Here is a 226,071-nt window from a genome sequence, read left to right as displayed (position 1 = left end):
CGTGTCCACCGTGCGCGGGCCGTCGGAGACCAGACCGACCAGGGCGACCACCACGATGGTGGACGGGAAGAGCGCCAGCACCCCGTAGTAGGTGAGCGCGGCGGCCCAGTCGGCGCAGTTGTCCTTGACGAAGCCCTGACCACTGCGCGCCAGCACTCCCCGCCAGGTGCGCCAGTTGAGCTGGCGCATCCGCCGGGGGAAGCCGGGCCGCGTCCGGCCGCCGACCGCGGGTGGTGTCGTCGCCGTCATGACCGCCTCCTTCACGCGCCGGGTGCGCCACCGGGGCGTGGCCGGGCGGTACCCCGCGGCGGAAATCGACAAACCGCGCGCCGGTTTGCCCCCGGAGCGGGCGGGAAGGACAGGAGACACCCGATCGAGACGGAGGTGGACGAGATGCCCGGGCGCGAGGTGTTGCCCAGCACGTTGAAGCGCTCGCCGGCCAAGGCGCAGCGCACCTGGGAGAAGACGCACGACTCGGCGGTCGAGACGTACGGCGAGGGGGAACGCGCGCACCGCGTCGCCTTCGCCGCGGTCAAGCACGAGTACGAGAAGGTCGGCGACCACTGGGAGGCGAAGGGTCGCAAGGGCCCCAGCGACAAGCAGGCCGCCGGCGGCGGTCCGGCCCGGCGTGCGAAGACCGCCGGCGGGGTGGACGCCAACGCGACCAAGGACCACCTCCTGGAGGTGGCGAAGAAGCTGGACGTGCGGGGCCGGTCCCGGATGACCAAGCCGGAGCTGGTGAAGGCGATCGAGAAGGCGAACGACAACGCCACCCGCAAGGCCCGCGGCGGTCGCTGACCCGCCACCGGTACGACGACGAGCCCGGGACCTCCGTGGTCCCGGGCTCGACCGTGCGGCTCACCAGTGGCCGCCGCCCGGCGCCTCCAGGTGCACCGCCTTGACGGTGCTGAACTCGTCGAGCAGTTCCGGGCCGTACCCGAAGCCCTGGCCGCTGCCGCGGCGCGGCTGCGCGGCACCGCCCGGCGCGCCGCCGAACACAGAGTTGACCTTGACGGTCCCGACCGGCAGTTCCCGCCAGGCCCGCTGGGCGTGACTCATCGAGCCGGTCAGCACGGTGGCGGCCAGGCCGTAGGGGGAGTCGGCGGCGCACCGCAGGCCCTCGTCGAACGAGTCGACCACCACCACCGCCGCCACCGGGCCGAACGTCTCCTCGCGGACCAGCGCCATCTCGTGGCGGCAGCCCTCCACCACGGTGGCCGGGTAGAACGCGCCGGGCCCGTCCGGCAGCGTGCCGCCGGTGCGTACCCGGGCGCCCTGCGCCACCGCGGCGGTGACCTGCCCGTGCACGTGGTCCCGGTGCCGCCGGTCGACCAGCGGGCCGAGTTGCGTGCCCGGGTCGACGCCGGCGCCGACGGTGAGCGCATCGGCGCGGGCCACCAGCGCGTCCACGAAGTCCCCGGCGACGTCGCGGTGCACGTAGACGCGTTCCACCGCCACGCAGATCTGCCCGGCGTTGGCGAAGCAGCCCGTCGCCGCCTGTTCGGCCGCCCAGACCGGGTCGACGTCGGCGTCCACCACCAGCGGGTCGCTGCCGCCGTTCTCCAGCAGCACCTTCGCGCCGGTGCGGGCGCCGGCGGCGGCGATGGCCCGGCCGGTGGCGGTGGAACCGACGTGGGCCACCACGTCCAGCCCGTCCTGGCCGGCGAGCGCCGCGCCCACCTCGCCGCCGCCGGTCAGCAGCGACAGCACGCCGGCCGGCAACGCCGAATCCAGCGCCCGAGCCAGCAGCCAGCCGGTGGCCGGGGCGCGCTCGCTCGGCTTGTGCAGCACCACGTTGCCGGTCACCAGGGCCGCGCCGAGCAGGCCGCAGGAGACCGCCACCGGGTCGTTCCACGGGGTGATCGCGGCGACGACGCCGCGTGGTCCGGGTGCCATGAAGTCCAGTGCCGCATGGCCGCCGTGCAGCGTGCGGCCACCGCGCACCGGGGCCAGCTCGGCGTACTGCCGCAGCGTGCCGACGCCCGCCGCCACGCCGCCCCGGGCGTCGTCGAGCGGCTTGCCCATCTCCGCGGTGGTGGCCCCGGCCAACTCCTCGGCGGCGGCCTCGACCGCGTCCGCCGCCCGGTGCAGCGCCGCGGCCCGCTCGGCCGGGGCGGTCGCCGCCCACTGCGCCGCCGCCTCCCGGGCCGCTCCGACCGCCTTGGCCACCTCGTCCGCGGTGGCGACCGGCGCCCGGGTCACCGGCGTCCCGTCGGCCGGGTCGTGCACGACCAGTTCGCCGCCCTCACCCCCGGCGCCCCACACCCCACCTATGAGCTGCGCAACCGTGTACATGCCCGTGCTTGCCCCGGTTCGGGGGAGGCAAACGCGTTTCGCCCGGTGAGCGGCCGGGTAGGCGGATCGGATGATTTCCACCGCCGACGCCGTCGTCATCGGGGCCGGGCACAACGGGTTGGTGGCGGCGAACCTGCTGGCCGACGCGGGCTGGGACGTCCTCGTGCTGGAGGCCACCGGGGCGCCGGGCGGCGCGGTGCGCTCCGCGCACGTGACCGCGCCCGGCTACCTCAGTGACCTGTACAGCTCCTTCTATCCGCTCGGCTTCGCCTCTCCGGTGCTGGGCGGGCTGCATCTGGAACGCCACGGCCTGGCCTGGACGAACGCCCCCGACGTGCTGGCCCACCTGCTGCCGGACGGCCGCGCCGCGGTGGTCAACCGCGACCTCGACGCCACCGCCGCGTCGCTGGAGGCGTTCGCCCCGGGCGATGGGGAGCGCTGGCGGCACGCGTACGCGGACTGGGTCCAGGTGACCGAGCCGATGCTGGACGCCATCACCAGCCCGTTCCCGCCGGTGCGCGGCGGGCTGGGCCTGCTGCGCCGGCTGCGGGTGGCGGGCGCGCTGCGGCTGGCCCGCCGGTTGGTGCTGCCGGTGCGCAAGCTCGGCGCCGAACTCTTCGACGGCGAGGGCGGCCCGGCGTTGCTTGCCGGCTGCGCGCTGCACACCGACCTGTCCCCGGAGGAGGCCGGCTCCGGGGTGTACGGCTGGCTGCTCGCCATGCTCGGCCAGCAGGTCGGCTGGCCGGTGCCGGTGGGCGGCGCGCAGCGGATCACCGACGCCCTGGTGGCCCGGCTGGTCGAGCGCGGCGGCCGGATCGAGTACGACGCCCGGGTCGAACGGGTGCTCACCGCCCGGGGACGCGCCATGGGCGTGCGGACCGCCGACGGCGCGGACTGGCGGGCCCGCCGCGCGGTGCTCGCCGACGTGCCCGCCCCGGCGCTCTACCTGGACCTGGTCGGCGCTGCCGCGCTGCCGCCCCGGCTGGTCGAGGATCTGGCGCACTTCAAGTGGGACGGTTCCACGCTCAAGGTCGACTGGGCGTTGTCGGCGCCGGTGCCGTGGCGCAACCGGGCAGTGGCCGGCGCCGGCACCGTGCACCTCGGCGCGGACATGGACGGGCTCACCACGTACGCCGCCGCGCTGGCCCGAGGCGAGGTTCCGCGCGACCCGTTCCTCCTGGTCGGGCAGATGACGGTGGCCGATCCGAGCCACTCGCCGCCGGGCACCGAGTCGCTCTGGTCCTACACCCACCTGCCGTTCCGCCGAAACTGGCGGGCCGAGGAGGTGGCCGGGCACGTGGAGCGGATGGAGGAGGTCCTGGAGGCCGCCGCGCCGGGCTTCCGCGCCTCCGTCGTCGGGCGGCACGTGGCCGGGCCGGCCGACCTCGAGGCCGCCGAGCCGAGCCTGGTGGGCGGCGCGCTGGGTGGCGGCACGGCCGCGGCCTACCAGCAGCTGTTCCTGCGGCCGATCCCCGGGCTGGGGCGCGCGGACACGCCGGTGGACCGGCTCTACCTGGCCAGCGCCTCGGCCCACCCGGGCGGCGGGGTGCACGGCGCGCCGGGCGCGAACGCCGCGCGCGCCGCGCTGGCCCGCGACCGGGCGCTCTCCGGCGAGATGTACGCCCGGGCGATCGCCGCCGCCCACCGCACCGTCTACCGCTGACCCCTGGTCCGGCCAACCACCGGTGCACGGGGCCGGCTCGGTGCCACGGACGGCTGCCGGTGCCGGCGCGCGTACCCGGAGGGTCTGCGGCGCGGCTGTCACCCACCGCGTCGGTGGCGTGCGTGGGGCTCACTCGTCGCGTGCCGATCACCTGGGGTAACCGTCGCGGCCGGCGGCGACAGGTGCTGTCGCCGCCTTTGCTCTGCAGCCAGATACGCATCAGCAACTCACCGTGTCGGGATCGAGATGAGGTGGCCGGCGATCGATTTTCGGCGTCGCAGCTCAGAGTGGTGCTGCGCGGATGGCTGCAGAGCAAAGGCCGGGGCGGGTGACGGGCGGAGCGGAGAAAGAAATCACGCTGCGTCATGTTGACGCAGCGTGATATTCCGGGCGGATTAGTGCCGGTGGGGTCAGGAGTCGATGTTGCGGTGCCGGGTGCGCAGCTTGAACGGCATCAGCGCACTCTCGATCTTGGTGGCGGTGGTCATCTTCGAGTCGCCGTCGCGGCGCTCCTCGAAGCGGATCGGCACCTCCAGGATGGTGTGACCCAGCTTGGTGGCCAGGTAGTGCATCTCCACCTGGAAGCTGTAGCCGTTGGACTGCACCCGGTCCAGCCCGATGTCCCGCAGCGCGTCGGCCCGCCAGATCTTGAAGCCGGCGGTCAGGTCGCGGATGCGTACCCGCAGCAGCGTGTGCACGTAGAGGTTGGCCCAGCCGCTGAGCGCGCGGCGGTAGAGCGGCCAGTTCTCGTCCAGCTCTCCGCCGGGCACGTAGCGGGAGCCGATGACCACCGACGCCTGCGTCGACAGCAGGGCGCCGAGCATGCCGGGCAGCGCCTCCGGGGGGTGCGACAGGTCGGCGTCCATCTGGGCGACGAACTCCGCCCCGTCGTCGATCGCGCGACCGATGCCGTCGACGTAGGCCCGGCCGAGGCCCTCCTTGCCGGCGCGGTGCACCACCAGCACCCGGTCCGGGTGCTCGATCGCCAGCTTGTCGGCGACCTCGCCGGTGCCGTCCGGGGAGTTGTCGTCCGCGACGAGCACCTTCAACCCCGGCAGCGGCAGCGCGAGGACGCGCTCGACCAGCACCGGGAGGTTGCCCGCCTCGTTGTAGGTCGGAACGACGACGGTCAGGCGCGCGTCCGCCCACGGGGAGGGCAACTGCACGGGTTGGATCATCACGGACTTCCTCGGTCGGCCGACAGGTTCACCTGAGAGGGTAGCCAGTCCGCTTCCCGAGGTTCGCAGTGACGCCCCGGGAGCGGTTCCTCACCGCTCCGCCTTCTGCCGCGTCGCGATGTCCGACAGCCGGGCCAGCGTCTCCTTGTTGCGCAGATGCAGCACCAGGTCGTTCAGCTTGGTCCGGACCCAGCGCAGCGGCCCGGCCGCGAAGTCCTCACCGATGGTCACCCGGGTCCGGCCGTCGGGCAGCGGCTCCAGGACGAACGCCACGATCGCCTCGCCGGCGGGCCAGAGCCCGGCGCGCAGCACGAGTCGCTCCGGGGGCCGGCACTCCAGCACCGTGGACGCGTCCTGCAACGAGAGCGGCCAGGGGCCGGCCCGGTGGTGCAGCCGGCTGCCCACCCGTGGCCAGGCGTCGTCGACGTCGCGCACGTGCGCGGTGCCCACCACCCAGTCGCTGTAGGTCCATCCGTCGGCCAGCACCTCGAAGACCCGCTCCGGGGACGCGTCGATCACTTTCTCCACAACCGCCACGGAAAGTTCGGTACCCCGCCGCGGCCCCCGCTAACAACGGCCGGGTTAGCTTCTCTTCGACGGCGGGTATCCGAAGTTGACGTTTACTCCTCGGGGGGTCGGGAACCCGCCGCCCGTGCGACGGGACCACGAGCGGGATCAGTGCAGGTCAGCCGGGGTTGACCCGGTTGGCTCGCCCCCGTCCGGCCTCTACCGGGCGGTGCTGCTCGACCGGGACGGCACGCTGGTGGAGGACGTGCCCTACAACGGTGACCCGGAGAAGGTCCGGCCGGTGCCCGGCGCCCGGGAGGCGTTGGACCGGTTGCGCGCCGCCGGGCTGCGGCTGGCCGTGGTGACCAACCAGTCCGGGCTGGCCCGGGGCTATTTCACCGCTCACGACCTGCGCCGGGTCAACGCCCGGGTGGAGGAACTGCTGGGGCCGTTCGACGACTGGCAGATCTGCCCGCACGCGGAGTCGGACCGGTGCGCCTGCCGCAAGCCGGCGCCGGGGATGGTGCACGCCGCCGCCCGTGCGCTCGGCACGACGGCGAGCCGGTGCGTGCTGATCGGGGACATCGGCGCCGACATGGCCGCCGCCGCGGCCGCCGGCGCCGCCGCCGTCATGGTGCCCACGCCGGCGACCCGCGACGCCGAGGTGGCCGCCGCGCCGACCGTCGCCGCCGACCTGCCGGACGCGGTGGAGACGGTGCTGGCCCGGATGCGGCTGGTGGCCGCGCCGGACACCGCCCGCCGGCCGAGCCGGGGCACCGTGCTGGTGGTCCGCAGCGACGCGGCCGGTGACGTGCTGGTCACCGGCCCCGGGATCCGGGCGGTCGCGGCCGGCGCCGAGCGGGTCGTCCTGCTCTGCGGCCCCCGCGGCCGAGCCGCCGCCGACCTGCTGCCCGGCGTCGACGACGTCATCGAATGCCCGCTGCCCTGGATCGACGCCCCCGCCCCACCGGTCGACCCGGACGCGATGCGCGCGCTCACCGACCGGCTCACCGCCGTACGCGCCGACGAAGCGGTCGTCTTCACCTCCTTCCACCAGTCACCCCTGCCCCTGGCCCTGCTGCTGCGCCTCGCCGGCGTACCCCGCATCAGCGCCATCAGCGACGACTACCCCGGCGCCCTGCTCGACGTGCGCCACCGCGTCCCCGTCGGCGTACCCGAACCCGAACGCGCCCTCTCCCTCGCCGTCGCCGCCGGCTACCCCCTGCCCGCCGACGACGAACCCGGACTACGACTGCGCACCGACCGCCTGCCGCCGGCCCCGTCCGCCGCCGGGCCGCCCGGCTATGTGGTGCTGCACCCGGGGTCCTCGGTGGAGACCCGGGCCTGCCCGGTCGAACTGGCCACCCGGATGGTCCGGGTGCTCGGCGCCGCCGGCCTCCGGGTGGTGGTCACCGGCGGCCCGGACGAGCGGGAGCTGACCGCGCGGGTCGCCGCGGCGGGCGGCGTCGACCTCGGTGGACGGACCGGGCTGGACGAGTTGGCGGCGGTGATCGCCCGGGCCGGGGCGCTGGTGGTCGGCAACACCGGGCCGGCGCACCTGGCCGCCGCGTTGGGTGTGCCGGTGGTCAGCCTGTTCGCCCCGACCGTCCCGTTCGGCCAGTGGGGGCCCTACCGGGTGCCCACGGTCCGACTCGGCGACGCCGCGGCACCCTGCCGGGACACCCGCGCCACCACCTGCCCGGTCCCCGGGCACCCCTGCCTCTCGGCGGTCGAGCCGGGCCGGGTGCTGGAGGCGTTGCGACTGCTCGGGGTGGGCGGATGAACATCCTGCTGTGGCACGTGCACGGCTCCTGGACGACGTCCTTCGTGCACGGCAAACACCGCTACCTCATCCCGGTCAACCCCGAGCGCGACGCCTACGGACTCGGCCGCGCCCGCACCTACCCCTGGCCGGACAACGCCGTCGAGATCACCGCATCCGACCTGCGCGCCGCCGACGTCGACCTGGTCGTGCTGCAACGACCCGAGGAACTCGACCTCGCCACGGAATGGCTCGGCCGTCGACCCGGACGTGACCTGCCCGCCGTCTACGTCGAACACAACACCCCCAAGGGCGACGTCCCGAACACCCGCCACCCGATGGCCGACCGCGACGACCTGCTCCTCACCCACGTCACCCACTTCAACGAGCTGTTCTGGGACAACGGCGCCACCCGCACCACCGTCGTCGAACACGGCGTCGTCGCCCCGGCGGTCGAGTGGACCGGCGAACTCGACCGCCTCGCCGTGGTCGTCAACGAGCCGGTACGCCGCTGGCGGGTCACCGGCACCGACCTGCTCGCCCGGTTCGCCGCGCTGGCGCCCCTGGACGTCTACGGCATGAAGGTGGCCGGGCTCGCCGCCCACCTGGGGCTGCCCGCGGACCGGCTGACCAGCCACGACGACGTACCCCAGCACGCCATGCACGCCGAGCTGGGCAAACGACGCGCCTACCTGCACCTGTGCCGGTGGACCTCGCTCGGGCTCAGCCTCATCGAGGCGATGACCATCGGCATGCCGGTCGTCGCGCTCGCCACCACCGAGGCGGTGGAGGCGGTGCCACCCGCCGCCGGCGCGCTCTCCACGCGGGTCGACGTGCTGGTCGACGCCGCCCGGGGCCTGCTGGACGACCCGGCGGCCGCCCGCCGGGCGGGCGTCGCGGCCCGGGCCGCCGCCCGCGACCGCTACGGCCTGGAGCGTTTCCTCGCCGACTGGGACCGGCTGCTGGAGGAGGAAGTATGCGCATCGCGATGATCTCGGAACACGCCAGCCCGCTCGCCGTCCTCGGCGGGGAGGACGCCGGCGGCCAGAACACGCATGTCGCCGAACTCTCCGCCGCCCTCGCGTCCGCCGGCCACGACGTCCGGGTCTACACCCGCCTCGACGCGGTGGACCTGCCGGTGACCGTCCACACCCCGGACGGCTACCAGGTGGTGCACGTGCCCGCCGGCCCGGCCGAGCCGGTGGCCAAGGACGACCTGCTGCCGTACATGCCGGCGTTCGGCGACTGGCTGGCCGAGCGGTGGGGCGCCGGTGACTGGCAGCCCGAGGTGGTGCACGCGCACTTCTGGATGAGCGGCCTGGCCGGGCTCGCCGCGGCCCGGCGCACCGGCGTGCCGGTGGTGCAGACCTACCACGCGCTCGGCACGGTCAAGCGCCGCCACCAGGGTGCCCAGGACACCAGCCCGCCGGGTCGCATCGACCACGAGCGAAAACTGGGCCGCTCGGTGGACCGGGTGGTCGCCCAGTGCCAGGACGAGGTGGCCGAGCTGGTGCGGCTGGGCGTGCCGCGGTCCCGGATGACGGTGGTGCCGTCGGGGGTGAACCTGTCCACGTTCGGTCCGCTGGGCCCGGTCGCCGACTCCGACGGCGGTCGGGCCCGCATCCTCACCGTCGGCCGGCTGGTCGAGCGCAAGGGCTTCCAGGACGTCATCCGGGCCGTTGCCGGGGTGCCGGACGCCGAGTGCGTGGTGGTCGGCGGGCCACCGGCCGGGTTGCTGGAGACCGACCCGTACGCGCTGCGGTTGCGCGCGCTCGCGCAGTCGCTCGGCGTCGCCGACCGGGTCCGCCTCGTCGGCGCGGTGCCGCGCGAGGAGATGGCCCGCTGGTACCGCTCGGCGGACGTGCTGGTCGCCGCGCCCTGGTACGAGCCCTTCGGCCTCACCCCGCTGGAGGCGATGGCGTGCGGCGTGCCGGTGATCGGGACCGCGGTCGGCGGGCTGACCGACACGGTGGTGCCCGGCCGCACCGGCGACCTGGTGCCGGCCCGCGAGCCGGCGGCGCTCGGCGCGGCGATCCGCGGCCTGCTCGGTGACCGGATCCGCCGCTTCGCCTACGCCACCGCGGCCCTGGAACGGGCCCGTACCCACTACTCCTGGGCCGCCGCGGCCGAGCGGCTCGGCGAGCTCTACGGCGAGGTGGCCACCGTGCGCCGGCCCACCCGGGTGGTCGCCTGATGGCGGCCACCCCGGCCACCGGTCCGACGGTCCTGGAGGACCACCTGGCCCGGCTGGCCGCCGCGCTGCTGCCGCTGCGCGCGGCGGAGCGCCTGCTGGCCCGCTGGGGCGGGGAACTGGCGGACCGGCTCGCCGCGGGCGGGCGGCTGCTGGTGGCCGGCAACGGCGGCAGCGCCGCCGAAGCCCAACACCTCACCGCCGAACTCGTCGGCAAACTCCGCCACGACCGCCAACCCCTCTCCGCCATCGCCCTGCACGCCGAAACCAGCGCCCTCACCGCCATCGGCAACGACTACGGATACGACGAGATCTTCGCCCGCCAGGTCCGCGCCCACGGCCGACCCGACGACCTCCTCCTGCTCATGTCCACCAGCGGCACCAGCACCAACCTCCTCACCGCCGCCGACGCCGCCCACCACACCGGCCTGCGCACCTGGGCCTTCACCGGCCCCACCCCCAACCCCCTCGCCGACCTCTGCCACGACACCCTCGCCGTCGACTCACCCGACAGCCAGGTCGTGCAGGAACTGCACCTGGTCGCGGTGCACGTGCTCTGCGAGTACGTCGAGCAGGCGCTGCCGGCGGCGCTCGCCGCCCGCGTCCCGGCCGGCGACGTGCGCGCCGGCGTCGAGGTGGTGCTCGGCGACCCGGATCCGGAGGTGCAGGCCCGATGAGGAGGTCGAGCATGACGGGACCCGTGGTGGTGCTCGGTGACACGCTGCTGGACCGGGACGTCGAAGGGCTGGTGAACCGGCTCTGCCCGGACTCCCCGGTGCCGGTGCTCGACGAGACCACGTCCGTCGACCGTCCCGGCGGTGCCGGCCTGGCCGCCGTCTTCGCGGCCGCGCAGGGCGCCGAGGTCGCGCTGGTCACCGCCGTCGCCGACGACGCCGGCGGAGCCCGCCTGGGCGCCCTGCTCGCCGCTGCCGGGGTGCAGCTGTACGCGCTGCCGCTGGTCGGTGCCACGCCCGAGAAGATCCGGCTGCGGGTGCGCGGGAGGGTGCTGCTGCGCCACGACCGGGGCGGCCCGACAGGTGTGCCCGGTGAGCCGAGCGAGGCCGTGCTGCGGCTGCTCGCCACCGCGTCCGCAGTGCTGGTCAGCGATTACGGGCGCGGCGTCGCCGGCCAGAGCGCCCTGCGCGCCGCGCTGGCCGCCACCCGGGCGCCCGTGGTCTGGGACCCGCACCCGCGCGGCCCGGCGGCGGTCCCCGGGGTGCACCTGGCCACCCCGAACGAGCCGGAGGCCCGTGAGCTGGCGAAGACGCCGCCGGGCGGGTCCCGCCTGGCGAACGCCTCCCGCAGCGCGCAGGCCCTGCGCCGGCGCTGGCAGGCCGGCGCGGTCGCGGTGACCCTGGGCGGGGACGGCGCGCTGCTCTGCCACGCCGGCTCCACCCCGCTGGTGGTGCCGGCGCCGGCCGCCGAGGGGGACACCTGCGGCGCCGGGGACCGGTTCGCCGCCGCGGCCACGCTGGCGCTGGCCCGGGGCGCGCTGGTGTCGGAGGCGGTGCAGGAGGCGGTCACCGAGGCGTCCGCGTACGTGGCCGGCGGGGGAGTGGCCACCGCGCTGCCGTCGCCGCCGGTGGCCGTCGCCCCGGCGCTGGTCACCGCCGGTGGGGACCGGATCGGCGCCGCGGCGGCCGGTGAGGTGGTCTCCCGGGTACGCGCGGCCGGCGGCACCGTGGTGGCCACCGGCGGCTGCTTCGACCTGCTGCACGCCGGGCACCTGGCGACGCTCCAGGCGGCTCGCCGGCTCGGCGACTGCCTGGTCGTCTGCCTCAACTCCGACGCGTCGGTGGCCGGGCTCAAGGGGCCGGAGCGTCCGGTCGTGTCGCAGGGCGACCGGAGTCGGCTGCTCGCCGCGCTCGGCTGCGTCGACGCGGTGCTGATCTTCGACGAGCCGACGCCGCACGCGGCACTGTCCTGGCTGCGCCCGGACGTCTGGGTCAAGGGCGGCGACTACGCCAGCGGCGGCGGCGACCAGACGCTGCCCGAGTCGGAGATCCTGGCCCGCTGGGGCGGGCACACGGTGGTCGTGCCGTACCTGGACGGGCGGTCCACCACCGACATGATCGCGGCGGCCCGGGCCGGCTGGGCGGCGACCCCGGCCGGCACCGCCCGGGAGACGGTCGTCCGATCCACGGCGAAGGGAGCACGATGACCATGAGCGACCACCCGCCCGGCGCCGGGCCCACCGTGCTGGTCACCGGCGGATCCAGCGGTCTCGGCGCGGCGGTCGTCGCCGCGGTCGCGGCCGCCGGCGGCCGGCCCCTGGTGGTGGACCGGCAGCGACCCGCCGACGGGGTGCCCTGGGTCGAGTGCGACCTGGCGGACACCCGCGCCGCCGAGGCCGCCACCCGGGACCTGGCGGAACGCTCCGGCGGGCTGGACGGCCTGGTCACCGCCGCCGGCATGGACGTGCCCGGCAAGCTGGCCGACCTGCCGGCGGAGACCTGGGAGCGGATCGTCACGGTGGACCTGCTCGCCACCGCGGCGGTGGTCCGGGCCGCGCTGCCGTTCCTGGAGGCGTCCCGGGGCACCATCGTCACCGTCGCCTCCACACTCGGCGTCAAGGCGGTCAGCGACGCGACCGCGTACTGCGCGGCCAAGTTCGGGGTGGTCGGCTTCACCCGGGCGCTCGCCGCCGAACTCGCCGGCGCGGTCGGGGTGACCCTGCTCGTCCCCGGCGGCATGCGCACCGCCTTCTTCGACGAGCGGGACGCGCAGTACCGCCCGGGCCCGGACGCGGTGCTCAACGAACCGGCCGACACCGCCGCCGCCGTGATGTTCGCGCTCTCCCAGCCGGCCGGGTGCGCGGTCCGCGAGATGGTGGTCTGCGCCGAGCGGGAGTCGTCGTACCCGTGATCCTGGTGCTGCGCGCGCTCGGCGTGGGTGACCTGGCCACCGCGGTCCCGGCGCTGCGCGGCCTGCGCGCCGGGCTGCCCGGGCGGGAACTGGTGCTCGCCGCCCCGGCGTGGCTGGCGCCGCTGGTGGAGCTGACCGGTGCGGTCGACCGGCTGCTGCCCACCACCGGGCCGCACCGGATCGGCTGGCGCGGGCCGCCGCCGGAGGTGGCGGTGAACCTGCACGGCCGGGGACCCGAGTCGCACCGGGCACTGGCCGCCACCGGGCCGGGGCGGCTGCTCGCCTACCGGAACCCGTCGGCCGGCCACCTCGACGGGCCGGCCTGGGACGGCGACGAGCACGAGGTCCGCCGCTGGTGCCGGCTGCTGCACGCGTACGGGCTGCCGGCCGACCCGGGGGACCTGGCGTTGCGCCGTCCGGCTCCGGCCGGCGTACCCGCCGGGGTGACGGTGCTGCACGCGGGCGGCAAGGTCCCGGCGAAGCGCTGGCCGGCGGACCGGTTCGCCGGGCTGGCCCGGACGCTGGCCGCGCGCGGGCACCGGGTGGTGCTCACCGGCTCGGCGGACGAGCGGGCGCTGGCCGCCCGGGTGGCGGCCGACGCCGGGCTGCCGCCGTCGGCGGTGCTGGCCGGCCGGACCGGGCTGGCCGAGCTGGCCGCGCTGGTCGCCGACGCGCGGCTTGTGGTCAGCGGCGACACCGGCGTGGCCCACCTCGCCACCGGTTACGGCACCGCCTCGGTGGTGCTCTTCGGGCCGGTGCCGGCGGCGCACTGGGGTCCGCCGGTGGACCGGCCGCGGCACCGGGCGCTCGGTGGCGCCGAGCGTGCCGGATCCGGCCGTGGTTCGGCGGGTTCCGGCGGGGTAGGAACGCACCCGAGTCTGGATGCCATCGGGATCGACGAGGTGGTGGCTGCGGTGGCCGCTGTGGAACGGGTGCCCGGTGCGGTTGCGGCGTAGCGACCCGGGCCGGCCCGGGTACGGGCGCCGGCGACGCGGCAAGGGCTGGCTCTTCCTCGACGCGCGGGGCGAGCCGGTACGCGACGCCGACGAGCTGACGCGCCTGCGCGAACTGGTGATCCCGCCGGCGTGGCGGGACGTGTGGATCTCGCCGTACCCGAACGGGCACATCCAGGCCACCGGCGTCGACGCGGCCGGGCGCAAGCAGTACCTCTACCACCCGCAGTGGCGCCGCAAGCGCGACGAGGCCAAGTTCGACCACGTGCTGGAGGTGGCGCACCGGCTGCCGGCGCTGCGCGACCGGGTCGCCCACGACCTGGCGCTGCGCGGCCTGCGGCGGGAGCGGGTGCTGGCCACCGTGGCCCGGCTGCTCGACATGGGCGCGTTCCGGGTCGGCAGCGACCAGTACGCCACCGGCGACGATCCCACGTTCGGCGTGTCCACGCTGCGCCCCGAGCACGCCCGCTCGCGCGGCGGGTGCGTGGTCTTCGAGTTCAAGGCCAAGGGCGGCATCGACCAGGTCCGCCGGATCGAGGACGCGGAGCTGTGCCAGGTGCTGGTGAACCTGCGCCGTCGGCGGCGCGCCCAGGAGCGGCTGTTCGGCTACTGGGACGGGCGGTCCTGGCGTGACGTGCGCAGCGACGAGGTGAACGACTACCTGCGTGACGCCAGCGGCGGGGAGATGACCGCCAAGGACTTCCGCACCTGGCACGCGACCGTGCTGGCCGCCACGGAACTGGCCACGGTGGGCGCGCAGCGGTCCGTGACCGCCCGGCGGCGGGCCGTGGCGGCGGTGATGCGCTCGGTCGCGGACCTGCTCGGCAACACGCCGACGGTGGCGCGGACGTCCTACGTGGATCCCCGCGTGGTCGACCTCTACCACGACGGGGTGCTGGCGCCGGTGCGCCCGGAGATGCCGCGCGAGACGGTGGAGAAGTCGGTGCTGACGCTGCTGGAGGAGGAGACCGACTGACCCGACCGACCCCGTCGGTCCTGGGGGGAAGCGACGGGGCCGGAGCCCGGGGTCGTGCACCGGGGGGCCACCGGGGCGGGCCGCCCGCGGCCGGACAGCCGCGGGCGCCACGCCACGGCCCCCCGTTACCGTTGGACCGCCGCCGGCGTGCCGACGTCGGCCCGGGTTCAGTGTGTACGTGGTGAGTTGACTTCGGATGCCGCGCTGTTGACGTTCCGTGCCTGTTCCAGGTGACGCGCCCGGTACGCCTGCGGCGTCTCCGCCTGCGCGGCCCGGAAGGCGCGGCTGAAGTGGGCCTTGTCCCGGAAGCCCCAGCGGCCGGCGATGAGCTGGATCGAGCGGCCGCCCAGCGCCGGGTCGGCGAGGTCCCGGCGGCACCGGGCCAGCCGCTCGTCGCGGATGTACGCCGCGACGGTGGTCTCCTCGGCCTCGAAGAGCCGGTGCAGGGAGCGCACCGAGATGTGGTGGGCGTCGGCGATCGTGTGCGGGTCCAGCGTGGCGTCAGCGAGGTGCTGCCGGACGTACGCCTGCACCTGGGCCAGCAGGGCGCGGCGCCGGACCTCGGTCGGGACCGCCTCCTCGGAGACCAGGTGGCGCCCGAGCAGCGTGGCGACCAGGTCCAGGCCGACGGTGCCCAGTCGCTCGGCGTCGACCGCGTGGTACTGCTCCGGATGGCCGGTGATCCGGATGAGGTAGTCGGCCAGCAGCGCGCCCACGCCCTCGCTGCCGGACATCCGGCCGGCGAACAGGGGAGCGAGCCGGCGGTGCGGCAACGGCAGCGCGTCGTACGGGATGAGGGCCACCACCGACGCGGCGGCCCGCCCGTCGTCCGCGTGGTGGCTGATCTCCTGCGGTCGGGCGCAGTCGAAGAAGGTGAAGTCGCCGGGCGGGCAGACCCCGCGTTGCCCGTCCTGGTCGGTGATGCCGGTGCCGTTGAGCGTCAGCGCGAGCACGTAGTAGTCGGCGTCGGAGCGGTTGATCAGCTTGCGGGTCCGGATCCCGTCCAGCGAGGGGTAGCGGTGCCGGATGAGCTGCATCGGCCCCAGGTCGAGGAACTCCGCCCGGGCCAGGAAGTTGTCGGCGTGCTCGGTGCGGACCCGCATGAGCGCCGGCGTCTCGGCGATCACCTCCAGCCAGAGCGCCAACCGGTCGGCGGCGGGCGCCTCCGCCGTGTCGAAGATCCGCGGTTGCAACACCGTGTCCATGCGCGACCCCCGTGGTTCGTCGTCCCCTATGAACACGACGCCCCACGGGGCCGAAAAGCGGCAGCCCGTGGGGCGTGACGTCCGTCATAGACGGTCGTGGAACCTTCTGTTAAGGGTCCGCTCAGTCGTTGAGCACCTGGGACAGCCGGTCCCGGAACCGGCGCTCCGAGTCGCTCACCACGTCGCCGCCGATGCCGAGGATGCCGCCGGTGGAGGCGGCGCCCACCACCTGCTCGGCGATCTCCACCAGCCAGTGCCGGTACGCCCCGGCCTGCCCCTCGTCCACCTTGCCGGTGAGCAGGGCGGAGGCCTGGCCGGCGCGGGCCAGCACGTCCTCGATCATCGCTGTCGGATCGTCCGGCGTGATCACCGGCAGTTCCGCGCCGGTCTCCGGGTCGCCGACGCGGGAGACGACCTCGCCGGCCACGGCCGCGACCAGCGGGCTGGCCGACTCCCGGCCGGCGGCGATGGTCTCCAGCCCGGCGGCGTTCTCGGCCATGGTCCGCCGGGTGCCGTCGGACTCGGCCGCGGCCGCCGCGGTGAGCACCGCCTGCGGCAGACCGACCAGCAGCCCCCACTCCTCGTCGGAGACGCCGAACCGGGTGTACGCCGGCTGCTCGATCACGATCAGGTTCCTTTCGCCGTGGTCGTCGTTGTCGACGGGCACCGCCACGGTGCCCGGGTCAGGCTAGTCCAGCTCCAGCAGGCCCTGTTCGGACACCACGCGCACGGACAGCGTCTTGTAGCCCACCTCGTCGAAGAGCACCGTCATCCGGTCGTCCTCGTAGTTGAGCACCAGGCCGGACCCCCACTCGGCGTGCCGGACCTGGCTGTGCACCGGGAACGGCCCGACCGCGCCGTCGTTCGCCACGCTGGTGCCGGCGTGGCAGTTGTCGCAGTGGGCGCAGACCTCGTTCATCTGCTCGCCGAAGTAGGCCAGCAGGACCTGCCCGCGGCAGCCGGTGGTCTCGGCGAACGCGCGCATCATGTCGGTCCGCGACCGGGTCACGGTCTGCTGCCGCTCGGCCTCGGTGCGCGCCGCCCGCCCGGCCTCGACCGCGTCCGGGGCGTAGCGGGGCACGCCGACGCGCTGCCGGGCGCGGGGCTCGGCGGCGCCGATCTGTTCCAGCAGGGACAGGTACTGGCCGAGCTTGCGCGGGCCCAGTCCGGTCAGTTCGCGCAGCTCCTTGCGGGTGCGGGCCTTGCTCCGCAGCACCGCGGCGAGGTCACACAGCTCCTTCTCGTTCGGCAGGCCGCCGCTGAAGTAGCGCTGGAGGCCGACGTCCTCGGCGCGCCAGAGCAGCAGCACCCGCGACGGCGAGCCGTCCCGGCCGGCCCGGCCGATCTCCTGGAAGTAGCTGTCCGGCGAGTCGGGCAGCGCCATGTGCACCACCCAGGCGATGTTCGGCTTGTCGATGCCCATCCCGAACGCCGAGGTGGCCACCATGATCGGCACCTGGTCGGCGAGGAACGCCTCGTGCAGCTGGTGCCGCGCCGCGGTGGGCATGCCGCCGTGGTAGAACTCGGCGGGGAAGCCTGCGGTGGTCAGCCGCTCGGCCAGTTCCTCGGCCGCGCGTCGGGTCGGCACGTAGATGATGCCGGGGCGCTCGTCGTCGCGCAGCAGCGCGATCAGCCGCCGCCAGCGGTAGTCGTCGGTCGGGCAGTACGCCACCTCGAGGAAGAGGTTGGGCCGGTCCAGCCCGGAGACCACCACCTCGGGCTCGCGCAGCCGCAGCCGGGCGATGATGTCGTCGCGGACCGGCGGGGAGGCGGTGGCCGTCAGCGCCACCACCGGAGGGCGGCCGAGCCCGTCGATGAGGTGGCCGAGCGCGAGGTAGTCCGGTCGGAAGTCGTGTCCCCAGGACGAGATGCAGTGCGCCTCGTCGATGGCGACCAGCGCCGGGGCGAGCGAGCGGACCTCGGCGAGCCGGTCCGGGTTGCTCAGTGCCTCCGGCGTGATGAAGAGGAACTCGGCCCGACCGGCCCGGATCTCCTCGATCGCCTCGGCCTGCTGCGTGGCGCTCTCGTCCGAGCTGATCCGCACCGCGCGCAGCTCCGGCCGCCGGCGCTCGTTGAGCGCGGCGATCTGGTCCTGCTGGAGCGCGAGCAGCGGTGAGATCACCACGGTCGGGCCGGGGATGAGGCTGGCCGGGATCTGGTAGATCGCCGACTTGCCGGCGCCGGTGGGCAGCACCACCAGGGCGTCGTGCCGCTTCATGACGGCGCGCATGGCGGCCAGCTGGTTGGGCCGCAACGCGGTCCAGCCGAACAGGTTCTTCGCCGCGTGGCGCAGGTTGGTGGCGTGCGTCGTCAGTTTCATCAACGGCCACAGCTACCCCCGGTCTCCGAGCCCGAAACCGGGGCGGAGGTTGACGTACGGTAACGACCGGCGGCATTATGAATACGCGTTCATGAACAGTCGTTCACGAGAGGAGGTCGGAGGTGCCAGATATCCGCAACGACCAGCAGGAACGCGCATGGAACGGGTACGAGGGCCGGCACTGGGCGGCACACCGGCACCGTTACGACGCGGTCAACGCCGGCTGCAACGACCTGCTGCTCGCCGCCGTCCGGCCGGGCGACCGGGTGCTCGACGTCGGCTGCGGCACCGGCCAGCTGACCCGCCTCGCCGCCGGTCGCAGCGGCGCCGGGTCGGCGCTCGGGGTCGACCTCTCCGCGCCCATGCTGGCCGCCGCCCGCGCCGCCACCGCCGCCGAGGCGGTGTCCAACGTCGACTTCCTGCGGGCCGACGCCCAGGTGCACCCGTTCGCCCCGGGGGCGTACGACGTGGTGCTGAGCCGGTTCGGCGTGATGTTCTTCGCCGAGCCGGTCGCCGCCTTCGGCAACCTGACCCGGGCACTGCGCCCCGGCGGGCGGCTGGCCTTCGTCTGCCTCGACGACTGGCGACGTGGTGACCTCGGCGCCGCGCTCGCGCCGCTGGCCACGCTTCCGGAACCGCCCAACGACGCCACCCCGACGGACGACGCCACCCCGACGGACGACGACATTCCGGGCGGCGGCCACGATCCGGCCGGCGACGACGCACCGGCCGGCGGGCCGCTCTCGCTCGCCGACCCGGCGGTGACCCGCGAGGTGCTCGCCGACGCCGGTCTGGTCGACGTCGACTGCGCGCGCCACGAGGTGGCCGGGACCTGGGGACGCGACGCGGCCGACGCCGGCGCGTTCCTGGCCGGATGGGGGCCGGTCCGGCACCGGCTCGCGCCGCTCGGACCGGCCGTCGGTGAGCGGGTCCGGGACGAACTGGTGGCGGCCATGCGCCCGTACGCCGGCCCGGACGGCGTCCGGCTGCGCACCGCCGCCTGGCTGGTGACCGCCCGACGGCCCGGCTGAGCGCGGGCCCCGCTGCCGCCGGGGCCGGCTCGCACGGGGGAGCCGGCCCCGGCACCCACACCCCCTAGGATCTGCGGTGATGGCACCCAGGAGAGCGGCCGTGCTGCGCGACGGCGGGCAGAGCCTGCGCGAGCACCTGATCACGGCCGCCGCGCGCCTGCTGGACCGGCGCGGGGCGGCCGGGCTGACCGTACGCGACGTGGCCCGCGAGGCCGGCGTCGCCGACGGGGTGCTCTACAACCACTTCGCCGACAAGGAAGAGCTGCTCGCCCACGCGCTGCACGCGCACATCCGGGCGGTCGAGGCGACGCTGGCGGGTGCCGTCCCGCAGCCCGGCGAGGGCAGCCTGGCCGGCAACCTCCGGGCCTGGCTGGACCGGGCACTGGCGCTGCACGCGGCGATCCTGCCCGCGCTCGCCGGCCTGACCACCCAGCCGAAACTGCTCGCCCGGCTCGCCGAGCTGCCCGCCCTGCCCGGCGGCGACCCCGGCGTCCGGGCGGAGTTCGCCGACTACCTGCGGGCCGAGCAGCGCCTCGGCCGGGTCGCGCCGACGGCCGACCCGCGGGCGGCGGCGACCCTGCTCGTCGGCGTCTGCCACGACCTGGTGCTGAGCCGGCTGCTCGACCCGGCCGGTGCGCCGCCGCAGCCCGACCCGGAGCTGGTGGCCGCCCTGGTCGACACGCTGCTGCGCGGGGTGGCTCCGGCCGGGCCCGGCTGAGGCGCGCTCACCGCAGCCGGGGCAGCACCTCCCGCTGGTAGAGGTCGAACAGGCCCTGCCAGTGCGGGCCGGTGTTGGCCACGTAGACCTCGTCGAAGCCGGCCTTGGCGTACTTGTCGATCATCTCCAGGTGGCCGTCGGCGTCCGGGCCGCAGACGAACGCCTCCCGCACCTGCTCCGGCCGGACCAGCTGCGCGGCCTGCTCGAAGTGCCGAGGCGAGGGAAGCACCTGGGACAGCTCGCCCGGCACGCCCGCGTTGGGCCAGCGCTCGTACGCGATCCGCGCGCCCTCGTCGGCGGTGTCGGCGTACGCGGCCTTGAAGCCGCCCTGGCACGGCTTGTCGCCGCCGCCGGAGTCGCGGAACCGGCGCACCATGTCGGCGTCGGGCATCATGCTGACGTAGCCGTCGCCGATGCGCGCGGCCAGCTCGATCGCCTTCGGGCCGAAGCCGGAGACGTAGATCGACGGGGGTGTCTCGGGCCGGGTGTAGATCCGGGCGTGCTCCACCGTGTAGTGCGTGCCGTGGTGGTTGACGAAGTCGCCGCGCCACAGCTCCCGGATCACCTCGACCGCCTCCTCGAGCATCTCCAGCCGGACGTCGGCCTGCGGCCAGGCGTCGCCGAAGATGTGCTCGTTCAGCGCCTCGCCGCTGCCCACGCCGAGCACGAAGCGTCCCTCGTGCAGCACCGCGCTGGTGGCCGCCGCCTGGGCGACGACCGCCGGGTGGATGCGTACGGTCGGGCAGGTGACCGCCGTGGTCACCGGCAGCCGGCAGACCTGGCTGAGCGCGCCGATGGTGGACCAGACGAACGGGCTCTGGCCCTGCGCGTCGACCCACGGGTGGTAGTGGTCGGAGATCCACAGTGCCTCGAAGCCGGCCTGCTCGGCGCCGCGCGCCTGGGCCAGCAGCTCGGCCGGGGTGTATTCCTCGCTGGACAGGAAGTAGCCGATCCTCATTGTTTCCCCTCCGCCGTGTCCGGACACCGGCCTCCCTACCCCGAGGGTCAGCGGCGGAACATCGCCCGGATCGCGATCAGCAGGAACAGGGCGCCGACCACCAGGCCGAGCAGGCGTACGCCGGGGATGTCGGCGGCGCTGGTGGCGTCGGCGAGCGGCTGGACGGGCATGCCTGAACTCTCCCACGGTGGATGGCCGGTGGCCAGCGTCTAACAGTAAGGATTGTTGACTATTTAGCTGCGCGGTGTGACCATGTCAGCACCCGCCGGTCGTGGCGGGTCCGTGGGGGAGACGGGGGTACGACAGCGCATGAGCGAGCGGATCGTCGGAGCTACCGGAGACCTGGCGGCGCTCGCCGCCGCCGTCCTGCAACCCGGGTTCGTCGGCACCACCCCGCCACCCTGGGTCTGCCGCTGGCTCGGCGAAGGGCTCGGCTCGGTGGTCCTCTTCGCCCGCAACGTCGTCGACCACGAGCAGGTCGCCAACCTGACCGCCACCCTGCGGGCGGAACGGCCGGACGTGATCGTGGCGATCGACGAGGAAGCCGGCGACGTCACCCGGATCGAATCCGCCCGGGGCAGCTCCCGGCCCGGCAACTTCGCCCTCGGCGCGGTGGACGACCCGGCGCTGACCGAGGAGGTCGCCCGCGACCTGGGCGCCGAGCTGGCCGCGGTCGGCGTCACCCTCGACTACGCGCCGGACGCCGACGTCAACTCCAACCCGGCCAACCCGGTCATCGGGGTGCGCTCGTTCGGCGCCGACCCCGACCTGGTCGCCCGCCACACCGCCGCCTGGGTACGCGGCCTGCAGGCCGGCGGGGTCGCCGCCTGCGCCAAGCACTTCCCCGGGCACGGCGACACCCACGTCGACTCCCACCACGACCTGCCCCGCATCGGCGCCGACCGGGCCCGCCTCGACGCCATCGAGCTGGCCCCGTTCCGGGCCGCGGTGGCGGCCGGCACGCAGGCGGTGATGACCGGTCACCTGCTGGTCCCGGCGCTCGACCCGGAGCTGCCGGCCACGCTCAGCGCGCGCATCCTGGGCGGACTGCTCCGCGAGGAGCTGGGCTTCGGCGGCGTGGTGGTGACCGACGCGGTGGAGATGCGGGCGGTGTCCGACCGGTACGGCTTCGCCGGCGCGGCGGTGCGCGCGCTCGCCGCCGGCGCCGACGCCATCTGCGTGGGCGGGGAGCGGGCCACCGAGGCCGACGCCCGCGAGTTGCGCGACGCGATCGTCGCCGCCGTGGTGAGCGGGGAGTTGCCCGAGGAGCGGCTCGCCGAGGCGGCCAAGCGGGTCGGTCAGCTCGCCGCGTGGAGCGTCGCCGCCCGGGCCCACCGCAGCGCCGCCCCGGCCGCGCCGGACGGCTCACCCATCGGCCTGACCGCCGCCCGCCGGGCGCTGCGGATCACCGGCGACGCCGCGCTGCTGCCGCTCGCCGGGCCGGCGCACGTGGTGGAGTTCGCGCCGCCCCGCAACATCGCCATCGGCGAGGAGACGCCGTGGGGGATCGCCGCGCCCCTGGCCCACCTGGCGCCCGGCACCACCACCGCCCGGTACGCCGCCGACGCCGTCCCGGCGGACCCGGCGACCGGCTCGGCCGACCGACCGTTGGTGCTGGTCGTGCGCGACCTGCACCGGCACGGGTGGATGCGGGACGCGGTCACCCGAGCCCTGACCGCCCGCCCGGACGCGGTCGTGGTCGAGTTGGGCGTGCCCGAGCTGGCCGCCGGCCGGGTGCACCTGGCCACCCACGGCGCCACCGCCGCGGCGGCCCGCGCCGCCGCCGAGCTGCTGGCCGGCGCCCGCTGAACTCCGGCCCGGCCGGGTGGGGAGGTCCCCCGGTCGGGCCGGGCCTCAGGGCGCGTCGACCACCAGGTCGGCGTAGTCCGGATGGCGTTCGATGAACGCGGCCACGAACGGGCACCGGGGCACCACCCGGCCGCCACGCTCGCGGATCTGGTCCAGCATGCCGCGCACCAGCGCGGCGCCCACGCCCTGCCCCTGGTAGCGGTCGTCGACCTCGGTGTGCGTGAAGACCAGCACCTCGCCGCGCGGCAGGTACGCGCTGAACCCGGCCAGCGCGTCGTCGACCAGGATCTCGAAGCGGTGCTTGGCGGGGTTCTCCTCGACCAGGAAGTTCACCGGTCCATCGTCCTCTCGTCGCCGGCCAGCCGGTCGAGTTCGGCCAGCAGCCGGTCCACCTCGTCGACCGTGTTGTAGTGGTAGACGCTCGCCCGGACCGCGCCGCCGGAGTCGCGCAGGCCCATCGCCTGGAAGTACTCGTAGGCGTAGTAGTCGCCGGAGGAGAGGCACAGACCCGCCTCGCCCAGCGCCGCGGCGGTCTCCGCCGGGGTCCGGCCGGCCACCCGGAACGACACCGTCGGGCAGCGCCGGGCCGGTGAGCCGTGGACGGTGACGAAGGGCCGGGACGTCAGCCCGGCGAGCAGCCGGTCGAAGACCGCCTCCTCGTGCGCCTGCGCGGCGGCCAGACCGGCGCGTACCCGCTCGCGGCGGTCGCCGGTCGCGGCCGGGTCGAGCGAGGCCAGGTGGTCCACCGCGGCGGTCACGCCGGCCAGCAGCGGGAAGCTCGGGGTGCCGTACTCGAACCGGTCCGGGACCGTGTCGGCGGAGGGCAGCAGCTTCGCCGGGCGCAGCGTCGCCCACCACGCCGGGTCGGCGACCATCGCCGCCAGGTGCGGCCCCGACCACTTGTAGGCGCTGGTGACCAGCACGTCCGCGCCGAGCGAGGCCAGGTCGGTGGGGCCGTGCGGCACGGAGTGCACCCCGTCCACGCAGACCAGCGCGCCGGCGGCGTGCGCGGTCTTGGCGATCGCCGCCACGTCCGGCGCGGTGCCGATCGCGTTGCTGCCGGCGGTCACCGCGACCAGCCGGGTGCGGCCGGTGACCAGCTCGGCGTACTGACCGGCGGGCAGCTCGCCGGTGGCCCTGTCGAACTCGGCCCAGCGCACCGTCGCGCCGGCCGCCTCGGCCGCCTGCACCCAGGGGCGGACGTTGGCGTCGTGGTCCAGCCGGGACACCACCACCTCGTCGCCGGGCCGCCAGCCCGCGCCCAGCGTCCGGGCCAGGGTGTAGGTCAGCGCGGTGGCGCTCGGCCCGAGCACCACGCCCGACGGGTCCGCGCCGAGCAGGTCGGCGACCGCGGACCGGGCGCCGGCGACCAGATCCAGCGCGCGCCGGCCGGGGGCGAAGGCGGTGCTGCGGTTGCCCGTGGCGGCCCGCATGGCGTCGGCCACCGCCTCGATCACCCCGGCGGCGGTCTGGGTGCCACCGGCGCCGTCGAAGTGGACGAAGCCCTCGCCCAGCGCGGGATAGAGCCCGCGCACCCGGGCAACATCGAATGCCATTCCCGCACCCTAGCGGGTAAGGCGGGGCCCCCTCTTCACGCATTCGGTAGAGGCGGTGCCCCTTCTTGACGCCCCGTCGGCGAGCGAGCGGCCAGCCGGGGCATGGCCGACGGGCGGTACCGTTGGGGAGGTGACGAACCGACGCGCCACCTTCGCCCCGACTCCCGCCCGCCGCGCCGCCGGGCTGCTCGCCGGTCTCGCCCTCGGCGCCGCGCTGCTCGCCGGATGCAGTTCCAACGGTGCCGACACCGACTGCGGCCTGGACGCCTGCACCATCACTTTCGACCGGGGCGTGGACGCCAGCGCCACCATCCTCGGCATCGAGGCCAAGCTCATCGGCACCCAGGACGACCAGGTCACCGTCGAGGTGGCCGGCGAGCAGCTCTCGCTCACCACCGGGCAGCAGGCCACCGAGGTCGGCGGCTTCCAGGTCAGCCTGGACAGCGTCACCGACCAGAACGTCGTGCTGCGGGTGGCCCGCAACCCCAACGGCTGATCCCTTTCGGCCCGGTGGCGGTGGCCCCGGCGCGCGGCGACGTTTGGAAAACCGCACGTCGGGAGATTGAGGGCGCATGTCTGTCACCCGAAACGCCGGAGCCACCGCCACGCGGGCCAAGAACAGCCGGTGGCTCGAACTGTTGACCCGCGCCGGTTTCATCGGCTATGGAATCGTGCACCTCCTCTTCGGCTGGCTGGCGCTGCAGATCGCCTTCGGCAACTCCGGGGAGGAGGGCAACCAGAACGGCGCCCTGCGCACCCTCGGCGAGCAGCCGCTCGGCAAGTTCGTCCTGGTCGTGATCGCGATCGGGCTCTTCGCCATGGCCATCTGGCAGGCCTCCGAGGCAGTGGTCGGCCACCAGTCGAAGACCGGCAAGGAGCGGACCTTCGAGCGGATCGCCTCGGTCGTCCGGGTGATCATCTTCGTCTGGCTGGGCTGGACCGCGATCAAGGTCGTCCAGGACGCCAGCTCCAACTCCTCCAACCAGCAGCAGCAGCTCACCGAGAAGCTGATGGCCTCCGACGGCGGCCGGTGGCTGGTCGGGCTGGCCGGTCTGGTGCTCGCCGCGGTCGGCATCGGCATGGTGATCTACGGCCTGAAGAAGAAGTTCGAGCGCAACCTCAAGACCGGCGAGATGAACCCGAAGACGCACAAGCTGGTCCGTCGTCTCGGCATGGCCGGGTACGCCGCGCGGGGCGCCGTGTTCGCCATCGCCGGCCTGCTCATCGTGGTCGCCGCGGTGAAGTACGACCCGGAGAAGGCACGCGGTCTGGACGCCGCCCTGCGGACGCTGCGCGACCAGGCGTACGGGCCGTGGCTGCTGGCGCTGATGGCGCTCGGCATCGCCGCGTTCGGCGTCTACTGCTTCTTCCAGTCCCGGTTCCGCAAGGTCTGAGCCTGGTCGATGTCCGGACCACCGGGCACCATTGGGCCTTTGCCCGATTCCCGCCCGGGCCGGAGGGAGACTTCTCGTGCAGAGCTATCTGGTGACCGTCGCCGCCGCGCTGGCCGCGGCGGCGGTCGCGTTGGTGCTGGTCGCGGTCGTGCACCGGGTGACCCGCCGACTCGGCCGCCGGTCGCTGCTGATGACCGAGCTGACCGAGCACGCGCACCGCGCGTTCCAGGTCGCGGTGACCGTCGTCGCCGTGCAGCTCGCGGTCCGGTTCACCACGCTCTACGCGGTGGGCAGCCCGTGGCGCCAGTTCGTCCTGCACACGCTCGGGCTGGCGATGATCGCCGCGATCGCCTGGCTGGTGGCCGCGCTGCTGGTGGTGGCGGAGGACACCGCGCTGGCCCGGTTCCGGGTGGACGTGCCGAACAACCGGCACGCCCGCCGGGTGCGGACCCAGGTGGTGCTGCTGCGCCGGCTGACCATCGCGGTGATCGTGATCCTCGCGGTCGGCGTGATGCTGATGACGTTCCCCGCCGTACGCGGCATCGGCGCCGGCGTGCTCACCTCCGCCGGTGTGGTCGGTGTCGTCGCCGCGCTCGCCGCGCAGAGCCTGCTCGGCAACGTCTTCGCCGGCCTCCAGCTCGCCTTCAGCGACGCGGTCCGCCTCGACGACGTGGTGGTGGTCGAGGGGGAGTGGGGCCGGATCGAGGAGCTGACGCTCAGCTACGTGGTGGTGCAGGTCTGGGACGACCGCCGGTTGATCCTGCCCACCTCGTACTTCACCAGCACGCCGTTCCAGAACTGGACCCGCACCGAGGCGAAGGTGCTCGGCACCGCCGAGTTCGACCTGGACTGGGCCATCCCGGCGCAGGCCATGCGGGAGGAACTGCGCCGGCTCTGCGAGGGCACCGAGCTGTGGGACGGCCGGGTCTGCGTGCTCCAGGTGACCGACGCCACCGGCGGCATGGTCAAGGTGCGCGCGCTGGTCAGCGCCGCGGACGCCGGCAGCCTGTGGGACCTGCGCTGCCTGGTCCGTGAGCACCTGGTGACCTGGGTGCGCGACCACCGCCCGACGGCCCTGCCCCGGCTGCGCACCGAGGTGGGCGACGCCACCGGCCCGATGCCGTGGCAGTCGATGCAGCCGCGTCGCCCGGTCCGCCGTGCGACCGACACCGAGGCGCCCGACGACGCGCGGGTCTTCGGCGGCAGCGACGACGGCGACGCCCGCAGCGAGGTCTTCGTGGGCCGGGAGGACCACGCCGAGGCCCGGCGCTGACCCGCGTACCCCGATCGGAGCCCGCGGCGCCGGGGGCTCCGCGCGTGACCCGGCGCCCGCGCGGCGCGTTGGCCCGGCCGGGACGGTACGCGGGCGGACGGTTCCGTTCGCGGAGTGTCGGGCCGACTGGGTTTGATCGGTCCGTTTCGGGGGACCTGCTGCCCATGCCCCGGATTCCGGCCCGGCCCGACGCCGGACTCCGGTGGCGCGCGGCCGGGCCGACCGGCCGCTCCGCGCAGGATTGACGGGCGGCGACTCCGGGCATACAGCGCGGTGATGATGAAAGGAGGACAGCATGGCTGACGTCGCGAGTCGCAGCACGTCCCGGACCGGGAACGAGCCGTCCACCGCGGAACTGGTGCAACGGGCCACCGAACAGGTCACCCGCCTGGTACGGGACGAACTGGCCCTGGCCCGGGCGGAGCTGACCCAGAAGGGCAAGCACGCCGGGATCGGGATCGGTCTGTTCGGCGGGGGCGGGGTGATGGCGCTCTACGGCGCCGGCGCGCTGGTCGCCACCGTGATCCTGCTGCTGGCGCTGGTCATGCCGGCGTGGTTGGCCGCCCTGATCGTGGCGGTGGCGCTGTTTGTGCTCGCCGGGATCCTGGCGCTCGTGGGCAAGAAGCAGGTCAGCCGTGCCGTCCCGCCGGTGCCGGAGGCGGCGGTCCGCAGCGTCCGGGCCGACGTCGACACGGTCACCGCCGCCGTGAAGGACGGGAGGCGGGCATGACCGGAAACGGCAACGGCACCGGTGATGTGGCGGCGCTCCGGGAGGAGATCCGCCGGACCCGGGTGGAACTCGGTGAGACGATGGAGCTGCTGGCGGCCCGGGCCGACCCGAAGGCGCTGGTGCGGCACTCCGCCGAGCAGGCGAAGGCGCGGATGCGCGAGCAGGCGGCGCTGACTGTGGCCCGGGTGCGGGAGCGGGCGGCCGAGCAGGTCCGGCAGGTCCGGGCGCAGGCGGCCCACGAGCCGGGCGCCCTCGCGCGTGGCCCGTTGCCGTGGGCGGCGGTCGCGGCCGGTGCGGTGGTGACCGCGGTGGTGCTGTTGGTGGTCCGAGGGAGGCGTCGGTGAGCGGCAGGATCGGTAAGACGGCGTACAAGCCGGTGGGGGTGCTGCTCGGCCTCGCGGCCGGTGCGGTGGCCGGGATGGTCTTCCGGCAGGTCTGGAAGCTGGCGGCGGGCGACGACGACGCGCCGAGCGCCACCGACGAGGACCGCCACTGGGGCGAGGTCATCGCCGCCGCGGCCCTGCAGGGGGCGATCTTCTCGGCGGTCCGAGCGGCCGTGGACCGCGGCGGCGCGGTCGGCGTGCGCCGGCTGACCGGGCACTGGCCGGACTGATTCGACAGTCGAACAGACCCCTTCCCCCCGCGACCTGGGGAAGGGGTCTTTCGCACGGCTCCGTCGGCACGCCCGTCGATCATCGGGCAACCTTCAGGTCACATGTCGGAGAATTTCGTCCGGTAGGCTGTGCGAAGTTTTTGCGTACGTGGTTTGCTTTCTCACGCTGTTGCGAGACGCGTGGGTTGAGAGACGTTCCCTGCACGGGGGGCCACCTCAGGCGCCGCTGCTCGAAAACGGCCAATCGGCCGCACGGCGTGCTCGGCCGCCAGTTTTAGAAGGAGTTGCACATGGCGCAGGGAACCGTGAAGTGGTTCAACGCTGACAAGGGCTTCGGCTTCATCACCGTCGACGGCGGGGGTGCTGACGTGTTCGTCCACTTCTCGGCCATCCAGTCCAGCGGCTACCGCTCGCTGGAGGAGAACCAGCGGGTGGAGTTCGAGATCGCCCAGGGTCAGAAGGGTCCGCAGGCCGAGCAGGTCCGCCCCATCTGAGCTGCACCACACCGGCCGCGCGGCCGGTGCGCGAAGCCCCGCATCCCGCACGGGAGGCGGGGCTTCTCCATGCCCGGCGCACGCCTCAGCGGCGCCGGGCCCGCATGCCGTACCAGAGCGCCACGAGTCCGATCAGGACGACCACCGGGCCGACCAGCGCCCAGATCCGGTTGTCGGTCAGTGCGCTGCCCTCGACGTAGCCGAGCCCCAGCACCGTCCACAGCGCACCCAGCACCACGGCCAGCAGCCCCACGGTGAGCCGGAACCAACCCCTCATCGCGCCCCCTCCAGCGACGTCCACCCCGGTCCAGCATGCCCGCCCGCGTGCGACGCCGGTGGCGCCGCGCCGGTCACCACCGGTCGTGCACCTGCGGCCGGATCAACTCGTCGTAGGTGGCCCGCACCGAGGCCAGCTCCACAGCGGTCAGTGGCGGCTGGTCGGCCGCCTCGGCGTTGCGCCGGGCCTGCTCGGCCGAGCGGGCGCCGGGGATCACCACTGTCACGCCGGGCTGGTCGAGGATCCAGCGCAGCGCGAACTGCGCCATCGTGCGCGCGTCGCCGACCAGCGGCGCGAGCCGGCGCACCGCGGCGAGGCCGAGGTCGTAGTCGACGCCGGAGAACGTCTCGCCGACGTCGAACGACTCGCCGTGCCGGTTGAACGTGCGGTGGTCGTTCTCCGGGAACGTGGTGTGCTCGTCGTAACGGCCGGAGAGCAGGCCGCTGGCCAGCGGGACCCGGGCGATGACGCCGACCCCGGCCGCCGCGGCGGCCGGCAGCACCCGCTCCAGCGGCTTGTGCCGGACCGCGTTGAGGATGATCTGCACGCTGGCCACCCCGGGTCGGGCGACGGCGGTGAGCGCCTGCTCGCAGGTTTCCACGCTCACCCCGTACCCGGCGATGCGCTTCTCGGCGACCAGCGTGTCCAGGGCGTCGAAGACCCGGTCGTCGGCGAAGACCGCGCCGGGCGGGCAGTGCAGCTGCACCAGGTCGAGGGTGTCGACGCCGAGGTTGGCCCGGGACCGGTCGGTCCAGGCCCGGAAGTTCTCCAGGGTGTACGCCTCCGGCGTCTGCGGCACCCGACGACCCATCTTGGTGGCCACGGTCAGCCCGTGGTCCGGGTGGGACCGCAGGAACCGGCCGATGAGCTGCTCGCTGCGGCCGTCGCCGTACACGTCCGCGGTGTCCAGGAAGGTGACGCCGGCGTCCACCGCGGCGGTGAGCACGTCGAGCGCCGCGTCCTCGCTGACCTCGCCCCAGTCGGCGCCGAGCTGCCACGCGCCGAGTCCGATGATGCCGACGTGCCGGCCGAGCCGGTCGAAGTTGCGCTGTTCCATCCGGTCGAGCCTAGTGAGCGGGTTGCCGCTTCGCCCGTCGGGCCGTACGGTCTCTAGCAAGACGTACGTACGGTTTGGAGATTGTCATGTGGGATCCCGGCACCTACCTGCGCTACGGCGACGAGCGCTCCCGACCCTTCTTCGACCTGCTGGCCCGCGTCGACGCGCGCCACCCGCGCGCGGTGGTCGACCTCGGCTGCGGGCCCGGCACGCTCACCGCCACGCTCGCCGAGCGCTGGCCCGGCTGCCGGGTCACCGGCCTGGACTCCTCGCCCGAGATGATCGAACGGGCCGCCGCCCCGGGCTCCCCGGTCACCTTCGGCGTCGCCGACGTCCGCGACTGGCGGCCGGCGCCCGACGTGGACGTGCTGGTCGGCAACGCAGTGCTCCAGTGGGTCCCGGAGCACCGCCAGCTGCTCACCCGATGGGCCGCCGAACTGCCGACCGGCGCGTGGCTGGCGTTCCAGGTCCCCGGCAACTTCGCCGCGCCGTCCCACCGGGCGCTGCGCGAGGTCGCCGGACGGGACCGGTGGCGCGACCGCCTCGCCGGGCTGCTGCGCGAGGCCCCGGTCGACGAGCCGGTCGACTACGCCACGCTGCTGACCGGCGCGGGCTGCGCGGTGGACGCCTGGGAGACTACCTACGTGCACATGCTGCCGGCCGCCGGCACGGACCACCCGGTGCTGGCCTGGATGGAGGGCACCGCCCTGCGCCCGGTCCGCGCCGCGCTGGACGCCACCGGCTGGGCCGCCTTCCGCGCCGAGCTGGGGGTACGCCTCGCCGAGGCGTACCCGGTGCGGCAGGGTCAGGTGTACTTCCCGTTCCGCCGGATCTTCGTGGTGGCCCGCACCGGCGCCCGCGCAGAGGAGAACTCGTGACCGACCTGCCCACCTTCATCGCCGGCCTGCCCAAGGTGGAGCTGCACGTGCACCACGTCGGCTCCGCCTCGCCCCGGATCGTCGCCGAGCTGGCCGCCCGGCACGAGGGGCGCAGCCCCGTCCCGGCCGACCCGGAGGCGCTCGCCGACTACTTCGCGTTCCGCGACTTCGCCCACTTCATCGAGGTCTACCTGAGTGTTGTCGACCTGATCCGGGACGCCGACGACGTCTGGCTGCTCACCCACGAGGTGGCCCGGGAACTGGCCCGCCAGCAGGTCCGCTACGCCGAGTTGACGGTCACGCCCTACTCGCACGTGCACCGGGGCATCCCGGCGCCGGCGTTCTGCGAGGCGATCGAGGACGCCCGCAAGCGGGCCGAGGCCGACTTCGGCATCGCACTGCGCTGGTGCTTCGACATCCCCGGCGAGGCCGGGTTGCCGGCCGCCGAGCAGACCCTGCGGATCGCGCTCGACGAGCGGCCGGACGGGTTGATCAGCTTCGGCCTGGGCGGCCCCGAGATCGGGGTGCCCCGGCCGCAGTTCAAGCCCTACTTCGACCAGGCCCGCGCGGCCGGGTTGCGCTCGGTGCCGCACGCCGGCGAGACCACCGGCCCGGAGACGATCTGGGACGCGCTGCGCGAGCTGGGCGCCGAGCGGATCGGCCACGGCATCTCTGCCGTGCTCGACCCGGAGCTGATGACCCACCTGGCGGAGCGCCGGATCCCGCTGGAGGTGTGCCCGACCTCGAACGTGCGGACCCGGGCGGTGGCCAGCCTCGACGAGCACCCGCTGCCGCAGCTGATCGAGGCCGGCGTGCCCGTCAGCATCAACTCCGATGACCCGCCGATGTTCGGTACCACGCTCAACGACGAGTACGCGGTCGCCGCCCGGCTGCTGGGCATCGGCCCGGAGGGCGTCGCCGCGCTGGCCCGCGACGCCGTGGCCGCCGCGTTCCTGGCCCCGGCCGAGGCGGCCCGGATCAGCGCCGAGATCGACGCGTACCTGGCGAGTGCGGCGCGGTGAGCGGCCGCACGGGCGCCGGCCGTCGGGACAGGCGGGGCGGTCGGCGCCGGGTGGCCAGGAGCACCCCGAGCGCGACCGGCGCGAACAGCGCGACGGCGAAGCCGGACATGGCCGGGTCGGCGTGCCCCGGGCCGTGTGCGAGCACCGGGTCCTGCCAGGCGGCGAGGGTGAGGGCGATGCCGAGGCCGATCACGGCGGCCCAGCGCAACAGTCGGCTGACGGTCGGCGTCATCACGGTCACCTCCGCCCGGCTCGACGGCGAGAGCGGCGCGCGACGGGAGCGAGGTGTGGGGGGACCGGACTCCCGCCGCGCGCACGGATCCGCCGGCCGGAAGGTGTTACGGGGCGTCCCGGCCGACGGAACTGATGGGTTCTGTCAGAGATCCTGGCATTTCGCGACCCGGTGGTGGCCGTCGTTAAAACACTCCTAAGGAGAACTTGCGCCGCCGCACAGCCACCGGTCAGCGCGGGCGCGGCCAGCGCCGCCCGGTGCGCGGTTCGCGGGCGTCCCGGGCCATCCGGCCGACCAGCCCGAACCGGTTGACCTGGCGGGGCGCCGCGTCCGGATCGGCCAGCAGCATCACCACGCTGGCCCCGCCCAGGCGTGCCCGGTCGAGGCTCACCGAACCGTTCGCCTGCAACGCGACCCGCTTGGCGATGTCCAGCCCGAGCCCGGTGGAACCCTGGTCGCTCTCGCCCCGGCGCAAGGCACGGTCCGGGTTGGCGATGCCCGGCCCGGCGTCGTCGATCCGGATCGCCACCCAGCCGTCGCGGCGGCTCACCACCACCTCGAACGCGGTGCCCTGCGGCGTGTAGCGGAAGACGTTGCCGATCACCGCGTCCAGCGCGGCGGCCAACTCGGCGCGGGGCACCGGCGCCGGGATGCGCAACTGCGCCCCGACCACCCGGTGCGGCCGGTTCTGGTCGCCGGCCAACGCCGACCAGAAGACCATCCGGTCCCGGACCACCTCGCTGACGTCGCAGGACGCCGGCGCCGTCTCCTGGCTGACCGCCTTGCGGGTGGTCTTGATGAGTTGGTCGACCTCGCCCTCCAGCGTGACGATGGCCTGCCGGATCCGCCGGATGCCGCGCCGCCGGTCCAGCTCCGCCTCGCTGAACGTGCCGATGCTGGTGTCGTCGGACTCCAGGGCCTCCGCGTCCAGCCGCAGCGCGGTCAGCGGGGTACGCAGCCGGTGCGACAGGTCGGCGACGAGTTCGTGCTCGTCGGCGCGCAACGCCACCAGCCGCTCCGCCATCCGGTTGAACGCGTGCCCCGCCTCGGCCAGCTCCCGCGGCCCGGCCGGCTCGACCCGTACGCCGAGTTCGCCGTCGCCCACCGCGAGCGCCGCCTTGACCAGGTCGCCGGTGGCGTCCACGGCCCGGGCCGCCACCCGGTCCACCACGATCACCGCGGCGCCGACCAGGGCCAGCGCCACCGCGAGCAGCAGCAGCCACCGCCCGCCGGCGCCGGCGTCGAGCACCTCGTCGGGTACGAAGACCTCCACCACTGCCACCCGGTCGCCGAGCACCACCGGGTCCAGTCGCAGCACCCCGCCGTCCACCTCGCTCACCACGGAGCGGCGCTGCGTGGCGGCGTCGGCCAGCGCGGCGGGGTCGGCGCGACCGGCCGACTCGTCGGTGCCGATGCCGTGCACGACCGGCCGCAGCGCCGGGTCGTCGCCGCTGGCCGCCACCGCCCGCTTGACCACCTCGGCGTCGGTGCTGACCGCCAGCGCGCCGGTGACCAGCGCGCTGCGCCGGGCCGCGTCGGCCAGCTTCTCCTCGCGGGACTGACCGGACAGGGTGATGCCGAGCGGGATCAGGAAGGCGAGCGCGACCAGGCTGCACATGCCGGCGGTGAGCCAGGCCAGCGCCGGCCTCAGTCCGGCGCCACCAGCCGGAAGCCGACCCCCCGCACGGTGCGCAGGTAGCGGGGCTTCGCCGCGGACTCGCCCATTTTGCGGCGGAGCCAGTACAGGTGAACGTCGATGGTCTGGTCCTCGCCGACCGATGGCTGCCGCCATACCTCCTCCAAGAGTTCCCGCCGGGACACCACCCGGCCGGGCCGAGCGGCGAGATACGCCAGCAGGTCGAATTCCTTGCGGGTCAGGGCCAGGGACTCCCCGTCCAGCACCGCGCTGCGCTCGCCCACGTCCACCCGTAGACCGCCGACCGTGTGCACGGCCGGTTGCACGGTACGGCTGGCCCGACCGGCCCGCCGCAGCACGGTGGTGATCCGGGCGTCGAGGTGCGCGCCGGTGAACGGCTTGACCATGTAGTCGTCCGCGCCGGCGCGTAGCAGCCGGACCACCGACTGCTCGTCGTCGCGGGCGGTGGCGATGATGATCGGCACGTCGGTGATGCCGCGCAGCATCCGCAGCGCGTCCGAGCCGTCCAGGTCCGGCAGGCCCAGGTCGAGCACGACCAGGTCGGGCGTCTCCGCGGCGACCCGGCGCAACGCGTCCAGCGCGGTGCCGACGGCGTGCACCGCGTGCCCCCGGTCGGTCAGCGACCGCAGCATCGCGCCACGCACGACGTGGTCGTCTTCGACCAGCAGGACGGTTGCCACGTCAGCACCGTACTCGGCGTGGCAAGTCGATCGCGTTGCGACGGTCCGGGGAAGCGGGCAAGCTGGGACGGCGATGACGTTCACCCTCTTCCCCGACACCCGCCTCACGCTCGCCCGCGACGCGCTGGCCGGCCTGTCGGTGGGTGACGCCCTCGGCTCGCAATTCTTCGTCCCCGGCCGGCACCCGGCCGACCTCGCCGCGGGGCGGCTGCCCCCGCCTCCGTGGGAGTGGACCGACGACACCGAGATGGCCTGCTCCGTGGTGGCCGAGCTGGCCTCGGCCGGTCGGATCGACTCCGACCGCCTGGCGCTGGCCTTCGCCGAGCGTTGCGAGCCCTACCGGGGCTACGGCCCGGGCGCGGTGACCGTCCTGCGGCTGATCCGCACCGGCACGCCGTGGCCGGTGGCCGCCGCGTCGGCCTTCGACGGGCAGGGCTCCTGCGGCAACGGCGCGGCCATGCGCGTCGCCCCGCTCGGCGCCTGGCACGCCGACTCCACCCGACGCGCCGCCGACCAGGCCCGTGCCTCGGCCGAGGTGACCCACGCCCACCCGGAGGGCGTCGCCGGAGCGGTGGCGGTGGCGGTGGCCGCCTCGCTGGCCGCCCGCGCCCGGCTCGACGGCGACCGGCCCGAGCCGGCCCGGCTGCTCGGCGCGGTGGCCGGCACGCTCGACCCGGCCGGCGAGGTGCACCGCGGCGTACGCCGGGCCGCCGCGCTGCTCGGACGCCCGGCCGGCGAGGTGGTCGAGGCGGTGGGCAACGGCTCCCGGGTCACCGCGCAGGACACGGTCCCGTTCACGCTCTGGGTCGCCGCCACGCTGCTGCACGACTACCCGGCCGCGATCCGCGCGTGCGTGGAGGCGGGCGGCGACGTGGACACCACGGCGGCGATCGTCGGCGGGATCGTCGCCGCCCACACCGGGGTCGGCACGCCCGGCGGCGTGCCCGAGGGCTGGCTGACCGCCCGCGAACCGCTCCCCGGCTGGCTCACCACCCCCGCCTGACCCGGCTCCGCTCGCCCCGCCCCGCCCCGCCTCGCCTCGCCCTGCCTCGCCTCGCCCTGCCCCGTCGATCTTGGACTTGTGGTCGTTGACAAAGGGCGCGATCCCGACTATCCAGGCGCCACAACTCCAAGATCGACGAGACGGGCCGGGGCGGGGCGGGGGTCATGGGGTGGGGCGGGTGCTGCCTGCGGTGACCGGATCGGGGGTGCGGGGGGCGGTGGGAGCGGTGGGAGCGGTGGGAGCGGTGGGAGCGGCTGGGTCGGCCGGCAGGGCCATGGTGCCGCGGCGACGGCGGCTGAGCAGCCAGCCGATCGCCGCGCCGCCGGCCAGCCCGGCGAGCAGGCCGCCGCCGAGCAGCAGGTCGGCGCTGGGCCCGTCGTCGGCCGCCCCGGTCGTCGGGCCCCCGGCGGTCGCCCCGGCCGGCGCCGCGCCGTCCTGGCCGCCGGACACGCCGCCGTGCCCGCCGTGGGCCGCGCCGCCCGCACCGGCGTCGCCACCGCCCGTGGCGGCGCCCTGCGGTGGCGGCAGCAGCGCGACCGTCGGCGCCGGGTGCGCGCCGCCGGCCGGGTCCGCCCAGCGGACCACCGTGCCGTCGGCGAACGTCTGCACCACGGTGAAGGTCAGCCGGTCGGTGGCCGGCATCGGCCCCATGCCGAGCGGCAGTCGGGCCGCGCCGGCGCCGCCGCCCGGCACCCGGAGCCAGGTCACGGCGTGGGTCACCTGGTTCAGCTCGGCCGCGTGGATGCCGGCCACCGGCTGGTCCAGGGTGCGGGTGGTGATGGTCGGCGCCCAGTCCGGCACGGAGAGCGGATAGACCTCGCCGATCGGGGCGTCCGCCGGCATGGTCAGCTCGACCTTCGTGGTCCGGCTGCCCGGCCGGTCCGCCGGCACCACCACGGACAGCTCGATCGCGTCGCCCTGGTGCACCTCACCGGGGGAGGTCGTGACGGTCACGCCGGCGGCGCTGGCCGGGCCCGGCCACCCCACCGCTCCGGCGAGCGCGGCGGTCAGCAGGGCCGCCGCCCACCGGCCCTGACGAGTCATCCTCATCGTCGTCCCCATCCTTCTCGACCGGGGTCGGTTCCGGCTCCGGCCCCACCAGGTAGTTCGCGCCGGACGGTCGAAAGGTTCAACGCGGCGCGGAACTCGTGCCCCGGGGGCCGCGTCGCCGACGGCGCGGATCGGGGCGACCGATACCATCGCAGGGGCCGGTCATCCGGCAGATCCGTACCGTCGACGACAGGAGTCACCGTGTCCGCACCCCGTATCCCCGTCGTGGCCGACCCCGTCGTCGTCGCCGCCGGGACCACGGCGGCCGACGCGGTGGCCGCGGCCGGCCTGCCCACGAGCGGGCCGAAGGCGGTCGTGGTGGTCCGCGACCCGCAGGGCAAGCTGCGCGACCTGGACTGGAAGCCGGCGGAGGAGACCTCGGTCGAGCCGGTGCCGCTGGACAGCCCGGCCGGCCTGGAGGTGCTGCGGCACTCCACCGCGCACGTGCTCGCGCAGGCCGTGCAGGACGTCTTCCCGGAGGCGAAGCTCGGCATCGGCCCGCCGATCGAGAACGGCTTCTACTACGACTTCGGCGTCGACAAGCCGTTCCAGCCGGAGGACCTGACGAAGCTCGAGAAGCGGATGCAGGAAATCGTCAAGTCCGGCCAGCGGTTCCGCCGGCGCCGCTTCTCCAGCCTGGACGAGGCCCGCGGGGAGCTGGCCGCCGAGCCGTTCAAGCTGGAGCTGATCGAGGTCAAGGGCGAAGGGCTGGACTCCTCCGAGGTGATGGAGGTGGGCGGCGGCGAGCTGACCATCTACGACAACCTCGCCGCGAACGAGGACAAGGTCTGCTGGTCCGACCTGTGCCGGGGCCCGCACCTGCCGAACACCCGGCTGATCGGCGCGTTCAAGCTGATGCGTTCCGCCGCCGCCTACTGGCGCGGGTCGGAGAAGAACCCGCAGCTCCAGCGGGTCTACGGCACCGCCTGGCCGACCCGGGACGAGCTCAAGGCGTACCTGAAGTTGTTGGAGGAGGCCGCCCGGCGCGACCACCGCAAGCTCGGCACGGACCTCGACCTGTTCAGCTTCCCCGACGAGATCGGCTCCGGCCTGCCCGTCTTCCACCCCAAGGGTGGCGTGCTCAAGCGGGTGATGGAGGACTACGTCCGCACCCGCCACATCGAGGAGGGCTTCCAGTACGTCGGGACGCCGCACATCTCCAAGGAGGGCCTCTTCCACACCTCGGGACACCTGCCCTACTACAAGGACACGATGTTCCCGCCGATGGAGATGGAGGGCAGCGACTACTACCTCAAGGCGATGAACTGCCCGATGCACAACCTGATCTACCGGTCGCGCGGGCGTTCCTACCGGCAGCTGCCGATCCGGTTGTTCGAATTCGGGTCGGTCTACCGGTACGAGAAGTCGGGCGTGATCCACGGCCTGACCCGGGTGCGGGGCTTCACCCAGGACGACTCGCACTCCTACTGCACCCGCGAGCAGGCGCCGGCGGAGATCAAGCACCTGCTGGGCTTCGTGCTCAGCCTGCTGCGTGACTTCGGCATCGACGACTTCTACCTGGAGCTGTCCACCCGCGACGACGCCCGGCCGGACAAGTTCGTCGGCACCGACTCCGACTGGGCGACCGCCACCGCCGTGCTGGAGGAGTGCGCCCGGGAAACCGGCCTGGACCTGGTGCCCGACCCGGGCGGCGCGGCGTTCTACGGCCCGAAGATCTCGGTGCAGGCCAAGGACGCCATCGGCCGCACCTGGCAGATGTCGACGATTCAATATGACTTCAACCAGCCGAAGGGCTTCGGCCTGGAATACCAGGCGGCCGACGGCACCCGGCAGCAGCCGGTGATGATCCACTGCGCCAAGTTCGGCTCGATCGAGCGGTTCATCGGCGTGCTCACCGAGCACTACGCGGGCGCGTTCCCGGCCTGGCTCGCGCCGGTGCAGGTGGTCGGCATCCCGATCCGCGACGAGCACGGCGACTACCTGGAGGAGTTCGCGGGCACGCTGCGCCGGCACGGCATCCGGGCCGAGGTCGACCTGGGTGACGACCGGATGCAGAAGAAGATCCGCAACGCCCAGCAGCAGAAGATCCCGTTCATGGTGATCGCCGGCGACGACGACGTGGCCGCGGGCACGGTCTCCTTCCGCTACCGGGACGGCTCGCAGCGCAACGGGGTGCCGCTGGCCGAGGCGGTCGCGCACGTCCGCGAGGTGGTCGAGTCGCGCACCAACAGCGGCCCCACCGCCGCCTGAGCCGCGGCGCGGTTCGGCGGCGGCGCGGCGCGGATCGTAGGATCGCCGGTGTGACAGGGGTGGAGCGGCACGCGGACAGTGGTCTGGCGGACGGGCTGGAACGGCTCTGGACGCCGCACCGGATGACCTACATATCCGGCGAGGACCGGCCCGAGGGCGGTTACGAGAAGCCGACCGGCTGCCCGTTCTGCCTGGCTCCCGGCCGCCCGGCGGAGGAGAGCCTGGTGGTCGCCCGCGGCGAGCACGTGTTCGCGGTGCTCAACCTCTATCCCTACAACCCCGGGCACCTGCTGGTCTGTCCCTACCGGCACGTGGCCGACTACACCGAGCTGGACGCGCCGGAGACGGCCGAGCTGGCCACGTTCACCAAGGACGCCATGCGGGTGGTCCGCCAGGTGTCCAGCGCGCACGGGTTCAACCTGGGCATGAACCAGGGCGGCGTGGCCGGCGCGGGCATCGCCGCGCACCTGCACCAGCACGTGGTGCCGCGCTGGGGTGGCGACGCCAACTTCATGCCGGTGATCGGCCGCACCAAGGTGCTGCCGCAACTGCTCACCGACACGCGTGACCTGTTCGCCAAGGTGTGGCCGGCCTGACTCAGCGCAGCCGGCCCCGGACCCGGGCGAGCCGGCGGCGGGCGCCGGTGGCGGTCCGCTGGGCGGCCGCGGCCCGGTCGGCGGCGAGTTCCGCGCGGACCGCGAGCTGACGCAGCCGCCGCTGCACCATCCGGTCACCGTGCCGGGCGATCCACAGGCACACCCCGGCCAGCGGCAGCTCGACCAGCGCCGCCAGCACGATCGACACCACCAGGTCGGGCCCGGGCGGCGTGGTGGTCACGTCGAACCAGGCGTCCACCGCGAGCATGGTCGCGGTGACGGCGGCGGCCAGCACCACCTGCCGGTTTCCCCGGTACGCGTGCCAGGCGGTCAGCCCGAGCAAGGCCACCAGGCCGAGGTCGAAGCCGACCCAGGCGGCCCGGTAGTGCACGGTCACCTGGTGCCGGGGCAGGGTGAACGCCAGGTATCCGATCCAGGGCAGGGTGAGCACGGCCAGCGCCACGAAGGTGGGCGCCACCCAGCGCGGCGCCGGGCTGACCCGTGCCGCCTCGTCGACCTGCTCCACCGACGTCTCCATCCGCGCCTCCCGGCCCCGGTGGTGCCCCCGCCGCCGGGCTCGGCAAACCCGACGGCCACCTTCCGACAGTACGATCTTGCGCATGGCCCTGCTGCATCGCGCGGAACTGCGCCCCTCGAAACTGGAGCTGCTCGCATCCTGGCTGCCGTCCCGATCCTGGTTCGCCGGGGAGCCCGGCGCGGCGGTGAGCCGGGTGGCGGCCTACCGCTTCGACGACCCGGACGGTGCGGTCGGCATGGAGACGCTGCTGGTGCGCTCCGGTGACGGCCCGGTGCTGCAGGTGCCGCTGACCTACCGGGGCGCCCCGCTGGCCGGCGCGGACCGGTTCCTGGTCGGCACCGTGGCGCACTCGGTGCTCGGCCGCCGCTGGGTGTACGACGCCGTCGGTGACCCGGTCTACCCGCCGGCGCTGGCCGCCGCGGTGCTGGCCGACGCCGGCCAGGCGCAGGAGTACTTCGAGGTCGACGGCGAGCGGCAGGTGCGGGAGCCGAGCATGACGCTGACGGGCAGCCGGACCGACCGGGCGCTGCCGGCCGGTCCGGCCGACGAGGTCGTCGACGGCGACCCGACGCTGATCCGGGCCGGCGGTGTCGAGCTGGCCGTGGTCCGCCGCCCCGTCGCGGCGATGCCGTCCGAGGTCGGGGCGACGTCGGCCGGCGCCCCGCCGGTGGGTGGCGGTCGCCGCGCGGGGACGGCGGATCTCCCGGAGGTGAGCCGGCTCACCGGCGCGTGGCCGGGGCAGGACGTCGAGGTGCTCCTGGCCTACGCCCGCTGAGGTCCGGGTGCTGCCGGCGCGGGTCGACCGAGGTGTCGGCGTGGCCGCATGTCGGCGTGTCGCCGGCCCGGCGGCACATCGCCGAGGAGCGACATGACCAATAGTCATAATTATGACTCTGCGGTATACCGCTCTTACCTCGACAGCCGGCCACCTCCATCACGGAGAGTGATGACAAAGGGTGGCGCGGGGTGACGAAACCGCCCACAGGTGCCGTGAAGGTGACAGGATTCGGCGATGGCAGTCAGCACGCGGCCGCTCGGTCGCAGCGGCATCGAGGTGAGCGCCCTCGGCATGGGGTGCTGGGCGATCGGCGGCCCGTGGGCCGAGGGCGCCCGCCCGCTCGGGTGGGGGGCGGTCGACGACGACGAGTCGGTGCGGGCGGTCCGCCGCGCCCTCGACCTCGGGGTCACGCTCTTCGACACCGCCGACACCTACGGAGCCGGGCACGGCGAGCGGGTGCTGGGGCGCGCCCTCGCGGGCCGACGCGACGAGGCGGTGGTCGCCACCAAGTGGGGCTACACGTTCGACGAGCGCAGCCGGCAGGCCACCGGGGAGAACGCCTCGCCGCAGTACCTGCGCCGCGCGGTGGTCGACTCGCTGCGCCGGCTGGACACCGACCGGATCGACCTCTACCAGTTGCACCTCGGCGACCTGCCGCTGCCCCGCGCCGAGGCGCTGATCGGCACGCTCGACGACCTGGTCGCCGACGGCCTGATCCGGGCGTACGGGTGGAGCACCGACCGGGCCGACCGGGCCGCCGCGTTCGCCCAGGTCGCCCGCGGCGCCGCCGCCGTGCAACACACCCTGTCGGTGCTCCGGGACGCCCCGGCCATGCTCGCCGCCTGCGACAAGCACGACCTGGCCAGCCTGGCCCGGGGCCCGCTCGGGATGGGGCTGCTCACCGGCAAGTACACGCCGGAGTCGACGCTGCCCCGCGACGACGTCCGCGGTCTCGGGCCGACCTGGCTGGAGTGGTTCCGCAGCGGCCGGCCGGCCCCGGAGTGGCTGCGCCGGGTGGCCGCCGTGCGGGGCGCGCTCACCGCCGACGGACGCATCCCGGCCCAGGGCGCGCTCGGCTGGATCTGGGCGCGCAGCGACCGGGCGGTGCCGATCCCCGGCGCCCGTACCGTCGCCCAGGTCGAGGAGAACGCCGCCGCGCTGGCCCGGGGGCCGCTCGCACCGGACCACTTCGCCGAGGTGGAGCGGCAACTCGCGGCCCTACGCTCGGCCGCGCGCCGCGACGCCGACCGCCCGCACTGGCCGATGACCCCGGTCCCCGCCGTCCGCCCCTGAGCGGTCAGGGATGGGTGGTGGCCTCCTTGCGGGCCTGGTCGGCCAGGTGTGCCGGCATCGGGTCGTGGCGGGCGAACACGCGGCGGAACGTGCCGGTGCCGGCGGTCATCGCGCGCAGCTCGACCGCGTACCGCAGCAGTTCGGTGGCGGGCACCTCGGCGCGCACCAGGGTGCGGCCCTCGGCCTCCGGGTCCGGCTCGGTGCCGAGGACCCGGCCGCGCCGGCCGGACAGGTCACCCATGATCGCGCCGACCGAGGAGTCGGCCACCCGGACGGTGATCTCGTCGACCGGCTCCAGCAGCGTCGGCTGCCCCTTCTCGGCGGCGTCGCGCAGCGCCAGCGCGCCCGCGGTCTGGAACGCGGCGTCGGACGAGTCGACGCTGTGCGCCTTGCCGTCGACGAGGGTGACCCGCAGGTCCACCACCGGGTGGCCGGCGACCAGGCCGCGTTCCATCTGCGCCCGGACGCCCTTCTCCACCGACGGGATGTAGTTGTGCGGGACGGCGCCGCCGACCACCCGGTCGACGAACTCGAAGCCGGCGCCGCGGGGCAGCGGCTCCACCTCGATGTCACAGACCGCGTACTGGCCGTGGCCGCCGGACTGCTTGACGTGCCGGCCGTGCCCGCGGGCGGTCGCGGTGAACGTCTCGCGCAGCGAAACCCGGACCGGCTCGGTGTCCAGCTCGACGCCGCCGCCGCGCAGCCGGTCGAGCACCACGTCGGCGTGCGCCTCGCCCATGCACCAGAGCACCAGCTGGTGGGTCTCCGGGTTGCGCTCCAGCCGCAGCGTCGGGTCGCCGGCGACCAGCCGGGACAGGTTGCGGGCCAGCGCGTCCTCGTCGGCCCGGCTGCGCGCCACGATCGCCACCGGCAGCAGCGGCTCCGGCATCTCCCAGGGCGCGATCAGCAGCGGGTCGTCCTTGGCGGAGATGGTGTCGCCGGTCTCCGCGCTGCCCGACTTGGTGACCGCGCAGAGGTCGCCGGCGACGCAGGCCGACACCTCGCGCAGCGTCGCGCCGAGCGGGCTGTAGATGTGCCCGACCCGTTCGTCGGCGTCGTGGTCGGGGTGGCCGCGCTCGGCCAGGCCGTGACCGGACACGTGGATCACCTGGTCGGGGCGGAGCGTGCCGGAGAAGACGCGGACCAGTGAGACGCGCCCGACGTGGCGGTCCACCGTCGTCTTGACCACCTCGGCGACCAGCGGACCGTCCGGGTCGCAGGCCAGCGGCGGGCGCGGCGAGCCGTCCAGGCCGGTGACCGCCGGCAGGTCGTGCTCCAGCGGCGACGGGAACGCCGCGACCAGGCCGTCCAGCAGCGCGTCCAGGCCGACCCCGGTCTCCGCGCACACCGGCACCACCGGATAGAAGTGGCCGCGGGCCACCGCCGTCTCCAGGTCGGTGACGAGCACCTCGGGGTCGATCTCCTCGCCGCCGAGGTAGCGGTCCATCAGGGTCTCGTCCTCGCTCTCCGCGATGATCCCCTCGATCAGCTCGTCGCGGCTCTCCCGGATCGCCGGCAGGTGCTGCGGGTCCGGCTCGCGCACCGCCGCCGGCAGCCCGGCGGAGTAGTCGAACACCCGGCGGGTGATCAGGCCCATCAGGCCGGCCACCGACTCACCGTCGTCGCCGAGCATGGGCAGGTAGAGCGGCAGCACGTTGTCGCCGAAGACGCGCTGGCAGAGCGCCACCGCCTCGTCGAAGTCGGCGCGCGGGTGGTCCAGCCGGGAGACCGCCACCGCGCGCGGCATGTCGACCGCGGCGCACTCCTCCCAGAGCGCGGCGGTGGCGGCGTCCATCCCGTCGACCGCCGAGACCACGAACAGCGCCGCGTCGGCGGCGCGGAGCCCGGCGCGCAGCTCGCCGACGAAGTCGCCGTAGCCGGGGGTGTCCAGCAGGTTGACCTTGACGTCGCGGTGGACCAGCGGGGCGCAGGCCAGGCTCACCGAGCGCTGCTGGCGCACGGCCGCCGGGTCGTGGTCGCAGACCGTGGTGCCCTCGGTGACGGACCCGGCCCGGCCGATCGTGCCGGCGGCCGCGAGCAGCGCCTCGACCAGGGTGGTCTTGCCGGCGCCGGAGTGCCCGACGAGCACCACGTTGCGAACCCTGCCGGGCTCGGTCACCACCGGCGCGCCGCCGGTGACACCCTTCTCGTTCTTCTGCGCCATCGCGGCGCACCTCCCTCAACCGGTGGTGGTGGCGACCGCCGCGGGCGACGGGGGAGCGGACCCCGGTGGGGCGCCGCGGCGATATCTTCCGGTGGACTCCTGCGGGACGGGCACGCCGACCGGTGTTCCGGTGAAGTGGCTCACCTCCCACGCTCGATCTCACACCCGCGCCGGTGCCGGCACAAGGCCCGCCGGGCGGGTCGTCCGCCCGGCTGTGTCCCCGGCCGCTGCCGGCCGTTATCGTGGGACCGCCATGGCGAAGATCTTCCAAGTGACGGCCCGCGCGGGCATGACCCGCGTCGTGGAGCCGATCGCGCGCGGCCTGCTCCGCGCGGGTGTGTCCCCCAACGCGGTCACCGTGACCGGCACGGTCGGCGTGCTCGTCGGCGCGCTCGGCTTCGGCGCGCGCGGCCACCTGGTCGCCGGCGCGGTGATCGTCACGCTCTTCGCGCTCACCGACCTGCTCGACGGCACGATGGCGCGGATGAGCGGCGGCTCCACCCGGTTCGGGGCGTTCCTCGACTCGAGCATGGACCGGGTCGCCGACAGCGCGGTGTTCGGCGCGGTCGCCTACTGGCTGGCCACCCAGCACCAGTATTCGGGGGTGGCCGCCGCGCTGCTCTGCCTGGCCGCCGGCGGGCTGGTCTCCTACGTCAAGGCGCGCGCCGAAGGGCTCGGCATGACCGCCAACGTGGGCGTCGCCGAGCGCACCGAACGGCTGCTCATCGTCGGCGTCGGCGGTGTGCTCACCGGCCTCGGCCTGGAGCGGGCCCTGGAGGTCGCGCTCTGGCTGCTCGCCGCCGTCTCGATCTTCACGGTGGGCCAGCGGATGGCCCACGTGTACCGGCAGGCCCAGCGGGTCGGCGCGGAGTGAACCTCACCGAGGCGGGCTTCGTCGCGGGCTGGCGCCTGGTCCGTGCGCTGCCCCGGCCCGTCGCGGCCGCGGCCTTCCGGGCGGGCGCCGACCGCGCCCACCGCAGGGACGGCGGGGGTACGCGTCGACTGCGCGCCAACCTGCGCCGGGTGGTCGGCCCGGACCTGCCCGAGGCGGAGCTGGACGCGCTGGTACGCGCCGGCCTGCGCTCGTACGCCCGCTACTGGATGGAGGCGTTCCGGCTGCCCGGCCTGAGCCGGGCGGAGATCCTCGCCGGGTTCCGCCTCGACGGCGCGGAGAAGCTCGCCGCGGACGTGGCGGCCGGGCGCGGCGCCGTGGTGGCACTGCCGCACGCCGGCAACTGGGACGCCGCCGGCGCCTGGGTGGCGGCCACCGGCTGGCCGATGACCACGGTGGCGGAGCGACTGCCGGACGGCGTGTACGAGCGGTTCGTCGGGTTCCGGGAAGGGCTGGGCATGGAGATCCTGCCCAACCGCGGCGGCCCGCGTCCCGCGTTCGACGTGCTGGTGGACCGGCTGCGCGCCGGTTACGTGGTGCCGCTGCTCGCCGACCGGGACCTCTCCGCCCGGGGCGTGGAGGTGGACTTCTTCGGTGGCCGGACCCGGATGCCGGCCGGCCCGGCGCTGCTGGCGCTGCGCACCGGCGCGCCGCTCTACGTGGCCTCGATGTGGTACGAGCCGGACGCCGCCTGCGCCTCGATCGAGGGCCCGCTGGCGTTGCCGGCGGAGGACAGCGCCCCGCTGGACGCCCGGGTTCGGGTGGTGACCCAGCGGATTGCCGACGGACTGGCGGCGGGCATCGCCCGGCATCCGCAAGACTGGCACATGTTGCAGCGGATGTGGCTGGACCAGGGGTCGGGCGGTGCGCCGGCGTCGGCGCAGCCGCCGACCACCACCGGGACGGTCTAGGGGGACGCCATGCGGATCGGCATCGTGTGCCCGTACTCCTTCGACGTCCCGGGCGGGGTGCAGAACCACGTCATGGACCTGGCCGAGGCGCTGCTCGGCCTCGGCCACGAGGTGAGCGTGCTGGCCCCGGCGGACGAGGACTCGGCGCTGCCGCCGTACGTGGTGTCGGCGGGGCGGGCGGTGCCGCTGCCCTACAACGGGTCGGTGGCCCGGATCGCGTTCGGCCCGGTGTCGACCGCCCGGGTGCGGCGGTGGATCAACCGCGGCGACTTCGACGTGCTGCACGTGCACGAGCCACTCACCCCGAGCCTGTCGATGCTCGCGGTGCTCTGCGCCCGGGGGCCGGTGGTGGCCACCTTCCACACCGCGATGACCCGCTCGCGGGTGCTCTCCGCGGCGCAGGGCGTGCTGCAGATCCTCCTGGAGCGGATCACCGCCCGGATCGCGGTCAGCGCGCTGGCCCGCAAGGTGCAGGTCGAGCACATGGACGGCGGCGCGGTGGAGATCCCGAACGGGGTGGCGGTGGCGAAGTTCGCCGGGGTGGCGCCGCTGCCCGACTGGCCGGGTGAGTGCGTCCCCGGCAGCGGCGGCACGCTGGGCTTCCTGGGCCGGTTCACCGAGCCGCGCAAGGGCTTCCCGATCCTGCGTGACGCGTTCGTCGCGCTCGCCCCGCACCGTCCCGGGCTGCGCCTGCTGGTGGCCGGCCCGGGCGACGCCGACGAGCTGTACGGCCGGTTCCCGGCCGACCTGCGCGACCGGGTCACCTTCCTCGGCCTGGTCTCCGAGTCGGACAAGGCGCGCATGCTACGCAGCGTGCACCTCTACGTCGCACCGAACACCGGCGGGGAGTCCTTCGGGATGATCCTCACCGAGGCGCTCGCCGCCGGGACCACCGTGGTCGCCAGCGACCTGGACGCGTTCCGCCGGGTGCTCGACGGCGGGCGGGCCGGGCGGCTCTTCCCCACCGGGGACGCGGTCGCGCTGCGCGCCACGCTGACCGAGCTGCTCGACGACGCCGGGCAGCGGGCCGGGCTGACCGCCGCCGGCGACCAGGTGGTGGCGAATTTCGACTGGCCCGTGGTTGCCCGCCGCGTTCTGGAGGTATACGCAGCCGCGATCGAGGCCACCGACGGCCGGGTCATGGACCAGGAGTGGGCGGGGCTGGGCTGACGGCGGTGGCCGGTGGGGCCGCTGTGACGAGCGCGTCGACCGGTGCCCGCGCCGGCCGGCCGGGATGAGGAGCAGCACTACGATGCCGGGCATGTGGTGGGTGGTGGGCACGGCCCTGGTGCTCGGGCTGGTCTCGGCGTACCTGATCTGGACCGCCGGCCGGGTGCAGCGGCTGCAGGTCCGCGCGGAGTCGGCGGCCCGCGCGCTCGACGCCCACCTGCTGCGCCGCGCGGCCGCCGCCGCGGTGCTGGCCGAGCAGCGGTACGGCGTGGAGCTGTACGCGGCGGCCCGGATCGCGCTGGACGCCGTCCCGGAGGAGCGCGAGGCGGCCGAGAACGACCTGACCCGCCAGTTGCGCGGGGTGCGGCTGGATCCGGACGATCCGGCCTGCGGAGCGGTGATCGCGGCCAGCCGGCGGCTGGCGCTGGCCCGGCAGGTGCACACCGACCTGGTGCGGGACGCCCGCTCGGCGCGCGGGCGGCCGGTGGTTCGCCTGTTCCGGATGGGGCGGGGGCTCGAGTGGCCCCGCTACTTCGACGTCGACGACCCGACGCTGACCCCGCGCGCGGACGTCACCACCGGCTGACGGCCCGGCCGGAGGCCGTGACGGCGGCCACAGGGCAGGCCACCGTGGGTGCGATTGGCTGTCGGAGCGGCGCGGCGGCGGCCGTAGCATTCCTGCGCAGCCACCCTGAACAGCACCGCGAGGAGCGACGACCGTGTCCGAATCCACCTCCCCGACCACCGATCCCGCCGTCGGCACCGCCCGCGTCAAGCGGGGCATGGCCGAGATGCTCAAGGGCGGCGTGATCATGGACGTGGTCACCCCCGAGCAGGCGAAGATCGCCGAGGACGCCGGCGCCGTGGCCGTGATGGCGCTGGAGCGGGTCCCGGCCGACATCCGCGCCCAGGGCGGCGTGTCCCGGATGAGCGACCCCGACATGATCGACGGCATCATCGCCGCCGTCTCGATCCCGGTGATGGCCAAGGCCCGCATCGGGCACTTCGTCGAGGCGCAGGTCCTCCAGGCGCTCGGCGTCGACTACGTCGACGAGTCCGAGGTGCTGACCCCGGCCGACTACGCCAACCACATCGACAAGTGGGCGTTCACCGTCCCGTTCGTGTGCGGCGCGACGAACCTGGGCGAGGCGCTGCGCCGGATCACCGAGGGCGCCGCCATGATCCGCTCGAAGGGCGAGGCGGGCACCGGGGACGTCTCGAACGCCACCACCCACATGCGGAAGATCCGGCAGGAGATCCGCCGGCTGGCGAACCTGCCGGCCGACGAGCTGTTCGTCGCGGCGAAGGAGTTGCAGGCCCCGTACGAGCTGGTCAAGGAGGTCGCCGAGCGCGGCAAGCTGCCGGTCGTGCTGTTCACCGCCGGCGGCATCGCCACCCCGGCGGACGCGGCCATGATGATGCAGCTCGGCGCCGAGGGCGTCTTCGTCGGCTCGGGCATCTTCAAGTCCGGCAACCCGGCGCAGCGGGCCGCCGCGATCGTCAAGGCGACCACCTTCCACGACGACCCGGACGTGCTGGCGAAGGTGTCGCGCGGCCTGGGCGAGGCGATGGTCGGCATCAACGTCGACGACATCCCCGTCCCGCACCGCCTCGCCGACCGCGGCTGGTGAGCATGTAAGGAAGGGCCCCTTCTTAACGCCTGCGGTCGAGAAGGGGCCCCGTCTTACACCTGTGAGAGGAGCGACGCGTGACCGTACCCGTGATCGGCGTGCTGGCGCTGCAGGGCGACGTACGCGAGCACGTCGCGGCGCTGACCGGCGCGGGCGCCGACGCCCGGCCGGTGCGCCGCCCGGGTGAGCTGGACGCGGTCGACGGCCTGGTGGTGCCCGGCGGCGAGTCGACCACGATCAGCAAGCTGGTGGACATCTTCGAGATGCGCGAGCCGATCGACAAGCGGATCGCCGGCGGCATGCCGGTCTACGGCTCCTGCGCCGGCATGATCATGCTGGCCACCGAGGTCCTGGACGGCCGCCCCGACCAGCGTGGCTTCGCCGGCATCGGCATGACCGTCCGGCGCAACGCGTTCGGCCGCCAGGTGGACTCGTTCGAGGCGCCGGTGTCGATCGCCGGGGTCGACGGAGACCCCTTCCACGCGGTGTTCATCCGCGCTCCGTGGGTCGAGCGGGTCGGCCCGGACGTCGAGGTGCTGGGCCGGGTGACCGACGGGCCGGCCGCCGGCCGGATCGTCGCGGTCCGCCAGGGCAACCTGCTGGCCACCTCCTTCCACCCGGAGCTGACCGGTGACCTGCGGCTGCACCGCCTCTTCGTGGACGTGGTCCGCGCCGCCCGCTGACCGGTCGCGGTCCGGCCGCGGTGACGGGTGTGACGCGCGGTGACCTCCGCTCGGTAGGATTGCCGGGTTCGGCTCCGGCGTGGGCTGTCGACGCAGGCGTGGATCACTAACGGAGGTACTCAGATGTCCGGCCACTCAAAGTGGGCGACCACCAAGCACAAGAAGGCCGTGATCGACGCCAAGCGCGGCAAGATGTTCGCCAAGCTGATCAAGAACGTCGAGGTGGCGGCCCGCACCGGCGGCGGCGACCCGGCCGGCAACCCCACCCTCTTCGACGCCATCCAGAAGGCGAAGAAGAACTCGGTCCCGAACGACAACATCGACCGCGCGGTCAAGCGGGGCTCAGGCCTGGAGGCCGGCGGCGCCGACTGGCAGACGATCATGTACGAGGGCTACGGCCCCAGCGGCGTTGCGATGCTGATCGAGTGCCTGACCGACAACCGCAACCGCGCCGCCACCGAGGTGCGCACCGCGCTGACCCGCAACGGCGGCTCGCTCGCCGACGCCGGCTCGGTGTCGTACATGTTCTCCCGCAAGGGCGTGGTGATCGTGCCGAAGGCCGGCACCAGCGAGGACGACGTGATGATGGCCGTCCTCGACGCCGGCGCGGAGGAGGTCAACGACCTCGACGAGGCGTTCGAGGTGATCTCCGAGCCGGGTGACCTGATCGCGGTGCGCACGGCGCTCCAGGACGCCGGGATCGAGTACGAGTCGGCCGAGTCCTCCCTGGTGCCCAGCGTGAACGTGCCGCTGGACGAGGAGGGCGCGCGCAAGATCTTCAAGCTGATCGACGTCCTGGAGGACTGCGACGACGTGCAGAACGTCTACGCCAACTTCGACGTCTCCGACGAGGTCATGGCCGCGGTCGGCTGACATTGCACGCCGGAACGAACGCCGGACACCCCCGACCGGGTGTCCGGCGTTCGCCGTCTCCCGCAGGCGACCCGCCGATCGTGGCGGTGAGTACACGGTCGCGTGGTGGGTCAGACGCCGGTGCGGCCGTCGACGAGCTCCCGGACCACGTCGAGGTGGCCGTTGTTGCGGGACGTCTCCTCGATGAGGTGCAGGAGCACCCACCTGAGGTTCACGTGGCCGCCGTCGCGGACCGGACGTCGGGCCCTGGCCTCCAGGTCGTGGTCTGCCACGAGGCGGTGGTGGCGCGCGCTCTGCTCGGCGTACTCGGCGAGGAGCTGGGGCAGCGGGATGTCGACAGCGATCCGCATCTCCCGGTCGGGATCGTCGTCGGTCGCCTCGGCGAGCGGCCCGGCGAGTTCCTCGCCCAGGAACACCACCCGGAACCAGTAGTCCTCGACCCAGCGCAGGTGACTGACCAGCCCGCACATCGTCATCAGCGGTGAGCCCGGGAGCGGGGCCCGGCGGGCGTCGTCGGGGGAGACGCCCTCGCACTTGGCCCGCACGGTGTCCCGGGCATAGTCGAGGAAGGTGACCAGCTGGGCGCGCTCGTCCCAGGTGGGAGGCGTGTCGGTTCGTGTCGTCATCGCGAGGAGTTTTCCGCAGCTCGGAATCGGTGTCGACCGGATTCACGCCGGGCCGTACCCTGCCCGGGTGCTCGTACCCGATCTGCCGCTGCGCACCGACCGCCTGTTGCTGCGCGCCTTCACCGCCGGCGACCTCGCCGTGGTCCGCGACTACCGGGGCCGCCCGGAGGTCACCCGGTTCCTCTACCACCAGCCCTACGACGACGCCGCCGCCCGGGCGGCGGTCGACCGGCTGGTCCGACGCACCGCGTTGCGCGCTCCGGGCGACGTGCTCAACCTGGCCGTGACGCTGGCGGACACCGGCGAGTTCGTCGGCGACGTGCTGCTGACCTGGACCAGCGCGGAGCACCGGCAGGGCGAGATCGGCTACGTCGCGCATCCGGACCACACCGGGCACGGCTACGTCACCGAGGCGGCCCGGGAGCTGCTGCGGCTGGGCTTCGACGGGTTGGGCCTGCACCGGATCGTGGGCCGGTTGGACGCCCGCAACGTCGCCTCGGCCCGGGTGCTGGAACGGCTCGGCATGCGCCGCGAGGCGCACCTGCGGGAGAACGAGTTCGTCAAGGGCGAGTGGACCGACGAGGCCGTTTACGCCGTGCTGGCGCGGGAGTGGCGGGCGGCGGCCTGAACGCCGCCGGACCCGGGGGAAGCCGGGCCGGCGACGGACGTCACCGGCGGGCGAGCTGTCCGCGCACGCGGGCCCGCAGCCGGGGGGAGACCACGAAGGGCAGGACGGCCAGCAGGAGTATTACCAGGCCGGCGAGGAGGAGCGCCCATCGGGGGTACCGGTCCGCGCTGGCCGGGTCGCCCCAGGCGTTCCGGCTGTCGGGGAACGTCAGGGTGCCGCTCACCTCCCGGTGCAGTAGGCCGCTCTCCAGGCGTAGTCGCACCCGCCAGGGGCCGTTCGGAAGCTGCCGGTCCAGGGGGACCTCCACCTGGGCCGTGCCCCCGATCGGCACGGTGGTGCCGAGCCGGGCCGGGAACGGCCCGGCGGAGAGGCCGCCCGGCCCGTCCGACAGCCAGAGTTTCCCGACCATGTCGAGGGCCCGCTCACCGGTGTTCTGGACGGCGGCGCGGACCACCGGAGCGCCGGTGTCGGTACGGCCGGGGAGAAGCTCACCGATGGTGAAGTCGGAGGGCGGGTCGCCGCCCGGCCCGACGTCCAGGTAGAGCCGGATGCCCACCCGGTGGACCTGTTCGACGCTCTGCCCCGACCCGTCGGTCTGCCGCGAGCCGACCGAGGCCCAGATCGCGCCGTATCGCTCACCGCGCGTGGCGTGCGGCGGGACGGCGACCGTGGCGCGCAGCTCGGTGGTGCTGTCCGGCGGGGCGAGGAAGGCCGTCCGGTTCACCGTCACCCACTCGGGCAGCTCGTTGGCGTGCGGGTCGCCGGAGGGGACGAACTCGTTCTTCCTGATCTCGGCCGGTCCGACCGAGAGGGTGATCCGTTGCGGTCTGCGGGACGTGTTGGTCACCGCGAACCGTCGGGTCATCCGGGCGCCGGGGTTCAGGTGGTCGATGATGTAGATGGTCGCGCGCGGGTCGCCCTTGCGGCCCAGGGTCGCTTCCAGGAGTTGGACGCCGATGCTGCCGCCGGTGTCCCCGCGGCCGTCGGCCGAGGCGGGGACACCGGCGACGGCGCCGGACAGGACGGCGAGCGCCGCGAGCGCCGCCACCGCACCGTGGGTTCGTACCGTCATGCGCTCAGGCGACGATGTGGGAGATGGTGCCGGTGTATGTGCCGACGGTCGCGCTCAGCGGGATCTGTACGGAGAGCGACGGGTCCCAGGTCGCCGAGTTGGCCCCGACGCCGAGGGTGTGGGTGAACGCCGTCGGTGTGGTGCTGACGGCATCTCCATCCGCTGGCGGCGGTGCCGTGCAGGGGCTGGGCTGGCCGGGCGTGAAGGTACCCACGCCGCTGACGCTCGTGGCGTCGCCCGAGCAGTAGTAGACGTCGGTGGTCGGGATGGCCGGGCTTGCGCCGCTGTGGGTGAAGGCGGTGCCCGTCACCGTGACGACCCAGTTGTCGGTGCCACTGGCGCGCGTGTCGTTCACCGTGACGCTGCCGAGCGGGCCGAAGGCCCACCGGGTCTGCGGGGTGCCGGAGGGCGCCTGGGTGGTCAGGCTGGCGGTTTCCGGCACCGTGATGGTCAGCGTGCCGGCGGTGATGTCGAACGTGACGGTGGTGGGGCAGGGGGTGGGCGTCGTACAGGTGTTGACGGCGTAGGCCGGCGCCGCGCCGACGAGTGCGGCGGCCACGGCGGCCACGGCCACCACCGCCGTCGTGGTCAGTTGTCGTTTCATGCAGGTGATACCTCCCGTTGTTGGAACCCTCGTTCCGTGCAGGAGGTTAGGTCGGTTTTCGGGGGCTTTGATGCTCGATGCGTTTTTTGACTAGCCTCAGACCGCCGAGTGGATGACCGTGCCCGTGTAGTGGCCGGCTACCGCGGCGGAGGGCGTGGCGATGACGAGCGACGGATTCCAGGCCACGTTGCTGAGGAAGAGCAGGTTCAGGTCGGCGCGGAACGCCACCCGCGAGACGTCCAGGGTGACCGCGTCCGCGGCGGTGCGCTGCCCCGGGTGCACCGCGAGCGTGCCGATGGCCAGCGTCGCCGGCCCGGACCAGTAGCTCACGTGGCCGGCGTCGATCGTCCTCGTCGGATCCCCGGCCCCGGTCTTGAAGGAGGTGGCGGTGACCGAGGTGGTCCAACTTCCGCCGAGCAGGCGGTCGTCGTCGACCTGCACGGTGCCGAGGTGGCCGGTGAGCGTCCCGCCCGGGGTGGTCGCGCCGAAGGAGACCGGCCCGGTCGGCACCGTGATGGAGAGCCCGGTCTGCAACGGACCTACGGGCGACGCGGCCCGGACCGGCGAGGGGGCGGCGGTGAGGGTGGTCGCCAGGACCGTCGCGAGCAGGCCGGCGCGACAGGGACGGTGGACGGTTGGCATCGGCATCACCGGAAGTCGTCGGAAGAATTTCGGCATAACGTAGCGGACCAGGGCAATAAGCTCCGGCATCTTCACGTTGCCGGCGGTGCGCGGTCCCGGTCCGGCACCCCCGTGTGCGCCGGACCGGGACCGGGTCTCATCGGGCCGCGCGGCGGGCCTTGACCACGCTGTCGACCACGTCCCAGACCGCGATGACCACGGTCACCACCACGGCGATGCGGGCGACGTCGTCCGCGCCGCCCTCGCGCAGCCAGGCGAACCGGTCGACCAGCTCCGGGTTGAGCAGCCGGTCGGTGAGCAGCAGCCAGACCACCGGTGCGGCGAACGCCAGGTTGAGCAGCGCGTTGACCGCCACCAGCGGCCAGGTCCACCGCCGCGCCCGGTACTTCGCGACCTCCAGGCCGATGGTGGCGACCAGTACCCCGATCAGGGCCGGGAGCCAGAAGCTCCACAGTGCCGGGTCGAGCACCGGCAGCCGGGAGCCGTCGTCGGTGGACCAGCGCTGGAAGTGCTGCCCGACGATGACCGCGATCGTGCCGAGCAGGAAGACGACGGAGGGGATGCAGTCGCCCTGGCCGATCTGCCGGTCGCCGGTCTCCTCGGGGAGCTGGTCGACGGTCCACTCGGGCAGGCCCAGCGGCGCCTGGGCGCGTTCCAGGATGGCGAAGCTCAGCGTGACCCAGAACGCGATCTGTACGGCGGTCTGGATGGCGGCCGAGATCGCCACGCCGACCGCCCCGCCGGGCTCGTCACCGAGGGTGGCCTTGACGACGCCGGCGATCACCCCCACGAGCGCCGGGATCCAGGTGAGCAGCATCCGCAGCACCCGCCACCAGACCAGGTAGTAACGCGGGCCGATGAGCTGGAGCGTGCGGTCGCTGTAGCGGGCGGCGAGCTGCTCGGGGCGGCCCATCTCGGTGAGGACCTCGCGCTCGGCCGCGGCGTGGTCCTGCCCGCCGGCGGTCCGATCGTCGATCATGTCGGCGATGGAGGCGCGCAGTTCCTCGGCCAGCTCGGTGCGGCGCGGCGCCGGCACGGTCCGCAGGGTGGCCGCCACGTAGCGGTCGGTCAGGGAACTCATCGTCCCGCTCCTTCGATCAGCTGGGTGATGGACGCTTGCACCGCGGACAGGTCGTCGAGCAGGCGGGTCAGGATCGTCTCGCCGTCGGCGCTGGTGCGGTAGAACTTGCGCGGCCGGCTCTCGTCGGTGTTCCACTCGCTGGTCAGCAGCCCTTGGTCCTCGAGGCGGCGCAGCAGCGGGTAGAGCGTGTTGGCGTCGACCGCGAAGCCGTGCGCGGCCAACCGTTGCAGCAGGGCGTAGCCGTAGTCGGGGCGGCGGAGCGCCACCAGGCTGGCGACGACGATCGTGCCGCGCCGCAGCTCCTGGAGATGGGTCCGGAGAACCTCGTCGCTGACCATGCGACACACGATAGTGTGTGCCACACACCATTGCAACCCAGTACAGCATCGTGCGGCACGCACCAGGCTTCCGGAGAGACGCGGGCCACCCCCGGCGCGGACGGTGGAGCCGGCGAGATCACCTCGGTAGGGTGGGTCGGTCGACTCCGACGCAGCTTGATCCACAACCCGGGGGGCGCCACGCATGGGCGATTCGTTCGCGCATCTGCACGTACACACCGAGTACTCGATGCTCGACGGTGCGGCCCGGCTCAAGGACCTCTTCGCCGAGGCGGCGCGGCTCGGCATGCCGGCGGTGGCGATCACCGACCACGGCAACATGCACGGCGCGAACGACTTCTACAAGCAGGCCATGGCCGCCGGGGTCAAGCCGATCCTCGGCGTCGAGGCGTACGTCGCGCCGGAGTCGCGCTTCCACAAGGCCCGGGTCAAATGGGGGCGTCCGGAGCAGAAGAGCGACGACGTCTCCGGCAACGGCGCCATCACCCACATGACCATGTGGGCGGCCAACCGTACCGGCCTGCACAACATGTTCCGGCTCAACTCCCGCGCCTCGATGGAGGGCCACTACGTCAAGTGGCCCCGGATGGACATGGAGCTGATCGCCGAGCACGCCGAGGGCATCATGGCCACCACCGGCTGCCCGTCCGGCGCGGTGCAGACCCGGTTGCGGCTCGGGCAGTTCGACGAGGCGCTCAAGGTCGCCGCCGCCTACCAGGACATCTTCGGCAAGGACAACTACTTCCTGGAGATCATGGACCACGGCCTCGACATCGAGCGCCGGGTCCGCGACGGGCTCACCGAGATCGCCCGCAAGCTCGACATCCCGCCGGTGGTCACCAACGACTCGCACTACACCCACGAGGCGCAGGCCGAGGCGCACGACGTGCTGCTCTGCGTGCAGACCGGCAGCAACGTCGCCGACCCGAACCGGTTCCGCTTCGAGGGCGGCGGCTACTTCGTCAAGTCCGCCGACCAGATGCGCGCGGTCGACTCCTCGGAGCTGTGGCAGCAGGGCTGCCGCAACACGCTGCTGGTGGCGGAGAAGGTCGACCCGACCGGCATGTTCACCTTCCACAACCTGATGCCGCGTTTCCCGATCCCCGAGGGCGAGACCGAGGAGTCCTGGTTCCGCAAGGAGACGTTCGCCGGGCTCAAGCGCCGCTTCCCCGGCGGCATCCCGGAGGGCCACGTCGTCCAGGCGGAGTACGAGCTGGGCGTCATCATCCAGATGGGCTTCCCGTCCTACTTCCTCGTGGTCGCCGACTTCATCCAGTGGGCGAAGAGCCAGGGCATCGCGGTCGGCCCGGGCCGAGGCTCGGCCGCCGGCTCACTTGTCGCGTACGCGCTCGGCATCACCGACCTGGACCCGATCCCGCACGGCCTGATCTTCGAGCGGTTCCTCAACCCCGAGCGCGTCTCGATGCCCGACGTCGACATCGACTTCGACGAGCGCCGTCGCGGCGAGGTCATCAAGTACGTGACCGACAAGTGGGGCGAGGACAAGGTCGCGCAGATCGCCACGTTCGGCACGATCAAGGCGAAGGCCGCGATCAAGGATTCGGCCCGGGTGCTCGGCTTCCCGTACGCGGTCGGTGACCGGATCACCAAGGCCATGCCGCCGGCCGTGATGGGCAAGGACATCCCGCTGTCCGGCATCTTCGACCCGAAGCACCCGCGCTACGCCGAGGCCGGCGAGATCCGTGGGCTCTACGAGACGGACCCGGACGTCAAGAAGGTCATCGAGACCGCGAAGGGCATCGAAGGGCTGATCCGGCAGAGCGGCGTGCACGCCGCCGGCGTCATCATGTCCGCCGAGCCGATCATCGACCACATCCCGCTGATGCGGCGCGACGCCGACGGCGTCATCATCACGCAGTTCGACTACCCGACGTGCGAGTCGCTCGGGCTGCTGAAGATGGACTTCCTCGGCCTGCGCAACCTGACCATCATCGACGACGCGGTGAAGAACATCCAGCTCAACCATGGCAAGCAACTCGACCTGCTGGGCCTGCCGCTGGACGACAAGCCCGCGTACGAACTGCTCGCCCGCGGCGACACGCTGGGCGTGTTCCAGCTCGACGGCGGGCCGATGCGGTCGCTGCTGCGGATGATGAAGCCGGACAACTTCGAGGACATCTCCGCCGTCCTGGCGCTCTACCGGCCGGGTCCGATGGGCGTCGACTCGCACACCAACTACGCGCTGCGCAAGAACGGCCTCCAGGAGATCACTCCGATCCACCCGGCGCTGGAGGAGCCGCTGCGCGAGATCCTCGCCCCCACCTACGGCCTGATCGTCTACCAGGAGCAGGTGCAGCGTGCCGCGCAGATCCTGGCCGGCTACACGCTCGGCCAGGCCGACCTGCTGCGCCGGGCGATGGGCAAGAAGAAGAAGGAGATCCTGGACAAGGAGTTCGTCCCGTTCCGGGACGGCTGCCGCGAGCGCGGCTACCCCGACGACGCCATCCAGGCGGTGTGGGACGTGCTGGTGCCGTTCGCCGGCTACGCGTTCAACAAGGCGCACTCCGCCGCGTACGGCCTGGTGTCGTACTGGACCGCGTACCTGAAGGCGCACTACCCGGCGGAATACATGGCGGCGCTGCTCACCTCCGTCGGTGACGACAAGGACAAGATGGCGCTCTACCTGTCCGAGTGCCGCCGGATGCGGATCCAGGTGCTCCCGCCGGACGTCAACACCTCCGCCGGGCCGTTCACCCCGGTCGGCAAGGAGATCCGCTTCGGCCTCGGCGCGGTGCGCAACGTCGGCGCGAACGTGGTCGCGTCGATCATGCGCTGCCGCGAGGAGAAGGGCGAGTACGCCGACTTCTACGACTTCCTGTCCAAGGTGGACGCGGTCGCCTGCAACAAGAAGACCATCGAGTCGCTGATCAAGGCCGGCGCGTTCGACTCGCTGAAGCACTCGCGCAAGGGGCTGCTGGCCGTGCACGCCGACGCCATCGACGCGTACGCCGACGTCAAGCGCAAGGAGGCGGTCGGCCAGTACGACCTCTTCGGCGCCGGCTTCGGCGACGCCGACGTCGGCGGCAGCACCACCGTCATGCCGGTCATCGGCGACGGGGAATGGGACAAGCGGGACAAGCTGGCGTTCGAGCGCGAGATGCTCGGCCTGTACGTCTCCGACCACCCGCTGTTCGGCCTGGAGCACGTGCTCGGCGCGGCGGCCGACACCACCATCGCCGCGCTCTCCGAGGAGGGCACCGTGCCCGACGGCGCGGTCGTCACGCTGGCCGGCATCCTCTCCGGGGTGCAGCGCCGGGTCACCAAGCAGGGCCGGGCCTGGGCCTCGGCGACCCTGGAGGACCTGGCCGGCGGCGTGGAGACGCTGTTCTTCCCCAACACCTACGAGGTGATCGGGCAGTACATCGCCGAGGACGCCATCGTGGTGGTCAAGGGCCGGGTGGACCGCCGCGACGACACCCCGCGGATCATGGCGATGGACATGTCCATGCCGGACGTCACCAGCAACCCGGGGACCAAGCCGGTCACGCTGACCATCCCGGTGCACCGCTGCACCCCGCCGCTCGTCGAACGGCTCAAGGAGACGCTGGTGCTGCACCCCGGCGACACCGAGGTGCACGTCAAGCTGCTCAACGGCGGCAAGGTCACCACGCTGCGCCTCGGCCCGTTCCGGGTGGCCGCGACCACCGCGCTGATGGGCGACCTGAAGAGTGTCCTGGGCCCGGCCAACGTGAGCTGACCGTGCGGCGCGGCCGGTGGCCGGGCACCATCGGGCACATGCCCTCCGCCGACCTGCTGCGCGTCCGTGATCTCGTACCCGACTTCGTCGCCGTCCTGCGCGAGTGCCGCGCCGTCCCGGCCGAGCGGTGGCCGGGGCTGTGGCGGTCCCGCTACCTCGACCGGCATCCGGACGTCGCCCGCGTGGTGGACCGCGACGCCGGCCCGCCCGCCCCGGCGGACGTGCGAGCCGCCATCGACCGGCTCCACGACCGGGCCGCCGACCTGACGGCCCGCGCCGAGACGGTACGCGGACTGCTGCCCGACGGCGTCGCGGCGTCGGCCCGGGCGCTCGGCTGGGCCGGCGACGGCGGCCCGGTGGAGTGCGTGGTACTGGTCGGGCTGCACCGGGCGAACGGCTGGGCCGACGACCTCGACGGTCGGTACGCGCTCTTCCTCGCGGTGGAACAGCTCGACCCGCCGGAGGACGTTCGCCTCCTCGTGCAACACGAGTCCGCCCACGTCATCCACGACCGCCGGGCCGGCATCCGCGACTGGCCGGAGCACGGGGTGGCGAAGAACCTGTTCGTCGAAGGGCTGGCCACCCAGGTCACGGCGGAACTCGACAGCGGTCGGCCCGACGAGGCGTACCTCTGGTTCGGTCGGCCCGGCCACCGGTCCTGGCTCGACGAGTGCCGTCGCCGCTGGCCGGCCATCCTCGACCGGGTGCGGGCCGACCTCGACGCCACCGACCCGGACCACCACGCCGCGTACTTCCTCAAGCGGGACTCGCCGCTGCGCGGCGACCTGCCCCCACGCTGCGGCTATCTGATCGGGCTGGCGGCGGTGCGGCGGCTACGCGAGCGGCACGACCTGCCCGAGCTGGCCGGTTGGCCGCTGCCCCGGGTCCGGGCGGAGATGGCCGCCGTGCTCGCCGACCTGCCCGTGCCCGGATGAGCCGGTCAGGCCGGCCGGTACTCGACCTCCGGCCGGCCTGGCGTGCCGTAGCGGGGCGCGCGGACCGCGCGGTCGGCGGAGACCAGGTATTCGAGGTAGCGGCGCGCGGTGACCCGGGAGATGCCGGTGCGCGCGCCGACCTCGGCCGCCGACCGCCCCTCGGCGTCGAGCGCGGCCAGCACGGCGTGCAGGGTCTGCTCGTCCAACCCCTTCGGCAGGGTGTGCGCCGCCGCGCCGCGCAGCGTGGCGAACATCCGGTCCACCTCGTGCTGCGCGGCCACCTCGCCCTCGGCCAGGGCTTGCCGACGGTATTCGGCGTAGCGCTCCAGTTTGTCGCGGAACGCGGCGAAGGTGAACGGCTTGAGCAGGTAGTGGGTCACCCCGAGGGAGACGGCGGTGCGCACCGCGGTCAGGTCGCGCGCCGACGTCACGGCCAGCACGTCGACGCCGCTGCCGGCCGCCCGCAGCGCCCGGCACACCTCCAGCCCGTGCAGGTCGGGCAGGCGGAAGTCGAGCAGCACCAGGTCGACCCCGCCGCCGGCGCGCAGCGCCGCCATCGCGTCCCGGCCGGTGTGTGCCACGCCGACCACGACGAAGCCGGGCACCCGTTCGGTGTACGCCCTGTGCGCCTCGGCCAGCAGCGGCTCGTCCTCCACCACCAGTACCCGGACGTCCGCGCTCATCGGACCGCCCCGGGCAACGGCAGGCGAACCGTGAAGACGGTCTCGCCGTCGTCGGTGCGGGTCACGTCGGTGGTGCCGCCGTGCCGGCGGACGACCTGACCGACCAGGGCCAGACCGAGCCCTCGGCCGGCGCTCTTGGTGGACCAGCCGCGCCGGAACGCGTCCGCCACCCGCTCCGGCGCGAGACCGGGCCCGCTGTCGCCGACACGGACCATCAGTTCGTCGTCGCGGGTGCCGACGAACACCCGCACCCGGCGCGGCGGCGGGGTGGCGGCCACCGCGTCGAGCGCGTTGTCGACCAGGTTGCCCACCACCGTGATCAGGTCGGTGCCGGGCAGCGGACTGCCGTCGAGGCGGCAGTCCGGCTCGACGACCAGGTCCACCCCGCGCTCACCGGCCCGCGCCGACTTGCCGAGCAGCAGCGCGGCCAGGGCCGGCTCGGTCACCGCGCCGACCACCCGGTCGGTGAGTTGCTGGGCGAGCGCCAGGTCGCGGGTGCCCAACCGGACCGCCTCGTCGGTGCGGCCCAGCTCGACGAGGGTCAGCACGGTGTGCAACCGGTTCGCCGACTCGTGGGTCTGCGCCTGCAACGCCTCGGTCAGCGCGCGTACCGAATCCAGCTCGCTGGCCAGGTTGCGCAGCTCGGTCTGGTCGCGCAGGGTGAGCACGGTGCCGAGCACCGCGCCCTCGAACCGGGTGGTGCGCTGGTTGGCCACCAGCACCCGGTCGCCGGCCAGCACCGGCTCGTCGTGCGCGTCCCGGCCCGCGGCGAGCAACTCGGCCACCGCCGGCGGCAGGTCGATCCCGGCCACCGGCCGGTCGGTGACCGCGGCGTCCTCGGCCAGCCCGAGCAGTCGCCGGCCCTCGTCGTTGACCAGCGCCACCCGGCGGTCCCGGGTCAGCACCACCAGTCCCTCGCGTACGGAGTGCAGGACCGCGTCGTAGTACTCGTACATCCGGGTCATCTGAGCCGGCCCGAGCCCGTGCGTCTGCCGACGCAGCCGCCGACTGAGCAGCCACGAGCCGGTGGCCGCCAGCGCCAGCGCCGGCACCGCCGCGCCGAGCAGCACCGGCGCCTGGGCGAGCAGCTTCCGGTTGATCGCCCGGGTGGTGATGCCGACCGAGACCAGCCCGATGATCCGCCGGCCGTCGCCGTACACCGGGACGACCGCGCGCACCGACTCGCCGAGCGTGCCGACGTTGGTCTCGGTGAACGGCTCGCCGGCCAGCGCCGGGCCGATGTCGCCGATGAACGGCCGGCCGATCAGCGTCGCGTTGGGGTGCGAGTAGCGGGTCCGGTCCGGTGCCATCACCACCACGAAGTCCGTTCCGGTGGCCCGTCGGGTGGCCTCCGCGTACGGCTGGAGCGTGGCCGCCGGATCGGCGGCGGTGAGGGCCGCGCGGACGCTGGGGGAGCCGGCCACCGCCTGCGCCACGGCCAGCACCTCGTCGTTCGCGGCCTGGTGGGAGTCGTTGCGGGCGAGCCAGACCGCGCCACCGGCGCCGGCCAGCACGAGCAGCGTCACCACTACCGCCTGGAGGGCGAAGAGCTGCCCCGCGATGCTCCACTGCCGCCGCGCCACCGTGCCAGTGTGGCGCACCCGCCCGGCGGCGTTTCGGCGGCGCGTCCCCCGGGTGAACAGAATGAACGCAATCGTGCGGTCCGGTGAGACCTGCTTCACAGTGTGGAAATGGACACCACCACCCCCACCCCCGCGGACGTCCGGCCGGCCCGCCGGGACCGGACCCGTTACCTCTACCTGGCGGTCATCGTGGCCGTCGTCGCCGGCATCGTGGTCGGCCTCGTCGCGCCGGACGTCGGCAAGGCGCTGAAACCGCTCGGCACCGGCTTCGTGAACCTGATCAAGATGATGATCAGCCCGGTCATCTTCTGCACCATCGTGCTCGGCGTCGGGTCCGTCCGGCAGGCGGCCAAGGTCGGCAAGGTCGGCGGCCTCGCGCTCGGCTACTTCCTGGTCATGTCGACGGTCGCGCTGGCGATCGGCCTGGTCGTCGGCAACATCATCCACCCCGGGGCGGGCCTGGACCTGGGCCCGGACGTGGCCGACGCGGGCCGGTCCGCGGCCGGCGAGGAGAGCGGTGGCACTGTCGACTTCCTGCTCGGGATCATCCCGACCACGCTGGTCTCCGCGCTGACCGAGGGCGAGGTGCTGCAGACCCTGCTGGTCGCGCTGCTGGTCGGCTTCGCGGTGCAGAGCCTGGGCAGCCGGGGCGAGCCGGTGCTGCGGGCGGTCGGGGTGCTCCAGCGCCTGGTCTTCAAGGTGCTTGCGATGATCATGTGGCTGGCGCCGATCGGCGCGTTCGGCGCCATGGCCGCCGTGGTCGGCGCCACCGGCGTGGACGCGCTCAAGAGCCTGGCGCAGATCATGCTCGGCTTCTACGCCACCTGCCTGATCTTCGTGATCGTGGTGCTCGGCCTGCTGCTGCGCCTGATCGCCGGGATCTCGATCTTCTCGCTGCTGCGCTACCTGGGCCGCGAGTTCCTGCTCATCCTCTCCACCTCGTCGTCGGAGTCGGCGCTGCCCCGGCTGATCGCCAAGATGGAGCACGTCGGGGTGGGCCGGCCGGTCGTCGGCATCACGGTCCCCACCGGCTACTCGTTCAACCTGGACGGCACCGCGATCTACCTGACCATGGCCTCGCTCTTCGTGGCCGACGCGCTGGGCAAGCCGCTCGCGGTGGGCGAGCAGATCTCGCTGCTGGTGTTCATGGTGATCGCGTCCAAGGGGGCGGCCGGCGTGACCGGCGCCGGGCTGGCCACGCTGGCCGGCGGCCTCCAGTCGCACCGGCCGGACCTGGTCGACGGCGTCGGCCTGATCGTCGGCATCGACCGGTTCATGTCCGAGGCCCGGGCGCTGACCAACTTCGCCGGCAACGCCGTCGCGACCGTGCTGGTCGGCACCTGGACCGGCGAGTTCGACCGGGACCAGGCCCGCGCCGTGCTGGCCGGGGAGCGGCCGTTCGACGAGTCCACCATGGTCGACGAGCACGACGACGAGCCCACTCCCGACGCGGCGACCCCGCCCGACGCCGCCCGCCCCTTGGCCGGCTCCACCACCTGACCCACCCCGCCCCCGTCCCCGCCCCCGTCCCTGCCGCCCCCGTCCCGCCCCCGTCGATCTTGCACTTTGTGCCCGGGCGGATCGGGTGAAACGGGCGAAGCGCGGGCCGAAAGTGCAAGATCGGCGGGGCAAGGGTGAGGGCGGGCCACGGGGGAGGGATTGGCGATGTCGGGGTGGGGTGGGGTTGGTTAGCGTCGGGGGTATGGAGCTGGAACGGGCACAGAAGTTGTGGCAGCCGGAGCCGGGCTGGTTGAACACCGCCACCTACGGGCTGCCGCCCGACCCGGTGTGGGACGCCGTGCAGCAGGTGCTCGCCGACTGGCGGACCGGCCGGGTGTCGTTCGAGGTCTGGGACGAGTCGGTCGACCGGTCCCGGGCCGCGTTCGCCAGGCTGGTGGGCGTGGATCCCGCCGACGTGAGCATCGGCTCCGCCGTCTCCCAGCTGGCCGCGCCGATCGCGGCGGCGCTGCCGCCGGGCGCCACGGTGGTGGTGCCCGAGGGGGAGTTCACCTCGATCCTGTTCCCCTGGCTGGCGCAGGAGGAACGCGGGGTGCGGGTCCGGACGGTCCCGCTCGCCGGTCTGGTCGACGCGATCGACGCCGACACCGACCTGGTGGCGTTCAGCCTGGTCCAGTCCGCCGACGGCACGGTCGCCGCGTACGACGAGATCGTCGCGGCGGCCCGGGCCCACGACGCGTTCGTGGTGGTCGACGCCACCCAGGCGTGCGGCTGGCTGCCGTTCGATGCGGGCCGGGCGGACGCGGTCCTGGTCGGGGCGTACAAGTGGCTGATGGCGCCGCGCGGCGCGGCCTTCGCCTACCTGGCGCCGGCGCTGCGCGAGCGGTTGCGTCCGGACGCCGCGGGCTGGTACGCCGGCAAGGACCCGCACTCCTCCTACTACGGCACGCCGTTGCGGCTCGCCGACGACGCCCGGCGGTTCGACCTCTCCCCGTCGTGGCTGTGCTACGCCGGGGCGGCCCCGGTGCTGGAGCTGCTCGCCGACCTGGACCTGGCCGCGGTGCGGGACCACGACGTGGCGCTGGCCAACCGGTTCCTCGCCGGGCTGGGCCGTCCGCCCGGCGACAGCGCGATCGTCAGCGTCGAGGTGCCGGGCGCGCAAAAGAAGCTGGCCGCGGCCGGGGTGCGGGCGGCGGTCCGGGCCGGCCGGGTGCGCGCCTCGTTCCACCTCTACACCACCGAGGCGGACGTCGACCTGGCCCTGGACGCGCTGACCGGCTGATCAGGCCAGGTGCCCGCCGATCTTCGTGTAACCACGCAGCAGGTCCCGCGAGATGATCAGCCGCTGCATCTCGTCGGTGCCCTCGAAGATCCGGTACAGCCGCACCTGCCGGTACCAGCGCTCGATCGGCAGCTCCCGGGTGTAGCCCATGCCGCCGTGGATCTGGAGCACCCGGTCCACCACCCGGTTGACCATGCCGGCGCCGTAGAGCTTGCCCATCGAGGAGGCGTGCCGGGGGTCGAGACCCTGGTCGACCGTCCACGCGGACCGCAGGATCAGCCAGCGGGCGGCCTCCAGCTCGGTTTCCGAGTCGGCGATCATCCACTGGATGGCCTGGTTGGTGGCGATCGGCGCGCCGAACGTCTCCCGGGTGTTGGCGTGGTCGATCGCCATCTGCAGGGCCCGTTCGGCGATGCCGATCGCGTGCGAGGGGATGGTGTAGCGGCCCTTGCCGATCCACTCCATGCCGAGCGTGAAGCCCTGGCCGGGCGCGCCGAGGATGTTGCGGTGCGGCACCCGCACACCGTCGAAGACGAGCGAGGCGGGACCGCCCTCGCCCATGGTCTGGATGAACTCCGACCGCCAGCCCATGGCCCGGTCGACCAGGAACGCGGTGGCGCCGCCACGCCGGGCGCCCTTCTCCGGGTCGGTCACCGCCACCACGATGGCGAAGTCGGCGTCGTTGCCGTTGGTGATGAACGTCTTCTCGCCGTCGAGGATCCAGTCGTCGCCGTCGCGACGGGCGCGCAGCTTGATGTTCGCCGCGTCCGAGCCGGCTCCCGGCTCGGTGATGGCGAAGCAGGAGATCCGCTCACCCTCGATCGTGGGGAGCAGGAACTCGCGCTTCTGTTCCTCGGTGGCGTGGAACAGGATGTTGTCCGCCTCGCCGCCGAACCGGAACGGCACGAAGCTGCGGCCCAGCTCGGTCCAGATCAGCGACTGCATGACCGCCGGCAGCGCCATCCCGCCGTACTCCTCCGGCGTGGCCAGCCCCCAGAAGCCGAACTTCCTCGCCTTGAGTTGGAGTTCGCGCAGCTCGGAGCGGTCCAGGCCGGGCTGGTGGGCGCGTTCGCGGCGCAACACCTCCGGCTCCAGCGGCATCACCTCGCGGGTGACGAACGCGCGCACGGTGTCGCGTACCGCGCGTTCCTCGTCGGACAGTGCGAAGTCCACGGTGCCCCCTCGGGTCGGCGTCACCTCTAAACTAGCGCTGGAAGTTTTCCGCCGTCCAGACCCGAGGCGGAAGGGAGGATGATGACGAGGTGCCACGACCCCGACAGGCCCTGCTCAGCCGGGAGCGGATCGTCGAGACCGCGCTCGCGCTGATCGACGCGGACGGGCTGGACGCGCTCTCCACCCGGCGGCTCGCCGCCGCGCTCGGCGTACGCGGCCCCTCGCTCTACAACCACTTCGCCACCAAGGAGGAGATCCTGGACGCGGTGGCCGACAGCGTCACCGCGACCGTCGACGTGGGCGCGTTCGACAGGCACGACTGGGACGAGGCGTTGCGCCGCTGGGCCCGCTCCTACCGGGCCGCGCTGGCCGCCCACCCGCACGTCGTGCCGTACCTGGCCCGGGGGCCGGGCCGTCGGCCGGCCGCGCTCGCGATGGCCGACGCGGTCTACGGCGCCCTGGTCCGGGCCGGTTGGCCGCCCGCGCGGGCCACCCACATCGGCGCGGCGATGCGCTACTTCGTGGCCGGCTCGGCGCTCGGCTCGTTCGCCCGCGGCTTCGTCGAGGACCCGTCGCTCTACGCCGCGCACCCGCACCTGCACCAGGCCCACCGGCTCCCCGGCCACCAGCGCAGCGTCGACGAGGGCGCGTTCGCGCTCGGTCTGGACGCGTTGCTGCACGGCCTCGCCGCCGAGTACGCGGCAACTGTCACCCCGCTGGAACGGACCGCCGGTCGGGAGTAGCGTCGAAACTCCCACCGCTAGTTTCCGCCCCCGAAGGACGCCATGGATCTCGCCACCGCGCCCCCCGCCCCGCTGACGCGCCGTCACCTGCACGTCGCCGGTGACTGGGTCGACCCGTCGTCGGGCGACACGATTCCGGTGGAGAATCCGGCCACCGGGGAGACGATCGGCGAGGTGCCCGCCGGCGCCCCGGCCGACGTGGACCGCGCGGTGGCCGCCGCCCGGGCCGCGTTCCCCGGCTGGGCCGCCACCGACCCCGCCGAGCGGGCCGCGCACCTGGACCGGCTGCACACCGCGCTGGCCGCCCGCGCCGACGACATCGCCCGCACCGTCGCCTCGGAGCTGGGCGCCCCGCTCAAGCTCGCCACTCGGGTGCAGGCCGGCCTGCCGCTGATCGTGTTGCGCAGCATGGTCGAGCTGGCCGCCCGGCCGGCCGCCGAGCGGGTCGTCGGCAACTCGCTGGTGGTCCGCGAGCCGGTCGGCGTGGTCGGCGCGATCACCCCGTGGAACTATCCGCTGCACCAGGTGGTCGCCAAGCTCGCACCGGCGCTCGCCGCCGGGTGCACGGTGGTGCTCAAGCCCAGCGAGCTGACGCCGCTCACCGCCTACCTGCTCTTCGACGCGGTGACCGAGGCCGGGTTGCCGCCGGGAGTGGTCAACCTGGTGCCCGGCACCGGCCCGGTGGTCGGCGAGGCGCTCGCCGCGCACCCCGACGTCGACCTGGTCTCGTTCACCGGCTCCACCGCCACCGGCCGACGGATCGCGCACCTGGCCGCCGACCGGATCGCCCGGGTCGCGCTGGAGCTGGGCGGCAAGTCGGCGAACGTGATCCTGGCCGACGCCGACCTGCCCACCGCGGTCAAGGTCGGCGTCGGCAACGTGCTCGTCAACTCCGGCCAGACGTGCACCGCCTGGACCCGGATGCTGGTGCACCGCGACCGCTACGACGAGGCGCTCGAACTGGCCGCGACGGCGGTGGCCGGCTACCGGCTCGGCGACCCGTTCGACCCGGCCACCCGGCTCGGCCCGCTGGTCTCGGCCGCCCAGGCCGATCGGGTACGCGGGCACGTCGACCGGGCGCTCGCCGACGGCGCCCGGCTCGTCGCCGGTGGCCCGGCCGCGCCGCTGCCGCCGCGCGGCCACTTCGTCGCGCCAACCGTCCTCGCCGACGTGCACCCGGACAGCGCGCTGGCGCAGGAGGAGGTCTTCGGGCCGGTGCTCGCGGTGATCCCGTTCACCGACACCGACGAGGCGGTCGCGATCGCCAACAACTCCCGGTACGGGCTGGCCGGCGCGGTCTGGTCGGCCGACGAGGACGCGGCGCTGGCCGTGGCCCGGCGGCTGCGCACCGGGCAGGTGGACGTCAACGGTGGCGCGTTCAACCCGCTCGCCCCGTTCGGCGGCTACCGGCAGTCCGGGCTCGGCCGCGAGTTGGGCACGTACGGCGTGGAGGAGTTCACCGAGGTGAAGGCGATCCAGCGATGAGGGCGCTCGTGGTCCGCGGCCGGGGCGCCACCCCGGCGGTCGAGGAGGTGCGCCTGCCCGCGCCCGGCCCCGGTGAGCTGCGGGTCCGGATCCGCGCCGCCGGCATCTGCCACTCGGACCTGGCCATGGTGGACGGCACGCTGGCACCCGGATACCCGCTGGTGCTGGGGCACGAGGCGACCGGCGTGGTGACCGAGGTCGGGCCGGGCGCCCGGCTGTTCGTGGGCACGCCGGTGGTGCTCAACTGGGCGCCCGCCTGCCGCGACTGCTGGCACTGCCGGCACGGCGAGCCCTGGCTCTGCGCCGCCAACACGGCCGCGTCGGTGCCCCGGGGGGAGACCGCCGCCGGGGAACCGTTGCAGGTCACCCTCGGGCTCGGCGCGCTCGCCGAGGAGGTGGTGGTGCCCGAGCGGGCGGCCGTGCCGGTGCCGCCCGGGCTGCCACCGGCCGAGGCGGCGTTGCTGGGCTGCGCGGTGCTCACCGGCGCCGGCGCGGTCCGCAACACCGCCCGGGTCGCCGCCGGCGAGTCGGTCGCGGTGATCGGGCTGGGCGGCGTCGGGCTGGCGGTGCTCACCGCGGCCCGGCGGGCCGGCGCGGCGCCGATCCTCGCCGTGGACGTGGTGGAGGCGAAGCGGGAGCTGGCGCTGGCCGCCGGCGCGACCGACTTCCTGCGCTCCGACGACACGCTCGGCAAGGAGGTCCGGGCCCGCACCGGCGGGCGCGGGGTCGACCACGCCTTCGAGTGCGTGGGCCGGGCCGCCACCATCCGCGCCGCCTGGCGCGCGACGCGGCGCGGGGGAGCGGTCACCGTGGTCGGCATGGGCGGCAAGGACGACCTGCTCAGCCTCTCCGCGCTGGACATCTTCCACTCGGCGCGCACGCTGCGGTCCTCGGTCTACGGCTCGACCGACCCGGATCGCGAGGTGCCGGAGCTGGCCACCGCGCTGGCGGCCGGCGACCTCGACCTGGCGCCGCTGGTCAGCGGCACGGTGTCGCTGGCCGAGGCGCCCGCCGCGTTGGAGCGGCTGGCTCGCGGCGAGGGCGCCCGCTGGGTGGTCACCTTCCCGGACTGACCGGCCCCTGCGCCGGCACCGCGCGCCGGTCAGGCGTGAGAGGGGTGCCCTTCTCTACCGGAGGCGTTAACAGGGGGCCCCTCCTTGCACCGGGCGCTCGACGAGCGTCGCGATGCCGTCGAGCAGGCGCTGGAGGCCGAAGTCGAAGACCGTCTCCAGGTCCAGGTCGACCCCGCCGGCGGTCAGCGCGTCCATGGTGGCCAGCCCGCCGCCGGTCATCAGCCGCTGGAACGTGTCCTGCTGCCGGTCCACCCACTCCTCGTCGGTGAGCCCGGTGTCCTGCACCGCCTGGGCGCCGGCCTCCAGGTTGACGGCGACGCCCTTGACGTACGCCATCAGGGTGATCGCCACGTGCCAGCGGGTGTTGCGGTCCAGGCCCAGGCCGGCGGTGGCCCGCAGCGCGAGGTCGGTGTGTGCCATGCCGTGCGGCAGCGGCTGCGGCCGGGCGATGGTGATGACGTGCGGCACCCAGCGGTGCCGCCGGTAGACGGCCCACTGCGCCCGGGCGAGCACCTCCAGCCGGGCCCGCCAGCCGGTGGGCTCGACCGCCGGCAGCGGCGCGCCGGCCAGCGCCGCGTCGGCCATCGCCAGGATCAGCTCGTCGCGGCCCCGCACGTGCCGGTGCAGCGCGAGGGTGGCCACGCCCAGCTCGGCGGCGACCGACCGCAGGGAGACCGCGGCCAGCCCGCCGGCGTCGGCCAGCGCGACGGCGGTCCGCAGCACCCGGTCGCGGCTCAGCTCCGGACGGCCCCGCACGGGTCGCGGCGGGACGGCGGTCTCCGCCACCACCGTGCCGGCGCCGGGCCGGGTGACCACCAGCCCGTCGTCGCGGAGCCGGGCCAGGACCCGGGTCGCGGTGGCGATGGCGATGCCGTGCTCGCGGGTGAGCTGGCGGGCCGAGGGCACCCGGTCGCCCGGCCGCAGCTCGCCCCGCTCGATCCGGTGGCGGATCTCCGCGGCGATCCGCCGGTACGGCGGCTGCCGTTCCTGACCGTGCGGCGACATCCCGGTCCACCTCCGCGCCGAAGCGTACTAGTGCGCTGGGCGTCCGCGGGGCCCCGCGCGGGCGGCGTACTAGGTCGTCGGGCCCGGCGCCGGACGGGGGGACCTAGCGTCCGGCGTGACCGAGGTGTGCGACCCAGGGAGACGTCATGAACGACCGCACCGTGCTCATCTCCGGCGCCGGCGTGGCCGGCCCGGCCCTCGCCTTCTGGCTGTCCCGGCGCGGCTTCGCGGTGATCGTGGTGGAACGCGCGAGCGGGCTGCGCCCCGGCGGGCAGGCGGTGGACGTGCGCGGGGCCGCCCGCGAGGTGCTCGACCGGATGGGTCTGACCGAGCGGGTCCGGGCCGCGGGCGTGCGGGAACACGGCATGGAGTACGTCGACGCGCGGGGGCGCACCCGGGCCCGGCTGCCGGTGGCGGCGTTCGGCGGCGAGGGGATCGTGGCCGACCTGGAGATCGAGCGCGGTGCCCTGGCCGGGCTGCTGTACGAGGCGACCCGGGCCGACGTCGAGTACGTCTTCGACGACTCGATCGAGACGCTGGCGCAGGACGACGCCGGGGTACGGCTCACCTTCGCACGCTCCGCACCGCGCACTGTCGACCTGGTGGTCGGCGCGGACGGCTCGCACTCCCGGACCCGGGCGCTGGCGTTCGGCCCGGAGTCGGCGTACGTCCGGCCGCTCGGCGCGTACCTGGCGTACTTCTCCACCCCGTACCGGGATCCGGCCGGGTGGTTCACGATGCACAACGCGCCCGGCGGCCGGGTGGTCGGCACCCGGCCGACCAGCGACGGGCGGACGGCGGCGCTCTTCAGCTTCCGCTCCGAGGCGCTGGACGTCGACCGGCGGGACCGGGCCGCCCAGCAGCGGCTGCTCGGCGAGCGGTTCGCCGACGTGGGCTGGCGCGCGGCCGAGCTGCTGGCTGCCGCGCCCGCCGCGACCGACTTCTACTTCGACCGGTACGCGCAGGTGCGGATGGACTCGTGGAGCGCCGGGCGGGTGGCGCTGCTCGGCGACGCGGCCTGGTGCCCGTCGCCGCTGACCGGGCAGGGCACCAGCCTGGCGCTGGTGGGCGCGTACCTGCTGGCCGGGGAACTGGCCGCCGCCGGTGACGACCACCGGGCGGGTCACCGCCGCTTCGAGGCGGCGCTACGGGCGCACGTGGCGAAGGGGCAGGAGTTGCCCGGCGGCGGCATCTCCGGGTTCCTGCCGGCGGGCCGGGCCGGGATCCGGCTGCGCGACGCGTCGATGCGGGCGATGGCGTCCCGGCCGATGCGCGGGCTGGCTCGGCGGCTGTTCTTCAGCCACGCCGACGGGCTCGACCTGCCGGAGTACGCCGCCGACCGGTGACGGTGCCGGGCCACATGTCGACGGGCACCGATCCGTTCGGATCGGGCGATACGGGGCCGACCCCTGTGGAGGTCGGCCCCGTGCCGTACCCGGCGAATGTGTGGCGGATCGACATGGCTCGACCACTTCGGCGCGCCGTAGGTTTCCAGCACGCAACGGCCCTGTGACCCCGGTCACCGATCTGGCCGTGGCGGACGGACCTGCGGAGGGTGAGGCGATGGCCGGGCAAGCGATCCTGTCGGCCCGTGGGCTGACCCGGGACTTCCGGGGCTTCCGGGCCGTCGACGGGGTCGACCTCGACGTGACGGCGGAGACCGTGCACGCCCTGGTGGGCCCGAACGGCGCCGGCAAGACCACACTGTTCAACCTGCTCACCGGCTTCCTGCCGCCCAGCGGCGGGCGGATCGAGCTGGACGGCCGGGACGTCACCGGGCTGCCCCCGGAGCGGGTGGCACGCCTCGGTGTGGCCCGGTCGTTCCAGATCACCAGCCTCTTCCCGCAGCTCGGCGCGCGCGAGCACGTGGAGCTGGCCCTCCAGTCGTCGAGCGGACTGGGCTGGCGGTTCTGGCGGTCGGCGAAGCTGATGCGCCGCTACCGGGAGCGGGCCGACGAACTGCTGGCCATGGTCGGCCTCGCCGACCTGGCCGAGGCACCGGCCGAGGCGCTCGCGTACGGACGCAAGCGGGCCCTGGAGCTGGCCATCGCGTTGGCGCTGGACCCCAAGGTGCTGCTGCTCGACGAGCCGACCGCCGGGATGGGGCTGGAGGACGTCGACCGCACCGTCGAACTGATCTCGACCGTCCGCACCGGCCGGACCGTGGTCATGGTCGAGCACAACATGAGCGTGGTGGGCCGGCTCGCCGACACGGTCACCGTCCTGCAGGCCGGCAAGGTGCTGGTCGAGGGGCCGTACGAGCAGGTCCGCGCCGACGAGCGGGTCATCACCGCCTACCTGGGAGCCGCGGATGCTGCGCATTGACAACCTCTCCGCCGCCTACGGCGAGGCCCAGGTGCTGCGGGAGGTGAGCCTGGAGGTGGCCGCCGGGGAGGTGGTCACCCTGGTCGGGCGCAACGGCGCCGGCAAGTCCACGCTGCTGCGGTGCGTGATGGGGTTGCACCCCGACCAGCGCGGCGGCGTCCACCTCGACGGCCGGGACATCAGCCGGCTGCCGGCGTACAAGCGGGCGCGGGCCGGGCTCGGCTGGGTGCCCGACGACCGGGGCGCGTACGCCACGCTCACGGTCACCGAGAACCTGACGCTGCCGCCGCGGGTCGGCCCGGACCCGTGGCCGCTGGAGCGGGTGTACGAGGCGTTCCCCGCCCTGTACGAGCGGCGCGACTCGGCCGCAACCATGCTCTCCGGCGGCGAGCAGCAGATGCTCGCGCTGGCCCGGGTGCTGCGCATGGGCGCCCGGCTGCTGCTCTGCGACGAGCCCACCGAGGGGCTGTCGCCGCTGCTCGTGCAGCAGGTCGGTGACCTGCTGCGGGAGGCCAAGAAGCACGGCGTGACAGTGCTGCTGGTCGAGCAGAACCTGCACTTCGCCACCGGCGTCGCCGACCGGCACTACCTGCTGGCCGAGGGACGGATCGCGGAGGCGATGGAGAACGCCGAGGTGCGCTCGCGGGAACGCGAGCTGCTGGCGTACCTCGGCATCTGAATCTGGACGGCTGACCCGCGCGGACCGCGCGGTACGAAGGGGATGAACATGCGTAGGAGCGTGGGTGTGGCCGCCGCCTCGGCGGCGGCGCTGCTGGTGGCTGGCTGCGGCGGCGGTGGTCCGCAGTCCGGCGGCGACTCGAAGCTGACCGGCGACAAGATCGTGCTGGGCGTGCTCAACGACCAGTCGGGCGCCTACTCGGAGCTGTCCGGGCGCAACTCGGTGAAGGCCGTGGAGATGGCCATCGCCGACTTCAAGGCCGAGCACGGCGACGACGCGGTCACCAAGGACATCACCGTGCAGACCGCGGACCACCAGAACAAGCCGGACGTGGCCAACAGCAAGGCCCAGGAGATGTACGACCGCAAGGGCGTCGACGCCATCCTGGACGTGCCCACCTCGTCGGCCGCGCTGAAGGTCGCCGACGTGGCCAAGGAGAAGAAGAAGCTCTATTTCAACATCGGCGCGGCGACCACCGACCTGACCGGCAAGAGCTGCAACAAGTACACGTTCCACTACGCGTACGACACCTACATGCTGGCCCACGGCACCGGCACGGTGACCACCGAGCAGGTCGGCAAGAACTGGTACATCCTCTACCCGAACTACGCGTTCGGGCAGGACATGGAGAAGAGCTTCTCCACCGCCATCGCCGCGGCCGGCGGGAAGGTGGTCGGCAAGGACGGCGCGCCGTTCCCGAACACCAGCGGCGACTACTCGTCGTTCCTGCTCAAGGCGCCGACGCTGAACCCGAAGCCGCAGGTGCTCGGCACCATGCAGGCCGGCGCGGAGCTGGTCAACGTGGTCAAGCAGTACAACGAGTTCAAGCTGCGGGAGAAGGGCGTCGGGCTGGCGGTCGGCCTGATGTTCATCACCGACATCCACTCGCTCACCCCGGACGCGCTGGCCGGCACCACCTACACCGACGCCTGGTACTGGAACTTCGACCAGCAGAACCGGGAGTGGGCCGACAGGTTCCAGAAAGAGACCGGCACCCGGCCGTCGTTCGCGCACGCGGCGAACTACTCCGCCGCCATGCAGTACCTGGAGGCGGTGCAGGCCGCCGGCACCGACGACGCGGACGACGTGGTCAAGCAGCTGGAGGGCAAGGACGTCAACGACCTCTTCCTGCGCAACGGCAAGATCCGCGCGGAGGACCACCGGGTCGTGCACGACGCCTACCTGGCGCAGGTGAAGCCGCAGGCCGAGGTGAAGGAGCCGTGGGACTACGTGAAGATCCTCAAGACCATCCCGGCGGCGGAGGCGTTCCGGGCGCCGTCCCCGGACTGCAAGCTCTGACATGTCCGGGTTCCTGCAGAACACGTTCAACGGGCTGGTGGGCGGGGCGTTCTACGCCCTGCTCGCCCTCGGGCTCGCAGTCATCTTCGGCATGCTCCGGGTGGTGAACTTCGCCCACGGCGCGTTCTACATGCTCGGCGCGTTCGGCGCGTACGTGCTGCTCGCCGAGGCGGGCGTGCCGTTCTGGGCCGCACTGGTGATCATGCCGCTGGCGCTGGGCCTGCTCGGCATGGTGCTGGAGCGGGCGGTGATCCACCGGCTCACCCGGCTCGACCCGCTCTACAACTTCCTGCTCACCTTCGGCCTGACGCTGATCCTGCAGGACCTGGTGAAGTCCCGGTACGGCGTGCAGTCCAGCCCGTACGCCACGCCCGCCGAGCTGAGCGGGACCGTCGACTTCGGTCTCTTCGACTTCCCGACGTACCGGGTCTTCATCCTCGGCTTCACCGTGCTGCTCTGCGTCGCGGTGTGGTGGGTGCTCGGCCGGACCCGGATCGGCATGGTGGTCCGGGCCGCCACCGAGCGGCCGGAGCTGACCCGGGCGTTCGGCATCGACGTGGGCCGGTGGGTCACCCCGGTGTTCGGCTTCGGCATCGCCCTCGCGGGGCTGGCCGGGGTGCTCGCCGCCCCGATGCGGGCGGTCAACCCGCTGATGGGCGCCGACCTGATCATCGTGGTCTTCGCGGTGGTGGTGATCGGCGGGCTCGGCTCGATCTTCGGCTCGGTCGCCGCCGGCTTCGGCATCGGCCTGATCCAGGCGTGGGGCGAGGCGTACCTGTCGGACTACCCGCTCGTGTCGCAGACCGTCGTGTTCGTGGTGATGGCCGCCGTGCTGCTCTGGCGCCCGGCCGGCCTGTTCGGCCGTGAGGAGGCGCCGGCATGAGTAGTGCGGTGGACACCCCCGTCGAGAAGCCGGCCCCGCGCTCCGGGCTGCTCGCCGTGGCCCGGGCGCCGGGCTGGGTCCGGTACGCGCTGCTGGCCGCCGGCCTGCTGGTCGCGCTCTGGCTGCCGAACGGCCTCTACCCGGCGGTCGCGGTGGACATCCTGTGCTGGGCGCTGTTCGCCGTCTCGGTGGACCTGCTGCTCGGCTTCACCGGGCTGATGTCGTTCGGGCACGCCGCGTTCTGGGGCACCTCGGCGTACCTGACCGGGTTGGTCGCGATCCACGCCGGGCTGCCCTTCCCGGCCGCGGTGCTGGCCGGGGCGCTGGGCGCGGCGCTGCTCGCGCTGCCCATCGGCTACCTGGCGGTGAAGCGCACCGGGATCTACTTCGCCATGGTCACCCTGGCGTTCGCGCAGATGGTCTACTACGTGGCCAACGAGTGGCGCTCGGTCACCCAGGGGGAGAACGGGCTGCAGGGCGTGCCGCGCGCGTTCTTCGGGGCCGACCTCACCGACGACTACTACTTCTACTACGCGATCCTGCCGATCGTGCTGCTCGGCCTCTTCGCGGCCTGGCGGATCGTGCACTCGCCGTTCGGGCGGGTGCTGGTCGGCATCCGGGACAACCCGGCCCGGGCCCGCGCGCTGGGCTACCCGGTGCACCGCTACAAGCTGACCGCGTTCGTGCTCTCCGGTTTCCTGGCCGGGCTCGGCGGCGGGCTCTTCGCGGTCGGCCACCGGTTCGTCTCCCTGGACGTGCTGCACTGGACCACCTCCGGCAAGGCGGTCATCGTGGTGGTGCTCGGCGGCATCGGCACGCTGTGGGGCGGCGTGCTCGGCGCGGCGCTGGTGGTCCGGCTGGAGGACTGGCTGTCGTTCTCCGGGTTCGAGGCGATCGGGCTGGTCACCGGCGGCATCTTCGTGCTGGTCGTGCTGCTGTTCCGGCGGGGCCTCTGGGGCACGGTGGCCCACCTGCTGAAGCGTCGGGGAGCCGCCCGGCGCGAATGATTTTCCCCCCGGCGCATCCGGATCGGCGCGACCGGACGAACCCCCTGGTAGGAGAGCTACCCGGGGGTACGTCCGTTGCTGTGGAACAACATGCCGGCCGGGGCCGCCGAGACGGCCCGTAAGCGGGTCCTGGCCGCCGCCGAGGATCTGGACGACAACCAGGTCGCCGGGCTGGTGCTCGACCTGGCCGCCGAGGCCGGGGTGGCGCCGGTCTGGGAGCAGGTCTGCCTGCCGCTGCTGGGCGGCCTGCGCGGGGACACCCCCGCCGACATCGCCGTGGAGCACGCCCTGTCCGAGGGCGTGCGGGTCGGGCTGGACGTCTTCCGCCGCGACCCGAGCCGGCCGCTGCCGGCGCGCGGGTTGCTGCTCGCCGGCGCCGAGCACGAGACGCACTGCCTCGGGTTGCACGCGCTGGCCGCCGCGTTGCGCGAGCGGGGTCGCGGTTGCCTGCACCTGGGCCCGGCGCTGCCCTGGTCGGCGTTGGCCGGCGCGGCGGCCCGGGTACGACCGCGGGTGGTGGTGGTCTGGTCGCAGTCCCCGCTGACCGGCCGGGCGTACCGGCTGGTCCGCCTTCGGCGGGAACTTCCGGGCGTCCGGGTGCTCGCCGCCGGGCCGGGCTGGATCGAGCCGGTCCCGCCTCCGCTGCGCCTCACCACCCTCCCCGACGCCATCGCCGCCTGCCTGCAAGGCGGGGCCCCCTCTTAACGCCTCCGGTAGAGGAGGGGCCCCTTCTAACACCTACCGCGTGCGCTCAGCCGGCGCGGAAGCCGTGCAGCAGGGTGGCCACCGCGGACTCGGGGTCGAAGGTGTCGTCGGGCGCGGCGAGCTGGTTGCCGAAGAGCCCGTCGACGAGCGCGAGCAGCGTCCGGAAGTGGGCCGGCGGGTCGGTCGAGCCGAGCGCGGCGAGCAGCGGTACCCCCCACCCGGCCAGCCGGGCCCGGCCGGCCTCGATCGCCGGCCGCAGTTCGGGGCGTACCGCCGCCTCGACGAAGAGGGCGTAGCGGGCCAGTGTGACCTCCCGCCGCTCGGTGGTGAACTCCCGGATCAGCCGGCCGAGGACGCGGGCGGTCGCGTCGACGTCGCCGGGGGACAGGTCCGCCGCGAGCCGCTGCCAGGCCTGCGTCTCCACCTCGACCAGCCGCGCGAAGACGGCGTCGACGAGCGCCTCCCGGGTGCGGAACCGGTTGGACGCGGACCCCTCGGGCAGCCCCGCCTCGGCGTCCACCGCGCGGTGGGTGAGGTGGCGCGGCCCGCGGGTGCCGAGCACCCGGATGGCGGCGTCGAGCAGGAGCTGACGGCGGTCGGTCACGGGGTCAGACTACAGCCGTAGTGCAGCCGACTACATCTGTAGTACGGTGACCGCATGGACGGGCGCGCGGTGGTGGTCGGCGGCGGCATCGCTGGGCTCGCGGCGGGCCTCGGCCTGCGGGCGGCGGGCTGGCAGGTGACCGTCCTGGAACGCTCCCCGGGGTTGCCGGAGACCGGCACCGGGCTCGGCATCTGGCCCGGCGCGATGCGTGCCCTGGACGCGCTCGGCGTCGGCGACGAGGTGCGCCGGCGCGCCCGCCGGCAGGCCGGCGGGTCGATCCGACGACCGGACGGCAGCCGCATCGCCACCATCGACGTCGGCCGGATCGAACGACGCCACGGCGAGCCGGTGCACCTGGTCACCCGGCCGGCGCTGCTCACCACGCTGGCCTCCGCGCTGCCCGCCGAGGCGCTGCGGTTCGCCGCGCCGGTCGCCGACCCGCGCGCGCTGCTCGACGCGTACGACCTGGTGGTCGGCGCGGACGGGATCAACAGCGTGGTCCGCGCGTCGGTGCACGGCGAGCGCTACCCGCTGCGCTACGCGGGCACGGTGGCCTGGCGCGGCGTGGTCGACGCGGAGTCGGCCGAGGGCGGTGAGACCTGGGGCCGGGGGCGCAAGTTCGGCCTCACGCCGGTCGGCGGCGGGCGGACCAACTGGTACGCCTCGGTGAGCCTCCCGCCGGGGCATCCCGCGCCGGCCGACGACGTGGCCGAGTTGCGCCGCCTCTTCGGTGACTGGCATCCGCCGGTGCGTCGGGTGCTGGACGCGCTCACGCCGGCGGGGGTGCTGCGACACGAGATACGCGACCTGACCCCGCTGCCGTCCTACGTGGCCGGCCGGGTGGCGCTGCTCGGCGACGCAGCGCACGCCATGACCCCCGACCTCGGGCAGGGCGCCTGCCAGGCGCTGATCGACGCGGTGGCGCTGGCCGAGTGCGTCCGCGACGCCACCGACCTGCCGGCCGCGCTGCGGACGTACGACCGACGGCGCCGCCGGCCCACCCAGCGCATCGCGGCGGGCGCGCGGTGGGCGGGTCGGCTCTCCCAGGCCCGGCGGATGCTGCCGGTGCGCGACGCGGTCCTCCGGCTGGCGCTGGCCGCCGGACCGCCTGCCTGAGTCGCCGGGCGCGGGCCCTCGCACGGGGGTGGGCCCGCGTCCGGACGTGACCTGAAGCACATTCGATACGAACCGGTTCCGTATCGAAACTCCCTCACCTACGCTCGGCGGGAGTTACGAGTCTGCCCCGTATCGTATTTGGACGCGGGTGAACCGGGGGGAGAACCCGAATGGAACCGCACGAGAACACCGGACACCCGAGGAGGTGGGCGATCCTCGGGGTGCTGGTGATCAGCCTCCTCGTGGTCGTCCTCGACAACACCATCCTCAACGTCGCGCTGCGCACCCTCGCCGACCCGGTGCGCGGCCTCGGCGCCAGCCAGGGCGAGCTGGAGTGGGCGATCAACTCCTACACGCTGGTCTTCGCCGGCCTGCTCTTCACGTTCGGCGTGCTCGGCGACCGCCTCGGCCGACGGCGGTTCCTGATCCTCGGGCTCGCGCTGTTCGGGCTGGCCTCGCTGCTGTCGGCGTACGCGCAGGACCCGGCGCAGCTGATCGCCGCCCGGGCCCTGATGGGCGTCGGCGGCGCGGCCATCATGCCGGTGACGCTCTCGATCATCTCCAACGTCTTCGACCCGCGCGAGCGTGGCCGGGCGATCGGCGTCTGGGCCGGCGCGGTCGGCCTCGCCGTGGCCATCGGCCCGGTGCTCGGCGGCGCGCTGCTGGAGCACTACTGGTGGGGCTCGGTCTTCCTGATCAACGTGCCGGTGGTGGCGGTGGGCGTGCTGCTCGTCGCGCTGCTGGTCCCCGAGTCCCGCGACCCGTCCCCGGGCCGGGTGGACGTGCTCGGCGTGCTGCTCTCCGTGGTCGGCCTGGTCGCGCTCACCTACGGCATCATCGACGGCGGAGAGCACGGCTTCGGTCGCCCGCAGGTCTGGGTCTCGATCATCGGCGGCCTCGCGGTGCTCGGCTGGTTCGTCGCGCACGAACTGCGCAGCGACCACCCGTCGCTGGACGTGCGGCTGTTCCGGGTGCCCCGGTTCGCCGCCCCGGTGGCCCTGGTCGGGCTGGTCTTCTTCGCCGCCATGGGCGTGATGTTCTTCGGCGCGTTCTACCTCCAACTGGTCCGCGGCTACAGCCCGTTGGAGAGCGGCCTGTTGTTCCTGCCCTTCGCGGCCGCGCAGCTGATCTTCGCGCCGCGCAGCGCCGCGATGGTCCGCCGCTACGGCGGCCGGGCCGTCGCCGCGGTCGGGCTGCTGCTCACCGTCGTGGCGCTCGCCGCGTTCGTCCTCATCGACGCGGACACGCCGATCTGGATCTTCTCGGCGCTGGGCTTCCTCCAGGGCGCCGGGATGGCCAACATCATGCCGCCGGCCACCGAGTCGATCATGTCGGCGCTGCCCCGGGAGAAGGCCGGCGTGGGCTCGGCGGTCAGCAACACGATCCGCCAGGTGGCCGGCGCGCTCGGCGTGGCGGTGCTCGGCTCGGTGCTCTCCGCGGTCTACCGCGACCAGGTCGCCCCGGCGGTGTCCGCGCTGCCCGAACCGGTCCGCGACGCGGCCCGGGAGTCGGTCTCCGGGGCGTACGCGGTCGCCGACCGGCTCGGCCCGGCCGCGCCGCGGCTGATCGAGGCGGCGAACGACTCGTTCGTCTCGGCGATGCACTGGGCGGCCGGGATCTCCGCGCTCGTCGCCACGCTCGGCGTGGTGATCGTGTTCCGCTGGATGCCGGGCCGGCCGGTCGTCGCGCCCGACGCGGCGCCGGCCACGGAGCCGGAGTTGGCCGGGACCGCATAGGTTCGTGGACAATGTCTGACATGACTTCCACGGCGGATGCTCCGCGGTCGCCCGGGCGACCGCGGAGCACCCGCGCGGACGAGGCGATCGTGGAGGCCACCCTCGACCTGCTGGCCGAGGGCAGCACCATCGAGGCGCTCTCCATCGAGGCGATCGCCGCCCGGGCCGGCGTCGGCAAGGCCACCATCTACCGCCGCTGGCCCGGCAAGGAAGCGCTGCTGCTGGACGCGCTGCGCCGGCTCAAGGGCGACCCGCCCCGCACCGGCGGGCGCTCCGTGCGCGACGACCTGGTGCAGCTCGTCGGCGCCGTCGGCCAGCACGTCGACCCGCGGGCCCGCATGATCATGCCGTGCCTGGTGCCCGAGGTGAGCCGCAGCTCCGCCCACCGCCAGGCCTACGAGGCGATCATCGAGCCCCGGCGGGAGGCGATGCGCGAGGTGCTGCGCCGCGCGGTCGAGCGCGGCGAGCTGCGCGCCGACCTCGACGTCGAGGTCGCCATGGCGTTGCTCACCGCGCCGATGCTGACCCAGCGGATGGTGCACTGGTATCCCGGGCCGGACGAGCGGCTCCTGCCGGAGCGCATCGTGGACACGGTCCTGGACGGCCTGCGCGCCCGCTGACGCCGTGGGCGACGGCCTACGCCCGCTGACCCGGTCGGCGGCTCAGGCGGCCGGCGTGCGCAGCCGGTGCAGGCGCAGCGCGAGCTGCACCTCCAGCGCCCGCTCCGGCTTCTGCCAGTCGGCGCCGAGCAGCTGCCCGACCCGCTCCAGCCGCTGGGTCACGGTGTTCACGTGCACGTGCAACTGCTCGGCGGCCCGGGCCAGGCTGCCGCCCACCCCGAAGTACGCCTCCAGCGTCTTCACCAGCGCGGTGCCCCGCCGCGCGTCGTAGTCGACCACCGGCCCCACCGTGGCGGTGAGGAACCCGCTGACGTCCCGGTCGCCGGCGTCACCGACCGCGCCCAGCAGCAACCCGACGAAGCCCAGCTCCGCGGTGCTCGCCCCCTGCCCGGCCCGGCCCAGCGCGCCCAGCGCGGTCAGGCACCGCTCCGCCTCGGCGAACGTGACCGCCAGCGACGCCGGGCCGGTCGACGGCCCGCTCGCCCCGGCGGTCACCGGCCGGCCGGTCACCCGGGACAGGTCCCGGGCCACCGCCCGGGCCGCCCCGCCGGCGTCCTGCCCGGGCAGCATCAGCACCACCCGCCCGTCGCGCGCCGCCGCCAGCCCGCCCCGGGTCGAGGCGTACGTGGTGGCCCAGGACAGGACCCGCTGCCGGGCCGAACCGGTCTCGGCGAACGCGTCGTCGCCGACCGCCACCAGCACGTGCGGGGCGTCCAGGTCCACGCCGATCCGGCGGGCCCGGCTGCGCAACGCGTCGGTGTCCCGCAGCGGCCTGGCGATCAGGTCGTCCAGCAGCTCACCCCGGACCCGCCCCTCCGCCTCGGCCACCGTGCGGCGGAACAGCAGCAGCAACGCGGTCACCAGCGCCGCCCGCTCCAGGATCCGCTGGTCGGCGTCGACCAGCTCGTCGTCGGGGCGCAGCACCAGCGCGCCCAGGTTCTCCGCGCCGGCCACCACGGCCGCGTACCAGAGCGGACCGCGCCGCACGCTGCGCCCCTCGGTGCGCGACGCGGCGACCGCCTCCACGATGTCCGCCCGGTCCGGCTCCTCGATCTCGCCCACCCGGGCCAGCCGGCGGCCCTCGGCGTCCAGCGCCAGCAGCGCCCCGCCGAGCACCTCGGTCACCGCCGCCGCCACGTCCTCCATCCCGCCGCCGCGCACCACCAGCGCGGTCATCCGGTCGTGCGCGGCGGCGGCCCGCTCCACCGAGCTGCTGTGCGCCCGGATCGTGCCGTTCGCCGCCGACAGCTCCTCCAGCGCGGCGCGGGTCTCGGCCAGCAGCCGGGCGGTGTCGATCGCCACCGCCGCGTGCGCGCCCAGCGAGACCAGCAGCGACACCTCCTCCCGGGCGAACGGGCGGGCCGAGCGGTTGGCCGCGTAGAGCACGCCGATCACGCTGGAGCCGAGCCGCAGCGGCACGCCGAGGATGGCCACCAGGCCCTCCTCGCCCACCCCACCGTCGATCTCCCCGGTGTGCCGGAACCGCTCGTCCTCCTGGTAGTTCGAGGTGACGTACGGGGTGCCGGTCTGCGCCACCAGCCCGCCCAGGCCGTCGCCCATCTCCAGCCGCAGCCGCTGGAACCGGGCCGAGATCGAACCGTCGGTGACCCGCATGTAGGTGTCGCCGCGCTCGTCGTCGTTGAGCGTCATGTACGCCACGTCGGTGCCGAGCAGGATCCGCGCCCGGTGCACGATCGCCCGCAGCACGTCGTCCAGGTCGCGCAGCCCGGCCAGGTCGCTGGCGGTGTCGTAGAGACCCGACAGCTCGGTCTCCCGGCGTCGCCGGCGCTCCAGCAGCGCCCGGACCCGCAGCGCCACCACCTTCGCCTGCTCCAGCTCGGCCAGCCGGTCGGCGGGCAGGCCGGCGGCGCGCGCGGCGACCAGCGGGCCCTCGAACTCGACCGCGGCGGCCTCGCGCGCCAGCAGCTCCAGGAACTCCACCGGCGACGACATGACCGACATTGTGCGCGGCGCCACTAGTTCGCCGTCCAGCCCCCGTCGAGGGCGATCGAGGCGCCGGTGAGGAACGCGGCCGGCGGGGCGCACAGGTACGCCACCAGCTCGGCCACCTCCTCCGGCTCGATCAGCCGCTTGATCGCCGCCCGGGCCAGCATGATCTTCTCGATCACCTCGTCCTCGCCGATGCCGTGGCTGGCCGCCTGGTCGGCGATCTGGCTCTCCACCAGCGCGGTCCGCACGTACGCCGGGTTGATGCAGTTGGCCGTCACCCCGTGCGCGGCGCCCTCCAGCGCCACCACCTTGGACAACCCTTCGAGGGCGTGCTTCGCCGAGACGTACGCCGCCTTGAACGGCGAGGCGCGCAGCCCGTGCACCGAGGAGATGTTGACGATCCGGCCCCAGCCGTTGGCGTACATCCGGGGCAGCGCCCGGCGGATGAGCAGGAACGGCGCCTCCACCATCACCCGCTGGATGTACTCGAAGCGCTCGACCGGGAACTCCTGCACCGGCGCGACGTGCTGCAACCCGGCGTTGTTCACCACGATGTCGGCGTCCACGTCGAGCCGGTCCACCGCCTCCGGATCGGCCAGGTCGATCCCCTCGGCCCGGCCGCCGGCCTCGGCGGCCACGGCCTTGGCCGCCTCCACGTTGCGGTCCAGCACCACGACCGAGGCGCCGGCCGCCGCCAGGCGCAGGGCGCAGGCCCGTCCGATGCCGCTGCCACCACCGGTCACCAGGGCGTTGCGACCGGAGAGGTCGACGTGTACGACGTGGGGGACCGCCACGGGTTCTGCCGTCATGGCGCAGAAGTTACGAGGCGTGTGGCCCCGGGCACATGGGGCGGCGACACATACTCGACCGCTTCAGTGTGTGGTGCGTCCCGCGCCGATCGTCCCCGGCGTGTCCGCCCGTCCGGCCGCCGTGGCGCATCGGTAGGGTGTGTCGAACACACGTACTGCTGGCGGCTCGGGGAGGAGGCGGCGTGCGCGTGCTGGGCGTCGACCCGGGGCTGACCCGGTGCGGGGTCGGCGTGGTCGAGGGCGTGCCGGGCCGCCCCTGCACCCTGGTCGCCTACTACGTCGTCTACACCGATCCCGCCGACGAGCTGGCGCTGCGCCTGCTGCACCTGGACCGCTCGCTGACCGACCTGGTCGCCGAGCACCGGCCGGACGCGGTCGCGGTCGAGCGCGTGTTCAGCCAGCACAACGTGCGTACCGTGATGGGCACCGCCCAGGCCAGCGGCGTGGCGGTGTTGGCCGGCGCGCGCGCCGGGCTGCCGGTGACGACCTACACGCCGAGCGAGGTGAAGGCGGCGGTGACCGGCTCCGGCCAGGCGGACAAGAAGCAGATGACCACCATGGTCACCCGGCTGCTGCGCCTGGCGGAGCCGCCGAAGCCGGCCGACGCCGCCGACGCGCTGGCGTTGGCCATCTGCCACGTCTGGCGCGGCGGCACCCGGTCCAAGCTGGCCGCGGCGGCCGACCAGGCTCGACGAGGAGGGGCGCGACGATGATCGCGAGTGTGCGCGGCACGGTGACCGCGACCGGTCCGGACCACGCCGTGGTGGAGGTGGGCGGCATCGGCCTCGCCGTGCAGTGCGCCCCCGGCACCATCGCCGACCTGCGGGTCGGCCAGCCGGCCCGGCTAGCCACCAGCCTGGTGGTCCGGGAGGACTCGCTCACCCTCTACGGCTTCGCCGACGACGACGCCAAGCAGCTCTTCGAGCTGCTGCAGACCGCCAGCGGGGTCGGTCCCCGGCTGGCCCAGGCGGTGCTCGCCGTGCACACCCCGGACGCCGTCCGCAAGGCCATCGCCAACGCCGACACCGCCACGCTGACCCGGGTGCCGGGCATCGGCAAGAAGGGCGCCGAGCGCCTCGTGCTGGAGCTGCGGGATCGGGTCGGCCCGGTGGCGATCGGCCCGGACGGCGCGGGCGGGGTGACCGGGGGCGGCTGGCCGGAGCAGGTGCGTCAGGCCCTGGTCGGGCTCGGCTGGTCGGCCGCCCAGGCGGAGCAGGCGGTGGTCGCGGTCGCCGAGACCGTCGACGGGGAGACCCCGCCGGTGCCGGTCCTGCTCAAGCAGGCGATCCGCCTCCTGGGCCGCACCCGATGACGAGCGAGAACCTGGTCTCGGCGTACGTCAGCGACGCCGAGCTGGACGCGGAGGCCAGCGTCCGGCCGAAACGGCTCGCCGAGTTCATCGCCCAGGACCGGGTCCGCGACCAGCTCGACCTGCTGTTGCAGGGCGCGATGCGGCGCGGCTCTCCGCCGGACCACATCCTCCTCTCGGGCCCGCCCGGCCTCGGGAAGACCTCCCTGGCCAACATCGTGGCCGCGGAGCTGGGCACCGGGATCCGGGTGACCAGCGGGCCGGCGATCGAGCGCTCCGGCGACCTGGCCGCGATCCTGACCAGCCTGGCCGAGGGCGACGTGCTCTTCATCGACGAGATCCACCGGATCGCCAAGCCGGCCGAGGAGCTGCTCTACAGCGCGATGGAGGACTTCCGGGTCGACGTGGTGGTGGGCAAGGGCCCGGGCGCGACCGCCATCCCGCTCGACGTGGAGCCGTTCACGCTGGTCGGTGCCACCACCCGGTCCGGCCTGCTGACCGGGCCGATGCGCGACCGGTTCGGTTTCGTCGCGCACCTCGACTTCTATTCCCCGGCCGACCTGGAGACGCTGCTGCACCGCTCCGCCCGGATCCTCGGCGTGCCGATCACGCCGGAGGGCGCGGCGGAGGTCGCCGGCCGTTCCCGGGGCACGCCCCGGATCGCCAACCGGCTGCTGCGCCGGGTCCGCGACTACGCCGAGGTGCGCGCCGACGGGGTGGTCAACCTGGAGACCGCCCGGGCCGCGCTCACCGTCTACGACGTGGACGCGCTGGGCCTGGACCGGCTCGACCGGGCGGTGCTCAAGGCGCTCGTCGACTCGTTCCGGGGCGGCCCGGTCGGGGTCTCCACCCTCGCGGTGGCGGTGGGGGAGCAGCCGGACACGGTCGAGGAGGTCTGCGAGCCGTTCCTGGTCCGGGCCGGGCTGCTCGCGCGTACGCCCCGGGGGCGGGTGGCCACCGAGGCCGCCTGGCACCATCTGGGCCGCAACCCACCGAATGGTACATTTGGTGCGGATGCCCCGCAGGGGCCCGATCTGTTCTCGACGCAGACCGATCGGCCGTGATCCGTTCGTGATCTGTGCCGCATTCGGTCTTCCCAGGAGCAGCGACTAGACTTCGCCGCGGTCTGTACAGGACGTGAGAATCCGCTTCCGCTGCGGCGCCCCCCGGGGCCGGCGGAGGCCAACCGGAAGGTCGACACCGTGCTTTACGCAGCAGCGAGTGGCGGGGGAGCCGGCGGTCTGACGCCGATCCTCATGATCGCTCTGCTCTTCGTCGTCATGTACTTCATGATGATCCGTCCGCAGCAGAAGCGCCGTCGCGAGGCGGAGCAGATGCAGTCCGCCCTCGCCCCCGGCGACGAGGTGGTCACCATCGGCGGCCTGCACGGCACGGTCACCGTGGTCGAGGACGACACGGTCCTGCTCGAGGTGGCGCCGGGTGTGCAGACCCGGTACGCGCGCCCCGCCGTGGCCCGGGTGGTCAAGCGGGCCGAGGCGCCCGAGGCCGAGACCATCAGCGAGGAAGCCGAGTCGGTCAAGGAGTGACCACCTGCCCCGGACGGGGCAGCGGAAACACCCCCACAAGTGGATAGTTGGGTCGGCGTCCGCCGCCGGCACGCGGCCAGGCCCGCGCGACGCCCCCGCGTCGTGCTCGGGCCGGCGTGCCGGTGACCGGCGCCGGCCAGCCGGAACAGTCGGGCGGACACCCCCGGCCCGACAGTTGTCGCCGCCGTGGAAGCGGCGCGACCGTACAGGGAGACAGGACAGCCGTGGCACCACCTCAGGGACAGATGCGCCCCGGACGGCAGCTCGCCGTGCTCGGGTTCATCTTCGTCGTCCTCTATCTTTTGGTGTTCTTCTCGGGCGGCGCCAGCGGTGGCTGGAAGGACCGGCTGGAGCCCCGGCTCGGTCTGGACCTCATCGGCGGCACCCGGCTGACGCTCGAGGCCACCAACACGGTGGACGGCAAGCCGCCGACCGCCGACAACCTCGAAGAGGCGCGCCAGATCATCGAGAGCCGGGTCAACGCCTACGGCGTGGCCGAGGCGGAGGTGGTCACCGAGGGCAACCGCAACATCGTCATCTCCCTGCCCGGCCAGAACCGCGACCTGACCGACGTCGGCAGCGCGGCCGAGCTGCGCTTCCGCAAGGTGCTCAAGGCGACCGACGGCAGCGGCGCGGCCGCCGCGCCGGCGCCGAGCCCCAGCGCCTCCGCCGCGCCGCCGGGCAGCGTCAAGCCGTCGGGCAGCGCGTCGCCGAAGCCGTCCGGGAGCGCGTCGCCGAAGCCGAGCGCCAAGGTCACCGCGTCGCCGAGCGCCGGCGGGCAGGGCGGCATGGCCCCCGCGCCGGGTGCCAGCGCCACGCCGACCCCGTCGGCCTCGCCGAGCGCCGCCGCGCCCAGTCCGAGCGCCAGCGCCGAGCCGGTGCCGCAGAGCATCGAGCAGCAGCGCCAGGCCGTGCAGCAGAAGGTGGGCGCCGCCGCCTGGGCCGCCGCCTCGGGCCTGCAGGCCCCGGCCGACCTCGCCGCCGACCCGTCGCTGGCCGACAAGCTCAAGCCGTTCGGCACGCTCTCCCCGCAGGAGATCGCGGTGCTGCCGGTGGAGATGCAGTTCAACGTCCCCACCATCACCTGCGCCCAGCTCGACAAGCGGCCGGCCGCGTCGATCAAGGACCCGAAGCAGAAGGCGGTGGCCTGCGAGGCCGGCGCGAAGAACCTGCTCGACGTGGCCAAGGTCGAGGGCACCGACGTCAAGAACGCCTCCGCCCAGCTCGACCAGACCAGCTCCTGGGTGGTCAGCCTCAACTTCACCGGCAAGGGCCAGGAGAAGTGGACCGCGCTGACCCGTGAGTCGTTCAACAACGAGGGTCAGGCCTGCGACCAGACCGCGCTCGGCCAGGACGGCAAGTGCCGGGTGGCCGTGGTGCTGGACAACGAGATCGTCTCCTCGCCGGAGATCCAGGGCGTGCTGACCGGTGACTCGCAGATCACCGGCAGCTTCGACAACAGGTCGGCGAACGCGCTCGCGAGCCAGCTCCGCTACGGCGCGCTGCCGGTGACGTTCGTGCCGCAGGAGCAGCAGAACGTCACCGCGACGCTGGGCGACAGCCACCTCAAGGCGGGCCTGCTCGCGGCCGGCATCGGCATGCTGCTGGTCATCATCTACTCGTTCTTCTACTACCGGCTGCTCGGCTCGGTCATCTTCCTCAGCCTGGTGCTCTCCGCGCTGCTGGTCTTCGGCGCGCTGGTGGTGCTCGGCCGGTCGATCGGCTTCACGCTGACGCTCGCCGGCATCGCCGGCATGATCGTCTCGCTCGGTGTGGCGGCGGACTCGTTCGTCATCTACTTCGAACGGCTCAAGGACGAGATCCGCGAGGGTCGCAGCCCGCGCAGCGCGGTGCCGCGGGCCTGGATCCGGGCCCGCCGGACGATCATCTCGGCGAACGCCATCACGCTGATGTCGGCCGTGGTGCTCTACATCGTGTCGGTCGGCGCGGTGAAGGGCTTCGCCTTCGCGCTCGGCCTGGCGACCGTGCTGGACCTGGTCGTCGTGTTCCTCTTCCGCCACCCGATCATGACGATGTTCGCCCGCACCCGGGCGTTCCTGTCCCCGCGGGTCAGCGGTCTGGGCCGGGCGTTGCCGGCCCGGTCGGCCGAGTCGGGCACCGCCCGCAACCCGCGTGTCAAGGAGGCCTGAGATGGCTAAGAGTGGTCTGGCCGCCCGGCTCTACCGTGGCGAGGCCGATCTCAACATCGTCGGCAAGCGCAAGCTGTGGTTCGGCGTCGCCGGCGCGCTGGTGTTGATCGCGGTGCTGAGCTTCGCGCTCAACGGCTTCAAGCTCGGCATCGAGTTCGCCGGCGGCAACTCGTTCCAGGTGCCGGCCAGCGTCGGCACGCTGGATCGGGCGGAGACGGTCGTCGACGACGCGCTCGCCGCCGAGGCTCCCGGTGTCGAGGTGGTCAGCGCGCAGAAGGTCGGCGGCACCAGCGGCGAGTACTACGAGATGCGCACCGGGCAGCTCACCGCGGAGCAGGCCAACGCGGCCAAGACCGCGATGGCGCAGGAGTTCGGCATCCAGGCCGACCAGATCAGCGGCAGCCAGGTCTCCGAGGCGTGGGGCAGCCAGGTCACCTCCCGGGCCTTCCTCGGTCTGCTGATCTTCCTCGCGGTGGTGTCGATCTACCTGGTGCTGCGCTTCGAGTGGCGGATGGCGGTCGCCGCGATCGCCTCGCTGCTCACCAACCTGGTCCTCACCTCCGGCATCTACTCCCTCGTCGGCTTCGAGGTCACGCCGTCGACGATCATCGGCTTCCTCACCATCCTGGGCTTCGCGCTCTACGACGTGGTGGTGGTCTTCGACAAGGTGCAGGAGAACACGCGCGGCATCACCGCGAACAACAACCTGACCTACGGCGAGGCGTCCAACCTGGCCCTCAACCAGAGCCTCATGCGTTCGTTGAACACCTCCGTGGTGGCGCTGCTCCCGGTCGGTGGCCTGCTCTTCATCGGCGCCGGGCTGCTCGGCGCGGGCACCCTGAAGGACCTCGGCCTGGTGCTCTTCGTCGGCATGGCGGTCGCGTTCCTGACCTCGATCCTGCTGGCCACCCCGCTGCTGGTGCTGCTGAAGAACCAGGACCCGCGGATCAGCGCGCACAACAAGCGGGTGCTCTCCCGCCGGGCGGCCGTCGCCCGCGGCGAGGTCACCCCGAAGGGCGCCCCGCGCCCCGCGCCGACCGGCGACCAGCCGGTCGAGGCGGACGCGGCGCTCGCCGGCGTCGCCCCGAAGGTCGGCGCCCGGCCGAGCGGCAAGCGTTCCAGCGGCGCCCGGGGCGGTCGCCCCGGTGGCGGCGGGGGCAACCGGCCGGGCGGCGCGAAGCGCCGCTGACCACCGGCCCGGACGGAACCGACTCCGACGGCGTCCGTCATGCTGTTGCCACGGCATGACGGACGCCGTCGTCGTTTCGAGAGGACATGGACGCACCGTGACGGAGACCCACACCACCGGCGTACGGGGAGACAGCGGCCCGGAGGCCGCCCAGCTGGTCGCCAGCCGGATCCTGGACGTGCCGGACTTCCCCAAGCCGGGGGTCCTGTTCAAGGACCTGATGCCGCTCTTCGCCGACGGCGTCGCGTTCCGCGAGGTGATCGACGGGATCATCGCGTTCCACGGGCCGGAGTCCTTCGACGTGGTCGCCGGCATCGAGGCGCGCGGGTTCGTGCTCGCGGCGGCGGTGGCCTACGCCACCGGCGTCGGGGTGGTGCCGGTGCGCAAGGCCGGCAAGCTGCCCCGGGCCACCCACTCGGCCTCCTACGCCCTGGAGTACGGCGAGGCGACGCTGGAGGTGCACCAGGACGCGTTCACCGCCGGCCACCGGGTGCTGGTGCTCGACGACGTGCTCGCCACCGGTGGCACGGCCGAGGCCACGCTCGACCTGGTGGAGCGCGCCGGCGGCACGGTCTCCGGGTTCACCGTCCTGCTGGAGCTGGGCTTCCTCAAGGGGCGCGAGCGCCTCGCGCCGCGCCCGGTCCATGCCCTGTTGACCGTTTGACCCCGCCCGTCGGTCCGGCCCGCCGGCACCGACCGTCCGGCGGAGCGGTGGCGTACCCTCCGGGCGGGTAGCATTGCCCTTTGCCTGACCCGGCGGGCGACCGTCCGCCGGGGCGCAGCCCCGGTGACCGGCGCGGAACAACACCGGCCCCCGGGTCGGTTGGACCAGACGTCGGCCGGACGGCCGGCGCATCCCGGCGAACGGTGAGGAGGCCGGTGTCCCACGATGTCGTCCCTCCGGTGGAGGGCACGGTGCACCCGACAGGCGACGCGGACGGCTCGGTGACCGAGCACAGCGGCAACCCGCCGGCCCGGGCGACCGGCGCCACCGACGGCACGCCGGACGCGACGGCCGACGGCGGCGCGGTCGTGGTGCCGTTCCCGACCGACGGTGACCCCACGTCCAGCGGCGGCTTCGCCCTCTCCAACGCGCCCACCGGCCGCCGGGTGCGCGCCCGGCTGGCCCGGTTCAACGCTCCCTGGCAGACCTCGCAGGTCAGCGAGGTGCTGGAGCCGCTGATCGCGTCCCACCGTGACGCCCATCCCAAGGCCGACGCCCGGCTGCTCCAGCGCGCCTTCGACACGGCCGCGCGCTGGCACTCGGGGCAATATCGCAAGTCCGGCGACCCCTACATCACCCACCCGCTCGCGGTGGCGACCATCCTCGGCAACCTCGGCATGGACACCACCACGCTCGTGGCGGCGCTGCTGCACGACACGATCGAGGACACCGAATACACCCTCGACGCGATGCGCGCCGACTTCGGCGGTGAGGTGGCGCTGCTGGTCGACGGCGTGACCAAGCTCGACAAGGTCAAGCTGGGCGACGCCGCCAAGGCGGAGACCATCCGCAAGATGGTCGTGGCGATGGCCAAGGACCCTCGGGTCCTGGTGATCAAGCTGGCCGACCGGCTGCACAACATGCGGACGCTGACCTTCCTGCCCCGTCCCAAGCAGGAGCAGAAGGCCAAGGAGACGCTGGAGATCCTCGCCCCGCTGGCGCACCGCCTCGGTATGAACACGATCAAGTGGGAGCTGGAGGACCTGGCCTTCGGCACGCTGTTCCCGAAGCGGTTCGAAGAGATCAACCGGCTGATCGGGGAGCACCAGCCGCAGCGCGAGGCGCTGCTGCGCCAGGTGACCCAGAAGGTGCAGACGGACCTGAAGGCCGCCAAGATCAAGGCGGAGACCACCGGGCGGCCGAAGCACCTCTACTCGATCTACCAGAAGATGATCGTGCGGGGTCGCGACTTCAACGACATCTACGACCTGGTCGGGGTGCGGATCCTGGTCGACACGGTGCGCGACTGCTACGCGGCGTTGGGCGTCATCCACGCCAACTGGCAGCCGGTGCCGGGCCGGTTCAAGGACTACATCGCCATGCCCAAGTTCAACATGTACCAGTCGTTGCACACGACGGTCATCGGGCCCACCGGCAAGCCGGTGGAGATGCAGATCCGCACCTACGCGATGCACCGCACCGCCGAGTTCGGCATCGCCGCCCACTGGAAGTACAAGGAGCACAAGGGCACCCAGGTGGTGGGCCCGCCGGCGCACATCGACGAGATGACCTGGCTGCGGCAGCTGCTGGACTGGCAGCGCGAGGCGGCCGACCCGAGCGAGTTCCTGGACGCGCTGCGCTTCGACCTGTCCAGCCAGGAGGTGTACGTCTTCACCCCCAAGGGCGACGTCATCCCGCTGCCGACCGGGTCGACGCCGGTCGACTTCGCGTACGCGGTGCACACCGAGGTCGGGCACAAGTGCATCGGGGCGCGGGTCAACGGCAAGCTGGTGCCGCTGGAGTCGACGCTGTCCAACGGCGACGTGATCGAGATCTTCACGTCGAAGTCCGACACGGCCGGCCCCACGCAGGACTGGCTGGGCTTCGTCAAGAGCCCGCGCGCCCGCACCAAGATCCGACAATATTTCAACAAGGAGCGGCGCGAGGAGGCGATCGAGGCCGGCAAGGACGCGATCGTCAAGGCGATGCGCAAGCAGGGCATGCCGTTGCAGCGGATGCTCACCTCGGACGCGCTGATGGCGATCGCCCGGGACCTGCACCTCGCGGACGTGGCCTCGCTCTACGCGGCGGTCGGCGACAGTCAGGTCTCCGCGCAGTCGGTGGTGCAGAAGCTGATGGCCTCCTACGGCGGCGAGGAGGGCGCGGCGGAGGACATCGCCGAGACCGCCGTCGCCACCCGGCCGCCGCGCAGCCGGCAGAGCAGCGCCGATCCGGGCGTGGTGGTCCGGGGCGTCAGCGACGTCTGGATCAAGCTGGCCCGCTGCTGCACGCCGGTGCCGCCGGACTCGGTCTTCGGCTTCGTGACCCGCTCCGGCGGGGTCAGCGTGCACCGCGACGACTGCGCCAACGCCGAGGACCTGCGGGCACAGCCCGAGCGGGTGGTCGAGGTGAGCTGGAAGCTGACGTCGGCGTCCACGTTCCTGGTCGCCATCCAGGTGGAGGCGCTGGACCGGCACAAGCTGCTCGCCGACGTCACTCGGGTGCTCTCCGAGGAGCGGGTGAACATCCTCTCCGCGACCGTGACCACCACCCGTGACCGGGTGGCGGTCAGCCGGTTCAGCTTCGAGATGGCCGACCCGAAGCACCTCGGGCACCTGCTGGCCGCGGTGCGCAAGGTCGACGGCGTCTTCGACGCGTACCGGGTCACCTCGGGGGCCTGAGCGCACGAGAAACGCCCGCCGGTTGATCCGGCGGGCGTTTCTCAGTGAATCGGGTCAGCCCTGGATGTCGCTCATCGTCACCTTGGTCATGACGATCTCCTTCTTCGGGTGACCGCCGCCGGCCTGCTTCGCGAAGGCGCCGTCGTCACCGGCCGCGGCGACCTGCTTCACCACGTCCATGCCGCCGGTGATGGTGCCCAGCACGGTGTAGTTCGGGTCGAGCTGGGAGTCGCCGTACACGATGAAGAACTGGCTGCCGGTGCTGCCGGGCTGGCCGGAGTTGGCCATCGCGATGACGCCCTCCGGGTACGGCGGGCGCTTGTTGGTCGGCAGGTTCTCCTCGGCCAGGTTGTAGCTCGGCCCACCGGTGCCGTCGGTGTCCCGCCAGCCCTTGCCGGTGGCGCTCGGGTCGCCGCACTGCAGCACCTTGATGCCCTCGGTGACCAGTCGGTGGCACTTGGTGTTGTCGAAGAAGCCCTTGCTGGCCAGGTGGGTGAAGCTGCCGGCGGTGCAGGGCACCGCGGCCCGGTCGAGCTTGGCGGTGATCGGGCCCAGGTTGGTGTCGATCGTCATCGTCTGGCTGCCCTTGTTCGCCTGCTGCGTGGGCGGCAGCCCGACGTCCTTAATCTGCGCCGGGCGGCCCTCCTTGGGCACCTCGGTGTAGGCGCACTGGGCGTTGCCGGCGGCGGAGCCGGCCTGCTTCTGGTCGTCGTCGTCGCCGAGCGACGTGGCGAGCCAGACGGTGCCGGCCACGACGAGCACCAGCACGGCCGCGGCGCCGACGATCGCCTGCGTCTGCCGGCGCTTGCGGGCCTTGCCGGACCGCTCGGCCATCTCCCGCTCGAGCCGGGCCCGCGCCGCCGCTCGCTGGCGGTCTCTCGTGGACGTCACGCTCACTCCTCACCTGCTGTGTATCGGGGGGCGGCGCCGCGCGCCGCCGAGTCAACGGTGGATCAACCGGCGCTGGGGCTGCTCGCCGGCGCGCTCGTCGCGGCCGCGGCGGCCTTCGGTTCGCCGACGGTCAGGCTCTGGATCACCACGTCCGTCTTCGGCTTGACCTTGACGCCGCCGCCGTTGTCCACGGTCGGCAGGGCGCCGATCTTCTCCACCACGTCCAGCCCGCCGGTGACCTTGCCGACGACGCTGTAGGCCGGCTTGGCCGGGTTGAAGTCCTTGAAGAAGATCAGGAACTGGCTGCCGTTGCTGCCGGGCGGGTTGCCGATCATGGCGACCGTGCCCTTCGGGTACGCCGGCGGCTGCCCCGGGGCCGGCGAGGCCGACGGGCTGGGCTCGGGCGCGGTGGGGACGTTCTCGTCGTAGAACGAGTACGTCGGACCGCCCACGCCGGTGCCGCTCGGGTCGCCGCAGCGCAGCGCGCCCTCGGTGGTGATCTCGTGGCACTTGGTCTTGTCGTAGAACGACCGGCTCGCCAGGTGGGCCAGGCTCGCGCCGCCGCAGGGGGCGGCGCTCAGGTCCAGGTCGACGGTGATCGGCCCGCCCTGGTTGGTGGTGACCGTCATCGGTCGGGTGCCCGAGGTGGGCAGGTCCTTGGTGGCCGGGGTGCCGACGTCCTTGAGGTTGGCGTTCGCGGCGCCGTCCTGCGGCGTCCACAGGCAGGTGTCCTCGGCGGCCTGCTTCTTCGGCTCCGAGTCGAACGCGCCGAGCGCCCAGGCCGAGCCGGCCACGATCAGCGCCAGCACCACCGCGGCGCCCACCCCGGCCTGGATCTGCCGGCGACGCTTCGTGGCCGCGGCCCGCCGGGCGAGCTGCCGGTCGAGCTTGGCGCGCGCCAGTTTGCGCTGCCGGTCCCTGCTGGAAGCCACAGGTGCTCCTCTTCCTCTGCCTGATCGTCGCCGGCGTCCGGGCGCTGCCCGCCGCCGGAGTCGGGGTGCGCCACGCCACACGCCCGCCAGAGTGTACGGGTACGGACTGTGAATGTGGTGTACGAGGTCCCGCCTGCGCTTATCGGATGTTGTCACTGGGCCGGCTGGGGCCGGTGGGTCGGTGCGGGCGAAACCCGCTCGCCGGTACGACTAGGCTGCTGGGCGAGGACGACGACCGGACGGAGAGGGGACGGACGTGCTCGTGGCGGGCTTTCCCGCGGACGCCTTCGGCACCAACTGCTACGTGGTGGCGACCGGGCCGGGGGAGCAGTGCGTGGTGGTCGACCCCGGCATCGGGGTGCTCGACCGGCTCGACGCCGTGCTCGCCGAGCACCGCCTGCACCCGGCCGCGGTGCTGCTCACCCACGGCCACCTCGACCACACCTTCTCGGTCGCGCCGGTGTGCGGCGCGCGGGGCATCGCGGCCTACGTCCACCCGGAGGACCGGGAGCTGCTGGCCGACCCGTCCAAGGCGCTCTCGATGGACCTCACCGCGCTCTTCGGCGGGCGGCTGCCCTACGCCGAGCCGGACGACGTGGCCGAGCTGACCGACGGCGCGACGCTGTCGCTCGCCGGGCTGGAGATCACCGTCGACCACGCCCCCGGCCATACCGGCGGGTCGGTGCTGTTCCGGATGCCCGGCGCCGGCTCGCCCTGGGAGGCCGACGAGATCTGCCTCTCCGGTGACGTGCTGTTCGCCGGCTCGATCGGCCGCACCGACCTGCCGGGCGGCAGCATGCCCCGCATGCTGGCCAGCCTCCGGGAGAAGGTCCTCCCGCTGGCCGACGACACCGTCGTCCTGCCCGGCCACGGCCCCGCGACCACCATCGGCCGCGAGCGCGCGAGCAACCCCTACCTCGTCGAGGTTGCGGATTCCGCGCGCCCGGCCGCGCCCACCCGAGGCCTCTAGACCCGCACCCGCGCCCCGCGCGGGGTCGCAAGGAGTACGCCATGAGCAAGCCCACGCCCATCTCCGGCTTCCCCGAGTGGACGCCGGCGCAGCGGATGATCGAGCAGTTCGTGCTGGACCGCATCCGCGCCACGTTCGAGCTGTACGGCTTCGCGCCGCTGGAGACCCGGTCGGTCGAGCCGCTGGACCAGTTGCTGCGCAAGGGGGAGACCTCGAAGGAGGTCTACCTGCTGCGCCGGTTGCAGGCCGACGCCGACGGGCCGGCCGGCGACGACGCCCTCGGCCTGCACTTCGACCTGACCGTGCCGTTCGCCCGCTACGTGCTGGAGAACGCCGGCAAGCTGCAGTTCCCGTTCCGCCGCTACCAGATCCAGAAGGTCTGGCGGGGGGAGCGTCCGCAGGAGGGCCGCTACCGGGAGTTCCTCCAGGCCGACATCGACATCGTCGACCGGGACACGCTGCCGGCGCACTACGAGGCCGAGATGCCGCTGGTGATCGGCGACGCGCTGCGCGCGCTGCCCATCCCGCCGGTCCGCATCCAGGTCAACAACCGCAAGATCTGCGAGGGCTTCTACCGGGGCATCGGGCTGACCGACCCGGAGGCGGCGCTGCGCGCGGTGGACAAGCTCGACAAGATCGGGCCGGCGAAGGTGGCCGAGCTGCTGGCCGAGACCGCCGGGGCGAGCGAGGCGCAGGCCAAGGCGTGCCTGGCGCTGGCCGAGATCTCCGCGCCGGACGCGTCCTTCGCCGACGCGGTACGGGCCCTCGGGGTGAGTGACCCGCTGCTCGACGAGGGCATCGCGGAGTTGACCGCGGTGGTGGAGACCGCCGCGGCGCACGCTCCCGGCCTCTGCGTCGCCGACCTGCGCATCGCCCGAGGGCTGGACTACTACACCGGCACCGTCTACGAGACGCAGATGGTGGGCTACGAGCGGTTCGGCTCGATCTGCTCCGGCGGCCGCTACGACAACCTGGCCAGCTCCGGCACCGTCCGGTTCCCGGGGGTGGGCATCTCGATCGGGGTGACCCGGATGCTCGGCCTGCTCTTCGGCGCGGAGGCGCTGTCGGTGTCCCGGTCGGTGCCGACCTGCGTGCTGGTCGCGGTCACCGCCGAGGAGGACCGCGCGGCCAGCGACGCGGTCGCGGCGGCGTTGCGCTCGCGAGGCGTGCCGACCGAGGTGTCGCCGTCCGCGGCGAAGTTCGGCAAGCAGATCCGGTACGCCGAGCGGCGCGGCATCCCGTACGTCTGGTTCCCCGGCGCGGACGGCGACGAGGTGAAGGACATCCGGTCGGGGGAGCAGGTGGCCGCGGCGGCGGGCGAGTGGACGCCGCCCCGGGCGGACCTGGTCCCGCTGGTGGCCGGCACTGGCGTCTGACGACGATTCGACCTACGGTGGCGTAAGTTACGCCACCGTAGGGAGAACGTCGTGACCGTGCTCAGCCAGACCGCCCTGCTCGTCGAACTCGAGCCCGTGGTCGAGAAGAACCTCGACCGGCACCTGTCGCTGGCGAAGGAGTGGTTCCCGCACGAGTACGTGCCGTGGAGCGCCGGGCGCACGTTCGACGGCCCGCTCGGCGGCGAGGCGTGGTCGGAGACCGACTCCACGATCCCCGAGGTGGCGCGCACGGCGCTGATCGTCAACCTGCTCACCGAGGACAACCTGCCCTCCTACCACCACGAGATCGCCACGCTCTTCGGGCGCGACGGCGCGTGGGGCACCTGGGTGCACCGGTGGACCGCCGAGGAGGGCCGGCACGGCACCGCGATCCGCGACTACCTCACCGTGACCCGGGCGGTCGACCCGGTGGCGCTGGAGCGGGCCCGGATGGTGCACATGTCCGCCGGCTACCACAACCTCCACGACGACGAGGTGCTGCACTCGCTGGCGTACGTGTCCTTCCAGGAGCTGGCCACCCGCATCTCGCACCGCAACACCGGCCGGGCCACCGGCGACCCGGCCTGTGAGGCGTTGCTGGCCCGGGTGGCGGCGGACGAGAACCTGCACATGGTCTTCTACCGCAACCTGCTCGCCGCGGCGTTCGAGCTGGCCCCGAGCCAGGCCATGCGGGCGGTCGCCGACGTGCTCGCCGACTTCCAGATGCCGGGGGTCGGCATCGACGGCTTCGCCCGCAAGTCGGTGGCGATCGCCCTGGCCGGCATCTACGACCTGCGCCAGCACCGGGACGAGGTGGTGATGCCGGTGCTGCGCCAGTGGAACCTGTTCGAGGTGACCGGCCTGACCGCCGACGGCGAGACCGCCCGCGAGCAGATCGCCGCCCACCTGGACACCCTGGACACCCAGGCGTCCCGCTTCGAGGAGCGCCGAGCCGCCCGAGCCGCCCGCCTCACCCCCACCCCCTGACCCCCCGGGGAGCCTCCGTCGATCATGAAGTTAGCGGCGTTGGGCGTCCGTTTTGTCGCCGCCAACTTCATGATCAACCCCGCCCCTGGCCCGGGTCGGCGTTCCGTTGGGCGTGATCAAGGGCTTTGCGTCGGAGTTGATCTCCGGGGGTGACGCGAACTCCTTGGTCGCCCGACCGCTCGAGTCTGTCCGGATCGGTTGAGCGGGATGGTCTGTGCTCGCGGGGAGTGTGGTCGGGTGGTACGCCATGGGTGTCTGCCGGGCCTCGACGCACCCGTGGCGCTCCACTCGCGGGCTACGCGGACCGCGGGGCCTGATCCTCGACGGGAGTCGCCCTCGCCCCCGCGATCTTGCACTTGTCGCCCCGGCAAAAGACCTTATCCGGACATCTCGGGGGCGGTAAGTGCAAGATCGACGGGAGGTGTCGCGGTGCCCCGCGATCTTGCACTTGTGGCCCCGGCGAGAGGTGCGACCCGGACATCTTGCGGGCGGAAAGTGCAAGATCGCGCGGGGGAGTGGGGGCGGGTGGTCAGGCGGGGGAATCGAGGGGGAACAGGAGGCAGGTGGAGGTGGCGTGGGCGACCAGGCGGTTTGCCGGGTCGGTGAGGCGGGCCTCGGCCAGGGCGGTGCGGCGGCCGCGTTGCAGCACGGTGCCCTCGCAGCGCAGGGTGCCGCTGGCCACGGTGACCGGACGCAGGAACTTCACGCTCAGGTCGAGCGAGGTGTAGCCGACGCCGGCCGGCAGCGTGGTGTGCACCGCGCAGCCGGCGGCGGTGTCCAGGAGCGTGGACAGGACGCCGCCGTGCACCGTGCCGAGCGGGTTGTAGTGGAACTCCTGCGGCAGCAGCTCGACCACGACGCGGCCCTCGTCGGCCTCCATCCGGGCCATGTCCATCAGGCTGGTGATCGGCGGGGCGGCCAGCTCGCCCGCGATCATCGCGCGCATCAGGTCCAGTCCGCTGCGCCGGCCGAGGTGGGCGGCGCCGGCGACCGGGTCGGACCAGGTGAACGTGCGGCTGCGCTCCTGCGTCTCTGTCATGGACCCAGCCTCCCAGTGCGTTGCTGAGTCTGTCAATCAGACCTAGCCTGGTCGGCATGAGACCCGCGGCACTGGACTGGTCGGTGGAGAACTGCACCATCGCGCGCGCCATGGAGATCCTCGGCGAACGGTGGACCGTGGTCGTGCTCCGCGAGGTGTTCAGCGGCGTGCGCCGCTTCGACGACATGCGGGTGCGCACCGGCGTCCCGCGCCAGGTGCTGACCAACCGGCTGTCGATGCTCGTGGAGCGCGGGGTGTTGCGGCGGGAGCCGTACCGCGAGCCGGGCAGCCGGCCGCGCCACGAGTACCGGCTCACCGAGATGGGCCTGGACCTGTGGCCGGTTCTGGTCGCGCTGCTCGGCTGGGGCGACCGCCATCTCGCCGACCCGGAGGGCGCCCCGCTGACCGTGGCGCACCGCGACTGCGGCGCCGAGGTGCGGGTGGCGTTGCGCTGCGCCGAGGGGCACGAGGTGACGGAGCCGCGCGACGTGCTGCCGCGCCCCGGCCCGGGCGCTCGCCGCCGCGTCTGAGCGGCTCGCGCCGGCTCTGACACCCGGTGACGATCTTGTTGCTCAGGTGTTACATCCGGTGGCGGTGCGAATCCGGGCAAACACATGTCTTGCTTACGATCTTAAATATGTGAATACTTTGGTCAGCCCGGACGGTTTCCCCAGGTCGGCCGGGTTGCCCTCGGGCGTTTTCCCATGACGACGCCCGTTCACCCCCGTTCGGAGGTTGTTACATGCGACCCACGAGGTCCACGCTCCGTCGCGCCGCCGCCGTCGCCGTGGCCGGTACCCTGGTCACCGGTTCTCTGCTCGGCGCCCCCGCCCAGGCCGCCCCCGCGTCGCCCGCCTCACCCGACGCCGCCGCCGGCCTCGTCGCCAAGCTCGGCGACCGCGCCGCCGGCACGTACGCCGACGCCAGCGGCAAGATGGTCGTCACGGTGACCGACACCGCGGCCGCCCGCCAGGTGCACGCCGCCGGCGCCATCCCGAAGCTCGTCACCCGCGGCGCCAACCAGCTCAAGGCCGCCACCAGCGAGCTGGAGCGCTCCGCCAAGATCCCGGGCACCGCCTGGTGGACCGACGCGGCGACCAACCAGGTCGTCGTCTCCGTCGACAGCACCGTCACCGGCGCCAAGCTGGAGCGGGTCAAGGCCGCGGCCGCCCGCACCGGTGGCGCGGTCCGCATCGAGGCCGAGGCCGGCACGCTGACCACCCGGATCTCCGGCGGCCAGGCCATCTACACCGGCGGATACCGCTGCTCGCTCGGCTTCAACGTGCGCAGCGGATCGACCTACTACTTCCTCACCGCCGGTCACTGCACCAACCTCGGCTCGACCTGGTACTCGAACTCCAGCCAGACGTCCGTGCTGGGCACCCGGGCCGGCACCAGCTTCCCGGGCAACGACTACGGCATCGTCCGGCACAGCAACTCGGCCAACGCGGCCGGCAACGTCTACCTCTACAACGGCAGCTACCAGGACATCACCTCGGCCGGCAACGCCTACGTGGGCCAGTCGGTCCGGCGGTCCGGCAGCACCACCGGCCTGCGCAGCGGCTCCGTCTCGGCCACCAACGCGACGGTCAACTACGCCGAGGGCAGCGTCTCCGGCCTGATCCGCACCAACGTCTGCGCCGAGGGTGGCGACAGCGGCGGCTCGCTGTTCTCCGGCACCACCGCGCTCGGCCTCACCTCCGGCGGCAGCGGCAACTGCTCCTCCGGCGGCACCACCTACTTCCAGCCGGTCACCGAGCCGCTCAGCGTCTACGGCGTGAGCGTCTTCTGATCCTCGCTCCACGAACGGGCCGCCGGGCGACCGGCGGCCCGTTCCGCGCGTACCGGGAGTGCCGGCCGCCGGACCGGGTAGGTATCGGCCGGTGAGCGCCTCCCCGACCGACGAGACCGAGACGACCGACCGGCAGCCGTCCGCCTGGGCGCCGCTGCGGTCGGCCGCGTTCCGTGGCCTCTGGCTGGCGGTGCTGGCCAGCAACATCGGCACCTGGATGCAGACGGTCGGCGCGCAGTGGCTGCTGGTCGACCGCCCCGGCGCGGCGACGCTGGTCTCGCTGGTGCAGACCGCCAGCATGCTGCCGGTGCTGATGCTGGCGCTGCCGGCCGGCGCGCTCGCCGACACGTTCGACCGCCGACGGCTGCTGATCGCCGTGCAGTGCTTCCTGGCCGCCGTCGGCGTGCTGCTCACCGTGCTGACCGCGGCCGGCCGGATGCCGCCGGCGCTGCTGCTCACGCTCACCTTCGCCCTCGGTGTCGGGCAGGCGCTCACGCTGCCCGCCTGGCAGGCGGTGATCCCGGAGCTGGTGCCCCGGTCGCAGCTCGTCTCCGCCTCGGCGCTCGGCTCGATAAGCGTCAACCTGGCCCGCTCGGTCGGGCCGGCGGTGGCCGGTGTGCTGGTGGCCCAGGCCGGCGTGGCGGTGGTCTTCGCGGTCAACGCGGCCAGCTTCGCGATCTTCGCGGTGACGCTGCTGCGCTGGCGTCCGGAACGCCCGGAGAACGACACCGTGCCGGAGCGGTTCACCGCGGCGCTGCGCGCCGGCGGCCGGTACGTCCGGCACTCCCCGGTGGTCCGCCGGATCCTGCTGCGGGCCGCCCTGTTCGTGGTGCCGGGCAGCGCGCTGTGGGCGCTGCTGCCGCTGGTCGCGAGCCGCCGGCTCGGCCTCGGCGCGGGCGGCTACGGCGTGCTGCTCGGCGCGCTCGGCGTCGGCGCGGTGGCCGGCGCGCTGGTCCTGCCCCGGGTGCGCCGGGCGCTCACCAGCAACCAGTTGCTGCTCCTGGCCGGGCTGCTCTACGCGGCGGTGCTGGCCGTGCTCGCGCTGGTGCCGGTGCCGGCCGTCGCGGTGGTCGCGCTGCTGCCCGCCGGGCTGGCCTGGATGACGGTGCTGTCCAGCGTCAACGCCGCCATGCAGCTGTTCCTGCCCGGCTGGGTACGCGCCCGCGGCCTGTCGGTCTACCAGATGGTCTTCGCCGGCGGCCAGGCGCTCGGCGCGGTCGCCTGGGGCGCGCTCGGCGAGCTCACCGGCCTGGTCGTCGCGCTCACCGTGGCGGCCGTGGTGATGGCGGTCGGCGCGCTCAGCGTGCTGCTCTGGCCGCTGCGGGAGACCCGGGGCGTCGACCGCGACCCGGCGGCGTACTGGCCCGAGCCGCACCTGACGCTGGAACCGCCGGCGCGCGGCGGACCGGTGCTGGTCACCGTCTCCTACACGGTGCGCCCGGAGCGGCAGGCCGAGTTCGTCGAGGCGATGCGGGTGGTCGGCCGGTCCCGCCGGCGCACCGGCGCGATGCGCTGGGGACTGTTCCGGGCCGGGGAGCGGGCCGACGGCTACGTGGAGGTCTATCAGGTGCCGACCTGGGAGGAGCACCTGCGCCAGCACGGCGGCCGGCTCACCGGGGCGGACCGGGCGGCGGAGGAGCGGGCCCGGGCGCTCGCCGAGGACGACGTCCGGGTCAACCACCTGCTCCCGGCCGAGCCGGGGTGACCCGGCGGGTGCCGGGGAGCCGGCCGGCCCGCCCTGACAGAATGCGGGAAGCAGTCGTGGATTAGATGAGGAGTCGCCAGCCGTGATCCGTACCCACAATGCCGGAAGCCTGCGCGCCGCGGACGCCGGCTCGACGGTGACGCTCGCCGGGTGGGTGGCCCGCCGGCGCGACCACGGCGGTGTCATCTTCGTCGACCTGCGCGACGCCTCCGGCGTCGTGCAGGTGGTCTTCCGCGAGGAGGACGCGCACGCGCTGCGCAACGAGTTCTGCGTCAAGGTCACCGGCGAGGTGACCCGCCGCCCCGAGGGCAACGAGAACCCCGAGCTGCCGACCGGCGAGGTCGAGGTGACCGCGACCGCGCTGGACGTGCTCTCCGAGGCCGCGCCGCTGCCGCTGCCGGTGGACGACCAGGTCGAGGCCGGCGACGACATCCGCCTCAAGTACCGCTACCTGGACCTGCGCCGGGGCGGCCCGGCGAGGGCGATGCGGCTGCGCTCGCGGGCCAACCAGCTCGCCCGCACCGTGCTGCACGAGCGGGACTTCCTGGAGATCGAGACGCCCACGCTGACCCGGTCCACCCCGGAGGGCGCGCGCGACTTCCTGGTCCCGGTGCGTCTGCAGCCGGGCAGCTGGTACGCGCTGCCGCAGTCGCCGCAGCTGTTCAAGCAGCTGCTCATGGTCGGCGGCATGGAGCGCTACTACCAGATCGCCCGCTGCTACCGCGACGAGGACTTCCGCGCCGACCGGCAGCCGGAGTTCACCCAGCTCGACATCGAGATGTCGTTCGTCACCGAGGACGACGTGATCGACCTCGGCGAGGCGATCGTCGCGTCGCTCTGGAAGGACCTGGCCGGGCACGAGATCAGCCGGCCCATCCCGCGCATCACCTGGCACGACGCGATGGCCCGCTACGGCTCCGACAAGCCGGACCTGCGCTACGGCGTCGAGCTGACCGAGCTGACCGACTACCTGCGCGGCACCGCGTTCCGGGTGTTCGCCGGCGCGATCGACGCGGGCGGCTACGTCGGCGCGGTGGTCATGCCGGGCGGCGCGAGCCAGACCCGCAAGGAGCTGGACGGCTGGCAGGACTGGGCCAAGGCGCGCGGCGCGCGCGGCCTGGCGTACGTGGTGCTCGACGCGGAGACCGGCGAGGCGCGCGGCCCGGTGGCGAAGAACCTGTCCGAGGAGCACCTGGGCGGGCTGGCCGACGCGGTCGGCGCGAAGCCCGGCGACGCGGTCTTCTTCGCCGCGAGCACGAACACCCGGGAGGCGCAGGAACTGCTCGGCGCGGCCCGGGTCGAGATCGCCAAGCGGGCCGGGCTGGTCGACGAGAGCGCCTGGGCGTTCTGCTGGGTGGTCGACGCGCCGATGTTCGAACGGACCTCCGACCAGGAGAACGGCGGAGCCGGCGGGTGGACCGCCGTGCACCACCCGTTCACCTCGCCGAACGCCGAGTGGGTGGACCGGTTCGAGGAGGCGCCGGACCGGGCGCTGGCCTACGCGTACGACATCGTCTGCAACGGCAACGAGATCGGCGGCGGCTCGATCCGTATCCACCGCGGCGACGTGCAGCAGCGGGTGTTCGACCTGCTCGGCATCACCCCGGACGAGGCGCAGGACAAGTTCGGCTTCCTGCTGGAGGCGTTCAAGTACGGCGCCCCGCCGCACGGCGGCATCGCGTTCGGCTGGGACCGGGTCTGCATGCTGCTGGCCGGCGCGGACTCGATCCGCGAGGTGATCGCCTTCCCGAAGACCCGTGGCGGCTTCGACCCGCTGACCGGCGCGCCGACCCCGATCACCGGGCAGCAGCGCGCCGAGGCCGGCATCGACGCCAAGCCGAAGGCGCCGGCCGCCCCGCACGCCGGCACCGCCGGCCCGGCCGCGCCGGTAGCCGACCCGACCTGATCCTCGCCTCGTCGAAGGGCCCGCGTCATGATGGCGCGGGCCTTTTCGATCATCAGGGGGACGGATGAACCTGCTCGTGGTGGGCGCCAGCGGCTTTCTCGGCGCCGAGGTGTGCCGGCAGGCGGTCGCCGCCGGGCACCGGGTGGTCGGCACGTACCACTCGGCCGCCGTCGCGGTGCCCGGCGTCGCGTCGCGCCGGCTCGACGTCACCGACCGCGCCGCGGTGCGCGCGCTGCTGACCGGGGTACGCCCCGACGCCGTGGTCAGCACCCCGTACCGCTTCGACGACTGGGCGGTCACCGCCGACGGGGCGGCCCACGTGGCGTCCGCCGCCGCCGAGGTGGGCGCGCGGCTGGTGCACCTGTCCAGCGACGCGGTGCACGCCGGGCGGCCCGAGCCGTACGCGGACGCCGAGGCGCCCACGCCGGTGTATCCGTACGGGGCGGCGAAGGCGGCGGCCGAGACGGCGGTGCGGGCGGTCGACCCGGGCGCGCTGCTGGTGCGGACCTCGCTGATCCTGGGGGAGGGCAGCAAGCAGATCCAGCGCTGCCGGGACGCGCTCGTCGGCCGGGCCACCCTGTTCAGCGACGAGATCCGCTGCCCGGTCGACGTCACCGACCTGGCCGCGGCGGTCCTGGAACTGCTGCCGACCGACCTGGCCGGCCCGCTCAACGTGGCCGGCCCGGACGAGGCCAGCCGCGCCGACCTCGGGCGGCTGCTGGCCCGCCGGCTCGGCGTCGACCCGGCCGGGCTGCGGACCACCACCACGGCCGCCGCGGGCCTGTTCCGCCCGGTCGAGGTACGCCTCGACTCCACCCGGGCCGCCGGTCTGCTCCGGACCCGCCTGCGCGGCGTCGCCGAGCTGTTCGCCTGATCTCCACGAGTTGCACACTTTCTTTGCATGAGTCTTGTGCACAGAAAGTGTGCACAGATATTGTGCTCGCATGGAGAGTGAACCGACCCGCCCCGAGCCGCGCCGGGTCCGGCTCGACCACCAGCAGGTGCGGGTGCTGGCGCACCCGCTGCGGATGCGCCTGGTGGGCGCGCTGCGGGTGAACGGCCCGGCCACCGCCACCCGGCTGGCCGAGCTGCTCGGCACCAACACCGGCGCGACCAGCTACCACCTGCGCCAGCTCGCCGAGGTCGGCATGGTGGTCGAGGACCCCGACCTGGGCACCGGCCGGCAGCGCTACTGGCGGGCCGCGCACGAGGTCACCCAGTGGGAGGCCAGCGACTACGACGACGACCCGGACGCCCGCGCCGCCATCGAATGGATCGAGGCGGACTACATCCGCTTCTTCAGCCACCACGCCGAGCGGTGGGCCGCCCGGCGGCACGAGTGGTCGCCGGCCTGGCGCGACGCGTTCGGCATGGGCGACTTCTTCATGCGCATCCCGGCGGCCCGCCTGGAGGCGATCAAGGCGGAGGTCTTCGCGGTCTTCGAACGCCACCGCGACGAGACCGATCCCGACGACCCCGACGGCGAGCTGGTGCAGCTCTACCTCGCCGCCTTCCCGCTGAGCCCGGTCCTGCCACCCGCCGAGGAGAAGCCGTGAGCGCCCTGTCCGTACGCCAGGTCCGGTTCCGCTACCTCGCGCTCTACGGTCTGCGCTGGCTGCCCAGCGGCCTGCTGATGACCGTGATGATCCTGCTGATGCAGGAACGCGGCCTGTCGTTGTCGCAGATCGGCCTGGTCGCCACCGCGCAGGGCCTGGTGGTGCTGGCGCTGGAGCTGCCCACCGGCGGGTTCGCCGACGCGCTCGGCCGCAAGCCGGTGCTGCTGGTCGCCTGGGTGGTTGCCCTGGCCTCACTGGCGCTGATGGCGGTGGCCGACTCGTTCTGGATGTTCTTCCTGGTCTGGGCGTTGCAGGGCGTCTACCGGGCGCTCGACAGCGGCCCACTGGAGTCCTGGTACGTCGACGCCACGCTCGCCGCCGACCCGGACGCCGAGTACGAGCGGGGCCTGGGCTGGGCCGGCACCGTCATCGGTGTCGCCATCGGCGCCGGCGCGCTGCTCGGCGGCGGACTGGTCGCGCTCGGCCCGGTCGGGCCGGTCAGCGCGCTGACCCTGCCGGTGCTGGTCGCCGTGGTGTTCCAGGCCGTCTCGATCGTGGCGCTGCTGCTGCTGATGACCGAGCAGCGGCCCGCCTCGGGTCCGGCCGCGCTGCGCGCCTCGGTGGTGGAGGCACCCCGGATGGTCGGCCAGGCCGTCGGGCTGCTGCGCCGCAACCGGGTGCTGCTGGCGCTGGTCTCGGTCGAGCTGTTCTGGGGCTTCGGCATGGTCACCTTCGAGTCGCTGCTGCCGGTGCGGCTGTCCGAGGTGGTCGGTGACGCCGACCGGGCGGCGGCGCTGCTCGGCCCCGCCGGCACCGCGGCCTGGCTGGCCAACGCGGCCGGCGCCGCGCTGACGCCGTTCCTGCTGCGCCGCCTCGGCGCCGCGCCGGCCGCCGCGCTGATGCGCGTGCTGCAGGGCGTCACAGTGGTCGGCATGGGCCTGTTCGCCGGCCCGATCGGCGTGCTGATCGCCTACCTGGCCTGCTACGCCGTGCACGGCGCGTCGAATCCGCTGCACATGGGGCTGCTGCACCGGCAGGTCGACGGGCCGTACCGGACCAGCGTGCTGTCGCTGAACTCGATGATGGCCCAGCCGGCCGGGGCGCTCGGCGCGGTGGTGCTCACCGCGTTGGCGGACGCCACGAGCGTCGGCGTCGCGATGCTCGTCGGCGCCGTGATGCTGGCCGTGGCCGCGCCGCTCTACCTACCGGCGTGGCGGGCCGGCCGGGTCGCCGCGCGGTCGGGGCCCGCGCGGTCGGGGCCGCCGGAGTCCGGCGTGTCCGAGTCCGGGGTGGCGGAGGCCGAGGCGGCGCGGTCGGGGGTGGGCCCGGTCCTCCCGACCGGTCCCGCCGGGAGTCCCGCCGGCCCTGCCCCGGTGGCCGCTCCGGCGTCGGCGTCAGCCGCCGGTGCCGGCGGTCCGTCCGCTTGACGCCCGCACCGCTGGCCGAGCCCTTGCCACGTCACCAGCCGGTCCCACCAGCCACATGCCGTTTGCCGCCAGGAGGAGAGTCATGACCCCGATCCGCTCCGTCCGGACGGTCCACCTGCCCGGCCCCCGGTGTGCGCTGCGCGAGTGGACCGAGGCCGACGCGCCCGTCCTGCACGCGTTCCTGACCGAACCCGCCGTGGCCGAGGGTCTGCTGGACGACGGCACGCCCACCCCGGAGGCGGTGGCCGCCGCGATCGCGGCGTGGCGGGCGGCGGGCGGCCGCGAGCCGCGCCCGGAGTACCGGTTGGCCGCGGTCGACGGTGACCGGCTGGTCGGCCTCGGTGCGCTCTCCGTGACGTCGGTGGAGCACCGGCGCGGTGAGATCGGCTACGCGGTGCGGACCGCGTACCAGGGCGCCGGCCTCGGCACGGAGATCACCCGGTTGCTGCTGGATCTGGCGTTCGAGCGGGTGGGGCTGCACCGGGTGGAGGCCACCACACGACCCGACAACGTCGCCTCCCGGCGCGTGCTGGAGAAGGCCGGCCTGCGGCCGGAGGGGGTGAGCCGCAGCCACCTGCTCGTCCGCGGCGTCTGGCGGGACTCGGCCCGGTACGCCGTCCTCGCCGCCGACCGGTTCCACCGTGGAGATTGACGAACAGACCGATCGGGTACATCCGTCGCCGACCTACTGGGAACCCCCACCGGAGGAAACGACATGCTCGCCATTCTCGCGGCCGTCGCGTTCGGCCTGGCGCTGCTGACCGATCTGCTGGACACCAACTTCGGCGCGCCGCAGCTGTTCAACAACTGGACCCTCAGCCTGATCGGCTTCCTGCTGCTCTCGCTCTACCTGGCCGGAGTCGGCTCCGGCCCGCGCGGTGGCGGGGGCGGCCGCTGGTACCGCGGTCGCCGTCCGGGCCGCGGCTGACCGGAAACGACCACCCGGGTCGGGTCGGCGGCGCGATTCCGGCGCCGTCGGCCCGGCCCGGTACTGTTCTCGTGATGGAATCCGACGCCCTCTTCACCCTCGGCGAGCCCGCCGGAGCGCCCGGCGCACCCGCGGGCTCCGGTGGCGTCGACGGGTTCACCGCCGCCCGCGCGGATTCGCCGCTGCCGGTCCGGATGCGGCCGGCCGGCATCGACGAGCTGGTCGGCCAGGACCATCTGCTCGCCCCCGGCGCGCCGCTGCGCCAGCTGGTCGAGGGCGCCACGCCGATGTCGGTCATCCTCTGGGGCCCGCCCGGCAGCGGCAAGACCACCATCGCCCACCTGGTGGCGCGCGCCACCGACCGGCGCTTCGTGGCGATGTCCGCGCTGACCGCCGGGGTGAAGGACGTCCGCGCCGTCATCGAGACCGCGCGGCGGCAGCGCCGCTCCGGCGGCCCGCCGACCGTGCTCTTCATCGACGAGGTGCACCGGTTCAGCAAGACCCAGCAGGATTCCCTGCTCGCCGCCGTCGAGGACCGCACGGTCACCCTGCTCGCGGCGACCACGGAGAACCCCTACTTCTCGGTCATCTCGCCGCTGCTGTCCCGCTGCGTGCTGCTCACGCTCCAGGCGCTCGGCGACGACGCCGTACGCGGGCTGCTGCGCCGCGCGGTGACCGACGAGCGAGGGCTCGACGGCACGCTGGTCCTCACCGGGGAGGCGGAGGACCACCTCGTCCGGCTCGCCGGCGGCGACGTCCGCAAGGCGCTCACCGCGCTGGAGGCGGCGGCGGCCACCGCGAGCGCCACGGGCGTCGACCGGATCGATCTCGCCGTGGCCGAGCAGGCGGTCGACGTGGCGGCCGTGCGCTACGACCGGGACGGCGACGCGCACTACGACGTCACCAGCGCCTTCATCAAGAGCATGCGCGGTTCGGACGTGGACGCCGCGCTGCACTGGCTGGCCCGGATGCTGGTGGCCGGCGAGGACGCCCGGTTCATCGCGCGCCGGATGGTGATCTTCGCGAGCGAGGACGTCGGCATGGCCGATCCCACCGCGCTGACCGTGGCCACCGCCGCGGCGCACGCGGTGGAATACGTGGGTCTGCCCGAGGCGCAGCTCAACCTGGCCCAGGCGGCGATCCACCTCGCCACCGCCCCGAAGTCGAACTCGGCCACCAGCGCCATCGGCGCGGCCGTCGCCGACGTACGTGCCGGTCGCGGCGGCCCGGTGCCGCGCGGGCTGCGCGACGCCCACTACTCCGGAGCGCGCGGGCTCGGGCACGGGGCGGGCTACCGCTACCCGCACGACGACCACCGGGGGGTGGTCACCCAGCAGTACGCTCCGGACGATCTCGTCGGGACGGACTACTACCGGCCCAGCGGGCACGGCGCGGAGCGGGCGGTGGCCACCCGGTTGCCGGTGCTGCGCCGGATCGTGCGGGGGTTGCCGGCACCGGTGACGCGGGGGGAGGCCGGCGCGCCGGCAGCCGCGAACGGGGGCCGGGCGGGCGGCACCGAGCAGGTCGGCGGGGCGAGCGAGGGCGGCGGCGACGCCACCGAGGGGGGTCAGTAGTGATGGCGCGTGGTCCGGAGCGGCCCGGGGACGGCCCCGACGAGCGGCGCGATCCGAAGGCCAGGGGCCGCCGGTGGGGCCGCGGCCGGGCCGAGGCCGAGCCGGAGCAGGCTCCGGCCGGCGAGGAGTTCGGCTGGATCGACGACCTGCGCACGGCCAAACAGCAGCGCGGTGAGCTCGGCCCGGAAGGGCCCGGGCCGGTCGCCGACGCGCCGGGCGGTCCGACGCCGCGATCCGCAGGCGCCTTCCCGCCCGGCCCGGCCCGGCCCGGCGTCGCTCCGAACGGGCCTGTCGGCCCCGGTCAGGGTGTCCCACCGGCGGCCGGTGGGTCGACCCCGCCGCCGGACCGGCCGGCGCCGCGCCCCCCGGCCCCCGGTGGGCCTCCGCCGGGAACGGCTCGGCCGGGCGCACAGCCCCCACCCCCCGGGCGCGCGGGGCCGCAGTCCCCGGCAACGGCGGGGCCGGGTGTCCAGCCTCCGGGTCCCGGGCGGCCGGGGCCGCAGTCCCCGGGAGCGGACCGGCCGGGGCCACCACCTCCGGCGGCGGGCCGCTCCGGGCCGCCACCGGCCGCCGGTCCACCCGGACCCGCACCGCAGCCTCCGGGCCGACCGCACCCGACGGCCGCCGGTGCCGCCGGCCGGACCGGTGCGGCGATGCCGGCGGTGGCTGGTCGCCCCGGCCCGGGGCCGCACCCGGGCCCCGGCCGTCCCGCTGCCGAGATGCCGCCGGCGCCCGGTCGCCCCGGTGCGACGATGCCGGCGGGCGCCGGCCGTCCCGGCGGGGACCTTCCCCCCGGTGCCGTTCGTCCCGGTCCGCCGGCGTCACCCCCCGGTGGCCGACCCGACCCCCGTGCCGCGGGTGCGCGCCGCGGTCCGGACGCGCCCGCGGCGCCGCCCGCCCGGCCGGCCGGTCCCGACGCGGGTGCCTCCCGTCGTCCCGTGGACGGGCCGTGGCCGGGCATGCCCGAGGCGCCACGGCCGGGCGCGGACGCCCCCACCGGCCAGCAACCCCCGGTCCCCGGCCGCCCGGGCGGTCCCCGGATCACGCCGCCGGCCGGTCCGGGCTCCGGACGCCGCGGGCCGGACCGTGGGCCGGTGGAACCGGGCGGGAGCCGACCGCCGTCCGGGGACGGCGACGACGCCCGGGTGGTGACCCCACCCACCCCCCGGGGCCGGCACGGGGCAGAGACACCCGAGGCGCCTCCGGTGGGATCCGGTCCCGCGGGTCGGCCCGCCTCCGGTGGACGCCGCGCGCTGCCCGACGACTCCGGCGCCGTCCGGCCGGTCTCCGGCGCGGGCCGGCGTGCCCGTCCCGACGACGTGCCGGCCGGCATGCCACCCGGCGTGGCCGAGGGCCGGCGTACCCGTCCCGACGATCTGCCAGCCGGTGTGCGGCCGGTCTCCGGTGCCGGTCGCCGCGCACGGCCGGACGACGCGCCGACCGGCGGTGGCCACCGGTCGGCGTCCGGTGGGGTCGAACCCACCGCCCGAGCCGCCCCGGGCGCCGGCCGGCGGGCCGCACCGGAGCCGGACCGGCCGGTGGTCTTGCCGCGCACCGGGAACGCCCCCGTCCTGCCCGGCGCCACCGCGCCCGTCTCCGGTGGCCCGGTGGAGGGGGCGGGCCCGCCCAACCCCCGCCGCGACCCGGGCCGTGGCCGCCGCGCCGCGCCCGGCGAGGCCGACTCCGGCACCGACCCGGCCCGCACCCGGCGCCGCGCTGCCGGCGAGGGCGGGGAGCCACGCCCGCAGCGGCCGGAGCGCCCCGCCGACTGGCTGCGGCAGGCCGGCCGTACGCCGCACACCGACCCGGCCATGCCGGCCGCCCGACGTCCGGCCGGCCCGCCGCCGGTGGAGGAGCCGTCGGCCCGTCCCGTCGGCGCCGACCGTGGGCCGGGTGGCCGTGCCGGCGCGGCGGTGCCACCGGCCCGTCCCGACCAGCCCGGCCCGGCCGTACCGTCGAACCGGGCCGAGCCCTCCGGCGCGGCCGTGCCACCGGCCCGGGCCGCGCAGTCCGGCCCGTCCCGGGCAACGGCGCGCCCGGTCGTGCCGCCCGGCGGTGACCGTGCCGGTGGTGGTCCGGCCCGTGGCGCTGTGCCGTCGGGTCCGGGTGCGCCGGACCTGCACGGCGACCCCGAGCGCAGCGGTGGCATGCCCATCGGCGCCGGCCGTCCCGGTGGACACGGCCCGGCCGACCATCCGACACGTGGCGGAGGTCGCCCGCCCGGCGGCGGGCGGGCCGCTCCCGCCCCGGGGACGGCGGCGGTACGGCCGGCCGGTGACGGACCCGGCCCGGCCCGGCCCGACGGCGCCGTCCCGCCCGGCGGCGTACCCGGGCCGGCGAACGCGCCGGGACCGCGTGGCTCCGCCGGACCGGTGACGGCCCGGGCAGCGGCGGGCGTGGCGCGCCCGCCCGCCCGGGACGAGCAGCCGAGCGGGCGAGGCGCTCCGCCCACCCCGGATGCGGCCCGACCCGCTGCCGCCGTGCCGGCGGTGGCGCGTGCGGCCGCGGTCGTACCGCCGCCGGGGGAGCCCGCGGGGGCACGGCCCGGTGCGGGCGACGGACCGGCGCCGCGACCGGCCGGGCCGGACCCGGCCGAGCCCGGGACGGAGCCCGGCGGCCCGCGCGGCGCCCGCTCCGACCTGCGGCGGCAGCTACGTGAGCGACGCCGGCTGCGGATGGCGGTGCTCGCCCTGGTCAGCCTCGTGCTGCTGGGCGCCGTGCCGCTCTACTTCGGGTTGCGGACGCTCAGCCGCGACCCGGTCTTCGACACCCTCGACGCGCTCGACGTGCCGTCCTGGGCGGCGACGAAGACGGTCGACAACGTCAGCGGCAGCCGCTGGTGCCTGCAGGACTGCCGGTTGCGGGAACGCGCGGTCGAGTCGGAGCAGGGCTGGAAGCAGACCGTCACGGTCTACGAGCAGGCGCTGGCCAAGGACGGCTGGCGCCCCTGGAAGGTCGACCGCTGCCCGGAGGAGAAGGTGGAGGGCAGCTACACCTGCTGGCGTCGGGACGAACTCACGCTCGACCTGTGGGTACGCGACCCCACCTGCACGCCGCCGCCGGTGGACGGGGAACCGGCGCCGTCCGCGCCGCCCGCGACCGCAGCGGGGAAGTGCGCCGGCTCGTTGGTGTCGGTGAAGGTGCGCAACGCGATCGACGACGAGCGCACGGGCCCCACACCGACCACCGATCCGTCACTCACCGGTGAGGATCCGTACCCGACCCTGACCGACGACCCGCTCGGTGAGCCGACCCCGTCACCGTCGTGAGCCGACTTCCATCACGGACGGTAGGGTCTGGGGCTGGCGCGCCCCCCGCTGCCCGGTGACCGGGTCGAGGCGGGGCGCGGTGGGCAGGTACGGTCGCGCGTCCCGGGGCGTCGGTTCCGGAACACTGGTTGAGGAGGACATGCGTGAGTTTTGGAGAGGTCGCGGCGCTCGTCGCGGCGATCGCGTTCGCGATGCTCGTGTTGATCCTGACGCTGCCGATCCTGCGGCTCCGGCACACCGTCGACGCCGCAACCCGCATGATCAACGACCTCAACGACCGCAGCGGGCCGCTGCTCGGTGACGTCAACACCACGGTGAAGAACGTCAACACCGCGCTGGAGCAGGTGCAGACCTCGCTGGACGGGGTGAACCTCCAGCTCGCCAAGGTGGACACCATGACCAGCCACGCGCAGAACGTCACCGCGAACGTGGCGAACCTGGCCACCGTGGTCTCCGCCGCCGCGGCGAACCCGCTGGTGAAGGTGGCCGCGTTCGGCTACGGCGTGCGCAAGGCCGCCTCCGCCCGCCGGCACGCCGAGACCGAGCGCGAGGTCCGCGACACCATCAAGCAGCAGCGTCGGGCCGCCAAGCGCGGCAACCGCTGACCCGACCGGCGTACGCGGGAAGGATGAGAGCATGAGGCGGTTGTTCTGGCTGGGCATCGGCCTGGCCGTGGGCGTCCTGGTGGTCCGCAAGGCCACCCGGACCGCGCAGGCGTACACCCCGGCGGGCATCGCCAGCGGGCTGTCCGAGTCCGCCGGCGGGCTGGTCGAGTCGGTGCGCGCGTTCGTGGACGACGTCCGGGTCTCGATGGCCGAGCGGGAGCAGGAGATCCACGAGGCCTTCGCCCGCGGCGAGGCGTACCAGGACGAGTTCGCCGAGCTGCGGGAGGACCCGCGGATCGGCGACCGAGAGATTTTCCCGGAGGAGCACCAGCGATGAAGACGGCGGAGATCAAGCGGCGGTTCCTCGCCCACTTCGAGGCGAACGGCCACGCCGTGGTGCCGTCCGCTCCGCTGCCCGCCATCAGCGACCCGAACCTGCTGTTCATCAACGCGGGCATGGTGCAGTTCGTGCCCTACTTCCTGGGGCAGCAGACCCCGCCGTACCAGCGCGCGGCGAGCGTGCAGAAGTGCATCCGGACGCCGGACATCGACGAGGTCGGCAAGACCAGCCGGCACGGCACGTTCTTCCAGATGAACGGCAACTTCTCCTTCGGCGACTATTTCAAGTCCGGGGCGATTCCGCTCGCCTGGGACCTGGTCACCAAGTCGGTCGAGGCGGGTGGCTTCGGGCTGGACCCGGAGCGGATCTGGGCGACCGTCTACCTCGACGACGACGAGGCGTACGACATCTGGCGCGCCACCGGCGTGCCCGCCGAGCGGATCGTGCGCCGGGGCAAGGCGGACAACTTCTGGTCGATGGGCATCCCCGGCCCGTGCGGCCCGTGTTCGGAGCTCTACTACGACCGCGGCCCGGAGTACGGCCGCGAGGGCGGCCCGGAGGTCGACGAGGACCGTTACCTGGAGTTCTGGAACCTCGTCTTCATGCAGTTCGAGCGCGGTCCGGGCGCCGGCAAGGAGGACTTCCCGATCCTCGGTGACCTGCCGGCGAAGAACATCGACACCGGCATGGGCCTGGAGCGGATGGCCTCGCTGTTGCAGGTTGTGGACAACCTGTACGAGATCGACGAGGTCAAGCCGATCCTGGACCGGGCGGCCGAGCTGACCGGCAAGCGTTACGGCGTGCACTCGGGGCACGCGGCCAACCAGTCGCACCCGGACGACGTGCGCCTGCGGGTGGTCGCCGACCACGTGCGCACCGCGCTGATGCTGATCGGCGACGGGGTGACCCCGTCGAACGAGGGGCGCGGCTACGTGCTGCGCCGGATCATGCGCCGGGCGATCCGCGCGATGCGGCTGCTGGGCTACCAGGACCGGGCGCTGCCGGAGCTGCTGCCGGTGGCGCGGGACTGCATGGCGCCGTCGTACCCGGAGGTGGCCGAGGAGTTCGGCCGGATCTCCCAGTACGCGTACGCCGAGGAGGACGCCTTCCTGGCCACGCTGCGCGCCGGCACCACGATCCTGGACACCGCGATCGCCGAGACGAAGTCGGCCGGTCAGCCGGCGCTCTCGGGTGACAAGGCGTTCCAGCTGCACGACACGTACGGCTTCCCGATCGACCTGACTCTGGAGATCGCGGCCGAGCAGGGCCTGCAGGTCGACGCGGACGGCTTCCGCCGGCTGATGGCCGACCAGCGCAGCCGGGCCAAGGCCGACGCGCAGGCCCGCAAGACCGGGCACACCGACGTGTCGGCGTACCGGTCGGTGCTCGACGGTGGCGGTCCGGTGGAGTTCACCGGCTACACCGAGCTGAACCGGGAGTCCCGGGTGCGCGCGCTGCTGGCCGGCGGCGCGACGGTCGGCGCGGCGGTCGAGGGCGACACGATCGAGCTGGTGCTGGACACCACCCCGTTCTACGCCGAGGGCGGCGGGCAGCAGCCCGACCAGGGCCTGATCACGGTCGGCGGCGGCCAGATCGAGGTCTTCGACGTGCAGCAGCCGGTGCCCGGCCTGATCGTGCACCGGGCGCGGGTGGTGCGCGGCGAGGTGCGCGCCGGGGAGACCGGGTACGCGGAGATCGACGTCTCCCGCCGCCGGGCGATCTCGCGGTCGCACACCGCGACGCACCTGGTGCACCAGACGATGCGCAACTTCCTCGGCGAGTCGGCGACCCAGGCGGGTTCGCTGAACGCGCCGGGCCGGCTGCGGTTCGACTTCAACACCCCGACCGGGGTGGCGCCGAGCGTGCTGCACGACGTCGAGCAGCAGGTCAACGAGGTGCTCCTGGCCGACCTGGAGGTGCACGCGTTCGTCACCAGCCAGGAGGAGGCCCGCCGGATCGGGGCGATGGCGCTGTTCGGCGAGAAGTACGGCGAGCGGGTGCGGGTGGTCGAGGTCGGCGACTACGCCCGGGAGCTGTGCGGCGGCACGCACGTGGCCCGCTCGGCCCAGCTCGGCCTGGTCAAGATCCTTTCCGAGGCGTCGGTGGGTTCCGGGGTCCGGCGGATCGAGGCGCTCGTCGGCATGGACGCGTTCGGCTTCCTGGCCCGTGAGCACCTGCTGGTGTCCCGGCTGGCCGAGATGTTCCGGGTGCCGGGCGAGCAGGTCGCCGACCGGGTGGAGCAGACCGTCACCCAGTTGCGCGACGCGGAGAAGGAGCTGGAGAAGCTCCGCGCCCAGCTCGTGCTCGGCGGGGCCGGAGCCCTGGCGGCGCAGGCGAAGGACGTGCGCGGGGTCGCGTACGTGGGCACCGAGGCGCCCGAGGGCGCGGCGGCGAACGACGTGCGGACGCTGGCCCAGGAGATCCGGGGCCGGATCGACGCGGCCCGCCCGGCGGTGGTCGCGGTGGCCGCCCGGGCCAACGGCAAGGCCTCCCTGGTGGTGGCGGTCAACCAGGCCGCCCGGGGTCGCGGCCTGAGTGCCAAGGATCTGGTGAAGGCGGCGTTCTCCGGCCGGGGTGGCGGCAGCGACGACCTGGCCCAGGGTGGCGGCCTGCCCGCCGCGGAGGCACCGACTCTGCTGGTCACCGTGGAGAAGGCGGTCGCGGACGCGGCATGAGCGAACGCACCGAGCGGAGCGAGGGCCGTGAGGGCATGCCCAGCCGGCACGGCACGAGCGCACCGATCGACGCCAGGGCGGACCACACGGTCCGCCCTGGCCCGTACCTGCTGAAGGAGTGTCCGGGAGATGGCTGATCTGCCCGTCGGCGTGCGGCTGGGCGTGGACGTCGGCCAGGTCCGGGTGGGCGTGTCCCGCTCCGATCCGCACGGCATCCTCGCCACCCCGCTGGTCACCCTGGCCCGGGACCTGACGGCCGAGCCGGACGCGGTGCCCGCCGACATGGCCGAGCTGGTCCGGTTGGCGGCCGAGCACGAGGCGGTCGGGGTCGTCGTCGGGCTGCCGGTCAACCTCGCCGGAAAGCACGGCCCGGCCGCGGCGAACGTATCGGCATATGCCACCCGTTTGGCCGATGTAATGGGGCCGATTCCGGTGACGCTGACGGACGAGAGGATGTCGACCGTCGTCGCGAGTCGTAGGCTGGCCGAACGGGGCGTCCGGGGAAAGCGCCAACGAGCGGTGGTCGACCAGGCCGCCGCGGTGGAGATTCTGCAGAGCTGGCTGGACGCACAGCGGAGGCGGACGCATGATCGACGATCTTGACCTGGGGTTCGACGAGCAGGAGAGGGGGGAGAAGGGCAAACACCGGCGCGGTGCCGTGCTGCGGCGGCAGGGCAAGTCCGGCGGCGGCCGAGGAAAGACGATCTTCGCTCTCCTGATGGCGTTCGTCCTGCTGGGTGGTATCGGCGGCGGCGCGTACGTCGGCTTCGACCGGATCCGTAACTACCTGGTCACGCCCGACTACGACGGCCCGGGCACCGGCGAGGCGCTTGTCGAGGTGAAGACGGGCGAGTCGCTCACCGACATCGGCAACACGCTCTACGACGCCGGCGTGGTGAAGAGCACCAAGGCCTTCATCGAGGCCGCGGACGCGAACCCGCTCAGCAAGAACATCCAGGTGGGCCGCTACAAGGTCCGCAAGGAGATGAAGGCCGCGGACGCCATCACGCTGATGCTTGACCCGAAGAGCCGGGTGGTCAACGGAGTGACGATCCCCGAGGGGACGATCACGCTCAACGTCTACCAGATCCTCTCGAAGCAGACCAAGATCCCGGTCAAGGAGTTCCAGGCCGCGGCGAAGGACCCGGTCAAGCTGGGCGTGCCGGCTTTCTGGTTCACGCGTGGGGACGGCAAGAAGGGCCCGAAGAGCCTGGAGGGCTTCCTCTACCCGTCGACCTACGAGATCCCGCCGAAGGCCACCGCCGAGCAGATCCTGTCGCTGATGGTGGATCAGTTCCTGGCCGTGACCAAGCAGCTCGACTTCGTCGACCGGGCGAAGAACGACCGCAAGATCTCCCCGTACGAGGCGTTGATCACCGCCTCGATCGCGGAGGCGGAGTCGGTCAACGCGGTCGACCTGCCCAAGGTCTCCAGGGTGATCTACAACCGGATCTACGCCGGCAAGATCGGCTGCAACTGCCTCGGCATCGACAGCGGCATCAACTACTACCTCCGGTTGCAGGGCAAGGACCCGAAGGACTCGGACGATCTGCTGCAGAGCGAGATCAACGACCTGAAGAACCCGTACAACACGCACAACGTCGCCGGCCTGCCGCCCACCCCGATCAGCAACCCGGGCGAGGCCGCGCTCAAGGGCGCGCTGGAGCCGCCGCCCGGTGACTGGATCTTCTTCATGACGGTGGACCAGAAGGGGACCATGGGCTACGGCTCCAACGACGCCGACTTCTTGAAGCTGCGGCGGCAGATGTGCGACAACAAGGTGCTCACCGGGGAGAACTGCACCTGATGCGGGCCGCCGTGGTCGGCCGGCCGATCGCCCACTCGCTCTCCCCGGCGGTCCACTCCGCCGGCTACGCGGCGGCCGGGCTGACCGGGTGGTCGTACACCCGGATCGAGGCCGGCGCGGACGAGCTGCCCGGCCTGGTCGCGGGCCTCGGCCCGGAGTGGGCCGGGCTGTCGGTGACCATGCCCGGCAAGGAGGCGGCGCTCGCGCTGGCCGACGAGGTCTCGCCGGTCGCCGCCGCGGTCGGCGCCGCCAACACTTTGGTACGCCGGCCCGACGGCACCTGGTACGCGGACAACACCGACGTCACCGGCATGGTGGAGGTGCTCACCGGCGCCGGCTGCGTGGCCGGGGCGGTGGTGACGGTGCTCGGTGCCGGCGGCACCGCCCGGGCGGCGATCGCCGCGGCGGCGCGGGTCGGTGCGGCCGAGGTGACAGTGGTGGCCCGCCGGCCCGAGGCGGTCGACGAGCTGCGTCCGGTGGCGGCGGCGGTCGGCGTGCCGCTGGCCGGCGCACCCTGGGACGGCGCGGCCGGGCACGCGCGTGCCGACGTAGTCATCTCTTCCGTGCCCCAGGGGGTGGCGGATTCACTCGGGGAAAGCTTCGACTGGCGACCTGGCACCGTTTTCTTCGATGTCCTCTATGACCCGTGGCCCACTCCGATGGCTGTCGCAGCCATCGCGGCCGGGTGTCGGGTGATCTCAGGGCTGGATCTGCTGCTCGCTCAAGCGGTCGGCCAGTTCGAGCATTTCACCGGGGTGGCGGCACCGCGTGACGCCATGCGAGCCGTTCTTCGGTGAGGGGTTCTGTCCGCGCCAGAGGGACAACGAACGGGCATACCTCGGTGTTATGGTCGACATCCATCGACATCGGGGGATCTCATGGCTAAGATCAAGTTGGCGGCGCGTGCTGCCACTGTCGCGGGCAGCGCTCTGCTCCTGCTCGGCGTGGCCGCCGCGCCTGCCTACGCGGCTACCCTCTCGACGACTGGTGCCAAGGGGCGCTACGAGTACTTCAAGAACGGCACATACCAATTGTGGCTGACCGACACGCTGTCCGACGGGCATTGTGCCCAGTGGCAGGAGAAGGCATCGGGCGGCAGTTGGACCTGGGTCGGCGAGCGGAACTGCACTTCGGGCGAGATCAATGCGGTGTGGCTGGGACGGTCGGGCTACCAGATTCGCATCTGCCGTACCGGCGTCGGCAACTGCTCGACGGCCGTCAAGCTCTGACACCAGGGTGGGGTAGGACGACGCCTCGCCTGGCGCATCATTGTCAGGCGGGGCACCCACCCGATCGACGTGTCCGCAAGGCGGGACGCCGTTGGCACCTCGGCGGGAAGGATCGGGGGCGTGACAGACTGTCCGCTGTGTTGCGCTGGCTGACTGCAGGTGAATCGCACGGACCCGCCCTCGTCGCGATGCTCGAGGGGGTGCCCGCCGGGATCGAGGTGACCACCACCGAGATCGGCGGCGAGCTGGCCCGCCGTCGGCTCGGCTACGGCCGGGGCGCCCGGATGGCGTTCGAGCAGGACGAGATCGAGATCATCGGCGGGCTCCGGCACGGCGTGACGCTCGGTAGCCCGGTGGCGATCCGGGTCGGCAACTCCGAGTGGCCGAAGTGGCGCACCGTGATGGCCGCCGACCCGGTCGACGCCGACGAGCTGGCCGGTCAGGCCCGTAACGCGCCGCTGACCCGTCCCCGCCCGGGCCACGCCGACCTGGCCGGCATGCAGAAGTACGGGCACACCGACGCCCGGCCGATCCTGGAGCGGGCCAGCGCCCGGGAGACCGCCGCCCGGGTGGCCGTCGGCACGGTGGCCAAGGCCCTGGTCCGGCAGGCGCTCGGCGTCGAGATCGTCTCGCACGTGGTGGAGCTGGGCCCGGTCGCCGCCAAGCCGGGGCTGCGCCCCACCCCCGAGGACGCGGCGCGCATCGACGCCGACCCGCTGCGCTGCCTCGACCCGGAGGCCAGCGCCCGGATGGTCGCCGAGGTCGACGCCGCGAAGAAGGCCGCCGACACGCTCGGCGGCGTGGTCGAGGTGCTGGCGTACGGAGTGCCGCCGGGCCTGGGCAGCCACGTGCAGTGGGACCGCAAGCTCGACGCCCGCCTCGCGACCGCGCTGATGTCCATCCAGGCGATCAAGGGCGTGGAGATCGGCGACGGCTGGCAGCAGGCGCGCTCACGTGGCTCCGAGGCGCACGACGAGATCATCCCCACCGCCACCGGCGTGCGCCGGGTGACCGACCGGGCCGGTGGCCTGGAGGGCGGCATCACCACCGGCGAGCCGCTGCGGGTGCGGGCGGCCATGAAGCCGATCTCGTCGCTGAACCGCGCGCTCGCGACGATCGACGTCACCACCGGCGAGCCGGCCACCGCGATCAACCAGCGCTCCGACGTCTGCGCGGTGCCGGCCGCTGCCGTGGTCGCCGAGGCCATGGTGGCGCTGGTGCTGGCCGAGGCGGCGGTGGAGAAGTTCGGCGGCGACTCGGTCGCCGAGATGCGCCGCAACCTCGCCGGCTACCTCGACCACCTGGTGATCTCGTGAGCACCCGGCCGGTCTGCGTGCTGGTCGGGGCGCCCGGCTCCGGCAAGACCACGGTGGGTACCGCGCTCGCGGCCGCGCTCGGCGTCGACTTCCGGGACACCGACGCCGACATCGAGCGCCTCGCCGGCAAGCCGATCCCGGAGATCTTCGTCGACGAGGGCGAGGACCATTTCCGTACGCTGGAGCGGGCCGCGGTGGCGGCGGCGCTGGCCTCGCACGCCGGGGTGCTCGCGCTCGGCGGCGGCGCGGTGCTCGCCGAGGAGAACCGGGCCGCGTTGATCGGCCACACCGTCGTGCATCTGTCGGTGGAGCTGCCGGACGCGATCCGGCGGGTCGGCCTGGGCGCCGGCCGACCGCTACTGGCGTTGAACCCACGGGCCACCCTGAAACACCTGCTGGACCAGCGCCGCCCGCTCTACGCGGAGGTGGCGACCGCGACGGTGGTGACCGACGGCCGCGACCCGCAGGAACTGGCCATCGAGATCGCCGCCCTGCTCAAGCCCTGACCGGCGTGCGTACGGCGGTCGGACGGCCGGCCGGGCGCTCCGGTCGCCAGGTGGCGAGCAGCGTGAGCGCGAGGGCGATCTCGGCCAGGTCGCCGAGGTAGTACATCAGGGTGGCGCCGGCTCGCAGTTCGGCGCCGGTGGCCGGGACGTCGACGAGCGCGCCGGCGTAGAGCAGTTGGGCGATGGTGGCGTGCGCGGCCACCCCGGCGCCGAGCACCACCAGCCGCACCGGCACCCGGGGGCGGTGCGGTCCGGGGTCCGGCCCGGCGATCGACCAGGCGAACAGGCAGCCGCTGAGCAGGAAGTGGGCCTGCACCACCGTGTGCAGCGCCGGGTTGTCGAGCGTCGCCCGGTAGAGCGGGGTCAGGTAGAGCAGCCACAGGCCGCCCGCGGTGAGCAGCAGACCGGTCACCGGGTGCCCGAGGACCCGCACGACCGGGTGCCGCAGCAGGTGGACCAGCCGTCGCCCGGTGCGGCGGTCCAGGGTGCGCAGCAGCAGCGTGACCGGCGCGCCGAGGACCAGCGCCAGCGGCGCCAGCATGCCGATCAGCAGGTGCTGCCACATGTGCCCGACGAAGTCGGCGGCCGGCCGGAGCAACCCCACGGTCACCAGCAGCGTGCCCAGGCCGAAACTCGCGGTCCGGCCGTGTGCCCAGCCCGGACCGCACGGGTCGCGCAGCCGCAGCGCGGCGGCGAGGTAGGCCCAGAACACGACCGCCGGCAGCAGCGCGGTCGCCGGGAAGCCGCCCGCATGCCCGGCGTGACTCACCGCGGCTCCGGCGCGCACAGGTCGATCTCGGCGGCCCGCCGCTGGATCGTCCAGCCGGCGACGACCAGGACCACGCCGAGGGCGAGGAAGCCGAGGTCCCACCAGATCTGGTGCGGACCGGAGCGGACGTGGTGGATGCCGAGCAGGTGGTGGTCGACGATGCCCTCGACCAGGTTGAACAGGCCCCAGCCGACGAGCACCCAGCCCCAGAGCATCCCGGAGCGCCAGAGCCGCCCCCGGGAGCGGGTGACCCGGGAGTAGAGCAGGGCCAGCCCGGTCAGCACCGCCACCCAGGTGACCACGTGGAACAGACCGTCCCACAGCGTGTTCATCTGCAGGCCGGGCACGGTGTCGACCGGGTAGTCCCGGATCCCCACGCGGTCGGTGGCGGTGCTGCTGAGCATGTGGTGCCACTGGAGGACCTGGTGCAGCGCGATGCCGTCGACGAAGCCGCCGAGGCCGATGCCGAGGATCGTCGCGGGAAGGCGGATGCTCATTCCGCCGCCCTACCCGGGGCGCGGGCGGACAAACACCCCACGGAGTGGACTAGGCTGCCGGCGATGGACGAGGTGACCCGGATCCCGGTCGGCGGCGAGCGGCCGTACGACGTGCTGGTGGGACGTGACCTGCTCGACCCGCCGCCCGGGCTGCTGCCCGGCGCCGAGCGGGTGGCCTACCTGTACGCGCCGCCGCTGAAGGCCCTCGCGGAGCGGCTCGCCGAGCGGGCCCGCGCCGACGGCGTGACACCGCTGCCGGTCGAGGTGCCGGACGCGGAGGCGGGCAAGCACGTCGATGTGGCCGCCGCGTGCTGGGACCGGCTGGGCGAGGCCGGCTTCACCCGTACCGACGCGGTGGTCGGGGTGGGCGGCGGCGCGGTCACCGACCTGGCCGGTTTCGTCGCCGCGACCTGGCTGCGCGGGGTGCGCTGGGTGCCGGTGGCGACCTCGCTGCTCGGCATGGTCGACGCCGCCGTCGGCGGCAAGACCGGGATCAACACGGCCGCCGGCAAGAACCTGGTCGGCGCGTTCCACCCGCCGGCCGGCGTCTACTGCGACCTGGCGACGCTCGACGGCCTGCCCCCGGTCGACCTGGCCGCCGGCATGGCCGAGGTGGTCAAGTGCGGTTTCATCGCCGACCCGGTGATCCTCGACCTCGTCGAGCGGGGCCCGGCCGCCGCGTTGGACCCGACCGGCCCGGTGCTCCGCGAGCTGGTCGAGCGGGCGGTGCGGGTGAAGGCGAACGTGGTCGCGGGTGACCTGCGCGAGTCCGGGGTGCGCGAGGTGCTCAACTACGGCCACACGCTCGCCCACGCGATCGAGAAGGTGGAGGGCTACCGCTGGCGGCACGGCCACGCGGTGTCGGTCGGCCTGGTCTACGCGGCCACCCTCGCGCGGCTCGCCGGCCGGCTCGACGAGGCCACCGCGCGGCGGCACCGGGCGGTGCTGGAGGCGCTCGACCTGCCCACCGGCTACCGGGCGGACGCCTGGCCGGAGCTGCTCGCCGCGATGCGGGTGGACAAGAAGGCCCGGGGGAGCCGGCTGCGCTTCGTGGTGCTCGACGACCTCGCCCGCCCGGCGATGCTGGAGGGCCCGCCGGACGAGTTGTTGGCCGAGGCGTACCGGGAGATCAGCTCGTGAGGGTGTACGTGCTCAACGGGCCGAACCTGGGCCGGCTCGGCACCCGGCAGGTCGACGTCTACGGCGTGACGAGTTATGCCGACCTGGTGGCGATGTGCGAGCGGACCGGCCGGGAGCTGGGGCTGGACGTGGTGGTCCGGCAGACCGACGCCGAGCACGAGCTGCTGGGCTGGCTGCACCAGGCGGCGGACGAGGCGGCGGCGGTGGTGCTCAACCCGGCGGCCTGGTCGCACTACTCGATCGCGGTGCGGGACGCCTGCGCCATGCTCCGCGCCCCGCTGATCGAGGTGCACATCTCCAACATCCACGCCCGGGAGGAGTTCCGGCACCGCTCGGTGGTCTCCGCGGTGGCCACCGGGGTGATCTGCGGGCTGGGGGTAGACGGCTACCGGCTGGCGCTGCACCATCTGGCGCAGCCCGGGAGTCCGATTCGACACGGCGAGTAGACTCGACAGGTCTGTCCGCCAATTGATGATCAAGGCAGGAAATGGCCTCCACCAACGACCTGAAGAACGGCCTGGTACTCAACCTGGACGGCGAGCTGTGGGCCGTCGTCGAGTTCCAGCACGTCAAGCCCGGTAAGGGTGGTGCGTTCGTGCGTACCACGCTGAAGAACGTGCTGTCCGGCAAGGTGGTCGACAAGACCTTCAACGCGGGCACCAAGGTCGAGACCGCGACCGTGGACAAGCGCACCATGCAATACCTGTACGCCGACGGTGAGGACTACGTCTTCATGGATCTGGAGACGTTCGACCAGATCACCGTGCTCGGCGGCACGGTCGGCGAGGCCGCCAACTACCTCCTCCCGGAGGCCGAGGCGACCGTCGCCACCCACGAGGGCGTGCCGCTCTACATCGAGCTGCCGACCTCGGTCGTGCTGGAGGTCACCTACACCGAGCCGGGCCTGCAGGGCGACCGGTCGACCGGTGGCAACAAGCCGGCCACCGTCGAGACCGGCGCGACCGTGCAGGTGCCGCTGTTCATCACCACCGGTGAGAAGATCAAGGTCGACACCCGCGACGGCCGTTACCTCGGCCGAGCCTGATGGCCGAGGGTCCGAAGCAGCAGATGCCGGCGCGCCGCAAGGCGCGCAAGCGGGCGCTGGACGTGCTCTTCGAGGCCGACCTGCGGGACCGTCCGCCGGTCGAGGTGCTCGCCGGCTACCTGGAGCGGATCGAGCAGCCCCGTCCCGACCACCTCGGCTACGCGGTCGGGCTGGTCGAGGGCGTCGCGGCGCACCTCGACCGGATCGACGAGACGATCGCCAGCTACGCCGAGGGGTGGACGCTGGACCGGATGCCGGTGGTCGACCGCAACCTGGCCCGGATCGCCGTGTACGAGCTGCTCTACGTCGACGAGATCGACGACGCGGTGGCGATCAGCGAGGCCGTGGAGCTGGCCCGGCAGATGTCGACCGACGACTCGCCCCGCTTCCTCAACGGCATCCTCGGCCGGATCGCCGAGTACGCCAGCCGCTGAGGCCCGCAGGCAGGAACGACGAAGGGCCCGTGCCGGACGGCACGGGCCCTTCGTGTGGGCGTCAGGAGGCGAAGAACGCCCGCGGGTCGGCGACCAGCACACCGTGCTCGGTGAGCCGCTCGATCAGGCCCGACGGTGAGGCGTCGTAGACGATCGCGAGGGCGCGCAGGTCGTCGGCGCGGATGGAGAGCACCCGGCCGTTGTAGTCGCCGCGCTGCTGCTGGATGGCGCGGGCGTACCGGGCGACGTACGCGAGGTCCTCGGAGGCCTCGTCGTAGAGCCGCTCCAGGTCCAGCACGATCTTGCTGGTGGGCTCGTGACGCACCCCGCTGCCGTCGGGCAGCAGCTCCGAGACGGGAACGCGGTAGAAGTCGGCCAGCTCCGCCAGGCGGGACACGGTGACGGCGCGGTCGCCGCGCTCGTACGAGCCGACCACCACGGCCTTCCACCGCCCGTTCGACTTCTCCTCCACCCCCTGCAGGGACAGGCCCTGCTGCTGGCGGATGGAGCGCAGGCGGGCGCCCAGCGACTTGGCGTATTCAGAGGGCATTCGGACACTCCCAGTGCTGCTCGGGGTTCTCCCAGCTATCGCTACGGAGCGTGACGGTACGGGGATTGCGACACGTGGTCAAGTGTTGCGGTCCACGAGGTCCGGGAGGCCGGTGTGGCTTGTCCGCATTTCTCCGGGCTGACCAGCAGGTCAGGACCGGCGGCGGTCGGCCCGGTGACCGCTGGTAACGTGGCGTGGAGCCCTGGTCCGGGCCCCTCGCGGGTCCGCCGGAGTTGATAGACGTCCTTTAACGACCCGTCCCGTGAGGCGGGGAAGGAGGTCCGCCGTGGCCTACCCACCGGCTGCCCATTCGTCGCCGCCGCGACAACCCTCGGTGAAGGTGATCCTCGCCGCCGCCGACGTCTCGCGGGTGGTCGACCGCATCGCCCACCAGATCCTGGAGAAGACCCAGGGCGCCGCCGACACCGTGCTGCTCGGCGTCCCCACCCGGGGCGTTCCCCTGGCCCGCCGCCTCGCGGCCCGGATCAGCACGTTCGAGGACGTGACCGTCCCCGTCGGCGTGCTCGACATCACGCTCTACCGCGACGACCTGCGTCGGCACGCGACCCGCGCGGTCGGCCCGACCGACCTGCCGCCGGGCGGCATCGACGGCCGGCGGGTGGTGCTCGTCGACGACGTGCTCTTCTCCGGCCGCACCGTGCGGGCCGCGCTGGACGCGCTCAGCGACGTCGGCCGCCCGGCCTCCGTGCAACTCGCCGTCCTGGTCGACCGCGGCCACCGCCAGCTGCCGATCCGCGCCGACTACGTCGGCAAGAACATCCCCACCGCGCTGGCCGAGAACGTCAAGGTCACCCTCGCCGAGACCGACGGCGAGGACGAGGTACGGCTGTACGGAGGCGCCCTCTCATGATCCGGCACCTGCTCTCCGGCGCCGACCTGGACGCCGACACCGCCACCCTGGTCCTGGACACCGCGGCCGAAATGGCCACCGTGGCCGGCCGGGAGGTCAAGAAGCTGCCCGCGCTGCGCGGGCGGACCGTGGTCAACCTCTTCTACGAGGACTCGACCCGGACCCGGATCTCGTTCGAGGCCGCCGCCAAGCGGCTCAGCGCCGACGTGATCAACTTCTCGGCCAAGGGCTCCAGCGTGACCAAGGGCGAGAGCCTGAAGGACACCGCGCTCACCCTGCAGGCCATGGGCGCCGACGCGGTGGTCGTCCGGCACCCCGCCTCCGGTGCCCCGCACCGGCTGGCCGACTGGGTCGACGGGTCGGTGGTCAACGCCGGCGACGGCACCCACGAGCACCCCACCCAGGCGCTGCTCGACGCGTACACCATGCGCTCCCGCCTGGGGCGGCTCGCCGGCCTGCACGTGGCGATCGTCGGCGACGTGCTGCACTCCCGGGTGGCCCGCTCCAACGTGCTGCTGCTCACCACGCTGGGCGCGAAGGTCACCCTGGTCGGCCCGCCGACGCTCATCCCGGTCGACATCGCGACCGCGCTCGCGCCCGGCATCGACGTCTCCTACGACCTCGACACCGTTGCACCCGGTGTGGACGTGGTGATGATGCTGCGGGTGCAGCGGGAACGGATGAGCGACTCCTACTTCCCGTCCGCGCGGGAGTACGCCCGCCGCTACGGGCTGGACGGGCCGCGCATGCGCCGGCTGCCCGAGCACGCGATCGTCATGCACCCGGGCCCGATGAACCGGGGCATGGAGATCACGCCCGAGGTCGCCGACTCGCCCCGCTCCACCATCGTCGAACAGGTCGCCAACGGGGTTTCCGTGCGGATGGCCGTCCTCTACCTGCTGCTCGGAGGGAGCAACCGGTGACCGCGTACCTGATCACCAACGTCAGCCCGGTCGGCGGCGAGCCGACCGACCTGCTCATCCGCGACGGCGTGGTGGCCGAGGTCGGCGCCGGCCTGACCGCGGACGGCGCCACCGTGGTCGACGCGACCGGCCTGGTCGCGCTGCCCGGCCTGGTCGACCTGCACACCCACCTGCGCGAGCCCGGCCGGGAGGACGCCGAGACGGTCGAGTCCGGCTCCCGGGCGGCGGCGCTCGGCGGCTACACGGCGGTCTGCGCGATGGCGAACACCTCGCCGGTCGCGGACACCGCCGGCGTGGTCGAGCAGGTGTGGCGGCTCGGCCGGGAGGCCGGCCTGGTCGACGTGCAGCCGATCGGCGCGGTCACCGTCGGGCTGGCCGGCGAGCGCCTGGCCGAGCTGGGCGCGATGGCCGACTCGGCGGCCCGGGTGCGGATCTTCTCCGACGACGGGCACTGCGTCGCCGACCCGCGGCTGATGCGCCGCGCGTTGGAGTACGTCAAGGCGTTCGACGGGGTGGTCGCCCAGCACGCCGAGGAGCCCCGGCTCACCGAGGGTGCGCAGATGCACGAGGGCGAGGTCTCCACCCGGCTCGGCCTGACCGGCTGGCCGGCGGTCGCCGAGGAGGCGATCATCGCCCGGGACGTGCTGCTGGCCGAGCACGTGGGCAGCCGGCTGCACGTCTGCCACGTCTCCACCGCCGGCAGCGTCGAGGTGATGCGCCAGGCCAAGGCGCGCGGGGTGCGGGTGACCGCCGAGGTGACGCCGCACCACCTCCTGCTCACCGACGAGCGCGCGGCCGGCTACGACCCGGTCTTCAAGGTCAACCCGCCGCTGCGCACCGCCGCCGACGTCGACGCGCTGCGGGCCGCGCTGGCCGAGGGCGTGATCGACGTCATCGCCACCGACCACGCGCCGCACGCGGTGGAGGACAAGGAGTGCGAGTGGGCGTACGCCCGGCCGGGCATGCTCGGCCTGGAGACCGCGCTCTCCGTCGCGCTCGACGTGCTCGGCCCACGGTGGGACCTGATCGCCGAGCGGATGTCGCGCGTGCCCGCCCGCATCGCCGGGCTGACCGGGCACGGCCTCGACCCGGCGCCCGGCGTGCCGGCCAACCTGACAGTGGTCGACCCGGCCGCCCGCCGGGTGATCGAGCCGGCCGAGCTGGCCAGCCGCAGTCGCAACACCCCGTACGCCCGCATGACGCTGCCGGGTCGCATCGTGGCGACCTTCCTGCGCGGCGAGCCGACGGTCCTGGACGGAAAGGCTGTCAAGTAAATGGGTAAGAGGCGAAGCGCGATCCTCGTCCTGGAGGACGGGCGCACGTTCCACGGCGAGGCGTACGGCAGCGTCGGGGAGACCTTCGGCGAGGCGGTCTTCAACACCGGCATGACCGGCTACCAGGAGACGCTCACCGACCCCTCCTACCACCGCCAGGTGGTGGTGCAGACCGCGCCGCACATCGGCAACACCGGCGTGAACGGCGAGGACGACGAGTCCGGCCGGATCTGGGTGGCCGGGTACGTGGTGCGCGACCCGGCCCGGATCGGCTCGAACTGGCGCGCCACCGGCGGGCTGGAGGACCGGCTCGCCGCCGAGGGCGTGGTCGGGATCAGCGGCATCGACACCCGGGCGCTGACCCGGCACCTGCGCGAGCGCGGCGCCATGCGGGTCGGCGTCTCCAGCGTCGAGGACGACCCGGCGGCGCTGCTGGAACGGGTCCGCACCTCGCCGTCGATGGTCGGCGCCGACCTGTCCGCCGAGGTGACCACCGCCAAGCCGTACGTCGTCGAGGCGCAGGGCGCGCACCGGTTCACGGTGGCCGCGCTGGACCTGGGCATCAAGCGCAACGTGCCGCGCCGGCTCGCCGCCCGCGGCGTCACCACGCACGTGCTGCCCGCCGGCTCGACCGTCGAGGACCTGCTCGCCACCGGCGCGGACGCGGTCTTCCTCTCGCCGGGCCCGGGCGACCCGGCGACCGCCGACGCCCCGGTGGCCCTCGCGCGGGAGGTGCTCACCCGGCGGATCCCGCTGTTCGGCATCTGCTTCGGCAGCCAGATCCTCGGCCGGGCGCTCGGCTTCGGCACCTACAAGCTGGGGTACGGCCACCGCGGCATCAACCAGCCGGTGCTCGACCGGGCCACCGGCAAGGTCGAGGTGACCAGCCACAACCACGGCTTCGCCGTGGAGGTCCCCGGGGTGCGCTCCGGCGCGGTCGTCCCCGACCAGGTGGTCGACACCGACTTCGGCGGTGTGCGGGTCTCCCATGTGTGCCTCAATGACAACGTGGTCGAGGGGCTGCGGGCCGAGGACGTGCCCGCCTTCACCGTCCAGTACCACCCGGAGGCGGCGGCCGGCCCGCACGACGCGGACTACCTGTTCGACCGCTTCGCGGAGCTCATCGAAGGCGGAAAGAATGCCTAAGCGCACCGACCTGAAGCACGTCCTGGTGATCGGCTCCGGGCCGATCGTGATCGGACAGGCCTGCGAGTTCGACTACTCCGGCACCCAGGCCTGCCGGGTGCTGCGCAGCGAGGGGATCCGGGTCAGCCTGGTCAACTCCAACCCGGCGACGATCATGACGGACCCGGAGTTCGCCGACGCCACCTACGTCGAGCCGATCACGCCCGAGTTCGTCGAGCTGGTCATCGCCAAGGAGCGCCCGGACGCGCTGCTGCCGACCCTGGGCGGGCAGACCGCGCTGAACACCGCGGTGGCGTTGCACTCCGCGGGCGTGCTGGAGAAGTACGGCGTCGAGCTGATCGGCGCCAACATCGAGGCGATCAACCGGGGCGAGGACCGGCAGCTGTTCAAGGACATCGTGGCCCAGGCCGGCGTACGCCTGGGCGTCGACGACCCGTCCACGCTCACCCCCCGTTCGCGGGTCTGCCACTCCATGGACGAGGTCCGCGACACGGTCGCCGAGCTGGGCCTGCCGGTGGTCATCCGGCCGTCGTTCACGATGGGCGGTCTCGGTTCCGGGATGGCGCACACCGACGTCGACCTCGACCGCATCGCCGGCGCCGGCCTGGCCGCCAGCCCGGTGCACGAGGTGCTGATCGAGGAGAGCGTGCTCGGCTGGAAGGAGTACGAACTCGAGCTGATGCGCGACCGGCACGACAACGTGGTGGTGGTCTGCTCGATCGAGAACGTCGACCCGATGGGCGTGCACACCGGCGACAGCGTCACCGTCGCCCCGGCCATGACGCTCACCGACCGGGAGTACCAGCGGCTGCGTGACCTCGGCATCGCGGTGCTGCGCGAGGTCGGGGTGGACACCGGCGGCTGCAACATCCAGTTCGCGGTCAACCCGGTCGACGGCCGGATCGTCGTGATCGAGATGAACCCGCGGGTGTCGCGCTCCTCGGCGCTGGCCTCGAAGGCCACCGGCTTCCCGATCGCCAAGATCGCCGCGAAGCTCGCGGTCGGCTACACGCTCGACGAGATCCCCAACGACATCACGCTCAAGACGCCGGCCGCGTTCGAGCCGACGCTGGACTACGTGGTGGTGAAGATCCCCCGGTTCGCGTTCGAGAAGTTCCCCGGCGCCGACCCGGAGCTGACCACCACCATGAAGTCGGTGGGCGAGGCGATGAGCCTGGGCCGCAACTTCGCCGAGGCGCTGAACAAGGCGATGCGGTCGATGGAGACCAAGTCATCCGGTTTCTGGACCGTGGCCGACCCCGACGGGGCCACCAGGGAGAACACCCTGGCGGCGCTGCGCGTGCCGCACGACGGCCGGCTCTACACCGTCGAGCGGGCGCTGCGCCTCGGCGCGTCCATCGCCGAGGTGGCCGAGGCCTCCGGCGGCATGGACCCGTGGTTCCTCGACCAGATCGCCGGGCTGATCGAGCTGCGCGCCGAGATCGTCGACGCGCCGGTGCTCGACGCCGGCCTGCTGCGCCGGGCCAAGCGGGCCGGCCTGTCCGACCGGCAACTCGCCGCGCTCCGCCCCGAGCTGGCCGCCGAGGGCGGCGTCCGGACGCTGCGCCACCGGCTCGGGATCCGGCCGGTCTACAAGACGGTGGACACCTGCGCGGCCGAGTTCGAGGCGACCACGCCCTACCACTACTCGACCTACGACTCCGAGACGGAGGTGGCGCCCTCGGCGCGGCCGAAGGTGCTCATCCTCGGCTCCGGGCCGAACCGGATCGGACAGGGCATCGAGTTCGACTACTCGTGCGTCCACGCCGTCCAGGCCCTGCGGGACGTGGGCTACGAGACCGTCATGGTCAACTGCAACCCGGAGACCGTCTCCACCGACTACGACACCGCCGACCGGCTCTACTTCGAGCCGCTGACCTTCGAGGACGTGCTGGAGGCGTGGCACGCCGAGGACTCGTCCGGCAAGGCGGCCGGTGGTCCCGGCGTGGTCGGGGTGGTGGTGCAGCTCGGCGGCCAGACCCCGCTCGGCCTGGCCCAGCGGCTCAAGGACGCCGGCGTGCCGGTGGTCGGCACCTCCCCGGAGTCGATCCACCTCGCCGAGGAGCGGGGCGCGTTCGGCGCGGTGCTGGCCCGGGCCGGGCTGCGCGCGCCCGCGCACGGCATGGCCACCTCCTACGAGGAGGCCAAGGCGATCGCCGAGGAGATCGGCTACCCGGTGCTGGTCCGGCCCTCGTACGTGCTCGGCGGTCGGGGCATGGAGATCGTCTACGACGACGCCACGCTGCGTGACTACATCGGCCGGGCCACCGAGATCTCGCCCGACCACCCGGTGCTGGTGGACCGGTTCCTCGACGACGCCATCGAGATCGACGTGGACGCCCTGGTGGACGCCGACGGCGACGTCTACCTGGGCGGCGTGATGGAGCACATCGAGGAGGCCGGCATCCACTCCGGCGACTCGTCCTGCGCGCTGCCGCCGATCACGCTGGCCGGATCGCACCTCACCCAGGTGCGCCGCTACACCGAGGAGATCGCCCGCGGCGTCGGGGTGCGTGGTCTGCTCAACGTCCAGTACGCGTTGCAGGGCGACACGCTCTACGTGCTGGAGGCCAACCCGCGCGCCTCGCGGACCGTCCCGTTCGTGTCGAAGGCGACCGCGGTGCCGCTGGCCAAGGCGGCGGCCCGGATCGCGCTCGGCGCCACCATCGCCGAGCTGCGCGCCGAGGGAATGCTGCCGCCGACCGGCGACGGCGGCACGATGCCGGCGGACGCGCCGATCGCGGTCAAGGAGGCGGTGCTGCCGTTCAAGCGGTTCCGGACCCCGTCGGGCCGGGGCATCGACGTGCTGCTCGGCCCGGAGATGCGGTCCACCGGCGAGGTGATGGGCATCGACACCGGCTTCGGTCAGGCGTTCGCGAAGTCGCAGGCCGCCGCGTACGGGTCGCTGCCCACCGCCGGGAAGATCTTCGTCTCGGTGGCGAACCGGGACAAGCGCGGCATGATCTTCCCGATCAAGCGCCTGGCCGACCTGGGCTTCCAGATCGTCGCCACCACCGGCACGGCCGAGGTGCTGCGCCGGCACGGCATCGCCTGCGAGCAGATCCGCAAGCACTACGAGTCGGGCGAGGGCGCGGACGCGGTGTCGCTGATCCTCGGCGGCGACGTGGCGCTGGTGGTGAACACGCCGCAGGGCTCCGGCGCGAGCGCCCGCTCGGACGGCTACGAGATCCGCAGCGCGGCCGTCACGGCGGACATCCCCTGCGTCACCACCGTCCCCGGCGCGGCGGCGGCCGTCATGGGCATCGAGGCGCGCATCAACGGCGACCTCCGGGTCCGCCCCCTCCAGGACCTGCACGCCGCCCTCCGGGCCAACGAGTGACCACCCCGACCTCCGCGTCGATCATGAAGTTGGCGGCGATGTGGATCTCCTCCGCCGCCGCCAACTTCATGATCAACGGACCGGAGGACGCGCGGTGATCTTCGAAAGGGTGGTGCGGCCCCGGCTGTTCGCGCTGGGAGGCGGGGACGCGGAGGCGGCGCACGAGTGGACGCTCGCGCGGCTCGCCGCGCTGTCGCGGCGGCCGGGGGTGCTGGCGGCGCTGCGGCGGGTCTACTTCCGGGCGGCACCGCGTGAGGTGTTCGGGGTGCGGTTCCCGAACCCGGTCGGGCTGGCGGCCGGGATGGACAAGAACGGGCTGGCGCTGCCGGCCTGGCCGGCGCTGGGCTTCGGCTTCGTCGAGGTCGGCACCGTCACCGCGCACGCCCAGCCGGGCAACGACCGGCCCCGGCTGTTCCGGCTGCGCGACAGCGAGGCCGTGGTCAACCGGATGGGCTTCAACAACGCCGGCGCCGAGGCGCTCGCGGCCCGGTTGTCGGCGCTGCCCCGACCGCTCGGCGTGCCGCTGGGCATCTCGCTCGGCAAGTCCAAGGTGACAGCGCTGGACGAGGCGGTCGAGGACTACCTGGCCTCCTACCGGGCGCTCAAGGGACACGGCGACTACTTCGCGGTCAACGTGTCCTCACCGAACACCCCGGGCCTGCGCTCGCTTCAGGACCGGTCCCACCTGGACGCGCTGCTCGCCGCGCTGGTGGGGGAGAAGCCGGTGCTGGTGAAGATCGCCCCGGACCTCACCGACGCGGCCGTGGCCGAGCTGCTGGAGGTCTGCCTGGACCGGGGCGCGGCGGGTGTCATCGCCACCAACACCACGCTCGGCCGGGACGGGCTCGCCCCGGCCGACCGGGCGCGCGGCGCCGAGGCCGGCGGCCTGTCCGGCCGCCCGCTGACCGCCCGCTCCCGGGAACTGGTCGCCTTCGTGCACCGGGAGACCGGCGGCCGGCTGCCGGTGATCGGCGTGGGCGGCATCCTCGACCCGGACGACGCGGCCCGGATGTTCGACGCCGGCGCCGCCCTGGTGCAGCTCTACACCGGCTTCATCTACCGCGGCCCCACCCTGACCCGAGCCATCGCCACCCGAACCCGCACCACCCCCTGACCTCCGCGATCTTGCAGTTGCCGCCCCGGCATACCGCCCGAACCGGGCAGACGGCGGGCCGAAACCGCAAGATCGCGGGGGAGGGGTGAAGGAGGAACCGTGACGCCCGAGGAGATCCTCGCGGTGGACCGCCGGCACGTCTGGCATCCCTACGCGGCGATGCCGTCGGGCAGTTCGCCGCTGGTCGTGGAGAGCGCGTCGGGGGTACGGCTGCGGTTGGGCGACGGTCGGGAACTGGTCGACGGCATGTCGTCGTGGTGGGCGGCCATCCACGGCTACCGGCACCCGGTGCTGGACGCCGCGGTGACCGACCAGCTCGGCCGGATGAGTCACGTGATGTTCGGCGGGCTCACCCACGAGCCGGCCGCGCGCCTGGCCGCCACCCTGGTCGAGCTGGCCCCGGACGGCCTGGAACACGTCTTCCTGGCCGACTCCGGCTCGGTGAGCGTCGAGGTCGCGGTGAAGATGTGCCTGCAGTACCAGCGCGCCGTGGGGCGCCCGGAACGGCGCCGCCTGGGCACCTGGCGGGGCGGCTACCACGGCGACACGTTCCACCCGATGAGCGTCTGCGACCCGGAGGGCGGCATGCACCACCTCTGGGGCGACGTGCTGCCCCGGCAGGTGTTCGCCCCGCTGCCGCCGGCCGGCTTCGACGCCCCGCCGGACCCGGCGTACGAGGCGGCGCTCGTGGACGCGGTCGAGCGGCACGCCGACGAACTGGCCGCGGTGATCGTCGAGCCGGTGGTGCAGGGCGCCGGCGGGATGCGGTTCCACCACCCGCACTACCTGCGGGTGCTGCGCGAGGTGACCCGGGCGCACGGCATCCTGCTGGTCTTCGACGAGATCGCCACCGGCTTCGGCCGGACCGGGCGGATGTTCGCCGCCGAGCACGCCGGCGTCACGCCGGACGTGCTCTGCGTCGGCAAGGCGCTCACCGGGGGATACCTGACGCTGGCCGCGGCGCTCTGCACCCCGGAGGTGGCCGGCGCGATCTCCGCCGCCGGGGTGCTGGCACACGGCCCGACGTTCATGGGCAACCCGTTGGCGTGCGCCGTCGCCAACGCCTCCCTGGGCCTGCTGCGCGCCGGGGACTGGGCCGGGCGGGTGGCCGGGATCGCCGAGGGGCTGCGCGCCGGCCTGGCGCCGTTGCGCGGCGTTCCCGGCGTGGCCGACGTGCGGGTGCTGGGCGCGATCGGCGTGGTGCAGCTGGACCACGAGGTGGACCTCCCGCGGGCCACGGCAGCCGCGGTGGCCGAGGGAGTGTGGCTGCGCCCGTTCCGGGACCTCGTCTACACCATGCCGCCGTACGTGTGCGACGCCGCGGACGTGGCGAGGATCGCGGCCGGGGTGGCGGCGGCGGTGAAGGCCGGCTGATTCCGGCCGCAGCGGGGCGACGGAAGGCCCGTCGTGGGACACGGAGGCGGCCGGGGCCGCCGGGAGAGGGAGGGACGAGATGGAGACGTTCGGGGTACGCCTGCACCGGGCGGTGGCGGAGCGGGGACCGCTCTGCGTGGGGATCGACCCGCATCCGGGCCTGCTGGCCGACTGGGGGCTGCCCGACGACGTCGGCGGGCTCGAGCGGTTCTGCCGCACGGTGGTGGAGGCGATCGGTGACCGGGTCGCCGTGGTGAAGCCGCAGTCGGCGTTCTTCGAGCGCTTCGGCGCGCGCGGGGTCGGCGTGCTTGAGTCAACTATCCGACAGTTGCGAAATGCGGGCGCGCTCGTTCTCCTCGACGTCAAGCGCGGCGACATCGGTTCGACGGTCCGCGCGTACGCCTCGGCGTACCTCGATCCATCCAGTCCGCTGTATGCCGACGCGATCACCGCGAGCCCCTACCTGGGAGTAGGTTCACTCGCGCCGATGATCGAAACGGCCGCCGCGCACGGCGGCGGGGTCTTCGTCCTGGCGCTCACCTCGAACCCCGAGGGCGCCGCCGTGCAGCGTGCCGTGGGTGCCGACGGGCGCACCGTGGCGCAGACCGTGATCGACGAGATTTCCCAGCTCAACCGGGGTGCGGAGCCGCTCGGCAGCTTCGGCCTGGTGGTCGGCGCGACGATCGGTGAGACCGGCCACGACCTCGGCTCGGTCAACGGCCCGCTGCTCGCGCCGGGGCTGGGCGCGCAGGGCGGCACCCCGGCCGGGCTCCGTACCGTGTTCGGCGCCGCGCTGCCGTCGGTGCTGCCGTCGTACTCCCGGGAGGTGCTGGGCGCCGGGCCGGAACCGGCCGCCCTGCGGGCCGCCACCGAGCGGGTACTGGCCGAGTGCCGGGCTGCTCTGGCCACCGCCTGACTGACTGACGGCTCGGTCACTTTACGTTGATCATCGCGCGTCCACGTTGCCGAAAGCTCCGTTGACCGCTAGTTTTCCCCGCGCTGGGAACCACGGACCCCTTTGGTTGCCAGCGACACCACGTTTCACAGCTGCGGTGGGGCTCCGCCCGCCGTACTAGGGACCTGAGGAGAACTGGTGCCGCTCCCGTCACTGACCCCCGAGCAGCGCGCTGCCGCGCTGGAGAAGGCTGCGGAGATCCGCAAGGCCCGCGCTGAGCTGAAGGAGCAGCTCAAGCAGGGCAAGACCACCCTCGCCACCGTCCTTGAGCGGGCCGAGTCCGACGACGTCGTGGGCAAGCTGAAGGTTTCGGCAGTGCTCCAGGCGATGCCGGGCATCGGCAAGATCCGGGCCACCCAGATCATGGAGAAGCTCAAGATCGCGGACAGCCGTCGCCTGCGTGGCCTCGGCGAGCAGCAGCGCAAGGCGCTGCTCGGTGAGTTCGCCGCCAACTGAACGGCCCACCGTGTAGAAACAAGCGGTGAGCACGGATGACGAGGCGCGCTCGGCGGCTCGGCTCACTGTCCTGTCCGGCCCTTCGGGAGCCGGCCGGGGCAGTGTCGTCGAGCAGGTCCGGGCGCGTCTCGCGTCGGTGTGGGTGCCGGTGGTCGCCACCACCCGACCGCCGCGCCCGGGCGAGCGCGACGGCGTGGACCGGCTCTTCCTCGACCCGGCCGCCTTCGACCGGCTGATCGCCTCGGGCGGGCTGCTGGAGTGGTGCCGGATCGGGCCGTACCGCCGGGGAGTGCCCCGCGCGGACGTGTGGTCCCGCCTCGCCGAGGGGCGGCCGGTGCTGCTGCCGCTGGACCTCGCCGGCGCGCTCACCGTCCGGGCCGTCGCGCCGCAGGCCCGGTTGGTGCTGCTCGTGCCGCCGGCGTACCGGGCCGTCCCGGCGGTCGCGGACGCGTTCGCACACGCCGTGACGCACGACCGGACCGAGCGTGCCGTGGCGGAACTGGTAGGATTGATCGGTTCGTCAGTCCTGGCTCCGGCCCGACCGCCCGCGAGCGGTTGAGCGGCCACCGACCGCCCGCGTGGCGGCGCACGAGACGCAGAGGTCAAATTTCGTGGGATCCATCGCCACCAACCCCGAGGGCATCACCAACCCGCCGATCGACGAGCTGCTCGAGAAGACCACCTCGAAGTACGCGCTGGTGATCTTCGCCGCCAAGCGTGCCCGCCAGGTCAACGCCTACTACAGCCAGCTCGGCGAGGGCCTCCTGGAGTACGTCGGCCCGCTGGTGGAGACCACCCCGCAGGAGAAGCCGCTCTCCATCGCCATGCGCGAGATCAACTCAGGCCTGCTCACCGCCGAGCCGACCGACCAGCCGTAACCGCGCCCGCGCCGATGCCCGCCGAGATCGTCCTCGGGGTCGGCGGCGGCATCGCCGCCTACAAGGCGTGTGAGCTGCTCCGGCTCCTCACCGAGTCGGGTCACCGGGTCCGGGTCGTGCCGACCGCCTCGGCGCTCCGCTTCGTCGGCGCGCCGACCTGGGCGGCGCTCTCCGGCCAGCCGGTCGCCGACGACGTCTGGTCCGATGTGCACGAGGTGCCGCACGTGCGGCTCGGGCAGCACGCCGACCTGGTCGTGGTCGCGCCGGCCACCGCCGACCTGCTCGCCAAGGCCGCCCACGGCCTCGCCGACGACCTGCTCACCAACACGTTGCTGACCGCGCGCTGCCCGGTGGTGCTGGCGCCGGCCATGCACACCGAGATGTGGGAGCACCCGGCCACCGTCGCCAACGTGGCCACGTTGCGGTCCCGGGGCGTCCGGGTCATCGAGCCGGCGGTCGGCCGGCTCACCGGGCAGGATTCCGGCAAGGGCCGGCTGCCCGACCCGGCGGAGATCTTCGCGGTCGCCCGCCGGGCGCTGGCCCGCGGCGTCGCCGCCCCGGCCGACCTGGCCGGCCGGCACGTGGTGGTCACCGCAGGCGGCACCCGCGAACCGCTCGACCCGGTCCGGTTCCTGGGCAACCGGTCCTCCGGCAAGCAGGGGTACGCGTTCGCCCGCGCCGCCGTGGCGCGGGGCGCGCGGGTGACACTCGTCTCGGCCAACGTGGCGCTCGCCGACCCGGCCGGCGTGGACCTGGTCCGGGTGGGCACCACGGCGGAGTTGCGCACCGCGACGCTGGCTGCCGCCGACGTCGCCGACGCCGTGGTGATGGCCGCCGCGCCCGCCGACTTCCGCCCGGCCGACTACGCCACCGGGAAGATCAAGAAGTCGGAGGACGGCACCGCGCCGACCATCGAGCTGGTCACCAACCCGGACATCGCCGCCGAGCTGGGCCGGCGTCGCCGTCCCGGGCAGGTGCTCGTGGTGTTCGCCGCGGAGACCGACGACGCGGAGCGCAACGGCCGGGCCAAGCTGGCCCGCAAGCGCGCCGACCTGATCGTGGTCAACGAGGTCGGCGTCGACAAGGTCTTCGGCGCGGAGACCAACGCGGCCACCGTGATCGGCGCCGACGACACCGTGCACCGGTTCCCCGAACAGCCCAAGGAGGCCCTGGCCGACGCCGTCTGGGACCTCGTGGTCGCCCGGCTGGACCCGCCGTCCTGACGGTTGGTCGACTCGCGTTCCCGGGGCCACGGCGCGACGGGGACGACTAAACTGCCGCCGAGCGACCTTTAAAAGTCTTCACATGCTTAGGAGTGCCGTGACACGTCTCTTCACGTCCGAATCGGTCACGGAGGGCCACCCGGACAAGATCGCCGACCAGATCAGCGACGGCATTCTCGACGCGCTGCTCGACCAGGACCCGCACAGCCGGGTCGCGGTGGAGACGTTGATCACCACCGGGCAGGTGCACGTCGCCGGTGAGGTGACCACGAAGGCGTACGCCGACATCCCGACCATCGTGCGGGAGACCATCCTCGGCATCGGCTACGACTCGTCGAAGAAGGGCTTCGACGGCGCCTCCTGCGGGGTGAGCGTGTCCATCGGCGCCCAGTCGCCGGACATCGCGCAGGGCGTCGACAACGCCTTCGAGCTGCGTACCGGTGGTTCGGAGAGCGCGCTGGACGCGCAGGGCGCGGGCGACCAGGGCATGATGTTCGGCTTCGCGTGCTCCGAGACGCCCGAGCTGATGCCGCTGCCGATCGCGCTGGCGCACCGGCTGGCCCGCCGGCTGTCGCAGGTGCGTAAGGACGGCACCATCCCCTACCTGCGGCCGGACGGCAAGACCCAGGTGACCATCGAGTACGACGGGCTGCGCCCGGTGCGCCTGAATACGGTGGTGGTGTCCAGCCAGCACGCCGCGGACATCTCGCTGGAGTCGCTGCTCACGCCGGACGTGCGGGAGCACGTGATCACGCCGGAGCTGGAGGGTCTCGGGCTGGAGACCGACGGTTACCGGTTGCTGGTGAACCCGACCGGGCGGTTCGAGATCGGCGGCCCGATGGGCGACGCCGGGCTGACCGGCCGGAAGATCATCGTGGACACCTACGGCGGCTACGCCCGGCACGGCGGTGGCGCGTTCTCCGGCAAGGACCCGTCGAAGGTCGACCGGTCGGCGGCGTACGCGATGCGCTGGGTGGCCAAGAACGTGGTCGCGGCCGGGCTGGCCGAGCGGTGCGAGGCGCAGGTCGCATACGCGATCGGCAAGGCGCATCCGGTGAGCCTGTTCATCGAGACCTTCGGCACCGAGACGGTGCCGGTGGCCTCGATCGAGAAGGCCGTCGGCGAGGTGTTCGACCTGCGCCCGGCCGCCATCATCCGGGACCTGCACCTGCTGCGCCCGATCTACCGGCAGACCGCCGCCTACGGCCACTTCGGCCGCGAGCTGCCGGACCTGACCTGGGAGGGCACCGACCGGGCCGCCGACCTCAAGTCGGCCGCGGGAGCCTGACCACCGCCACGCGCCGCGACCGGCGCCCCGCCGAGGGGTCGCCGGTCGCTCGCGTCTGCGTCGACGTGCCGCTGCCGCACCTCGACCGCCCGTTCGACTACCTGGTTCCCGAGACGCTGGACGCCGACGCCCGGCCCGGGGTGCGGGTGAAGGTCCGCTTCGCCGGGCAGCTCGTCGACGGCTGGCTGCTGGAGCGCGTCGACGAGTCCGACCACCCGAAGCTGGCGTACCTGGAGAAGGTCGTCTCCCCGGTGCCGGTGCTCTCGCCGGAGGTGGCCCGGCTGGCCCGGGCGGTCGCCGACCGGTACGCCGGCAGCCTGGCCGACGTGCTGCGGCTGGCCGTGCCGCCGCGGCACGCCCGCGCCGAGAAGTCCGTCACCGCCGCCGACGCCCCGGCCGAGGCCGCCGGTGGGGTCCCCGAGGTGGGCGCGGCGCCGGCCGCCGACCCGACCGCCGCGGCCCGGGCCGACGGTGCGGCCGGAGCTGACGGCGCCGCCCGGGCTGACGGCGCCGACGCGCCGTCCGCGACCGGCGTCCCGCTCGACCCGCGTGGCTGGCGGGACTATCCGGCCGGGCCGGCGCTGCTGCGCGCGCTGGCCGACGGCCGCGCGCCGCGCGCGGTGTGGTCCGCGCTGCCGGGGGAGGACTGGGCCGACCGGTACGCCGACGCGGTGGCCGCGACCGTGGCCGGCGGCCGGGGCGCCGTGGTGGTGGTGGCCGACGGCCGGGACCTGGACCGCCTCGACGCCGCCCTGAACGCGGTGCTCGGTCCGGACCGGCACGCCTGTCTCGCCGCCGCCGCCGGCCCGGCCCGCCGTTACCGTGCCTTCCTGGCCGCCCGGCGGGGCGAGGTGCCGGTGGTGATCGGCACCCGGGCGGCGATGTTCGCCCCGGTCGAGCGGCTCGGCCTGGTGGCGGTCTGGGACGACGGGGACGACCTGCACGCCGAGCCCCGGGCGCCCTACCCGCACGCCCGCGACGTGCTGCTCACCCGGGCGCGGCTCACCGGGGCGGCCGTCCTGGTCGGCGGCTACGCCCGGACCGCCGAGGCGCAACTGCTGGTGGAGACCGGCTGGGCCCGGGAGGTGGTCGCCGACCGGGCCACGGTACGGGCGCGGATGCCGGCGATGGCACCGACCGGTGACGATCCGCAGTTGGCCCGGGACCCGGGGGCGGCCTCCGCCCGGCTGCCCAGCCTGGCCTGGACCACCGCCCGGGACGCCCTCCGGGCCGACCTGCCGGTGCTGGTGCAGGTGCCGCGCCGCGGCTACCTGCCCTCGGTCGCCTGCGCCGACTGCCGGGCCCCGGCCCGTTGCCCGCACTGCGCCGGTCCGCTCGGCCTGCCGTCGGCGCAGGGCACGCCCGCCTGCCGCTGGTGCGGTCGGGTCGCCGCCGCGTACGCCTGCCCGGAGTGCGGCGGGCGGCGGTTGCGTGCCTCCGTCACCGGTGCCCGGCGCACCGCCGAGGAGCTGGGCCGGGCCTTCCCGGGGGTGCCGGTGCGGACCTCCGGGCGCGAGGAGGTGCTGGCCACCGTGCCCGGCGGCGCGGGTCTGGTGATCGCCACCCCGGGCGCCGAGCCGGTCGCCGAGGGCGGCTACGGCGCTGTGCTGCTGCTCGACTCGTGGGCGCTGCTCACCCGGGCCGACCTGCGGGCCGGGGAGGAGGCACTGCGTCGCTGGCTGGCCGGCGCCGCGCTGGCCCGGTCCGGCGCGGCCGGCGGCCGGGTGGTGGTGGTCGCCGACGGCGCGCTCGCCCCGGTGCAGGCGTTGCTGCGGTGGGACGCGGCCTGGTTCGCCGCCCGGGAGTTGGCCGAGCGCCGCGAGCTGGGCTTCCCGCCGGCGGTACGGATGGCCAGCGTCACCGGGGCGGCCGACGCGGTGGCGGACCTGCTGGCCGGTGCCCGGCTGCCCGACGACGCCGAGATCCTCGGCCCGGTGCCGGCCGACGAGGGCCGGGAGCGGATGCTGGTCCGGGTGCCGCGGGCCCGGGCGGCCGCGCTCGCCGACGCGTTGCACGCCGCGGCCGGGCAGCGTAGCGCCCGCAAGGCCGCCGATCCGGTCCGGCTCCAGGTGGACCCGCTCAGCCTGTTCTGACCGGGCCCGACCGCCGTGACCCAGCGCACCCGAACCCTCGCGCACGGTCGTGACCTGCGGTTTACCGCACACCTGGTCCGGCAATTGGGTAGCGCGCGGTGATAGCATCGCCCGTCATGCCCAGCCGTGCGGGATTTCCGTGCGGGACGCGGCGCGGCGGGTGCTCCGGGCACGTCGGGCCACACGGATTCGATCTCGTCAGTCAGCCGGTGAGCAGGGGTGGACCAGTCGTGACCGTTCGTCAGTCGATCGTCTTCAACGGTGATCTCGGCAGCGGCAAGAGCACCGTTTCCGTCGAGATCGCCAAGCGGCTGGGGCTGCGCCGGGTCAGCGTCGGCGACCTCTACCGCCAGATGGCGCAGGAGCGGCAGATGACCGCGCTCCAGCTCAACCTGCACGCCGAGCTGGACCAGGCCGTCGACGGTTACGTCGACCAGCTCCAGCGCGACATCGCCGCCTCCGGCGAGTCGCTGGTGATGGACTCCCGCCTCGCCTGGCACTTCTTCACCGACGCGCTCAAGGTGCACATGATCACCGAGTCGACCGAGGCGGCCCGGCGGGTGCTCGCCCGCCCGTCCGGCCCGGCCGAGAGCTACACCACGCTGGAGGAGGCGCGCGCCAAGCTGCGCGAGCGCAGCGAGAGCGAGCGCAACCGCTTCATCGTCCGCTACGGCGTCGACAAGGCCCGGCTGCGCAACTACGACCTGATCTGCGACACCACCCGGGCCACCCCGGGGCAGGTGATCGAGCACGTCGTCGACGTCTACGAGGGCCGCCTCGGCGCCGACGTGCTGCGCGCCGGCCAGCCGCTGCTGCTGCTCGACCCGACCCGGGTCTACCCCACCGAGGACGTCGCCACGCTGCGCGGCTCCTGGGACCCGGAGCCCGCCCGCGACGGCGACACCGCGGTGGAGCCGCTGAGCATCGGCTACACCGGTGAGTACTTCTTCGTGGTCGACGGGCACCGGCGGCTCAGCGCCGCGGTGCGCGGCGGCGTGCCGATGGTCGCCGCCCGGCTGGTCGCGGAGGTCGACGAGCCGGTGGTCGGCGGGATGAGCGCGGTGGACTTCTTCGCCGCCCAGGCCCGGCCGGGCCTGATCCACGACTGGCAGGACGCGCACGGCATCGCGCTGCCGCTGCCCGAGCACGCGCTGCTCGGCGGCGGTCCGGTGCTGGCCGGCGAACCGGGCGCCGGCGCCTGAGCGGGTCCGCCGCGCGGGGACGGGATCGCCCGATCCGCCGCGGCGGAGCATGATGAGGGTCTCCGATGCCTGGGGAGGCCGACCGTGGATCCTGCCGACGCCCTCGCGCTGCTGATGTCCCCCGCGGGCCGGGTCGATCCCTACCCGACCTACGAGCGGCTGCGGGCACACGGCCCGGTGGTCCAGGCCGGCCCGGTCTTCTACGCGGTGACCGGCTACGCCGAGGCCGACGCCATCCTGCGCGACGCCCGGTTCGGGGTGATGGACGACGGCCTTCGTGACCAGTTCATGCCCGGCTGGCGGGAGAGCCCGGCGGTGCTGTCGATCTCCCGGTCGATGCTGCGCACCAATCCGCCCGACCACAGCCGGATGCGGCGGCTGGCCGCCGGGGCGTTCACCCCGCGTCGGATCGCCGCCATGCGCGGCGTGGTGGAGGCGCAGGCCGACGCGCTGGTCGACGCGATGCTGGCCGGCGGCCGGGGCGGGGCCCCGGTCGACTTCATGGCCGAGTTCGCGTACCCGTTGCCGGTCGGGGTGATCTGCGCGTTGCTCGGCGTCCCGGCGGCGGACCGGCCGCTGTTCCGGCGCTGGGCCACCGACCTGACCGGCGTGCTGGAGCCGGAGATCACCATGGACGAGCTGGCCGTGGCCGACCGGGGTGCGGCGGAGCTGCGGGCCTACTTCACCGAGCTGGTGGCGGCCCGCCGACGCGCGCCGGCCGACGACCTGACCACCGCGCTGGTCCAGGCGCACGACGGCGGTGACCGACTGACCGGCGACGAGCTGCTGGCCAACCTGATCGTGCTGCTGGTGGCCGGCTTCGAGACCACCACCAACCTGCTCGGCAACGGCCTGGTGGCACTGCTGGAGCATCCGGCCGCCGCGGCGACGCTGCGCGAGCACCCGGATCTCGCCCCGGCGTACGTCGACGAGCTGCTGCGCTTCGACTCGCCGGTGCAGCTCACCTCGCGGATGAGCACCGCGCCGTCCCGGTACGGCGGCGTCGACCTGCCGGCGGAGAGCTGGGTCATCGTGATGCTCGGCGCGGCCAACCGGGATCCCCGCCGCTATCCGGAACCGGGCCGCTTCGACCCCTGGCGCCCGCAGATCCACCCGCTGTCCTTCGGCGCGGGGCCGCACTACTGCCTCGGCGCGGCGCTGGCCCGGCTGGAGGCGCAGGTGGCGTTCCCGCTGCTGCTGCGCCGGCTGCCCGAGCTGGCGGTGGCCGGCACGCCCGAGCGGCGGGTCCGGCTCACCCTGCGTGGTTACGCCACGCTGCCGGTCACGCCGGGGCGTGAGGCGGCGCCGGTCACCGTTGCCGGTACGCCGCCGGGGGCGGCCGGGCCGACTCCGTAGACTGGGGTCGCACCGCCCGTCCCAGACCCAAGGAGCCACGTCGCGTGACCGTTCAGCCCATCCGTCTGTTCGGCGATCCGGTGCTGCGCACGCCGGCCGACCCGGTGGTCGACTTCGACGCCGAGCTGCGCAAGCTGGTCGCCGACCTGACCGACACGATGCGTGAGCAGAACGGCGCCGGCCTGGCCGCGCCGCAGCTCGGGGTGGGCCTTCGGGTCTTCACCTTCGACGTCGACGACATGCTCGGCCACCTGGTCAACCCGGTGCTGGAGTTCCCCGACGAGGAGGAGCAGGACGGCCCGGAGGGCTGCCTGTCCATCCCCGGGCTCTACTTCGACACGAAGCGCCGGCAGAACGTGATCGCCAAGGGCTTCTCCGCCCACGGCGACCCGATGCAGATCGTCGGCACCGGGCTGATGGCCCGCTGCCTGCAGCACGAGACCGACCACCTCGACGGGGTGCTCTTCGTCGACCGCCTCGACCTGGCCGGCCGCAAGGAGGCCATGAGGGCGATCCGCCAGGCCGACTGGTACGACCAGGGCGCGCCGCCCACGGTCAAGCTCAGCCCGCACCCCGTGAGCAACCCCTTCGGCCTGGGGCGGTGACCGGGATGCGCCTGGTCTTCGCCGGCACGCCGGCGGTCGCCGTACCGGCCCTGGACGCGATCGCCGCCTCCGGCCACGAGCTGCTCGCCGTGGTCACCCGCCCGGACGCCCCGGCCGGTCGTGGCCGAGGGCTGGTCCGCTCGCCCGTGGGCGCGTGGGCCGACGCGCACGGCGTCGAGGTGCTCACCCCGGCCCGGCCGCGGGAGCCCGAGTTCCTCGACCGGCTGCGCGCGCTCGCGCCGGACTGCGTGCCCGTGGTCGCCTACGGCGCGCTGGTGCCGCCGGTGGCGCTGGAGATCCCCCGGCACGGCTGGATCAACCTGCACTTCTCGTTGTTGCCCGCCTGGCGGGGCGCGGCGCCGGTGCAGCACGCCGTGCTGCACGGCGACGAGCTGACCGGGGCCAGCGTCTTCCAGTTGGAGGAGGGGTTGGACACCGGCCCGGTCTTCGGCACCGTCACCGACGAGATCCGGCCCGCCGACACCTCCGGCGACCTGCTGGAGCGGCTGGCCCACTCCGGCGCCGGCCTGCTTGTCGCGGTGCTCGACGCGATCGACGCCGGCACCGCCCGGGCCGAGCCGCAGCCGGCCGACGGGGTCTCCCTGGCGCCGAAGCTGACCGTGGAGGACGCGCGGGTGCGCTGGACCGACCCGGCGTTCGCGGTGGACCGGCGGATCCGGGCCTGCACGCCCGCGCCCGGCCCGTGGACCACGTTCCGCGACGACCGGGTCAAGCTCGGCCCGGTCACCCCGCTGGCGAACGGTCCCGAGCTGAAGCCGGGGGAGCTGCTGGTGGAGAAGTCGCAGGTGCTGGTCGGCACCGCGTCCGGGCCGGTGCGGCTCGGCGAGGTGCGCGCGGCCGGCAAGAAGGCCATGTCGGCCGGCGACTGGGCGCGCGGCGCCCGGGTCGCCGCGGGCGAGGCTCTCTCGTGACCGGCCCGGACCGGCCCGTCGAGGGCGAGCGTCCCCGGGGATACGCGCGTGAGCACGGCGATCGCCGGCGCGGCGACGACCGCTTCGGCGGCGACCGTCAGCGTGGCGACCGGCCCGGCGCGGACCGGCGCGGCGGGGACCGCTTCGGCGGCGACCGGCGGGGCGGGCCGCGTCCGGCGCGACCGGCCGTGGACCTGCCCCGGCACGTCGCGTACGAGGCGCTCGCGGCGGTGCACCGCGACGACGCGTACGCCAACCTGGTGCTGCCGGCGATGCTGCGCGAGGCGGGGTTGAGTGGTCGGGACGCCGCGTTCGCCACCGAGCTGACCTACGGCACGCTGCGGCACACCGGCACGTTGGACGCGATCGTCACCGACGCGGCGGGCCGGGACGTGCAGCGGATCGACCCGCCGGTGCGCGACGCGTTGCGGCTGGGCGCCTACCAGTTGCTGCACACCCGGGTGCCGGCGCACGCGGCGGTGTCGTCCACGGTGGACCTGGTCCGCACCGTCGGGCCGGGCGCCACCGGGTTCGCCAACGCGGTGCTGCGGGAGATCGCCGGCCGGGACGCGGACGCCTGGGTGGCGAAGCTCGCCCCGGCCGAGGAGACCGACCCGATCGGCCGTCTCGCGTTGACCTTCAGCCACCCGCAGTGGATCGTCCGGGCGTTCGCCGAGGCGCTCGGCGGCGACCTGGGGGAGACCACCCGGCTGCTGATCGAGGACAACGAGCGTCCGCCGGTGCACCTGTGCGCCCGTCCCGGCCTGGCCGACGCGGTGGAGCTGGCCGACGAGGTGGGTGGCGCGCCCGGCGCGTTCTCGCCGTACGCGGTCTACCTGCCCGGCGGCGCGCCGGGTGAGCTGGCGGCGGTGGCCGACGGCCGGGCGCACGTGCAGGACGAGGGCTCCCAGTTGGTGGCGGACGCGCTGGCGAACGCGCCGCTGGAGGGTCCGGACGGCCGGTGGCTCGACCTGTGCGCCGGGCCGGGCGGCAAGGCCGGCCTGCTCGGTGCGCTGGCCGCGATGCGCGGGGCGCGGCTGACCGCGGTCGAGGTGGCCGAGCACCGGGCCCGGTTGGTCGAGCGGGCGACCCGGGGCCTGCCGGTGACCGTGGTGCACGCCGACGGGCGGGGCGTGGGCGACGAGCCCAAGCTGCCGGAGGGCCACTTCGACCGGGTGCTGGTCGACGCGCCGTGCACCGGTCTGGGGTCGCTGCGCCGCCGGCCGGAGTCGCGCTGGCGGCGCCAGCCGTCGGATCTGCCGCCGCTGACCCGGCTGCAGCGGGAGCTGCTCACCGCCGCGTTGCGGGCGGTCCGCCCGGGTGGCCTGGTGGCCTACGTGACCTGCTCGCCGCACGTGGTGGAGACGCACGTGACGGTGACCGAGGCGTCCCGGCGGTGCGGCTTCCCGGTCGACTTCGTCGATGCCCGGCCGCTGCTGCCGGCCGGCATGCCGGGCCTGGGTGACGGCCCGACGGTGCAGCTCTGGCCGCACCGGCACGGCACCGACGCGATGTTCCTGGCGGTGCTGCGCAAGGGGTGACCTCGACGGCGGATGCATCCCTCGCGGGGGAGGGGGTTCGCGGGATGTGACAGCCCGTTGACTGTGCGATCGATACATGTAACTGTTCCGATCACCGGTCCAACGGTCCGTCACCCCCGCGTTCCACGAGGAGTCTCCATGAGACGCAGCACGCCGACCACGAGCCTCGCGCTCGCCCTCGTCGCCACCCTGACGACGGCGAGCCTGGCCGGCACCGCCTCCGCCGCTCCCGCCGCCCCCGCCCCCGCCCCGGCGCCGGCCGCCGCCGCGCTCGCCGCCCCGGACGTCTCCCTGACCAACGTCCAGGCCCACCTCACCCAGCTCAACTCCATCGCCAGCAGCAACGGCGGCAACCGCCGGGCCGGCTCGGCCGGCTACGCCGCGTCGGTCAGCTACGTCAAGGGCAAGCTCCAGGCGGCCGGCTACACGGTCACCGAGCAGAACTGCACCACCTGCACCTACCCGGGCAGCAACCTGATCGCCGAGTGGCCCCAGGGCCCCGCCGACCAGGTGGTGATGTTCGGCGCCCACCTGGACAGCGTCTCCGCCGGCCCCGGCATCAACGACAACGGCTCCGGCTCGGCCACGCTGCTGGAGAACGCGCTGGTGCTGGCCGCGCAGAACCCGACCATGACCAAGCGGGTCCGGTTCGCCTGGTGGAACGGCGAGGAGCAGGGCCTGCAGGGGTCGAAGCACTACGTCAACCAGCTCAGCACCACCCAGCGGGGCTACATCAAGGGCTACTACAACTTCGACATGGTCGGCTCGCCCAACGGCGGCTACTTCATCAACCGGATCACCTCGGCCACCGCGGCGCCGCTGAAGGCGTACTGGGACTCGTTCGGCATCCAGCCGGAGGAGAACACCGAGGGCCAGGGCCGCTCCGACGACTACTCGTTCGCCAACGCCGGCATCCAGACCTCCGGCTACGCCGCCGGCGCCAGCTACACCAAGACCGCGGCGCAGGCCGCCAAGTGGGGCGGCACCTCCGGCGCGGCGTACGACGGCTGCTACCACCGCTCCTGCGACACCACCAGCAACATCAACACGACGGTGCTCAACCGCAGCGCGGACGGTGTGGCGTACGCGATCTGGGCGCTCGCCGTCGGCGGCGGCACCCCGACCAACGACTTCTCCGTCGCGGTGAGCCCCACCTCCGGCAGCGTCGCCCGGGGCGGCTCCACCACCGCCACGGTCAGCACCGCCACCACCTCCGGCAGCGCCCAGACCGTCACGCTGTCGGCCAGCGGGGCGCCGAGCGGGGTCACGGTCGGCTTCAGCCCGTCGTCGGTCACCTCGGGCGGCTCCGCCACCATGACGGTCAGCGCCTCGTCCACGGCGACCACCGGCACGTTCACGATCACCGTCACCGGGACCGGCTCGGCCACCCGCACCGCCAGCTACACGCTGACCGTGACCGGTGGCAGCGGTGGCTGCACCGGCGGGCAGCTCATCGCCAACGGGGGCTTCGAGTCGGGCAACACGTCGTGGACCGCCAGCTCCGGGGTGATCACCAACGACTCCGGCCAGGCGGCCCGCACCGGGACCTACAAGGCCTGGATGGACGGCTACGGCTCGTCGCACACCGACACGCTGTCCCAGTCGGTGACCCTGCCGGCCGGCTGCGCCAGCTACACGCTGTCGTTCTGGCTGCACATCGACTCGGCCGAGACCACCACCTCGACCGCGTACGACAAGCTGACCGTGCAGGTCGGGTCGACCACGCTGGCGACGTACTCCAACCTGAACAAGGCCACCGGCTACACCCAGCGCACCTTCAACCTGGCCGGCTACGCGGGCCAGACGGTCACGCTCAAGTGGACCGGCGTCGAGGACGCCTCGTTGCAGACCAGCTTCGTGGTCGACGACGTGACGCTCCAGGTGGGCTGAGCACACCCGGCGGGGCGGGCCGACGCCCGCCCCGCCCGGGGCTCAGGTGATCGGCAGGGCCTTGCCGCCCGCGCCGCGGACCGAGCGGGTGAGCGTCCGCTCGGACACCCAGAGGAAGCACTGCACGCCCCGGTCGCCGTCGCGCCACTGCTGCTCGAACGGGTGGTAGATGATCGTGCCGGCCCGGTACTGCATGTTGCCGTCGTTCGGCACCTCGGCGTACTTCGCGATCAGGCCCCGGCACGCCTTGTGCGCCCGCAGCGAGGTGCGCTGGAACTCGGCGTAGCTGATGTCGGGTGCCTGGTAGATCCCGACGAACTCGGCGTGGTGCCTCGTGGTGCAGGCGACCGGCCGCATCGCCTGCACCTCGTCCTTGCTCAGCTTCGGGTTGAAGCAGGCCAGCGCGAGCGGCGAGCCGGGCTTCAGGGCGCCGCGCAGGCTGCCGGTGCGGGAGGTGACGTTCCCCTCGTCCAGGCCGTTCACCTCGGCGACGTCGCAGCGGTACCAGCGGGCGCCGCCGGACCACGCCAGGGCCGAGGGGAAGACCACCGAGAGCTGCAACCGCCCGGAGCGCCAGTCCGCGCCGACCGCCCGGGTCACCTGCCGGGCGCACTCCGCGTGGGCGGTGCGAATGCCGGCCGAGCCGGCCCGCGGCGGCGCCGACCGCCCGGCGTCCGGGCCGGTCAGCGTCCCGACGTGCAACGTCTCGACCCGGTGCGCGGTGGCGCAGTCGACCGGCTGGTAGCCGCTGAGATAACCCACGTCGGCGACGGTGGGGTGGCAGACGTCGGCCTCGGGCACGAAGCCGACCGGGGCGGCGAAGGCCGGCCACTCGTCGGTCAGGTCGCGGTCGACCCCGGCCGGCGCGCTGCAACCGGCGAGCGCCAGCACCGCCACCGCGCCCGCGGCGACCGCCGCCCACCATCGCCGCATCGCGACCGACCTCCCGCCGTCCGGAGCCGCCCGGCCGACCGGTACGCCTCGGCGTGGCAGCATACGGCACCCACGTCAGATGACGGGGAGTCCCTCGGGGCCGGCACCGCGCATCGAGCGGGTCAGTTTGCGGTCGTCGCTCCACAGGAAACACCGCACGCCCCGGTCGCCCTCCTCCCACTCCCGCTGCGACGGCGGATAGAAGATGGACCCGGCGCGGTAGGGCAGCTCGGCATTGTCCGGCACGCTGGCGAACGCGGCGATCAGCGTCATGCACCGCCGGTGCGCCGCCGGCGCGGCCCGGGCGAACTCCGCCCAGCTCATGTCCCGTTCGACGTAGACGCCGACGAACTCGGCCCGGTGCGGCTCGGTGCACAGCACCGGGGCCATGTAGTTGAGGTTCGCGCCGATCAGTTTCGGGTCGAAGCAGCGGTGCACCAGCGGGTTGTCGCCGACCAGCGCGCCGCGCAGGCTGCCCACCCGGTTGACCGGCCGGGTGTTGTCGATGCTGTCGGTCTCGGCCAGGTCGCAGCGGAACCAGCGGGCGCCGGACATCCACGCGGTCGCCGGCGGCAGCGCGATGTTCAGGGTGAGCCGGGCGGCGTGCCAGTCCCCGCCGATCATCTCGCGGGCCCGCTGGTCGCACTCGGCGCGGGCGGTGCGCAGCTCCGGTGACCCGGGCTCGGGGCGGGCGCCGAGCGCCGCCGGCCCGGTGAACGTGCCGACGTGCACCGCCTCGGCCAGGTGGCTGCGCGCGCAGTCCACCGTCTCGTACGTGGCCGCCTGCACCACCGCGGTCAGCCGGGGCAGGCACGCGTCGGTGGCCGGGACGAAGAGTCGGGGCGCCGGCAGCGCCGCCCAGTCGTCGATGAGGTCACCGTCGGCCCGGTGCGCCTGGACGCAGCCGGCGAGCGCCGCCGTCACCGCGCCGGCCAGCGCGAGCGCATGGAGCCACCGTCGCATCGTCCGCTCCTTCGCCGGAGAGATGGCAGCCGGTCGCCGCGGGCCCGTGCGGCGTCCCCCGCGGCCCGGGCGTGCAGCATATGTGACCGTCCCTGTAGGAGTTTCGTCATCTTTCAGTCGATCGGCCAGTGGCGCACGACTATTCGTGTCGATTTCTCGCCCGGACGGGCCGGTTATGCACCGGAGGTGACCGGAGCGTCACCGGCTGTACCTCGTGGTGCCGCGCCGCAGCCGGGAGGTGACCGCGTTCGTACACTGACCCCGTGACCGTACCGCCGCCCGTCGTCGCGCCCAGCATCCTGGCCGCCGACTTCGCCCGCCTCGCCGACGAGGTCCGCGCCGTGGAGTCCGCCGCCGACTGGCTGCACGTGGACGTCATGGACAACCACTTCGTCCCCAACCTCACCATCGGCCTGCCGGTGGTGCAGAGCCTGCTCGCGGCCACCGAGCTGCCGTTCGACGTGCACCTGATGATCGAGGACCCGCGCCGCTGGGCACCGGGCTACGCCGACGCGGGGGCGTACAACGTGACGTTCCACGCCGAGGCGTGCGACGACCCGGTGGCGCTGGCGAAGGACCTGCGCTCGGCCGGGGCGAAGGCGGGGCTGGCGATCGACCGGGACACCCCGATCGAGCCCTACCTGGAGCTGCTGCCCAGCTTCGACACGCTGCTGATCATGACGATCAAGGCCGGCTTCGGCGGTCAGCGGTTCCTGCCCTCGCTGCTGGACAAGGTGCGTGCCGCCCGCCGGCACGTGGACGGCGGCCACCTGGAGCTGCGCATCGAGGTCGACGGCGGCATCGCCGCGGACACCATCGAGCAGGCCGCCGCCGCCGGCGCCGACGCGTTCGTCGCCGGCACCGCCGTCTACGGCGCCGACGACCCGGCCGAGGCGGTACGCCGCCTGCGCGGCCTGGCGGAACGTGCGATGACCGGGGCCTGAGATGGACCCGGCCGGCGACCGACCCGACGTCATCCTGGTCGTCGACGACGACGAGGACATCGCCCGCTTCGTCGAGTTCAACCTGCGCCTGCACGGCTTCGAGGTGCTGCACGCCGCCGACGGCCAGGAGGCGCTGGAGGTCATCGAGCGGCAGCGGCCGGACCTGGCCGTGGTCGACCTGATGATGCCGCGCGTCGACGGCCTGGAGCTGACCCGCCGGCTGCGCGCCGACCCGATGACCTCGGCGCTGCCGGTGATCATGCTGACCGCCAAGGGCATGACGTCCGACAAGGTCAACGGCCTCAGCGCGGGCGCCGACGACTACCTGGTCAAGCCGTTCGACACCGCCGAGCTGGTCGCCCGGGTCAGCTCCACGCTGCGCCGCAACAAGGAGTTCCGGGAGGTCTCCCCGCTGACCGGCCTGCCCGGCAACAGCCGCATCCGGCGGGAGATCACCGACCGGGTGCGCAGCGGCGTCGACTACGCCGTCGGCTACGTCGACATCGACCGGTTCAAGAGCGTCAACGACCGGTACGGCTTCGTCCGCGGGGACGAGTTCATCTCGGCGCTGGCCCGCAGCCTGCACCGGGCGGTGGTGTCGATCGGGCTGCCACCGGCCTTCCTCGGCCACGTCGGCGGCGACGACTTCGTCATCGTCTGCGCCCCGACCCAGGTCCGGCCGCTGACCAGCCGGGCGGTGGAGGACTTCGAGAAGGCCGCCGACGCGCTCTACGACCTGATCGACCGGGAGCGCGGCTTCGTCGAGCTGAAGGACCGGCGGGGCAACATCCGCCGGGCCGCGCTGGTCACCCTCTCCATCGGCGTGTCGCTGTCCGACAGCGGCAAGCGGTTCACCGATCCGCTGGAGGCCATCGCCGTGGCCTCCGAGATGAAGACGGTCGCCAAGAGCCAACCCGGTTCGTACGTGGCGGTCGACCGCCGTCGCGGCGTCACCTGATCCGGGGCCCGCGCCTGTGAGGTAGCTCGCCTCTGTGGCGCGCGTCGCGGCGGAACGTGTAAGACTTCCGGGGTACCCACCACGCGCTGGCGGGGCTCGGTGAAATTCCGAACCGGCGGTGATCCACGGTCCGACCGTGGTAAGCCCGCGACCCGGACGGCTTCGGCCGTGCGGTGGACCTGGTGAGAATCCGGGGCCGACGGTTGGGGTGCGGCTCGTCCGCCCCCAGAAAGTCCGGATGGGAGACAGCGCGCGGAACGGGGGAGGCCCCTGCCGGCCGCTGAGCACCCTCAGCCGCCGCGTGGGCTCCCCGGGGCCGGCCATGCCGTTCCCGGGTTCTCCGCCGCCGCGTGTCCGCGGCCACCCGTGCCGCTGCTCCCCACCCCGCCCGCGCGTGACCGGCGAGCGGGAGGGCAGGGCAGGTCATGGCGAGCGTCTCCGTCGACGAGGCGATGCGTCGCGCCGTCGAGCTGGCCGCTCGCGGCCTCGGCGCCACCAGCCCCAACCCGGTCGTCGGCTGCCTGCTGCTCGACGCCGACGGCGAGGTCGTCGGCGAGGGCTTCCACGCGTACGCCGGCGGGCCGCACGCGGAGATCGTCGCGCTGGCGCAGGCCGGCACGCGCGCCCGTGGCGGCACCGCGGTGGTCACCCTGGAGCCCTGCGACCACACCGGTCGCACCGGTCCCTGCAGTCACGCGTTGATCGCCGCCGGCGTGGCCCGTGTGGTGGTCGCCGTGCCCGACCCCAATCCGGTGGCCTCCGGCGGCGCGGCCACGCTGCGCGCCGCCGGGGTCCAGGTCACTCTCGGGGTACGCGGCGCGGAGGCCGAGGCCGGCAACATCGCCTGGCTCACCTCGATGCGCCGGGGCTGGCCCTACCTGATCTGGAAGTACGCGGCCACGCTCGACGGGCGGTCGGCCGCCGCCGACGGCACCAGCATGTGGATCACCTCGGAGGCGGCCCGCACCGACGTGCACGCGCTGCGCGGCACCGTCGACGCGGTGCTCGCCGGGGTGGGCACCGTGCTCGCCGACGATCCCCGGCTCACCGCCCGCAACCTGCGTGACGGCACGCTCGCCATCCGGCAGCCGCTGCGGGTGGTGGTGGACAGCTCGGGGCGTACGCCGGCCGACGCCCGGGTCCGCGACGGCGCCGCGCGCACCTGGGTGGCCACGGCCGCGGAGGTCGGCGCCGGCCCGGACGGCCGGGTCGACCTGACGGCGCTGCTCGCCGAGCTGCACCACCGCGGCGTGCGGGCCGCGCTGCTGGAGGGCGGCCCCACACTGGCCGGCGCGTTCCTCGCCGCCGGCCTGGTCGACCGGATCGTCGGCTACGTCGCGCCGAGGCTGCTCGGCGCCGGCCCCACCGCGCTGCTCGACGCGGGCGTGACGACCATCGCCGACGCCATCGACCTGGAGATCACCGACGTTACGCGTGTCGGTCCCGACCTGCGGATCACCGCGCTGCCCCGGAAGAGGGAGGCTTGAACATGTTCACCGGCATCGTCGAGGAGCTGGGCGAGATCGTCCGGAGCACCGAGACCGGAGGCGACTCCGCGCTGGTCGCCATCCGCGGCCCGCTGGTCACCTCGGACGCCCGGCACGGCGACTCCATCGCGGTCAACGGGGTCTGCCTGACCGTGGTCGACGTCGACGGGGGCGTCTTCACCGCCGACGTGATGGGCGAGACGCTGCGCCGCACCGCGCTCGGGGCGCTGCGCCCCGGCGACCCGGTCAACCTGGAGCGGGCCGCCGCGCTGAACAGCCGGCTCGGCGGGCACCTGGTGCAGGGGCACGTCGACGGGGTCGGCGAGGTCGTCGCCCGGGAGCCGGCCGCACAGTGGGAGACGGTCCGGTTCCGGCTGCCGGCCGGGCTGTCCCGCTACGTGGTGGAGAAGGGCTCGATCACCGTCGACGGGGTGTCGCTGACCGTCGCGGAGGTGGGCGACGACTGGTTCTCGGTCGGGCTCATCCCCACCACGCTCAAGCTCACCGTGCTCGGCGACAAGCAGGTCGGCGACCCGGTCAACCTGGAGGTGGACGTGCTCGCCAAGTACGTCGAGCGCCTGATGGGCGGTGCCCGGTGACGGGCCCGCTCGGCTGGTTGCTCGACGCCCAGGTGCACGTCGCCGGCTCGCCGGTGCTGGTCCGGGAGATCGTCGGCAACGTCTTCGGGCTGGCGTCGGCGCTGCTCGGGCTGCGCCGGGTGGTCTGGGCCTGGCCGGTCGGCATGATCGGCAACGGGCTGCTGTTCACCGTGTTCCTCGGCGGCGTCTTCGCCACCCCGCAGGCGCACGACCTCTACGGCCAGGCCGGCCGCCAGGTGTTCTTCTTCGCGGTGAGCGTCTACGGCTGGTGGCGCTGGTCGCGCAACCGCCGCTCGGGTGGCGGTGCGGAGCCGGCCGTGGTGCCGCGCTGGGCCACCTGGCGGGAGCGGCTGGGTCTGCTCGTCGTGGCGGCGGTGGGCACCGCCGCCGCGTACCCGGTGCTGGCCGCGCTGGGCTCGTGGGGTCCGCTGCCGGACGCCTGGATCCTGGTCGGCAGTCTGCTCGCCACCTACGGCATGGCCCGGGGCTGGGTGGAGTTCTGGCTGGTCTGGATCGCCGTCGACGCGGTCGGCGTGCCGCTGCTGCTGCGCGGCGGCTTCTACCCGTCGGCCGCCATGTACCTGGTCTACGGCGCGTTCTGCGCGGCCGGCTTCTACAGCTGGTGGCGCACCTCGCGGGCGGCGACTGCCGCGCGCACCCCGATTCCGGCGACATACTCGGAGGTCGTGGCATGACCACCTTCGGTTCGATCGAACAGGCGGTGGCGGACATCGCCGCCGGGCGGCCCGTGGTCGTGGTCGACGACGAGGACCGGGAGAACGAGGGCGACCTGATCTTCGCGGCCGAGCTGGCCACCCCGGAACTGGTCGCGTTCATGGTGCGCTACACGTCCGGCTACGTCTGCGTGCCGCTGACCGAGGCCGAGTGCGACCGGCTCGACCTGCCGCCGATGCACCACACCAACCAGGACCGGCGGGGCACCGCCTACACGGTGACCGTGGACGCCCGCGAGGGGGTCGGCACCGGCATCTCGGCCGCCGACCGGTCGCACACCATCCGGCTGCTCGCCGACGCCGGCACCGACCCGACCGACCTGGCCCGCCCGGGGCACGTGGTGCCGCTGCGCGCCCGCGCGGGCGGCGTGCTGCGGCGTCCCGGGCACACCGAGGCGGCGGTGGACCTGACCCGGCTGGCCGGCCTGCGTCCGGCCGGCGTGCTCTGTGAGCTGGTCAACGACGACGGCACCATGATGCGCCTGCCGGACCTGGAGAAGTTCTGCGCCGAGCACGGCCTCACGCTGGTCACCATCGCCGACCTGATCGCGCACCGGCGGCACACCGAGAAGCAGGTCGAGCTGGCCGCCGAGGCGCGGATGCCCACGCCGTACGGCGTGTTCCGGGCGTACGGCTACCGCGCGGCGCACGACCCGGCCGAGCACGTCGCGTTGGTCTTCGGTGACCTCGGCGACGGGCGGGACGTGCTGGTCCGGGTGCACTCCGAGTGCCTCACCGGGGACGTCTTCGGCTCGCTGCGCTGCGACTGCGGCCCGCAGTTGCAGGCCGCGCTGGCCCGGGTCGCCGAGGAGGGGCGCGGCGTGGTGCTCTACGTGCGCGGGCACGAGGGCCGCGGCATCGGCCTGCTGCACAAGCTGCAGGCGTACCAGTTGCAGGACCAGGGACGCGACACCGTGGACGCGAACCTCGACCTGGGTCTGCCGGCCGACGCGCGCGACTACGGCACCGGCGCGCAGATCCTGTACGACCTCGGCGTCCGCTCGATGCGGCTGCTGACCAACAACCCGGCCAAGCGGGCCGGCCTGGAGGGGTACGGCCTCACCGTGACCGGCCGGGAGGGGCTGCCGGTGCGGTCCAACCCGGAGAACGTGCGCTACCTGCGCACCAAGCGGGACCGGATGGGCCACCTCCTGGACGGGCTGGACGAGGCGGGCGGGACAGGCGAGGTGACCGAGGCGCCGATGGGGCGTCCGGTGGCCGGTGACGAGATCGGAGCGTAGGGCGATGGCGGGTTTCGGGGAGCCGGGCGCGCCCGCGGTGGACGCCGCCGGGCTGACCGTCGGCGTGGTGGCGGCGCGCTGGCACGGCGAGCTGACCGACCACATGGCCGACCGCGCGACGGCGGCGGCCGAGGCGTGCGGCGCGCGGGCCGTGGTGGCCCGGGTGGCCGGCTCGGTGGAGCTGCCGGTGGTGGCCCAGGCGATGGCCCGGCGCTTCGACGTGGTGGTCGCGCTCGGCGTCGTGGTGCGCGGCGCGACCGCGCACTTCGACTACGTGTGCCAGTCGGTGACCGAGGGGCTGACCCGGGTGGCGCTGGACGAGGGCAAGCCGGTGGCGCACGGGGTGCTCACGGTGGACACCATCGAGCAGGCCCGGGACCGGGCCGGGCTGCCCGGCTCGGCCGAGGACAAGGGCTGGGCGGCCACCGTGGCCGCGCTGGAGGCCGCGCTGGCGATCCGCGGCCTGGACGCGGCAAACGCCCATCGGGTGGGCTTCGCCTGACCGGGATCCGTCGATCCGGGCCGGGTCTGCCGGGGCGAGGTGGTTCCGGCGAGCGGCAGGTGCCCTTGCGGCTGCCTTTCGAGCTGATGTCACCAACGACTCGCCCTCGCCCCGCCGTTGCCGCCGACCGGGTCCGGCTCCGCCGACCATGACGGTGGTGGGGCGAGTCGTTCTCGCTGTCAGCTCCACAGACGGCGCGGCGCGGACCTCGTCCGGGCGGCGTCGAAGTGGCTACCCGGCGGTGACCTCGGCGGCCCGTGCGGCGGCGGGTTGCTCGCCGCCGACGGTCGGGGTGGTGAGGCGGCGGCCGGTGAGCAGGTAGCCGGCGGTGGCCGTCAGCACGATCCCGATCACGCCGTAGAGCAGCCGGTAGTCCACCAGGCCGACCATCAGCGCGCCGGCGCCGATCGCCATCGCCTGGGGGCCGCTGGCCATCGCGTCAAGCGCCGCCGAGGCCCGACCGACAAGCTCCGGCGCGGTACGCCGCTGCATCAGCGTCATGATCGCCACCATGGCGACCGGCAGGCCCAGCCCGATCAGGACGCTCGCCACCACGGCCAGCCAGAGGGCCGGCCGGGCCAGCGCCACGCTGGCCAGCGCGACGCAGGACACGGCGAGCGCCATCGCGCCCAGCTCGCCGAGGCGACGGACGAGCATCGCCGAGGCGACGCCGCCGACCAGGCCCCCGACACCCTGCAACGAGACCAGCACACCGAGGAAGGCCGGCTCCCGCCCGAGGCCCTGGTCGACGTACGCGAACCAGAGCGTCTCGCCGAACCCGAGGCCGACCGACGCGGCGATGGCCGCCACCAGCGCGCGCCGCAGCGCCGGTTCACCCACCAGGTGCCGGATGCCGGCGGCCAGTTCGCCGCGTCCGCCGCCGGCCGCGACCGTCCGGACCGGCCCCGGGATCGCCTGATCGCGGTCGTCCTCCTCGACCGGCGCCGGCCGCAGCGCGAGTCCGGCCAACGCGGCCACCAGGAAACCGGCGGCACAGGCGCCGGCCAGTGCGGGGCCGCCGAGCAGCACGAACAGGCCCGCGCCGAGCAGCGGACCGGCCAGCCGAAGGCCCTGCTTGACGGTCTGCGTCGCGCCGTTGGCGTCGGGCAGCAGCACGGTGGGCACCAGCTCCTGCACGAGCGCGGTGACGGTGGCGCCGAGCGCGAGATAGGACAGTCCGTAACCGGCGGCCACCGCGTAGACCACCCAGAGCCGGCCGGCGTCGTGCACGGTCAGCAGCGGCAGCAGCAGCACGGCCGTCGCGGCGTTGAGCGCCACGAACAGGCGCCCTCGGGGCACCCGGTCCACCACCCAGCCGACCAGCGGCGCGAGCACCATCGGCGCGGTCAGGGCGACGAAGGTGGCACCGGCCAGCCCGTCGGAGCCGGTGAGCTGCTTGACCCAGACGGCCAGCGCGAGCAGCAGGACCGACTCGGCCACCATGCTCACGGTCAACGCGACGAAGAACAGCCGGAAGTCCGCCCGGCGCAGCAGCCCTCTCACCGCTCCACCTCCGGCACGCCCCAGGCCGTCAGCCGCACCGGCCGCGACCCGGGCGGTCGGCTTTCCGGGTCTTCGAGCCGGGTCAGGTGGCGGGCGAACAGCGCGCGGATCTCGTCCCGCAGCCCGGCCAGCTCCTCGGCCGTGTACCAGCCGATGAACTGGTTGAAGAACCCGGCGTCACGCCACTCGGGGGCCTCCTGGCGGCGGGCGGACATCCAGTCCCAGAGCTTGCGGTACTCCAGGTCGAGCAGGACGCGCGCGGCGGCGTCGCCGGCCCGGGCCAGCTCGGGGCTCTCGTCTCCGTCGCCCCACCGGTGGCCGTCGGTGACCAGCCGCCACGGCCGTTGCCGCCCGGTGCCGCCGCCGGCCTCGGCGACGAAGCCGTACCTGGCGAGCTGGCGCAGGTGCCAGGAGCAGTTGGCCGGGCTCTCGCCGACCCGCTCGGAGACCTCGGTGGCGGTCAGCGGCCCGTGGATGCCGACGGCGTTCAGGATGCGCAGGCGCAGGGGGTGGGTGAGGGCTCGGAGGGTGTCCACGTCGGTGATGTCGCGGGCGCGTTGCTCCGTCATATCGAAAGAATACTTTAGAAAGAGCTGTTTCGAAAGACATCTTTCGACAGGCTGCGACCCGGCGCGACCGGCCGGCCCGGGAGGCTGGAAGAATCGCCTTCCGTGAAGACGTTCGAGGAGTTGTTCGCCGAGCTGCAGGCCAAGGCCGCCGCCGGCACCCCGGGCTCGGGCACGGTCGACGCGCTCGCCAAGGGCGTGCACTTCATCGGCAAGAAGGTCGTCGAGGAGGCGGCCGAGTCGTGGATGGCGGCCGAGCACGAGGGGCCGGAACGGGCCGCGGAGGAGATCTCCCAGCTGCTCTACCAGGCGCAGGTGCTGATGCTGGCCACCGGTCTCGAACTCAAGGACGTCTACCGACATCTGTGAGTGCCCGTCCGCTGATCATCCGATCGAACGAAGGAGCACTCCCATGCTGCGTGTCGCCGTACCCAACAAGGGTGCCCTCGCCGAGAAGGCCGCCCAGATGCTGCGCGAGGCGGGCTACCGCCAGCGCACCGACCCGAAGGACCTGGTCTGCCGGGACGAGCCCAACGACATCGAGTTCTTCTACCTGCGTCCCAAGGACATCGCCACCTACGTCGGCTCCGGTGACCTGGACGTCGGCATCACCGGGCGGGACCTGCTGATCGACTCCGGCGCGCCGGCCGAGGAGGTGGTGGACCTGGCCTTCGCCCGGGCCACCTTCCGGTTCGCCGCCCGCCCGCAGGACGTGGACGACGTACGGGAGCTGGGCGGGCACCGGATCGCCACCGCGTACCCCGGTCTGGTCGAACGCCACCTCGCCGAGCTGGACGTCAAGGCCGAGGTGATCCGGCTCGACGGCGCGGTCGAGAACGCCATCCGGCTCGGCGTGGCCGACGTGGTCGCCGACGTGGTGGAGACCGGTGCCACGCTGCGCCAGGCCGGCCTGGTGGTCTTCGGCGAGCCGCTGCTGCGCTCGTCGGCGGTGCTGGTGCGCCGGTCCGGTGCGCCGGGCGGCGCCCAGCAGGGGCAGCTCGAACGCCGGCTGCACGGCGTGCTGGTGGCCCGCCGCTACGTGATGCTCGCCTACGACGTGCCGGCCGGGCTGCTCGACCGGGCCAGCTCGCTCACCCCGGGCATCGAGTCGCCCACGGTGTCGCCGCTGCACCGGGAGGGCTGGGTCGCGGTGCAGGCGATGGTGCTCCGCGACGACGTGCACCGGATCATGGACGAGCTGTACGAGTTGGGCGCCCGGGCGATCCTGGTCACCAACATCCACGCCTGCCGGCTGTGAGGCCGCTGCCGCTCCCGGCCGCGCTGGCCGTCGTCGTCCTGGGCGGCGTGGCCTCGGCCGCCCAGGGCGTGGTCAACGCCGAGCTGGGGGAGCGGACCGGCGATCCGGTGCTCGGTGCCGTGGTCAACAACCTGGGCGGCTGCCTGATCGTGCTGGCCGGGCTGGCCGTGGTCCCGTCTATGCGGGCCGGGCTGGCCGGGTTGCGCCGCGCCGGCCTGTCCTGGTGGTCCTACCTGGGCGGGCTCGGCGGCGCGGTGATCGTGCTGACCGCCCCGGTGGTGGTGCCGGCGCTCGGGGTGGCGGTGTTCACCATCGCCCAGGTGGCCGGCGGCAGCCTCGGCGGCCTGGCCGTCGACCGGGGCGGGCTGGCCGCCGGCGGCCGGCTGCCGCTCACCGTGCCCCGCGTGGCCGGGGCGCTGCTCGGCGTCGGCGCGGTGGCCCTCGCGCAGCTCGGCCGGCCGGTCGGCGACCTGGCGGTCGGGCTGGTGCTGCTCTCGGTCGTCGGTGGGCTGGCGGTGTCGCTCCAGTCCGCGCTCAACGGCCGGGTCGCGGCCGGGATCGGGCCGGCCGCCGGCCTCGCGGTGAACTTCGTGGTCAGCACGACCGTGATCGGCGCGGTGGCGGTGGTGGCCGGCTCGCTGGCCGACCAGCCGCGCTGGCCCACCCAGTGGTGGCTCTACGTCGGCGGCGTGTTCGGCGTCGGCATCGTGCTCGCCCTGCTGGTCGGCGTACGCGCCGCCGGCGTGCTGCGGACCGGCCTGGCGCTGGTGGCCGGGCAACTCGGCGGCGCGCTGCTGCTGGACCTGGCGCTGCCCGGCGGTCCCGGCGTCCGGTTGCCGGTGCTGGCCGGCGCCGTGCTGACGCTGCTGGCGGTGCTGGTGGCCGGGGTCCGACGGCGGGCGCCGGCCCGTGTGGCGGTGGAACGCGAGCGCGACCCGGATGGCAGACTGGTCGGGTGAGCGATTCCGTGGTGACCGTGCGGCCCCGCCGCATCCGGGTGGTCTGCTGGGCGTCGGCGATCGCGCTGGTGGTGGTCTTCAGTCTCGTCGCGACGTCGCTGACCGGCGCCACCGGCGACGGCTACGGCTCGTTCCAGCGCGGCGACCAGTTCGCCATGGTCGGGTTGGGCGTCTTCGGCGCGCTCGGGTTCCTGCTGTTCACCCGCCCGCGGGTGGTCGCCGACGCCAAGGGCGTGCGGGTGCGCAACGTGATCGGCTCGTACGAGCTGCCCTGGGAGGTGATCCGCGGCGTCCGGTTCGACCGCGGCGCGCCGTGGGCCAGCCTGGAGCTGCACGACGACGACCTGCTGCCGATCGTGGCGTTGCAGGCGGCCGACAAGGAGAGCGCGGTCGAGGCGGTCCGCGCGCTGCGTCGCCTGCACCAGGCGCACCTGGCCGCGCTCGCCGCCGGCCAGCCGACGCCCCGCTGACCTGCGAGGCCCGGTTTGGGCCGGCCTGGGCCGAGGGTGTAGTGTTGCGGAGTCGACCAGACTGCCCCCGTCCCTGACGAGCGGGCGGTCGCGAAGCGGAGCGCCCGCTCCCACCCGAGTCGCCGTCGAGGCGTCCGGGTCCGGTCCCCGGTTTCGGGCACGTCCCGATCCCGGATGCGCGATCCTGTGATCGTGCCGACCGGTCGAGTGGGCCCTGGCATACGCCGGGGCCTTCTGCTTTCCGGGTCGGCTCCCGCCCGGGAGCCCACGGAGTCGGCACCGTAGGACACTCGACTCGAGGAGGCCACATCAGCGTCGAACCACGCGTGAACGAGCAGATCCGGGCACGTGAGGTCCGACTGGTCGGCCCTGAGGGTGAGCAGGTGGGCATCGTCCCGCTGGAGCGCGCCCTGCAGCTGGCCGCGGACGTCGACCTGGACCTGGTCGAGGTTGCGCCGATGGCGCGCCCGCCGGTGTGCAAGCTCATGGACTTCGGCAAGTTCAAGTACGAGAGCGCACTCAAGGCGCGCGAAGCGCGGCGTAACCAGCAGCAGACCGTCATCAAGGAGATGAAGCTCCGGCCGAAGATCGACCCGCACGACTACGAGACCAAGAAGGGTCACGTGGTGCGGTTCCTCAAGGCGGGCGACAAGGTCAAGGTGACGATCATGTTCCGCGGTCGCGAGCAGAGCCGCCCGGAGCTGGGTTACCGGCTCCTGCGCCGGCTCGAGTCCGAGATCACGGACCTGGGATACGTCGAGGCCGCGCCGAAGCAGGACGGCCGAAACATGATCATGGTTCTCGCTCCGCACCGGGCCGTCAAGGCCTCCGCGGTCGCCGCCACGGCGTCCCGCGGTGGTCCTCGGGACCGCGCCGCGGAGGAGTCGGCAGCCCCGGCAGGTGGCGAGGCCCCGGCGGCCGGCGAGACCGCAGCAGCCGGCGAGACCGGCCCGACCGCTGACACCAGCGGCCAGTAACAGGGAGAGACGTTCCACATGCCGAAGATGAAGAGCCACACGGGTATGGGCAAGCGGGTCAAGGTGACCGGCAAGGGCAAGATCGTTGCCCAGCAGGCCGGCCTCCGCCACAACCTGGAGAAGAAGCCCTCCACCCAGACCCGGCGGCTGACCGGCACGGTCGAGCTGGCCAAGGCCGACACCAAGCGCATCAAGAAGCTGCTCGGCCGCTGACGCGAGCCACCTGAACCGAAGAAGGAGTTGAGATGGCACGCGTCAAGCGGGCTGTGAACGCCCAGAAGAAGCGTCGTACCCTGCTGGAGACCGCGAGCGGTTACCGCGGTCAGCGCTCCCGGCTCTACCGCAAGGCCAAGGAGCAGGTGCTGCACTCGATGCAGTACGCCTACCGGGACCGTCGCGACCGCAAGGGCGACTTCCGGCAGCTCTGGATCCAGCGGATCAACGCCGGGGCCCGGGCCAACGGCATGACCTACAACCGGCTGATCCAGGGCCTGCGCCTGGCCGGCATCGAGGTCGACCGCAAGATCCTGGCCGACCTGGCCGTCAACGACGCCGCCGCGTTCGCGGCGATCGTCGAGCTGGCCCGCGCCGCCGTGGCGGCCGAGGGCACCGGTGGCGCCGCGGCCCAGGCCGCCTGACCCCACCCGTACGGCAGATCGAGGCGTCTCCCATGCAGTCACCGTCGCAGGGGAGGCGCCTCGACGCCGTTCCCGGCCCGTTCACCCCGCGTACCCCGAGGGTCGCGGCGGCCCGCCGGCTGCACCGCCGGCGCGACCGCGACCAGGCCGGCCGGTTCCTGGCCGAGGGGCCGCAGGCGGTCCGCGAGGCGCTCGCCCGCGACGGGTCGGTGGTCGAGCTGTTCGGCACCCCGGCGGCCCTGTACCGGTACGCCGACCTCGCCGCCACCGCCGCCCGCGCCGCCGTGCCGGTCTCCGAGGTCACCGACGACGCCCTGGCGGCGCTCGCCGAGACCGTGGCCCCGCAGGGCCTGGTGGCGGTCTGCCGGCACCTCGACGTACCCCTGGCCGACGCCCTCGCGCGCGGGCCGCGCCTGGTCGCGGTGCTCGCCGGGATCCGTGACCCGGGCAACGCCGGGACGGTGCTGCGCACCGCCGACGCGGCCGGCGCCGGCGCGGTGGTCTTCGCCGGCGAGGCCGTCGACCCCTACAACGGCAAGTGCGTGCGCGCCTCCGCCGGCAGCCTGTTCCACGTCGACGTGGTCCGCGCCGACGACCCGGTCCGGGTGGTCGAGGCGCTGCGGGCCGCCGGGCTGGCGGTGCTGGCCACCACCGGGTACGGCGACAGCGACCTGGACGACCTCGCCGACGCCGGCCGGCTCGCCGCCCCCACCGCCTGGCTGTTCGGCTCGGAGGCGCACGGCCTGCCGGACGAGTTGACCGCCGCGGCCGACGCCCGGGTCCGGGTGCCGCTGCACGGGCGCGCCGAGAGCCTGAACCTGGCTGCGGCGGCGGCCGTCTGCCTGTATTCTTCGGCCAGAGCACTGCGTCGATCCACGATGACGCAGCACACAGCAGGGGAGTCCGCCTCGTGATGAACGCGCCACGGCGTTCGTTTAGCCAGCCCGCCGGTGTCGGCGGGCGGCAGGCCTGACCCTTCCTCCCTGCACGACTCCCACCGGCGGGCTGCGGCGAAGCCGCGCGTCCGTAGACTCGCCTGGCCGCCCTGTGGAAGGGGCGGCGCCGCCGTGAGGGAGTGCCCGTTCACCATGAGCTACCGCAACGATCCGTACGACCCGAAGCAGGTCGCCCTGCTCGACCCGGACGCCCTGGCCGGGGCCGTGGCCGCCGCCGAGAAGGCGTTCGCCGCCGCCGCCGACCCGGACGCGCTGACCGCGCTGCGCCCCGCGCACCTGGGGGACCGGTCCCCGGTGTCCCTGGCGCGCCGGGAGATCGGCGCGCTGCCGCCGGCCGCGAAGTCCGACGCCGGCAAGCGGGTCAACGAGGCCCGCCGCGCCATCGAAGCCGCGTACGGCGCCCGGCAGGAGATCCTCGACCGTGAGCAGGCCGAGCGGGTGCTGGTGGAGGAGCGGGTCGACGTGACCCTGCCCCACGACCGCCGGCCACGTGGCGCCCGCCATCCGCTGACCGTGCTGATGGAGCAGATCAGCGACCTGTTCATCGGGATGGGCTACGAGGTGGCCGAGGGTCCCGAGGTCGAGCTGGAGTGGACCAACTTCGACGCGCTCAACATCCCGGCCGACCACCCGGCGCGGGGCCTGATGGACACGTTCCACATCGCACCTGCCGACGGCTCCGCCGCGGCTGCGGCCGGCTCAGCGGGCTCGGGCCTCGTTCTCCGGACCCACACGTCGCCGGTGCAGGCGCGCACCATGCTCAGCCGCAAGCCACCGATCTACGTGGTGGTGCCCGGCCGGGTCTACCGCACCGACGAGCTGGACGCCACCCACGCGCCGGTCTTCCACCAGGTCGAGGGCCTGGTGGTGGACAAGGGCATCACCATGGCGCACCTGCGCGGCACGCTCGACCACTTCGCCCGGGCCATGTTCGGCGAGGGCGCGAAGACCCGCTGGCGGCCGCACTACTTCCCGTTCACCGAGCCGTCGGCCGAGTTCGACGTCTGGTTCCCGGAGCACCGGGACGGGCCGCAGTGGGTCGAGTGGGGCGGCTGCGGCATGGTCAACCCGCGGGTGCTGCGCGCCTGCGGCATCGACCCGGAGGTCTACTCCGGATTCGCGTTCGGGATGGGCATCGACCGGACCGTGATGGTCCGGCACGGGGTCAGCGACATGCGGGACATGGCCGAGGGCGACGTGCGGTTCACCCGCGCGTTCGGCGCCTGAGCTACGGGAAACGGCGGTAGAACAGTCATGCGAGTTTCTGTCAGTTGGTTGCGGGAGTACGTGGATCTTCCCGTCGACCTGCCCACCGGCGACCTGGAGCAGGCGCTTGTCGACCTCGGCATCGAGGTCGAGTCGATCGTGGACCTGCGGGAGACCGTCACCGGTCCGCTGGTCGTGGGCGAGGTTCTCGAGATCGAGGAGCTGACCGGTTTCAAGAAGCCGATCCGCTTCTGCCGGGTGGACGTGGGCGCCGCGAACGGCACCGGCGAGCCGCAGGAGATCGTCTGCGGCGCGCGCAACTTCGCCCCGGGCGACAAGGTCGTGGTGATCCTGCCGGGCGGCGTGCTGCCCGGCGACTTCGCCATCGGCGCGCGCAAGACGTACGGGCGCAACTCCCACGGGATGATCTGCTCGGCGCAGGAGCTGGGCCTGGGCGACGACCACTCGGGCATCATCGTGCTGCCCGCCGACGTCAAGGCCCAGCCCGGCGACGACGCGCGGCCGATCGTCGGCCTCGACGACGTGGTGGTCGACATGGAGATCACCCCGGACCGTGGGTACGCGCTCAGCGTCCGGGGCATCGCCCGGGAGCTGTCGCACGCGCTCGGCGTGCCGTTCCGCGACCCGGCCGACGCGCCGGCCACCGGGGGGACCGCCGAACCGGCGTACCCGGTCGAGGTGCGCGACCCGGTCGGCTGCGACCGGTTCGCCGCCCGGATGGTGCGCGGCGTCGACCCGACGGTCGAGACACCCGGGTGGATGGTGCAGCGGCTCACCGCGGCCGGGGTGCGCAGCATCTCGCTGCCGGTCGACATCACCAACTACCTGATGCTCGAACTCGGCCAGCCGATGCACGCCTTCGACGCCGACCGGATCGCCGGGCCGCTCGTGGTGCGCCGCGCCGAACCGGGGGAGAAGCTGACCACGCTCGACGGGGTGAGCCGCAGCCTGGCCGCCGAGGACATGGTCATCTGCGACGAGACGGGGCCGATCTCGCTGGCCGCGGTGATGGGCGGCGAGACCAGCGAGGTGCTCGCCTCCACCACCGACGTGCTGTTCGAGGCCGCGCACTGGGACCCGGCCATGGTCGGCCGCACCGCGCGGCGGCACAAGCTGTTCAGCGAGGCCGCGAAGCGCTGGGAGCGGGGCGTCGACCCGACCCTGCCACTGGTCGCGCTGGAGAAGGCGGTCCGCCTGCTCACCGACCTGGCCGGCGGCACGGCCGGCGCCGAGGTGCTCGACCTCGACCACGTCCGTCCGCTCCCGCCGGTCACGCTGCCGGTGGACCTGCCCTCGCGCCGGATCGGCGTGTCCTACCCGGCCGACCGGGTGGTGGAGCTGCTGGAGCAGGTCGGGTGCGCGGTCACCCGGGGCGGCGACCGGCTCGGCGAGGATCCCGGCGCCGCCGGGGTGGCCGCCGCCGGCGCCGGCGAGGTGCTGACCGTGACGCCGCCGAGCTGGCGACCCGACCTGACCGACCCGGCCGACCTGGTGGAGGAGGTGGTCCGCCTCGACGGGTACGACCGGGTGCCGTCGGTGCTGCCCGCCGCGCGCCCCGGCCGGGGCCTCACCCCGCCGCAGCAGCGCCGCCGCGCGGTGGCCCGTTCGCTCGCCGAGCGGGGCTGGGTCGAGGTGCTCGCGCAGCCGTTCGTCGCGCCGGAGCTGGCCGACCAGCTCGGCCTGCCGGCCGACGATCCGCGCCGGGAGGCGGTGCGGGTGGCCAACCCGCTGTCCGAGGAGGAGCCGTTGCTGCGCACCACGCTGCTCGGCCCGCTGCTCGGCATCGTCAAGCGCAACGTCGGCCGGGGCCAGCGGGACGTGGCGATCTACGAGATCGGCACGGTCTTCCACGCGCGTCCCGGCGCCGGCTCCCCGCCGGCCATGGGCGTGGACCGCCGTCCCACCGACGAGGAGTTCGCCGCCGCCGACGCGGTGGTGCCGGCGCAGCCGCGGCACGTCGCGGTGGCGGTGTGCGGCGAGATCGAGCCGGCCGGCTGGTGGGGCGCGGGCCGCGCGGCCGGCTGGGCGGACGCGGTCGAGGCGGGCCGGGCGGTGCTCGACGCCGCCGGCATCCCCGCCGACCGGGTCACGGTCCGGGCCGGGGAACGCGCGCCCTGGCACCCCGGCCGCTGCGCCGAGCTGCTTGTCGACGACGCCGTCGTCGGTCACGCCGGCGAGCTGCACCCGGCCGTGGTGGCCGCGCTGGAACTGCCCCGGCGCACCAGCGTGATGGAGCTGGACCTGGACGCGCTGCCCACCGCGCCGCTGGTGAGCGGACCGGCCATCTCCACGTTCCCGCCGGCGCTGATCGACGTGGCGCTCGTCGTCGACGAGGCGGTGCCGGCGGCCGAGGTGCAGCGAGCCCTGGTCGAGGGCGCCGGCGCGCTGCTGGAGGACGTCCGGCTCTTCGACGTCTACGCCTCGGCGCAGCTCGGCGCCGGGCGGAAGTCGCTGGCCTACAAGCTGACGTTCCGCGCCCCGGACCGGACGCTCGCCGGCGAGGAGGCGGTGGCCGCCCGCGACGCCGCCGTGGCGCTCGCGGCCCAGCGCTTCGGCGCCACCCTCCGCGGCGCCTGAGGTGTAAGGAGGGGCCCCCGCTTAACGCATTCGGTAGAGGCGGGGGCCCTTCTTAACAGCTGTCGTCCGGCTACGTGTCGCACATCCGACAGTGGTGGCTCGTCGGACCTCGTCGGCGCGCGAGGTCGGCGGCCGTTTCCACCGACAGGGCGGTGAGCTGCCTGGACGTCACCGGCACGGCCGGCGGGCCGCTACCGCCGGCGGTGGCGAGCATCCTGTGCGGCGGGTGCGCGGCCCGGCGGCCCGGCGACCGGGCATCCTTTTGCCGTGCAACCCCAGTCGGTAATCTCGCGTGGCGGGGATCCGTCCTGTCGGCTGGTCATCGCGGGAGAGCGCCGGGCCGGGGTCGACCGGCCGGCGGCCGGTCCGTCCTGGGAGTAGCGCGATGATCGAGGCAGTCATCTCCGCGGCACTCGTCAAGATCGCCGAAGGGTCGGGCTCCGCGCTGGTCGAGGCGATCCGGCAGCGTTTTGCCCGGTCGCCCGAGCCGACCGAGGCGATCGGCACGTTGGACCGGGTCACCCGGGACGACCGGTCGCCGGTCGACGTGGAACGGCTGCGCGCACTGCTCGTCCGGTACGCCGCCGAGGATCCCGCGTTCCTCGGCCGGCTCGCGCAGGAGACCCGGCCGACCGGGGCGACGAACGTGGTGGCCGGCAGCAACGTGGGCAAGTTGATCCAGACCAACCAGGTCGGCGACGTGTCGATGTAGCAGCATCGCCGCTCCGTGCCGCCACCGCAGGTGCCGTCCAGGAAGAGCCGAAGGGGGGACCGCCGTGAGCACCGCGTCCGACAACTCGTCGTACAACGTCGCCGAAGGGCTCGCGGCGAACCAGGTGCTCCAGGTCGGCTCGTCCGGCGCGATCTACATCCAGCAGCCGCGACCGGTGTCGACCTGGTCCCCGGAACCACCCCACATGCTGCCCGGCGGGATCGGCCGGATCGTCGGCCGGACGCATCTGCTCCAAGAGATGGACGAGGCCATGGCCGGGCCGGGTTCGCGGTGCTGCATGTTGTGGGGGCTGGCGGGTTCCGGCAAGACCACGTTGGCGCTGTCCTGGGCCAGTTCCCGGATCGCGAACTACCCGGACGGCCAGTTCTTCGTGGACATGCGCGCCTACTCCGGCACTCCTCGGGTGGAGGCGGGCGACGCGCTTCGCACGTTCCTGGCGACCCTGGGCATCAACCGGGCCGACCTTCCGGAGAACGAGGCGGAGTGGGCCGGCGTGTTCCGTGCGGTCACGGCCGGCCGCCGATGCCTGGTGATCGTCGACAACGTGGGCTCCTACGACCAGGTCCGGGACCTGGTGCCGGGCCTCGGCTCGGCGCTGGTGGTGACCAGCCGTCGCGCCCTGCCGGAGATGAGCGTGCGACACGAGGCGCGGGTGCTCAAACTTCCGTTGTTGACCATCGGCGAGGGCGTGGAGTTGCTCGCGGAGCGGGTCGGCTTCATGCGGGTCGAGCGGGAGGACGCGAGCGCTCGACGGATCGTCCAACTCCTGGAGGGGCACCCGCTCGCTCTGGCCATCGTCTCGGCGAAGCTGGCCGTCCACACCGGCTGGACGATCAGGGATGCCGCTAGCGGGATCGAGGCCGAACGGAGCCCGTTGCGCTTCCTCGACGACGCTGGCCTCGGTATCGAGGTGGGCCGGGTCATCTCGTGGTCGCTCGACGACCTCGACCCGGAGACCAGACGGATCCTCTACGTGGCCTCGATGCTGCCCGGTACGGGGTGCTCCGCGCCCGTGCTCTGCCTCGTCACCGAGCAGACCGAGCGCGAGTGCGACCGTGGTCTGCGCATCCTCTGTCTGGCATCGCTGATCGAGGAAGTCAGCCCGGGCCAGTACCTGTTCCACGACCTCATGAAGGCCTACCTGGCCGAGACGCTCCCGACCGTCCTGGACGCATCCGAGCAGGCGGCGACCGCACACCGGATCCGGGCCGTCTACCTGGGGCTCAGCCATGTCGCCGACCAGGCCATCGACCCCAACCGCACCGCACCGCCGGCGGTCGGGGACGCGCCGGCGGTCGGGGCCGTCCGCTTCACGGTCGCCGAGGCGCTCGCCTGGTTCGAGGCGCTCGTCCCCGCCGTCGACCAGTTGATTCAGGAGGCCGAACGAGCGGCGGACTTCACGTTCGTCACCCGCTTCGCCCGGTCGTTGAACACGTTCCTCTACTGGCGGCAGGACGTCACACGGACGCTCTCCGTCCAGCGCCGGGCGGTCGCCGCGGCGCTCGCCGGGGACCGGCCGATGGAGGCGCTGTCCCGCCGCGCGCTCGGCCGGGCGTACGCCGACGCGGGGCAGCTCGACGCCGCGAAGCGGGAACTCCGGGCTTCCATGGCGCTGGATGCCGAACGCGGCGACGACAGCGGCCTGGCGTCGGCCCAGCACGCGATGGCGGAACTCGCCCTGCGGTCCGGCGACCACACCGAGGCGGTCCGCTGGGGTCTACGCGCGGCCCGGGAGTCCCGGCGCGGTGGCAACGCGGTGCGCGAGGCGCGCGGCTACTACGACGCGGCACGAGCGCTGAACGAGTTGGGGCATCATCTCTGGGCGAAGGCGTTGGGGCTGGTCAGCTTGTCGATGTCTGAGGACCGGGGGAACGCCTACGGCCGGGCGCTCGCGCTTCGCCTGCTGGGTGCCGTCGGCCTGGCCGCCGGTGAGCTGGAGGAGGGCTGCAACTGGCTGGAGCGGGCGTGGCGGGTGGAGGAGTCATTGGGCAACTTCCGGTCGGTGCGTACGATCCTGGGCCAGTTGGAGGACGCGTACGGCCGAGCGGGCGAGGCGGGCGCACTGGCTGAGGTCCGGGCCGCCCTGGCTCGCCTCGAGCAGTATCCCGACCTCACGCAGTCCGCTCTCGCGGTCGGGGTGCCGGCGACATGAACGCCCGCCCCGCCTCCCTGGTCGCGGCCGAGGAACTGGCCAGCCCCTCCGCCTACCGCCAACTGGGCCGGCAGCGGACCGACCGGCGCTTCCGGCGCGAGGTGGCGGCGATGGTGGCGGACGTCTGCCGGAGCGAGCCCGACGGCCGGCTCCTGTTCGACACGTTCCTCTCGCTCACCGAGGCGCTCGAAGCCGAGGGGGCGTTGAGCTTCGCGGGGCTCCTGCCAGAGCAGCGCTTCACCGGCGCCCGGCAGGCGTACGACGCCGCGGTGCACGCCAGGGGCAGCCGTGGCTCGCTCCACAACTACCTGAACGTGGTGGACACCGAGGACCTGCTCGCCCACCCCGACTTCCGGGAGACGTTCGCCCATCCGCTCCTCGTCGTCCTCGTGGCGTACGCGCTCGGCGGTCCGGTCCGGATCATCGACCTGCGGGCCAAGGACACGCATCCGGTCGACGTGGTCGCACGGGACAACACCCTGCACGTCGACAACAGCCCGTTCATGGACGAGTTCAAGGTGGTCGTCACCTGGCGGACGGGCACCGGTCAGGGGCCGTCCGGTCAGGGGCTCACCTACCTGCCCCGTACCAACCGTCTCCTGCGCCAGTGCGTCGTCGACGACGACGGAAGCGTACGCAGCGACGAGGACAGTTGCATCTTCGCGTCGCGGGACCGGGTCGACGAGGCCCTCGCCGCCCAGGCGCGCTTCTTCGCCGATCGGCAACCGCGTGTGGTCCACCTCAGGGACCTGTCGGCCCCGTGCCACACGATCTTCGCCGCGAGTCGGCTGGTCCACCACCGCTACCGGACCTCGGCCGGTGGCCCCCGCAGCGCGGTCATGGCGTCGTTCCACCGGACGGACGAGGGCACCGGCGTGCTCGGGGTCACGGACGTGGCCGGCTCGGGTCTGGACCGGTTCCTGCTGGGCGGGGAGGACGCAGCGCCGTTCCTGGATCTCGTCCGGGCCGAGTCGCCGCGGATCGTGGCAGCGCTCGGGCGCGCCCGACACCGGTCCGGCTTCGTCGTCGACCCGGAGCGCCACCTGTTGCGCGGCGACGACCTGGACGCCTGGTACGCCCGGCAGAGCGCCGGGATCTCGCTCAACCGGCTCCGGGCCGCCGGTCTGGCCGACTCGCGCGATCAGGGCATCTCGGAGATGCGGCGGCTCGTGCTGCGTATGCAGTACGACCTTCAGGGCGCGCTCAACATGCCGCTCTACGCCGATCTGCGGGAGGAAGTGCGGAAGCGGGCCCGGATCGTGATCCGGGAGATGGCGCCGGAGCACATCCACGACATCCTCGCCCGACCCCGGTACGCGCCGGTGCTGGGCGATCCACCGGCTCCGGACCGGCGCCCGGTCGGTGAGCTGACCGAGGAGCTGTCCGAGGCGCTCGGGACGCTGGCGCGGCTGATGTCCGGCGGGCCGGCACGGGCGAGCGCCGGCCCGGTGTGGGGCGCGACCGGCGCGCGGGCGGCGGTGTCGGCCCTGCGCCGCTTCGTCGTCGACCTGCGGGTGGCCGGCGAGGCGGTGACGGACCAGGAGTCCGTCGTCACCGCGTTCGTGTTCGGCGCCCTGGGCGCGGCGCTCGCGACCGACCTCCTCGGCCTCGGCGAGCCGGGCGACCACGTCGCCGCCGGGCTGCTCGGCACGTATCTGGGGCTCGTCGGCCCGTCCCTGGACGAGCGCGGTCCGCCGCCGCACCCGGAGCGGCATCGCCTCGACACCTACCGCGAGTCGGTCAACGAGACGATGCAGACCACGAAGTTGGCCTCGGAGGTCTGGTTCCACAGCGCTCCGGCGGAGACGATCGCCCGCAACGACAGGTTCGTCCGCTCCCTGGTGGGTCGTGTCCTTCCCGTGGTGACCGGGCGTCCGGACGCCGATGAGGTCGTGCCGTTCCGGGCCGAATCGGCCGATCTGCCGGCCAACTACTGGCGACGGGTGGCGCCGGTGAAGCCGATCGCGGTGCGTTTCGGCGCGGCCGACCTGGACGGGGTGTACGACTACCTGGCCGTGGACGCGGACCGCGGCGTGGAGGCCGTGATGGGCCGGCTGCGCGGAGACGTCGCCCCGCTCTCACCGGCCGGCCTTCTCCTGAGCGGCATCGAGCGGGTGGCCGCAACGCGGGGCGGTCCGCCGGCCGAGGCCTGCCGCTACCTGATGAGCCGGCTGGCGGCGGACTGGGGACCGCTGGTCCGGCAGAGCCGGACAGCGAGCGTGGCCGGCGTGCCGACCGCTCACCAGGTGTTCGCCCTGCTCCACGACGTGATCGGTCGCGACCGCCCGGCGTCGCGGGCACCGGGCCGTCCCGGGCGCGCCGACGCGGCGGACGAGGTGCTGCTCAGCCGCACGGACGCGCGCGCGCTGGCCCGTGCGTACATGCCCGCCCGGCTGTGCTTCACCGACGTGGAGATCCGGATGGCCCAGCGGTTGGCGCGTGACCCGCGGGTTCGCCACGCCCTGCTCGCCACGCATCTGCACCTGGTCGACGAGTCGTCCGGCCGGGCCGGGGAACTGTTCGCGGAGTGGGGCGACGCGCGCGTGCTGCTGCCGTTCACCGAGGCGTTCGTGTGGCACGGGCCGACCGGTGCCGGCCTCGCGCCGAATCCGAAGCTGCTGACGGTGATGTGCAACAACCTGCTGCCGGCGGTGGCCGCGGAGTTGTCGGATCGGGGCGGTCGCGGTGCCGACGACCTCGATGCGGACATGCTGCGCGCGGGCGTCGACACCGCGGTCCGTCGGGGTGTCTTCAGCGTCACCGTCGGGCTCTTTCGCCGTACCGCCCATCCCGATGTGGTCTCCCTCGCCGGCTTCAACAGGCGGACCTGCCCGGCGGCCGGGTCGTTCAGCGCGTTCTGTCGGCGCTGGCTGCCGCGCTTCTTCGCCGACTGGGCCCTCGCGGGTGAGCTTCCCCGCGATGCCGCTGCTGCAGCTTAATGCAGTGCACTGCATGAACTTGCACTGCGTCTCGGTCCCCTGGTAATCTCTGCATATTCATGCGGAGGTGGGTATGGGCATTCGAACTGCGGTGGCCGGGGCGAGCGGATACGCCGGCGGCGAACTGCTGCGCCTGCTCGCCGCGCACCCCGAGTTCGACCTCGTGGCCGCCACCGCGCACAGCCAGGCCGGCCAGCCCGTCGCCGCCGTACACCCGCAGCTCGTCGGCCTGGACCTGGTGCTCGGGGCGACCGAGCCGGCGGCCCTGGCCGACGCGGACCTGGTCTTCCTGGCGCTGCCGCACGGCCAGTCTGCGGCCCTCGCCGCGGCCCTGCCCGACGCGGTCGCGGTGGTGGACCTCGGCGCCGACCACCGGCTGCGCGACGCGGACGCCTGGACCCGCTACTACGGCGGCGCGCACGCCGGCGCCTGGACCTACGGGCTGCCCGAGCTGCCCGCCGCGCGCAGCGCGATCGCGTCCGCCCGGCGGGTCGCCAACACCGGCTGCTACGCGGTCGCCACCACGCTGGCGCTCGCCCCACTGGTCGCCGCCGGCGCGGTACGCACCGACGACGTGGTCGTGGTCGCCGCCTCCGGCACCTCCGGCGCGGGCCGGGCCGCCAAGGCCCACCTGCTCGGCAGCGAGGTGATGGGCGACCTCACCCCCTACAAGGTGGGCGCGCACCAGCACGTGCCGGAGATCAAGCAGGCCACCGGCGCGACCGGCCTGTCGTTCACGCCGGTGCTCGCCCCGATGCCGCGCGGGATCCTCGCCACCGTCACGGCGCTGCCGGCCGGTGACGCCGACCCGCGGTCGGTGCTGGCCGCCGCCTACGCCGACGAACCCTTCGTGCACCTGCTGCCCGAGGGGGTGTGGCCGCACACCGCCGCGACCGCCGGCTCGAACTCCTGCCACCTGCAGGCGACCGTGGACGTGGACTCCGGGCGGGTGATCGTGGTCAGCGCCATCGACAACCTGGGCAAGGGCGCGGCCGGCCAGGCCGTGCAGAACGCCAACCTGATGGTCGGCCTCCCCGAGACCACCGGCCTGTCCGCTTTCGGGGTGGCCCCGTGAGCGTCACCGCCCCCCGTGGCTTCCGCGCCGCCGGCGTCGCCGCCGGCCTCAAGACCTCCGGCGCCGCCGACGTCGCGCTCGTGGTCAACGACGGCCCGGACGCCGGCGTCGCCGGGGTCTTCACCGCCAACCGGGTGAAGGCCGCCCCGGTGCTCTGGACCCAGCAGGTCGTCCACGGCGGCGTGGTCCGGGCCGTGGTGCTCAACTCCGGCGGCGCGAACGCCTGCACCGGCCCGGCCGGCTTCCAGGACACCCACGCCACCGCCGAGCACACCGCCGCCGCGCTCACCAGCCGCAGCGCCCGGCTGATCGTCGGCGCCGGCGATGTCGCGGTCTGCTCGACCGGGCTGATCGGCGAGCGGCTGCCGATGCCGAAGCTGCTGCCCGGCGTCCGCGACGCGGTGCGCAAGCTGTCGCGCGACGGCGGGCTGCCGGCCGCCGAGGCGATCATGACGACCGACACCCGGCCGAAGACCACTGTGGCCCGGGGCAGCGGCTGGACGGTCGGCGGGATGGCCAAGGGCGCCGGCATGCTGGCGCCGGCCATGGCCACCATGCTCTGCGTGCTCACCACCGACGCGGTGGCCGGCCCGGACGCGTTGGACGGCGCCCTGCGGGCCGCCACCCGCGTCACCTTCGACCGGGTCGACTCCGACGGTTGCATGTCCACGAACGACACCGTGCTGCTGCTGGCCAGCGGTGCCTCCGGCATCGAGCCGAGCGCCGCGGAGCTGACCGCAGCGGTCACCGCCGCCTGCCACGACCTGGCCCGGCAACTCCTGGCCGACGCGGAGGGAGCGACGAAGCAGATCGCGATCGAGGTGGCCGGCGCGGCGAGCGAGGACGACGCGGTCGAGGTGGGCCGCGCGGTGGCCCGCAACAACCTGGTCAAGACCGCGTTGTTCGGCAACGACCCGAACTGGGGCCGGATCCTCGCCGCCGTCGGCACCACCGCCGCCACGTTCGAGCCGGACGGAGTCGACGTCGCGGTCAACGGCATCCGGGTGTGCCGGGGTGGCGCCGCCGCCGAGGACCGCGCCCGGGTGGACCTCACCGGCCGGGACGTCACCATCCGGATCGACCTGCACGCCGGCGACGACGCCGCCACGATCTGGACCAACGACCTGTCGCACGCCTACGTCCACGAGAACTCGGTCTACTCGACGTGAGCGCGAGGAACGTGGCGAAGCGGAGTCCCGCAGTCGCGAATGAAAGGCCAGCTCGAGCATGACGATGAGCCCTGATCTCAGCCGCGCCCAGGCCAAGGCCGCCACGCTGATCGAGGCGCTGCCCTGGTTGGCGCGCTTCGCCGGCGCCACCGTGGTCGTCAAGTACGGCGGCAACGCGATGGCCGACCCCGAGCTGCGGCGGGCCTTCGCCGCGGACATGGTCTTCCTCCGGTACGCCGGCCTCAAGCCGGTCGTGGTGCACGGCGGCGGCCCGCAGATCTCCGCCATGCTCGGCCGGCTCGGCATCGCCAGCGAGTTCCGTGGTGGCCTGCGGGTCACCACCCCGGAGGCCATGGACGTGGTCCGGATGGTCCTGGTGGGGCAGGTCGGCCGGGAACTCGTGGGCCTGGTCAACGCGCACGGCCCGTTCGCGGTGGGCCTCTCCGGCGAGGACGCCGGGCTGTTCACCGCGGTGCGCCGCCCGGCGTACGTGGACGGGGAGGCGGTCGACGTGGGGCAGGTCGGTGACGTGGAGTCGGTGAACGCCTCGGCGGTGACCGACCTGATCGCGGCCGGCCGGATCCCGGTCGTCTCCACTGTCGCGCCGGACGCCGACGGGGTGCTGCACAACCTCAACGCGGACACCGCCGCCGCCGCGCTCGCGGTCGCCCTGGAGGCCCGCAAGCTGGTCGTGCTCACCGATGTGCCCGGCCTCTACGCCGACTGGCCGGACACGTCCAGCCTGGTCAGCGAGATCACGGTGGACGACCTGGCGAAGCTGCTGCCGTCGCTGGAGTCGGGCATGGTCCCGAAGATGGAGGCCTGCCTGCGGGCGGTGCGCGGGGGAGTGCCCGCCGCGCACGTCGTCGACGGCCGGGTGGCCCACTCCACGCTGCTCGAAGTGTTCACGTCGGAAGGGTTCGGAACGATGGTGACCGGGTCATGAGCACGTTGGTGCGGCGCTGGTCCGCCACCATGATGGACAACTACGGCACGCCGCCGCTGGCGCTCGTCGCAGGCAGAGGCGCCGTCGTGGTCGACGAGACCGGCCGGGAGTACGTCGACCTGCTCGGCGGCATCGCCGTCAACGCGCTCGGGCACGCCCACCCGGCCGTGGTGGCGGCCGTGTCGAAGCAGGTCGCCACGCTCGGGCACGTGTCGAACCTGTTCGTCGCCGAGCCGCCGGTCGCCCTCGCCGAGCTGCTGCTGGCCCTGGCCGGCCGGCCCGGTCGGGTCTTCTTCGCCAACTCCGGCGCGGAGGCCAACGAGGCCGCGTTCAAGCTCTCCCGGCTCACCGGGCGTCGCCACGTGGTGGCCACCCGGGGCGGCTTCCACGGCCGGACCATGGGCGCGCTGGCGCTCACCGGCCAGCCGGCCAAGGCCGACCCGTTCCGCCCGCTGCCCGGCGACGTCACCCACGTGCCGTTCGGCGACGCGGACGCGCTGGCCGAGGCGGTCACCGACGCCACCGCCATGGTGATCGTCGAGCCGATCCAGGGCGAGAACGGCGTGGTCGTGCCGCCACCCGGCTACCTCACCGCGGCCCGGCGGATCACCGCCGCGCACGGCGCGTTGCTGGTGCTCGACGAGGTGCAGACCGGCGTGGGGCGGACCGGGCACTGGTTCGCCCACCAGGCCGAGGGCGTGGAACCGGACGTGGTCACCCTGGCCAAGGGGCTGGGCGGCGGCCTGCCGCTCGGTGCCTGCCTGGCCTTCGGCCCGGCCGCCGACCTGCTCACCCCCGGCTCGCACGGCACCACGTTCGGCGGCAACCCGGTCAGTTGCGCCGCCGCGCTCGCGGTGATCGGCACGATCGCGAGCGAGGGGCTGCTCGACCACGTCAAGCGGGTCGGCGAGCGGCTGCGGCGCGGCGTGGAGGCGCTCGGGCACCCGCTGGTGCGCGAGGTGCGCGGCGCCGGGCTGCTGCTCGGGATCGCGCTGGACCGGCCGGTGGCCGGCGTGCTGACGACCGCGCTGCGGGAGGCGGGCTTCCTGGTCAACCCGGTCCAGCCCGACGTGGTCCGGCTGGCCCCGCCGCTGATCCTCACCCCGGCGCAGGTCGACGCGTTCCTCGCCGCGCTGCCCGCCGCCCTCGACGCCCCGCCCGCCGAGACCGCCCCGCCCGCCGAGACCGTGCCGAGCGCCGAGGTCGCCGCACCGACCGAGAACGCCGCGCCGGCGCCCACCCCCGCTACCCGCACGGAGGCCCCCGCATGATCCGCCACTTCCTGCGTGACGACGACCTCACCCCCGCCGAGCAGGCCGCCGTGCTCGACCTCGCCGTCCGGATGAAGGTCGACAGGTACGCGCACCAGCCGCTCGCCGGGCCCAGGTCGGTGGCGGTGCTGTTCGACAAGAAGAGCCTGCGCACCCGGATCTCGTTCGACGCCGGCATCGCCGAGCTGGGCGGGCACCCGCTCGTGGTGGACACCCAGGTGACCCACTTCGGTCGCGGTGAGTCCCTCGCCGACGCCGGGCGGGTGCTGTCGCGCTACGTCGCCGCGATCGTGCTGCGGACCTACGGCGACGACCGGATCGCCGAGGTGGCCGAGCACGCCACCGTGCCGGTGGTCAACGCGCTCACCGACACCTACCACCCCTGCCAGCTGCTGGCCGACCTGCTCACCGTGCGGGAGCGGTTCGGCGCCACCGCCGGGCGGATCCTCACCTACGTCGGTGACGGGGCGAACAACCTGGCCCACTCGTACCTGCTGGCCGGTGCGACCGCGGGGATGCACGTGCGGGTCGCCGGCCCGGTCGGGTTCGCACCGGATCCGGCGATCGTGGCCCGCGCGGCGAAGATCGCCGCCGGCACCGGCGGTTCGGTCGAGGCGCTCACCGACCCGGTCGAGGCGGTACGCGGGGCGCACGTGGTCGCCACCGACACCTGGACGTCGATGGGCCAGGAGGACGACGGGCTGGACCGGATCACCCCGTTCCTGCCCTACCAGGTCAACGACGCCCTGCTGGCGCACGCCGCGGCCGACGTGATCGTGCTGCACTGCCTGCCCGCCCACCGGGGCGAGGAGATCACCGGCGAGGTGCTCGACGGCCCGCGCAGCGCCGTGTTCGACCAGGCGGAGAATCGGCTGCACGCCCAGAAGGCGCTGCTGACATTTCTCCTGGAGGCCTCCGCATGACCGCCCCGCTGACCCGCGCCGCGCGGCACGCCCGCATCGTCGAGCTGATCCGCGACACCGCCATCCACTCGCAGACCGAGCTGGCCGACCTGCTCGCCGGCGACGGCATCCAGGTCACCCAGGCCACGCTCTCGCGTGACCTCAAGGAACTGGGGGCGGTGACCGCGCGCGGCGGCGACGGGCGCGGCGTCTACCTCATCCCCGAGGACGGCCACCGGCCGCTGCGCGACGCCGAGGGCGCGCCGGCCCGGCTGGTCCGGCTGCTGCACGAGCTGCTCAACGGCGTCGACGCCAGCGGCAACATCGCCGTGCTGCGCACCCCGCCGGGCGCGGCGCACTATCTGGCCAGCGCGTTGGACCGGGCCGGCCTGTCCGAGATCGTCGGCACCATCGCCGGCGACGACACCATCCTGGTCGTCGCCCGTGAGGCCGACGGCGGCGCCGCCCTGGGTGACCGGCTCGCCGGCTGGGCCCGTCGGGGGGAGCACGTCGAAGGGAGCAGCACACCATGAGCGAGCGGGTCGTCCTGGCGTACTCCGGGGGTCTGGACACCTCCGTCGCCATTCCCTACCTGGCCGAACGGACCGGCGCCGAGGTGATCGCGGTCGCGGTCGACGTCGGCCAGGGCGGCGAGGACATGGAGGTGATCAGGCGGCGGGCGCTGGACTGCGGCGCCGTCGAGGCCGAGGTGGTCGACGCGCGCGACGAGTTCGCCGCCGACTACTGCCTGCCGGCGGTCCGGGCCAACGCGCTCTACATGGACCGCTACCCGCTGGTCTCCGCGTTGTCCCGGCCGCTGATCGTCACCCACCTGGTGGCCGCCGCGCGCCGGCACGGCGGCACGATCGTGTCGCACGGCTGCACCGGCAAGGGCAACGACCAGGTTCGCTTCGAGGTCGGCCTGAACGCGCTCGCGCCGGACCTGAGGGTCGTCGCCCCGGCCCGCGACTTCGCGTGGACCCGGGACAAGGCGATCGCGTTCGCCGAGGAGAAGGGACTGCCGATCGACGTGACGGCCCGGTCGCCGTACTCGATCGACCAGAACCTGTGGGGCCGGGCCGTGGAGACCGGCCTCCTGGAGGACATCTGGACCGCCCCCGTCGCGGACCTCTACGCGTACACCGAGGACCCGGCGGAGCAGCGCGACGCCGACGAGCTGGTCCTCACGTTCGACGCCGGCGTCCCGGTCGCGATCGACGGCGAGACGGTCACCCCCTACCAGGCGATCCGCGAGCTGAACCGGCGCGCCGGTGCGCAGGGCGTGGGCCGGCTCGACATGGTCGAGGACCGGCTGGTCGGCATCAAGAGCCGTGAGGTGTACGAGGCGCCCGGCGCGCTCGCCCTGGTCACCGCGCACCAGGAGCTGGAGGCGGTGACGGTGGAGCGGGACCTGGCCCGGTTCAAGCGCGGCGTCGACCAGCGTTGGGGCGAGCTGGTCTACGACGGTCTCTGGTTCAGCCCGCTGAAGCGGTCCCTGGACGCGTTCATCGCCGACGCGCAGCGGCACGTCAGCGGCGAGGTGCGGCTCACCCTGCACGGTGGCCGGGCGGTGGTGACCGGGCGGCATTCCGAGGCGAGCCTCTACGACTTCGGGCTGGCCACCTACGACACCGGTGACACGTTCGACCAGACGCTGGCGAAGGGCTTCGTGCAGCTCTGGGGCCTGCCCAGCACGATGGCCGCGGCGCGGGACGCCCGGTGGGAAGGGGTGCGGTCGTGACCAGCACAATGGGTGGGGTGGACGACAAGAGCCTGACCGAGAACAGCGCCGCCACCAACCGGACGAGCCTCTGGGGAGGCCGGTTCGCCGGCGGGCCCGCCGAGGCGCTCGCGCGGCTGTCGGTGAGCGTCCAGTTCGACTGGCGTCTCGCCCCGTACGACATCGCCGGGTCCCGCGCGCACGCCCGGGTCCTCGCGGGCGCCGGCCTGCTCGACCCGGACGAGTTGGGACGGATGCTGGCCGCGCTGGACGACCTGGAGGCGGCCTGCGCCTCCGGCGCGTTCCGCCCGACCGTCGACGACGAGGACGTGCACACCGCCCTGGAACGCGGCCTGCTGGAGCGGCTGGGCAGCCTGGGCGGCAAGCTGCGCGCCGGCCGGTCCCGCAACGACCAGGTCGCCACCGACCTGCGGCTCTATCTGCGCGACCACGCCCGGGGCGTGGCCGCCCGGCTGGTCGAGCTGGCCGAGGCGCTCGTCGAGCAGGCGGAGCGGCACGTGGACACCGCCGCGCCCGGCATGACCCACCTGCAGCACGCGCAGCCGGTGACGTTCGGGCACTGGCTGCTGGCGCACGTGCAGCCGCTGCTGCGCGACCTGGAGCGGCTGCGCGACTGGGACGAGCGGACGGCGATCAGCCCGCTCGGCGCCGGCGCGCTGGCCGGCTCGGGGCTGCCGCTGGACCCGGTGGCGGTCGCCAAGGAGCTGGGCTTCCGCACCTCGTTCGCCAACTCGATGGACGCGGTGGCCGACCGGGACTTCGTGGCCGAGTTCCTCTTCGTCACCGCGCTGACCGGCGTGCACCTGTCCCGCCTCGGTGAGGAGGTGGTGCTCTGGACGTCGCAGGAGTTCGGCTGGGTCGAGCTGGACGACTCGTTCGCCACCGGCTCGTCGATCATGCCGCAGAAGAAGAACGCGGACATCGCCGAGCTGGCCCGGGGCAAGTCCGGCCGGCTGGTCGGCGGCCTGATGAGCGTGCTCACCATGCTCAAGGGCCTGCCGATGACCTACGACCGGGACATGCAGGAGGACAAGGAGCCGGCGTTCGACGCGGTCGACACGCTGGAGCTGCTGCTGCCCGCGCTGGCCGGGATGATCTCCACGATGACGGTCCGGGTGGACCGGCTCGCGGCCACCGCGCCGTCGGGCTTCTCGCTGGCCACCGAGGTCGCCGACTGGCTGGTCCGGCGCAACGTGCCGTTCCGCGACGCGCACGAGATCACCGGCCGGCTGGTGGCGCTCTGCGCGGCCCGCGACTGCGCGCTGGACGAGGTGTCCGACGCCGACCTGGCGGCGGTGAGCGAGCACCTGGACCCGTCGGTGCGCGACGTGCTCTCGGTGCGCTCGGCGCTCGCCGCCCGCATCACTCCCGGCTCCACCGGACCCGGGCCGGTCGCCGACCAGCTCGCCGCCGCCGCGGACCGGCTGGCCGGCTGGCGGGACTGGGCCGCCGAGCAGGTCGTGCCCCGCTGACCGGCGCGCCCCGCGTGGTGGCCCGGCCGCCGCGCGGGGCTCAGGCCGTCGGCCGCTCCCGCCTGGGAAGCTTGGCCACCACCGCGTCGTACGACCCGTCGGCCGCGTCGACCAGCTCGTCGTCGGGGATGCCGCCGGTCAGGCGCAGCGTGTTCCAGCCCGACCGGCCGATGTAGGGCGAGGGCCGGGCGTCGTCGGGGAACCGGTGCAGCCACTCGTCGGCCACCTCCCGGGACGGACCGCACTTGACGCCGAGCCGCGCCTCGCCGTCGGGGGAGCCGAGGAACGCGAAGATCCGGCTGCCCACCTTCACCACCTCGTCGCCCTCCCAGGGGCGGTCCAGCCAGGCGCCCGGCTTGGCCAGGCAGTAGGCCAGCATCTCGTCGCGCGTCATCGCGTCCTCCCGTGCCGTCGTCCGGCACAGTCTCACCCGTCGCTGTGACAGTCGCCGGTTCCCCGGCTCGGCCGCCGGTGCTGGCGGACACGGTTGCGACCGCTCAGTCGCCGGTGCCGGTGCGCACGGTGAGGCGCTCGAAGCGCTGCCGGGCGGCCTGGGCGCTGCCGAGGCCCAGGCCGAAGGCGATCGCCTGCCAGGTCATGCCCCGGCCGCGGGCCACCTGGAGCAGCCCGGCCTCCAGCACGTCCACCTCGGCCCGCACGTGCGGGATCAGCGTGAGCGCGGCCATCAGGTCGGCCTGGTCGACCGGCTCCTCGCCGGTGTCCAGCTCGGCGCCGCCGGCGAGCGCCATCACCAGCGTGGCCGCCTCGTAGGCGTCGGGCACGTCGGGGTGCGCGTAGCGCCGGCGGCGTGAGTCGGTGCCGGCGTGCCGCTCGGCGATCCGCAGCAGCGCCGCGTAGTTGCGGTGGGCCCGGGCCTGGGCAGCATCCGGAGCGGTGAACGGGTCGTTGTCCACGGTGACCATGCCGTCCATCAGACACCTAAGAATGGCATGTTGTCAACACCTCGTTGAAAGTCATTCGTACGCTGAAGCCGGGGCCCTTCCCGGTGTCAGACGCGCCGCGAGGTCCCTGGGGTTGCCGGCGGTCAGCGCGGCGCGGGCCGGCGGCGCGGGGTGTGCCGGCGGTACACGCTCACGCTCGGCTCGTCGGCCAGCCAGAAGCGCCACGGCAGGTCGTGCGCCGCGGCGACGCCGACGCGGGGGCCGGCGGCGATCCGCGCCGGGTCGACCGGGTCCGCCGGCGGGGTCAGGAGCAGTGGCCCGGTGCCGTCGACGGCCGAGGTGCCGTTCGCGTCGCGACCGAGCCCGAGCGCGGTGACCAACCGGGCCGGCCCTCGGGCCAGGTCCCGGTCCGAGGCGCGGGGGCGCCGCTCCCGGGCGGTCTCGACCCCGCCGACCACCTCGCCGGCGCGCAGCAGCACGGCCGCCGCCTCTCCGTCGCGACCGCAGACGATGTTCGTGCACCAGTGCATGCCGAACACGAAGTACACGTAGACGTGCCCGGCCGGCCCGAACATCACCCGGTTGCGCGGCGTCGGCCCCCGGTGGGCGTGCGACGCCGGATCCTCCCCGGTGCCCGCGTACGCCTCGACCTCGGTCAGCCGGATCCGCACGCCGTGCGCCGCGACGGTCCAGCCGAGCAGGGTCCGCGCGGTCGCCGCGACGTCCGCGGCCGGGGCGTCGAGCCAGGGGTACGTCATGGCCGGCAAGGGTAGTCGCCGACCAGACTCCTTCCCTTCGCGATCTTGCAGTTTCGGCCCCCTGGCAACGGGACGAAGAAGACTTTACGGGGGCCACAACTGCAAGATCGACGCCGAGCGGGGGCGCGCAGGGGGTGCCGGGCGGCGGAATAGTTGACTCGTCAAATAGGTTGTGCGGTGCGATTCCCGATCTCACCCGAGGAGCTGGTCATGCAGTTCGGAATCTTCACCGTCGGTGACGTCACCGTCGACCCGACCACCGGGCGGCTGCCGTCCGAGCGTGACCGGATCAAGGCCATGACCACCATCGCGCTCAAGGCCGAAGAGGTCGGCCTGGACGTCTTCGCCACCGGCGAGCACCACAACCCGCCGTTCGTGCCGTCGTCGCCGACCACCATGCTCGGCTGGATCGCGGCGCGCACCGAGCGCCTGCTGCTCTCCACCTCGACCACGCTGATCACCACCAACGACCCGGTGAAGATCGCCGAGGACTACGCGATGCTCCAGCACCTGGCCGACGGCCGGGTGGACCTGATGATGGGTCGCGGCAACACCGGCCCGGTCTACCCGTGGTTCGGGCAGGACATCCGCAACGGCATCCCCCTCGCCATCGAGAACTACGACCTGCTGCACCGGCTGTGGCGCGAGGACGTGGTCGACTGGAAGGGCAAGTTCCGCACGCCGCTGCAGTCGTTCACCTCGACGCCGCGCCCGCTCGACGGCCTGCCGCCGTTCGTCTGGCACGGCTCGATCCGCAGCCCGGAGATCGCCGAGCAGGCCGCCTACTACGGCGACGGCTTCTTCGCCAACCACATCTTCTGGCCCAAGGAGCACACCCAGCGGATGGTCGGCCTCTACCGCCGGCGCTGGGCGCACTACGGCCACGGCACGCCCGAGCAGGCGATCGTCGGCCTGGGCGGGCAGGTCTTCATGCGCCGCAACTCGCAGGACGCGGTACGTGAGTTCCGCCCCTACTTCGACAACGCGCCGGTCTACGGGCACGGCCCGTCGCTGGAGGAGTTCACCCGGGAGACGCCGCTGACCGTCGGCAGCCCGCAGCAGGTCATCGACCGCACGCTGGGCTTCCGCGACTACGTCGGTGACTACCAGCGGCAGCTCTTCCTGATGGACCACGCCGGCCTGCCGCTGAAGACGGTGCTGGAGCAGCTCGACCTGCTCGGCGAGGAGGTGGTCCCGGTGCTGCGCAAGGAGTTCGACTCGATGCGTCCGGCCCACGTGCCCGAGGCGCCCACCCACGCCAGCCTGCTGGCCGCCCGCGAGGCCACCACGACCACGGAGGAGGAGAAGCGATGACCCGGCGTACCCTCGTGGTCGTCTCGGCCGGCCTCGGCCAGCCCTCGTCCACCCGCCTGCTCGCCGACCAGCTCGCCGCGGCCGCCCGCGACGAGCTGGCCGGGCGCGGCGCGGACGTCGACCTGCGCCCGGTGGACCTTCGCGAGCACGCCCACGACGTGGTCAACCACCTGCTCACCGGCTTCGCGCCGGCCGCCCTGCGCGAGACTCTGGACGCCGTCGCGGCGGCCGACGGGCTGATCGCCGTCACGCCGATCTTCAACGCGTCCTACAACGGGCTGTTCAAGTCGTTCTTCGACGTGGTGGACCGGGACGCGCTGGCCGGCACGCCGGTGCTGCTCGGTGCGACCGGCGGCACCGCCCGGCACTCGCTGGCGCTGGAGCACGCGGTCCGGCCGATGTTCACGTACCTGCGGGCGGTGACGCTGCCGACGGCGGTGTTCGCCGCACCGGAGGACTGGGCCGGCGACGACGGCGACAGCCCGCTGCGGGCCCGGATCCACCGGGCCGCCGCCGAGCTGGCCGAGCAGGTGGACCGCCGGCCGCCGGCGACGGCTCCGGTCGACCCGTTCGCCCTCACCACCGACTTCGCCGACCTGCTCGCCGGCCGCGACCCGTCCTGATCCGGGGCCCGCCCGGCGGGGCAGGCGTCAGTCGTCGGCCGGCTCCGGCCGGTGGGCGATCAGCACCGGGCAGTGGGCGTGCTGCACCAGGGCCTGGCTGACCGAGCCGAGCAGCATCCCCGCGAAGCCACCCCGGCCCCGCGAGCCGACCACCACCAGCGACGCCTCCCCGCTCGCCTCCCGCAGCGCGGTCTCCGGGGAGGCGGCGACCTCGGCGCGTGCGGTCACCCGCAGGCCGGGATGCGCCGCCCGGACGCGCTCGGCGGCGGCGCCCAGCAGCTCGGCCGCCTCGGCCCGCTCGGCGGTGCTCGCCTCGGCCGCCACCTCCGGCGCCGCCGCCCCGCGCTCCGGCGCGCGCACGTGCATCAGCACCAGCTCGGCGTCGCGGCGGGCGGCCTCGTCCGCGGCGAGGTCGACGGCGTACGCCGCCGCGTCGGAGCCGTCCACGCCGACCAGCACCGGACCGTCGACCGGGATCGGCTGTTCCTCGGGGCGGACGACGAGCACCGGGCAGTGCCCGTGCTGGGCGAGCTGCCCGCCCACCGAACCGAGCAGCAGCCCGGCGAAGCCGCCCACGCCCCGGCTGCCCACCACCACCAGCTCGGCCCGGCGCGACTCCTCCACCAGCGCCGCGCCCGGGCCGCCGGCGACCTGCCGGACCGCCACCCGCAGCCCGGGATGCCGCTCGGTCAGGTCGGCGGCGACCCGTTCGAGCATCTTCTCCGCCTCCTCGGTCGGTGCCGGCACCCCGAGGTCGTACGGGTTGAGCGGCACGCCGTAGCCGAGCGGGTGCAGGTAGCCGTGCACCAGCAGCAGCGGCCGGGAGCGGGCCACGGCTGCCGCGGCGGCCTGGTCGGCGGCGGTCAGGCTGGACGGCGATCCGTCCACCCCCGCCACGACGGGTCGGTTCATCGGGTGTCCCCTCCGGTCGGCTCGCCCCATTGTGGCCGTTGCCGGCCTCGCCCAGCGCGTGGGCGCGCGGTTGACCGGGGCCCCTTCCTGTCGCCTGAGCGATGGGAAGGGGCCCCGCCGATCACCGCGGCGCGTCGGGCCGGCGGTGCCGGACGATCGCCAGCGGGCTGCGGCAGTGGTGCAGCGTCGCGTGGCTGACCGAGCCGAGCAGCAGCCCGCCCAGGCTGCCCCGCCCGTGCGCGCCGACCACGGTGAGCTGCGCGTCGGCGGACTCCTCGACCAGCACCCGGGCCGGCGACACGGCGGCCACCAGCCGCCGCCGCACGGTGACCTCCGGGTGGCGCTCGGACCAGCCGGCGACCGCCTCCGCGAGCACCCGCTCCTCGTCCGCCCGCAGCTCCCGCGGGTCGTACGTCAGGGGGAGGACGTCGCCGTAGGCCTCCCGGTGGGTCACCGGCGGCGGGTAGAGCCAGGTGTGCACCACGACCAGGTCGGCGTCGCGCCGCGCGGCCTCGGCGAAGGCGAAGCCCACCGCCTCGCTCGACACCGGCGAGCCGTCCACCCCGACCACCACCGGGCCGGTGGCGCGGGCCTCACCCCGGGCGACCAGCACCGGGCAGTCGGCGCGGGCGGAGAGCTGCACCGCCGTCGAGCCGACCAGCAACTCGGCGAAGCCACCCAGGCCGCGGTGACCGAGCACGAGCAGCGCCGCGTCGCGGCTCTCCCGCAGCAGCACCGCCACCGGCCCGCCGTCCACCACCGCACCGGTCACCGTGAGGTCGACGTCGACCTTGCGGGCCTCGTCGACCGCCTCCCGCACGAGCCGTTCGGCCTCCTGCCGGATCTCGGCGTCGGGCAGCACCGCGGCGACCGGGCCCATCGGCGTGCCCAGCAGCGGCCACAGGAACGCGTTCACCACCCGCAGCGGCCGGTGCCGGATCGCCGCCTCCCGCGCGGCCAGGCGCACGGCGTCCAGCGCCGACGGGGAACCGTCCACGCCCACCACGACCGGGGCGCCGGATCTGTCGGTCATCACGTCCTCCTTCGTCCACCTCCACCGTTCTCCGGCCGGTGGCGGCGGGGCAGAGGCGACCGCCCGCACGGACCGGGACCATCGGCCCTGCCGCGCCGGCGCGTGAGCGGGTGGGATGGAACCACGGCTTCCTGCCGCCGATCCGTGGAGGCGTGATGACCCCGCTGGAGATGCTGCGCGTGCACCCGTTCCTGGCCGGCCTGCCCGACGGGTGGCTGCCCCGGCTCACCGGCTACGCCCGCCCGGTGGCCTGGCACCCCGGGCACCGGCTGTTCCGCGCCGGCCAGCCCGCCGAGCGGTTCTGGCTGGTCCGTGGCGGTCAGGTGGCGTTGGACTTCCCGGTGCCCGGCCGCGGCGACGTGGGCATCGAGACGATCGGCGCGGGCGGCGTGCTCGGCTGGTCCTGGCTGTTCCCGCCCTACCGCTGGCAGTTCGGCGCGGTGGCCACGCTGCGCAGCACCGCGGTCGAGTTCGACGCCGAGGGGGTACGCCGGCTGATGGAGTCCGACGACACGCTGGGCCGGCTGCTCACCGCCCGGTTCATGAGCGTGGTGGTGGACCGCCTCCAGGCGTCCCGGGTGCGCCTGCTCGACCTGTACGGCTATCCGACGAGCGCGGCGAGCTGACTCACCCCCGGTCGCCGTGCCGGACGACCAGCTCGTCCACCTCGAGCCGGCCGATGCGCAGCTCGCGGATCACCGCGCGGCGCACCGCCAGCCGGCCGATCACCAGCGCGCCCACCGACACCGCGCCGAGCGCGAACGCGCCCAGCGCCAGCGCGCCCACGGCCGTCGCGCCGAGCGCCCGCGCGCCGGTGGCCTGTGCCCCGGTGGCCTGCGCGCCGGTCGCGCTCGCGAACCGGGCTCGCACGGGCGAGGCCTGACGGCGGCGTGGCCGAGGTGTCGACATGACCCCATGCTAGTGCGGCACGCGCCGCCTCAGGTGACCGTCAGGCCCCGGGCGGCGAACTGCCCGCGTACCCGGGCCAGCAGCTCCGGGTCCGGCGGCGCGGTGTCCGCCAGCGGGAAGGCCAGGCCCAGCTCCGCGTACTTGTGCGCGCCGAGCCGGTGGAACGGCAGCACCTCGACGCGTTGCACACCGGTCAGTCCGGCGGCCACGTCGGCCACCCGGGCCACCTCGTCGGCGTCGTCGGTCAGGCCCGGCACCAGCACGTAGCGGATCCACATCGGCGTGCCCCGCGCGGCCAGCCGGCGGGCGAAGCGCAGCGTCGGCGCGAGCCGGCCGGTGCCGGTGACCCGGCGGTACGTCGCGGGGCTGCCCGCCTTCACGTCCAGCAGCACCAGGTCGGTGGCGTCCAGCAGGGCGTCGTCGGCGCGGTCGCCGAGGAACCCGGAGGTGTCCAGCGCGGTGTGCAGGCCGAGCGCGTGGCAGCGGCGCAGCAGCTCCCCGGTGAACGCCGGCTGCAGCAGCGGCTCACCGCCGCTGACCGTGACGCCGCCCCCGGCCACCCGCAGGAACCGGCGGTACCGCGCGGCCAGGGCGACCATCTCGTCGACCGTGCGACGCCGGCCGCTACGGCCGTACCAGGTGTCCGGGCTGTGGCAGTAGCGGCAGCGCAGCGGGCAGCCGGCGAGGAACACCACGAGGCGGGTGCCCGGCCCGTCCACCCCGATCGACGTGTCCCAGGAGTGCACCGACCCGGCCGGGACCGGCGGCGCCGACCTCGGCGCCGCCGGGGGCCGGCCGGTCACAGCGACCCGTGGAACGTCCGGGACACCACGTCCCGCTGCTGCTCCGGCGTGAGCCGGACGAAGTTCACCGCGTACCCGGAGACCCGGACGGTGAGCTGCGGATAACGCTCCGGGTGGGCCATCGCGTCGAGCAGCGTCGCCCGGTCCAGCACGTTGACGTTGAGGTGGAACCCACCGGCGTCGGTGTAGCCGTCGAGCACCCCGGCCAGGTTGGCGATCCGCTCGGCGCGGGTGTGGCCCAGGCCGTCCGGGGTGACCGTGCCGGTCAGCGAGATGCCGTCGCGGGCCGCGTCGTACGGCAGCTTCGCCACCGACAGCGCGGAGGCGACCAGGCCGTGGGTGTCCCGGCCGTTCATCGGGTTCGCCCCGGGCGCGAACGGCTCGCCGGCGCGCCGGCCGTCCGGCGTGTTGCCGGTGTGCCTGCCGTAGACCACGTTGGACGTGATGGTGAGCACCGACATGGTCAGCTCGGCGTCGCGGTAGGTGCGCTGCCGGCGCAGCTTCGCCGCGAACGTCTCGACCAGCCGGACGGCGATCTCGTCGGCCCGGTCGTCGTCGTTGCCGTAGGTCGGGAACTCACCCTCGACCGCGTAGTCGACGGCCAGCCCGGTCTCGTCGCGCAGCACCTTGACCCGGCCGTACCGGATGGCCGAGAGGCTGTCCACGGCGACCGAGAGGCCGGCGACGCCGGTGGCCATGAAGCGGCGCACCGGGTGGTCGTGCAGCGCCATCTCCAGCCGCTCGTACGCGTACCTGTCGTGCTGGTGGTGGATCACGTTCAGCGCGTCCAGGTACGTCTCGGCCAGCCAGTCCAGCGTCCGGTCGTACGCCGCGAGCACCTCGTCGTAGTCCAGCGTCTCACCGCCGACCGGCGTGCTCGGCGGCGCGACCTGCTCGCCGGTCAGCTCGTCGCGACCGCCGTTGATCGCGTAGAGCAGCGCCTTCGCCAGGTTCGCCCGGGCGCCGAAGAACTGCATGTCCCGGCCGACCCGCATGGCCGACACGCAGCAGGCGATCGCGGTGTCGTCGTCGTACGCGGGCCGGATCAGCTCGTCGTTCTCGTACTGGATGGCGCTGGTGTCCAGCGACACCTGGGCGCAGAACGACTTGAATCCCTCCGGCAGCCGGGGTGACCAGAGCACGGTCAGGTTGGGCTCGGGCGCCGGCCCCAGGTTGTAGAGCGTCTGCAGGTAGCGGAACGTGGTGCGGGTGACCAGCGGCCGGCCGTCCGCGCCCATCCCGCCGAGCGCCTCGGTGACCCAGGTCGGGTCGCCGGAGAAGAGCTGGTCGTACTCGGGGGTGCGCAGGAAGCGGACGATCCGCAGCTTGATCACGAAGTCGTCGACCAGTTCCTGCGCGCCGGTCTCGTCCAGCCGGCCCTCGGCGATGTCGCGCCGCAGGTAGACGTCGACGAAACCGGCGGTGCGCCCGAGCGACATGGCCGCGCCGTTCTGTTCCTTGGTGGCCGCCAGGTAGGCGAAGTAGAGCCACTGGATCGCCTGCTGACCGGTCGCGGCCGGGCGGGAGACGTCGAAGCCGTACGCGGCGGCCATCTCCTTCAGCTCGCCGAGCGCGCGGATCTGCTCGGCCAGCTCCTCCCGGTCCCGGATCACGTCGTCGGTGCTGCGCCGGCCGTCCAGCGCCGCCTTGTGCGCGCGGCGCTCGGCGATCAGCCGGTCCACCCCGTACAGCGCCACCCGGCGGTAGTCGCCGATGATCCGGCCCCGCCCGTACGCGTCGGGCAGGCCGGTGATCACGTGCGAGCGCCGGGCGGCCAGCACCGCCTCCGGGTACGCGTCGAAGACGGCGTCGTTGTGGGTCCGGCGGTGGCGGGTGAAGATCTCGTGCACCCGCGGGTCGGGTTCGCGCCCGTACGCCCGCAGCGCGGTCTCCACCATCCGCAGCCCGCCGGCCGGCATGATCGCGCGGCGCAGCGGCGCGTCGGTCTGCAGGCCGACGATCAGCTCCCGCTCCCGGTCGACGTAGCCGGGCGCGTGCGAGGTGATGGTGGACGGGGTGGCGGCGTCCACGTCGTACACGCCGCGCCGCCGCTCCTCCGGGAACATCTCCCGCAGCCGGTCCCACACGGCGAGGGTCCGCGCGGTCGGTCCGGTGAGGAACGACGCGTCCCCGGTGTAGGGCTCGTGGTTGCGGCGGACGAAGTCGGCCACGTCGACCGTCTCGCGCCACGCCCCGTCCCGGAATCCTCGCCACGGATCCACGACGCGCTGGTTGCCGCCCATGTCCACTCCCATCGTCGGTCCCCTTCACCCCCGAGCCTTCCGCCCCCGCCCCACCCCCGGCAGTGCCGCACGGGCCACTTCCCCAGGACCTCCGCCCCTGCCCCCGCCCCTGCCTCCGCCCCCGATCGACGCGTCGATCATGAAGTTGGCGGCACGATCGGAGATCGACATCGCCGCCAACTTCATGATCAACAAGATGGGGTCGGGTCGGGTCAGGTGCGGGGGAGGGGGTGGGCGCGCAGGAGGCGGGCCCACCAGGGGCGGGTGTCGGGGTGGGGGGCGGGCAGGCCGCGCAGGCTCAGCCAACCGCCGGGGCCCATCGTCACGGTGCCGACCGCCGGTGGGCGGCGGCGGGACCAGGCGGCCACGGCGGCGGTGAGGGCCGCCACCGCGAACGCGCCGGTGGCGGCCGCGACGAGCTGGTCCGGGTCGACCACCCGGCGGTAGCGGACCTTGCCGCCGACCAGGACGAACGCGCCCACCGGGCGGCCCTTGACGGTCACCGGCACCAGCGCGGCGTCCGGTGCGCCGGGCAGCTCCAGCACCGGGCCGACCGGCCCGGGGTCCGCCGGGGCCGGCGTCGGGTCGGCGGCCGGCGCCGCGGGCCGGGGAACCGGGGATACGGTGTTCAGCCCGGTCGGGTTGAAGATGGCGGTCATGGTGCTGCCCTCCTAGCGGGAGTCGGACGAGTCGGTGCCGGCCTCGACCGCGGCCCGGCCGGCCGCCAGCCGCGCCACCGGCACCCGGTACGGCGAGCAGGAGACGTAGTCGAGTCCGGCCGCGGCGAAGAACGTGATCGAGTCGGGGTCGCCACCGTGCTCGCCGCAGACCCCGACGGTCAGCTCCGGGCGGGCGGCCCGTCCCTCGGTGACCGCGAGCCGGACCAGCCGTCCCACGCCGGTGACGTCGAGGCTCTCGAACGGCGAGACCGGGAAGATCCCCCGGGCCAGGTACGCGGGGAAGAACGACCCCTCCACGTCGTCACGCGAGAACGCCCAGGTGGTCTGCGTCAGGTCGTTGGTGCCGAGGGAGAAGAACCGGGCCTCGGCGGCGATCTCCCCGGCGGTCAGCGCGGCCCGGGGCGTCTCGACCATGGTGCCGATCGGGATCTCCGGCGCGCCGTCCACCTCGGCCAGCACGCGCTGCGCCTCGTCCCGCACGGCGCCGAGTTCCCGCACGTCCCCGACCAGCGGCACCATGATCTCCGGGCGCGGATCGCCGCCGGCGCGCGCCCGCTGGGCGGCCGCCTCGGCCAAGGCCCGCACCTGCATGGCGAACAGCCCCGGCACCACCAGTCCCAGTCGTACGCCGCGCAGCCCGAGCATCGGGTTCGCCTCGTGCATCCGGCGCACCGCGGCCAGCAGCGTGGCGTCGCGGCCCGGATCCTCGCCGCGCGCCCGCGCGGCGGCCACCCGGGCGGTCAGCTCCGCCAGCGGGGGCAGGAACTCGTGCAGCGGCGGGTCGAGCAGCCGGACCGTCACCGGCAGCCCGTCCATCGCGGCGAGCAGCCCGACGAAGTCGGCCCGCTGCAACGGCAGCAGCGCGTCCAGCGCCGCGGCGGTCTCCGCCGGCCCGTCGGCCAGGATCAGCCGCTCGACGAGCGTCCGGCGCTCGCCGAGGAACATGTGCTCGGTCCGGCACAGCCCGATGCCGGCGGCGCCGAGCCGGCGGGCCCGGCGGGCGTCGTCCGGGGTGTCCGCGTTGGCCCGGACGCCGAGCGTCCGCACCGCGTCGGCGTGCGCGAGCAGCCGGTGCACGGCGGCGGTCAGCGGGTCGGACTCGGGGCGCAGCTCACCGGCCAGGTAGCGGGCCACCGGGGACGGCTGCACCGGCACCTCGCCGAGCCAGATCCGCCCGGTGGCGCCGTCGATCGAGATCACATCGCCGGCCCGCACCACCCGGTCGCCGATGGTGAACTCGCCGCGCTCGCCGTCGATGCGCAGCGCGTCGGCCCCGCACACGCAGGTCCGGCCCATGCCTCGGGCCACCACTGCGGCGTGCGACGTCTTCCCGCCGCGCGAGGTGAGCACGCCGGCCGCGGCGATCATGCCGGGCAGGTCGTCGGGGTTGGTCTCCGGCCGGACCAGGATCACCGGTCCGTCGGCCGCCGCCGCGGCGGCGGAGTCGAAGACCACCCGGCCGACCGCGGCGCCCGGCGAGGCGCCGACCCCGACGGCGAGCGGTTCGGGCGCGCCGGCGGCGTCGAACGCCGGGAACATGAGCTGGGCGAGCTGCGCCCCGGTGACCCGAGTCAGCGCCTCGTCGGCGGTGATCACCCCCTCCTCGGCGAGCTGCGCGGCGATCACGAACGCGGCGGCGGCGGTGCGCTTGCCGACCCGGGTCTGCAGCATCCACAGCCGGCCGCGCTCGATGGTGAACTCGACGTCGCACAGGTCGCGGTAGTGCCGCTCCAGCGTCGCCATGATCTGCCGCAGCCGGTGGTAGCTCGTCGGGTCCAGCCGTGCCAGCTCGCTCAGCGGCACCGTGTTGCGGATCCCGGCCACCACGTCCTCGCCCTGCGCGTCGGTCAGGTAGTCGCCGTAGACGCCGGGCACGCCGGTGGCCGGGTCGCGGGTGAACGCCACCCCGGTGCCGGAGTCCGGGCCGAGGTTGCCGAACACCATCGCCATCACGGTGACCGCGGTGCCCAGGTCGTCCGGGATCCGTTCCTGCCGCCGGTAGACCCGGGCCCGATCCGAGTGCCAGGAGGAGAAGACCGCGCGGACGGCGAGGAGGAGCTGCTCGTGCGGGGCCTGCGGGAAGTCGTGCCCGACGTGCCGGGCGAAGATCTTCTTGTACGTGTCCACCAGGTCGCGCAGCTGCCCGGCGCTCGGCCCGCCCGGCCCGGCGGTGGCCCGCACCGCGGCCAGCTCGTGCTCGAACTCCTCGGCCGGGACGCCGTGCACGGTGCGGCCGAACATCTGGATCAACCGCCGGTACGAGTCCCAGGCGAAGCGCTCGTCGCCGGCGTGGGCGGCCAGCCCGGCCACCGTCGCGTCGTTGAGCCCGATGTCGAGGATCGTCTCCATCATCCCCGGCATCGAGTACCGGCCGCCGGAGCGAACCGCGAGCAGCAGCGGGTCACCGGGGTCGCCGAGCCGCCGGTCCAGCCGCGCCTCGACCTCGCGCAGGTGCGCGTTGATCTCCTCGTACAGCCCGTCCGGCGGGGCGCCGGTGGCCAGGTAGGCGCGGCACGCGTCGGTGGTGACGGTGAACCCGGGCGGCACCGGCAGCCCGAGCCGGGTCATCTCGGCCAGGTTGGCGCCCTTGCCGCCGAGCAGGTCGGCCCGGTTCCGGTCACCCTCGATGAAGTCGTAGACGTACTTCGGCATGGTCCGGCCTCCTCGACTGCGTCGTTCCTCCTTCTTCGTACCGGGGCGGCCGACCGCGCCGGCAGGGCCGACCGGGGCACCGGCCGGGCCGGAGGTCCCGTCCGGTGTCGGTGGGTCCGCGTAAGGTCTCGGCCGTGACCCCTGAGGTGGAACTCCGTCCGGTACGCGACGACGACCTGTCCGCGTTCTTCGCCCACGAGCAGGACCCGCAGGCCAACTGGATGGCCGCGTTCGGCCCGAAGGACCCGTCGGACCGGGCCGCGTTCGACGCGCACTGGGCCCGGATCCGCGCCGACGAGCGCATCGTCAACCGCACGATCGTCGCCGGCGGCGAGGTGGTCGGGCACGTGGCGGCGTTCCCGGTCGACGAGCAGACCGAGGTCACCTACTGGATCAACCCGGAGCGTTGGGGGCGCGGCTACGCCACCGCCGGGCTCACCGCGCTGCTGCGCGAGGTGCGGCAGCGGCCGGTGCACGCCCGCGCCGCGAAGGACAACGCCGCCTCGCTCGCGGTGTTGCGCAAGTGCGGCTTCGTCGTGGTCGGCGAGGACTCGGGATTCGCCGTCGGCCGCGGCGTCGAGGTCGAGGAGTGGGTGCTGGAGCTGCCCGCCGAGGCGGCTGACCAGGGCGACCACTAGTCTCCCCGGGGTGAACTGGCTGGAACTCGTCGGCTGGGCCGGCTCCGCGCTGCTGGTCTGGTCCCTGCTGCAGACGCGCATCCTGCGGCTGCGCGCGCTCAACCTGGTCGGCTGCCTGATCCTGATCGGCTACAACGCCGCCGTGCACGTCTGGCCGATGGTCGGGCTGAACGTGGTGCTCGCCGTGATCAACGTGTGGTACCTGCGCAAGATGCTGGCCACCCGCCACGACGAGCAGACCTACCAGGTGGTGGAGGTGGGCACCGGCGACGCGTTCCTGGCCCACACCCTGCGGGTGCACGCGGCCGACATCGCCCGGTTCAACCCGGCCTTCCGCTGGGACCCGACCGCCGCCGACCGGTCGGCGTTCCTGGTGGTGCGCTCCGACGAGGTGGTCGGCGTGATGGTGTCGCACGCCGAGGCCGGCGGGGTGGCCCAGATCGACCTGGACTACGTCACCCCACCGTTCCGCGACTTCACCCCCGGCGAGTTCGTCTACCGGCGCAGCCGGCTCTTCACCGACCGGGGCTTCCGCCGGGTGGTCAGCCCGCCGGGCATGGTCGCCCCCTACTATCAACGGCTCGGCTTCCGCCCGGAGGGCGGGGCGTACGTGCTTGACCTGCCCGAGCCGGCCTGAGCCCGGTCAGTTCCGGGGCTGGCCGAACCAGCGCGTCAGTGCCGCGCGCAGCCCGTCGGAGTCCGGGGCGTCGTCGGCGGACGCCCAGGCCAGATAGCAGTCCGGCCGTAGCAGCAGCGCGGTCGACGAGGTCCCGGCCAGCCGCCCACCGATCACGTCCACCCGGTCCCGCCACGGCGCGGCCGCCGCGCCGAGGGTGCCGGTGCCGTCGAGCAGCAGCGGGCGCGCGTCGCGGGTCAGTTCGGCCAGCCGCACCGGTCCGGCGTCGCCGTGCACCACCAGGTCCGGCGCCCAGGTGCCGACCGGTGGCCCGTCCGGTCCCGAGTCGTAGCGGATGTCCGCGCCGGCCATCAGCGCGGCCACGTGCGCGGCGTTCTCCGGCCGGGCGAGCATCTCGCCGACGAGTTCCCGCAGCGCGGTGACCTCGCTTCCCGGCGCGATCAACGCGGACTGGGCCTGGGTCGACACGGTGACCCGCCGGGCGGCCGGGCGGCGCTCCGCCTCGTAGGTGTCGAGCAACCCCTCCGGGGCCCAGCCGTGCAGCCGGGCGGCCAGCTTCCAGCCGAGGTTCACCGCGTCCTGCAGGCCCAGGTTGAGCCCTGGGCCGCCGATCGCGGAGTGCACGTGGGCGGCGTCGCCGAGCAGCAGCACCCGGCCGTCGCGGTAGCGCTCGGCCAGCCGGGTGTTGCCGCCGACCAGGCGGCGCAGCACGTGCGGCCCGGCGCCGGCCGGCGGGTCGAGCGGCACCTCGGCACCGAGTACCCGGGCGACGCTGGCCCGCATCTCGGCGAGCGTCATCGGCACGTCCACCTCCGGCGCGTCCGGCCACTCGGTGGTGCTGACCAGCGGCGGCCGGTCCGGGAACGGCGCCCAGACGACCATTCCGCGCTCGGTGCGGGTGTGGCGGAACGGCGCGACGATGCCGTGACCGGGCACCGCGAGGCCGCCGGTCGCCGGGTCGATCGACTCCGCCGGCACACCGACCTGGGCGGTACGCGAGACGGACCGGTCGGTGGTCACGCCGGGGAAGCCGATCCCGGCGAGCTTCCGTACCGTGCTGCGCCCGCCGTCCGCGCCGACCAGGTACCGGCAGGTGACAGTGGTCCCGTCGGCGAACCGGGCCTCCACCGCGTCGGCGCGCTGCCGCAGACCGGTCACCTCGCATCCCCGGCGGATCGGCACGCCCAGCTCGGCGGCCCGGTCGGCGAGCACCCGTTCGATCTGCCGCTGCGGCACCGGCAGCCCGTGCAGCGGGTTGTCCGCGACGCCGCGCAGGTCCAGGGGGAGCGCGCCGAAGACGAATTCGGGCGCCGGCCGCGGCGACGCGGTGTCGCCGGTGAGGCGCTGGTGCAGGCCGCGCCGGTCGAGCATCCGGACCACCTGACCGACCAGCCCGTTGGCCCGGTTCTCGGTGGTCGGCGCGGCCAGCCGGTCGCAGACCACCGGCCGGACCCCGGCCAGCGCCAGTTCGGCGGCGAGCATCAGCCCGTTCGGCCCGGCCCCGACCACAAGTACATCGATCATCACAAGCTCCTCCAGGACCGAAGGCGGGGCCCCTTGTTAACGCCTCCGGTCGAGAAGGGGCCCCTTCTCACGCCGGGTCGGGACGGGTCAGCGCGGTGGTGGCAGGCCGGCGGCCACCTGGGCCAGCGCGTCGGAGAGCAGGCGTTCGACCGGCTCGGCCCGGTCGGCGCGGAGGAAGTGTCGCGTCGCCGCGCCGGCGGCCGCGCCGACCGCGGCGGCCACCAGGTGCGGGTAGAGGTCGTGGGCGGGGTCGGTGCCGGTGCGTGCGGCGACCGCCTCGGCCAGCTCGGCCTCGGCGAGCGCGCCGGCCCGCAACATCTCGCCCTGCAGGGCCGGTTCGGCGAGCATCACCCGCAGCCCGGCGACCCACTCGTCGTGGGCGTCCGGGGGCGACTGCTCGACCTCGGGGCCCGGTGCCCACGCGGAGAGGACCGCCGCTTCGATCGCGGTCCAGAGCGGCTCACCGGCCGGGCGGGCCCGCAGCGCTTCGGCCACCCGGCGACTGCGGTCCAGGTGCCGGGCGGCGATCGCCTCGGCCTTGCTGGCGAAGTAGTTGTTGAACGTGCGGGGAGACACCCCGGCGGCCTGGGCGATGTCCTCCACCAGTACGGCGTCGTAGCCGCGGGCCACGGTCAGCCGGATGGCGGCCCAGCTCAGCGCCGCCCGGGTCGCGGCCTTCTTGCGCTCCCGCAGTCCGCTCACCTCCCCACCGTAACGAAAGATGCGTGGCACGCAAAGATGCGTGGCGCGCATTTTTTCGGTGACCTCAGTGTGTACACAGGATTCAGGCGCGCGCCGGCTGGGCACAGAGGGGCCACGCCGACCGGATCTGCCGGCCGGTGAGTCGGCCGTCGCCGACCCAGATCGGGCCCGAGGGAGAGAACCGCTCGTGCAGAGCTACTGGAGCCAGTTGGCCCTGGTCGGTGTGCTGGTGATCGTCAACGCGGCCTTCGCCGGCAGCGAGATGGCCCTGGTCTCGCTGCGGGACAGCCAACTGCAACGGCTGGAACGCAGCAGCCGCGCCGGCCGGACCCTGGCCCGCCTGGCCAAGGACCCGAACCGCTTCCTGGCCACCATCCAGATCGGCATCACCCTCGCCGGGTTCCTCGCCTCCGCCGCGGCGGCGGTGTCCCTGGCCCGCCCGCTCGTACCGCTGCTCGGGGTGTTCGGCAACGCCGCCGAGACGGTCGCCATCGTCGCCGTCACCCTGGTGCTCACGTTCGTCACGCTGGTCTTCGGCGAGCTGGCGCCCAAGCGCATCGCCATGCAGTCCGCCGAGCGGTGGGCGCTGCTCGTGGCCCGGCCGCTCGACGTGCTGGCCAGCGTGACCCGCCCGGCGGTCTGGCTGCTCGGCGCCACCAGCGACATGGTGGTCCGCCTCTTCGGCCTCGACCCGAAGCACGAGCCGGACGAGATCGGCCCCGACGAGCTGCGCGACATCGTGGCCGGCAACCACGGCTTCACCAAGGAACAGCGCACGATCATCGCCGGCGCGGTGGAGATCGCCGACCGGCAGTTGCGTGCTGTCCTCGTACCCCGGTTGCAGGTCTTCACGCTCGACAGCGGCACCACCGCGGACGCCGCGCGGCTCGTCCTCGCGGCGACCGGCCACTCCCGGGCCCCGGTGGTCCGCCACGGCGGCCTGGACGACGCGGTCGGCGTCATCCACCTGCGCGACCTGGTCGGCGTCCCCGACGACCGGCCGGTCGACGAGATCGCCCGCCCACCCATGCTGCTGCCCGACTCGCTGTCCGTGGTCGACGCGCTGCGCCAGTTCAAGGCAGAACGGCAGCACATCGCCCTGGTAGTGGACGAGCGCGGCGCGGTCGACGGGATCGTGACGCTGGAGGACATCCTCGAGGAGATCGTCGGCGAGATCTACGACGAGACCGACCGGGACCTGCAGGCGGTCCGCACCGAGGCGGACGGCACCCTGGTGCTGCCCGGCACCTTCCCGGTGCACGACCTCACCGACCTCGGGGTGGAACTGCCGAACCGGCCGGCCGGCGACTACACCACGGTCGCCGGGCTGGTGCTGATCTGCCTCGGGCACATCCCGACGGTGGCGGGGGAGCAGGTCACCGTCGACGGCTGGGAGCTGGCGGTCGCCGACGTCGACCAGCGCGCGATCACCGAGGTGCACATCCGGCGGCGCCCCCGCCGGGAGCGGACCGACGGCGACGACGACGCGGCCGACCTCGATCCCGCCGACGACGCCGACCCGGCGGACACCCCGACGTTCGACGAGGCGCGCCGCTGACGACAGCGCGCCGGGCGCCGAACGGACGTCGCCCGACCGTTCGGCGACGCCTGGCGCGGGCGCGCCGGGTGAGCCGGGCCGAGGAGGGCTCAACGCCGGCCGGCCGGCGGCCCGAACGGGAAGCCGGGCACCGGCGGGTGCAGCCGCACCGCATCGGCGGGCACCTGGTGGGTGCTGCGCCCGATCAGCCGGGCGACCGCCCGCAGCAGCCACGGCCCGGCCGGGTGCAGCTCCGGCCCGATCAACCGGCTGGTCACCCGGGTCCACCAGTGACCGGCCACGATCACGTCGGTGATCCGCAGCCGCTCCGGCGGCCAGCCACCGCGCACCACCACGTCCACCACCCGGCCCAACCGCCGCCCGTGCAGGTCGTAGGCGGTGCGCCCGAGCAGCTCACCCGCTCGCACGGTACGACCCCGGGATCCGCTCGATCAGGTGCCGGCGCAACCACGACTCCACCGGCGACGGCGGCAGGTCCGCCGCCCGGCACCGCAGCCGCACCGCGCTGTCCACCCGGGCCACGGCCGCCAGCGGCACGCGCAACGGCGGCACCGGCGGATCGTCGGTGAACCGGTCGGCGACCGCCACCAGCAGCCGCCCGATCCGCCCGCCGATCCGCTGCCCGAGCGCGCCCTGACCGGTGAGCAGCCCGTCCACGTACGGGTAGCCCTCGTCGTCCACCGCGAACGCGACGTCGTCGACCCGGCCGACGAGCCGGCCCTCGACGTCGACGATCTGCCGGTCGAGCAGCTGCCTGGCGAGCTGGACCCTCATCGCCCCATCCCCGTCACGATCGCCAGCGGGACCGCCGCCACCGAGGCGGCGACGATGAGCAGCAGGAACGCCGCGCCGAGCAGGTTGTTCCACCACCCGTTGACCCGGTCGCCGAGGTAGGTGCGGTCGTTGGCCACCACCAGGATGGGCAGGTAGGTCAGCGGCAGCACCACCGCGCTCAGCACCAGCATGTACTCGGTCAACCGCACCGGGTCCACTGTCGTCATCAGCATCACCACACCGAGCAGCAGCCCGACCAGCAGGACGCTGTGGAACCGGGCGGCCTCGCGAGGGCTGACCCGCTTGCCCCACTGCCAACCGAAGTACTGCGCCGCCGCGTACGCCGCGGACAACCCGGTCTCCAGCGCCGCGCCGAACGTCACCGCGAAGAACGCCAGCACCGCGGCGGCCAGGCCGGCGCCACCAAGCGCGGTCGCCACCGGCCGGGCCACCTCGCCGAGCGAGCCCAGGGACGCGTCCGACGGGTGGTAGGCCACCGTCGCCACGGCGATCAGCGACAGCGCCAGGAACCCGCCGACCGGGAAGCCGATCAACACGTTCGACCGGGCCCGCGCCAGGTCCGCCGCGCCCCACCGCTCCTCCACCCCGCCGGAGGAGAAGAAGAAGACCTCGTACGGGCTGACCGTGGAGGCGAACAGCGCCACCGCCACGAACCAGTACAGCGGCCAGCCGTGCCCCCCGGAGCTGACCTGCCAGGCGCCCTGCCCGAGTTCCGCCCAGTCGGTCGGCAACGCCACCAGCGCGACCGCGAAGACCAGCAGCGCCAGCCCGGCCAGGCCGAAGATCCGCTCCATCAGCTCGAACCGCATCCGCCACAGCACCAGCCAGACCGCCAGCGCGGCCAGCGGCACCCAGAGCAGGTGGCTCACCCCGGTGGCCAGGTGCAGCGCCAGCGCCACCCCGCCCAGCTCCGCGGCCAGCGTGACCACCGTGACCAGCCACGACGCGACCAGGTTGAGCAGCGCCACCCGCGGGCCCAGCCGCTCCCGGACCAGGTCGAACACCGCCCGGCCGCTCACCGCCGCGATCCGGCCGGCCATGTCGGCGTACGCGCAGATGCCCACCACGCCGACGAGCAGCACCCAGGCGTGGGCCATGCCGAACAGCGCGCCGGCCTGGCTGGCCGCCACCAGGTCGCCGATGTCGACGAACCCGCCGATCGCCGACAGCACGCCCAGCGTGGCGGCGAGGAGCTTCCTCACGTCGGGTCGGGAGCGGGTGGCCTCATCGACGCGACGATATCGGCGTCAGCGCCCGGTTTCGGGCGAATGCGTCAGCCGGCGGTGAGGTTCTGCAACCGCACCTGCCCGCGGGCCACCAGCCGGGCGTCGCCGTCGGTGATCTCCACCAGCCACAACTGCTGGCTGCGGCCCCGGTGCACCGGCGTGCCGACCGCGGTCAGCTCGCCGTCGCGCACCGCACGCAGGAAGTCGGTCTGGTTCGACACCCCGACCACGGTGCCGCGGTCGCCCAGCCAGAGCGCGCCGCCGACACTGGCCACCGTCTCCACCACCGAGCAGTAGACCCCGCCGTGCTGGATCCCGTACGGCTGGAGCAGCTCCGGGCGGACCTGCCAGCGGATCACCACCCGGTCACCGCCGACCTCGTCGAACGTCAGCCCCAGCAGGGCCGCGAAGCCCCCGGTCAGGTCCGGCATCTCCACCGTCGTTCCTCCTCGCGCTCGGCGGCGCCGCCAGCCTAGTCGGCGGCCGGTGACGGCAAACCCGGTACGGCCCCGGGCCGGGGATGGGGGAGAATCGGTGACCGTGACCGACAGCAACCTCCCGCAGGGGCGGGACTCCCTGACCGAAGACCTGCTGTGGCGGGGCCTGATCCAGGACTCGACCGGCCTCGACGAGCTGCGCGCGCTGCTCGACGGCCCGAGCGCCACGTTCTATGTGGGCTTCGACCCGACCGCCCCCAGCCTGCACGCCGGCAACCTCATGCAGGTCGTCATGGCGCGCCGGCTCCAGCTCGCCGGGCACCGGCCGCTGCTGCTGGTGGGCGGCGCGACCGGCCAGATCGGTGATCCCAAGGAGAGCGCCGAACGCACGCTCAACCCGCCGGAGGTCATCGCCGGCTGGGTCCGGCGCATCCGGGACCAGCTCTCGCCGTTCGTCACCTACACCGGCGACAACGCGGCGCAGATGGTCAACAACCTGGAGTGGACCGGCGAGATGTCGGTGGTGGAGTTCCTCCGGGACGTGGGCAAGCACTTCCCGGTGAACAAGATGCTGGCCCGCGAGGTGGTGAAGGCCCGGCTGGAGAGCGGCATCAGCTACACCGAGTTCAGCTACCAGCTGCTCCAGGCCAACGACTTCTTCGAGCTGCACCGCCGGCACGGCTGCCAGCTCCAGTACGGCGGCTCCGACCAGTGGGGCAACATCACCGCCGGGGTGGACTACGTACGCCGGCGCGGCGCCGGACCGGTGCAGGCGTTCACCACGCCCCTGGTCACCAAGTCGGACGGCACCAAGTTCGGCAAGAGCGAGACCGGCGCGGTCTGGCTCGACCCGGAGATGACCAGCCCGTACGCCTTCTACCAGTTCTGGCTCAACGCGGACGACCGCGACGTCACCCGCTACCTGCGCTACTTCAGCTTCCGCTCCCGCGAGGAGCTGGAGGAGCTGGAGAAGGCCACCGCGGAACGCCCGCAGGCGCGTACGGCCCAGCGGGCCCTGGCCGAGGAGCTGACCGCGCTGGTGCACGGCGAGCGCGAGACGGCCCAGGCGGTGGCGGCCAGTCAGGCGCTGTTCGGCCGGGGGGCGCTCGACGACCTCGCGCCGGAGACGCTGCGGGCGGCGCTCGCCGAGGCCGGGCTGGTGCGTGTCGGCGAGCTGCCGGACGTCGCCGGCCTGCTCAAGGAGTCGGGCCTGGTGTCGAGCATGAAGGAGGCCCGGCGGGTGATCGCCGAGGGCGGCGCGTACGTCAACAACACCCGCGTCACCGAGGTGGACGCGACGGTCTCCGCGGCGGACCTGCTGCACGGGCGCTACCTCGTGCTGCGCCGGGGCAAGCGGTCGTTCGCGGGCGTTGAGCTGGGCAAATAGTCGACGATGTGACGCGGGACGCGCCCGGCGGATTTGACGATCAATCCGCCGGGCGCGTAACTTTCTCTCTGCCAGCGCGGAACGGACGAACAGGGCGAAAGACCTGAGCGGCCGGAGCGCAGGACCTGGGACACGGGCGGTGCCCCGGATCCGCCGGGAGGCGGATTTGGAGAGGCGGAACCGACCGGGTAAGGTTATCGGCCGGCAGGGAAACGGACGGGCCAGCGGGAAACCGCGATCGGTCGTCCTGCCGAAATCCTCGAAGCGACCGGCGCGAGTCGGATGCTTCGCGGTGTGCCCAGCAATAGGGTGACGCACGACAAACCGGGAAACACCGGTTTGACACGGCAGAAACCAGCGGGTAACGTAGTAAAAGTGCCCGGCGCGAGAGCGGCGGGCGCGGTGAACGAAATGCCCCGGGTCGGGGCCTCCTGGTGGGGGTTTCCGGTGTGGTGTGTGGTTGTTCTTTGAGAACTCAACAGGGTGCTTGTAAAGCCAGTGCCAATTGTTTTATACCCCGGACTGGTGGCTGTCTTCGGATGGTTGCTGGTTGGGATTCCTTTGGCAACACTTTTGTTGCCAGGACATTGTGTCCGACAAAGTTTTTGTTGGAGAGTTTGATCCTGGCTCAGGACGAACGCTGGCGGCGTGCTTAACACATGCAAGTCGAGCGGAAAGGCCCTTCGGGGTACTCGAGCGGCGAACGGGTGAGTAACACGTGAGCAACCTGCCCTAGGCTTTGGGATAACCCCGGGAAACCGGGGCTAATACCGAATATGACCACGTGCCGCATGGTGTGTGGTGGAAAGTTTTTCGGCCTGGGATGGGCTCGCGGCCTATCAGCTTGTTGGTGGGGTGATGGCCTACCAAGGCGACGACGGGTAGCCGGCCTGAGAGGGCGACCGGCCACACTGGGACTGAGACACGGCCCAGACTCCTACGGGAGGCAGCAGTGGGGAATATTGCACAATGGGCGGAAGCCTGATGCAGCGACGCCGCGTGAGGGATGACGGCCTTCGGGTTGTAAACCTCTTTCAGCAGGGACGAAGCGTAAGTGACGGTACCTGCAGAAGAAGCGCCGGCCAACTACGTGCCAGCAGCCGCGGTAAGACGTAGGGCGCGAGCGTTGTCCGGATTTATTGGGCGTAAAGAGCTCGTAGGCGGCTTGTCGCGTCGACCGTGAAAACCTGGGGCTCAACCCCAGGCCTGCGGTCGATACGGGCAGGCTAGAGTTCGGTAGGGGAGACTGGAATTCCTGGTGTAGCGGTGAAATGCGCAGATATCAGGAGGAACACCGGTGGCGAAGGCGGGTCTCTGGGCCGATACTGACGCTGAGGAGCGAAAGCGTGGGGAGCGAACAGGATTAGATACCCTGGTAGTCCACGCTGTAAACGTTGGGCGCTAGGTGTGGGGGGCCTCTCCGGTTCCCTGTGCCGCAGCTAACGCATTAAGCGCCCCGCCTGGGGAGTACGGCCGCAAGGCTAAAACTCAAAGGAATTGACGGGGGCCCGCACAAGCGGCGGAGCATGCGGATTAATTCGATGCAACGCGAAGAACCTTACCTGGGTTTGACATGGCCGCAAAACTTGCAGAGATGTAAGGTCCTTCGGGGGCGGTCACAGGTGGTGCATGGCTGTCGTCAGCTCGTGTCGTGAGATGTTGGGTTAAGTCCCGCAACGAGCGCAACCCTCGTTCGATGTTGCCAGCGCGTTATGGCGGGGACTCATCGAAGACTGCCGGGGTCAACTCGGAGGAAGGTGGGGATGACGTCAAGTCATCATGCCCCTTATGTCCAGGGCTTCACGCATGCTACAATGGCCGGTACAATGGGCTGCGATACCGTGAGGTGGAGCGAATCCCAAAAAGCCGGTCTCAGTTCGGATCGGGGTCTGCAACTCGACCCCGTGAAGTCGGAGTCGCTAGTAATCGCAGATCAGCAACGCTGCGGTGAATACGTTCCCGGGCCTTGTACACACCGCCCGTCACGTCACGAAAGTCGGCAACACCCGAAGCCGGTGGCCCAACCCTTGTGGAGGGAGCCGTCGAAGGTGGGGCTGGCGATTGGGACGAAGTCGTAACAAGGTAGCCGTACCGGAAGGTGCGGCTGGATCACCTCCTTTCTAAGGAGCACCATCCAGCGAAAGCTGGTATGGAGCCCGCGCCGCCCGAATGTGGTGGTGGGGTGCTCAGATGGCGGAGACACTGGTTAGTTTTTCCTCGGCAACGGTCGGGGGCGCCTAGTACAGCCACTTCGGTGGTGGGAACGGATGCCCGTGATGCGGCTGGGGGAGGGCGTAGAGCACCCTGTTGGGTCCTGAAGGAACAACCACGGTTGTTGTCTTCAGAGCCGATGCCCGAGGTGATGCCTCGGGGTGGCGCCAGGCATGGCCTGGTCTCGCATACCGCCGGCGGTTGCCGGGTCGTTGGTGTGGGGCTGTGGGTTGTGGGTTGGTTGTTTGTTGAGAATTGCACAGTGGACGCGAGCATCTTTGTGGTCAAGTTGTCAAGGGCGAACGGTGGATGCCTTGGCACCAGGAGCCGATGAAGGACGTGGGAGGCCGCGATAGGCCTGGGGGAGCTGTCAACCAAGCTGTGATCCCAGGGTGTCCGAATGGGGGAACCCGGCATCAGTCATGTGATGTCACCCGCACCTGAACACATAGGGTGTGTGGGGGGAACGCGGGGAAGTGAAACATCTCAGTACCCGTAGGAAGAGAAAACAATTTAGTGATTCCGTGAGTAGTGGCGAGCGAAAGCGGATCGAGGCTAAACCGGCGGCGTGTGATACCTGTCAGGGGTTGCGTGGTCGGGGTTGTGGGACCCTGCTGATTGTGCTGACACACAGTCGAGAAGTTACAAAGCCAGTGGTTAGTCGAACAGTCTGGAATGGCTGACCGTAGACGGTGATAGTCCGGTAGGTGAAAGCTGCTGGTCTTCTGTGGGTGTTCCCGAGTAGCGGCGGACTCCTGAAATCTGCCGTGAATCTGCCAGGACCACCTGGTAAGCCTAAATACTTCCTGGTGACCGATAGCGGACGAGTACCGTGAGGGAATGGTGAAAAGTACCCCGGGAGGGGAGTGAAATAGTACCTGAAACCGTTCGCCTACAATCCGTCGGAGCCTTACGGGGTGACGGCGTGCCTTTTGAAGAATGAGCCTGCGAGTTAGTGGCATGTGGCGAGGTTAACCCGGGTGGGGGAGCCGTAGCGAAAGCGAGTCTGAATAGGGCGTATTCAGTCGCATGCTCTAGACCCGAAGCGGAGTGATCTAGCCATGGGCAGGCTGAAGCGCGGGTAAGACCGCGTGGAGGGCCGAACCCACCAACGTTGAAAAGTTGGGGGATGACCTGTGGTTAGGGGTGAAAGGCCAATCAAACTCCGTGATAGCTGGTTCTCCCCGAAATGCATTTAGGTGCAGCGTCGCGTGTTTCTTGCCGGAGGTAGAGCACTGGATGGTCTAGGGGGCCCACAAGCTTACCGAAATCAGCCAAACTCCGAATGCCGGTAAGTGAGAGCGCGGCAGTGAGACTGCGGGGGATAAGCTTCGTAGTCGAGAGGGAAACAGCCCAGATCACCAGCTAAGGCCCCTAAGCGTGTGCTAAGTGGAAAAGGATGTGGGGTCGCATAGACAACCAGGAGGTTGGCTTAGAAGCAGCCACCCTTTAAAGAGTGCGTAATAGCTCACTGGTCAAGTGGTTCCGCGCCGACAATGTAGCGGGGCTCAAGCACACCGCCGAAGCTGTGGCATTCACATTTCAACTTCGCCAGGTCTTGATATCTGGTGCAGGTGTGTGGATGGGTAGGGGAGCGTCGTGCCGGGGGTGAAGCGACGGGGTGACCTAGTTGTGGACACGGCACGAGTGAGAATGCAGGCATGAGTAGCGAAAGAAGGGTGAGAAACCCTTCCGCCGGATGACCAAGGGTTCCAGGGCCAGGCTAATCCGCCCTGGGTGAGTCGGGACCTAAGGCGAGGCCGAGAGGCGTAGTCGATGGACAACGGGTTGATATTCCCGTACCCGCGAAAGAGCGACCCTGACGAACCTCGTTGTGCTAACCACCCAAACCATCCAAGACCTTCGGGTTGAGGGTGGGGAGCGTGGGAACCTGGCGGGTAGTAGTCAAGCGATGGGGTGACGCAGGAAGGTAGCTGAGCCCGGCCGGTGGTTGTGCCGGGGTAAGCGTGTAGGCCGTGCCGTAGGCAAATCCGCGGTGCATATAGGCTGAGACGTGATGCCGAGCCGATTCAGGTGAAGTCAGTGATCCTATGCTGCCGAGAAAAGCCTCTAGCGAGTTCTTAGCGGCCCGTACCCCAAACCGACACAGGTGGTCAGGTAGAGAATACCGAGGCGATCGGGCGAACTGTGGTTAAGGAACTCGGCAAATTGCCCCCGTAACTTAGGGAGAAGGGGGGCCGGAGACGTGAAGCCCCGCGCGGGTGGAGCGTTGTATGGCCGCAGAGAGCAGGGGGAAGCGACTGTTTACTAAAAACACAGGTCCATGCGAAGAAGTAATTCGATGTATATGGACTGACGCCTGCCCGGTGCTGGAACGTTAAGGGGACCTGTTAGCTCTTCGGGGCGAAGCGGAGAACTTAAGCGCCAGTAAACGGCGGTGGTAACTATAACCATCCTAAGGTAGCGAAATTCCTTGTCGGGTAAGTTCCGACCTGCACGAATGGCGTAACGACTTCCCCACTGTCTCAACCACAGGCCCGGCGAAATTGCATTACGAGTAAAGATGCTCGTTACGCGCGGCAGGACGGAAAGACCCCGGGACCTTTACTATAGCTTGACATTGGTATCTGAATTAGCTTGTGTAGGATAGGTGGGAGCCGGTGAAGTCCATACGCCAGTATGGGTGGAGGCAATCTTGAAATACCACTCTGGTTGATTTGGGTATCTAACTTCGGACCGTTATCCGGTTCAGGGACAGTGTCTGGTGGGTAGTTTAACTGGGGCGGTTGCCTCCTAAAGGGTAACGGAGGCGCCCAAAGGTTCCCTCAGCCTGGTTGGCAATCAGGTGTTGAGTGCAAGTGCACAAGGGAGCTTGACTGTGAGACTGACAGGTCGAGCAGGGACGAAAGTCGGGACTAGTGATCCGGCACTGGCATGTGGAAGCGGTGTCGCTCAACGGATAAAAGGTACCCCGGGGATAACAGGCTGATCTTCCCCAAGAGTCCATATCGACGGGATGGTTTGGCACCTCGATGTCGGCTCGTCGCATCCTGGGGCTGTAGCAGGTCCCAAGGGTTGGGCTGTTCGCCCATTAAAGCGGTACGCGAGCTGGGTTTAGAACGTCGTGAGACAGTTCGGTCCCTATCCGCCGTGCGCGTAGGATACTTGAGAAGGGCTGTCCCTAGTACGAGAGGACCGGGACGGACGAACCTCTGGTGTGCCAGTTGTCCCGCCAGGGGCACGGCTGGTTAGCTACGTTCGGAAGGGATAACCGCTGAAAGCATCTAAGCGGGAAGCTCGCTTCAAGATGAGGTATCCCACCCACTTTGTGGGGTAAGGCCCCCAGCTAGACGACTGGGTTGATAGGCCGGAAATGTAAGCCCGGTAACGGGTTCAGTTGACCGGTACTAATAGGCCGAGGACTTGACTACCAAGCTGCTACGCGTCCACTGTGCAACTCTGAACAAACGGCGACCCGGTTTCAGGGTTGTTTGACATGTTCATAGAGTTACGGCGGTCATGGCGGAGGGGAAACGCCCGGCAACATTCCGAACCCGGAAGCTAAGCCCTCCAGCGCCGATGGTACTGCACTCGGGAGGGTGTGGGAGAGTAGGACACCGCCGGACAATCTTTCAGTCGAGGGCCGCCCCAGCAGGGTCGGCCCTCGACTGCGTTAGCGTTTCTGGCGGAAACGCCATCAGGAAGGATGCACCTGTGAGCTCTGGACCGCAGGGCGGGGACGGCCCCCGCCGCTACGAGGATCGCGCCGACCGTGGCCAGGGGCGCGGCGACGCCCGCCGCGATGACCGCCCCTCGTACCGGGGTGGCCGTGACGACCGCGCCGGCGGCAACCGTGGCGGTGACCGCCGCGAGGGCGGCTACGGCCGCGACAACCGCGGTGGCCCCCCCGGTGGCGACCGTCGTGAGGGTGGCTTCCGCGGCGGCGACCGTGAGGGCTCCCGTGGCGCTGACCGCCGTGAAGGTGGTTTCCGCGGTGGCGACCGTGAGGGCTCCCGTGGCGCTGACCGCCGCGAGGGTGGTTTCCGCGGCGGCGAGCGCCGCGAGGGCGGTTTCCGTGGCGGTGACCGCGACGGTGGTTTCCGTGGCGGTGACCGTCGCGAGGGCGGCTTCCGTGGCGGCGACCGTGAGGGCGGCTCCCGTGGCGGTGACCGTCGTGAGGGCGGGTTCAGTCGTGACAACCGCTCGGGCGGTGCGCCGGGTGGCGACCGTCGCGAGGGTGGTTTCCGCGGTGGTGACCGTCGTGAAGGTGGCTTCCGCGGTGGTGACCGCGAGGGTTTCCGCGGCGGCGACCGTCGTGAGGGCGGTTTCAGCCGTGACAGCCGGCCCGGTGGTGACCGTCGCGAGGGCGGTTTCCGGGGCGGCGACCGCCGCGAGGGCGGGTTCAGTCGTGACAACCGCTCGGGCGGTGCGCCGGGTGGTGACCGTCGCGAGGGCGGTTTCCGCGGCGGCGATCGCGAGGGCGGTTTCCGGGGTGGCGAGCGTCGTGAGGGTGGTTTCCGCGGCGGTGACCGTCGGGAGGGCGGCTTCAGCCGTGACGGCCGGACCGGTGGCGCGCCCGGCGGTGACCGGCGCGACAGCGGCTTCCGGGGTGGCGACCGAGACGGTGGCTTCCGGGGTGGCGAGCGTCGCGAGGGTGGCTTCCGGGGTGGCGACCGTGAGGGCGGCTACCGCGGCGGTGACCGTCGCGAGGGCTACGCCGGTGGCGAGCGTCGTGAGGGTGGCTTCAGCCGTGACAGCCGGCCCGGTGGTGACCGTCGCGAGGGCGGTTTCCGGGGCGGCGACCGCCGCGAGGGCGGGTTCAGTCGTGACAACCGCTCGGGCGGTGCGCCGGGTAGTGACCGTCGCGAGGGCGGCTTCCGCGGCGGCGACCGTGAGGGCGGCTACCGGGGTGGCGACCGTCGTGAAGGTGGCTTCAGCCGTGACAGCCGGCCCGGCGGTGACCGGCGCGACAGCGGTTTCCGGGGTGGCGACCGTCGCGAGGGTGGGTTCCGTGGCGGTGACCGTGAGGGTGGCTACCGAGGCGGCGACCGCCGCGAGGGCGGCTTCAGTCGTGACAACCGCTCGGGCGGTGCGCCGGGTGGTGACCGTCGCGAGGGTGGCTTCCGCGGCGGTGACCGTGACGGTGGCTTCCGGGGTGGCGAGCGTCGCGAGGGTGGTTTCCGCGGCGGCGACCGCGAGGGCGGCTTCCGGGGCGGTGACCGTCGTGAGGGCGGGTTCCGTCGTGACGACCGCGAGGGCGGCTACCGGGGCGGTGACCGTCGCGAGGGCTACGCCGGTGGTGAGCGTCGCGAGGGTGGTTACCGGGGCGGGCGTACCGAGCGGGACGGGGATCGCCGTGGCTTCGGCGACCGGCCGGAGCGGGACGACCGCCGGACCGGTGGCTACGGCCCGCAGCGTGAGCGCCAGGACGAGCGTGGCGAGGGACGTACCGGTGAGGCGCCGGATCTGCCGGACGAGGTGGTCGCGGCCGATCTCGACTCGACCGTCCGGGCGGAGCTGCTCTCGCTCGCCAAGCCGGTGGCGGAGACCGTCGCCCGGCACCTCGTCGCGACCGGTCTGGTGATCGACGACGACCCGGCGCTGGCGCTGGCGCACGCCATGGCGGCCCGCCGGCTCGCCTCGCGTATCGCCGCGGTGCGGGAGGCGGTCGGGCTGGCCGCCTACCACGCGGGGGAGTGGCAGACGGCGATCGCCGAGCTGCGGACGTATCACCGGATGACCGGCCTGCAGAGCCACCTGGCGGTCCTGGCCGACTGCGAGCGGGCGCTCGGCCGGCCGGAGCGGGCGATCGACCTGTTCCGCGGCGCGGACCGGGAGAAGCTCGACCAGGCCGTCGCCGTCGAGCTGCTGATCGTGGCCGCCGGCGCGCGGGGCGATCTGGGGCAGAAGGACGCGGCCGTGGCGATGCTGCAGGTCCGTGAGCTGACCGCCGAGTCGACCGAGCCGTGGGCGGCACGGCTGCGCTACGCGTACGCGGACGCCCTGCTCGCGGTGGGCCGGCGTGAGGAGGCCCGGGAGTGGTTCTCCCGGGCCGCCGACATCGACTCCGAGGGTGAGACCGACGCCGCCGAGCGGCTGCTGGAACTCGACGGCGTGCTCATCGAGGGCGACGACGAGGACGAGGAGCCGGAGGGCGACGGAGATGCTTCCGCGCCGTCGGCCGCCGGCGACAGCGACGGCACCGCGGAGGACGAGGACGACCGGGACGGCGACGTCGACGAGGACGATGACGACGACGACGACGAGGACGACGACCGGGACCGCGACGCCGACGACGACGGGCGGGACCCCGACGACGACCTCGACGACGCCGACGACGATCTCGACGACGAGGACGACGATCTCGACGACGACGGTATCGAGGACGACGAGCGCCTGGATCGGGGCGGCGACGACCAGCCCGCGACGGCGAGCGCCGGTGACGCGGCTCGCGCCGGGTACCGGGACCGCGACGCCGGCGACCTGGCCGACGACGAGCTGACCGCCGCCGAGGCCGGCTCGCTCGCCACCGGCGACCGGGAGCGGCCGTCGACCGAGGACGCCCCGGCCGGTGCCGGCCGGACCGCCGACACCCACCCGGGCGGGAACCAGGCCGGCGACAGCCAGGCCGGCGACGTCCAGGCGAACGACGTCCGGTCCGGCGGGGACGAGGCGGCGGAGCGCCGATGACCGGGAACGCCGGTCCCGGTGCGGATCGCGACCGCGCCGGGACCGACGGGCGGCTGGTCGACGGGTACGCCCTCGTCGCCTTCGACCTCGACGGGGTCATCTACCTGATCGACCGGCCGATCCCCGGCGCGGTCGAGGCGGTCGGCCGGCTGCGGGCGGAGGGGCGGGCGGTCGCGTACGCGACGAACAACGCCTCCCGCCGCTCCAGCGAGGTGGCCGACCTGCTCACCGGCATGGGTGTGCCGGCCGAGCCGGCGGAGGTGCTCACCTCCGCGGCCGCCACTGCCGAACTGCTCGCCGACCGGCTCCCGGCCGGCGCGCCGGTGCTGGTGGTCGGCGCGGAGGCGTTGCGAGCCGAGCTGCGCGCGGTGGGCCTGCGGCCGGTGTCGACCGCCGAGGAGCAGCCCGCCGCGGTGGCCCAGGGGTACGGGCCCCAGGTGGGCTGGTCCGACCTGGCCGAGGCGTCCCTGGCGGTACGTGCCGGCGCGCCCTGGTACGCCACCAACACCGACCGCACGCTGCCCAGCCCGCGCGGGCCGCTGCCCGGCAACGGTTCACTGGTGGCGGTGCTGCGTACCGCGCTCGACCGGGACCCGGACGTGGTGGTGGGCAAGCCGGAGCCGGCGCTGTTCGCGACCGCGGCGCGCCGCGCCGGAACCGGTCGCACCCTGGTGGTGGGCGACCGGCTGGACACCGACATCGAGGGCGCCTGCCGGGCCGGCCTGGACAGCCTGCTGGTGCTTACCGGGGTCAGTGACGCGGCCGAGCTGCTGGCCGCGCCCGAGTCGCGCCGGCCGGCGTACGTCTCCTTCGACCTGGCGGGGTTGTTCGAGCCGGAGGCCGTCGTGGCGGTGCCCGGCCGGCCGCGGACCGGCGGCTGGTCGGTGACCGAGGCCGGCGGGGAGCTCACGCTCGACGGCGCGGGCCGGCCGTTGGACGCGCTCGCGGCGCTCTGCGCGGTGGCCTGGTCGACGTCGGCCGGCGTCCGGGTGCGGGCCGCGTCCCCGGCGGCGGCGGAGGCGCTCGCCGCGTTCGGTCTCGACGGCTGAGCGGCGCGCCCCTCTCAGAGCAGCTTGCGGAGTTTCATCAGGTCGAACGGGTTCGCCTTGACGGAGACCCGCCGGGAAGCCACCGCCGACATGATGTCGAGCTTGCCGTGCACCAGGGCGAGCAGGTCGTCGCTGCCGATGCTCAGTGCGATCTTGGCCTTCGGGTCGTCACCGTCGCTCAGGCCGAGCAGCCGGCCGCCCTCGAGGCGCCCGTGGAAGGCCGTGTCCAGGTCGGTGACCCGGCAGGCCAGCGTGCGGTCGAGGTCGATGCGGCCCTGCGCCTCGACGTGCCGGTCGAGCCGGTCGGCCAGGTCCTGCAACGCCTGCCGGCAGTCGTCCACGCTGGCCACATCGTCTCCTCATCACGAGCCGTACCGTTCCCGGCACCGTACCGCAACGGTGCGTCCCGGGTGCCCGGTAGCGTGGCACCTGCACACCCCGCCCCGCGGAAGGAATCAGGCATGCAGGACGCGTGGCGCGCCTACCTCGAGCTGGCCATGGGCCTGACGGAGGCGCCCCGGAAGAAGGCGCAGGACGCGGTGAAGCGGGCCGTCGGCCAGGGCGGCGCGACCGCCGGGCAGCTCCAGGCGCTGGCCGAGGAGCTGGTCGCCACCGGTCTGGCGAACCGGGAGGCGCTGACCAAGCTGGTCCGCTTCGAGGTCGACCGGGCCCTGGGCGCGGTCGGGCTGGCCACCGCCGACGAGGTCGCCGAGCTGACCCGCCGGGTGCACGACCTGGAGCGGCAGTTGCGTGAGGCACGCACGGTCCCCGCGCCGGCCGCCGGGTCGTCCGGGGCGGCCGGGGTGGACGCGGCAGCCGCCGGTTCGGAGAGCCGGCCGGAGCCCGGGAGCCGGGCAGAGCCCGAGCCCGGCGGCCGGCCCGCGACGAAGGCGGTGGCGAAGAAGGCGATCGCGCGGAAGCCCGCCTCGACTGTCGCCCGGACGCCGGCGGACCAGCCGCCCACAGTGCCGTCCGGGCCGGCGAAGAAGGCCGCCGGTCGTCGGACGGGCACCCCGTGACCGCGCCCTACCGTCCCGGTCCACCGCCGCGCCCCGGGCCCCCCGCGGGCGCGCGCCCCGGACCGCCGCCCGGGATCCGCCCGGCGCCGGTGGAGGAGGTGGGTGAGGCGTCGCATCCGGCCGTGGACGCCGCGGTGCGGGGCATGGCCAACGCCGAGGCGCTCGCCCCGGCGGACCAGATCGCCCAGTACGAGGCGGCGTACGAGACGTTGCGCGAGACCCTCGCCAGCATCGACCAGGCCTGAGCAGAGGCGGAGAACGGACACCGATGGCTCGTCGTACCCGGCTGGACGCCGAACTCGTCCGGCGTGGTCTGGCCCGCTCCCGCGAGCAGGCCGCCGCGCTGGTGGAGGCCGGCCGCGTCCAGCTGCGCGGAGTGCCCGCCCGCAAGGCCGCGGCCATGGTCGACCCGGCCGACCCGTTGCTGGTCACCGGCGAGGACCCGGCGGAGGACTACGTGTCGCGCGGCGGCCACAAGCTGGCTGGTGCGCTCGCCGCGTTCGCCCCCGGCGGGCTGACCGTGACCGAGCGGCGTTGCCTGGACGCGGGCGCCTCCACCGGCGGCTTCACCGACGTGCTGCTGCGCGCCGGCGCGGCCGAGGTGGTGGCCGTCGACGTCGGCTACGGGCAGCTCGCCTGGCCGCTGCGCACCGACGAGCGGGTCCGGGTGTTCGAGCGCACGAATGTGCGTACCCTCACGCCGGAGGCGATCGGCGGCCCGGTCGACCTGACGGTGGCCGACCTGTCGTTCATCTCCCTGCGGCTGGTGCTTCCGGCGCTGGCGGCCTGCACCGGGGGAGACGGTGACCTGGCCCTGATGGTCAAGCCGCAGTTCGAGGTCGGCAAGGAGCGGGTCGGCGCCGGTGGCGTGGTGCGCGACCCGGCGCTGCGTGCCGAGGCGGTGCTCGACGTGGCCGCCGCCGCCGCGCGGATCGGTCTCGGCCTGGCCGACGTGGCGGCCAGCCCGCTGCCCGGGCCGAGCGGCAACGTCGAGTTCTTCGTATGGTTGCGCCGGGACGCGCCGGCCGCCGACCCGGACCGCGTCCGCGCGGTGGTCGCCGCCGGCCCGCAGGGTGCCGCCGCCACGGCGGCCACGACCGAGGAGGTGTCCGGGTGAGTCGGACCGCGCTGCTGGTGACGCACACCGGCCGTCGACGCAGCACCGAGCACGCCCGCGCGGTGGCCGCCGACCTGATCTCGAACGGCTTCGAGGTACGGGTGGTCGCCGAGGAGGCCGACGACCTCGACCTGCCCGGCGTGGTGCCGGTGACCGGCCCGGAGGCGGCCGAGGGGGCGGAGATCGTCTTCGCGCTCGGCGGGGACGGCACGTTCCTGCGCGCCGCCGAGCTGGCCCGCCCGGCCAAGGCGCCGCTGCTCGGCATCAACCTGGGCAAGGTCGGCTTCCTGGCGGAGGCGGAGATCAACGACCTGGACACCGCGGTGCGGGACGTGGTCGGTCGCAACTACACGGTGGACGAACGCCTCACCCTGGACGTGACCGCCGAGTTCGACGGCGGACCGACGATCGAGTCGTGGGCGCTCAACGAGATCAGCGTGGAGAAGGGCGAGCGCGCCCAGATGCTGGAGCTGCTCGTCGACGTGGACGGCCGGCCGCTGTCCCGCTACGGCTGCGACGGCGTGGTCTGCGCGACCCCGACCGGCTCTACCGCGTACGCGTTCTCCGGGGGCGGGCCGGTGGTCTGGCCCGAGGTGGAGGCGCTGCTGCTGGTGCCGATCAGCGCGCACGCGCTGTTCAGCCGCCCGCTGGTGACCGCGCCGACCTCCACGTTCGCCATCACCGTCGACCCGTTCACCACGCTCGCGGTGCTCTGCTGCGACGGCCGGCGCGTCTACGACCTGCCGCCCGGCGCCCGGGTCACGGTGCGCCGGGGCGCTCTGCCGGTGCGCATCGTCCGGCTGCGGGCACGCCCGTTCACCGATCGGCTGGTGGCCAAGTTCGGCCTGCCCGTGCAGGGCTGGCGCGGCAGCCGGCGCTGACCGGCGCCTCAGCCGGACCCGGGTCGGCGGGTGGGCGCGTTACGGTGGGCGCACGGGCCGCGTCGAGGTGAGTCCGGGCGTGGCGGTGAGGCCCGCCGTTCCCGGACGACGCGCGGCCCGTGGGTCGCGGATCCGACCAGGGGGTGGTCGGGTCGCGACGGGTCGGGGCGCCGGAGCGTCGCGGCCGGCCGCGGCAGGCGGTCCGGCGCGCCGTGCCCGGTCGGGTGTCGACCCCGGTCGGGCCGACAGGTCGACGAGCCGCCGCCGGAGGAAGCGGCGGCACGCGAGCTGGGCGACGTCCGGTGTCCCCGACCACCCACCCGGCCGTGTCCACCCGGCGACGGGCGCCGTCGCGGGTGGACCGCCGGCTCCCCGCCGATCCGCACCGGCCACCGTGCCGGCTGGTCAACTGTCACCCGGCGGGGCTACTGTCGGGTGCTGTGCTGGAAGAGCTGCGCATCACCGGACTGGGCGTCATCGAGGACACCACCCTGCCGCTGGCCGGGGGGATGAACGTCATCACCGGCGAGACCGGCGCCGGCAAGACCATGGTGGTGACCGGCCTCGGCCTGCTCTTCGGCGGCCGGGCCGACGCCGGCCGGGTGCGGGCCCAGCCGGGTCGCGCGCTGGTGGAGGGGCGACTGCGGCTGCGTGGCCGGGTGGCCGAGGCGGTGCACGCCCGCATCGTCGACGCCGGCGGCGAGCCCGACGAGGACGGTTCGCTGCTGCTCAGCCGCAGCGTCACGATCGAGGGTCGGTCCCGGGCCCACCTGGGCGGCCGCAGCATGCCGGTGGCGACGCTCGGTGAGGTCGGTGAGCGGGTGCTGGCGGTGCACGGTCAGTCCGACCAGTTGCGCCTGCTGCGCCCGGCGGAGCAGCGGGCCGCGCTCGACCGCTTCGCTGGCGGTGAGCACGAGAAGCTGCTCGACGGGCTGCGCGAGACGTACGGGCGGTGGCGGGCGGTCGTCGACGACCTGGCCGACCGCCGGCGCAACGCCCGTGAGCGCAGCCAGGAGGCCGACCTGCTGCGGCTGGGCCTCGACGAGATCACCCGGGTCGACCCGCAGCCCGGGGAGGACGACGAGCTGAAGGCCGAGGCGCAGCGGCTGGAGCACGCCGAGGGGTTGCGCACCGCGGCCCAGGTGGCGCAGCAGTGCGTGGCCGGCGGGGTGGAGGCGACCGACGACACCCCCGACGCGGCCGTGCTGCTCGGCACCGCCCGCCGCACGCTGGAGGCGCAGGCCGGCACCGATCCGGCGCTCGGCGAGCTGGCGGCCCGGTTGGAGGAGGCCGCCACGCTGGTCACCGACGTGGCCGCGGAGCTGTCCACCTACCTGACCGCGCTGGACGCCGACCCGGCCCGCCTGCAGACGATCTACGAGCGCCGTGCCGCGCTGCGCGCGCTGACCCGCAAGTACGCCGACGACGTCGACGGCGTGGTGGCCTGGGCCGAACGGGCCCGGACCCGGCTGTCCGATCTGGACACCTCCGACGAGCTGCTCGACGAGTTGGACCGGGAGGCGTCGCGGCTCGCCGGTGAGGTGGCCGACCTCGCCGGTCGCGTCTCCGCGTCGCGGCAGGAGGCGGCCGTGCGCTTCGCCGAGCAGGTCACCGTCGAGCTGGCCGGGTTGGCCATGCCACACGCCCGGATCGAGGTCGCGGTGCTGCCCCGCGCGGCCGGGCGGGCCGAGCCGAGCCTGCCGGTCAACGGCGTCGAGGCGGGCGTCGGCGCGGACGGCGCCGACGAGGTCGAGCTGCGTCTGCTGGCCCACCCGGGCGCGCCGGCGCTGCCGTTGCAGCGGGGTGCCTCCGGCGGTGAGCTGTCCCGGGTGATGCTCGCCATCGAGGTGGTCTTCGCCGGGTCGGGCGGGCCGCCCACGCTGGTCTTCGACGAGGTCGACGCCGGCGTCGGCGGTCAGGCCGCGGTGGAGATCGGGCGGCGGCTGGCGCGCCTGGCCCGCAGTCACCAGGTGCTCGTGGTCACCCACCTGCCGCAGGTCGCCGCGTTCGCCGACCGGCACCTGGTGGTGGCGAAGGACACCGGGGGCGCGGTGACCACCAGCGGGGTGCGGGTGGTGGAGGACACGGAGCGTGCTCGCGAGCTGGCCCGCATGCTCGCCGGTTTGCCGGACTCCGATCTGGGTATCGCCCATGCCGAGGAACTCCTGGCCGTGGCGGCCAAGGAAAGGCGTCCGTGATGCCCCGATTGTGAGCGCAAGCACACCGGGGCGCGTTCCGGTGTGCTTCCCTGGGTAGGCGGCCCTGCTCAGGCATGTCGCGACAGCAGAACCTGCCCCACATGCCAGGATGGTCACGATGCGTCTACCCACACTGCGCCGGACCCGGAACGCGGAACCGGGCACGATCCTCGGCACCGCGCGCCTCGACCGCCGGACGAAACGGCTGGTCGGCCGCCTGCGCCCCGGTGACATCGCGGTCATCGACCACGTCGACCTGGACCGGGTGGCGGCCGACTCGCTCGTCGCCGTGGGCGTCGCCGCGGTGCTCAACGCCAAGCCGTCGGTCTCCGGGCGCTATCCCAACCTCGGCCCCGAGGTGCTGGTCGCGGCCGGCATCCCGCTCCTGGACGACCTCGGCGAGAGCGTCTTCGAGCAGGTGCGTGAGGGCGACCTGGTGCGCATCGAGGGCAACACCGTCTTCGTCGGCACCGAGCCGGTGGCGCACGGCGCCCTGCAGGACGCCGAGTCGGTGGCCAAGTCGATGGCCGACGCCCGGGAGGGCCTGTCGGTGCAGTTGGAGGCGTTCGCCGCCAACACCATGGACTATCTCCGCCAGGAACGCGACCTGCTGCTCGACGGCGTCGGCGTGCCGGAGATCCAGACCCAGGTCCAGGGCCGGCACTGCCTGATCGTGGTCCGGGGCTACGACTACAAGGCCGACCTGGACGTGCTGCGTCCCTACATCCGCGAGTTCAAGCCGGTGCTGATCGGCGTCGACGGCGGGGCCGACGCGCTGGTCGAGGCCGGCTACACCCCCGACATGATCATCGGCGACATGGACTCGGTCACCGACGACGTGCTGCGCTGCGGAGCCGAGGTGATCGTGCACGCCTACCCGGACGGGCGGGCGCCGGGCCTGGCCCGGGTCAACGGCCTGGGCGTGCCGGCGATCACGTTCCCGGCGGCGGCGACCAGCGAGGACCTGGCCATGCTGCTGGCCGACGAGAAGGGCGCCTCGCTGCTGGTGGCCGTCGGCACCCACGCCACCCTGGTGGAGTTCCTCGACAAGGGCCGCGGCGGCATGGCGTCGACGTTCCTCACCCGGCTGAAGGTGGGCGGCAAGCTGGTCGACGCCAAGGGCGTCAGCCGTCTCTACCGGCAGAGCATCTCCGGTTCCTCCCTGCTGCTGCTGGTGCTCTCGGCGGTCGCCGCGATGGCGTCCGCGGTGGCGGTCTCCACCGTCGGGAAGGCGTACCTGGGCGTGGTCTCGGAATGGTGGGACAATTTCGTGTTCCAGCTCGGCCAGCTCTTCTAGCTCCCCCGACGATCAAGAGGCTGCAAGCGTGATCAACTTCCGCTACCACGTGGTGTCCCTGACCGCGATCTTCCTCGCGTTGGCGATCGGCCTGGTGGTCGGCACCGCCGCCCTCAACGGCCCGGTCGCCGACTCGCTCCGCGAGAACGTCAACGGCCTGCGCAAGGACAACTCGCTGATGCGCCAGTCGGTAAACAGCATGCAGAAGCAGCTGGAGACCGAGGAGGACTTCGCCGCCGAGATGGCGGAGGTCGTCCTGCCCGGCAAGCTGAACGACCGTCGGGTGGTGGTGGTCAGCCTGCCCAGCGGCCGGGACCAGACCGAGGGCGTGGTGAAGATGCTCCGCACCGCCGGCGCCGACGTCACCGGGCGCATCGACGTGCAGGACAAGTTCATCAACCCGGACAGCAACAACAACCTGCTGGAGCTGGCGGTCACCGCGGCCCGTCCGAACAGCGCGCCGACGGCCAACCTGCCGGGCAACGGGCACGGCGTGGAGACCTCCAGCGCGCTGCTGGCCAACGTCCTGCTGGACCGCCCGGCCGGCAGCGCCGCGGTCACCGAGACCGACCGGCGCGCCGTGCTCCAGCAGTACGCCACCGCCGGCTACCTCACCCCGGAGGACAAGATCTCCGGACCGGCCGAGGCGGTGGTGCTGGTGACCGGCCAGCCCTACGTGGACAAGGACTCGGCGAAGAAGGACGAGTCGGTGGTGAAGATCGCCGACATGTTCGACCGCGCGGGCGCGATCGTGATCGCCGGCATGGGCTCGACCGGCGGCAACGTGGTGGCCGTGGTCCGCGGTGACCCGACCCTGTCGCAGACCATCTCCACCGTCGACAACGCCAACACCGTGCAGGGCCAGCTGGTCACCAGCCTCGCCCTCGCCGAGCAGCTGAGCGGCAAGAAGGCCGGCCAGTACGGCGTGGGCGACAACGCCGCGTCGCGGCTGCCTAAACTGCCCCAGTGACCGCGCCGGGCCGCCGGGTCCGTGCCGCGTCGCGTCGAGAGTCCGGATCAGGAGGGGTCGCGTGAGACTGGGTCGGCTGCTGGCCGTGGGCGCGGGGGTGCTGGCCGCCCGCTACGCGCTGCGGGAGGTGCGCACGTCGCCCGCCGCGCCGGCACTGGAGCGCACCAACTACCGGGGCCGCACCGTGACCCTGGCCGCCGGCCCGGCCCTGGCCGTGGGCGCCGCCACCGCGGGCGCGCTGGGCGCCGGCAGCGCCCCGGCCGGCGCCGCCGCGCTGCTGGCCGGCGTCGGCGCGGGCGCGGTCGGGCTCTACGACGACGTGGTCGGCGCGCGCCCGGAGCAGAAGGCCGCCAAGGGCTTCGCCGGGCACCTCGCCGCGCTGCGCGCGGGGCGGGTCACCGCCGGGCTGGTCAAGGTCGCCGGCGTGGGCGCCGCCGGGTTGGGCGCCGCGGCGTTGCTCGCGGCCGACGCCCGGGTCGCCGCGCACCCGCGCCGGCAGCGCGCCGGCACGTTCGCCCGCGGGCTCGACGTGCTGCTCGGCGCCGGCGTGGTGGCCGGCACCGCCAACCTGGTCAACCTGCTCGACCTGCGGCCCGGGCGGGCGCTGAAGTCCGGCATGCTGCTCGGCGCGCCGCTGTCCGGCGGCCCGTACGGCGGCATCGCGGCGGGAGCGGTCGGGGCGGCGGCCGGGCTGGTCTCGGACGACCTGAACGAGCGGGTGATGCTCGGCGACAGCGGCGCCAACGCGCTCGGCGCGCTGCTCGGGGTGAGCCTCGCGGCGCGTACCGGGCCGCTGGGACGCGCCGGTGCGCTGGCCGTGCTCGTCGCGCTCACCGCGGCCAGCGAGAAGATCAGCTTCACCCAGGTGATCGCGCGGACCCCGGGGTTGCGGCACCTCGACGAGCTGGGTCGGCTCGCCGACTGACGTGACGAAACCGGCACCCCTCGCCGCCGCCGGCCGCGTCGCCGGGGCGGCCGCCCTCATCGCCGTCCTGACCGTGGTCAGCCGCCTCGCCGGCTTCGGCCGCACCGCCGTGTTCACCTGGACGCTGTCCACCAGCGACCTCGGCGGCGCCTACCTGGTGGCCAACTACGTCCCGAACTTCATCTTCGAGATCGTCGCCGGTGGGGCGCTGGCCAGTCTCGTCGTACCGCTGCTGGCCGGCGCCGTCGAGGCCGGTGACCGGCGGGCGGTGGCCGCCACCACGGGCGCGCTGCTGACCTGGACGCTGAGCCTGCTGGTCCCGCTCGCGGTGCTGGTGGCGGTGTTCGCCGAACCGCTGCCGGGTCTGCTCGGACACGGTCTCAGCGAGGCCCAGCAGGCGTCCGGGGCGCGGATGCTGCGGGTCTTCGCGCCCCAGCTGCCGCTCTACGGCGTGGGGATCGTGCTCACCGGTGTGCTGCAGGCGCACCGGCGCTTCGCCTGGCCGGTGATCGCGCCGCTGCTGTCCAGCGTCACCGTGATCGCGGTCTACCTCGGCTTCACCGCGGTCGAGGGGCGGCTGGCGACCATCGGAGCGGTCGGTCGCGGCGGTGAGCTGCTGCTCGCCGGCGGCACCACGCTCGGCGTGGTGGTGCTGTCGCTGTCGCTGCTGGTCCCGCTGCGCCGGCTGCGACTGCGGCCCCGGCCGGGCTACCGGTTCCCGGCCGACGCCCGGGCACGGGTCGGCGGGCTGGTGGTCGCCGGGGCGGTCACCGTGGCCGCGCAGCAGATCGCCCTGGCGGTCACGCTCAACCAGGTCACCTACGGCCGGACCGCCGACGTGGGCGTGTTCAACCTGGCCCAGACCGTCTACTTCCTGCCCTGGTCGGTGCTGGCGGTGCCGCTCGCGGTCGCC

General features: G+C 73.6%; 211 protein-coding genes, 3 rRNA genes, 2 pseudogenes and 1 riboswitch (2 of these 217 cut by a window edge). Of the genes and pseudogenes, 157 read left to right on the top strand and 59 right to left on the bottom strand.

Going from position 1 to position 226,071, the window contains the following annotated elements; genetic code table 11:
• A protein-coding gene (locus O7598_RS18950) for a YihY/virulence factor BrkB family protein (protein ID WP_269692655.1) crosses the window boundary here: on the bottom strand, nucleotides 1–249 show its beginning. The gene continues 729 nt to the left of window position 1, outside the view; the window shows 249 of its 978 coding nt (coding positions 1–249); its start codon is at nucleotides 247–249; the stop codon falls past the left edge of the window.
• A gap of 144 nt (nucleotides 250–393) precedes the next feature.
• On the opposite strand from O7598_RS18950, the gene O7598_RS18945 reads away from it, so the two are divergent.
• A complete protein-coding gene (locus tag O7598_RS18945) occupies nucleotides 394–798 on the top strand; it encodes a ChaB family protein (protein WP_269692654.1) in 405 nt (134 codons plus the stop codon).
• A 60-nt stretch (nucleotides 799–858) separates the two neighbouring features.
• Here O7598_RS18945 and O7598_RS18940 read toward each other — a convergent pair whose 3' ends face one another.
• Entirely contained in the window at nucleotides 859–2,295 is a 1,437-nt protein-coding gene (locus tag O7598_RS18940) for an aldehyde dehydrogenase family protein (RefSeq protein WP_269692653.1), read from the bottom strand.
• Between the two features lie 70 nt (nucleotides 2,296–2,365).
• Here O7598_RS18940 and O7598_RS18935 point away from each other — a divergent pair, with 70 nt between their 5' ends.
• Nucleotides 2,366–3,958 carry a phytoene desaturase family protein gene (locus tag O7598_RS18935; RefSeq protein ID WP_269692652.1) on the top strand — a complete coding sequence of 531 codons (1,593 nt, stop codon included), beginning with the start codon at nucleotides 2,366–2,368 and terminating at the stop codon, nucleotides 3,956–3,958.
• Between the two features lie 410 nt (nucleotides 3,959–4,368).
• On the opposite strand, the gene O7598_RS18930 is transcribed toward O7598_RS18935, so the two are convergent.
• On the bottom strand, nucleotides 4,369–5,136 hold the full coding sequence (locus O7598_RS18930; RefSeq protein ID WP_269692651.1) for a polyprenol monophosphomannose synthase: 768 nt from the start codon (nucleotides 5,134–5,136) through the stop codon (nucleotides 4,369–4,371).
• A 90-nt stretch (nucleotides 5,137–5,226) separates the two neighbouring features.
• Complete coding sequence (locus O7598_RS18925; RefSeq protein WP_269692650.1) at nucleotides 5,227–5,673, bottom strand: SRPBCC family protein; 447 nt, start codon at nucleotides 5,671–5,673, stop codon at nucleotides 5,227–5,229.
• Nucleotides 5,674–5,788: 115 nt separating this feature from the next.
• Here O7598_RS18925 and O7598_RS18920 point away from each other — a divergent pair, with 115 nt between their 5' ends.
• From O7598_RS18920 to O7598_RS18885, 8 genes are read left to right on the top strand one after another with little or no spacing between them, the layout of a single operon-like run.
• A complete protein-coding gene (locus O7598_RS18920) occupies nucleotides 5,789–7,426 on the top strand; it encodes an HAD-IIIA family hydrolase (protein ID WP_442929870.1) in 1,638 nt (545 codons plus the stop codon).
• Nucleotides 7,423–8,397, top strand: a complete 975-nt coding sequence (locus tag O7598_RS18915) for a glycosyltransferase (RefSeq protein ID WP_269692648.1) — start codon at nucleotides 7,423–7,425, stop codon at nucleotides 8,395–8,397. Before O7598_RS18920 ends, O7598_RS18915 begins: the two co-directional genes overlap by 4 nt.
• Nucleotides 8,382–9,599: a glycosyltransferase gene (locus O7598_RS18910; RefSeq protein WP_269692647.1), complete on the top strand. Its 1,218-nt coding sequence runs from the start codon at nucleotides 8,382–8,384 to the stop codon at nucleotides 9,597–9,599. The genes O7598_RS18915 and O7598_RS18910 overlap by 16 nt, the downstream gene beginning before the upstream one ends.
• Nucleotides 9,599–10,273 (top strand): D-sedoheptulose-7-phosphate isomerase, encoded by a 675-nt coding sequence (locus tag O7598_RS18905; protein WP_269692646.1) that lies wholly within the window; start codon nucleotides 9,599–9,601, stop codon nucleotides 10,271–10,273. Before O7598_RS18910 ends, O7598_RS18905 begins: the two co-directional genes overlap by 1 nt.
• 26 nt (nucleotides 10,274–10,299) lie before the next feature.
• Complete coding sequence (locus O7598_RS18900) at nucleotides 10,300–11,757, top strand: PfkB family carbohydrate kinase (RefSeq protein WP_442929932.1); 1,458 nt, start codon at nucleotides 10,300–10,302, stop codon at nucleotides 11,755–11,757.
• A 2-nt stretch (nucleotides 11,758–11,759) separates the two neighbouring features.
• Nucleotides 11,760–12,461, top strand: coding sequence for an SDR family oxidoreductase (locus O7598_RS18895; RefSeq protein WP_269694906.1), 702 nt, complete (start codon nucleotides 11,760–11,762; stop codon nucleotides 12,459–12,461).
• Nucleotides 12,458–13,417 carry a glycosyltransferase family 9 protein gene (locus O7598_RS18890; RefSeq protein WP_269692644.1) on the top strand — a complete coding sequence of 320 codons (960 nt, stop codon included), beginning with the start codon at nucleotides 12,458–12,460 and terminating at the stop codon, nucleotides 13,415–13,417. Before O7598_RS18895 ends, O7598_RS18890 begins: the two co-directional genes overlap by 4 nt.
• Nucleotides 13,401–14,390 (top strand): DNA topoisomerase IB, encoded by a 990-nt coding sequence (locus tag O7598_RS18885; RefSeq protein WP_269692643.1) that lies wholly within the window; start codon nucleotides 13,401–13,403, stop codon nucleotides 14,388–14,390. Before O7598_RS18890 ends, O7598_RS18885 begins: the two co-directional genes overlap by 17 nt.
• A 167-nt stretch (nucleotides 14,391–14,557) precedes the next feature.
• On the opposite strand, the gene O7598_RS18880 is transcribed toward O7598_RS18885, so the two are convergent.
• From O7598_RS18880 to O7598_RS18870, 3 genes are all read right to left on the bottom strand, one after another.
• Nucleotides 14,558–15,595: a helix-turn-helix domain-containing protein gene (locus O7598_RS18880; protein WP_269692642.1), complete on the bottom strand. Its 1,038-nt coding sequence runs from the start codon at nucleotides 15,593–15,595 to the stop codon at nucleotides 14,558–14,560.
• Between the two features lie 121 nt (nucleotides 15,596–15,716).
• Complete coding sequence (locus O7598_RS18875) at nucleotides 15,717–16,220, bottom strand: hypothetical protein (RefSeq protein WP_269694905.1); 504 nt, start codon at nucleotides 16,218–16,220, stop codon at nucleotides 15,717–15,719.
• A 63-nt stretch (nucleotides 16,221–16,283) separates the two neighbouring features.
• Nucleotides 16,284–17,915, bottom strand: coding sequence for a RecQ family ATP-dependent DNA helicase (locus tag O7598_RS18870; RefSeq protein ID WP_269692641.1), 1,632 nt, complete (start codon nucleotides 17,913–17,915; stop codon nucleotides 16,284–16,286).
• 122 nt (nucleotides 17,916–18,037) lie between these two features.
• Here O7598_RS18870 and O7598_RS18865 point away from each other — a divergent pair, with 122 nt between their 5' ends.
• Entirely contained in the window at nucleotides 18,038–18,946 is a 909-nt protein-coding gene (locus tag O7598_RS18865; RefSeq protein ID WP_269692640.1) for a methyltransferase domain-containing protein, read from the top strand.
• Between the two features lie 79 nt (nucleotides 18,947–19,025).
• Nucleotides 19,026–19,664 (top strand): TetR/AcrR family transcriptional regulator, encoded by a 639-nt coding sequence (locus tag O7598_RS18860; protein WP_269692639.1) that lies wholly within the window; start codon nucleotides 19,026–19,028, stop codon nucleotides 19,662–19,664.
• Nucleotides 19,665–19,671: 7 nt separating this feature from the next.
• Here O7598_RS18860 and O7598_RS18855 read toward each other — a convergent pair whose 3' ends face one another.
• Nucleotides 19,672–20,622 (bottom strand): TIGR03557 family F420-dependent LLM class oxidoreductase, encoded by a 951-nt coding sequence (locus O7598_RS18855; protein ID WP_269692638.1) that lies wholly within the window; start codon nucleotides 20,620–20,622, stop codon nucleotides 19,672–19,674.
• 47 nt (nucleotides 20,623–20,669) lie between these two features.
• The gene (locus tag O7598_RS18850; RefSeq protein ID WP_269692637.1) at nucleotides 20,670–20,792 is read right to left on the bottom strand and encodes a hypothetical protein; all 123 of its coding nucleotides are present in this window, start codon (nucleotides 20,790–20,792) and stop codon (nucleotides 20,670–20,672) included.
• Nucleotides 20,793–20,931: 139 nt separating this feature from the next.
• Here O7598_RS18850 and O7598_RS18845 point away from each other — a divergent pair, with 139 nt between their 5' ends.
• Complete coding sequence (locus tag O7598_RS18845) at nucleotides 20,932–22,431, top strand: glycoside hydrolase family 3 protein (protein WP_269692636.1); 1,500 nt, start codon at nucleotides 20,932–20,934, stop codon at nucleotides 22,429–22,431.
• A gap of 45 nt (nucleotides 22,432–22,476) precedes the next feature.
• Here O7598_RS18845 and O7598_RS18840 read toward each other — a convergent pair whose 3' ends face one another.
• Complete coding sequence (locus O7598_RS18840) at nucleotides 22,477–22,764, bottom strand: GNAT family N-acetyltransferase (RefSeq protein WP_269692635.1); 288 nt, start codon at nucleotides 22,762–22,764, stop codon at nucleotides 22,477–22,479.
• Nucleotides 22,761–23,987 (bottom strand): cysteine desulfurase-like protein, encoded by a 1,227-nt coding sequence (locus tag O7598_RS18835; protein WP_269692634.1) that lies wholly within the window; start codon nucleotides 23,985–23,987, stop codon nucleotides 22,761–22,763. Before O7598_RS18835 ends, O7598_RS18840 begins: the two co-directional genes overlap by 4 nt.
• 130 nt (nucleotides 23,988–24,117) lie before the next feature.
• On the opposite strand from O7598_RS18835, the gene O7598_RS18830 reads away from it, so the two are divergent.
• The 7 genes from O7598_RS18830 (at nucleotide 24,118) to O7598_RS18800 (ending at nucleotide 28,491) form a co-directional block, all read left to right on the top strand.
• Nucleotides 24,118–24,483: a hypothetical protein gene (locus tag O7598_RS18830; RefSeq protein WP_269692633.1), complete on the top strand. Its 366-nt coding sequence runs from the start codon at nucleotides 24,118–24,120 to the stop codon at nucleotides 24,481–24,483.
• Between the two features lie 76 nt (nucleotides 24,484–24,559).
• Nucleotides 24,560–25,381: a DUF1206 domain-containing protein gene (locus O7598_RS18825; RefSeq protein WP_269692632.1), complete on the top strand. Its 822-nt coding sequence runs from the start codon at nucleotides 24,560–24,562 to the stop codon at nucleotides 25,379–25,381.
• Nucleotides 25,382–25,457: 76 nt separating this feature from the next.
• The gene (locus O7598_RS18820) at nucleotides 25,458–26,654 is read left to right on the top strand and encodes a mechanosensitive ion channel family protein (RefSeq protein ID WP_269692631.1); all 1,197 of its coding nucleotides are present in this window, start codon (nucleotides 25,458–25,460) and stop codon (nucleotides 26,652–26,654) included.
• A 295-nt stretch (nucleotides 26,655–26,949) separates the two neighbouring features.
• A complete protein-coding gene (locus O7598_RS18815; RefSeq protein WP_269692630.1) occupies nucleotides 26,950–27,384 on the top strand; it encodes a phage holin family protein in 435 nt (144 codons plus the stop codon).
• Complete coding sequence (locus O7598_RS18810; RefSeq protein ID WP_269692629.1) at nucleotides 27,381–27,728, top strand: DUF3618 domain-containing protein; 348 nt, start codon at nucleotides 27,381–27,383, stop codon at nucleotides 27,726–27,728. Before O7598_RS18815 ends, O7598_RS18810 begins: the two co-directional genes overlap by 4 nt.
• Nucleotides 27,725–27,997, top strand: a complete 273-nt coding sequence (locus O7598_RS18805; protein ID WP_269692628.1) for a DUF4235 domain-containing protein — start codon at nucleotides 27,725–27,727, stop codon at nucleotides 27,995–27,997. The genes O7598_RS18810 and O7598_RS18805 overlap by 4 nt, the downstream gene beginning before the upstream one ends.
• Before the next feature lie 290 nt (nucleotides 27,998–28,287).
• On the top strand, nucleotides 28,288–28,491 hold the full coding sequence (locus O7598_RS18800; protein WP_088962828.1) for a cold-shock protein: 204 nt from the start codon (nucleotides 28,288–28,290) through the stop codon (nucleotides 28,489–28,491).
• Nucleotides 28,492–28,576: 85 nt separating this feature from the next.
• Here the strand turns inward: O7598_RS18800 and O7598_RS18795 are convergent, their stop codons facing one another.
• Together O7598_RS18795 and O7598_RS18790 are read right to left on the bottom strand one after the other, a co-directional pair.
• The gene (locus tag O7598_RS18795) at nucleotides 28,577–28,768 is read right to left on the bottom strand and encodes a hypothetical protein (protein ID WP_269692627.1); all 192 of its coding nucleotides are present in this window, start codon (nucleotides 28,766–28,768) and stop codon (nucleotides 28,577–28,579) included.
• 73 nt (nucleotides 28,769–28,841) lie between these two features.
• Nucleotides 28,842–29,825, bottom strand: a complete 984-nt coding sequence (locus O7598_RS18790) for an aldo/keto reductase (RefSeq protein WP_269692626.1) — start codon at nucleotides 29,823–29,825, stop codon at nucleotides 28,842–28,844.
• Nucleotides 29,826–29,911: 86 nt separating this feature from the next.
• Between O7598_RS18790 and O7598_RS18785 the strand changes: the two genes are divergently transcribed.
• A complete protein-coding gene (locus O7598_RS18785; protein ID WP_269692625.1) occupies nucleotides 29,912–30,703 on the top strand; it encodes a trans-aconitate 2-methyltransferase in 792 nt (263 codons plus the stop codon).
• Nucleotides 30,700–31,725, top strand: coding sequence for an adenosine deaminase (locus tag O7598_RS18780; RefSeq protein ID WP_269692624.1), 1,026 nt, complete (start codon nucleotides 30,700–30,702; stop codon nucleotides 31,723–31,725). The genes O7598_RS18785 and O7598_RS18780 overlap by 4 nt, the downstream gene beginning before the upstream one ends.
• Here the strand turns inward: O7598_RS18780 and O7598_RS18775 are convergent.
• The 3 genes from O7598_RS18775 to O7598_RS18765 all read right to left on the bottom strand — a co-directional run bounded on the left by O7598_RS18775 (nucleotide 31,682) and on the right by O7598_RS18765 (nucleotide 34,294).
• On the bottom strand, nucleotides 31,682–31,957 hold the full coding sequence (locus O7598_RS18775) for a hypothetical protein (RefSeq protein ID WP_269692623.1): 276 nt from the start codon (nucleotides 31,955–31,957) through the stop codon (nucleotides 31,682–31,684). The genes O7598_RS18780 and O7598_RS18775 overlap by 44 nt on opposite strands.
• Nucleotides 31,958–32,186: 229 nt before the next feature.
• Complete coding sequence (locus tag O7598_RS18770) at nucleotides 32,187–33,575, bottom strand: HAMP domain-containing sensor histidine kinase (RefSeq protein ID WP_269692622.1); 1,389 nt, start codon at nucleotides 33,573–33,575, stop codon at nucleotides 32,187–32,189.
• A gap of 29 nt (nucleotides 33,576–33,604) precedes the next feature.
• Entirely contained in the window at nucleotides 33,605–34,294 is a 690-nt protein-coding gene (locus O7598_RS18765) for a response regulator transcription factor (RefSeq protein WP_018784999.1), read from the bottom strand.
• A gap of 73 nt (nucleotides 34,295–34,367) precedes the next feature.
• On the opposite strand from O7598_RS18765, the gene O7598_RS18760 reads away from it, so the two are divergent.
• Nucleotides 34,368–35,297: an ADP-ribosylglycohydrolase family protein gene (locus tag O7598_RS18760; protein ID WP_269692621.1), complete on the top strand. Its 930-nt coding sequence runs from the start codon at nucleotides 34,368–34,370 to the stop codon at nucleotides 35,295–35,297.
• 162 nt (nucleotides 35,298–35,459) lie between these two features.
• Here O7598_RS18760 and O7598_RS18755 read toward each other — a convergent pair whose 3' ends face one another.
• On the bottom strand, nucleotides 35,460–36,347 hold the full coding sequence (locus tag O7598_RS18755; protein ID WP_269692620.1) for a DUF1775 domain-containing protein: 888 nt from the start codon (nucleotides 36,345–36,347) through the stop codon (nucleotides 35,460–35,462).
• 201 nt (nucleotides 36,348–36,548) lie between these two features.
• On the opposite strand from O7598_RS18755, the gene thrS reads away from it, so the two are divergent.
• Both thrS and O7598_RS18745 read left to right on the top strand, forming a co-directional pair.
• Nucleotides 36,549–38,558: a threonine--tRNA ligase gene (thrS, locus tag O7598_RS18750; RefSeq protein WP_269692619.1), complete on the top strand. Its 2,010-nt coding sequence runs from the start codon at nucleotides 36,549–36,551 to the stop codon at nucleotides 38,556–38,558.
• Between the two features lie 50 nt (nucleotides 38,559–38,608).
• A complete protein-coding gene (locus O7598_RS18745; RefSeq protein ID WP_269692618.1) occupies nucleotides 38,609–39,154 on the top strand; it encodes an HIT family protein in 546 nt (181 codons plus the stop codon).
• A 1-nt stretch (nucleotide 39,155) separates the two neighbouring features.
• Here the strand turns inward: O7598_RS18745 and O7598_RS18740 are convergent, their stop codons facing one another.
• Nucleotides 39,156–39,692 carry a hypothetical protein gene (locus O7598_RS18740; RefSeq protein ID WP_269692617.1) on the bottom strand — a complete coding sequence of 179 codons (537 nt, stop codon included), beginning with the start codon at nucleotides 39,690–39,692 and terminating at the stop codon, nucleotides 39,156–39,158.
• Between the two features lie 82 nt (nucleotides 39,693–39,774).
• On the opposite strand from O7598_RS18740, the gene O7598_RS18735 reads away from it, so the two are divergent.
• Nucleotides 39,775–40,467 (top strand): CG0192-related protein, encoded by a 693-nt coding sequence (locus tag O7598_RS18735; RefSeq protein ID WP_269692616.1) that lies wholly within the window; start codon nucleotides 39,775–39,777, stop codon nucleotides 40,465–40,467.
• Between the two features lie 237 nt (nucleotides 40,468–40,704).
• Complete coding sequence (locus tag O7598_RS18730; protein WP_269692615.1) at nucleotides 40,705–41,763, top strand: aldo/keto reductase; 1,059 nt, start codon at nucleotides 40,705–40,707, stop codon at nucleotides 41,761–41,763.
• A 4-nt stretch (nucleotides 41,764–41,767) separates the two neighbouring features.
• On the opposite strand, the gene O7598_RS18725 is transcribed toward O7598_RS18730, so the two are convergent.
• Nucleotides 41,768–43,927: an elongation factor G-like protein EF-G2 gene (locus tag O7598_RS18725; protein WP_269692614.1), complete on the bottom strand. Its 2,160-nt coding sequence runs from the start codon at nucleotides 43,925–43,927 to the stop codon at nucleotides 41,768–41,770.
• Between the two features lie 253 nt (nucleotides 43,928–44,180).
• Between O7598_RS18725 and pgsA the strand changes: the two genes are divergently transcribed.
• The 7 genes from pgsA to O7598_RS18690 all read left to right on the top strand — a co-directional run bounded on the left by pgsA (nucleotide 44,181) and on the right by O7598_RS18690 (nucleotide 50,087).
• Nucleotides 44,181–44,801, top strand: a complete 621-nt coding sequence (gene pgsA / locus O7598_RS18720) for a phosphatidylinositol phosphate synthase (RefSeq protein ID WP_269692613.1) — start codon at nucleotides 44,181–44,183, stop codon at nucleotides 44,799–44,801.
• Nucleotides 44,798–45,730, top strand: a complete 933-nt coding sequence (locus O7598_RS18715) for a phosphatidylinositol mannoside acyltransferase (protein WP_269692612.1) — start codon at nucleotides 44,798–44,800, stop codon at nucleotides 45,728–45,730. Before pgsA ends, O7598_RS18715 begins: the two co-directional genes overlap by 4 nt.
• 9 nt (nucleotides 45,731–45,739) lie before the next feature.
• A complete protein-coding gene (locus O7598_RS18710; protein ID WP_269692611.1) occupies nucleotides 45,740–46,900 on the top strand; it encodes a glycosyltransferase family 4 protein in 1,161 nt (386 codons plus the stop codon).
• 82 nt (nucleotides 46,901–46,982) lie between these two features.
• Nucleotides 46,983–47,486, top strand: a complete 504-nt coding sequence (locus O7598_RS18705) for a hypothetical protein (RefSeq protein ID WP_269692610.1) — start codon at nucleotides 46,983–46,985, stop codon at nucleotides 47,484–47,486.
• A 133-nt stretch (nucleotides 47,487–47,619) separates the two neighbouring features.
• A complete protein-coding gene (gene pdxS / locus O7598_RS18700; protein ID WP_269692609.1) occupies nucleotides 47,620–48,531 on the top strand; it encodes a pyridoxal 5'-phosphate synthase lyase subunit PdxS in 912 nt (303 codons plus the stop codon).
• Nucleotides 48,532–48,608: 77 nt separating this feature from the next.
• Nucleotides 48,609–49,214, top strand: coding sequence for a pyridoxal 5'-phosphate synthase glutaminase subunit PdxT (gene pdxT / locus O7598_RS18695; RefSeq protein WP_269692608.1), 606 nt, complete (start codon nucleotides 48,609–48,611; stop codon nucleotides 49,212–49,214).
• A gap of 123 nt (nucleotides 49,215–49,337) precedes the next feature.
• On the top strand, nucleotides 49,338–50,087 hold the full coding sequence (locus O7598_RS18690) for a YebC/PmpR family DNA-binding transcriptional regulator (RefSeq protein WP_091067368.1): 750 nt from the start codon (nucleotides 49,338–49,340) through the stop codon (nucleotides 50,085–50,087).
• A 110-nt stretch (nucleotides 50,088–50,197) separates the two neighbouring features.
• On the opposite strand, the gene O7598_RS18685 is transcribed toward O7598_RS18690, so the two are convergent.
• A complete protein-coding gene (locus O7598_RS18685) occupies nucleotides 50,198–50,713 on the bottom strand; it encodes a DinB family protein (protein WP_269692607.1) in 516 nt (171 codons plus the stop codon).
• A gap of 67 nt (nucleotides 50,714–50,780) precedes the next feature.
• Here O7598_RS18685 and O7598_RS18680 point away from each other — a divergent pair, with 67 nt between their 5' ends.
• Nucleotides 50,781–51,341: a GNAT family N-acetyltransferase gene (locus O7598_RS18680; RefSeq protein ID WP_269692606.1), complete on the top strand. Its 561-nt coding sequence runs from the start codon at nucleotides 50,781–50,783 to the stop codon at nucleotides 51,339–51,341.
• A 40-nt stretch (nucleotides 51,342–51,381) separates the two neighbouring features.
• Here the strand turns inward: O7598_RS18680 and O7598_RS18675 are convergent, their stop codons facing one another.
• From O7598_RS18675 to O7598_RS18655, 5 genes are all read right to left on the bottom strand, one after another.
• Nucleotides 51,382–52,413 (bottom strand): hypothetical protein, encoded by a 1,032-nt coding sequence (locus tag O7598_RS18675; RefSeq protein WP_269692605.1) that lies wholly within the window; start codon nucleotides 52,411–52,413, stop codon nucleotides 51,382–51,384.
• Nucleotides 52,414–52,417: 4 nt separating this feature from the next.
• Nucleotides 52,418–53,017: a hypothetical protein gene (locus tag O7598_RS18670; RefSeq protein ID WP_269692604.1), complete on the bottom strand. Its 600-nt coding sequence runs from the start codon at nucleotides 53,015–53,017 to the stop codon at nucleotides 52,418–52,420.
• Between the two features lie 96 nt (nucleotides 53,018–53,113).
• A complete protein-coding gene (locus O7598_RS18665; RefSeq protein WP_269692603.1) occupies nucleotides 53,114–53,659 on the bottom strand; it encodes a hypothetical protein in 546 nt (181 codons plus the stop codon).
• Between the two features lie 136 nt (nucleotides 53,660–53,795).
• Complete coding sequence (locus tag O7598_RS18660) at nucleotides 53,796–54,740, bottom strand: permease prefix domain 1-containing protein (protein ID WP_269692602.1); 945 nt, start codon at nucleotides 54,738–54,740, stop codon at nucleotides 53,796–53,798.
• Complete coding sequence (locus tag O7598_RS18655; RefSeq protein WP_269692601.1) at nucleotides 54,737–55,078, bottom strand: PadR family transcriptional regulator; 342 nt, start codon at nucleotides 55,076–55,078, stop codon at nucleotides 54,737–54,739. The genes O7598_RS18660 and O7598_RS18655 overlap by 4 nt, the downstream gene beginning before the upstream one ends.
• 184 nt (nucleotides 55,079–55,262) lie before the next feature.
• Here O7598_RS18655 and dnaE point away from each other — a divergent pair, with 184 nt between their 5' ends.
• Together dnaE and O7598_RS18645 are read left to right on the top strand one after the other, a co-directional pair.
• Nucleotides 55,263–58,796 carry a DNA polymerase III subunit alpha gene (gene dnaE / locus O7598_RS18650; RefSeq protein ID WP_269692600.1) on the top strand — a complete coding sequence of 1,178 codons (3,534 nt, stop codon included), beginning with the start codon at nucleotides 55,263–55,265 and terminating at the stop codon, nucleotides 58,794–58,796.
• A gap of 38 nt (nucleotides 58,797–58,834) precedes the next feature.
• The gene (locus tag O7598_RS18645; RefSeq protein ID WP_269692599.1) at nucleotides 58,835–59,731 is read left to right on the top strand and encodes a hypothetical protein; all 897 of its coding nucleotides are present in this window, start codon (nucleotides 58,835–58,837) and stop codon (nucleotides 59,729–59,731) included.
• 5 nt (nucleotides 59,732–59,736) lie between these two features.
• Here the strand turns inward: O7598_RS18645 and O7598_RS18640 are convergent, their stop codons facing one another.
• The gene (locus tag O7598_RS18640) at nucleotides 59,737–60,414 is read right to left on the bottom strand and encodes a response regulator (protein ID WP_269692598.1); all 678 of its coding nucleotides are present in this window, start codon (nucleotides 60,412–60,414) and stop codon (nucleotides 59,737–59,739) included.
• Nucleotides 60,411–61,997, bottom strand: coding sequence for a sensor histidine kinase (locus O7598_RS18635; RefSeq protein ID WP_269692597.1), 1,587 nt, complete (start codon nucleotides 61,995–61,997; stop codon nucleotides 60,411–60,413). The genes O7598_RS18640 and O7598_RS18635 overlap by 4 nt, the downstream gene beginning before the upstream one ends.
• Before the next feature lie 108 nt (nucleotides 61,998–62,105).
• On the opposite strand from O7598_RS18635, the gene O7598_RS18630 reads away from it, so the two are divergent.
• Both O7598_RS18630 and O7598_RS18625 read left to right on the top strand, forming a co-directional pair.
• Entirely contained in the window at nucleotides 62,106–63,497 is a 1,392-nt protein-coding gene (locus tag O7598_RS18630) for a cation:dicarboxylate symporter family transporter (RefSeq protein ID WP_269692596.1), read from the top strand.
• A 202-nt stretch (nucleotides 63,498–63,699) separates the two neighbouring features.
• On the top strand, nucleotides 63,700–64,737 hold the full coding sequence (locus tag O7598_RS18625) for an aminotransferase class V-fold PLP-dependent enzyme (RefSeq protein ID WP_269692595.1): 1,038 nt from the start codon (nucleotides 63,700–63,702) through the stop codon (nucleotides 64,735–64,737).
• On the opposite strand, the gene O7598_RS18620 is transcribed toward O7598_RS18625, so the two are convergent.
• Entirely contained in the window at nucleotides 64,738–65,910 is a 1,173-nt protein-coding gene (locus O7598_RS18620) for an acyl-CoA dehydrogenase family protein (RefSeq protein WP_269692594.1), read from the bottom strand. It abuts the gene before it with no gap.
• 89 nt (nucleotides 65,911–65,999) lie between these two features.
• On the opposite strand from O7598_RS18620, the gene O7598_RS18615 reads away from it, so the two are divergent.
• Genes O7598_RS18615 through O7598_RS18605 form a run of 3 tightly spaced genes read left to right on the top strand, consistent with a single transcriptional unit; the run spans nucleotide 66,000 to nucleotide 69,211 of the window.
• Complete coding sequence (locus O7598_RS18615; RefSeq protein ID WP_269692593.1) at nucleotides 66,000–66,653, top strand: TetR/AcrR family transcriptional regulator; 654 nt, start codon at nucleotides 66,000–66,002, stop codon at nucleotides 66,651–66,653.
• A 42-nt stretch (nucleotides 66,654–66,695) separates the two neighbouring features.
• On the top strand, nucleotides 66,696–68,138 hold the full coding sequence (locus tag O7598_RS18610; RefSeq protein WP_269692592.1) for an aldehyde dehydrogenase family protein: 1,443 nt from the start codon (nucleotides 66,696–66,698) through the stop codon (nucleotides 68,136–68,138).
• Entirely contained in the window at nucleotides 68,135–69,211 is a 1,077-nt protein-coding gene (locus O7598_RS18605) for an alcohol dehydrogenase catalytic domain-containing protein (RefSeq protein WP_269692591.1), read from the top strand. Before O7598_RS18610 ends, O7598_RS18605 begins: the two co-directional genes overlap by 4 nt.
• 66 nt (nucleotides 69,212–69,277) lie before the next feature.
• Here the strand turns inward: O7598_RS18605 and O7598_RS18600 are convergent, their stop codons facing one another.
• Complete coding sequence (locus tag O7598_RS18600) at nucleotides 69,278–70,216, bottom strand: TetR/AcrR family transcriptional regulator C-terminal domain-containing protein (RefSeq protein WP_269692590.1); 939 nt, start codon at nucleotides 70,214–70,216, stop codon at nucleotides 69,278–69,280.
• 146 nt (nucleotides 70,217–70,362) lie between these two features.
• Between O7598_RS18600 and O7598_RS18595 the strand changes: the two genes are divergently transcribed.
• From O7598_RS18595 to O7598_RS18565, 7 genes are all read left to right on the top strand, one after another.
• Entirely contained in the window at nucleotides 70,363–71,562 is a 1,200-nt protein-coding gene (locus O7598_RS18595; protein WP_269692589.1) for an FAD-dependent monooxygenase, read from the top strand.
• A gap of 217 nt (nucleotides 71,563–71,779) precedes the next feature.
• Entirely contained in the window at nucleotides 71,780–72,541 is a 762-nt protein-coding gene (locus tag O7598_RS18590; RefSeq protein ID WP_269692588.1) for an ABC transporter ATP-binding protein, read from the top strand.
• The gene (locus tag O7598_RS18585; RefSeq protein ID WP_269692587.1) at nucleotides 72,528–73,220 is read left to right on the top strand and encodes an ABC transporter ATP-binding protein; all 693 of its coding nucleotides are present in this window, start codon (nucleotides 72,528–72,530) and stop codon (nucleotides 73,218–73,220) included. Before O7598_RS18590 ends, O7598_RS18585 begins: the two co-directional genes overlap by 14 nt.
• A gap of 42 nt (nucleotides 73,221–73,262) precedes the next feature.
• Nucleotides 73,263–74,519: an ABC transporter substrate-binding protein gene (locus tag O7598_RS18580; RefSeq protein WP_269692586.1), complete on the top strand. Its 1,257-nt coding sequence runs from the start codon at nucleotides 73,263–73,265 to the stop codon at nucleotides 74,517–74,519.
• 1 nt (nucleotide 74,520) lies between these two features.
• A complete protein-coding gene (locus O7598_RS18575) occupies nucleotides 74,521–75,402 on the top strand; it encodes a branched-chain amino acid ABC transporter permease (protein ID WP_269692585.1) in 882 nt (293 codons plus the stop codon).
• Nucleotides 75,399–76,409, top strand: a complete 1,011-nt coding sequence (locus tag O7598_RS18570) for a branched-chain amino acid ABC transporter permease (RefSeq protein WP_269692584.1) — start codon at nucleotides 75,399–75,401, stop codon at nucleotides 76,407–76,409. The genes O7598_RS18575 and O7598_RS18570 overlap by 4 nt, the downstream gene beginning before the upstream one ends.
• 75 nt (nucleotides 76,410–76,484) lie before the next feature.
• Nucleotides 76,485–77,114, top strand: coding sequence for a transcriptional regulator (locus tag O7598_RS18565; protein ID WP_269692583.1), 630 nt, complete (start codon nucleotides 76,485–76,487; stop codon nucleotides 77,112–77,114).
• 46 nt (nucleotides 77,115–77,160) lie between these two features.
• On the opposite strand, the gene O7598_RS18560 is transcribed toward O7598_RS18565, so the two are convergent.
• Nucleotides 77,161–77,718, bottom strand: coding sequence for a TetR/AcrR family transcriptional regulator (locus O7598_RS18560; RefSeq protein ID WP_269692582.1), 558 nt, complete (start codon nucleotides 77,716–77,718; stop codon nucleotides 77,161–77,163).
• A 54-nt stretch (nucleotides 77,719–77,772) separates the two neighbouring features.
• Here O7598_RS18560 and O7598_RS18555 point away from each other — a divergent pair, with 54 nt between their 5' ends.
• The 3 genes from O7598_RS18555 to O7598_RS18545 all read left to right on the top strand — a co-directional run bounded on the left by O7598_RS18555 (nucleotide 77,773) and on the right by O7598_RS18545 (nucleotide 81,190).
• On the top strand, nucleotides 77,773–78,834 hold the full coding sequence (locus tag O7598_RS18555) for an FAD-dependent monooxygenase (protein ID WP_269692581.1): 1,062 nt from the start codon (nucleotides 77,773–77,775) through the stop codon (nucleotides 78,832–78,834).
• A gap of 170 nt (nucleotides 78,835–79,004) precedes the next feature.
• Nucleotides 79,005–80,570, top strand: a complete 1,566-nt coding sequence (locus O7598_RS18550; RefSeq protein WP_269692580.1) for an MFS transporter — start codon at nucleotides 79,005–79,007, stop codon at nucleotides 80,568–80,570.
• A gap of 11 nt (nucleotides 80,571–80,581) precedes the next feature.
• Nucleotides 80,582–81,190 (top strand): TetR/AcrR family transcriptional regulator, encoded by a 609-nt coding sequence (locus O7598_RS18545; protein ID WP_269692579.1) that lies wholly within the window; start codon nucleotides 80,582–80,584, stop codon nucleotides 81,188–81,190.
• A 42-nt stretch (nucleotides 81,191–81,232) separates the two neighbouring features.
• Here the strand turns inward: O7598_RS18545 and O7598_RS18540 are convergent, their stop codons facing one another.
• Both O7598_RS18540 and O7598_RS18535 read right to left on the bottom strand, forming a co-directional pair.
• Nucleotides 81,233–83,152 (bottom strand): helix-turn-helix domain-containing protein, encoded by a 1,920-nt coding sequence (locus O7598_RS18540; RefSeq protein WP_091067270.1) that lies wholly within the window; start codon nucleotides 83,150–83,152, stop codon nucleotides 81,233–81,235.
• A 14-nt stretch (nucleotides 83,153–83,166) separates the two neighbouring features.
• The gene (locus O7598_RS18535; protein ID WP_269692578.1) at nucleotides 83,167–83,949 is read right to left on the bottom strand and encodes a 3-hydroxybutyrate dehydrogenase; all 783 of its coding nucleotides are present in this window, start codon (nucleotides 83,947–83,949) and stop codon (nucleotides 83,167–83,169) included.
• Nucleotides 83,950–84,131: 182 nt separating this feature from the next.
• On the opposite strand from O7598_RS18535, the gene ruvC reads away from it, so the two are divergent.
• From ruvC to O7598_RS18495, 8 genes are all read left to right on the top strand, one after another.
• The gene (gene ruvC, locus O7598_RS18530; RefSeq protein WP_269692577.1) at nucleotides 84,132–84,662 is read left to right on the top strand and encodes a crossover junction endodeoxyribonuclease RuvC; all 531 of its coding nucleotides are present in this window, start codon (nucleotides 84,132–84,134) and stop codon (nucleotides 84,660–84,662) included.
• Entirely contained in the window at nucleotides 84,659–85,261 is a 603-nt protein-coding gene (gene ruvA / locus O7598_RS18525; RefSeq protein WP_269692576.1) for a Holliday junction branch migration protein RuvA, read from the top strand. The genes ruvC and ruvA overlap by 4 nt, the downstream gene beginning before the upstream one ends.
• Nucleotides 85,258–86,322 carry a Holliday junction branch migration DNA helicase RuvB gene (gene ruvB, locus O7598_RS18520; RefSeq protein WP_269692575.1) on the top strand — a complete coding sequence of 355 codons (1,065 nt, stop codon included), beginning with the start codon at nucleotides 85,258–85,260 and terminating at the stop codon, nucleotides 86,320–86,322. The genes ruvA and ruvB overlap by 4 nt, the downstream gene beginning before the upstream one ends.
• A 138-nt stretch (nucleotides 86,323–86,460) precedes the next feature.
• A complete protein-coding gene (gene yajC / locus O7598_RS18515) occupies nucleotides 86,461–86,805 on the top strand; it encodes a preprotein translocase subunit YajC (protein ID WP_091067253.1) in 345 nt (114 codons plus the stop codon).
• Between the two features lie 224 nt (nucleotides 86,806–87,029).
• Nucleotides 87,030–88,955, top strand: coding sequence for a protein translocase subunit SecD (gene secD, locus O7598_RS18510; protein ID WP_269692574.1), 1,926 nt, complete (start codon nucleotides 87,030–87,032; stop codon nucleotides 88,953–88,955).
• Nucleotide 88,956: 1 nt separating this feature from the next.
• Nucleotides 88,957–90,144: a protein translocase subunit SecF gene (gene secF, locus O7598_RS18505; RefSeq protein ID WP_269692573.1), complete on the top strand. Its 1,188-nt coding sequence runs from the start codon at nucleotides 88,957–88,959 to the stop codon at nucleotides 90,142–90,144.
• 97 nt (nucleotides 90,145–90,241) lie between these two features.
• The gene (locus O7598_RS18500; protein ID WP_091067242.1) at nucleotides 90,242–90,808 is read left to right on the top strand and encodes an adenine phosphoribosyltransferase; all 567 of its coding nucleotides are present in this window, start codon (nucleotides 90,242–90,244) and stop codon (nucleotides 90,806–90,808) included.
• 239 nt (nucleotides 90,809–91,047) lie between these two features.
• Nucleotides 91,048–93,489: a RelA/SpoT family protein gene (locus tag O7598_RS18495; RefSeq protein ID WP_175441430.1), complete on the top strand. Its 2,442-nt coding sequence runs from the start codon at nucleotides 91,048–91,050 to the stop codon at nucleotides 93,487–93,489.
• Nucleotides 93,490–93,543: 54 nt separating this feature from the next.
• On the opposite strand, the gene O7598_RS18490 is transcribed toward O7598_RS18495, so the two are convergent.
• The gene (locus O7598_RS18490) at nucleotides 93,544–94,380 is read right to left on the bottom strand and encodes a peptidylprolyl isomerase (protein WP_269692572.1); all 837 of its coding nucleotides are present in this window, start codon (nucleotides 94,378–94,380) and stop codon (nucleotides 93,544–93,546) included.
• A gap of 62 nt (nucleotides 94,381–94,442) precedes the next feature.
• The gene (locus O7598_RS18485; protein WP_269692571.1) at nucleotides 94,443–95,312 is read right to left on the bottom strand and encodes a peptidylprolyl isomerase; all 870 of its coding nucleotides are present in this window, start codon (nucleotides 95,310–95,312) and stop codon (nucleotides 94,443–94,445) included.
• A gap of 256 nt (nucleotides 95,313–95,568) precedes the next feature.
• Here O7598_RS18485 and O7598_RS18480 point away from each other — a divergent pair, with 256 nt between their 5' ends.
• From O7598_RS18480 to O7598_RS18470, 3 genes are read left to right on the top strand one after another with little or no spacing between them, the layout of a single operon-like run.
• Complete coding sequence (locus tag O7598_RS18480) at nucleotides 95,569–96,282, top strand: MBL fold metallo-hydrolase (RefSeq protein WP_269692570.1); 714 nt, start codon at nucleotides 95,569–95,571, stop codon at nucleotides 96,280–96,282.
• A 41-nt stretch (nucleotides 96,283–96,323) separates the two neighbouring features.
• Complete coding sequence (hisS, locus tag O7598_RS18475) at nucleotides 96,324–97,658, top strand: histidine--tRNA ligase (protein ID WP_269692569.1); 1,335 nt, start codon at nucleotides 96,324–96,326, stop codon at nucleotides 97,656–97,658.
• Nucleotides 97,659–97,709: 51 nt separating this feature from the next.
• Nucleotides 97,710–98,645, top strand: a complete 936-nt coding sequence (locus O7598_RS18470) for an acyl-ACP desaturase (RefSeq protein WP_269692568.1) — start codon at nucleotides 97,710–97,712, stop codon at nucleotides 98,643–98,645.
• A gap of 529 nt (nucleotides 98,646–99,174) precedes the next feature.
• Here the strand turns inward: O7598_RS18470 and O7598_RS18465 are convergent.
• A complete protein-coding gene (locus tag O7598_RS18465) occupies nucleotides 99,175–99,684 on the bottom strand; it encodes a PaaI family thioesterase (RefSeq protein ID WP_269692567.1) in 510 nt (169 codons plus the stop codon).
• 56 nt (nucleotides 99,685–99,740) lie between these two features.
• Between O7598_RS18465 and O7598_RS18460 the strand changes: the two genes are divergently transcribed.
• From O7598_RS18460 to O7598_RS18365, 20 genes are all read left to right on the top strand, one after another.
• The gene (locus tag O7598_RS18460; RefSeq protein ID WP_269692566.1) at nucleotides 99,741–100,214 is read left to right on the top strand and encodes a winged helix-turn-helix transcriptional regulator; all 474 of its coding nucleotides are present in this window, start codon (nucleotides 99,741–99,743) and stop codon (nucleotides 100,212–100,214) included.
• Between the two features lie 212 nt (nucleotides 100,215–100,426).
• Nucleotides 100,427–101,476 (top strand): S1 family peptidase, encoded by a 1,050-nt coding sequence (locus O7598_RS18455; protein ID WP_269692565.1) that lies wholly within the window; start codon nucleotides 100,427–100,429, stop codon nucleotides 101,474–101,476.
• A gap of 91 nt (nucleotides 101,477–101,567) precedes the next feature.
• Entirely contained in the window at nucleotides 101,568–103,181 is a 1,614-nt protein-coding gene (locus O7598_RS18450) for an MFS transporter (protein WP_269692564.1), read from the top strand.
• A gap of 82 nt (nucleotides 103,182–103,263) precedes the next feature.
• Nucleotides 103,264–105,087, top strand: coding sequence for an aspartate--tRNA ligase (aspS, locus tag O7598_RS18445; protein WP_269692563.1), 1,824 nt, complete (start codon nucleotides 103,264–103,266; stop codon nucleotides 105,085–105,087).
• Nucleotides 105,088–105,151: 64 nt separating this feature from the next.
• Nucleotides 105,152–105,961: an SDR family oxidoreductase gene (locus O7598_RS18440; protein WP_269692562.1), complete on the top strand. Its 810-nt coding sequence runs from the start codon at nucleotides 105,152–105,154 to the stop codon at nucleotides 105,959–105,961.
• A gap of 70 nt (nucleotides 105,962–106,031) precedes the next feature.
• On the top strand, nucleotides 106,032–106,643 hold the full coding sequence (locus O7598_RS18435) for an ArsR/SmtB family transcription factor (protein ID WP_269692561.1): 612 nt from the start codon (nucleotides 106,032–106,034) through the stop codon (nucleotides 106,641–106,643).
• Entirely contained in the window at nucleotides 106,640–108,070 is a 1,431-nt protein-coding gene (locus O7598_RS18430; RefSeq protein WP_269692560.1) for an MFS transporter, read from the top strand. The genes O7598_RS18435 and O7598_RS18430 overlap by 4 nt, the downstream gene beginning before the upstream one ends.
• A gap of 82 nt (nucleotides 108,071–108,152) precedes the next feature.
• Nucleotides 108,153–108,722 (top strand): GNAT family N-acetyltransferase, encoded by a 570-nt coding sequence (locus tag O7598_RS18425; protein ID WP_269692559.1) that lies wholly within the window; start codon nucleotides 108,153–108,155, stop codon nucleotides 108,720–108,722.
• A 63-nt stretch (nucleotides 108,723–108,785) separates the two neighbouring features.
• Nucleotides 108,786–108,998, top strand: a complete 213-nt coding sequence (locus O7598_RS18420; protein ID WP_269692558.1) for a hypothetical protein — start codon at nucleotides 108,786–108,788, stop codon at nucleotides 108,996–108,998.
• Between the two features lie 74 nt (nucleotides 108,999–109,072).
• Complete coding sequence (locus O7598_RS18415) at nucleotides 109,073–110,572, top strand: replication-associated recombination protein A (protein ID WP_269692557.1); 1,500 nt, start codon at nucleotides 109,073–109,075, stop codon at nucleotides 110,570–110,572.
• A gap of 2,675 nt (nucleotides 110,573–113,247) precedes the next feature.
• Nucleotides 113,248–113,841 (top strand): hypothetical protein, encoded by a 594-nt coding sequence (locus O7598_RS31370; protein ID WP_442929931.1) that lies wholly within the window; start codon nucleotides 113,248–113,250, stop codon nucleotides 113,839–113,841.
• Nucleotides 113,842–113,984: 143 nt separating this feature from the next.
• On the top strand, nucleotides 113,985–114,446 hold the full coding sequence (locus O7598_RS18405) for a DUF948 domain-containing protein (RefSeq protein ID WP_269692555.1): 462 nt from the start codon (nucleotides 113,985–113,987) through the stop codon (nucleotides 114,444–114,446).
• A gap of 31 nt (nucleotides 114,447–114,477) precedes the next feature.
• Nucleotides 114,478–114,783 (top strand): hypothetical protein, encoded by a 306-nt coding sequence (locus tag O7598_RS18400; protein WP_091067180.1) that lies wholly within the window; start codon nucleotides 114,478–114,480, stop codon nucleotides 114,781–114,783.
• Nucleotides 114,780–117,461: an alanine--tRNA ligase gene (gene alaS, locus O7598_RS18395; protein WP_269692554.1), complete on the top strand. Its 2,682-nt coding sequence runs from the start codon at nucleotides 114,780–114,782 to the stop codon at nucleotides 117,459–117,461. The genes O7598_RS18400 and alaS overlap by 4 nt, the downstream gene beginning before the upstream one ends.
• A gap of 129 nt (nucleotides 117,462–117,590) precedes the next feature.
• Entirely contained in the window at nucleotides 117,591–118,064 is a 474-nt protein-coding gene (ruvX, locus tag O7598_RS18390; protein ID WP_269692553.1) for a Holliday junction resolvase RuvX, read from the top strand.
• On the top strand, nucleotides 118,048–119,268 hold the full coding sequence (gene mltG, locus O7598_RS18385) for an endolytic transglycosylase MltG (RefSeq protein WP_269692552.1): 1,221 nt from the start codon (nucleotides 118,048–118,050) through the stop codon (nucleotides 119,266–119,268). Before ruvX ends, mltG begins: the two co-directional genes overlap by 17 nt.
• The gene (locus tag O7598_RS18380) at nucleotides 119,268–120,065 is read left to right on the top strand and encodes a shikimate dehydrogenase (protein WP_269692551.1); all 798 of its coding nucleotides are present in this window, start codon (nucleotides 119,268–119,270) and stop codon (nucleotides 120,063–120,065) included. Before mltG ends, O7598_RS18380 begins: the two co-directional genes overlap by 1 nt.
• Nucleotides 120,066–120,146: 81 nt before the next feature.
• Nucleotides 120,147–120,497 carry a hypothetical protein gene (locus tag O7598_RS18375; RefSeq protein WP_269692550.1) on the top strand — a complete coding sequence of 117 codons (351 nt, stop codon included), beginning with the start codon at nucleotides 120,147–120,149 and terminating at the stop codon, nucleotides 120,495–120,497.
• A 137-nt stretch (nucleotides 120,498–120,634) separates the two neighbouring features.
• Nucleotides 120,635–121,813, top strand: a complete 1,179-nt coding sequence (gene aroC, locus O7598_RS18370; protein WP_269692549.1) for a chorismate synthase — start codon at nucleotides 120,635–120,637, stop codon at nucleotides 121,811–121,813.
• Nucleotides 121,810–122,319, top strand: coding sequence for a shikimate kinase (locus O7598_RS18365; protein ID WP_269692548.1), 510 nt, complete (start codon nucleotides 121,810–121,812; stop codon nucleotides 122,317–122,319). The genes aroC and O7598_RS18365 overlap by 4 nt, the downstream gene beginning before the upstream one ends.
• Here the strand turns inward: O7598_RS18365 and O7598_RS18360 are convergent.
• A complete protein-coding gene (locus tag O7598_RS18360) occupies nucleotides 122,309–123,088 on the bottom strand; it encodes a cytochrome c oxidase assembly protein (RefSeq protein WP_269692547.1) in 780 nt (259 codons plus the stop codon). The two genes, O7598_RS18365 and O7598_RS18360, sit on opposite strands and share 11 nt — an antisense overlap.
• Nucleotides 123,085–123,585: a DUF2243 domain-containing protein gene (locus O7598_RS18355; RefSeq protein WP_269692546.1), complete on the bottom strand. Its 501-nt coding sequence runs from the start codon at nucleotides 123,583–123,585 to the stop codon at nucleotides 123,085–123,087. Before O7598_RS18355 ends, O7598_RS18360 begins: the two co-directional genes overlap by 4 nt.
• Nucleotides 123,586–123,648: 63 nt before the next feature.
• Here O7598_RS18355 and aroB point away from each other — a divergent pair, with 63 nt between their 5' ends.
• The 4 genes from aroB to nusB are packed head-to-tail and all read left to right on the top strand — an operon-like array spanning nucleotide 123,649 to nucleotide 126,204.
• Nucleotides 123,649–124,725, top strand: coding sequence for a 3-dehydroquinate synthase (gene aroB, locus O7598_RS18350; RefSeq protein ID WP_269692545.1), 1,077 nt, complete (start codon nucleotides 123,649–123,651; stop codon nucleotides 124,723–124,725).
• Nucleotides 124,722–125,171: a type II 3-dehydroquinate dehydratase gene (gene aroQ, locus O7598_RS18345; protein WP_269692544.1), complete on the top strand. Its 450-nt coding sequence runs from the start codon at nucleotides 124,722–124,724 to the stop codon at nucleotides 125,169–125,171. Before aroB ends, aroQ begins: the two co-directional genes overlap by 4 nt.
• A 41-nt stretch (nucleotides 125,172–125,212) precedes the next feature.
• The gene (gene efp, locus O7598_RS18340) at nucleotides 125,213–125,770 is read left to right on the top strand and encodes an elongation factor P (protein ID WP_091067144.1); all 558 of its coding nucleotides are present in this window, start codon (nucleotides 125,213–125,215) and stop codon (nucleotides 125,768–125,770) included.
• Nucleotides 125,771–125,793: 23 nt separating this feature from the next.
• Nucleotides 125,794–126,204, top strand: coding sequence for a transcription antitermination factor NusB (gene nusB / locus O7598_RS18335; RefSeq protein ID WP_174534511.1), 411 nt, complete (start codon nucleotides 125,794–125,796; stop codon nucleotides 126,202–126,204).
• Nucleotides 126,205–126,265: 61 nt separating this feature from the next.
• Here the strand turns inward: nusB and bldD are convergent, their stop codons facing one another.
• Nucleotides 126,266–126,754: a transcriptional regulator BldD gene (gene bldD, locus O7598_RS18330; protein WP_013285505.1), complete on the bottom strand. Its 489-nt coding sequence runs from the start codon at nucleotides 126,752–126,754 to the stop codon at nucleotides 126,266–126,268.
• A gap of 286 nt (nucleotides 126,755–127,040) precedes the next feature.
• Here bldD and pyrR point away from each other — a divergent pair, with 286 nt between their 5' ends.
• The 20 genes from pyrR (at nucleotide 127,041) to O7598_RS18230 (ending at nucleotide 151,215) form a co-directional block, all read left to right on the top strand.
• The gene (pyrR, locus tag O7598_RS18325) at nucleotides 127,041–127,625 is read left to right on the top strand and encodes a bifunctional pyr operon transcriptional regulator/uracil phosphoribosyltransferase PyrR (RefSeq protein WP_269692543.1); all 585 of its coding nucleotides are present in this window, start codon (nucleotides 127,041–127,043) and stop codon (nucleotides 127,623–127,625) included.
• A complete protein-coding gene (locus O7598_RS18320) occupies nucleotides 127,622–128,548 on the top strand; it encodes an aspartate carbamoyltransferase catalytic subunit (RefSeq protein WP_091067137.1) in 927 nt (308 codons plus the stop codon). The genes pyrR and O7598_RS18320 overlap by 4 nt, the downstream gene beginning before the upstream one ends.
• Nucleotides 128,545–129,822 (top strand): dihydroorotase, encoded by a 1,278-nt coding sequence (locus tag O7598_RS18315; RefSeq protein ID WP_269692542.1) that lies wholly within the window; start codon nucleotides 128,545–128,547, stop codon nucleotides 129,820–129,822. Before O7598_RS18320 ends, O7598_RS18315 begins: the two co-directional genes overlap by 4 nt.
• A complete protein-coding gene (gene carA / locus O7598_RS18310) occupies nucleotides 129,823–130,968 on the top strand; it encodes a glutamine-hydrolyzing carbamoyl-phosphate synthase small subunit (RefSeq protein WP_269692541.1) in 1,146 nt (381 codons plus the stop codon). It abuts the gene before it with no gap.
• Entirely contained in the window at nucleotides 130,961–134,308 is a 3,348-nt protein-coding gene (carB, locus tag O7598_RS18305; protein ID WP_269692540.1) for a carbamoyl-phosphate synthase large subunit, read from the top strand. Before carA ends, carB begins: the two co-directional genes overlap by 8 nt.
• A gap of 94 nt (nucleotides 134,309–134,402) precedes the next feature.
• A complete protein-coding gene (locus O7598_RS18300) occupies nucleotides 134,403–135,422 on the top strand; it encodes a quinone-dependent dihydroorotate dehydrogenase (protein WP_269692539.1) in 1,020 nt (339 codons plus the stop codon).
• 99 nt (nucleotides 135,423–135,521) lie between these two features.
• On the top strand, nucleotides 135,522–136,796 hold the full coding sequence (locus O7598_RS18295) for an adenosylmethionine--8-amino-7-oxononanoate transaminase (RefSeq protein ID WP_269692538.1): 1,275 nt from the start codon (nucleotides 135,522–135,524) through the stop codon (nucleotides 136,794–136,796).
• A 79-nt stretch (nucleotides 136,797–136,875) separates the two neighbouring features.
• The gene (gene pyrF, locus O7598_RS18290; protein ID WP_269692537.1) at nucleotides 136,876–137,712 is read left to right on the top strand and encodes an orotidine-5'-phosphate decarboxylase; all 837 of its coding nucleotides are present in this window, start codon (nucleotides 136,876–136,878) and stop codon (nucleotides 137,710–137,712) included.
• 177 nt (nucleotides 137,713–137,889) lie between these two features.
• Nucleotides 137,890–138,207: an integration host factor, actinobacterial type gene (gene mihF / locus O7598_RS18285; protein ID WP_013285515.1), complete on the top strand. Its 318-nt coding sequence runs from the start codon at nucleotides 137,890–137,892 to the stop codon at nucleotides 138,205–138,207.
• Nucleotides 138,208–138,232: 25 nt separating this feature from the next.
• Nucleotides 138,233–138,766: a guanylate kinase gene (locus O7598_RS18280; protein WP_269692536.1), complete on the top strand. Its 534-nt coding sequence runs from the start codon at nucleotides 138,233–138,235 to the stop codon at nucleotides 138,764–138,766.
• A gap of 52 nt (nucleotides 138,767–138,818) precedes the next feature.
• The gene (rpoZ, locus tag O7598_RS18275; RefSeq protein ID WP_025617742.1) at nucleotides 138,819–139,085 is read left to right on the top strand and encodes a DNA-directed RNA polymerase subunit omega; all 267 of its coding nucleotides are present in this window, start codon (nucleotides 138,819–138,821) and stop codon (nucleotides 139,083–139,085) included.
• Between the two features lie 14 nt (nucleotides 139,086–139,099).
• Nucleotides 139,100–140,308 (top strand): bifunctional phosphopantothenoylcysteine decarboxylase/phosphopantothenate--cysteine ligase CoaBC, encoded by a 1,209-nt coding sequence (coaBC, locus tag O7598_RS18270; RefSeq protein WP_269692535.1) that lies wholly within the window; start codon nucleotides 139,100–139,102, stop codon nucleotides 140,306–140,308.
• Between the two features lie 97 nt (nucleotides 140,309–140,405).
• On the top strand, nucleotides 140,406–141,596 hold the full coding sequence (gene metK / locus O7598_RS18265; RefSeq protein WP_269692534.1) for a methionine adenosyltransferase: 1,191 nt from the start codon (nucleotides 140,406–140,408) through the stop codon (nucleotides 141,594–141,596).
• Between the two features lie 65 nt (nucleotides 141,597–141,661).
• Nucleotides 141,662–143,689 carry a primosomal protein N' gene (locus O7598_RS18260; RefSeq protein ID WP_269692533.1) on the top strand — a complete coding sequence of 676 codons (2,028 nt, stop codon included), beginning with the start codon at nucleotides 141,662–141,664 and terminating at the stop codon, nucleotides 143,687–143,689.
• A gap of 230 nt (nucleotides 143,690–143,919) precedes the next feature.
• On the top strand, nucleotides 143,920–144,891 hold the full coding sequence (locus O7598_RS18255) for an AAA family ATPase (RefSeq protein ID WP_269692532.1): 972 nt from the start codon (nucleotides 143,920–143,922) through the stop codon (nucleotides 144,889–144,891).
• 114 nt (nucleotides 144,892–145,005) lie between these two features.
• Nucleotides 145,006–146,247, top strand: a complete 1,242-nt coding sequence (locus tag O7598_RS18250) for a cytochrome P450 (RefSeq protein WP_442929930.1) — start codon at nucleotides 145,006–145,008, stop codon at nucleotides 146,245–146,247.
• 44 nt (nucleotides 146,248–146,291) lie between these two features.
• Nucleotides 146,292–146,852, top strand: coding sequence for a peptide deformylase (gene def / locus O7598_RS18245; RefSeq protein WP_269692530.1), 561 nt, complete (start codon nucleotides 146,292–146,294; stop codon nucleotides 146,850–146,852).
• Nucleotides 146,853–146,857: 5 nt separating this feature from the next.
• Nucleotides 146,858–147,784 (top strand): methionyl-tRNA formyltransferase, encoded by a 927-nt coding sequence (fmt, locus tag O7598_RS18240; protein WP_269694903.1) that lies wholly within the window; start codon nucleotides 146,858–146,860, stop codon nucleotides 147,782–147,784.
• Complete coding sequence (locus O7598_RS18235) at nucleotides 147,781–149,325, top strand: RsmB/NOP family class I SAM-dependent RNA methyltransferase (RefSeq protein WP_269692529.1); 1,545 nt, start codon at nucleotides 147,781–147,783, stop codon at nucleotides 149,323–149,325. Before fmt ends, O7598_RS18235 begins: the two co-directional genes overlap by 4 nt.
• A gap of 138 nt (nucleotides 149,326–149,463) precedes the next feature.
• Nucleotides 149,464–151,215, top strand: coding sequence for a M28 family peptidase (locus O7598_RS18230; protein ID WP_269692528.1), 1,752 nt, complete (start codon nucleotides 149,464–149,466; stop codon nucleotides 151,213–151,215).
• A gap of 42 nt (nucleotides 151,216–151,257) precedes the next feature.
• Here the strand turns inward: O7598_RS18230 and O7598_RS18225 are convergent, their stop codons facing one another.
• Together O7598_RS18225 and O7598_RS18220 are read right to left on the bottom strand one after the other, a co-directional pair.
• Nucleotides 151,258–152,148 (bottom strand): septum formation family protein, encoded by an 891-nt coding sequence (locus O7598_RS18225; protein ID WP_269692527.1) that lies wholly within the window; start codon nucleotides 152,146–152,148, stop codon nucleotides 151,258–151,260.
• Nucleotides 152,149–152,223: 75 nt separating this feature from the next.
• Nucleotides 152,224–153,111, bottom strand: coding sequence for a septum formation family protein (locus tag O7598_RS18220; RefSeq protein WP_269692526.1), 888 nt, complete (start codon nucleotides 153,109–153,111; stop codon nucleotides 152,224–152,226).
• 263 nt (nucleotides 153,112–153,374) lie between these two features.
• On the opposite strand from O7598_RS18220, the gene rpe reads away from it, so the two are divergent.
• From rpe to ribH, 7 genes are all read left to right on the top strand, one after another.
• Nucleotides 153,375–154,055 carry a ribulose-phosphate 3-epimerase gene (rpe, locus tag O7598_RS18215; RefSeq protein ID WP_091067083.1) on the top strand — a complete coding sequence of 227 codons (681 nt, stop codon included), beginning with the start codon at nucleotides 153,375–153,377 and terminating at the stop codon, nucleotides 154,053–154,055.
• A gap of 1 nt (nucleotide 154,056) precedes the next feature.
• The gene (locus O7598_RS18210) at nucleotides 154,057–155,013 is read left to right on the top strand and encodes a GGDEF domain-containing response regulator (protein ID WP_091067081.1); all 957 of its coding nucleotides are present in this window, start codon (nucleotides 154,057–154,059) and stop codon (nucleotides 155,011–155,013) included.
• An 81-nt stretch (nucleotides 155,014–155,094) separates the two neighbouring features.
• Nucleotides 155,095–155,267: riboswitch (FMN riboswitch) on the top strand.
• A 171-nt stretch (nucleotides 155,268–155,438) separates the two neighbouring features.
• Nucleotides 155,439–156,500, top strand: coding sequence for a bifunctional diaminohydroxyphosphoribosylaminopyrimidine deaminase/5-amino-6-(5-phosphoribosylamino)uracil reductase RibD (gene ribD / locus O7598_RS18205; RefSeq protein WP_269692525.1), 1,062 nt, complete (start codon nucleotides 155,439–155,441; stop codon nucleotides 156,498–156,500).
• Between the two features lie 2 nt (nucleotides 156,501–156,502).
• Nucleotides 156,503–157,099, top strand: a complete 597-nt coding sequence (locus O7598_RS18200; protein WP_269692524.1) for a riboflavin synthase — start codon at nucleotides 156,503–156,505, stop codon at nucleotides 157,097–157,099.
• On the top strand, nucleotides 157,096–157,794 hold the full coding sequence (gene pnuC / locus O7598_RS18195) for a nicotinamide riboside transporter PnuC (RefSeq protein ID WP_269692523.1): 699 nt from the start codon (nucleotides 157,096–157,098) through the stop codon (nucleotides 157,792–157,794). Before O7598_RS18200 ends, pnuC begins: the two co-directional genes overlap by 4 nt.
• Nucleotides 157,791–159,074: a bifunctional 3,4-dihydroxy-2-butanone-4-phosphate synthase/GTP cyclohydrolase II gene (locus O7598_RS18190; protein ID WP_269692522.1), complete on the top strand. Its 1,284-nt coding sequence runs from the start codon at nucleotides 157,791–157,793 to the stop codon at nucleotides 159,072–159,074. The genes pnuC and O7598_RS18190 overlap by 4 nt, the downstream gene beginning before the upstream one ends.
• 4 nt (nucleotides 159,075–159,078) lie before the next feature.
• On the top strand, nucleotides 159,079–159,576 hold the full coding sequence (gene ribH, locus O7598_RS18185; RefSeq protein ID WP_269692521.1) for a 6,7-dimethyl-8-ribityllumazine synthase: 498 nt from the start codon (nucleotides 159,079–159,081) through the stop codon (nucleotides 159,574–159,576).
• Between the two features lie 231 nt (nucleotides 159,577–159,807).
• Here the strand turns inward: ribH and O7598_RS18180 are convergent, their stop codons facing one another.
• Both O7598_RS18180 and O7598_RS31365 read right to left on the bottom strand, forming a co-directional pair.
• Nucleotides 159,808–161,229 (bottom strand): MFS transporter, encoded by a 1,422-nt coding sequence (locus tag O7598_RS18180; protein ID WP_332367406.1) that lies wholly within the window; start codon nucleotides 161,227–161,229, stop codon nucleotides 159,808–159,810.
• A 233-nt stretch (nucleotides 161,230–161,462) separates the two neighbouring features.
• Nucleotides 161,463–161,648 (bottom strand): annotated as a pseudogene (locus tag O7598_RS31365) (winged helix-turn-helix domain-containing protein); the annotation flags it as partial.
• Between the two features lie 102 nt (nucleotides 161,649–161,750).
• Here O7598_RS31365 and O7598_RS18170 point away from each other — a divergent pair.
• The 21 genes from O7598_RS18170 (at nucleotide 161,751) to argH (ending at nucleotide 185,107) form a co-directional block, all read left to right on the top strand.
• Nucleotides 161,751–162,014 (top strand): phosphoribosyl-ATP diphosphatase, encoded by a 264-nt coding sequence (locus O7598_RS18170; RefSeq protein ID WP_043324932.1) that lies wholly within the window; start codon nucleotides 161,751–161,753, stop codon nucleotides 162,012–162,014.
• A 43-nt stretch (nucleotides 162,015–162,057) separates the two neighbouring features.
• Nucleotides 162,058–162,903: an ATP phosphoribosyltransferase gene (hisG, locus tag O7598_RS18165; protein WP_269692518.1), complete on the top strand. Its 846-nt coding sequence runs from the start codon at nucleotides 162,058–162,060 to the stop codon at nucleotides 162,901–162,903.
• The gene (locus O7598_RS18160; RefSeq protein ID WP_269692517.1) at nucleotides 162,900–163,862 is read left to right on the top strand and encodes a DMT family transporter; all 963 of its coding nucleotides are present in this window, start codon (nucleotides 162,900–162,902) and stop codon (nucleotides 163,860–163,862) included. Before hisG ends, O7598_RS18160 begins: the two co-directional genes overlap by 4 nt.
• Entirely contained in the window at nucleotides 163,859–164,332 is a 474-nt protein-coding gene (locus tag O7598_RS18155) for a PH domain-containing protein (protein ID WP_269692516.1), read from the top strand. The genes O7598_RS18160 and O7598_RS18155 overlap by 4 nt, the downstream gene beginning before the upstream one ends.
• Nucleotides 164,333–164,658: 326 nt before the next feature.
• Nucleotides 164,659–165,309: a translation initiation factor IF-3 gene (infC, locus tag O7598_RS18150; protein ID WP_091067051.1), complete on the top strand. Its 651-nt coding sequence runs from the start codon at nucleotides 164,659–164,661 to the stop codon at nucleotides 165,307–165,309.
• Nucleotides 165,310–165,327: 18 nt separating this feature from the next.
• Nucleotides 165,328–165,522, top strand: a complete 195-nt coding sequence (gene rpmI, locus O7598_RS18145) for a 50S ribosomal protein L35 (protein WP_007075851.1) — start codon at nucleotides 165,328–165,330, stop codon at nucleotides 165,520–165,522.
• 32 nt (nucleotides 165,523–165,554) lie between these two features.
• A complete protein-coding gene (gene rplT / locus O7598_RS18140) occupies nucleotides 165,555–165,947 on the top strand; it encodes a 50S ribosomal protein L20 (protein WP_030335718.1) in 393 nt (130 codons plus the stop codon).
• 32 nt (nucleotides 165,948–165,979) lie between these two features.
• On the top strand, nucleotides 165,980–166,861 hold the full coding sequence (locus O7598_RS18135) for a TrmH family RNA methyltransferase (RefSeq protein ID WP_269692515.1): 882 nt from the start codon (nucleotides 165,980–165,982) through the stop codon (nucleotides 166,859–166,861).
• A gap of 174 nt (nucleotides 166,862–167,035) precedes the next feature.
• Entirely contained in the window at nucleotides 167,036–168,130 is a 1,095-nt protein-coding gene (gene pheS, locus O7598_RS18130) for a phenylalanine--tRNA ligase subunit alpha (protein WP_269692514.1), read from the top strand.
• A gap of 27 nt (nucleotides 168,131–168,157) precedes the next feature.
• Nucleotides 168,158–170,707 (top strand): phenylalanine--tRNA ligase subunit beta, encoded by a 2,550-nt coding sequence (gene pheT / locus O7598_RS18125; RefSeq protein ID WP_269692513.1) that lies wholly within the window; start codon nucleotides 168,158–168,160, stop codon nucleotides 170,705–170,707.
• 385 nt (nucleotides 170,708–171,092) lie between these two features.
• Nucleotides 171,093–171,419, top strand: coding sequence for a hypothetical protein (locus O7598_RS18120; protein ID WP_269692512.1), 327 nt, complete (start codon nucleotides 171,093–171,095; stop codon nucleotides 171,417–171,419).
• 64 nt (nucleotides 171,420–171,483) lie between these two features.
• Nucleotides 171,484–173,592: an NB-ARC domain-containing protein gene (locus O7598_RS18115; RefSeq protein ID WP_269692511.1), complete on the top strand. Its 2,109-nt coding sequence runs from the start codon at nucleotides 171,484–171,486 to the stop codon at nucleotides 173,590–173,592.
• Nucleotides 173,589–176,531, top strand: a complete 2,943-nt coding sequence (locus tag O7598_RS18110) for a hypothetical protein (RefSeq protein WP_269692510.1) — start codon at nucleotides 173,589–173,591, stop codon at nucleotides 176,529–176,531. Before O7598_RS18115 ends, O7598_RS18110 begins: the two co-directional genes overlap by 4 nt.
• A gap of 73 nt (nucleotides 176,532–176,604) precedes the next feature.
• Nucleotides 176,605–177,606, top strand: coding sequence for an N-acetyl-gamma-glutamyl-phosphate reductase (argC, locus tag O7598_RS18105; RefSeq protein WP_269692509.1), 1,002 nt, complete (start codon nucleotides 176,605–176,607; stop codon nucleotides 177,604–177,606).
• A complete protein-coding gene (gene argJ / locus O7598_RS18100; RefSeq protein WP_269692508.1) occupies nucleotides 177,603–178,775 on the top strand; it encodes a bifunctional glutamate N-acetyltransferase/amino-acid acetyltransferase ArgJ in 1,173 nt (390 codons plus the stop codon). The genes argC and argJ overlap by 4 nt, the downstream gene beginning before the upstream one ends.
• 58 nt (nucleotides 178,776–178,833) lie before the next feature.
• Entirely contained in the window at nucleotides 178,834–179,721 is an 888-nt protein-coding gene (gene argB / locus O7598_RS18095) for an acetylglutamate kinase (RefSeq protein ID WP_091067024.1), read from the top strand.
• Complete coding sequence (locus tag O7598_RS18090; protein WP_269692507.1) at nucleotides 179,718–180,992, top strand: acetylornithine transaminase; 1,275 nt, start codon at nucleotides 179,718–179,720, stop codon at nucleotides 180,990–180,992. Before argB ends, O7598_RS18090 begins: the two co-directional genes overlap by 4 nt.
• Nucleotides 180,989–181,915 carry an ornithine carbamoyltransferase gene (gene argF / locus O7598_RS18085; RefSeq protein WP_269692506.1) on the top strand — a complete coding sequence of 309 codons (927 nt, stop codon included), beginning with the start codon at nucleotides 180,989–180,991 and terminating at the stop codon, nucleotides 181,913–181,915. Before O7598_RS18090 ends, argF begins: the two co-directional genes overlap by 4 nt.
• Nucleotides 181,912–182,427 (top strand): arginine repressor, encoded by a 516-nt coding sequence (locus tag O7598_RS18080; protein ID WP_269692505.1) that lies wholly within the window; start codon nucleotides 181,912–181,914, stop codon nucleotides 182,425–182,427. The genes argF and O7598_RS18080 overlap by 4 nt, the downstream gene beginning before the upstream one ends.
• Nucleotides 182,424–183,635: an argininosuccinate synthase gene (locus O7598_RS18075; protein ID WP_269692504.1), complete on the top strand. Its 1,212-nt coding sequence runs from the start codon at nucleotides 182,424–182,426 to the stop codon at nucleotides 183,633–183,635. Before O7598_RS18080 ends, O7598_RS18075 begins: the two co-directional genes overlap by 4 nt.
• A gap of 8 nt (nucleotides 183,636–183,643) precedes the next feature.
• Nucleotides 183,644–185,107, top strand: coding sequence for an argininosuccinate lyase (argH, locus tag O7598_RS18070; protein ID WP_269694902.1), 1,464 nt, complete (start codon nucleotides 183,644–183,646; stop codon nucleotides 185,105–185,107).
• A gap of 40 nt (nucleotides 185,108–185,147) precedes the next feature.
• Here argH and O7598_RS18065 read toward each other — a convergent pair whose 3' ends face one another.
• The 3 genes from O7598_RS18065 to O7598_RS18055 form a co-directional block, all read right to left on the bottom strand.
• Nucleotides 185,148–185,501, bottom strand: a complete 354-nt coding sequence (locus O7598_RS18065) for an MmcQ/YjbR family DNA-binding protein (protein WP_269692503.1) — start codon at nucleotides 185,499–185,501, stop codon at nucleotides 185,148–185,150.
• A gap of 103 nt (nucleotides 185,502–185,604) precedes the next feature.
• Nucleotides 185,605–186,039, bottom strand: a complete 435-nt coding sequence (locus O7598_RS18060) for a DNA-binding protein (protein WP_269692502.1) — start codon at nucleotides 186,037–186,039, stop codon at nucleotides 185,605–185,607.
• 113 nt (nucleotides 186,040–186,152) lie between these two features.
• Nucleotides 186,153–186,767 (bottom strand): DNA-3-methyladenine glycosylase, encoded by a 615-nt coding sequence (locus O7598_RS18055; RefSeq protein ID WP_269692501.1) that lies wholly within the window; start codon nucleotides 186,765–186,767, stop codon nucleotides 186,153–186,155.
• 210 nt (nucleotides 186,768–186,977) lie between these two features.
• On the opposite strand from O7598_RS18055, the gene O7598_RS18050 reads away from it, so the two are divergent.
• A complete protein-coding gene (locus O7598_RS18050; RefSeq protein WP_269692500.1) occupies nucleotides 186,978–188,081 on the top strand; it encodes an LLM class flavin-dependent oxidoreductase in 1,104 nt (367 codons plus the stop codon).
• Nucleotides 188,078–188,704, top strand: coding sequence for a CE1759 family FMN reductase (locus O7598_RS18045; RefSeq protein WP_269692499.1), 627 nt, complete (start codon nucleotides 188,078–188,080; stop codon nucleotides 188,702–188,704). Before O7598_RS18050 ends, O7598_RS18045 begins: the two co-directional genes overlap by 4 nt.
• 27 nt (nucleotides 188,705–188,731) lie before the next feature.
• Here the strand turns inward: O7598_RS18045 and O7598_RS18040 are convergent, their stop codons facing one another.
• Nucleotides 188,732–189,616: a universal stress protein gene (locus tag O7598_RS18040; RefSeq protein ID WP_269692498.1), complete on the bottom strand. Its 885-nt coding sequence runs from the start codon at nucleotides 189,614–189,616 to the stop codon at nucleotides 188,732–188,734.
• A gap of 121 nt (nucleotides 189,617–189,737) precedes the next feature.
• Nucleotides 189,738–190,649, bottom strand: a complete 912-nt coding sequence (locus tag O7598_RS18035; protein ID WP_269692497.1) for a universal stress protein — start codon at nucleotides 190,647–190,649, stop codon at nucleotides 189,738–189,740.
• A gap of 155 nt (nucleotides 190,650–190,804) precedes the next feature.
• Between O7598_RS18035 and O7598_RS18030 the strand changes: the two genes are divergently transcribed.
• Nucleotides 190,805–191,275 carry a cyclic nucleotide-binding domain-containing protein gene (locus O7598_RS18030; RefSeq protein ID WP_269692496.1) on the top strand — a complete coding sequence of 157 codons (471 nt, stop codon included), beginning with the start codon at nucleotides 190,805–190,807 and terminating at the stop codon, nucleotides 191,273–191,275.
• Nucleotide 191,276: 1 nt separating this feature from the next.
• Here the strand turns inward: O7598_RS18030 and O7598_RS18025 are convergent, their stop codons facing one another.
• From O7598_RS18025 to ppdK, 5 genes are all read right to left on the bottom strand, one after another.
• Complete coding sequence (locus O7598_RS18025; protein WP_269692495.1) at nucleotides 191,277–191,558, bottom strand: hypothetical protein; 282 nt, start codon at nucleotides 191,556–191,558, stop codon at nucleotides 191,277–191,279.
• A gap of 29 nt (nucleotides 191,559–191,587) precedes the next feature.
• Nucleotides 191,588–192,361, bottom strand: coding sequence for a pyruvate formate-lyase-activating protein (gene pflA, locus O7598_RS18020; protein WP_269692494.1), 774 nt, complete (start codon nucleotides 192,359–192,361; stop codon nucleotides 191,588–191,590).
• A complete protein-coding gene (gene pflB, locus O7598_RS18015; RefSeq protein ID WP_442929869.1) occupies nucleotides 192,358–194,616 on the bottom strand; it encodes a formate C-acetyltransferase in 2,259 nt (752 codons plus the stop codon). Before pflB ends, pflA begins: the two co-directional genes overlap by 4 nt.
• A gap of 200 nt (nucleotides 194,617–194,816) precedes the next feature.
• Complete coding sequence (locus O7598_RS18010) at nucleotides 194,817–195,263, bottom strand: hypothetical protein (RefSeq protein WP_269692493.1); 447 nt, start codon at nucleotides 195,261–195,263, stop codon at nucleotides 194,817–194,819.
• Between the two features lie 12 nt (nucleotides 195,264–195,275).
• Nucleotides 195,276–197,936, bottom strand: coding sequence for a pyruvate, phosphate dikinase (ppdK, locus tag O7598_RS18005; RefSeq protein WP_269692492.1), 2,661 nt, complete (start codon nucleotides 197,934–197,936; stop codon nucleotides 195,276–195,278).
• Between the two features lie 134 nt (nucleotides 197,937–198,070).
• Here ppdK and O7598_RS18000 point away from each other — a divergent pair, with 134 nt between their 5' ends.
• Both O7598_RS18000 and O7598_RS17995 read left to right on the top strand, forming a co-directional pair.
• Nucleotides 198,071–198,574, top strand: coding sequence for a GNAT family N-acetyltransferase (locus O7598_RS18000; RefSeq protein ID WP_269692491.1), 504 nt, complete (start codon nucleotides 198,071–198,073; stop codon nucleotides 198,572–198,574).
• 10 nt (nucleotides 198,575–198,584) lie between these two features.
• Entirely contained in the window at nucleotides 198,585–199,211 is a 627-nt protein-coding gene (locus O7598_RS17995) for a YgjV family protein (protein ID WP_091066954.1), read from the top strand.
• Between the two features lie 6 nt (nucleotides 199,212–199,217).
• Here O7598_RS17995 and O7598_RS17990 read toward each other — a convergent pair whose 3' ends face one another.
• Both O7598_RS17990 and O7598_RS17985 read right to left on the bottom strand, forming a co-directional pair.
• A complete protein-coding gene (locus O7598_RS17990) occupies nucleotides 199,218–200,735 on the bottom strand; it encodes an FAD-dependent monooxygenase (protein ID WP_269692490.1) in 1,518 nt (505 codons plus the stop codon).
• Nucleotides 200,736–200,822: 87 nt separating this feature from the next.
• Complete coding sequence (locus tag O7598_RS17985; RefSeq protein WP_269692489.1) at nucleotides 200,823–201,437, bottom strand: TetR/AcrR family transcriptional regulator; 615 nt, start codon at nucleotides 201,435–201,437, stop codon at nucleotides 200,823–200,825.
• Nucleotides 201,438–201,624: 187 nt separating this feature from the next.
• Between O7598_RS17985 and O7598_RS17980 the strand changes: the two genes are divergently transcribed.
• The gene (locus O7598_RS17980) at nucleotides 201,625–202,995 is read left to right on the top strand and encodes a hemolysin family protein (RefSeq protein ID WP_269692488.1); all 1,371 of its coding nucleotides are present in this window, start codon (nucleotides 201,625–201,627) and stop codon (nucleotides 202,993–202,995) included.
• Between the two features lie 89 nt (nucleotides 202,996–203,084).
• On the opposite strand, the gene O7598_RS17975 is transcribed toward O7598_RS17980, so the two are convergent.
• From O7598_RS17975 to O7598_RS17960, 4 genes are all read right to left on the bottom strand, one after another.
• Nucleotides 203,085–203,402: a PRC-barrel domain containing protein gene (locus O7598_RS17975; RefSeq protein WP_269692487.1), complete on the bottom strand. Its 318-nt coding sequence runs from the start codon at nucleotides 203,400–203,402 to the stop codon at nucleotides 203,085–203,087.
• Nucleotides 203,389–203,769: a hypothetical protein gene (locus O7598_RS17970; protein ID WP_269692486.1), complete on the bottom strand. Its 381-nt coding sequence runs from the start codon at nucleotides 203,767–203,769 to the stop codon at nucleotides 203,389–203,391. The genes O7598_RS17975 and O7598_RS17970 overlap by 14 nt, the downstream gene beginning before the upstream one ends.
• Entirely contained in the window at nucleotides 203,766–204,992 is a 1,227-nt protein-coding gene (locus O7598_RS17965) for an NRAMP family divalent metal transporter (protein ID WP_269692485.1), read from the bottom strand. Before O7598_RS17965 ends, O7598_RS17970 begins: the two co-directional genes overlap by 4 nt.
• A gap of 71 nt (nucleotides 204,993–205,063) precedes the next feature.
• Nucleotides 205,064–205,447 carry a PaaI family thioesterase gene (locus tag O7598_RS17960; RefSeq protein WP_175441427.1) on the bottom strand — a complete coding sequence of 128 codons (384 nt, stop codon included), beginning with the start codon at nucleotides 205,445–205,447 and terminating at the stop codon, nucleotides 205,064–205,066.
• 109 nt (nucleotides 205,448–205,556) lie between these two features.
• On the opposite strand from O7598_RS17960, the gene tyrS reads away from it, so the two are divergent.
• The 7 genes and pseudogenes from tyrS (at nucleotide 205,557) to O7598_RS17925 (ending at nucleotide 216,751) form a co-directional block, all read left to right on the top strand.
• Nucleotides 205,557–206,840: a tyrosine--tRNA ligase gene (tyrS, locus tag O7598_RS17955; protein WP_269694900.1), complete on the top strand. Its 1,284-nt coding sequence runs from the start codon at nucleotides 205,557–205,559 to the stop codon at nucleotides 206,838–206,840.
• A gap of 605 nt (nucleotides 206,841–207,445) precedes the next feature.
• Nucleotides 207,446–208,960 (top strand): 16S ribosomal RNA (locus tag O7598_RS17950).
• 373 nt (nucleotides 208,961–209,333) lie between these two features.
• Nucleotides 209,334–212,443: ribosomal RNA gene (locus O7598_RS17945) — 23S ribosomal RNA — on the top strand.
• 78 nt (nucleotides 212,444–212,521) lie between these two features.
• A 5S ribosomal RNA gene (rrf, locus tag O7598_RS17940) occupies nucleotides 212,522–212,638 on the top strand.
• Together the 16S, 23S and 5S rRNA genes form the textbook arrangement of a ribosomal RNA operon.
• Nucleotides 212,639–212,922: 284 nt before the next feature.
• Nucleotides 212,923–214,596: a hypothetical protein gene (locus O7598_RS17935; protein ID WP_269692484.1), complete on the top strand. Its 1,674-nt coding sequence runs from the start codon at nucleotides 212,923–212,925 to the stop codon at nucleotides 214,594–214,596.
• Nucleotides 214,551–215,160, top strand: a pseudogene (locus O7598_RS17930) (Replicase polyprotein 1ab); the annotation flags it as partial. The gene O7598_RS17935 and the pseudogene O7598_RS17930, both read left to right, overlap by 46 nt.
• Nucleotides 215,161–215,698: 538 nt before the next feature.
• Nucleotides 215,699–216,751: an HAD-IIA family hydrolase gene (locus O7598_RS17925; protein ID WP_269692483.1), complete on the top strand. Its 1,053-nt coding sequence runs from the start codon at nucleotides 215,699–215,701 to the stop codon at nucleotides 216,749–216,751.
• 14 nt (nucleotides 216,752–216,765) lie between these two features.
• Here O7598_RS17925 and O7598_RS17920 read toward each other — a convergent pair whose 3' ends face one another.
• Nucleotides 216,766–217,101 carry an SCP2 sterol-binding domain-containing protein gene (locus O7598_RS17920; protein ID WP_269692482.1) on the bottom strand — a complete coding sequence of 112 codons (336 nt, stop codon included), beginning with the start codon at nucleotides 217,099–217,101 and terminating at the stop codon, nucleotides 216,766–216,768.
• Nucleotides 217,102–217,212: 111 nt separating this feature from the next.
• On the opposite strand from O7598_RS17920, the gene O7598_RS17915 reads away from it, so the two are divergent.
• From O7598_RS17915 to murJ, 9 genes are all read left to right on the top strand, one after another.
• Complete coding sequence (locus tag O7598_RS17915; RefSeq protein WP_269692481.1) at nucleotides 217,213–217,770, top strand: hypothetical protein; 558 nt, start codon at nucleotides 217,213–217,215, stop codon at nucleotides 217,768–217,770.
• On the top strand, nucleotides 217,767–218,015 hold the full coding sequence (locus O7598_RS31360; RefSeq protein ID WP_332367376.1) for a hypothetical protein: 249 nt from the start codon (nucleotides 217,767–217,769) through the stop codon (nucleotides 218,013–218,015). The genes O7598_RS17915 and O7598_RS31360 overlap by 4 nt, the downstream gene beginning before the upstream one ends.
• A gap of 23 nt (nucleotides 218,016–218,038) precedes the next feature.
• On the top strand, nucleotides 218,039–218,887 hold the full coding sequence (locus tag O7598_RS17905; RefSeq protein ID WP_269692479.1) for a TlyA family RNA methyltransferase: 849 nt from the start codon (nucleotides 218,039–218,041) through the stop codon (nucleotides 218,885–218,887).
• Nucleotides 218,884–219,768 (top strand): NAD kinase, encoded by an 885-nt coding sequence (locus O7598_RS17900; protein WP_091070759.1) that lies wholly within the window; start codon nucleotides 218,884–218,886, stop codon nucleotides 219,766–219,768. The genes O7598_RS17905 and O7598_RS17900 overlap by 4 nt, the downstream gene beginning before the upstream one ends.
• Before the next feature lie 440 nt (nucleotides 219,769–220,208).
• A complete protein-coding gene (gene recN / locus O7598_RS17895; RefSeq protein WP_269692478.1) occupies nucleotides 220,209–221,966 on the top strand; it encodes a DNA repair protein RecN in 1,758 nt (585 codons plus the stop codon).
• Nucleotides 221,967–222,084: 118 nt separating this feature from the next.
• On the top strand, nucleotides 222,085–223,263 hold the full coding sequence (gene steA / locus O7598_RS17890) for a putative cytokinetic ring protein SteA (RefSeq protein ID WP_269692477.1): 1,179 nt from the start codon (nucleotides 222,085–222,087) through the stop codon (nucleotides 223,261–223,263).
• A 28-nt stretch (nucleotides 223,264–223,291) separates the two neighbouring features.
• The gene (locus O7598_RS17885) at nucleotides 223,292–224,233 is read left to right on the top strand and encodes a copper transporter (RefSeq protein WP_091070764.1); all 942 of its coding nucleotides are present in this window, start codon (nucleotides 223,292–223,294) and stop codon (nucleotides 224,231–224,233) included.
• Between the two features lie 61 nt (nucleotides 224,234–224,294).
• Nucleotides 224,295–225,158, top strand: a complete 864-nt coding sequence (locus O7598_RS17880; RefSeq protein ID WP_269692476.1) for a hypothetical protein — start codon at nucleotides 224,295–224,297, stop codon at nucleotides 225,156–225,158.
• Between the two features lies 1 nt (nucleotide 225,159).
• Nucleotides 225,160–226,071: the 5' portion of a murein biosynthesis integral membrane protein MurJ gene (murJ, locus tag O7598_RS17875; protein ID WP_269692475.1), read on the top strand. It continues 777 nt past the right edge of the window; 912 of the gene's 1,689 nt are visible here — the first part of the coding sequence; its start codon is at nucleotides 225,160–225,162; the stop codon falls past the right edge of the window.

It is taken from the genome of Micromonospora sp. WMMC241, assembly GCF_027460165.1.
Classification (GTDB): Bacteria; Actinomycetota; Actinomycetes; order Mycobacteriales; family Micromonosporaceae; genus Micromonospora; species Micromonospora humi.
Note: the sequence above shows the minus strand (reverse complement) of the source record. Positions and strands in the feature narration are given on the sequence as shown.

Excerpts from the sequence above, each read along its gene's own strand:
- O7598_RS18040 (WP_269692498.1), bottom strand. The coding sequence starts at position 189,616 with ATGAACCGACCCGTCGTGGCGGGGGTGGACGGATCGCCGTCCAGCCTG.
- O7598_RS31370 (WP_442929931.1), top strand. The coding sequence starts at position 113,248 with ATGGCGGTGCTCGCCCTGGTCAGCCTCGTGCTGCTGGGCGCCGTGCCG.
- O7598_RS18895 (WP_269694906.1), top strand. The coding sequence starts at position 11,760 with ATGAGCGACCACCCGCCCGGCGCCGGGCCCACCGTGCTGGTCACCGGC.
- O7598_RS18730 (WP_269692615.1), top strand. The coding sequence starts at position 40,705 with ATGGCAGTCAGCACGCGGCCGCTCGGTCGCAGCGGCATCGAGGTGAGC.
- O7598_RS18740 (WP_269692617.1), bottom strand. The coding sequence starts at position 39,692 with ATGGAGACGTCGGTGGAGCAGGTCGACGAGGCGGCACGGGTCAGCCCG.
- pheS (WP_269692514.1), top strand. The coding sequence starts at position 167,036 with ATGAGCTACCGCAACGATCCGTACGACCCGAAGCAGGTCGCCCTGCTC.
- O7598_RS18835 (WP_269692634.1), bottom strand. The coding sequence starts at position 23,987 with ATGGCATTCGATGTTGCCCGGGTGCGCGGGCTCTATCCCGCGCTGGGC.
- carA (WP_269692541.1), top strand. The coding sequence starts at position 129,823 with ATGGGTAAGAGGCGAAGCGCGATCCTCGTCCTGGAGGACGGGCGCACG.
- O7598_RS18075 (WP_269692504.1), top strand. The coding sequence starts at position 182,424 with ATGAGCGAGCGGGTCGTCCTGGCGTACTCCGGGGGTCTGGACACCTCC.
- O7598_RS18610 (WP_269692592.1), top strand. The coding sequence starts at position 66,696 with ATGGATCTCGCCACCGCGCCCCCCGCCCCGCTGACGCGCCGTCACCTG.
- O7598_RS18320 (WP_091067137.1), top strand. The coding sequence starts at position 127,622 with ATGATCCGGCACCTGCTCTCCGGCGCCGACCTGGACGCCGACACCGCC.
- O7598_RS18455 (WP_269692565.1), top strand. The coding sequence starts at position 100,427 with ATGCGACCCACGAGGTCCACGCTCCGTCGCGCCGCCGCCGTCGCCGTG.
- O7598_RS18905 (WP_269692646.1), top strand. The coding sequence starts at position 9,599 with ATGGCGGCCACCCCGGCCACCGGTCCGACGGTCCTGGAGGACCACCTG.
- O7598_RS18725 (WP_269692614.1), bottom strand. The coding sequence starts at position 43,927 with ATGGCGCAGAAGAACGAGAAGGGTGTCACCGGCGGCGCGCCGGTGGTG.
- hisS (WP_269692569.1), top strand. The coding sequence starts at position 96,324 with ATGAGCAAGCCCACGCCCATCTCCGGCTTCCCCGAGTGGACGCCGGCG.
- O7598_RS18625 (WP_269692595.1), top strand. The coding sequence starts at position 63,700 with ATGGAGCTGGAACGGGCACAGAAGTTGTGGCAGCCGGAGCCGGGCTGG.
- O7598_RS18030 (WP_269692496.1), top strand. The coding sequence starts at position 190,805 with ATGACCCCGCTGGAGATGCTGCGCGTGCACCCGTTCCTGGCCGGCCTG.
- O7598_RS18230 (WP_269692528.1), top strand. The coding sequence starts at position 149,464 with ATGAGACGCAGCACGCCGACCACGAGCCTCGCGCTCGCCCTCGTCGCC.
- O7598_RS18815 (WP_269692630.1), top strand. The coding sequence starts at position 26,950 with ATGGCTGACGTCGCGAGTCGCAGCACGTCCCGGACCGGGAACGAGCCG.
- O7598_RS18110 (WP_269692510.1), top strand. The coding sequence starts at position 173,589 with ATGAACGCCCGCCCCGCCTCCCTGGTCGCGGCCGAGGAACTGGCCAGC.
- O7598_RS18660 (WP_269692602.1), bottom strand. The coding sequence starts at position 54,740 with ATGAGTTCCCTGACCGACCGCTACGTGGCGGCCACCCTGCGGACCGTG.
- nusB (WP_174534511.1), top strand. The coding sequence starts at position 125,794 with ATGCCGGCGCGCCGCAAGGCGCGCAAGCGGGCGCTGGACGTGCTCTTC.
- O7598_RS18940 (WP_269692653.1), bottom strand. The coding sequence starts at position 2,295 with ATGTACACGGTTGCGCAGCTCATAGGTGGGGTGTGGGGCGCCGGGGGT.
- O7598_RS18585 (WP_269692587.1), top strand. The coding sequence starts at position 72,528 with ATGCTGCGCATTGACAACCTCTCCGCCGCCTACGGCGAGGCCCAGGTG.
- O7598_RS18755 (WP_269692620.1), bottom strand. The coding sequence starts at position 36,347 with ATGAGGATGACTCGTCAGGGCCGGTGGGCGGCGGCCCTGCTGACCGCC.
- O7598_RS18060 (WP_269692502.1), bottom strand. The coding sequence starts at position 186,039 with ATGGACGGCATGGTCACCGTGGACAACGACCCGTTCACCGCTCCGGAT.
- O7598_RS18580 (WP_269692586.1), top strand. The coding sequence starts at position 73,263 with ATGAACATGCGTAGGAGCGTGGGTGTGGCCGCCGCCTCGGCGGCGGCG.
- O7598_RS18400 (WP_091067180.1), top strand. The coding sequence starts at position 114,478 with ATGAGGCGGTTGTTCTGGCTGGGCATCGGCCTGGCCGTGGGCGTCCTG.
- O7598_RS18415 (WP_269692557.1), top strand. The coding sequence starts at position 109,073 with ATGGAATCCGACGCCCTCTTCACCCTCGGCGAGCCCGCCGGAGCGCCC.
- O7598_RS18065 (WP_269692503.1), bottom strand. The coding sequence starts at position 185,501 with ATGACGCGCGACGAGATGCTGGCCTACTGCCTGGCCAAGCCGGGCGCC.
- O7598_RS18605 (WP_269692591.1), top strand. The coding sequence starts at position 68,135 with ATGAGGGCGCTCGTGGTCCGCGGCCGGGGCGCCACCCCGGCGGTCGAG.
- O7598_RS18690 (WP_091067368.1), top strand. The coding sequence starts at position 49,338 with ATGTCCGGCCACTCAAAGTGGGCGACCACCAAGCACAAGAAGGCCGTG.
- O7598_RS17970 (WP_269692486.1), bottom strand. The coding sequence starts at position 203,769 with ATGAGGGTCCAGCTCGCCAGGCAGCTGCTCGACCGGCAGATCGTCGAC.
- O7598_RS18375 (WP_269692550.1), top strand. The coding sequence starts at position 120,147 with ATGGCTAAGATCAAGTTGGCGGCGCGTGCTGCCACTGTCGCGGGCAGC.
- O7598_RS18845 (WP_269692636.1), top strand. The coding sequence starts at position 20,932 with ATGAGCGAGCGGATCGTCGGAGCTACCGGAGACCTGGCGGCGCTCGCC.
- O7598_RS18880 (WP_269692642.1), bottom strand. The coding sequence starts at position 15,595 with ATGGACACGGTGTTGCAACCGCGGATCTTCGACACGGCGGAGGCGCCC.
- O7598_RS18355 (WP_269692546.1), bottom strand. The coding sequence starts at position 123,585 with ATGAGCATCCGCCTTCCCGCGACGATCCTCGGCATCGGCCTCGGCGGC.
- O7598_RS18555 (WP_269692581.1), top strand. The coding sequence starts at position 77,773 with ATGGACGGGCGCGCGGTGGTGGTCGGCGGCGGCATCGCTGGGCTCGCG.
- O7598_RS18025 (WP_269692495.1), bottom strand. The coding sequence starts at position 191,558 with ATGTCGACACCTCGGCCACGCCGCCGTCAGGCCTCGCCCGTGCGAGCC.
- O7598_RS18575 (WP_269692585.1), top strand. The coding sequence starts at position 74,521 with ATGTCCGGGTTCCTGCAGAACACGTTCAACGGGCTGGTGGGCGGGGCG.
- O7598_RS18870 (WP_269692641.1), bottom strand. The coding sequence starts at position 17,915 with ATGAAACTGACGACGCACGCCACCAACCTGCGCCACGCGGCGAAGAAC.
- aroB (WP_269692545.1), top strand. The coding sequence starts at position 123,649 with ATGGACGAGGTGACCCGGATCCCGGTCGGCGGCGAGCGGCCGTACGAC.
- argF (WP_269692506.1), top strand. The coding sequence starts at position 180,989 with ATGATCCGCCACTTCCTGCGTGACGACGACCTCACCCCCGCCGAGCAG.
- O7598_RS18120 (WP_269692512.1), top strand. The coding sequence starts at position 171,093 with ATGATCGAGGCAGTCATCTCCGCGGCACTCGTCAAGATCGCCGAAGGG.
- O7598_RS18200 (WP_269692524.1), top strand. The coding sequence starts at position 156,503 with ATGTTCACCGGCATCGTCGAGGAGCTGGGCGAGATCGTCCGGAGCACC.
- O7598_RS18135 (WP_269692515.1), top strand. The coding sequence starts at position 165,980 with ATGCAGTCACCGTCGCAGGGGAGGCGCCTCGACGCCGTTCCCGGCCCG.
- O7598_RS18910 (WP_269692647.1), top strand. The coding sequence starts at position 8,382 with ATGCGCATCGCGATGATCTCGGAACACGCCAGCCCGCTCGCCGTCCTC.
- carB (WP_269692540.1), top strand. The coding sequence starts at position 130,961 with ATGCCTAAGCGCACCGACCTGAAGCACGTCCTGGTGATCGGCTCCGGG.
- O7598_RS18810 (WP_269692629.1), top strand. The coding sequence starts at position 27,381 with ATGACCGGAAACGGCAACGGCACCGGTGATGTGGCGGCGCTCCGGGAG.
- O7598_RS18045 (WP_269692499.1), top strand. The coding sequence starts at position 188,078 with ATGACCCGGCGTACCCTCGTGGTCGTCTCGGCCGGCCTCGGCCAGCCC.
- O7598_RS18640 (WP_269692598.1), bottom strand. The coding sequence starts at position 60,414 with ATGAGCGCGGACGTCCGGGTACTGGTGGTGGAGGACGAGCCGCTGCTG.
- ruvA (WP_269692576.1), top strand. The coding sequence starts at position 84,659 with ATGATCGCGAGTGTGCGCGGCACGGTGACCGCGACCGGTCCGGACCAC.
- argC (WP_269692509.1), top strand. The coding sequence starts at position 176,605 with ATGGGCATTCGAACTGCGGTGGCCGGGGCGAGCGGATACGCCGGCGGC.
- steA (WP_269692477.1), top strand. The coding sequence starts at position 222,085 with ATGCGTCTACCCACACTGCGCCGGACCCGGAACGCGGAACCGGGCACG.
- ribH (WP_269692521.1), top strand. The coding sequence starts at position 159,079 with ATGGCGGGTTTCGGGGAGCCGGGCGCGCCCGCGGTGGACGCCGCCGGG.
- O7598_RS18770 (WP_269692622.1), bottom strand. The coding sequence starts at position 33,575 with ATGTGCAGCCTGGTCGCGCTCGCCTTCCTGATCCCGCTCGGCATCACC.
- O7598_RS18785 (WP_269692625.1), top strand. The coding sequence starts at position 29,912 with ATGTGGGATCCCGGCACCTACCTGCGCTACGGCGACGAGCGCTCCCGA.
- O7598_RS18945 (WP_269692654.1), top strand. The coding sequence starts at position 394 with ATGCCCGGGCGCGAGGTGTTGCCCAGCACGTTGAAGCGCTCGCCGGCC.
- O7598_RS18795 (WP_269692627.1), bottom strand. The coding sequence starts at position 28,768 with ATGAGGGGTTGGTTCCGGCTCACCGTGGGGCTGCTGGCCGTGGTGCTG.
- secF (WP_269692573.1), top strand. The coding sequence starts at position 88,957 with ATGGCTAAGAGTGGTCTGGCCGCCCGGCTCTACCGTGGCGAGGCCGAT.
- O7598_RS18440 (WP_269692562.1), top strand. The coding sequence starts at position 105,152 with ATGAACCTGCTCGTGGTGGGCGCCAGCGGCTTTCTCGGCGCCGAGGTG.
- coaBC (WP_269692535.1), top strand. The coding sequence starts at position 139,100 with ATGCCCGCCGAGATCGTCCTCGGGGTCGGCGGCGGCATCGCCGCCTAC.
- O7598_RS18590 (WP_269692588.1), top strand. The coding sequence starts at position 71,780 with ATGGCCGGGCAAGCGATCCTGTCGGCCCGTGGGCTGACCCGGGACTTC.
- O7598_RS18540 (WP_091067270.1), bottom strand. The coding sequence starts at position 83,152 with ATGTCGGTCATGTCGTCGCCGGTGGAGTTCCTGGAGCTGCTGGCGCGC.
- O7598_RS18080 (WP_269692505.1), top strand. The coding sequence starts at position 181,912 with ATGACCGCCCCGCTGACCCGCGCCGCGCGGCACGCCCGCATCGTCGAG.
- O7598_RS18915 (WP_269692648.1), top strand. The coding sequence starts at position 7,423 with ATGAACATCCTGCTGTGGCACGTGCACGGCTCCTGGACGACGTCCTTC.
- O7598_RS18550 (WP_269692580.1), top strand. The coding sequence starts at position 79,005 with ATGGAACCGCACGAGAACACCGGACACCCGAGGAGGTGGGCGATCCTC.
- ruvB (WP_269692575.1), top strand. The coding sequence starts at position 85,258 with ATGACGAGCGAGAACCTGGTCTCGGCGTACGTCAGCGACGCCGAGCTG.
- O7598_RS17915 (WP_269692481.1), top strand. The coding sequence starts at position 217,213 with ATGCAGGACGCGTGGCGCGCCTACCTCGAGCTGGCCATGGGCCTGACG.
- O7598_RS18705 (WP_269692610.1), top strand. The coding sequence starts at position 46,983 with ATGCCGGGCATGTGGTGGGTGGTGGGCACGGCCCTGGTGCTCGGGCTG.
- O7598_RS18630 (WP_269692596.1), top strand. The coding sequence starts at position 62,106 with ATGGACACCACCACCCCCACCCCCGCGGACGTCCGGCCGGCCCGCCGG.
- O7598_RS18850 (WP_269692637.1), bottom strand. The coding sequence starts at position 20,792 with ATGCCCGTCCAGCCGCTCGCCGACGCCACCAGCGCCGCCGACATCCCC.
- O7598_RS18425 (WP_269692559.1), top strand. The coding sequence starts at position 108,153 with ATGACCCCGATCCGCTCCGTCCGGACGGTCCACCTGCCCGGCCCCCGG.
- fmt (WP_269694903.1), top strand. The coding sequence starts at position 146,858 with ATGCGCCTGGTCTTCGCCGGCACGCCGGCGGTCGCCGTACCGGCCCTG.
- O7598_RS18420 (WP_269692558.1), top strand. The coding sequence starts at position 108,786 with ATGCTCGCCATTCTCGCGGCCGTCGCGTTCGGCCTGGCGCTGCTGACC.
- O7598_RS18800 (WP_088962828.1), top strand. The coding sequence starts at position 28,288 with ATGGCGCAGGGAACCGTGAAGTGGTTCAACGCTGACAAGGGCTTCGGC.
- O7598_RS18935 (WP_269692652.1), top strand. The coding sequence starts at position 2,366 with ATGATTTCCACCGCCGACGCCGTCGTCATCGGGGCCGGGCACAACGGG.
- O7598_RS18010 (WP_269692493.1), bottom strand. The coding sequence starts at position 195,263 with ATGACCGCCATCTTCAACCCGACCGGGCTGAACACCGTATCCCCGGTT.
- O7598_RS18190 (WP_269692522.1), top strand. The coding sequence starts at position 157,791 with ATGACCACCTTCGGTTCGATCGAACAGGCGGTGGCGGACATCGCCGCC.
- O7598_RS18860 (WP_269692639.1), top strand. The coding sequence starts at position 19,026 with ATGGCACCCAGGAGAGCGGCCGTGCTGCGCGACGGCGGGCAGAGCCTG.
- argH (WP_269694902.1), top strand. The coding sequence starts at position 183,644 with ATGGGTGGGGTGGACGACAAGAGCCTGACCGAGAACAGCGCCGCCACC.
- O7598_RS18685 (WP_269692607.1), bottom strand. The coding sequence starts at position 50,713 with ATGACGACACGAACCGACACGCCTCCCACCTGGGACGAGCGCGCCCAG.
- O7598_RS18570 (WP_269692584.1), top strand. The coding sequence starts at position 75,399 with ATGAGTAGTGCGGTGGACACCCCCGTCGAGAAGCCGGCCCCGCGCTCC.
- O7598_RS18380 (WP_269692551.1), top strand. The coding sequence starts at position 119,268 with ATGCGGGCCGCCGTGGTCGGCCGGCCGATCGCCCACTCGCTCTCCCCG.
- O7598_RS18050 (WP_269692500.1), top strand. The coding sequence starts at position 186,978 with ATGCAGTTCGGAATCTTCACCGTCGGTGACGTCACCGTCGACCCGACC.
- O7598_RS18665 (WP_269692603.1), bottom strand. The coding sequence starts at position 53,659 with ATGCCAACCGTCCACCGTCCCTGTCGCGCCGGCCTGCTCGCGACGGTC.
- O7598_RS18435 (WP_269692561.1), top strand. The coding sequence starts at position 106,032 with ATGGAGAGTGAACCGACCCGCCCCGAGCCGCGCCGGGTCCGGCTCGAC.
- O7598_RS18930 (WP_269692651.1), bottom strand. The coding sequence starts at position 5,136 with ATGATCCAACCCGTGCAGTTGCCCTCCCCGTGGGCGGACGCGCGCCTG.
- pheT (WP_269692513.1), top strand. The coding sequence starts at position 168,158 with ATGCGAGTTTCTGTCAGTTGGTTGCGGGAGTACGTGGATCTTCCCGTC.
- alaS (WP_269692554.1), top strand. The coding sequence starts at position 114,780 with ATGAAGACGGCGGAGATCAAGCGGCGGTTCCTCGCCCACTTCGAGGCG.
- O7598_RS18460 (WP_269692566.1), top strand. The coding sequence starts at position 99,741 with ATGAGACCCGCGGCACTGGACTGGTCGGTGGAGAACTGCACCATCGCG.
- ruvX (WP_269692553.1), top strand. The coding sequence starts at position 117,591 with ATGGCTGATCTGCCCGTCGGCGTGCGGCTGGGCGTGGACGTCGGCCAG.
- hisG (WP_269692518.1), top strand. The coding sequence starts at position 162,058 with ATGCTGCGTGTCGCCGTACCCAACAAGGGTGCCCTCGCCGAGAAGGCC.
- O7598_RS18675 (WP_269692605.1), bottom strand. The coding sequence starts at position 52,413 with ATGACGGTACGAACCCACGGTGCGGTGGCGGCGCTCGCGGCGCTCGCC.
- O7598_RS17990 (WP_269692490.1), bottom strand. The coding sequence starts at position 200,735 with ATGATCGATGTACTTGTGGTCGGGGCCGGGCCGAACGGGCTGATGCTC.
- bldD (WP_013285505.1), bottom strand. The coding sequence starts at position 126,754 with ATGCCCTCTGAATACGCCAAGTCGCTGGGCGCCCGCCTGCGCTCCATC.
- argB (WP_091067024.1), top strand. The coding sequence starts at position 178,834 with ATGACGATGAGCCCTGATCTCAGCCGCGCCCAGGCCAAGGCCGCCACG.
- O7598_RS18220 (WP_269692526.1), bottom strand. The coding sequence starts at position 153,111 with ATGCGACGGTGGCTCCATGCGCTCGCGCTGGCCGGCGCGGTGACGGCG.
- O7598_RS18545 (WP_269692579.1), top strand. The coding sequence starts at position 80,582 with ATGTCTGACATGACTTCCACGGCGGATGCTCCGCGGTCGCCCGGGCGA.
- O7598_RS17905 (WP_269692479.1), top strand. The coding sequence starts at position 218,039 with ATGGCTCGTCGTACCCGGCTGGACGCCGAACTCGTCCGGCGTGGTCTG.
- O7598_RS18225 (WP_269692527.1), bottom strand. The coding sequence starts at position 152,148 with ATGCGGCGATGGTGGGCGGCGGTCGCCGCGGGCGCGGTGGCGGTGCTG.
- rplT (WP_030335718.1), top strand. The coding sequence starts at position 165,555 with ATGGCACGCGTCAAGCGGGCTGTGAACGCCCAGAAGAAGCGTCGTACC.
- O7598_RS18670 (WP_269692604.1), bottom strand. The coding sequence starts at position 53,017 with ATGAAACGACAACTGACCACGACGGCGGTGGTGGCCGTGGCCGCCGTG.
- O7598_RS18655 (WP_269692601.1), bottom strand. The coding sequence starts at position 55,078 with ATGGTCAGCGACGAGGTTCTCCGGACCCATCTCCAGGAGCTGCGGCGC.
- O7598_RS17960 (WP_175441427.1), bottom strand. The coding sequence starts at position 205,447 with ATGCCGGACCTGACCGGGGGCTTCGCGGCCCTGCTGGGGCTGACGTTC.
- O7598_RS18535 (WP_269692578.1), bottom strand. The coding sequence starts at position 83,949 with ATGACGGCAGAACCCGTGGCGGTCCCCCACGTCGTACACGTCGACCTC.
- O7598_RS18710 (WP_269692611.1), top strand. The coding sequence starts at position 45,740 with ATGCGGATCGGCATCGTGTGCCCGTACTCCTTCGACGTCCCGGGCGGG.
- efp (WP_091067144.1), top strand. The coding sequence starts at position 125,213 with ATGGCCTCCACCAACGACCTGAAGAACGGCCTGGTACTCAACCTGGAC.
- O7598_RS18035 (WP_269692497.1), bottom strand. The coding sequence starts at position 190,649 with ATGACCGACAGATCCGGCGCCCCGGTCGTGGTGGGCGTGGACGGTTCC.
- pgsA (WP_269692613.1), top strand. The coding sequence starts at position 44,181 with ATGGCGAAGATCTTCCAAGTGACGGCCCGCGCGGGCATGACCCGCGTC.
- O7598_RS18210 (WP_091067081.1), top strand. The coding sequence starts at position 154,057 with ATGGACCCGGCCGGCGACCGACCCGACGTCATCCTGGTCGTCGACGAC.
- O7598_RS18735 (WP_269692616.1), top strand. The coding sequence starts at position 39,775 with ATGGCCCTGCTGCATCGCGCGGAACTGCGCCCCTCGAAACTGGAGCTG.
- O7598_RS18825 (WP_269692632.1), top strand. The coding sequence starts at position 24,560 with ATGTCTGTCACCCGAAACGCCGGAGCCACCGCCACGCGGGCCAAGAAC.
- O7598_RS18645 (WP_269692599.1), top strand. The coding sequence starts at position 58,835 with ATGCCCTCCGCCGACCTGCTGCGCGTCCGTGATCTCGTACCCGACTTC.
- O7598_RS17925 (WP_269692483.1), top strand. The coding sequence starts at position 215,699 with ATGACCGGGAACGCCGGTCCCGGTGCGGATCGCGACCGCGCCGGGACC.
- O7598_RS18595 (WP_269692589.1), top strand. The coding sequence starts at position 70,363 with ATGAACGACCGCACCGTGCTCATCTCCGGCGCCGGCGTGGCCGGCCCG.
- pflB (WP_442929869.1), bottom strand. The coding sequence starts at position 194,616 with ATGGGAGTGGACATGGGCGGCAACCAGCGCGTCGTGGATCCGTGGCGA.
- O7598_RS18055 (WP_269692501.1), bottom strand. The coding sequence starts at position 186,767 with ATGACGTACCCCTGGCTCGACGCCCCGGCCGCGGACGTCGCGGCGACC.
- O7598_RS18775 (WP_269692623.1), bottom strand. The coding sequence starts at position 31,957 with ATGACGCCGACCGTCAGCCGACTGTTGCGCTGGGCCGCCGTGATCGGC.
- O7598_RS18600 (WP_269692590.1), bottom strand. The coding sequence starts at position 70,216 with ATGTCGCCGCACGGTCAGGAACGGCAGCCGCCGTACCGGCGGATCGCC.
- O7598_RS18855 (WP_269692638.1), bottom strand. The coding sequence starts at position 20,622 with ATGAGGATCGGCTACTTCCTGTCCAGCGAGGAATACACCCCGGCCGAG.
- ppdK (WP_269692492.1), bottom strand. The coding sequence starts at position 197,936 with ATGCCGAAGTACGTCTACGACTTCATCGAGGGTGACCGGAACCGGGCC.
- O7598_RS18790 (WP_269692626.1), bottom strand. The coding sequence starts at position 29,825 with ATGGAACAGCGCAACTTCGACCGGCTCGGCCGGCACGTCGGCATCATC.
- O7598_RS18090 (WP_269692507.1), top strand. The coding sequence starts at position 179,718 with ATGAGCACGTTGGTGCGGCGCTGGTCCGCCACCATGATGGACAACTAC.
- O7598_RS18760 (WP_269692621.1), top strand. The coding sequence starts at position 34,368 with ATGACGTTCACCCTCTTCCCCGACACCCGCCTCACGCTCGCCCGCGAC.
- pyrF (WP_269692537.1), top strand. The coding sequence starts at position 136,876 with ATGGAGACGTTCGGGGTACGCCTGCACCGGGCGGTGGCGGAGCGGGGA.
- ribD (WP_269692525.1), top strand. The coding sequence starts at position 155,439 with ATGGCGAGCGTCTCCGTCGACGAGGCGATGCGTCGCGCCGTCGAGCTG.
- dnaE (WP_269692600.1), top strand. The coding sequence starts at position 55,263 with ATGGGCGATTCGTTCGCGCATCTGCACGTACACACCGAGTACTCGATG.
- rpmI (WP_007075851.1), top strand. The coding sequence starts at position 165,328 with ATGCCGAAGATGAAGAGCCACACGGGTATGGGCAAGCGGGTCAAGGTG.
- mltG (WP_269692552.1), top strand. The coding sequence starts at position 118,048 with ATGATCGACGATCTTGACCTGGGGTTCGACGAGCAGGAGAGGGGGGAG.
- O7598_RS18250 (WP_442929930.1), top strand. The coding sequence starts at position 145,006 with ATGTCCCCCGCGGGCCGGGTCGATCCCTACCCGACCTACGAGCGGCTG.
- O7598_RS18465 (WP_269692567.1), bottom strand. The coding sequence starts at position 99,684 with ATGACAGAGACGCAGGAGCGCAGCCGCACGTTCACCTGGTCCGACCCG.